This window comes from Arthrobacter sp. Z5-13 (assembly GCF_056499105.1).
In genome coordinates, this window is the sequence record NZ_CP096460.1 from 2973980 (window position 1) to 3204665 (window position 230686).

Genomic DNA, 230686 nt, shown 5'->3' on the forward strand with positions numbered 1-230686 from the left:
GGACGACGTCGTCGATGTACTTCCGCCTTTCGCGGGCGGATAGATTAAGCACGCCGGCAGACTGACCTCATGAACGGGCGGAAATCGTGGGCATCACGGAGCCTGAGATCCGCTGTATGCGTCAACACGCCGTCGTCCACGCGGAAACGGTGTCTGGCCGTTCCATCCTCGCTGCGACGCTCAACCGTCAGCGTTCCTTCGTGCCAGGAGCCTCGGGCGGGGACCCCTGGGGGACCTCCCATGCTGTCCACGTAGTACCACAGGGTGTCGTGGTGGTCAGGATCCACCGTGAAGACTCCGTGCCCTTCGAAGTGGGAACCGTCCGCTTCGACGTGGCGGTAGCTCTGCACGACGGCGAAGCCTCCGGCGGCGCGCGTGAAGGTCACCTCGGCGTGCGCCGTGCGCGCCGGACCCCAAGCCGTTGCGGCAAGCTCCGTGACGCCCGTCCAGTGCCCGAGGAACACCTCGAGAGCGGAACGTCCCTTGCCGGGCTGCCCACTCTCCATGCTTCCTCCCGACTGGCGCCGCCTATGGCACCATCATTGCCACGGCAGCAGACGGTGTCCATAGCCGCGACCGGTGTTCACAGCCAGGCCCCATAAGCGGGTCAGAGCCCGAACGTTTCGCTTTCCTCAAAAGGGCCCACCACAGTCACGGTTCGTGGAGCGGCGGCAAGCTCGCGTGCCAGCGTCCGGACTTCAGCGGCTGTCACGGACTTGATGAGGCGCAGCGTCTCATCGATGTCCTGGTACTCCCCCGAGACCAGCTCCGCCCGGCCCAGGCGTGACATCCGGGAGCCGGTATCTTCCAGGGCCAGCACAATTCCACCGCAGAGCTGACCCACAGCCTTGCGGAGTTCATCCTCTGAAATTCCGTCCTGGGCGAGCTTATCCAGCTCGGCGCCCAGCAGCTCGAGGACCTGCCGCACCTTGGACGGAGTGCAGCCTGCATACATCCCGAAATACCCGGCATCGGCGTAGGAGGACGCGAAGGAGTACGTGGAATAGACAAGCCCGCGCTTCTCACGGACCTCCTGGAACAGCCTGGAGGACATCCCGCCGCCCAGGACAGCGTTCAGCACGCTCATAACGAACCGGCGGTCGTCCGTAGCCACAATCGTGGGGCAACCCACGATGATGTTGGCCTGTTCCACGGGCCGTTTGACCACGTGCAGCCCCGCCGTGCCGGTAATTTGGGCCGGTGCTGTGGAACGGCGCTGGACGGGCTCCGCGCCACTTTCGAGTTCCCAGCCCGCGGCACGCAGGGCGTCCACCACAAGGCGGCAGACGACGTCGTGATCAAGACCGCCAGCGGCGGTAATGACCAGTTCATCAGGGCGGTAATAGCGCCGGTAGTGGTCCCAGACGGAGTCGCGGGCCACCGCCTTGATTGCTTCAGGTGTTCCGCCGATAGGCCTGCCGAGAGGATGCGTTCCGAGCACAGCAGCCACAAAGTGCTCATGCGCGACATCGGTGGGATCGTCGCTGTCCATGGCGATTTCTTCGAGGATGACGTCCCGCTCCTGCTCCATTTCCTGCGGGTCCAGGACAGCACCGGTAATCATGTCGGCAATGACATCGATGGCCATGGGGAGGTCCGTGTCCAGCACCCGGGCGAAGTAGCACGTGCTTTCCTTGGCCGTGGCAGCGTTCGATTCCCCTCCCACCTCATCAAAGGCGGACGCGATTTCCAGGGCGGTACGCCTGCGGGTCCCCTTGAACAGAAGGTGCTCCAGGAAGTGGGTTGAACCGTGCTGGCCCGGAGCCTCGTCCCGGGACCCGACCCCCACCCAGAACCCGATGGTTGCCGAGCGCTGACCCGGCATCTCTTCCGTCAGGACGCGCACACCGCCAGGGAGCACAGAGCGCCGGACCACGGCCCCGCCGTCGGCTCCGTGGATCAGGGTGTCACCGGGCTGGTTCTGCTTGAGCGGCAGGGGTACGACAGTCATTAAGGCCTTTCAATGGTGCAGGTCAAATCTGCCTGCAATGCTATCAGCGGCTGCTGTTCTAAAGGTTCAGGGGTTTAACGGCTCAGGGCCGGTGGATTTATCCACCGGCCCTGCCGTTATTGCTGGTGTTGCTGACTACTCGGAGATGTCAGCGCCCTCGGAAGGAGCTGAAGCGTGAACGCGTTCGGATTCTTCGCCCGCGCCTTCTTCCTCAGCCACTACCGGTGACAGGGACAGCTTCCCGCGGTCATCGATCTTGGTGATTTCCACCTGGATCTTCTGGCCCACGGAAACAACGTCATCGACGTTGTCCACGCGCTTGCCGCTGGCCAGCTTGCGCAGCTCGGAGATGTGCAGCAGGCCGTCCTTGCCCGGGGTCAGGGAGATGAACGCACCAAAGGTGGTGGTCTTGACGACCGTACCCAGGTAGCGCTCGCCGATTTCCGGAACCTGGGGGTTGGCAATGGCGTTGATGGCGGAACGTGCTGCGTCTGCAGACGGACCGTTGGTAGCGCCGATGTAGACCGTGCCGTCGTCCTCGATGGAGATGTCGGCGCCGGTGTCCTCCTGGATCTGGTTGATCATCTTGCCCTTGGGGCCGATGACCTCGCCGATCTTGTCTACGGGGATCTTGACGGCGATGACGCGGGGTGCGAACTCGGAGAGTTCGTCCGGGGTGTCGATCGCTGCGTTGATGACCTCGAGAATGTGCAGGCGGGCTTCGCGGGCCTGCTTCAAGGCTGCTGCAAGAACCGATGCCGGAATGCCGTCGAGCTTGGTGTCCAGCTGGATGGCGGTGACGAACTCGGACGTGCCGGCGACCTTGAAGTCCATGTCGCCGAAGGCGTCTTCGGCGCCGAGGATATCGGTCAAGGCTGCGTAGCGGGTCTGGCCGTCAACCTGGTCGGAGACCAGGCCCATAGCGATACCTGCAACGGCGGCCTTGAGCGGCACACCGGCGTTGAGCATCGACAGGGTTGATGCACAGACTGAACCCATCGACGTCGAACCGTTGGAGCTGAGGGCCTCAGACACCTGGCGGATGGCGTACGGGAACTCCTCGCGGGACGGCAGCACCGGCACGAGCGCACGCTCGGCAAGGGCACCGTGGCCGATTTCGCGGCGCTTCGGGGAACCGACGCGGCCGGTCTCGCCGGTGGAGTACGGCGGGAAGTTGTAGTTGTGCATGTAGCGCTTACGCGTGACAGGCGACAGCGAGTCAATCTGCTGTTCCATCTTGAGCATGTTCAAGGTGGTGACGCCCATGATCTGGGTTTCGCCACGTTCGAAGATCGCTGAACCGTGAACGCGGGGCAGAACCTCAACCTCAGCAGTGAGCTGGCGGATGTCCGTCAGGCCACGGCCGTCAATGCGGATCTGGTCCTTGAGGATGCGCTGGCGCACAACCTGCTTGGTGACCGAGCGGAATGCTGCAGAGAGCTCCTTCTCGCGACCTTCGAACTGGCCCGCGAGTGAAGATGTGACCTCATCCTTGAGCGCGTCCGAAGCGTCGTTGCGCTCCGTCTTGTCAGCGATCTGGAAGATAGCGGCCAGCTTGTCAGCGGCGGCAGCCTCAACTGCTGCGTAGACGTCGTCTTCGTAGTCCAGGAAGACCGGGAACTCAACGGTGGGCTTGGCCGCGCGGGAAGCGAGGTCAGCCTGGGCGTCGCAGAGGGCCTTGATGAACGGCTTGGCAGCCTCGAGACCCTCGGAAACAACCTCTTCGGTGGGGGCAGTGGCGCCCTGTTCCTTGATGAGGTTCCAGGAGTTATCCGTAGCTTCGGCTTCGACCATCATGATGGCAACGTCGTCGCCGGCGATGCGGCCGGCAACAACCATGTTGAAGACGGAGTTTTCGAGCTGCGAGTGCTTCGGGAACGCGACCCACTGTGAGCCGTTCTCGTCGGCCACGAGGGCAACGCGCACGCCGCCGATGGGGCCGGAGAAGGGCAGGCCCGAGAGCTGCGTGGACATCGAGGAAGCGTTGATGGCTACGACGTCGTATAGCTCGTCCGGGTTGATTGCGAGGACGGTCACCACGATCTGGACCTCGTTGCGCAGGCCCTTAACGAAGGCCGGACGCAGGGGGCGGTCCATGAGGCGGCAGGCCAGGATGGCCTCGGTGGACGGGCGGCCTTCGCGGCGGAAGAACGAACCCGGGATACGGCCGGCAGCATACATGCGCTCTTCGACGTCGACCGTCAGCGGGAAGAAGTCAAAGCCTTCGCGCGGCTGCTTGCCTGCTGTGGTTGCGGAGAGCAGCGCGGTGTCTTCGTCGATGTACACCATTGCTGCGCCGGCTGCCTGCTTGGCGAGGCGGCCGGTTTCGAAGCGGATTACACGCTTGCCGAAGCGGCCATTGTCAATAACTGCTTCTGAGAACTGGATTTCGGGACCCTCCAAGAGAGTCACCTCCGTTTCTTGTTTAACGGAAGTCCAGCCGCATCAACCCAACCCAGCATCTGTCTACTGGATTGCACTGCACCCGGTCATCGATCGAGACCCACGGGCCAGGGCTTCGTTCTTCGAAGCCGTTCCCGGGGATCACTACCGAGGACCGCGAATGCGTGATGCGGTTGATCCTCCTATTGAATTTTTTGTGAAGAAGGCGGCCCGTTCCGTGCAGGAAAGGGCCGCCCCCTAAATCTGACTAGCGGCGCAGGCCGAGGCGCTCGATGAGCGCACGGTAGCGGGCAATGTCAGTGTTCTTGAGGTAGGTCAGCATGCGCTTACGACGCCCAACCATGGCCAGCAGGCCGCGCTGGGTGTGGTAATCGTGCTTGTGCTCCTTCATGTGCTCAGTGAGATCCTTGATCCGCTGAGTCAGGACTGCAACCTGGACCTCCGGTGAACCGGTGTCGGCCTCGGACGTTGCGAAATCCTTGATGATGGACTGCTTTACAGCGGCGTCAAGTGCCACAATAACTCCTAGAGATGTGCCGTGAGGCCCGAATCAGTAACTCACTGCCGGGGATGCTGGTCCGACTTTCCGGAGAAGGCCGTTACACAACAGGAACCAGCCGCCACGGACTGCAGCCGGATCCATCGTTTAGTTTACCGGCAGCGGCCTAATCTTGTCGAAACAGAGGATGCCGCAAGCGAAGTTGTCGAAGATTGTTGGCCGTGCGGCCGTCAGCAGTTCACCGTTGCCTCCGATCGTTCACCCGTCAGCTGTTCTGCCGTGGGTCATCCATCAGCTGGCGAATGGCGGTCATGCCGTCGTACAGCTCGCTGAACGATGTGCTCAGTGGAGACAATCCGATCCTGAGCCCGTGCGGGGCCCGGAAGTCCGGGATGATGTCCCGTTCCCAGAGCACCGACGTCATCTCCCGGAACGCCGGATGATCAACAGTGATGTGGCTGCCCCGCTGATCCGGGTCCCGCGGAGTGGAGAGTTGGGCTCCCCGTGGCGCCAGCCAGGAATCGTACAGTTCCACGGCAAAACCGGTGAGAAGACACGACTTGTGCCGGACGGCCTCCATCCCGGCCTCCTCGATCAGGTCCACCATGCCGCGCATGGCGATCATGGCCAACACCGCAGGTGTTCCGCTCAGGAAACCCCGGATTCCCGGCGCCGCTTCATATCCGGCCGCCATCTCGAAAGCATCTTTGCGGCCCATCCATCCCCAGATGGGTTGAGACAGGCCGGGAAGGTGCCGGGCGTTGACATAGGCGAACGCGGGTGAGCCTGGCCCGCCGTTGAGGTACTTGTACGTGCACCCGGCGGCGAAGTCCACCTCGCAGGCGTCCAGCTCGATCTCTACCGACCCGGCGGAGTGGCAAAGATCCCAGACCACCAGGGCGCCGGCGTCGTGCACTGCTTCCGTAATCCCCCGCAGATCCGCAAGGTGGCCGGAGCGGTAGGCCACATGGCTCAGGACGACGACGGCGGTGGCCTGCCCCGTGGCAGCGCGCACCTCTTCGAGGGTGACGCCGGCGGCCGGATCCGGTGTGATCCACCGCAGCGTAAGGCCCTCTTCTTTTGCGATTCCTTCAACGAGGTATCGGTCGGTAGGGAAATTTTCCGTGTCCAGCACGATTTCGTTTCGGGCGGAGTCAGTTCTGGCTGCAAGCGAGGCCCTGATCAGCTTGTAGAGGACCACAGTGGTGGAATCAGCAATGATTACATGTCCCGCGGCCGCGCCGAGAACAGAGCGGCCCAGTTGGTCGCCAATAGCCTGTGGCAGGTCAAGCCATTCCTCGTCCCAGCCCCGGATCAGCCGCCCGCCCCAGCTTTCTTCAATAAAGCGGCTGATGTCCTCCCGCGTTCTCTTCAACGGACGGCCCAGGGAGTTGCCGTCGAGATAGGACAGCGTGCTCTCCGCTCCGATGAAGTGGCCCCGATACCCGGCCAGGGGATCCTCTGCGTCGAGCTGCCTTGCATGGGCCAGAAGGGTGTCATCGCTGAAGGTCGGCTCAACCGACGGGTTCGGCTCGACCTCTGCAGGTGTTGGACGCTTCACTGCCCGATCTCCGCCCGGACAGCAAAAAGCTCAGGGAAGAATGTCAGTTCCAGGGCCTTCTGCAGGAAGGCAGCACCCGTGGATCCACCTGTGCCCGTTTTCATGCCGATGGTCCTTTGGACGGTCCGCAGGTGCCGGAAGCGCCACAGCTGGAAGTTGTCCTCAAGGTCTACAAGTTCCTCACACGCCTCATACGCGCCCCAGTTATCCGCGGCGTTTTCGTAGATGTATTTGAAGACGGGGACGAGTTCCGGGCTGAATTCGTGGGCGCGGGTCACGTCTCGGTTCAGCACCGACTCAGGAACGTCGAAGCCCTGGCGGTGCAGGTAAGCCAGGAACTCATCGTAGATGCTCGGAGCCTCCAGGAGGAGACGTAGTTGTTCGTGCGCTTCTGGATCGGACTCGAAGACGGGGAGCATCTTACGGTTCTTGTTCCCCAGCACGAATTCCACGGCCCGGTACTGGCTGGATTGGAACCCTGAGGAGTTACCGAGGAAGCCGCGGAACTGGGAATACTCGGTTGGCGTGAGAGTAGCCAGGACGGACCATTGCTCGGTCAACGTCCTCTGAATGTGCTTGACGCGTGCAATTTCCTTCAGTGCCGAACCGAGGTTATCCGCACGGAGGTGCCCGGCAGCGCTCTGAAGTTCGTGAAGCACCAGCTTGAGCCAGAGTTCGGTGGTCTGGTGCTGGATGATGAAGAGCATTTCATCGTGATGTTCAGGGCTGCTCACAGGCTGTTGCGCGCTAAGCAGTGTGGGCAGTTGCAGGTACGAGGCGTAGCTCATGCGCGAACTGAAGTCGCGCACAATCCCCTTGTCCAGCTTTCGCGTGTTGTTTTCGACAGCCACAGTGCCGCCTTCCTTCCAAGGGCCGGAAATCAGCGCCTCACAAGCAGATCGTGAGCCTGGATAACGTCCAGGCTCATCTGCTCGACGAGCGCTTCAGGCCCACGGTACGCCACCATTCCCCGCAGCCTGGCCACGAACTCAACCACTACTGTCTGGTCGTACAGATCGAAGTCATCTGCGGACTCTTCCGGCCTGTCGATGACGTGTGCTTCCACCTGGCGGCTGACACCTTCAAAAGTGGGGTTGGAGCCAACGGAAATGGCGGCTGGCCACCGCGTTCCCGCCTGATCCACCAGCCAGCCTGCGTAAATGCCATCAGCAGGAATGTAGCCAGTGGCATCAGAAGACAGGTTGGCGGTGGGAAATCCGAGGGCACGTCCCCTGGCTGCGCCGTGGACCACCTGGCCGCGCATCCGGTGGGGACGCCCGAGCACGGCAGCTGCTGTGACGACGTCGCCGTCGCGCAGGGCCTCCCTTACCCAAGTAGAGGAACAGCGGCGGTTTCCGTCGTCGCTGTTGTTCATGCCCTCCCCTGGTTTGGGGTCATGCAGCGGGTAGCCTTCTGAACCGAATTCGCTGATGACCTGGACGTTGAAGCCGAACTTCTCCCCCAGTGCCTGCATGGTGGAGAGGTCACCTGAATTGCCTCGGCCGAACCGGGCATCATGGCCGATCACCACATGGCTGGCCTTCAAAGCACCGACGAGGACCTGCTCGACGAATTCCTCCGGAGTCAGGCTCGCGAGTTCCAGTGAGTACTTCATGACCAGTACGGCGTCCAGGCCAAGTTCTCCCAAGGCATCCAGTTTGTCCTGCAGCCCCATGATGAGTTCGGGAGCGGACTCAGGCCTGTGCACCTGGGCGGGGTGTGGATCGAAAGTGACCGCGACGGACTTGGCACTGTTGAGTCGGGCTGTACGGATGAGCTGGGATAGCACCTGCTGGTGCCCGCGGTGCACGCCGTCGAAATTTCCGACTGTTACAACCGATGGGCCGAAGTCCGCCGGGACCTCAGTCAGATCGTTCCAGATGTGGGCCATCAACCTCGCCTTACTGCCTGCCATGGAGTCGCACCGGGCCGCTCAGGGCCCGGAACACTTTTAGATTACCCGCAAATGCCGACGGCAACCGACGTAGTGGCCATTGCCTGCATCGGTACTCCGCGCGATGGGTCAGCCAACACGACGGCGACCTCGTCAAGAAACCACCGAGGGAAGGAGTTTCTTCGCAAAGGGCCACTATCGCGTAGCCTTGAGGACGTCAGTGCTTGGGGGCTAACGGACATCTGGGAGGATCCGTATGGCGGACCGGGCAAGTAACTCCATACTTTCAATCGGTCTAAAGACAAGGTCTCAGTCATGAAAACCCCATCTGCTCGTGCACGCAAAATTGCCCTCTTCGGCGCCGGCCCACTTGCGGTCCTGATAGCCGGCGGCATGGTCTGGCAGGGTTCCCAGGCTGCGTTCACAGCCTCCACCCGCAACTCCGGCAGCTCGTGGAGCACGGGAAACGTGGTGCTGAACGATGATGACCTCGGCGCAGCCGCCTTTACCGTTGAAAACATTGTCCCGGGACAGACCGGCCAGAAGTGCATCGTGGTCACTTCCCAGTCCAACGTTCCAGGCGAGGTCCGCGCCTACACGCAGAACCTGATCAGCTCGAAGGGCCTGGAGAACAGGATCTTCTTTGATCTGGAGCAGGGTACCGGCGGATCCTTCAATGACTGCACCGGGTTCACCCCAACCGCGAACAACGTCCCGGAGCTGCCCATCTCCACCCTCGCCTCGGTAAACCGTGACTTCGCTACGGGCGGTGTAGCCTGGCAGACCGCCGGCACGCCGGGCGAGACGCAGAGCTACCGGGGAACGTGGCGCTTCGACACCACAGGCCTGAGCCAGGAGGACATCAATGCCCTGCAGGGGGCACGTGTGGGCATCGACTTGGTGTGGGAACTCCAGTCGGACACTCCTCCGGTCGTCCCCTAGCCTGAGGCCTCTGGCGGAAGTCATTGGTGAACCGGGAGGTACCCGGGTCCGTCCGGGATTCCCCCTGGGGCCCGCTGATATCGGCTGACGGCTGGGCTTTGTTCCTGGCCTCCTTGGCCTCGCGGCTGTATCTGGGCGTGATGTTGAGTCTTGCCCTGATTGCGGTGCTGCCTGCCCTGCTGGGCTGGCACGGCACCGTAGTCCAGAGCGGGTCCATGGAACCCAAAATCAGCGCGGGCGACGTCGTGCTCGCGGCCGGGTTCGACGCCGCCCAACAGGTCCCGGTTGGCGGCGTCGTAGAGTTCACCAGCCCTGCAGCGGCGGAGCCGGGCGGAAAGGAAAAGACCCGGTTACACCGGATCGTCGCCGAGAACCCGGACGGCACATTCATCACCGCAGGTGACGCCAACGCCCAGGTGGACAGCACACCCCTGAAGCCCGAACAAATCACGGGCCAGGCCCGTCTGCTGATTCCCTCCATCGGGCTCCCCGGGCTCTGGCTGGGCACGGGGAACTTCTCCGCACTTGCGTGGTGGAGCGTGCTGACACTGTTCGCGGTTGCTGTCGCCGTCTTCGCCCCCAGCCCCTCCTCAGGGAACGGCCAAAAAGGCGACGGCGACGGCACCCCGCTGCCACGCAAACTTCCGTCTGATTCCGGTTCACGTCTGCTAAGGACAAGCACCGCCTGCGGAATCGTGGCGGGACTCGCCGTGCTGGTTATGGCCGGATCAACGGCGTTTTCCTCAGCGGCGTTCACCTCCGCGACCGTCAACTCCGCCAGCACGTTCAGCACGGCTGTGGACTGGAACCCGCCGTCGGTGACCACAACCAGCCCCGGCACCACTGTGCGGGGCAGCGTCACCCTCACCGCAGAAGCCGGGGACGCGGAAACCGGCATCCGCGATGTTGCCATCCAGTACCTCCCCCCGGGAGGCACTTGGAGCACGCTGTGCACAGCAAAAAGTACACCCTATTCCTGCCTCTGGAACACCAATGGCCTGCCAGACGGTGCATACAGCCTTCGTGCAATAGCGACAGACAATTCCGGTTTGAGGAGCACCTCCGCGACCGTATCAACCACGGTCGCGAACACTTTCGCCGTTGTCCTCAACGACCCGGGGGATGTCCAGCGCGGCAACGTCAACCTCGCTGCAATCCTCCACAGCCCGGGAAGCACCGCCTACTCCGTCCGTTTTGAGTACTCGTTGGCAGGAACAAACAAGTGGAACACCCTCTGCCTGAAACAGACCGCGCCTTATGACTGCACCTGGCTTACTGGCGGCTTCGCCAACGAATACTACGACCTCCGCGCCGTGGCCATCTCGGGGACCACAACCGCCTACTCCGAACCAATCACTGATGTGCTGGTGGACAATCTGGCCCCCACAGTGACCATGAGCGACCCAGGCACCCCGTTGCGTGGGGTCAGTACCTTCACCGCCGTGGCCTCAGATGCGCACTCAGGCCTCGCCCAGACACAGATCCAGTACGCCCGTACCGGCACTACTTCGTGGGCGCCCCTCTGCGCTGTGACCGTGCCGCCGTATTCCTGCCGCTTCGACACCACCGTCCTCGCCAACGCCTCTTACAGTTTCCGCGCGATAGCCACTGATGAGGCAGGGAACAGCACCACATCAACTGCGGTGACCAACAGAGTGGTGGACAACACCGTCTCTTCAGTATCCGTGGAGGATCCCGGCCCTTACCTCACAGGTAACGTCACACTGAGTGCAACCGCGAACTCGACGGCCGGCGTCGCCAGTATCCGGATCCAGACAGCACCGGCCGGGACTGGAACCTGGACTACCCGCTGCACCCTGGCTGCGGCACCCTATACGTGCCTCTGGGACACCAGCACGGTAGGCGACGGGCCGTACGATATCCGTGCAGTCCTCACTGACGGAGCAGGAAAAGAAACCATCTCCGTCACCGTTCCAGGACGGCGCGTCGACAACAGTCCACTTCGAGCAGTGGACGTCCAGTCCGCCAACAACAGCGGCCAACCGGGCAGGATCGACGCCGGCGACACCCTGGACTTCACGTACAGCCAGCAGATCAACCTCAGCTCCGTCACCCCGGGGTGGGGCGGCGCTTCCCTGCCCGTGACGGTCCGACTGCGGGACGGGAATATCCTGGGCCTGGGCAACAGCGGGGACACCATCGATGTACAGCGGCCGGGCAGCACAGTCAACCTTGGCGCCGTGAACACCAAGGGAAACTTCGCCAAGAACCGCAGGAGCATCACTTACAACGCCACCATGACCGCCACCACTGTGAACATCGACGGAGCCACCCGAACGATCGTCACCATCACACTCGGCAACGCAGCCAGCGGCAGCGGAAGCCTTCACACCTCCGGCACGCCCGCAGCAATGGTCTGGACCCCGACATCCTCCGTCACTAACGCAGCTGGCCTCGCCTGTTCCATCGCTCCGGCCACCGAAACCGGCACCCTCGACACAGACTTCTAAACGCTTTATTGGATAGAACATGTGAACGGCAGCGGAACCGGTCAGCCCCCACTAATAGGAGTTATCAGGAGTTCATCACCGAGAGAAGCATCGACGCGATCTGGTTTACGTCCAAACCGTCAGTCTCAATAGAGTGATCCGCTGGTGTCGATTGAGCAGATAGGTAGCGATGTTCAAAGAATTCGTCAATGGCTGGACGGCCTGCATCAACAGTGAACCGTTCGCGCCAGACTGCATCGCTCGCTCGGAGTTGCACCGTGACGCTTTCGCAATTCAGCGGAGCCAGGTCTGCCACCAGTTTGTGAAAATCTCTGTTTTGGTAGACCCAGGTCACGATCACAACGTCTACGCCGGCCGCATCCGCGTTTGCCAGCACGGCGCGGAGGTTTGCCTGGAGCATCAGTTTCGTCCGGTCATCGACGCGCCAGGGTTGGTGCTGCCACAGAGCGTCGACGTCGATCCATTGGACCAAAGGGCCTCCGCCAGCCACCAATCCCAAGAGCTCTCTCGCCACACTGGTCTTGCCTATGCCAGGGGCGCCACCCAACATCACTAAGCGCATTTTGCCAATGGTACGGAATGGACTACATCCTCTAACTCCGATAGCTGGGAAGTTGCCTTCTCCCGGCGACCTCGATTGCCCCGGGCAAGGTGGAAATTCCAGGTGCAGCAGCTCGTTTCGCTCTGCGGTTAACCGAGACTCTCGAACACCAGCGTTGCCTGGATGCGGTCACCGCCGCCGATCATTCCTTTGCTGCCGCTGCTCGCCGTTGTTATGGTGTGGAGTCGGTAGCCCTTAGCGGCCTGATCGTTGATGGCCTTCTCCAAGGCGGTCAAGTTGCCCGATCCGGTTCCCCACAGTTTCTCTTTGAGGATCACTTGCAGGACGACATACTGCATGACGCCACTTCCTTCCTTTGCTGGCCGATTGGGAGCAATGCTACTCCGGCCATCGGCCCTATCTTTCACGTTTGTTGGAAGCCGCTAGCGCTTCCGGATCCCCATCTCCAGCCGCCAGTCGGTCTTGGACGATGCCAACCCTGCATGGGTGTTCGGCGTGGCCAAGGCACTCGCCGCCAACGTGCTCAGGAAGGCGAGGACTGATGATTTGGTTTAGTGAGTCGATCGATAACGGCAACGGAGGCGGGATGCACCAATCGGACCGAACCCAGGCTTTTCCCTTCGCCTGCCGCTAACAGCACCTACGCCGGTGGAGGGCCAGCATCAGGACCGGATCAAAGGACTCAACGCGAGAATCCCCGCTGGCGTCTGCCATCCCGGAAGCAACAGTCATCCCTAATGACAGACATCCCCAAGGACAGAGATGGTGAGAGGCAGTTCCACACCGGAACGGCACAGCTGAAAACCACGAGCACACCGGGCGCCGGCGTGACTTCAGCGGCAAGGACGGTCTGCAGGTTCACCTGACGGCTTCCCCGTGTTTGATTCACCCCGGGCTCGATCGACTCCGGCGTGTTTGTTGGGCTGCGGTGGTTGTTGGTGGAAGTAGTGGTTTTGTCGGGGTTGTTGGGTGGGGTCGATGTGTGGTGGTGGGATGAACCAGGGGATGCCGTGGGGCATGTGGATGGTCCATTGTTCTTTGTGGATGAGGTGGTGGTGGTGGCTGCAGAGGAGGGTGCCGTTGTCGGTGCTGGTGGGTCCGTTGTGTGACCAGTAGGTGGTGTGGTGGGCTTCGCACCAGGGGGCTGGGATGGTGCAGCCGGGGAAGGTGCAGCCTTGGTCGCGGGCGGTGATGGCTTTGCGGATGTGGGGCGGGAAGATGCGGGTGGTGCGGCCGATGTCGAGGATGCGGCCTTCGCTGCCGAGGAGGATGGGGATGATGTCGGCGTCGCAGGCGATTTTGCGGATGGTGGAGGCGGTGACGGGTCCCGTGAACGCGAACGTCCCGGTCCCCGTCCCTGTGCCCGAACCGGTGCCTGGGCCTGCGCCCGAACGCGTGGCTGTGCCTGTGTTGGTGTTGGTGTGGTTGAGGCGGGTGAGGAGGTCTTGGTAGTCGATGGTGACCATGACCTGGGGTCGGAGGCCTCCTGCGGTGGGGAGGTGGGTGGTGGTGAGGGCTGTTTTGCAGGCGCCGATGAGGCCGTCGAGGAGTCGTTGGGGCCGGGTCCTGCGATCCAGGGCTGCTGTCTCTGCGGCTGATTCATCCGATACCACGTCTGTGGGTGCTGCTCCGGCCGGGTCCACAGCTGCCCCTGTTCCTGGCGGTGGTGTGTGGAGGCGGGGGTTGGTGGCGGTGTTCATGGCGGTGAGGAGGTTTTCGTATTGGTCGGTGGTGGCGAAGATTTCGAGGTGGTGGAGTCCGCGGCGGGTGTGGCGGATGAAGGCTCCTTGGCGGTGGCGGAGTTCTTCTTCGGAGGGTTCGGTGCCGTCCTGGTCGATGGCGTCTGCCCAGCGGCGGGTGATGCGGGTCAGGAAGTCCTGGTCTTCTTCGGTGGCGGTGCGGGTCAGGGCGTGTTCCATCCGGTTCAGGGTGTCTTGGTCCGTGACGTGTTGGGCGCGTTCGAGGGCGAGGGTGATGATGGTCGCGGCGCGGGAGGGGATGGCCCCGGTGGCGTAGGCGGTGGCGAGTTCTTCCCGGGCGGGCGGGATGGGTTGGCCGGTGATTCCGGTGGAGGGCAGGAGCGCTGCGGCCAGGGCAAGGCGGCGTCGGGCTTCTGCGATGCTGATGCGCAGCCGGGCGCGGAGGAACTCGGCAGTGTTCCGGCACCCATCCCCAACCGGCATAGCAGACCCGCGACTGGCAGGAGCAGCAGATCCGGCAGCACCGCGACCGGAAGCGCTGCCGGCCCCGTTTTCCACTGTTTCAGTGCCCCACCCGGTGGTCCACCCGGCGGCGGAACTGGTTCCTGTGGAGGAATTGTTTGCGGTGGCAGTTGGAGAGTTGGCGGCTTCGGTTCGGGTGCGGTCCACCGCTGCGGCGGCGAGGACCTGGAGGTATTCCACCGTACGGGAGAGTTCCTCGACCTGGCCGGCGAAGTCCGCCGCGTCAGTGAAACCGGACAGTGCGAGCTCACCGGCCGCCGTCGTCCGCGCCGTTCCCAACAACTCAAGACTCGCCGCCACCACACCGGAGGCACCGCCGTCGAAGACGCCGTCGGACTCTGACTGCATGGAAACCGTGGGCTCCGACGCCAGGGGAACCGAATTAGACGCTGGGATGCTTCGCAAACCTCGAACGGGCAGCAGAGGAGGTCCAACAGGGACGGCACTCAACTGCCGCCGGCGCACTACGCCAGCTGCTGCAAGTTCCCCCATGGCTTCCATGGAACAACTCTGCCAAAGGGGTACGACATTTTAGGGCGCAACGGTTTAGGCGGCATGGTCAGCGACGCCTTGTCAGCGATGCCTTTGTCCCCGGCCCGTGGACCATTCCCTTGCCGAGGAAAGTTCCGGGAAGTCTAAGCCGAAGGTACCGGGGCTGCCGAGGGCCGCCGGCGGTAAAGCCATACCAGCCCCAGGATGGGCAGGAGTAATGGGATGAAGGCATAACCCCGGCCGAAAAGCGACCAGACGGTTTCGTGCGGGAACTGGACGGCATCAAACACGCTCAGTGCGCCGACCACCAGAACACCGACAAGTTCCACCAGGACAGCAGCAACAGAGACCTTGAACCACGTCCGTCCTGGTTTGGCCAACGAGACGGTGGCAATGACGTACACGACGGCGGCGAAAGCCGACAGCAGGTACGCGAGTGGAGCTTCAGAAAACTTGGTGAGGATCTGGTAACCGGCGCGGGCGGTGGCCGAGATGGCGAAGACTGCATAGACGGCAATGAGCAGCCGTCCCGGCCCGGTGTTTCGCGTGTTGCCGGCTTTTTTGCCAGCCACATCGCCACCCGTACCCGTACCCGTACCGGTGCCCGCACCCTTGCCCGCAACTGGAGGTTCAGAGGATTGTGCTGCCACGTCTTGAGGTTCCTTCACGTCAGTACCAGATCTGATTCATTCGGGCGGCCATCACCAGAGCCGTGACTCCCACCGCCGCAAGGACAAAGTTGCTCCAGCGGGTGCGCTCAAGGATGGACCAATAGATGGCCCCGACCGGGAGCATGAGCGCTGTGATGAGATAACCCCAGAACTCCCATGCCTCACCAGCAATCGGCTCCCCCAACGCCACCCTGATGATGGACCCGACGAGGTAGACCAGGAGCGCAAGTTCAACGGCTGCAACAGACAGGATGGTGACGTCGTTTGGCCCTTTTCTGAGGATGCCGGCCGTAACGCAGATGATCGTTGAGAGAAGACCGACCACCAGGATGATGTAAAAGAAGGCATCCACCGCTACTTGTCCCTGCCATCAGCGTAGGGCAGCCCGTTTCCTGGTGCGAAGACCAGTACAGGCTTGGCAAAGCTGCCAGCATCGGCCAGCAAGGCAACCAGCGTTCCGTCGGGAGCGAAAGCGGCGGCAGGCTTGTCCACAGTGGCTGCCTCCGGTGTCCCTGCTGCCGGTCCAGCGAGTACCCGTCGTCCGAATGAAATCTCAGTGGTCTCAGCCGCGCTCAACTGCCGGTTAGGCAGCAGGGCACGGGCGGCCTCCGAGATTTCCAGGACCTCCAGTTCCTCAGCCAGTTGCTCAAGGGTCCTGGCTTGCTCCAGCGAGTAAGGACCCACGTGCGTCCTGCGCAGGGCAGTCAGGTGCCCGCCTACGCCAAGGGCATTTCCGAGGTCACGCGCCAGTGCACGGATGTACGTACCCGATGAGCATTCGACGGTGACATCGACGTCCACTACCCTGCCGGCGTCGACCTGGCTGATGCTGTGTACCTCGAAGCGGTGGATTGTCACGGGACGGGCCTTCAGCTTGACCTCTTCACCGGACCGGACCCGGGCGTAGGCCCGCTCCCCGTTAACCTTGATGGCACTGACGCTGCTGGGTATCTGCTCGATTTCTCCCGTAAGGGCGACGACGCCGGCCCGGATGGCTTCTTCGGAAACGTCCACTGCGGGTTGGGTGGCAATGACTTCGCCCTCGGCGTCGTCAGTCACCGTAGATTCACCGAGGCGGATGGTGGCTGTATAGGTCTTGGACGTGCCGACGATGTAGGTCAGAAGGCGGGTGGCCTTGTTGATTCCGACTACCAGCACGCCTGTAGCCATGGGGTCCAGGGTTCCTGCATGACCCACTTTCCGGGTACCGGCGAGCCGCCGCATCCGTCCAACCACATCGTGGCTGGTCCAGCCTTGCGGCTTGTCTACTATTACCAGTCCAGAAAGCACGCCTCCCAGTATATCTTTGCGGCATGGGGCCTCCTGACGCCGGAAGTTCCGGACACCGGTAGAGCCGAAGGCGCCGCGTTAGGATGGCTCTCATGCCAGAGCTTGCCGCGCATGTCCGCGACGTTCCCGTCAACCAGATCCGCGAAATCACAGAGGCGGCGTGGCGCACTCCCGGCTCCCTGGTTCTAAGCATCGGCGAACCCGGGTTTGCCGTCCCCCGCCATGTCCTGGAGGCAGGCATGGCGTGCTTCGACCGGGACGAGACCAACTACACACCAAACGCTGGCCTTCCTGTTCTCCGCGAGGCCTTTGCGGCCAGGTTCCGCGAGCAAACCGGGACGGACATCACTGCCGACCGCGTGTATGTGGTGGAAGGGGCCCAGCAAGGCCTGCACCTGGCCATGAGCCTGCTGCTGGGCCCCGGGGACGAGATCCTCATCCCCAACCCCGGCTATCCGACGTTTGCGATGACCAGCAGCCTGCTCCACGCGGTGCCTGTCCGGTATCCGCTCTATCCCGACCAGCAGTTCCAGCCACGCATCAGTGACATTGAGTCCCTCATCTCCCCCAGGACAAAGGTCCTGATGCTCAATTCCCCGTCGAACCCGCTGGGAGCCGTCATCCCCGGTGAACTGATGGGGCAGCTTGTGGAACTGGCCAGGGTGCATGACCTGTGGATCATTTCCGACGAGTGCTATGAAGCCTTCACCTTCGATGTTCCCCACGTGGGTCCGGCCGTTTTTGATGCTGCGGAGCCCGGAGAAGCGCGGGTGTTCACGTCCCTGACGCTATCGAAGACCTACGGGCTCACTGGTCTAAGGATCGGCGCGCTGGTGTGTCCTCCCGGGCTGGAGAAACGCATGAACAACGTGATGGAGAGCATCGTCTCCTGCGTGTCTTCCCCGTCACAGTATGCTGCTGTTGCCGCCCTGACCGGGCCCCAGGGTTATGTGGCTGAAGCCCGCAGTCACTATCGCTCCAACCGTGACGCGGCCTCCTCGCTTTTGGCCTCGAAAGGCATTCCCTTTCTGGATGCACAGGGTGCCTTTTACCTATGGGCGGACGTATCCCATGTCAGTGGTGGAGACGTCAGGGCCTGGGTGCACCGATTCCTTGCAGACGAAGGTGTGTCTTTTGCCCCGGGAACTGCCTTCGGTTCCATTGGAGAGGGCTGGATCCGGATCTCCCTTTGCGGCCAACTCCAGGACCTGATGGACGGCGTCTCGCGGCTACCCGCCCGCGCCCTCACAGCACTCATCGACAACCTTCAGTAGTCAATGCGGTCCCCGTGGGCGTGCCACGCCTCGAACGGACTGTTCGACGTCGGGATGGCAGCTTGCCGTACTGGCAGCAGTTCGGGACGGCTTCCGGCGAAGTATTCATAGAACACCGCATCATCAAATCCGGCGGCTGCGGCACCATGGCGATCGGCGGCAAAGTACACGCTGTCCATCCTGGCCCAGAGGGCGGAGGCAAGGCAGAGCGGGCAAGGCTCGCAGCTGGTGTATAGAACTGAGCCGCTGAGGTCAAAGTTTCCTGTCCCCGCGGCAGCGTTTCGAATGGCGACTACCTCGGCGTGGGCCGTGGGATCGTTATCCCGAGTGACGCGGTTGACCCCTTCAAAGCGCTGACCGTCCGGAGTGACCACCAAGGCACCGAATGGCCCGCCGCCGTCGGCCACGTTCCGGATCGCAAGGCGAACCGCCATCTCCAGGAATTCCGCGGAACCTGAACCATTCGCTGAGCCGCTCATGTTCTGATCATAAGCAGAAGTGTGGCCGGATCCATCAGGATCCGGCCACACTTCTAAGCCACTACTTGTTGGTGTCTTCGTCGATCTCGTTGTCGCCGCTGAACTCGATGTCCTCGTCGTCGAAGTCGTCCTCATCGATGTCCACATCATCCTGCGGAGCATCTGTTTTGTAAGGATCGGCATCGCCGGCGTGCTTGGCGTTTTGCGCCAATGCAGCAACCTCGGCATCGCGCTTCTTGGCTTCCCGGAGCAGTTCCTCCAAGTTGGAGGCGACCACGGGAATCTGATCTGCCACAAATTCGAGGGTGGGCGTCAGCCGGACGGTGATGTTGCGGCCGACCTCCTGCCGCAGGACGCCCTTGGCCTTGTCGAGACCCTTTGCAGCATCCGCCTGTACCACCTGGTCACCGAGGACGGTGTAGTAGATGGTGGCGTGCTGCAGATCGTTGGTGACTCGGGCGTCAGTAACAGTGATGCCCTCAAGCCGGGGATCCTTGACCTTCCGGCCCAACGCCTCGGCAACAACCACCTTAATCCGCTGCGCCAACTTGGCAGCGCGTGCCGGATCAGCCATGACTTCCTCCTGGAAATAGAAAAGTTAGAAAGGGAGGGGCCGCCGGAATAATCCAACGGCCCCGACCCGGGTTACTGCGCTGATTTCTCAGCAATGAACCTTAGACGCGCGGCTTCTCGCGCATCTCGAAGGTCTCGATGATGTCGCCCTCGTTGATGTCGTTGAACGAACCAAGGCCGATTCCACACTCGAAGTCCGTGCGGACCTCGGTGGCGTCGTCCTTGAAGCGCTTGAGCGTCTCAACCGTGAGGTTGTCGCCGATGACCTTGCCGTCGCGGCTGATGCGGGCCTTCGTGTTGCGTCGGATAACACCCGAGCGAACGATGGAACCGGCAATGTTGCCGAACTTGGAGGAACGGAACACTTCGCGGACCTCGGCGGTGCCAAGCTGGACCTCTTCGTACTCCGGCTTGAGCATGCCCTTGAGGGCCATCTCGATGTCATCAATTGCTGCGTAGATGACGGAGTAGAAGCGCATGTCCACGCCTTCGCGGTCTGCCAGTTCGGCAACACGCTCGGCAGGCTTGACGTTGAAGCCGATGATGACGGCGCTGTCGACCGTCGCCAGGTTGACGTCGTTCTGCGTGATCGCACCAACACCGCGGTGGATAACGCGGAGCTGGACACCCTCGCCGACGTCGATCTTGAGCAGCGCGTCTTCGAGGGCTTCCACGGCACCGGACACGTCACCCTTGAGGATGAGGTTGAGGGTGTCGATCTTGCCTTCTGCGACGGCCTGGTCGAAGTCTTCCAGGCTGATGCGCTTGCGGCGCTTGGCCAGGGCGGCGTTGCGGTCGGCAGCTTCACGCTTCTCGGCGATCTGGCGGGCGGTGCGCTCGTCAGCAGTCACAAAGAAGGTGTCACCGGCGCGCGGCACGTTGGACAGACCCAGCACCTGGACCGGGCGGGACGGGCCGGCCTCAGTCAGTGCAGAACCGTCGTCGTCGAACATTGCACGGACACGGCCGTGGGCCGTACCGGCAACAATCGTGTCGCCGACGCGCAGGCTACCGGACTGAACCAGGACAGTTGCCACTGAACCGCGGCCCTTGTCGAGGTTGGCTTCGATCGCGATACCGCGGGCGTCCTTGTTCGGGTTGGCGCGCATATCCAAGGCAGCGTCTGCGGTCAGCAGCACGGCCTCGAGCAGCTCGTCGATGTTCAGGTTCTGGCGGGCAGAGACCTCAACGAACATGGTGTCGCCACCGTATTCTTCCGGAACCAGTCCGTACTCGGTCAGCTGGCCGCGGACCTTCTCCGGGTTGGCGCCTTCCTTGTCGATCTTGTTCACAGCCACGACGATGGGCACGTTGGCCGCCTGTGCGTGGTTGAGTGCCTCAACGGTCTGGGGCATAACGCCGTCGTCCGCTGCGACCACCAGAATGGCGATGTCGGTGACCTTCGCACCACGGGCACGCATGGCGGTGAACGCCTCGTGGCCCGGAGTATCGATGAAGGTGATCTTGCGGTCTTCACCCTCATGGGTGTGCGTGACCTGGTAAGCACCGATGTGCTGCGTGATGCCGCCGTGCTCGCCCGCCATAACGTCGGACTTGCGGATGGCATCGAGCAGGCGGGTTTTACCGTGGTCGACGTGGCCCATGACGGTGACAACCGGAGGACGTGCCTCGAGGTCTTCGTCGCCTTCGGCTTCAAGCTCTGCGTCGAAGTCGATGTCGAAGGTGCTGAGCAGCTCGCGCTCCTCGTCCTCCGGCGAAACAACCTGCAGCTTGTAGCCCAGTTCTTCACCCAGGAGGGCGAAGGTTTCCTCGTCAAGCGACTGTGTTGCAGTTGCCATCTCGCCGAGGTGGAAGAGCACGGTGACCAGTGCGGCGGGGTTCGCCTCGATCTTGTCAGCGAAGTCCGTGATGGAAGAACCACGGCGCAGCCTCACGACTGTGTTGCCATCGCCGCGGGGTACGCTCACGCCACCCAGCGACGGAGCACTCATCTGCTCCAGTTCCTGACGCTTGGCACGCTTCGACTTGCGCTGCTTGCCGCGGCCTGCTCCGCCCTTACCGAAGGCACCCTGGGTGCCACCGCGACCGCGGCCACCCTTGCCGAAGCCTCCGCCAGCGGGAGCTCCGCCACCGGCGCCCGGAGCACCACCGGTACCCGGTGCGCCGCCTGGACGGCCCGGACCACGGGCGCCGCCACCGGGACGTCCACCTGCACCAGCAGGTGCGGGACGCTCGGTGCGGTTAGGCATCATGCCCGGCGTGGGACGGTTTCCACCGGCACCTGCGGGACGCGGACCACCAGTGCCCGGAGCGCCACCCGTACGGGGAGCACCCGGACGTGCACCGGCTCCGCCGGCGCCACCCGTACGGGGAGCACCCGGACGGGGACCGCCTGCACCTGCGGCGGGCCGCTGGCCGGCGTGGCCGGGACGGTCGCCTTCGGTGCGGCTGCCACCGGGGCGAGGCATGCCTTGTGAAGTTGCGAACGGGTTGTTGCCCGGACGCGGGGGACGTTCGTTGTCGCCGCCGCGGCCCCGGGGCATTCCCTGGGACGTGGCAAACGGGTTGTTGCCGGGACGGGGACCGCCCGGACGAGGGGCTGAACCACCCTGGCGGGAGGGAGCCGCCGGCGCTGCCGGAGCTTCAGCCTTGGGAGCCGGACGCGCACCGGGCTTGGCGCCCGTGGACGGTGCAGCAGGTGCTGCAGAGGCAGCAGCAGCCGGAGCCGCCGGAGCTGACGACGCCGGAGCCGGAGCAGCAGGCGCGGTTGCAGCAGGAGCGGGTGCTTCTGCCTTGGCAGCTGGTGCCGGAGCGGCGGGTGCCGGTGCCTTGGGGGCAGCGGGACCAGGCGCGGGCGCCTGGCGTGCTGGTGCCGGGCTGGCAGCAGCCTTGGATGGGGCGGCGGCTTCGGTTGATGAAGCGGCTGCGCCGGGGAAAGCGTTGCGGAGTTTCCTCACAACGGGTGCCTCAATGGTGGAAGAGGCGGAGCGAACAAATTCGCCCAGTTCCTGCAGTTTGGTTACTGCATCTTTGGAAGTAATACCGAGCTCTTTTGCAAGCTCATGTACGCGGACCTTGGCCACATTTCTCCTGTCTCGGTCCGCACCGAGCCAGGCACGAACCGTCTACTTCTTACTGCGGGCCTCCGCCGCACATACAGCTGGAAGGCCCATTGCAGAGCGCAACAAAGTTGTCATCGTTGCGCACTCATCGCTGGGAACTCATCGGGTTTCCATCAGTTTTCTGACCCGCTTTCAGGTTGGACGGTTGTTGCTGCGGCCACCGGGGTGTCCACGGCTTTTGTGCCTGCCGTTATCCGGCGTTCGACATCGGCAGTTCCGGATGCCCCGTGAAGAGCACGTCCGAAAGCCCGCCGCTTGATCGCCAGAGCCAGACACTTTTCGCTGGGATGCAGCCATGCACCCCGGCCAGCCATCCGGCGTCGTTCATCAACGATGACTGCGGAAGATCCGCTGCCTTCGGCGACGAGCCGGAGTAGCTCTGACCGCAACCCCTTCTTTCGGCATCCGATACAGGTTCGCTGGGGCTGATCCTTCAAGTGTTGCGTTTCTGCCACTCTCGAGTATCTTCCTGCCAGTACATAACTGCTGCCTGCCGTAATCCTTTGCCACCCAATGGGCAGCCGGTGGAACACTGCAGGCACACGAACACCGGCCGTTAGGCGCGGTCTTGTCTATTCTAGCCCCACTGGGGCCATTGTCTTGAAACCCCTGCCCGGAAACCGCCCGGAAATACGGAACAGGGCCCGCGGCAATTACTGCCACCGGCCCTGTTCTGGAATTGGTTTTTCCAGTTGTTTACTTGTTCCGGTCCACGGCGGCGTCAGAGACGATGTCGATCCGCCAGCCTGTGAGCTTGGCAGCGAGGCGTGCGTTCTGGCCTTCCTTGCCGATCGCCAAGGATAGCTGGTAGTCCGGAACCACCACCCGGGCCGAGCGTGTGGCTTCGTCGGTGATGGTGACGGAATTCACACGCGACGGCGACAACGCACTTGCGATGAAGGTTGCGGGGTCGTCGCTGTAGTCCACGATGTCGATTTTCTCGTCATTGAGTTCAGTCATGACCGCTCGAACCCGCGAGCCCATTTCACCGATGCAGGCACCTTTGGCGTTGATCCCGGCCATGTTGGCCTTCACAGCGATCTTGGTCCGGTGTCCGGCTTCACGTGCCAGTGCAACAATTTCAACCGAGCGGTCGGCGATCTCAGGGACCTCCAGCTCGAACAGCTTCCGAACGAGCCCCGGGTGGGAGCGCGACAAGGTGATGGACGGGCCCTTGGTTCCGCGGTGCACATCGATGACGAAGGCACGGAGCCTGTTGCCGTGGATGTACTTTTCCCCAGGCACCTGCTCGGGCGGCGGAAGCAACGCTTCCACGGTGCCAAGGTTGACCTGGATCATGTGCGGGTTGTTTCCCTGCTGGATCAGGCCGGCAACAAGTTCGCCTTCACGTCCCTTGAATTCACCCAACACGTTGTCGTCCTCAACGTCGCGCAGGCGCTGCAGGATGATCTGGCGTGCCGTGCTGGCCGCGATCCGGCCAAAGCCCGCCGGAGTGTCCTCGAACTCGCCGATGGGAGCACCGTCGTCGTCGATTTCAGTCGCCCAGATGGTGACGTGACCGCTCTTGCGGTCCAGTTCGGCGCGGGCCTTTTCGAAGGCGCCCGGCGACTTGTGGTAGGCCACCAGCAGCGCTTGCTCAATGGTGGGAATCAGGAGATCCAGCGGGATTTCACGCTCACGCTCCAGGAGTCTCAGTGCGCTCATGTCAATATCCATTAGGCCTCCTCAGAAGGTCCGTTGTACTCGTTTTCCAGACCAGCCTCTTCGAGGTGGCTGAACTCTATCTCGACTTTTCCTTGACGGATCCTGTCGAAAGGAATCCTGACGGGTTCGCCCTGCTTGGGCTTCATCCCCTTTTTGACGGCAAGCTCCGGTATCAGCGTCACACCGTCGTCGTCCACGGACACAATGCGTCCCGTGACGTCATCGCCCTGGATGACCTTGACTTTGACCAGCCGCCCGCGTGCACGGTACCAATGACGCGCTTCCGTAAGAGGACGCCCCACACCCGGCGACGAAACCTCCAGGTCGTAAGGACGGTTGTCGTCCTGGGGATCCTCGTCCAGTACGTTGGACAGTTCCTTGGAAATCTCGGCAATGACGTCAAGGCTGACCCCGCCGGTTTCCTCCTGCGGCAAATCCACCACTACGTGGACCACCCTGTTGGAGCCCGCGATGCTGACGTCAACATCCTCCAGATAAAGCCTGTGGGCCTGAACCGTTGGTTCCAGGAGCGCGCGGAGCCGCTGAGCTTCGCGTTGATGCGCAGCGGCGGGCCCGGCCGTTCCGGTCCCGGTACGGTCTGATGAAGTCGTGGCTTCTGCATTGCTCACGATGCCGGCCGCCTTCCGCTAGATGATGTTGTGACTACTAGCGTAACGATTTTCCGGCGGCCTTGGTGCACGCGCTTCCCCGCAGGCATGACAACATGGTCTGTTGTGAAAGACGACACTCGGGAAAAGCGACGGCCGCTCACGTATTTCCGTTACCTTCTCCTTGCCTGTGTTGCCGGCCTGGTTATAAGCCTCGGTGTTGCCATGACGCCGCGACCGGCCCCAGAACCGCCTGAACCGGCCTTTTCCGAGAAGGCACGGGCCTCAGCCCTGGAAAGTTCGCTCACCCTTCGAAGCTCCGCCCAACTCCTCGCTGAGGCAGCTCCCGAGGCTCAACAGCCAGCGTTTACCCGGGTTGTGACTTTGCTGACAACGCAAGCGAAGGCGCTGCTCCCTCCGGGCACTTCTTCCCCTGAGCCCTCCGCCTCGCCATCAGGCTCCCCCTCAGGGACTGTGCCTTCCGAGACATCCACGGAGCCGTCGCCGTCGGCCACCATGGCAGCCTCTTCTGCGGCTGACCTCGTGGCCGGCCTGTCCGCCAGCGGTGTTCAAAGGACCACTGATGCAGTAGCGGCCGACGGCGGGATGGCCCGGCTGCTGGCAGCGGTAGGTACCGCACAGCTGCTGGAAGCCTCAGCCTTGGCGGGCGCTGTGGGCGTTCCTGCCCCGGGGGCGGCCGTAGCAGGGCTGACGCCGGAAGACGCGGAACAGCTCAAGCTCGGAGCGGCCGAGTGCCTGTCCCCCTCATCAGCGGCGGCACCGTCTTCAGCAGCACCCTCGGCACAGCCTGCGGCAGCCGCTCCGTCCGAAGACTCTGCATCCAATGCTCAGTCCGGAGAGCATGGCGGTTCACTCCTCGCGTCCGCCCTGTCGACGACGGTCAAAACAGAAGCGGAGACTATCTACGGTTATCAGGTTGCCCTGACACGTTTAGAGAAATCCAGTACGCAAGCAGCATCGTTGCTCCTGGCACGGCACGAACAACTCTTGCAGGAAGCTGAGGAGTTGAGCCGTCAGCACTGCGTCAGCACTCCCAACCAGGAGCCTGGCTATACTCTGAAGCCGGAATTCCTGCAGGCTCCCGCAGCCGGGTTGGGGACCCTGGAAGCCGGAACGCTGCCCGTTTATGCCGATCTTGTGGCCCTGGGTGAGGGATCCGCACGCCGCTGGGCGGTAGCCGGCCTCTGGGAAGCTGCGCGGAGGTCCGTACAGTGGGGCGCAGATCCCGGCCCTCTGCCTGGCTTGCTCTTCAACGCCGATCAGCTGCCACCCTTGCCAGACGAGGCGGCAGCTCATGAAGCGCTGCCCAAAGACGACGCAGCAGTGGATCACAAGGCAACAGCTGCTCCGTCCTGACCATCGGATCCGCGGCTGCTGGAAGCCCTCTACTGGAAAGCTTTCCCTCCCGGTGGTTTGCTGTTCGTATGGACGATCCAGTGCCCGGAAGCCTCCACGACAACGAGCCCCATGGCAACGACCTCTCGCAGCGACTGAACTGGCTCCGTGCAGGAGTTCTGGGCGCTAACGACGGAATAGTTTCGGTGGCCGCCATTGTGGTGGGCGTCGCTGGTGCAACGGCTGCCTCGGGCCCCATCCTTGCAGCAGGTGCGGCCGGGCTGGTGGGGGGCGCCATTTCCATGGCCCTGGGTGAGTACGTTTCCGTCAGTAGCCAAAGTGACAGCCAGAAGTCCCTCATTGAGAAGGAGCGCCGGGAGCTCGAGGAACAGCCGGTGGAGGAGCTCGCCGAACTCACGGCCATCTACCAGCAGAAGGGCCTCAGCGTTGAGACTGCCAGGACTGTTGCGGAGGAACTCACCAGGTATGACGCGCTGTCTGCCCACCTCTCGGCTGAGCTTCACATTGACGAAGAGGATATCGTTAATCCCTGGCATGCTGCTTTTGCCTCGGCATCCGCGTTTGTCATCGGAGCCATCCTTCCGCTGCTGGCCATTCTGCTGCCGCCCCAGGACATCCGGGTCCCCGTCACCTTTCTTGCGGTGCTGGCTGCACTGGCGGCAACGGGAACGGTGGGGGCATGGATCGGCGGCGGCTCAAAGGGCCGTGCCGCCATTCGGGTGGTTATCGGCGGTGCGCTGGCCTTGGCGGCCACCTTCACTATCGGCAATCTACTGGGAGCCAGCGGCGTGGTCTGAATCCCGGCCGCAGCGCCGGTCCTGGACTACGCTGGTGCTGATGATCCGGTCAGCAGAAGTACCCGTACCCGTAGACCTCACCCGGAGGTACAGCACCACCAGCTCCGGGCGGGCTTGGCTTGCGTCACTTCCCGGCCTGATCCAAGGCCGGCTGGACCACTGGAATCTGGAACTTGACCTCCCAGAGGGCGCAGTGCCGTGGAACGGACACGGAGCCATTGTTATCCCCGTGATGAATTCCGGCGTTCCCGCAGTGCTCAAGGTGGCCTATCCGCACGACGAAGCCCGCGTCGAGCGGCACGCTCTGGCCCTGTGGAACGGGCGGGGTGCAGTCCGCTTGCTGAATTCCGACGCCGGGACGTGCGCAATGCTGCTCGAGCGGCTCGATCCGATCCGGTCCTTGCAGGAAGCGCCCATGGACAGGGCAGTTGAGGTCTGGGGTGGCCTGGTCCGCCAGCTCAGCCTGGTTCCCGACGCCAACGCCGAATGGGCCGAATTCGAACATGTGGCTGCCCTGGCCGAGCGTTGGAGCGATGACCTTGCGGCGGAATGGGAACAACTGTCCCGGCCTTTTCCGCGATGGCTGCTGGAAGCTGCCTTGGAAGTTTGCCAGACTCGGGGAGCCGTTGGCCGACGCTCGGGGACGGATGTGCTGGTCAACACCGACTTCCATTTCCTGAACATCCTGGCCCGTCCGGACGCGCCGGTATTGGCAGGACCAGGTGACTATGCTGCCATAGACCCCCAACCCATGATCGGTGAAGCCGAGTTCGGGGTGGCGCCACTGCTCTGGAACCGGCTGGGTGACCTTTCCTCCCGCGACCCCGGGCGAGGCCTCGTGGAGCGGTGCAGGGATTTCAGTCAGGCAGCGGGACTGGACGCAGACACTGCTGCCCTCTGGGCCGTGGCCCGGGAAGTGGACAATGCCTTGCATTATGCTGCACGGCCGCGTCACGAGGGAGACCTGGCCCGCTCGCTGTGGGTGGCCAGCACGCTGGCGGGCCGCACACTTGAAGGACTCCCCAGCCCACATGAGCTGCCGGAGCCAGGGGCCGCCCACAATTGGTCAGCGGAGTCCTCGCGGTGGTCCGCTGAACGGCTGGGGCAGGACAGCTAAGATCGCACTGCTGCTACAGCGCTTTCGATTGCCTCGACAGCAACGTTGACGTCCTCGTCACTGGTGCTCCAATTACTCACCGAAATCCGGAGGATGTCCTTTCCCTGCCAGCGGGATCCGGACATCCACACGTGGCCGTCCGCAATAATCCGGGCAGTGACAGCACGCGTTGTGGCATCGTCCCCGAACGCCAGCGACACCTGTGTGTAATCGACATCGTTCAGCACCTCAACTCCACTCACGGCGGACAGCCTTTCCGCAAGCTGTGCTGCGCGATCCGTCAGGCCCCTGATCTGAGCAATCACGCCCTCCTTCCCCAAAGACTTCAGGGCCGCCCAGACCGGAATTCCCCTGGCCCTGCGGGAGAGCTCGGGCACCTTGTCGAAAGGATCGGCGGCCCCATCCACGTCCTGGATCAGGTAGCTGGTGCTGACTCCCATCGCCGTACGGAGCGCCATCGCATCTTTCACCACTGCAATCCCGCAGTCGTACGGGACGTTCAGGCTTTTGTGCGCATCCGTTGCCCAGGAATCGGCCAAGGCAAGGCCTTCGGTCAGAGCCGAAAGTTCGGGCACTGCTGCGGCCCATAGTCCGAAGGCACCGTCCACATGGACCCAGGCGTCGTGCTTCCTCGCAACACTGATTGCTTCACTGAACGGATCAAAGGCTCCTGAATGCAGATTTCCAGCCTGCAGACATACGAGCAACGGGCCGGTTCCCTCACCAAGAACCCGATCAAGTTCCGCCGGAATAATCCGCCCCTGCCGGTCAGAGGGAACAACCACAGGTGTCCCCAAGCCCACATACCGCAAGGCCAGATCGACGCTGGCATGCCGCTCTTGGCCCACTACACAGCGGATCCTGGGCCCACCAGCGAGGCCGTTGGCATCCAAGTCCCAGCCGGCTTTCGTCAGAAGCCGCCAGCGCGCTGCCGCCAGCGAGGTGAAGTTAGCCATAGTGGCTCCGGTGACGAAGCCGACGTCGGACTCCGGTGGAAGACCCAGAAGGTCAAGTAGCCACTGGCTGGCTGCTTCCTCGATGGCCGCCGCGGCAGGCGTTGCATAGCGCATACCGCTGTTCTGGTCCCAGGCACTGACCATCCAGTCAGCGGCCAGGGCAGCGGGAAGGGTTCCGCCGATAACCCAGCCGAAGAAGCGCCCGGAGGGCATCGCCATCAGGCCGGGTTCGGCGTGACTGACGAGATAGTCCACGACGTCAACGGCCGGCAGGCCTTCGTGCTGGAGAGGCCCGCCGAAGACCTCCAGCAGCTCCCCCGCGGTTTTCTCTGGTCCCACGTGGCGCCCCGGGAGGCTGTCCAGCCACTCCGTGGCATGCCTTGAGGCCGCTTCCAACGCATCCCTGTACGGTTCTGAACCTGCTGACATAGGAGCATGCTACGCCTGCACTTTTGCTTGCGGGAGGGTGTTTGCCTCTACGTACGTAAACGATCGGTGCCGGGAGGGTGTTTGCGGACGGCCCCTGTCTAAGACACTGTCTAAGCGAAGGTGTCGTGCCAAACGTCGTAGCCGAGCTTGATGATGAGCGCCCCCACCACTGACAGGAAAACGATCCGGATAAAGCGGCTCCCCTGCTTGACAGCTGTCCTTGCCCCCAGGTAACCACCGGCCATGTTCGCCACCCCCAGCAGCAGGCCAATCCCCCACAGCAGTGAGCCGTGGGGCAGGAAGAAGATGAGCGCCCCGGCGTTCGTAGCCATGTTGACGATCTTCGCCTTTGCACTGGCTTCGAGGAAGGCATAGCCCATGGCGGACACCAGGGCAATCACCAGGAAGGAACCAGTTCCTGGCCCAATCAGCCCGTCGTAGAAACCGATGACGGCCCCGATCAGGCACGCAACAACATAGTGGGAGCGGCCGTCATGGCGCAGCACGGTGAGGTTACCGACGTCGGGCTTGAAGGCTGTAAAAAGCGCAACGGCGATCAGCGCCGCCACAATAATTGGCTTGAAGACGCTGGCCGGGAGCGTGGCGGCCAGCACGGCTCCCCCGAAGCTGCCGCCCAAGGCGATGACAGCCATGGGGATGGCCGTCCATAAATCGGGCCGGACACGGCGGTAGAAAGTAACCGAACTGGTGGTGGTCCCGAAGATCGAGCCCATTTTGTTGGTCGCCAAAGCCTGGACAGGCGTGATCCCGGGCACCAGCAAAAGCGCCGGCAACTGCAGGAGCCCGCCTCCCCCGACAACGGCATCCACCCAGCCCGCCGCAAATCCGGCCACCACCAGCAGGATGATAGTGGCAAGCTGGATCGACTCGAAGCCTGAGACCACGCCGTCCACGTGCTAGCGGCTGTTGCGGGCGGCGTTGACCACGTAGTCCACGGCCTTGTCCACCGTGACGTTCTCGGCCTCGCCGGTTCTGCGGTCCTTGATCTCGACGACGCCGTCCACCAGACCGCGGCCCACCGCGAGGATGGTGGGAACGCCCACGAGCTCGGCATCGCCGAACTTTACGCCGGGAGAAACTTTCGGCCGGTCGTCATAGATGACTTCCAATCCGGCGGCCTCGAGTTCGAGCGCAAGCCTTTCAGCAGTGTCAAAAATTTCCTCACCGCGGCCTACAGCAACAACGTGGACATCAGCCGGGGCAACTGCCCTTGGCCAAACGAGTCCCTTGTCATCGTGGTTGGACTCCGCCAAGGCAGCCACTGCGCGGGTCACGCCCACACCGTAGGAGCCCATGGTGACCACTACTTGCTTGCCATTCTGATCGAGGACCTTGAGCTCAAGGGCTTCGGCATACTTCCGCCCGAGCTGGAAGATATGGCCCATCTCGATGCCGCGGGCCGTCTCCAGCGGGCCGGAACCGTCGGGAGCCTCGTCGCCTGCGCGCACCTCCGTGCATTCGATGACGCCGTCCCAGCCAAAGTCACGACCGGCCACAAGCCCGTAGACGTGCTTGCCTGCCTCGTTTGCGCCGGTGACCCAGGTGGTGCCGCTGACCACACGGGGGTCCACAAGGTAGAGCAGCTTGGCGGCGCCCTCCAGCCCCAGGAAAGGTTCGTCCAAGGACAGGCCAGGGCCAAGGTAGCCCTTCACGATCAACGGGTTCTTCTTGAGATCTTCCTCGTTGGCCGCTTCAAGGCCAATCTCACCGGCAAGCGGGAGGAACCGGCCAATGTTCGCTTCGACGCGCTTCAGGTCCACTCCCCGGTCGCCCGGCAGCCCGATGACAACGATCTGGCGCTCGCCTGTTGGCAGGGTGACCGCGAGCACAACATTCTTGAGGGTATCCGCGGCGGTCCAAGCGCCGCCGTCGGCCTCGCTGCGAGGTGCCAGCTGATTGGATGCCTCCACCAGGGTATCGATAGTGGGAGTTCCAGGGGTGTCCAGGACCTCGGCAGGCGGAGCAGCGCTGAAGTCGATGTCAGCGGGAACCACTGTGGTGACGGCCTCGACGTTCGCGGCGTAGCCGCCTGCTGAACGGACGAATGTGTCTTCACCGATCTCCGTGGGGTGCAGGAACTCCTCGCTCTTGGAACCGCCCATCGCACCGGCGGTGGCGGCGACGGGAATGACTTCCAGGCCCAGGCGCTCGAAAATCCGGAGATAGGCACCACGGTGTGCGGCGTAGCTGGCGTCCAGGCCAGCGTCGTCGATATCGAAGGAGTAAGAGTCCTTCATGATGAATTCACGGCCGCGCAGCAAGCCCGCGCGGGGACGGGCTTCGTCCCGGTACTTGTTCTGGATCTGGTAGATGCTAAGCGGCAGATCCTTGTAGGACGAATAAAGGTCCTTGACCAGCAGAGTGAACATTTCCTCGTGAGTCGGGGCCAGCAGATAGTCGGCGCCCTTGCGGTCCTTGAGCCGGAAAATCCCGTCGCCGTATTCTGTCCAGCGGTTGGTGACCTCGTAAGGCTCCTTGGGCAGGAGTGCCGGGAAGTGGACTTCCTGGGCGCCGATGGCGGCCATTTCCTCGCGAATAACCTGCTCAACCCTGCGCAGTACGCTCAGGCCCAGCGGCAGCCAGGTGTAGATACCCGGCGCGGCGCGGCGGATGTATCCGGCCCTGACCAGGAGCCGGTGGCTGGCTACCTCGGCGTCGACGGGATCTTCACGCAACGTGCGCAGGAAAAGTTTGGAGAGGCGAAGGACCACTGGTCGGTATCCGTTTCTGGGGAACTGGCAAAAATGTCTGGATACCAATCTACCGGTTAGAGGCCCCTAAGCTATGCGCGGGGCGGTGGCCCGCACATGCCCGGACACAGAAGAGCCACGCCCTAACTGAAGGAAGCCCCTGGCCAGCTTGGCTGGTCATCCTGTTGTGGCGTGGCTCTGCGGCCTTAAGGCCAGTAATTCTGTGCGTGTTCCTGCTTTGTACTGCATCCGTTCTCCAGCCTGGCAGCCAGTCCGAATGCTGGCTGTTGCCTTAGGACGTGTCCCCTAACTTCCTATCCACTGCCGTGGCAAGGTCAACGCAAAGTGCCATTTTGGGAATTCCTTCCTGAGAGACCGACGCGCCCCATCAGCGCGGCTACGTAGAAACTTATGTGATCCCCGCCACCATTTCAAGAGTTCTAAGCGCAAATCACTGTTGACGACGGCGCCTGCCAGGTCTAGTTTTTAATTCATCAGGTGATGAATTAATCGCCTAAGAGAAGTATTTCCGGAGGAAATAAATGTCTGAGGCAGCAGCACTCCGGCCTCCTTCAGCTGACACTGAACGGGGCGTGGAAGTCGAAAATCTCGACGTCACCCGAAACGGGAGGGACATCCTCCGGAATATCAACTTTTCGATCCCGGCCGGCCAAATCACAGGCCTTCTAGGGCCCTCGGGAAGCGGTAAGACAACGCTTATGCGGGCAATCGTCGGAGTACAAAGAATCACCTCCGGCTCGGTACGTGTTCTGGGCCGTCCGGCGGGCCATCCAAGCCTCCGGCACGACGTCGGATACGTGACGCAGGCGCCCAGCATCTACATGGATCTCAGCGTGGAAGCGAACGTGCGGTATTTCGGAACAATGCACAGCAGGAAACGCGAGGATGCCCGGAAGGCGATTGACGCCGTCGACCTCGGCGCCTTGGCACACCAGAAGGCGGCTGACCTGTCGGGCGGAGAGCTGAGCAGGGCGTCCTTGGCATGCGCTTTGGTTTCAGAGCCCAAGCTCCTGGTACTGGATGAACCTACGGTGGGACTGGACCCTGTGTTGCGGGCTGATCTCTGGCAACGTTTCCGCAGTATGGCTGAGGCCGGCACCACCCTGCTGATCTCCAGCCATGTCATGGAGGAAGCCAGCCACTGCTCGTCTCTGCTCCTACTGCGAAGCGGCGGGCTCCTGGCCTGGCTCACTCCGGAGGAACTAAGCCGCCAAGGCAGAAGTGCTGATCTTGAACAGGCCTTTCTCCACGTGATCCAGCAGTCGGAAGCGACAGTGGCGTGATGAGGACGGTGGCGTGATGAATCCCCAAATGATGCTGGCAACGGCAGGGCGGGTACTTGACCAGTTGCGGCATGACCGCCGCAGCATCGCACTCATCCTGGTAGTCCCTGCACTGCTCCTGACCGCTGTCTACTTCCTCTATGAGAACGAAACCCTCCCACCGGGAGTCCCAAGGACATTCGACCGGGTGGGGCTCATGATGCTTGCCATCTTTCCGTTCGTGGTGATGTTTCTGGTTACCTCAATCACCATGCTCAGGGAGCGGACGTCAGGGACCCTGGAGAGGCTTCTCACCACACCGATCCACAAGGCGGACCTTCTTTTCGGATACGGCCTTGCCTTCTCGATCATGGCTGCGTTGCAGTCATTGGTTGCTACAGCCGTGGCCTACTGGATTTTCAATCTGGATATCCAGGGCAGTCCCCTCTGGGTGGTGATGATTGCCGTCATCAACGCAGTCCTGGGGGTGGCGCTGGGATTGCTCTGCTCAGCCTTTGCATGGACGGAGTTTCAGGCGGTCCAGTTCATGCCGGTTGTGGTGGTGCCGCAGATCCTGTTGTGCGGGCTCTTTGTGGCCCGGGACAGGATGCACGAGGTCCTCGAGGCAATCTCCAATGTTCTGCCGCTGACGTTCTCCGTCGATGCCTTGCGGGAAGTTGCGGAGAACGCCGAAGCAACCGATCTGATGTGGCAGGACGTCAGCGTGATGGGCACGATTGTGCTGGGGGTGCTGGTGCTTGCCTCGCTGACATTACGCCGGCAAACACCATGAGCGAGGACCTTCCACTGGCCAGGAGGGGCCGGCGCAAGGGCGGTGTCGCATCCAAAGACCAAATTATGGCGGCTGCGCGAAAGCTTTTTGCCGACCATGGTTTTGATGGCACCAGCCTGCGGCAAATCGCCCGCGAGGCTGAGGTGGATCCAGCCATGGTTCACCATTTCTTCAACGGCAAGGATGAGCTCTTTGCGCTGAGCGTGGAGCTGCCGGCAGATCCGGCCCAGGTACTGGCCGGAGTGGACGGCCTCGACCCTGAGCATCGAGCGGAGGCCATTGTCGGGGCCGTGCTCCGGCTTTGGGAGAGCCCTGCGCAGCACAGCCTGGTGGCGTTTCTTCGTGGAACCATCGGGTCCAAGGCCAAGACAGCCATGATGAGGGAACTGGTCACGAGGACCATTCTGTCCAGGATCATGGCAGGAGTCCCTGGCACAGCCGAAGAAGTGCGGCTGCGCGGCAACCTGGTGGCCTCACAGATGGTGGGCCTGATGCTGACGCGCTATGTAATCCGGCTGGAGCCCCTGGCATCAGCGACTGAAGAAGAGGTCATCAGACTCATTGCGCCCAACGTCCAGCACTACCTGACGGGCGAGCTGGACGCCGGGCGGGCAAAGAAAGCGTTACTTCAGGAGGGCAGCAGCCTGGTCCATCATGGCTCCGGTCCTTGAGACCGACTCTTCCTGGCTGGCCCCGCCCATGGAAACTACGACAATCCGCACGCCTCGAGAGATCGCCTGCGCCATGATCATCGCCTGCTTCTGCCCCGTGGACGTCGTGCTGAGACTTTCAAACGCGAACGTTCCGGGTACCGAGCCAACGCCGTCAAGTGGCCTCACTGCCATATCAGCCTTAACTTCACCGACGGCAAATGTCATGCTCGCGCACTTGGATACGTCCTGGGCCTGCGTCACGGTCTCCTCAAGGAATGCCGGTTCGAGCCCGGACGCCATGGACACCGAAGTTATACCCTCGACTGCATTCAGGCTGGTCCCGAATGCAGCCGAAGCGCCATCGAGTGAAGTGGGCATACCAGCGACAACCATTTCCTGGCAATCTGCAGGTTCCACAACCATCGAGGACAACAGTGCCTTGGTTTGTTCAAAGGTTCCCGACATATCAGCCATGGACATGACTGAAAGCTTGACACCCTTGGAGTCTTTTAACTGGCCCACCAAAACCGCGAGCTCGTCCGCAGTGTAGGCCTTGGCCTCAGGGGTGGGAGTCGGAGTGGGAGTCACGGACTCAACGTGCGCTGCGGATGCGCCCTCGCTGCTTTTCGCGGGTGTTTCCGCGGCAGGAGCGCCGCAGCCAGCGAGACCAACAACCAGCACCGCAGACGCACCAAGCGTACGGAAAGCAAACGTATTCATTTTTCCCCCATCAAGACCAAATGCCGGCCGGGATGGACAGCTAAAAGAGCACTGTAGCGAACGTACCCACCTGATGGAAACCCACGCGTTCGTAGGTGGCCCTGGCGCGGCTGTTGTAGTCGTTAACGTAAAGGCTGGTAACCGGCGCGAGCTGCTGCGCATGGCTGACGACGGCGGCCATGTAGGCGGCACTCAGCCCCCTGCCGCGGTACGAAGGATTCATCCAAACGCCCTGCACCTGGGTCACTTCCGGGGTCACCGCTCCCAGCTCCGCTTTGAACACCACTTCACCCTCGGAATTAAGGTGGACCAGGGAGTGTCCTTGCCGGATGAGGCCCTCAACCCTCCGGCTGTAGAATTCCCGTCCACCCAGGAAGGGCGAGTACCCCACTTCTTCTTCAAACATCGCAGCACACGCCGGCAGGATGCGGTCGAAGTCATCGAACCGGCTGAAGCCCAGATGGACGTCGGGTTGCACGGTGGGTGGGCCTGTCAGTGTCAGCAGGGGCTGAACGGCCCTGACATCGTGGGCCAGCTGGCCAAGGTCTTCAAGCCGTTCGTACATGGCGAGCACTGTTTCGGCAGGACCAAAAATGGACGCGTAGCGGCGGCCGGATCCATAGGCTGCAGCAGCCACGCTGCCTGCCAGATCGGGATCCAGCTGGATGGGCACCAGGTTGGCGCCTGCCCAGCACGCACCCACCAGGTCCTCGCCGTCGAACACTCCCAGAACGTTGGCTCCACCGGAAGTAGGTGCCGCCGTTCCTGTACTCTCCAGATGCGCAAGAATAAACACATTTGCCACGACGTCCTGCCGTGCGAGTTCCTGGAGCTTAGCGGTATCGGCCCCGGCCAGTACACGCACGGAGGTACCGGCCGGGTATCCGTCCTTACGAGACGCTAACCACGGGGCTACCCTTGACAGCATCTTCGCCATCGGCCTCCCCCATCTCTTCGGCGATACGCATGGCCTCTTCGATCAGTGTCTCAACAATTTCGCTTTCAGGAACAGTCTTGATGACTTCGCCCTTGACGAAAATCTGGCCCTTGCCGTTGCCCGAGGCGACGCCGAGGTCCGCTTCGCGTGCTTCACCCGGTCCATTGACCACACAGCCCATAACAGCAACCCGGAGGGGAATCTCCATACCCTCAAGTCCTGCCGTAACCTGTTCAGCCAGTGTATAGACATCGACCTGGGCACGGCCGCAGGACGGGCAGGAAACGATCTCGAGTTTGCGTGGCCGGAGATTCAGGGACTGCAGGATCTGGTTGCCCACCTTGATTTCTTCCACCGGCGGAGCGGAGAGGGAAACGCGGATGGTGTCCCCAATGCCCTTGGAGAGGAGCGCACCGAAGGCCACCGCGGATTTGATAGTGCCCTGGAAAGCCGGACCGGCCTCGGTCACGCCAAGGTGCAGAGGCCAGTCCCCCTGCTCGGCGAGCATCTCGTAGGCGGCCACCATGATGACGGGGTCATTGTGCTTCACGGAGATCTTGAAGTCATGGAAGCCATGCTCCTCGAACAGTGACGCTTCCCAGACTGCCGATTCCACGAGGGCCTCGGGAGTGGCCTTGCCGTACTTTTTGAGGATGCCCGGCTCCAGTGACCCTGCGTTCACGCCGATTCGGATGGACGTCCCGTGGTCCTTGGCTGCCCGGGCGATTTCCTTGACCTGGTCATCGAACTTCCGGATATTTCCCGGGTTCACCCGTACCGCAGCGCAACCGGCTTCGATGGCCGCGAAGACATACTTAGGCTGGAAGTGGATGTCAGCGATGACGGGAATCTGGGATTTCCTGGCGATGATGGGGAGTGCTTCGGCGTCGTCGGCTGATGGGCAGGCAACCCGAACGATGTCGCAACCGGATGCTGTCAGCTCCGCGATCTGCTGGAGCGTGGCGTTGATATCCGTTGTGGGCGTGGTGGTCATGGACTGCACGCTGATGGGCGAATCGGAGCCGACGCCGACCGAGCCTACCTTGATCTGGCGGGTCTTCCTGCGCGGGGCAAGAACAGGTGGTGGTGCTGACGGCATTCCCAGGCTGACCGAGGTCACGTGGACTCCTTGTTTGAAGATATATGGGGTTGTGGTCCGGACTGGACTAGGCTGCGTGCTCGGCGAGCTGGCCGATGATCGGGTTCCACTCGGTGATGCGGATCGCCGAAATTACCTGGGCAGAAGCGAACGGGTCCTGCTGGAGGAGATCACTCAAGGCGGCGTCATCGGTGGCTTTGAAAATCAACAGGGCTCCAGCGCCGTCAGAGTAGGGTCCGCTGGTGAGTAGCGCACCTTCTCCGGCAAGAGCGGTCAGCCATTCGCGATGGGCGGGGCGGTGGGCGTCACGGACCTGCCCGGAGTCGGCGTCGTATACGTACTCAACAGCAAAAACAGTCATAGGGCTACCCTATCTCGCTGCTTGCCAGAGTACCCATCCGGCCGGGGTCAGCTCAGAAACAAGACCTTGGCCAATGCGGCAATTCCGGCAGCCCAGAACATGGACGTCAGGGTTCCAATAATGAAGCGCTCGGCGGCGACGGGGGTCTCTTTTAGCTCGGCAAAACGTCCCAGGCCCTTGATTGCAACCACGTAGGCGATCGCTACCGGCTGTCCTCCCAGGATGGCAAGGCAGACGGCAAGCCGCTCAAGGATACCGATGATCGCCCCGCCCCGAAGGATCCGGGTGGACGTGGCGCCGTCAGCTTTGCCGGGTGTAGGCGCTCCAGATTGGTCAGCGCCAGGCTGAGCTGTTGCAGGGACCCCGCCCTCCACTTTGGAGGGTCCTGCCGGTACCGTGATTTCGCCGTCAACAGTAACGTCCGCTGAAGGATCGTCGCCGTCGTCAGGCTTGGCCGTGTTCCTCGCCGCGCGGTTATCAGCATCGGCCTTGTCATCAATCGTCCTGGCAAGTCGGAAAACAAGCGCGGTAACGGGCCATCCGGCGAATCCCGCCAAGACCATGGCGAGGGTTACCCAGAGAACGTCCATGCGTCTCCTCCCCTCCCTTCAGCCGTAATGATCTGGTGTGCCAGGGCGAGCAGCATTTCAACGGCAGGCCTTGCCGCCCATTCTTCCTGCCATCCGGACCGCAGCACCGCGCGGCTCACCGACTGCTCCGTGATTCCCAGTTCGCGGGCAGCGATTTTCTGGCTGCCATGCCTGGCCTCGCGGTTCTGCTGGACAGCCATGAGGGTGTCCACGACTTTCCATTGCGCCTGGCTGCGTTCCTGGATCAGGCGCCCGATGAGGCGCAAAACTGCCTCGGCGTTGGCACAGGCGGCCACTGCCTGCGCGTTGCTGGCGCCGCCAGAGCGGCCGCCGCCAGTTTCACTGCGGAATGGCATCCCGGGCATGACCGCCAACGGGACGTGGCCCGCGGCGGCCTTAGCCCTCTCCACAGCATGCCGGGCTGCTACGAAAGCCGGACCTGATCCTTCCCGCGGAATTTGAGGCAGCGGGATATCCACCTGACCAACGCCAATGCCTACATACCAGTGCTCCCCCCTCAGAGCATGGAGCGCAATTGCCACAGCTTCGGCAGGATCCTGCACAACGCCCTGGATTTCATCACCCACCGAGCGCTCGAACGTTCCGGAAGTGGTCAGGGGCGCCACTTCCTGCAGCAGTAATGGCACCCGGTCAATATCTGAGCTACTGCCGCGTTGGTCAATCGTCAAGACGAACATGAGCTCAACCCTAGTTGGCTGATTTTCGAATATCAATCATTTCCGGCTGATATTTGGGAAACAGTCATATGTGGTTGATAAGGCCGGTCAGAAGATGCTGATGGGTTTAACAATGTCGGCATAGATTAACAACGCACTCATCCCCATCAGCAGGATCGCCACAACGTAGGTCACGGGCAGGAGTTTGGCGATGTCAAAGGCGCCAGGATCCGGTTTGCCGAAGAGCTTGGCAACCCGTCGCCGCGCACCCTCATACAAGGCGCCTGCCACGTGCCCGCCATCCAGCGGAAGCAGCGGAATCAGGTTGAACACCGCGAGCGCGAAGTTCAGGCCGGCAAGAAGCCCGACCAAGACGGCAAGCCTCGATTGAACGGGAACCTGCTCCATGGCAGCTACCTCACCGGCAACCCTGCCCACACCCACAACGCTGATGGGACCGTTCGGGTCGCGTGGTTCTTCGCTGAACGCGGCCTGCGCTACGCCCGCCACCCTGGCTGGAAGGTTAAGGACGACGCCGGCTACTTGCCTGATGTTTTCCCCTGCCATGGGCAGCACTGAGGACGCTGGCTGCTGAATGAGGGCCGTCTGGGCTCCGATGCCAAGGAATCCCACCTCCTGGTAGAGGGGTTGTCCTTCGGCGTCCAAAGCAGGCCTTCCGTCCTCACCGATGATCGGGCGGGCGGAGAGAACCGGCGTGACGGTGGTGGTGACGGGAGCGCCGTCGCGTTCCACTGTGATGCTGACTTCCCTGCCTGCCGATTCGCGGATCCATCCGGTCAGCTGCTCCCAACTGGTGACGGGTTTGCCGTCGAAGGACGTAATGGTGTCCAAGGGCTTAATCCCGGCTGCCGCAGCAGGTGTGGGCTTGCAATCCGGTGAATCCGGATCCACGGTTTCTCCGGCCTTGACCTGGCACCGGGAGACATCGGCAACAGTGGTGGTGGCAGTTGCAATGCCGAAGCCCATAAGCAGCACGGCCGTGAGTACCAGGCCTATCAGCAGGTTGGCCGCAGGACCGCCCAACATGATGATGATCTTCTTCCATACAGGCAGCTGATAGAAGAGGCGGCCCTCATCTCCGGGGCCGACTTCCTGGTGAGCCACGGATCGCGCTTCGCTGGCAAGGGTCTGGAACATTCCGGTGCTGGAGGGACGCACCGCCCCGTCCTCCTTGTTCGGCGGATACATGCCGATCATCGAGACATAGCCGCCCAAGGGGATGGCCTTGAATCCATACTCGGTCTCGCCTTTGCGCGTGGACCAGAGGGTTGGGCCAAAGCCAATCATGTACTTGGTGACGCGTACCTTGAAAAGCTTTGCCGGAAGCAGGTGGCCCACCTCGTGAAGCGCAATAGAAACGGCGATGCCGATGGCTACGAATACGACACCGAGGATAAAAAGGAGGACGGGGTTCATGCTTGGCTGCTGCTTCCTAGAGACTGCTCATAGCTAAACGTTCATGGGTCCGCGCACGTGCCCACTTTTCAGCATCCAGCACGGACTCAACAGACAGCAGGGAAGACCCTGAATGTTCACTGAGGACGGCTTCGATCGTATCCACAATGTCCGTGAACCGGATCTTCCCGGCATGGAAGGCCACCACCGCTTCCTCGTTGGAGGCGTTGAAGACCGCAGGAAAGGTACTGCCTTGCTTGGCGGCATCCTTAGCCAGGTCCACAGCGGGAAAGGCGGTGACGTCCAGCGGTTCAAACGTCCAGCTGGTGGCCTTGGTCCAGTCGCACGCGCGGGCCGCAGCCGGCACGCGGTCCGGCCAACCCATTCCAAGGGCGATCGGCAGGCGCATGTCCGGCGGAGAAGCCTGCGCAATGACGGAACCGTCAACGAACTGGACCATGGAATGGACCACGGACTGCGGATGGACCACAACGTCGATCCGATCCAGCGGGATGTCGAACAACAAGTGCGCCTCGATGACTTCCAGGCCCTTGTTGACCAGGCTGGCGGAGTTGGTGGTGACCATAAGGCCCATATCCCAAGTGGGATGGGCCAGGGCATCCTGCGGCGAGACATCGTGGAGCTGTTCCCTGGATTTTCCGCGGAAAGGGCCACCGGATGCCGTAAGGATGAGCCGGTCAACCTCGGCCGCGGACCCTGCCCGCAGGCATTGGGCGATCGCGGAATGCTCGGAATCCACCGGAACAATCTGCCCTTCGCGTGCGGCGGCCTTCACGAGGGAACCACCCACAATCAGGGATTCCTTGTTCGCCAGGGCAAGGATGGCGCCTGACTTCAGGGCGGCAAGGGTGGGCGCGAGGCCAATGGAGCCTGTGATGCCGTTGAGGACGACGTCGGCCTCCACCTCCGCGATCCGGGTGGAAGCATCCGCTCCGGTAACAATCTCCGGCTGGTAGCCAATGACGCCCGCTGCACCGGCCGCTTCCTTGATAAGACGCTGAAGTTCCGCGGCATCGCCCGCGGCGATTCCTACAGCCTGGGCGCCTGTGTGGACGGCCTGCCTGGCAAGAAGTTCCAGGTTTCCTCCCCCGGCGCTAAGTGCCACCACCTGGAAAAGGTGGGGAGCGCCGTCGACCACCTCGATCGCCTGGGTACCGATGGAACCCGTGGACCCGAGGAGAACGATCCTGCGCGGCTGCCCTGGGATGGAATGGCTGGCGCCAGAAATCTGCATGGCTTAAGTATCCCGCACTGTGAACGGACTCCTTCCCGGTGCCGCGCTTTCAAGGCCGGAGGATTGACCATGGCCGGAGGATTGACCATGGGCGCAGCCGGCGTAGCTTAAGTGATGTGGACTGGGTGGGATGGTTCGACGCACCGGACTACTGGATTGCCCGGGAAGTACTGCAGCGCGGCATCGCCGCGGTCTACTTCATCGCCTTCCTGTCCGGCATGAACCAGTTTCCGGCCCTGCTGGGGGAACGCGGCTTACTCCCTGCTCCCCGGTTCCTGGAACGATCTGGACGCCTGGCCATGCCTACGCTCTTCCGCTGGCGCTACTCAGACCGCCTCTTGCGGGCTGTCTGCTTAGCGGGGATGGCCATCGCCGTAATGCTGGTGGCTGGCCTTCCACAGCTCGGGCCACCGTGGCTTCCCATGATCGCCTTCCTCTCCCTGTGGCTCCTGTACATGTCCATCGTGAACGTGGGCCAGACGTTCTACAGCTTCGGTTGGGAGATCCTCCTGCTGGAGGCGGGCTTTACCGTGGCCTTCCTTGGCTCTAACCAGACGGCCCCGCCGAAGACCATCCTCATCCTGTTGGCCTGGCTGCTGTTCCGCCTCGAATTCGGCGCAGGAATGATCAAAATCCGGGGCGGAAGCGAGTGGCGTGACCTGACAGCCCTGTATTACCACCACGAGACCCAGCCCATGCCGGGGCCGCTGAGCCGGCAGGCGCACCTCCTGCCTAAGCCGCTTCACAGGATGGAAGTCCTCGGGAACCATTTCGCCCAGCTGGTTGTCCCCTTCTTCCTGTTCGCTCCCCAGCCGTTGGCAAGCATTGCAGCGGGGATCATCATCTTTACCCAACTATGGCTGGTGGCCACAGGGAACTTTGCCTGGCTTAACTGGATCCCCATTGTGCTCGCCTTTTCCGTCATCACTGATTCCGTGCTGCACTCCCTGGTGCCGGCTATTCCGCTTAACCTGTATCCGGCGGAACAGGGCTCAGCGGCGGGCGGCACTCCCCTGTGGTGGCTCATCATCGTTCTGGCTGCCTCCCTCCTGCTCGTGGTGCTGAGCTACTGGCCCATTCGGAATCTCTTTGCCCATCGCCAGCTCATGAACGCCAGCTTCAACCGCTGGCAACTCGTCAACACGTACGGGGCTTTCGGCACAGTCACAAAACGGCGGATCGAGATGGTGGTGGAAGGAACCCTCACTGAGGATCCCGACGACGGCGACTGGCGCGAGTACGGCTTCAAGGGAAAGCCCGGAGATGTGTACAGACTGCCAAGGCAGTGGGCGCCCTACCACCTGAGGCTGGATTGGCTTATGTGGTTCCTGCCGCTGCGCACGGTGCATGAGGAGTGGTTTTACGCTTTCCTCGCCAAACTCCTCCAGGCAGATCGCCGGGTCCTGAAGCTCCTGCGTTATGACCCGTTCGACGGCGCACGCCCCCGCTGGGTTCGCGTCCGCAGCTGCCACTACCGCTTCTCCACCCGTGCGGAGTACCGGGAGACAAGGCAGCGCTGGATCAGGACGTCCCTTTCCGAAGTGATTCCGCCGCTGTCATTGCCACCGGATCGATAAGATTCGCGCTGGCTCCGTGAAGAACGTCAGGCAGCCGGCTTGAGGGCGTAGCGGCGCTCGGGCCGCCCGGCGCCGTATTTGAGCCGCACGTCCACCCTGCCTTCGTCGTTGAGGTACTCCAGATAGCGCCGCGCACTCACCCGTGAGGTACCCAGCAGATCGGCGACTTCCGCGGCAGACAAATCAGTATCCGAGGAACCGAGTACCTGCTCCACCCGCTCCAGAGTCTCCGGGCTGCACCCCTTCGGCAGAGGCCGCTGACCGCCCTCAACGCCGAACAAACGATTGACGTCGGACTGCTCTGCCACGTTCTTGGACGAATCCAGGCCCTGGTAGGCGATCCGGTAGTGCTCCAGCCGTTCCTGCAGATCCGTTTGGGAGAACGGCTTGATGAGGTAGTGGACGATGCCGCCCCGCAAGGCACGACGGACTGTTTCCACCTCCCGCGCTGCACTGATCACCAGCACATCGAGCCGGGGTGCAACCTCACGAAGCTGCAGCATGAGGTCAAGCCCGTTCACATCGGGCAGATGGATGTCCAGAAGAACCAGGTCCGGCTGCAGCTCTTTGGTCTTCAGCAGGGCGTCGGCGCCCGTATGGGCTGCGCCAACGACGACGAAACCAGGGGTCCGCTGGATGAAACCGGCGTGCACCTTCGCCACCATGAAGTCGTCATCGACTATCAGGACTTTGATCACAGCTCTTGCCTCCGCTGCTTCAGTTCCGCTTTGAACACTGCTCCTCCATCGTTGGCCACGGACAGCTCTCCGCCGCGCCTCCGGCAGACCACCCGTGAGAGCGCGAGGCCGAAGCCACGGCCTTCCTCGCTGCCCTGCTGCTTGGTGGTGAATCCCTGCCGGAAAATGTTTTCCACGGCGTCCGGGGACACGCCCGGGCCGGTGTCACGGACAGTGACTGTCACGTCGTCGTCGCCCTCTTCCACCGACACGATAACGGTGGCATCCGTCCTGCCTGTAACGGCGTCGAGCGCGTTATCCACGAGGTTTCCGACGACCGTGACCAGGTCCCGTGACAGTCCGTCGTCCACACGTCCGAGCAAGGACCCCGGATCCAGCTGCAACGTGACTCCACGCTCCGTTGCGAGGCTGGTTTTGGCGATCAGCAGGGCCGCCAACGCCGGGTCCTCTATCCGGCTGGTGACCTCATCGTTAAGCCTGGTCCGGTCAAGGGTGGCGCCATTGACGAACTGCACCACCGAATCATATTCGCCGATCTGGATGAGACCCGAGATGACGTGCAGCTGGTTGGCGAATTCATGTGCCTGGGCCCGCAAGGTGTCCGTAGCCGTCCGCGTGGCGCCGAGTTCACGTTCCAGGGAGGACAGTTCGGTCCTGTCACGGAGAGTGGTGACGGACCCTATGTCGCGTCCCCTTGAGCGGATGGGTACCCGGTTCAGCACCAACATCCTCTCGCCCACCAGGACCAGCTGGTCAGGGCCTGACTGGTCGCGGGTAAGGACGTCCTTCAAAGCCGGCTCCACCGGGAGCGTTGCCAGCTTTTTGCCCACGCAGTCCGCCGGCAGGCCGAGCAACTCACGGGCACTGTCATTGGCTACGGTGATCCGTTCGTTGGGATCGAGCGCCACCACGCCTTCCTTCAGCCCGTGCAGCATCGCCTCACGGTTTTCAACCAGCCCAGTGATTTCGCTGGGTTCCATACCCAGGGTCTGACGTTTGACCCGTCGTGCCAGCAGGAGGGATCCTGCAATACCCAGCACGCTTGCCACGCCGAGGTAGGTAAGGAGATTCGGTGCGGCATCGTTTAGCCGCTCCAGCATGGACGGGTAGTGACGGCTGACTGACGCAATGCCGATCATGTCGCCCTTGTCATCGAGAACAGGGACGTGGGCGGAGAGAAAGACACTGCCGGCTTCGTCCACTACGCCTGTCCACGATCTGCCGAGCATCACTCGGCTCTCGCCGAGTTCCAGGGGCTGGCCCAGCAGGCTTGGATCAGACGAGGCCACCACCGTCCGGTCGAGCCTGGCCAACGCAACCTGGGTTGCTCCGGAAACTGACCGGACAGACTCTGCCACCGCGGGAAGGGCCGCTCCTTCCCGAGGCTCGGCGGATGGCAGCAGCGTGCGAACTGTCGGATTACTGCCCAGGGCCTCGGCAGCGGACAAAGCCTGGCGTCCTTCGATCCGTTCAAAGGCTGCGGCGCTCTGCGCGAGCGAAATTGCCACTACGGCCACCAGGACCGCCAGGACTATCAGCAACTGAAGAACAAGGTACTGACCAGCGAGGGACATTCCTCTTCGTCGAGTCACTGTGGCTGTTTCCTCTGGTGGTTCAGCAGGTCTTGGTAATTCTGCAGAAGCGGCGATTGGTTGCTCCGGTGCGTGTCAGCGCTGGCTACCGGAACTATATCGCAGCGCTTCGGGGGTGGGACGCCGGAAACGTGAACGCAATGAACTTAAGTTTCTCTGCGTACACAACAGTGATGCGCGTCACTCTGGGACTAGCATCGGATCACCAGTCAGTTTTGCTGATCATTTTAGCGAGAAGAGGAACACCATGCGCCAGAACCGCGCATTGCGAATTGCCGCCGTCGCCGCCGGCATCGCCCTGATGGCCACCGGTTGCGGTGCCACCGGTGGAGGCTCCACCAATTCCACCACCGGCGCCGCTGCCGGACCGGTGACCGGGCTCCAGATCATGGTCCCCAACACTCCGGGCGGAGGTTACGACACCACTGCCCGCGTGGCCGCCAAGGTTCTCGACGACGAGAAGGTTGCCACCAACACTGAAGTCTTCAACCTTGCCGGTGCCGGCGGAACCGTCGGCCTGGCCCGCATCGTCAACGAAAAGGGCAACGGCGACCTCACCATGCTCATGGGCCTTGGTGTGGTGGGCGCGAGCTATACCAACAAGACAGAGTCCAAGCTGACGGACACCACCCCGCTGGCCAAACTTATTGAAGAGCCCGGCGCCATCATGGTCAGCAAGGATTCGCCCTACAAGACCATCGATGACCTGGTGGCCGCGTGGAAGGCAGACCCCGGCTCCATCAGCGTCGGCGGCGGCTCCTCCCCCGGCGGCCCTGACCACCTGTTGCCCATGCAGCTGGCAGGAGCACTTGGAATTGACGCCACCAAGGTGAACTATGTGGCCTACGACGGCGGTGGAGACCTCCTCCCTGCCCTTCTGGGGAACAAAATCGGCTTTGCGGCCTCCGGTGCTGGCGAGTACCTTGAGCAGATCAAATCAGGTGGGGTCCGCGTTCTGGCAACAAGCGGCGCTGAGCGCCTTGAGGGTGTTGACGCGCCGACGCTGAAGGAATCGGGCATCGACCTGGAGTTCACCAACTGGCGCGGCATTGTGGCTCCTCCGGGAATCACCGACGACGACAAGGCCAAGCTCATTGCCGCCCTCGAAAAGATGCACGGCACCGAGGGCTGGAAAGAAGCCCTTAAGAAGAACAGCTGGACCGACGCCTTTATCACCGGCGATGAGTTCGAAACCTTCCTGAGCGACCAGGACAAGCGGGTGGCTGACGTTCTCACGAAGCTTGGCTTGGCGTGAGCTCCTCACCATCTTTGACCTCCAGGCTCAAAGGCCGCTCCGAGCTGGGGGTAGCCCTCCTGCTCGGGGCGGCGGGCGTCGTCGTCCTGGTGGACGCCCTTCGCCTGGCTACCCCGTATTCCCAGTCAGATCCGGTGGGACCGAAGGCCTTGCCTTACATCGTGGCTGGCCTGCTGATCGTCTGCTCCGTCCTGCTGGCACTGAACGTGCTGCGCGGCGGGCAGGGTGAAGCCGAAGGCGGAGAGGACGTGGACCTCACGCACCCCGCCGACTGGAAAACCGTCCTGCCGCTGGTCGGAGCGTTCGTGGCAAACATCCTGCTCATTGACTGGGCCGGTTGGGTGATCTCGGGAACAGTCCTGTTCTGGGGCAGCGCCTGGGCCCTCGGAAGCCGGCACTATATCCGTGATGGCCTCATCTCGGTGGCCCTGTCCATCCTTACCTTTTACGGCTTCTACCTCGGCCTGCACATCCCACTGCCAGCCGGTCTCCTGGAAGGGATTCTCTGATGGATGTCTTCTCCTCCCTCATGGACGGCTTTGCCACCGCCCTGACGCCAATGAACCTCCTCTACGCCTGCATTGGCGTCATCCTGGGTTCCGCCGTAGGCGTGCTGCCGGGTCTTGGCCCCGCCATGACCATCGCATTGCTGCTCCCGGTCACAACTGTCCTTGAACCAACCAGCGCGTTCATTATGTTCGCCGGCATTTACTACGGCGGTATGTACGGCGGTTCCACCACGTCCATCCTCCTCAATACCCCAGGGGAATCGTCCTCGGTGGTCACAGCCATCGAAGGCAACAAGATGGCCAAAGCCGGCAGAGCCGCCCAGGCCCTGGCGACGGCGGCAATTGGCTCCTTCATCGCCGGCACCATCGGCACCGCACTGCTGGCCGTCTTCGCACCGATCGTCGTCGAGTTTGCCGTCAGCCTGGGCTCCCCCAGCTACTTCGCCATCATGATTCTTGCCCTCATTGCCGTCACAGCCGTTTTGGGGTCGTCGCGGTTGAGGGGCTTTGCGGCACTGGGTCTCGGGCTGGCGATTGGCCTCGTGGGCATGGACAAAGTCACCGGCCAGCAACGGCTCACCTTTGGCCAGCCGTTGCTGGTTGACGGCCTGGACATCGTGGTGGTGGCCGTGGCCATCTTCGCCATGGGTGAGGCACTATGGGTGGCCGCCCACATGCGCCGCACGCCGTTGCAGGTTATCCCTGTGGGCCGTCCCTGGATGGGAAAACAGGACTGGAAGCGGTCCTGGAAGCCCTGGCTCCGTGGAACGGCATTCGGCTTCCCGTTCGGTGCACTTCCAGCCGGTGGAGCCGAGATCCCCACATTCCTCTCCTATGTGACGGAGAAGCGCCTCAGCAAGCATCCCGAGGAATTCGGCAAAGGTGCCATCGAAGGTGTTGCCGGGCCGGAAGCAGCCAACAACGCGGCAGCCGCGGGTACCATGACGCCCCTGCTGGCCCTGGGCCTGCCCACGAATGCTACTGCGGCCGTGATGCTCGCAGCCTTCATCCAGTTCGGCATCCAGCCGGGACCGCAGCTGTTCCAGAGCGAGGGACCCCTGGTCTGGGCCTTGATCGCGAGCCTCTTCATCGGCAACTTCCTGCTCCTGCTCATCAACCTGCCGCTGGCTCCGATGTGGGCAAAAATCCTGCAGCTCCCGCGGCCGTACCTGTACGCCGGCATCCTGTTCTTCGCCACACTGGGCGCCTATTCGGTGAACCTGCAGGCGTTCGACCTGGTTCTTCTGCTGGTACTCGGTGCACTGGGCTTCATGATGCGCCGCTTCGGGCTTCCGGTACTACCTCTCATCCTTGGTGTGATCCTGGGGCCGCGGATCGAGGAACAACTTCGAAGGACAATCAAGCTGTTCAACGGAGACCCGTCGGGGCTTCTTAGTGAACCTATCGCCGTGGTCGTCTACATCATTATTGCTATCCTCCTCATCTTCCCGTTCCTGGTGAAGCTCTGGCGCCGCAACCATCCGGCCCCCAGCCTCTTGTCCGCCAACGCAACGCGTGGATCCGAGCCGACAGACGTCACCCGCGGCAATGTCACCCATGCCGGCCACCGCTCCGACGGAAGCGATGGTGGCAACAGCGGCGATGGTGACGGCTAGCCAGCCCTCACTCCCCCACGACAGCCAGAAAACCAGAAGGCACAAACCACAGATCACAGGAGAAACCGTGAGTATCATCGTTGGCTACGTTCCCACGCCCGAAGGGGCAGCAGCACTGGAAGCGGCTATCGCCGAGGCGCGAAAGAACAAAGCGCTCCTCGTCATCATCAACTCCTCCCGCGGGGACGCCCTCGTGGACAAGCGCTACGCCCAGGTGGAGGACATCGCCAGCATCGAGGAACGCCTGAAGAAGGAAGGAATCGAGCACATCATCCAGCAGCCTGTGCGCGGGAACGATGCCGCCACAGAGGTGCTTCAGGCCGCGGAACAGCACCGTGCCGACCTCGTCGTCATAGGCCTTCGCAGGCGCACCCCGGTAGGGAAACTGATTATGGGGAGCACCTCACAGCAGATACTGCTCGAGGCAGACTGCCCGATTCTTGCCGTCAAGGCCGCTCCGGCTCACTAGGGGCACCTCCGGCATTGGGTGCAAGGGCGACACCGACGGCTTAGCGAACGCCATGTGTAGGCGGCGGGTGGAAAGGCAATGACTTTCCACCCGCCGCCTACTGCTGTCAGATGCACACGGCCCGCATAATCAATTCATCTACTAACCATGCAACGGCTACCCCTTCAGCTGCTCCCTCCGGGCCGCTGGGAAGGACTCCATGACAAGGTTCCGCCTGGCCATCCTTGACGACTACCAAAACGTGGCTGAAGACTTCGCGCCCTGGAGTTCCCTGGCCGTCGACGGGGTGGAGGTGACAATCTTCAACACACCCCTGGGCTCCGACAATGCAGTCGCCGCAGCACTGTCAGACTTCGAGATCATCGTGGCCATGCGTGAACGGACCCCCTTCCCCCGAAGCGTCCTGGAAAAACTGCCGCAATTGAAACTGCTGGTCACCACTGGAGCCGCCAACGCTGCCATCGACCTTGACACCGCCAAAGAGAACGGCGTTGTTGTTTGCGGCACGGGCGGCTCCCCCACAGCCGCCCCCGAACTGACCTGGGCCCTCCTGCTGGCCTTCACCCGCAACCTCACCGCAGAAGAAACTTCGCTGCGGAACGGCCGCTGGCAGCGGACCGTGGGTTTCGAACTGTCTGGCAAGACGCTGGGCATCGTGGGACTCGGCAAGATAGGTCACCGGATCGCTGCCTACGGGAAGGCCTTCGGCATGGAGGTGCTGGCATGGAGCCAGAACCTGACAGAAGAGACCGCGGCGGCCGCCGGTGTACGGAAAGTCAGCAAGGACGAGCTCTTCCGTGAGTCCGACGTCGTAAGCCTCCACCTGCGCCTCTCCGAACGGAGCGAGGGCATCGTCGGGGAAAGGGAACTGCGTCTCCTCGGACCTGAGGGCGTGCTCGTGAACACTTCACGAGGCCCGCTGGTGGACCAACAGGCTCTCCTCGACGCCCTGCATAAAGGGCACATCCGCGGAGCCGCGCTCGACGTCTATGACCAGGAGCCCCTGCCGCCCGGGCACCCGCTCCTCAGTGCCCCGAGGACTGTCCTGACTCCCCATCTGGGCTACGTCACGAACGAGAGCTACAAGGCTTTCCTCGGCGGGGCGTTCGAGGATGTCAGGGCCTGGCTGGACGGCGCACCGATCCGGAGACTGGCTTAGCGGGCGGCCGGCTTTAGAGGTGTGCAGCTGACCTAACGGCAGGGGCCCGCTTAACGGCCTGAGATTGGCCTGGCGCCAGACCGGCGCACGGTGGCTTCGGCATGCTTGAGGATGGGGCCGTCGACCATTTTGCCCTTGAACTGAAATACGCCCGACCCGGCGCTGGCCGCAGCTTGCAGTAGCTCGTTGGCCTCGGCAACCTCCGACTCGGAAGGCGCGTAGGCGTCACGGACAACCGCCACCTGGTTGGGATGGATGCACGCCTTCGAGCTGAAGCCGGACGCCACTGCATCGCGGCTTTCCGAAGCCAGGCCGGCGAGATCAGGGATGTTCACGTACACCGAGTCAATGGCTTCCTTGCCAAAGGCCCGGGCCGCAAGCAGGACAGCTGAACGGGAGTGCAGGGCAACGGCGCGGTAGCCGCCGTCGTCGTTCCTGCTTGAGGTTCCCCCCAAGGAGGCGAGCAGGTCCTCGGCTCCCCACATCAGAGCCACCACGTTGGGTTCGGCGGCTATGGACGGGGCGTTGATGATTCCGGCCGCAGTTTCGCACAGTGCGATGACGCTGAACCCTTCAAGTGCCTGCACCTGGGCCGTGCTCTCAGCTTTGGCAAGCATGACGGTCCGGTAGGGCGTGTGGGCGAGGCAGTGCAGGTCCTTCTCAAACTCCTCAGTGCCTGCCGGATTGAGGCGGACAATGGTGCGGGTTGGCTCGAGTTCCGGCACATCTCCCTTGGCACCGAGCTGCGCGAGGATTGCACCCCGGGCACGTTGCTTGTCTTCCGGCGCCACGGCATCCTCCAGGTCAAGGATGACGGCGTCGGCCCGTTCTGCCGCTTTCAGGTAGCGTTCAGGGCGGTCGGCAGGGCAGAACAGCAGGGCAGGACCCATCACAAACGTCATGAATTTATTGTCCCCCCACTTCTGATTTCCGGGCTTCCTGGGCCTGCAGGTGGGCTTCCCGAGTCCACATCAGGCAACTCCGGGTGGCCACTGCAACCACCTTCCCGTCCTGGTTCCGGCCGGTGTGCGTCATGGTCACTATCCCCTGGCCGGGCCTGGAATCCGAAAGGCGCTTTCCGGTGATTTGCGTATCGGTGTACAGGGTGTCGCCGTGGTACAGGGGGTGCGGAAAGGAGACATCGGTCAGGCCAAGCTGGGCAATGATGGTCCCCTGCGTCAGCTGGGGTACCGATTGCCCCACCACGGTGGCGAGGGTGAACATCGAATTCACCAGCCGCTGCCCGAAGGGCTGCCCCGCGCTCCAGGCCGCATCCAGGTGAAGCGCTTGGGTGTTCATCGTCATGGTGGTGAAGAGGACGTTGTCAGTTTCGGTCACCGTGCGCCCCGGCCGGTGCGCGTACAGCACTCCGGTCTCCAGTTCGTCGTAGTACAGTCCGCGCTGTTCGATGATCCGCTGCGCCGCCGGTTCCGGTGTCTTAGGATCCGTCATACCGTCAGTTCCCGGTCTTCCTCCAGGAGTTCGACGCCGGTGGCAGCGGCAACGTCCTCAACCGACACGTTGGGTGCCAGCTCGCGCAGCACCAGTCCGTCGGAGGTGACGTCAATGACCGCGAGGTCCGTGATGATCCTGTCAACGCACCCCTTGCCGGTAAGAGGCAGCGTGCATTCCTGGACAATTTTCGGCCGTCCGTTGCGGTCCACATGCTCCATCATCACGATTACTCTTTTGGCGCCAAACACCAGGTCCATGGCGCCGCCCATCCCCTTGACCATCTTGCCGGGAATCATCCAGTTCGCAAGGTCGCCGTTGGCAGCGACTTCCATGGCTCCGAGCACGGCAACGTCCACATGCCCTCCACGGATCATTCCGAAGGAGGTGGCGGAATCAAAGAATGCCGCCCCGGCATTCACGGTGACGGTTTCCTTACCGGCGTTGATAAGGTCCGGGTCCACCTTCTCCTCCGCGGGATAGGGCCCGACGCCGAGGATGCCGTTTTCGGAGTGGAGGACCACCTCCATGCCGGCAGGAATGTAGTTGGGTATCAGGGTGGGCATTCCGATGCCGAGGTTCACGTACTGCCCGTTATGGAGTTCCTTTGCCACCCTTGCGGCCATTTCATAGCGCGTCCAGCCCTTGCCTTCGGGACTGGAGGCGGCGGCCCGGCGGTATTCAGGACGGACACCTTCCGGTCGGGGTGCCTGCGAGCTGTTCGGATCCATGGCTATGCTCCTGCCTGGGGTGAATCGAAGGATGCCGACGCTGCTGCCGAAACGGTTTTCTTTTCGATGCGCTTCTCGACGGCGGGGGCCAGCACCACCCGTTGGACGAAAATGCCAGGAGTGTGGATATGCTCGGGGTCCAGTTCGCCCGGTTCCACCAGTTCCTCCACCTCGGCGATGGTGATCTTCCCGGCCATGGCACACAGGGGATTGAAGTTCATGGCGGTTGCGTGGAACATGAGGTTTCCGTGCCTGTCCCCTTTCCAGGCGTGCACCAGTCCAAAGTCCGGAGTGAGGGACTCCTCCAGGACGTAGTCGGCTCCGTTGAAGGTGCGCACTTCCTTGGGTTTGGAGGCGATGGCTATGCTGCCATCGGTATCGTACTTTTGCGGCAGCCCTCCTTCGGATACCTGAGTGCCGACGCCCGCACTGGTGAAGAAGGCAGGTATCCCCGCACCGCCTGCACGGAGCTTCTCTGCCAAAGTGCCCTGTGGTGTGAGGACAACCTCCAGCTCGCCTGAGAGGTACTGGCGGGCAAATTCCTTGTTCTCGCCAACGTAGGAACTGACGGTCCGGCGGATCCTGCCGTCCTTCAGGAGAATCCCAAGGCCCCAGTCGTCAACGCCGCAGTTGTTGCTGACCGTTTCCAGGTCCCGGGTGCCGCGTCGGTGGAGGGCGTCGATCAACGCAACCGGGATGCCGCACAAGCCAAAACCGCCGACGGCGAGGGAGGCGCCGTCGGGGATATCGGCTACGGCCTCCTCGGCACTGGCAACAACCTTGTCAATCATCGTTGATCCTCTCAGGCCGGCTTCAATCCCAGTTCGCGGGCGATGAGCATCAGCTGGACCTCCGTGGTGCCCTCCCCGACTTCCAGGATCTTGGAGTCGCGGTAGTGGCGTGCCACGGTGAATTCGTTGATGAAGCCATAGCCGCCGAACACCTGGGTGGCATCCCGCGCATTGTCCATGGCTGCCTCGCCTGCGACCATCTTAGCTATGGCGGCTTCGGTCTTGAACGGCTTCCCTGCCAGCATCCTGGCCGCGGCGTCGTAGTAGGCCAACCGTGCAGTGTGGGCGCGGGCCTGCATCCGGGCGATCTTGAAGGCGATGGCCTGGTACTTGCCGATGTGATGACCAAAAGCACTGCGTTCCTTGGCGTATTTAACCGAGAGGTCCACGCACCCTTGGGCTGCGCCAGTGGCGAGCGCGGCGATGGCGATCCGGCCTTCGTCGAGAATGGACAGGAAATTTGCGTACCCCCGTCCCTGTTCTCCCAGCAGGTTTTCTTCCGGAACGTGGACGTCCTTGAGCGTCAGCGGGTGGGTGTCGGACGCGTTCCAGCCCACCTTGTTGTACGCTTTCTCGGCCTTGAATCCGGGCGTGTCGGTGGGCACCAAAATGGTGGAGATTTCCTTCTTGATGCTCCCGTCCTTGCGTTCGTGCCTGCCTGTGACGGCGGTGACCGTGACCAGCCGCGTGATATCCGTGCCGGAGTTGGTGATGAATTCCTTGTTCCCGTTGATGATCCATTCGCCGCCCTCCAGCTTGGCGGTGGTCTTGGTGCCGCCGGCATCCGAGCCGGCTTCAGGTTCAGTCAGTCCGAATCCCGCGAGCGCCGTCCCGGAGGCCAGCGCCGGGAGCCATTCCTTCTTCTGGGCGTCTGTGCCGAACCTGTAGACGGGCATGGCACCCAGGGAAACTCCGGCTTCCAGGGTGATGGCCACGGATTGGTCTACCCGGCCCAGCTGTTCGAGGGCAATGGCAAGGGCAAAGTAGTCTCCCCCCATCCCGCCGTATTCCTCGGGGAACGGCAGGCCAAAGAGTCCCATGTCGGCCATTTGGGATACCACTTCGTACGGGAAACTGTGCTCTTCATCGTGCTTGGCCGAGACCGGCGCAACCACTTCGTCCGCAAATTCCCGGACAGTATCGCTGAGGTCCTGGTATTCCTCACTGAGTGCAAAATCAGCCATGGTGTGTCTTCCTTGTCCTAACGCTGCTCTATATCTGCGGAGCCCATGGCCATCGCAGCTTGTGCGGTTGATTCCTTGTCAGAAACCTCTCCGGCGGCTTGAGGGACCGGAGGATGGATGGTGGCGAGGACCTGATCCGCTTTTACGAGATCGCCTGCGTTGACGCTGATCTGCACTGTCCCCGCGGTACTGGCCGTCAGCTGGTGTTCCATTTTCATGGCCTCCACAGCGAGCAGGACCTGCCCGGACGCCACGGTTTCGCCGTCGTTGACTGAGACCGAAACCACTGTCCCGGGCATCGGCGAGCGGATTTCGGGGTCGGCAACCCCGTCCACCCGTTGGATCGCGGCCAGGACCCGGGCCAGCCGTGATTCCCTGGTGAGGATTTCCAGCCTGCAGGACCAGCCGTCGTGGCCCAGGTACAGCTCCCCGCTCTGCGACTTGGCTACCGAATACTGCCTGCTCTCGCCGTCGCGGGTGATGGCGAGCTTCCCATTGCCGATACTGTCCAGCGATGCCTCATGTTCGGAACCGTTTCCTACCCGGGCCGCCAACGAACCCTGCAGCGTAGAACCGAGGCGGACTGTAACAACCTCCCCGGCACCGCGTCCCAGGTGGACCATCCATGGAGCATTCCCGGCCATCCGCCAGCCGCTGCGGGTATTCCAGGGACTGCCCGCCTTCCGCGAAGAAGTTGTTTCCGGAACTGTGCCGTCCCGGTTCCCCCGCTCCAGAGCCTGCACGCATAGTGCTGCTGCGATGAGGTCGACATCCCCGGTCTTCCGGAAGGTGAGGTCCGGCATCTTCCGTTCGATCAGGGTGGTGGCCAGCCGTCCGGCGCGGACGTCGTCGTCGTTGATCAGGAGCCGCAGATACTCAACGTTGGTGGCCACACCCAAGGCTGTATAGGCGGACAACGCCGCATCCAGGGTGTCCAGCGCTGCTTTCCGGTCAGCCCCCCACGCGATGACCTTGGAAATCATGGGATCGTAATTTGAGCCGATCTCGAGGCCCTCAAGCAGCGACGAATCCACGCGAAGCCTCTGGCCGCTCCCCTCAGCGGCGGCCGCCGACGGAAGTTCGTCCAGTAGGAGCACCGTTCCGGCGGACGGCAGAAAATTCCGTTGCGGCACTTCCGCGTAAATTCGCGCTTCGACGGCGTGACCGTTGAGGACGACGTCGTCCTGCGCCACAGTGAGCACCTCGCCGGCGGCGATCCGCACCTGCCATTCCACCAGGTCGATACCCGTGACCATCTCGGTGACAGGATGTTCCACCTGGAGCCTCGTGTTCATTTCCATAAAGAAGAACTCGTCCGGGGCGTCATCAGAAACCAGGAATTCAACCGTGCCGGCCCCGCTGTAGTTGACGCTGCGGGCAGCCTGGCATGCTGCCTCCCCGATCCGGGCCCGGACAGCGGCGCCATCGCTGAGGGATTCCAGCAGCGGCGACGGCGCTTCCTCGATGACTTTCTGATGCCTGCGCTGGAGCGAGCATTCGCGTTCCCCAAGATGGATCACGTTCCCGTGATTGTCGGCAAGCACCTGCACTTCAATATGCCGCGGATTCAGAACCAGCCGTTCCAGGAACAGGGTGTCGTCGCCGAAGGCACTGGCGGCCACCCGCCTGGCCGTAGCAAGCGTGGCGGCGAGTTCGTCCGGCCGCTCCACTGTGTGCATGCCCTTGCCGCCGCCACCTGCCGAAGGCTTGATCAGCAACGGGAACCCCACATCTGCGGCGGCGTCAATCAGGTCCTGGTTGGTTAGCCCGGGTTGGGCAATGCCCGGGACCACGGGAACGCCGTAGCCAGCCACATGGTTCTTGGAGCGGATCTTGTCGCCCATGATATTCAGGGACTCGACGCCAGGACCGATGAAAGTGATCCCTGCAGCCTCGAGGGCCCGGGCAAATTCGGCGTTCTCGCTCAGGAACCCGTAGCCGGGATGGACTGCCTGGGCACCGCTGTCCCGGCAGGCCCGGACTAAGGCATCGATGTTGAGGTAGCTCTCTGAGGCCGCGGCAGGGCCGATCCTGACGGCGGTGTCGGCTTCCAGCACGTGGCGGGCACCGGCGTCGGCATCACTGTAGACGGCCACGGAACGGATACCCATGATCCGGAGCGTCCGGATCACCCGGCAGGCGATCTCGCCGCGGTTTGCCACGAGCACGGTGTGGAACAGGGCATCCTTACCGAACAGGACGTCGCTGTTTACATTGGCCGGGGTTCGGTCATCGGTGGTGGTCATGGCTCACATCCGGAAGAGGCCGAAGGAGGTCTCCGGCAGTGGGGTGCGGGAGACGACGTCGAGCGCCAGCCCCAAAACGGTGCGGGTATCTGCAGGGTCAATAACGCCGTCGTCCCACAGTCGGGCCGTGGAATAGTAGGGGCTCCCCTGGTCCTCATACTGCTGCCGGATGGGAGCCTTGAAGGCTTCCTCGTCCTCGGCGGACCATTCCTCGCCCCGCCCCTCGTACTGCTCGCGTTTAACCGTGGCAAGGACGCTGGAGGCCTGGTTGCCGCCCATAACCGAAATCCGGCTGGCCGGCCACATCCACAGGAACCGCGGAGAATAGGCACGCCCGCACATGGAGTAGTTCCCGGCGCCGAAGGAACCGCCAATGACCACTGTCAGTTTGGGTACCCGGGCTGTGGCGACGGCGGTGACCATCTTCGCCCCGTTTTTGGCTATTCCTCCCTGTTCGGAATCCTTGCCCACCATAAAGCCGGAGATGTTCTGCAGGAAAACCAGCGGAATGCCGCGCTGATCGCACAGTTCGATGAAGTGCGCCCCCTTCAGCGAGGATTCGCTGAACAGCACACCGTTGTTGGCCACGATGCCCACCTGATGCCCGTGGAGCCGCGCAAACCCCGTCACCAGGGTGGTGCCGTAGTTTTTCTTGAACTCGTGGAAACGGCTGCCGTCCACAAGCCGGGCAATCACCTCACGAACGTCGTACTGGGCGTTCACGTCTGTGGGCACCGCACCATAGATCTCTTCCGGATCTCCCACGGGTTCGACGGCGGCCTCCACCTCCCACGCTGGGTTGGCCGGAGGCGGCAGGGTGGCAACGATGTCGCGGACAATCTGCAGTGCGTGCTCGTCATTCTCAGCCAGGTGATCGCTGACCCCGGAGATTTTCGAGTGGACATCTCCCCCGCCCAGTTCCTCTGCCGTAACGATTTCACCGATGGCGGCCTTTACCAGCGGCGGGCCGCCCAGGAATATGGTGCCCTGATTGCGGACGATGACAGTCTCATCGCTCATGGCCGGAACGTAGGCCCCACCCGCAGTGCAGGAACCCATCACCGAAGCGATCTGAGGAATACCGGCTGCAGACATCCTGGCCTGGTTAAAGAAGATCCGGCCAAAGTGTTCCTTGTCCGGGAAGACCTCGTCCTGCTTCGGGAGGAAGGCTCCGCCCGAGTCCACCAGGTAGATGCAGGGCAGCCGGTTTTCCAGGGCAATCTCCTGGGCGCGGAGATGCTTTTTCACCGTCATCGGATAGTAGGTTCCGCCCTTGACCGTGGCGTCATTGGAAATCACCAGGACGTGCCTGCCGTGGATCAGTCCGATGCCGGCGATGACGCCTGCCCCGGGGGAATCGTCCTGGTACATTCCGTTGGCTGCCAGCGGAGCGATTTCAAGGAAAGGGCTGCCGTTATCGAGCAACTGGTCGATGCGCTCCCGCGGCAACAGCTTTCCCCGGGAAACATGGCGTTCGCGGGATTTCTCCGGGCCGCCAAGCGCTGCAACGGCCAACCGTTTCCTCAGTTCACGGGCCAAGGCAAGCTGAGCCTCCCGATTGGCCGAGAAGGCGGCGCTTGCTGCGTCCACCTGGCTGGCGAGTGTCTCCATTGACTGCTTCCGTTCCCGGACGGCCCACGGGGCATCCTGGCTATTTCGGTTAGTACCGCGTAACTGAAATTTAGGTTAGTCTCTATTAACTGTGATGTCCAACACGTTGAGCTTGGGACGGGGTTGGACCATCGCATGATTCAGGAGGTACTCAGCCCCATGGCCCCGCGCAGCCCCATGCCAGCATCCAACTCGTTGGCTGCCGCTCAACGGTCAACCGGCAAGGCGGGCCCTGGGACCCAGCGCAGCCAGGCCAAGGAGAGCCGCCGCAAAGCTCTCTTGTCGGCAGCCGCCACCTTGTTCGCCAGGGACGGCTTCAACAGCGTTTCACTTGAGGACCTCGGGGCCGCCGCCGGCGTCAGCGGGCCTGCCGTCTACCGGCACTTCTCGGGAAAACAGGCTGTCCTGGGAGCATTGTTGCAGACCGTCAGCGAGGACCTGCTGGAAGGCGGCCGGCGGGTAGTGGCCGATGCCCCCACCCCACACAATGCCCTCGCGGGGCTGGTGGCATTCCAGGTGGATTTTGCCCTCAGCAATCCGGACGTCATCCGTGTCCAGGACAGGGACTTCAGCAACCTGGCGGAATCCGCCCAGGCAAATGTACGCACGCTGCAGCGCAGCTATGTCGAATTGTGGGTGGATGTCCTCCTGCGGCTCCATGCAGGCGCTGAAGCAAGTGACCTGCGGATGCGCGCCCACGCCACGTTCGGACTTATCAACTCTACACCGCATTCAGTGCGCAACCATGGCCGACGAATGGCCGCCGCGTCTGCCAGGCCACTCCTGGAAAGTATGGCTATGGCCGCCTTGATGGTGCCCCCGGCCACGGGTCCTTGAGCAGAGCCAAGGGTGAGGCGTTCTGTCCCACCCCCGGCCCGGAGCCCCTAGACCATGGCCAGGACGATGCCGGGATCCGACAGGATGAACCCGACGTCGGCCAGGAACCTGGACCCCTGTTCCCCATCCACTAGCCGGTGATCAAACGACAGGCTCAGCGTCATCACCTGGCGGAGTGCCACCTCGCCCTGATACTCCCAAGGCATCCTCCGCACTGCCCCCATGGCAAGAATGGCCGCTTCGCCGGGGTTGAGGATCGGAGTTCCGGCGTCAATACCGAACACCCCGATGTTGGTGATGGAGATAGTTCCACCGGAGAGGTCCGCAGGACTGGTTTTTCCTTCCCTGGCCGTATCCGTAAGCTCCGTCAATGCTGCTGACAGCTCTGCCAACGTCAGTGAGTGGGCGTCCTTGATGTTGGGCACGGTCAGGCCGCGCGGCGTTGCAGCCGCGATGCCGAGGTTGACGTAGTTGAACTGCACGATCTCCTGGGCATCCTCATCCCAGTGGGTGTTGAGTGACGGATTACGCCTCAGGGCTATCAGCAGCGCCTTGGCCACCAGGGTGAGCGGAGTGAGCTTGTAGCCGGCAAAGGGGCGGCTTCCCTTGAGCCTGGTGAGCAGTTCCATAGAGGGAGTGACGTCCACGGTAAGGAATTCCGTGGCATGCGGCGCGGTGAAGGCGCTCGAAACCATTGCGGCGGCGGTGAACTTACGGACGCCCTTGATGGGCGTGCGGACCTCGCGTTCGCTGCCCTGCTTATCGGCAGTTTCCCCGGGGTATGCCGTCTCGGACAAAGCGTGCGCAGCGGCGGGCAGGTCTCCGCCACCCACGAAGTTCCGGACGTCGTCCCGGGTAATCAGGCCTCCCGGGCCCGTCCCGGTCACAGACTCGAGCTCCACGCCCAGGTCCTTCGCCAGCTTCCGCACGGGTGGAGTGGAACGTGGCCGTTCTGTTGTGCTTTCAGCCGGCTCGGCGGGTTGAATGTGCGCAGCGGGTTCAGCGGGGGCAGGCTCAGGGGCGGCCTGGTGAGTGGACAGCGGCGCGTGCGCCACAGGAGCGCCGTCCTTTACCGCGGCAAGATGACCCCGCGCCCTCCGGACAGGACGCCCGGAACTTTCGACGACGGCGCCATACCCCACCAGATTCGGCTCCCGTTTAGCAGGTGCCGGCTGGCTGGCAGCAGCAGGCTGGTCAGGCTCGCCTGATGCGGCGGCGTTACCTGGCTCCCGGCTTACTGGAACATTGCCCGGGGCGGGCGGGCCGCCGTCGTCGTTTGCTATTTCAAAGGAAACGATCGGCTTGCCGACTTCCACCACGGTTCCGGGCTGCTCATGCAGCGCGGTAACCACCCCGGCGAACGGTGAGGGAAGTTCGACGACGGCCTTAGCCGTTTCCACTTCTGCGATGACCTGGTTGAGCGTGACGGTATCGCCCACGTTCACTTTCCAGCTGAGGATTTCCGATTCCGTCAAACCCTCACCAAGATCAGGCAGCCTGAATTCCTTGATCATGGTGGCCGTCATCCTTCCAGCCCGCTGAGCGAGTTGGGACGGCCCAGCGCCCGGTCCACGCCGTCAAGGATCCGGTCCAGGTCGGGGAGATGATGCATTTCGAGTTTGGAGTAGGGGTAGGGGATGTCGAAGCCGGTGACGCGTACTGGGGCGGCTTCGAGGTGGTAGAAGCAGCGCTCCGTGATGCTGGCCGCAATTTCCCCGCCTATGCCGCCGAACTGTCCGGCTTCATGGGTCACAACCAGCCTGCCCGTCTTGCGCACGGAAGCTTCCACGGTTGAGAAGTCCACCGGCGACAGCGAGCGCAGGTCGATGACTTCCACTGATACTCCGTCGTCGGCAGCCGCGAGCGCGGCATCGCGGGCGGTCTTCACCAAGGGACCGTAGGCCACCAGGGTGACGTCCTTGCCTTCGGAAACAACGCTGGCCTTTTCCATGGAAAGCACGGAGGCAGGGTCCATGGACTCGTCCACTTCGCCTTTGTCGTGGTACCGGCGTTTGGGCTCAAAGTAGACCACGGGGTCATTGGAGGCGATGGCCTGCTGGATCATAATGTAGGCGTCCTGGGGGTTGGAAACACTTACCACCCGCAGTCCGGAGGTGTGGGTGAAGTACGCCTCAGGCGATTCCGAGTGGTGTTCCGGGGAGCCGATGCCGCCACCAAAAGGAACGCGGACGGTGATGGGCATTTTCACTGCGCCCTGGGTGCGGTAGTGCAGCTTGGCCACCTGGCACACAATCTGGTCAAAAGCCGGGTAGACGAATCCGTCGAACTGGATCTCCACCACCGGGCGGTAACCGCGGTAGGCAAGCCCGACGGCGGTCCCCATGATCCCGGATTCGGCCAGCGGGGTGTCAATAACACGGTGCCTGCCGAAGTCCTTCTGAAGGCCGTCGGTAATGCGGAACACCCCGCCCAGCGTACCGATATCCTCCCCCATCAGAATTACTTTGGGGTCATTTTCCAGGGATTTGCGCAGGCCGGAGTTGATGGCACGGGCAAAGGTCATCTGGGTCATCAGCGTGCACCTTTTTCAGAAGAGGCCTGTGCGGGGTCTCCGAACGAAGCCAGGTAACGGGAATAGTGGTCCTGCTGGCGTTCCAGCCAGGAATGCGGCGTGCTGTACACGTGTTTGAACACGTCGAGCGGCTGTGGGTCAGGCATATTGACGCAGCCACTGCGCATCTCCTGGGCCACGGCATCAGCTTTCGCAGTGACCCGCGCCTCCAGTTCATCGCTCCATGCTTCCCTTCGTTCCAGAAGGGACCTGACGCGCGCCATGGGATCCTTCGCGGCCCAATCCTCAAGTTCGTTGGCATCGCGGTACCTGGTGGGATCATCCGCCGTGGTGTGGGGGCCCATGCGGTAGGTCACAGCTTCAATAAATGAGGGTCCTCCCCCGCGCCGTGCTCTTTCGAGTGCTTCCCGGGTTGCAGCCATGACGGCGAGCACATCATTTCCATCCACGCGGACGGAGGGAATCCCGAACCCTGTTGCACGGTCAGCGAGTTGAATGTGGGACTGCAGTCCTACCGGTTCGGAAATGGCCCAGTGGTTGTTCTGGCAAAAGAAGATGACAGGTGCCTGGAAGCTGGCCGCAAAGACCATCGCTTCATTGACGTCGCCCTCACTCGTTGCACCGTCACCGAAGTAGGCCATTGCAACGCTGTCCGCGCCGTCGTGCTGAATACCCAGGGCGTAACCCGTGGCATGGAGTGTTTGGGCGCCGATGATGATCTGGGGTGTAGCCATGTTGATGGAGTAGGGATCCCAGCCTGAGGATGCGTTCCCTCGCCACACCCGGACGATGTCCGTCAGGTCCACTCCCCGGCAGTATGCCACTCCATTTTCCCGGTAGCTGGAGAAGACAAAGTCATCGTCCCGGAGTGCCCTGGCTGAGCCGATCTGCGAGGCCTCCTGCCCGGCAAGCGGCGGCCAGAGGGCCAGCTCACCTTGCCGCTGCAATGCTGTGGCCTCTGTATCGATGCGGCGTATGACAACCATGTCCTCGTAGAGCGAGGCGAGCTGTTCGTCGGTGACGTCCTTGACCCAGACATCGTATTCAGGATGGCTGACGCGTTCACCGCCCGGGGTAATCAGCTGGACCAGGTTCCCACCGGTCCGATAGTGATGGTTTGCCCAGTTGTCCGGGCCAGCTGCGGTGGTGCCGCCCTGGCTCAAATCGTCTGCGTTCATAGTTGCACGCAACCTTCTGACGTCGTGTGACCGGCGACTCCAGGAACTCGTGATCCCTGTGCACGCCAGCCCGCCGGGCCCCGTTGCCCCGGATAATTGTGACCATACTCACAATGTTCATGCGGTACAACCACTTCAATTTCAACTGAGCATTGTGCACTGTCTGGAGCATTGGGACCGTGCTAACGTTGCGCATTATGCAAGCTTTGGATGGCACTGACACCCGCCTGCTTTCTGCCTTGGCACGCGATCCCCGGCGGACTGTAGTGGCCCTCGCGCAAAAGCTCGGGCTCTCCCGGAACACAGTGCAGGCCCGCATGGCCCAGCTGGAGAAAAAGCACGTCTTCCTCTCCTTCGAGCGGCGTATTAATCCGGTGTCACTGGGTTATCCGCTGATGGCCTTTATCTCGGTCCACGTACAGCAACAGAAGCTGAAACAGCTTGCGATCGACCTCGCTGCCATCCCGGAAATCCTTGAAGGCTACGGACTCACGGGTTCGGCCGACTTGTTCCTGCGCGTTGTGGCTGTTGACGCCGAGGACCTCTTCAGAATCAATGGCAAAATCCTGTCCTGCGAGGGCGTGGACAGGACTGACACCGCCTTGGCGATGGGCGAGCTGATTCCTTTCCGGATCCAGCCGCTGCTCGAACGGAATTCGGCAGAATCCGTTTAGCAGCGCGGGGGCGTGGGAGTTACAAAAACGAGGGCATTGATAGGGATAAAAGCCGCGTGCTCTGGTCTCGGGGCTATAGGCTGACATTCATCGCACCCATGGGACCGCCCCCGGCTCCTTGAACACCAGGCAGCTGCACAAAAAGGCTGCCGGAAAGGCACCCTCTTGAGCAATCCCCCGGAATCTGAGCAGCCCGGGCCATACGCCCGCCAATCGCCGGAGCAGGCCCCGCGGCAGTCTCCCTCAGAACCCCATCGGGAACAAGCCTGGCAGCCGGGCGCCGAGCAACCCTGGCAGCAACCCTCAGGCGGTGAACACACGCACCCACAGGGCTCCGAGCAACCCTGGCAGCAGCCATCCCCGCAGCATCCTTACCCACAGCATCCCTACCCACAGCAGGGCTGGCCGCAACCGCCAGCCCCGGGATCCGCTGGTCAGTATCCTTATGCCCAACAGCCCTGGCAGCCACCGTCCCAGCAGCCCCCTTACCCTCAACAGGGCTGGCAACCTCAACAGGGCTGGCAACCTCAACAGGGCTGGCAACAACCACCCTTCCCGGGGCAGCCCTCTTATCCCCAGCCCCAAACGCAGTGGCCGCCACCGCCCGCCAGCAGCAAAAAGGCGCTATGGATCGTGCTCGGTAGTGTGGCCGGTGTTGTGCTCCTGATAGCAGCAGGGGTGGTGCTGCTGATCAACGTTGTGGGCGCAACCACCAACCAGGCAAGGGACGTGGCCGACGAATTCACGCGGTTGATGGTTTCCGGTGAGACCGATAATGCCTACGACAATTACCTCCATTCCTCCTTTCAGCAGGAAGTCTCCAAGCAGGACTTCGTCGCCGGCCACAGGGAGCTGGAACTGGACGCCTCGTGCGAGCCAACATACAGCGGCGCGGAATCGTACAAGGTGGACGGAATGAAATTTGCCGAAGTCTGGGGTGTGTTGACCTGCGATGACAAGGATTTCGAGTTTGAGTACTTCTTTGAGGGAAAGGACCAGCTCAAAGTGACTGAAGCCTGGATCGAGCCGATGTAATGAGGCTGAAATAACAGAAGCGGCAGGAGCTCCGGTGCATGTGCACCGGAGCTCCTGCCGCTTCGAGTCGTCTGCAGTTCGGGACTAGTGGTTGGTCGCCTTCTCTGCGCCCACCCCCGTCAAGGAGCGGACCTCCATTTCGGCTTGCTTTGCAGTGTCTTCCCGATGCTTATCGAGAACTGTTCCAAGCCAGCCCAGGAAGAAGGCCAGCGGGATGGAAACAATGCCGGGGTTACTCAAGGGGAAGATCGCAAAGTTCGCGTCCTTGATCATGGAGGTGGCTCCGCCGGAAACTACTGGCGAAAAGATGATGAGGATGATTGCCGAACCGAGCCCGCCATACATGCTCCACACGGCACCCTGGGTGGTGAACTTCCGCCAGAACAGGGAGTAAACGATCGTGGGCAGGTTCGCAGAGGCAGCGACGGCGAAGGCGAGCGCTACAAGGAAGGCAACATTCTGGCCGTTGGCGAAGATACCGCCCACGATTGCCATGACCCCGATGACCACCACGGTGCGCCTGGCAACCTTTACCTCAGTCTCGGCGTCGGCCTTTCCCTTGGAGATGACGCTGGCGTAGATGTCATGGGCGAACGAAGCCGCGGCCGTGATGGTCAAACCGGCAACCACCGCGAGGATGGTAGCGAACGCCACAGCGGAAATGAAGCCCAGGAGCAGTGGCCCGCCAAGGTGGAAGGCCAACAATGGGGCGGCGGAGTTGACACCGCCAGGGGCGGACTTGATGGTGTCTGCCCCCACGAGGGCGGCTGCGCCATAGCCCAGGACCAGGGTGAAAAGGTAGAAGAGGCCAATGAGCCAGATGGACCAGACCACTGACTTGCGGGCTTCTTTGGCTGTGGGGACGGTGTAGAAACGCATGAGGACGTGCGGAAGCGCAGCCGTGCCCAGAACGAGGGCAAGTCCAAGGGACATGAAGTCGAGCTTGGAGGTCTCCGACTTGCCGTACTGAAGCCCGGGGTTCAGCACGTTGGGGTTGTTGGCCGTCTCCACGGCAGCACCCAGCAGGTTGGAGAGGTTGAAGCCGTAAATAGAGAGAACCCACAAGGTCATAACGCCGGCACCTGCGATCAGCAGGATCGCTTTGATGATCTGGACCCAGGTAGTGCCCTTCATGCCGCCGATCAGGACATACATGATCATGAGGGCTCCGACGACGATGATCACCAGCGCCTGTCCACCCCAGTCGCTGATGCCCAGCAGGAGGGAGATCAGGCTTCCGGCTCCGGCCATCTGCGCCAGCAGGTAAAAGAAGCAGACTGCGAGGGTGGAAATAGCGGCCGCGATGCGGACCGGACGCTGCTTGAGGCGGAAGGACAGGACATCGGCCATGGTGTACTTGCCGGTGTTGCGCAGCAGTTCGGCCACGAGCAGCAGCGCCACGAGCCAGGCCACGAGAAATCCAATGGAGTACATGAAGCCGTCGTAGCCGTTGATGGCGATTGCACCCGTGATGCCAAGGAATGAAGCGGCGGAGAGGTAATCGCCGGCAATGGCTGTGCCGTTCTGGGATCCGCTGAACGAACGCCCGGCAGCGTAGTAGTCAGCGGCTGTTTTATTGTTGCGGCTGGCCCGGAAAACGATGACCATGGTGACCGCTACGAACAGCCCGAAGATGGCCATGTTCAGCAGGGTGGTGTCCTTGAGGGCGGCGACATTCACCGCAGTCGGAATTCCGATCATTTCACTGCTCCGCTCACAGGGTTGCCTGCCTTATCGAATTCGTGGCCTTCAATTCCTTGGCGGATCTCAGCGGCGATGGGGTCCAGTTTCCGGTTGGAGTAACTGACGTACCAGCCCGTGATGGCAAAGGTGGACACGAACTGCAACAGGCCCAGGATCAGGCCGATGTTGATGTTGCCCCAGACCTTCGTGGACATAAAGCCGACTGCATAGTCGGCCAGCAGCACGTAGGCGAAATACCACAGCAGAAACGCCACGGCCATAGGGAAAACAAAGCTGCGGTGACGTTTGCGCAGTTCCTGGAACCGCTCCGTCGACTGGACTTCCTTGAAGTCCACGGACTCCGCTGTATCCGTGGTTTGGGCGTCGTTACCCATCATTCCTCCTCGTTGAGACTTGCTCATCCACACCGGTTCCAGAGTCCCCCGGCCAATGTGACTGCAATCACTGTGCCCCGTAGGCATGCCAGCCTTCCAGAGCCAGTACTGCTTTCGTCGCCCAACGGTTGCGATGCTGCGACAAACGGCGGCTACGCTGGCACCATGCCGGACTCTCCCCTGTATACCGCCGCCGCAATTGCCGTGATCGCCCTGGCCATTGCCGTCGTCGCGGGCGTTGGCCTGAAGGTGTTGCGCTCCTTTCGGGAGTTGGGCAGCGATGCTGAAAGGGCAACCTACAAAACACTGCATGCGGCCTCCCGTGCCGGGCAGCATCTGAGGACCGGGCTGACCCCGTCAGGAGCGGCGAAGGCAAGCCGTCAGCTGCGGAGCCTGCTGGGTTGTGAGGCGCTGGCCATCACCGACACGTCAGGAGTGCTGGCTTGGGATGGCGGAGCCGAGGAGCTGAAGCCCCTCCTGATGGCCAGGGCCGCTGACGTCCTCTCCGGCGGGCGCACCGCCGTCGTCCCCGCCGGAGAACTCCTGACAGCGAAAGCGGCAGTTCGGGCGGGAGCCGCCGAGGGCAGGGGCCGGGTCAAAAGCAAGGACGTCGCCCCAACTGAGCTCGCCGCAGTCATAGCGCCCATCAAGGCAGGCGGCAGGGTGGTGGGAGCGGTTGCCGCGTTCGCTCCGTCCGCCGGATCGGGCCTTGTCCGGGCAACCGGCGAGGTGGCGGACTGGGTGGCCACGCAGGTGGAACTGGCAGAGCTCGATGCCTCCCGCACCCTCCTTATGGAAGCCGAAGTGCGTGCCCTTCGTGCCCAGATCAGCCCCCACTTCATCTACAACTCCCTCAACGCCATCGCCTCCTTCATCAACACCGATCCTGTCCGGGCCAGGGAGTTGGTGGTGGAGTTCGCCGACTTCACGAGGTACTCCTTCCGCCGCCACGGGGATTTCACCACCCTCGCGGAAGAGTTGCGGTGCATTGACCGTTACCTGCTCCTGGAGCGGGCCAGGTTCGGTGACCGGGTCCAGGTGAGCCTGCAGATCGCCCCCGAAGTCCTGAGCACGGTAATTCCGTTCCTGAGCCTGCAGCCGCTCGTGGAGAACGCCGTCCGGCACGGGCTCGAAGCCAAGGAAGGCCCAGGACGGATTTCGCTGACCGCCCATGACTCCGGCGCTTTCGCAGAAGTGACAATTGAGGACGACGGCGTCGGAATGGATCCGGACGAACTGCGCTCCATGCTCGCGGGACACACCGACGGCGACCATGTCGGGTTGCGCAATGTGGATGCCCGGCTTCGCCAGGTCTACGGTGAGGACAACGGACTGGTGATCGAGACTGCTCCCGGGGAAGGAACCCTGATCACGATGCGGATTCCGAAATCCCAACCCCACCACGATGCCTGAACTCTGCTGCCGTACCCGCCGCCTGCAGCGCCCACTACCCTAGAACAATGATTAACGTTCTCGTCGCTGACGACGAGCTGCCAGCCGTGGAGGAGCTTGCGTTCTTACTGGGCAAGGATGAGCGGATCGGCAAGATCCTCCGTGCTTCCTCGGGCGCCGCCGCTTTGCGGGCGCTTGAGGCGGAAACAGTTGACGCTGTGTTCCTGGACATCCACATGCCTGCTGTCTCAGGCCTGGACATCGCCCGTGTGATTTCCCGGAGCCCCCGACCACCGGCCGTCGTATTTGTCACTGCCGATGAGGACTGCGCACTTGAAGCATTCGAACTCGCCGCCGTCGACTATTTGCTCAAGCCGGTCAGGGCGGAACGTCTCACCCGGTCGGTTGGACGGATCTGTGAACTGCTGAGGGACGGCGCGGAGCCGCCGGAGCTGATCACCGTGGATCTCGGCGGCACCACAAAGATGATCCGGCGCGACGACGTCACCTACGTGCAGGCGCAGGGAGACTACGCCCGGCTCCATACAGCCGAAGCGAGCTACCTCATCAGGGTTCCCCTTGCCGATCTGGAGCAACAGTGGGCCCACGCCGGGTTTATCCGGACCCACCGCTCGTATTTGATTTCCTTGAAGCATGTCACCCACATGAAGCTGGCGGCCGCGCGGCCCAGCGTCACGGTGACTGGCGCTGAACTGTCCATCAGCCGCAGGCACCTGCCCGCTGTCAGGGAAAAGCTGGAGGCCACCAGGATCCGGCCGCAGACATGACCCGGGTCCGCGTCACAGCACCCCGGTCCGCCGCACGGCCCGCCGCAGACAGCCGCGAAGCTGCCCAGGAATCTGAGGTTGGCCAGGTTTTTGTGCGGTCCCTGATCCGCTCGCAGTTGCGGCTGGGAATCGTGGTGGCCGGAGGCTTCCTCTTGATCCTGGTTGCTTTCCCCGTACTCCTCGGTCTCGTCCCGGGCCTCGCCGCCGTGAGGATCGCCGGGATCCCCCTTGACTGGCTCCTGCTGGGGGCCGGGATCTATCCGGTGATCGGGATGAGCGCGTGGCTCTATATCCGGAGCGCAGCACGGAACGAGTCCCGCTACCGGGATCTTGCGGAGGACAAATGATGAATCGATGAACCCGGTGGTGGGCATCGCGGCTTTCGTTGCAGTATCGCTGGCGACGGCGGCAATCGGCTTCTATGGGCTGCGGATCTCGCGGACCACGGGCGACTTTTACGTGGCTTCCCGTACTGTCCCGCCCTGGTGGAATGCCTCCGCGATCGGTGGAGAGTATCTGTCGGCGGCAAGCTTCCTGGGTGTGGCCGGGCTCATCCTGCTGTCGGGAACAGATGCCCTGTGGTTTCCGGTGGGCTACACCGCCGGCTACCTCATGCTGCTGCTATTTGTGGCGGCGCCGCTGCGGCGCTCGGGGGCTTACACCATTCCTGACTTCACCGAATCGCGGCTTGACTCCAAGGCTGTCCGTCGCGTCACCAGCCTCATTGTGGTCATGGTCGGGTGGCTGTACATCGTTCCGCAACTCCACGGAGCCGCCCTGACCATACGCATCACCACGGGGCTTCCATCCTGGGTGGGCTCGGTGGCCGTGGTTGTGGTGGTGTGCCTGACCGTCGTGGCAGGCGGCATGCGATCCATCACCTTTGTTCAGGCGTTCCAGTACTGGCTCAAACTCACGGCTTTGGCCGTTCCGGTAATTTTTATGCTTCTCGTCCTGGCCGGAACCGGCGCCACTCCCGTCGCCGAACCGGTTGCCAACCCCACCGGGCTGCCGTCAGCCGGGATGTACCAGAACATTTCGCTGCTGGTGGCGTTACTCTTCGGCACGCTGGGGCTGCCGCACGTACTGGTTCGCTTTTACACCAACCCGGACGGGCATTCAGCCCGGCGTACTACTTTGATCGTGCTTGGCTTGCTGTCTGTCTTCTACCTCTTTCCCACGGCCTATGGACTCGCAGGACGCATGTTTGCTCCCGATCTCGCCCAACGGGGCCAGGCGGATGCGCTGGTGCTTCTGCTTCCCGGCAGGCTCGTAGGCGGAACGGCAGGGGAACTGCTCTCTGCTTTGGTGGTGGCAGGTGCGTTCGCAGCGTTCTTGTCCACCACATCGGGCCTGGTGGTCTCGCTCGCGGGTGTTATCAGCCAGGACGTCCTCGGCGGCAGCGTCCGCGGATTCCGTGTGGCGGCCCTGATCTCGGCCGCAGTCCCCCTGCTTTTTGCTTTCTCCACCGATTCCCTGGCCCTGGCAGGCAGCGTTGGCCTTGTCTTCGCCTTCACGGCCTCCACGCTGTGCCCTGTGCTGCTTCTGGGCATCTGGTGGCGCGGCCTGACAGATGCAGGCGCCATCGCCGGGATGCTGACCGGGGCAGTCCTGTGTGGCGGTGCGATGGTTGCCGGTGCGATCATCGGCTCAGCGGCTACACCTTTCTGGCTTGCCCAGCCCGCGGCGTGGTCGGTGCCGGCCGCTTTCGCCGTTATGGTCCTGGCGTCCCGGGCAACCCGCAACAGGGTACCCGCAACCATCTCCCGCGTTATGACCCGCCTGCACACCCCGGAGCGCCCGCTTGAGACAGTACGCCAAACGGCCGAACGCCAGCCTCTGGAAGGCCAGTCACCCAGACGCTAGTCGATGGCGGCCATGAGTTCCACGACGCGGTCAAGGAAAGCATCCACCTGGGTTTCCTCATAGCCATCCGGACCTACCGCCTGACGAAAGACGGCCTTGCGGACGTTATCGACGCTGAGGGGGCGGTCTTCCTCGAGGTAACCAATCAGGTCATGGCAGAGATTGTCCACGTCGATCATGTTGTAGCTTCGTGCCCGGGACTTGGTGGGCCGGCGGAAGCGTTGACCATCAGGCCTGTGGAGGCGGCCGCGCAGGAGCCCGGAGAGCTTTCCGATTTCCCGGAGCCAGGCTTCCTCACCACGCTGGGCAATAAGTTCGTCGCGTTCCCGGCGCGCGAAGGCGTCTTCCAATCGGTCCAGGGCTGCGTCCACGCCGTCGGCAGCATAGCCGCCTTTGACCGGGTCAAAGGAGACCGCACGGACGTCAGAGCTTTTGATGACGGAGGACGCGGCTTGCGGGTTTTCGAAGGAAACCCTGGCACGCTGCAGGAACTCGTCCACCTGCTTGGCGTTATAACCGTATTCGTTCCGCTCTACACGGTCGAAGGTTGCGGGTATCTGCCGTTGCATGTCCACTCTCACGTTCTGTCCTTCAATACGGTTCAGCCTGGGTTGCTCCGCACCATTCTAGGGTGCCGGACAAAAGCGGTGCGAAGACCCGTCATGTTCGCGCGAAGGCTGCAAACAGGATGAACGCGGCAGGAGAAGCGAACACGATTGAGTCCAGCCTGTCCATAATTCCGCCGTGGCCGGGCAGGACGCTGCTCATGTCTTTGATCCCGAGCTCGCGTTTGACCATCGACTCGGCAAGGTCCCCTGCCGTAGCCGCCGCCACCATGCCCACCGCGAGGGCAACACCCACCCACCAGGGTTTGTCCAGCAGGAAGATGCTGGCCAGGACCCCGATAACCATGGCACCTGCCACGGAGCCGGCGAAGCCTTCCCACGACTTTTTCGGGCTGATTTTCGGGGCCATCGGGTGCTTCCCCAAGGAGGCCCCAACAAGGTAGCCGAAGGTGTCGTTGGAGACCACCAGCAGCAGCAGCGTAACGATCTGCCAGGCACCTTCCGGCACCACGCCGTCGTCGTACAGACCCACCGGGGTGGCCCCACCCGTCGCATGGAGCGGAAGTACTGCGAAACTGATCAGGAAGGGTACCCAGGCGAGGGTGAAGACACCGCCGAAGATGCTCCGCGCGGATCCTTCGGCACTCTCAATGGACCGCCAGAGCAGCACAGCTACGCTGCTGAGCAGCATTGCGAACAGCAGGCTTTCCAGGCCGCCGAAATAGGCCGCGATGGGCATCGCGATGGTACCGGTCATCACCGGGACGATGGGGATCCTGGTTCCCGACACTTCGAGCGCCCGGAAAACCTCCCAGGCTCCCATCGCGGCAAATGTGGTGGTGACCACCACAAAGCCGAGCGGCAGGAACAGCAGCCCGCCGAGTACCGCAAAAAGCATGGCAAGCCCGACGGCGATGGCGGCCGGAAGGTTGCGTCCCGCCTTGGGGGTGGGGTTGGGCCGCTGCACCCGACGCACCCGGGCCTGAGCCCCCGGGCCTTGTTGTGCCTGGCTCATCAGACCTCGAGCAGCTCGGCTTCCTTGCGCTTGAGCAGCTCGTCGATGCTGTCCACGTGTGCCTTGGTCAGGGCGTCAAGTTCCTTTTCGCCGCGGCTTCCTTCGTCTTCGCCGGCTTCTCCGTCCTTGACCAGTTTGTCCAGGGTCTCCTTGGCCTTGCGGCGGATGTTGCGGATGGACACCTTGGCGTCCTCACCCTTGCCCTTGACGATCTTGACGTATTCCTTGCGGCGTTCCTGCGTCAGTTCGGGGATGGTGATGCGGATGACGTTGCCGTCGTTGGAAGGGTTGGCGCCGACTTCGGAATCACTCAGAGCGCGCTCGATGTCCCGCAGCGCCGACTTGTCATAGGGCGTGACCAGAATAGTCCGCGCATCCGGAACTGCGAAGGAAGCGAGCTGCTGCAGCGGAGTGGGGGTGCCGTAGTACTCAACAATGACTTTGTTGTAGAGGCCCGGAGTGGCGCGGCCCGTTCGGATCGAGGCGAAATCTTCCTTGGCTACTTCGACTGCCTTGTCCATCTTGTCCCCGGCTTCGAGCAAGGTTTCTTCGATCACGATCTCTCCTCAGAAAATTAGTGCACTCCGGCTTGCCTGCGAGTTGCACGGTTGTGGTTCCGTCTGCCTGTTCGTCCCGCCTGCGGGACCCGGCCTAAAAACATCCTAGCCGTTGCTAGGGCGTGACCAGGGTGCCCAGTTCCTCGCCACGGATGGCACGGGTCACGTTGCCCTCGCCCTCCATGCCGAAGACCACCATTGTCAGGTCATTGTCCTTGCACATGGTCATGGCCGTCTGGTCCATCACGCGTATATCCCGGCGGAGGGCCTCGTCATAGCTGAGCCGGTCCAGCTTTTGGGCTTTGGGATCCTTTTTGGGGTCAGCGGTGTAGACCCCGTCAACCCCGCTCTTGGCCATCAGCACGACGTCGGCATGGACCTCGAGGGCCCGCTGGGCAGCAACAGTGTCAGTGGAAAAGTACGGCAATCCCGCCCCGGCGCCAAAGATGACGACCCGGTTCTTTTCCATGTGCCGGATAGCGCGGCGGGGGATGTAGGCCTCTGCGACCTGACCCATGGTGATGGCGCTCTGGACGCGTGTTTCCACCCCGGCCTGCTCCAGGAAATCCTGAAGGGCGAGACAGTTCATCACGGTCCCCAGCATCCCCATGTAGTCCGCGCGGGAGCGGTCCATCCCGCTCTGGGAAAGTTCTGCGCCGCGGAAGAAATTGCCGCCGCCGACGACGATCGCCACCTCGACGTCAGGTACCGCTGCCGCGATCTGCTTTGCTACGCCGCGTACTGTGTCAGGGTCGACGCCGAGCTTACCGCCGCCGAACACCTCACCTGAGAGCTTGAGGAGGACGCGCCGTCGGTTCTTCTCCGAGTGGGTCGAAGTGTTTACGGTTTCCATGGTGCCTTCCCGTTGGTGAACTCTGAGCTAGGTTATCGTGCGAGGCGGCAAATGTGTCATTGCCGGGGCCTTGGCCTGGCAATGGCAGCCGCCATCTGTGCATGCAAAAGGGGCGGTCACCGTAGTGACCACCCCTTGGCATGTGTGACTAGGAACCTACGCGGAAACGCGTGAAGGCGACCGGCTTGACGCCGGCCCCTTCGAGAACCTGGGCCACGGACTTCTTGGCGTCCTTGGCAAATGCCTGGTCAACCAGGACCTCGCCCTTGTAGAAGCCCGTCACGCGGCCTTCCACAATCTTGGTCATGGCAGCCTCGGGCTTGCCTTCAGCCTTGGCAGTCTCTTCGGCGATGCGGCGCTCGGACTCAACCAGCTCGGCCGGAACATCGGCGCGGGTCAGGTAGTTCGGTGCCATTGCAGCGATGTGGACGGCGACGTCGTGGGCTGCCGTAGCGGCAGCTTCGCCTTCGCCTTCAACAGCAAAGAGCACGCCGACCTGGGCCGGAAGGTCCTTGGAGGTCTTGTGCAGGTACGCGTCAACCGTTCCACCCTCAACACGGGTGATGCGGCGGACAACAACCTTCTCGCCGAGGACAGCGCCTTCTTCGACGACGACCTCGGAGAGCGGCTTGCCGTCAACGTCGGTGGCCAGGAGGGTATCGAGATCGGCAGCGCCGGACTCAACAGCAACAGCCAGAACCTTGTCGGCAAGCTGGATGAATTTGTCAGCCTTGGCCACGAAGTCGGTCTCGCAGTTGACCTCGACCATCACGCCAACGTTGCCCTCGACCTTGGCAGCAACCAGGCCTTCAGCAGTGGAGCGGCCTTCACGCTTGGTAGCGCCCTTAAGGCCCTTGATGCGGATGATCTCGATGGCCTTCTCGGCGTCACCGTTGGCTTCGTCAAGAGCCTTCTTGACATCCATCATGCCGGCGCCGGTGCGCTCGCGCAGAGCTTTGATATCAGCGGCAGTGTAGTTGGCCATGTGAACCCCTCTGTCTAGAAAATTGTGTGTATGTGGTCACCCCCAAGATGGCTGCTCAGCGAGTGAGCAGCCATCCGGTCGGTAGTCCCGGAGCTGCGGGCAACCCAGGGATGGTCAAGCTTTGATTGCCTGCTTACTTGGCAGCGTCAGCTTCAGGTGCTTCGTCGGCAGCCGGGGCTTCCTCGGCAGCAGCCGGAGCAGCTTCGGCGGGGGCGGCCTCAGCGGCAGGAGCTTCTTCAGCCTTGCTGCCCTCGAGAAGCTCGCGCTCCCACTCAGCCAGCGGCTCTTCCGGGGTCTCGGTGGTGCCGGTTGCACGCTGGTTGCGGGCGATGAGGCCCTCAGCAACGGCGTCGGCGACTACGCGGGTGAGCAGGTTCACGGAGCGGATGGCGTCGTCGTTACCCGGAATCGGGAAGTCGACCTCATCGGGATCGCAGTTGGTGTCAAGGATGGCAACAACCGGGATGTTCAGCTTCTTGGCTTCGTCAACAGCAAGGTGTTCCTTCTTGGTGTCCACGATCCAGAGCACCGAGGGTGCCTTGGTCAGGTTGCGGATACCGCCAAGGTTGGTTTCAAGCTTGGTGAGTTCGCGCTTGAGGAGCAGCAGCTCCTTCTTGGTGTACGTGGAACCGGCGACGTCGTCGAAGTCGATCTCTTCGAGTTCCTTCATACGCTGGATACGCTTGGCAACCGTCTGGAAGTTGGTCAGCATACCGCCGAGCCAACGCTGGTTGACGTAGGGCTGGCCGACGCGCATTGCCTGCTCGGCAATTGCTTCCTGGGCCTGCTTCTTGGTACCGACGAAGAGAACGGTGCCGCCGTGTGCAACGGTGGCCTTCACGAACTCGTAGGCGCGGTCGATGTAGGACAGCGACTGCTGAAGGTCGATGATGTAGATGCCGTTGCGCTCCGTGAAGATGAAGCGCTTCATCTTCGGGTTCCAACGACGGGTCTGGTGTCCAAAGTGGACGCCGCTGTCAAGCAGCTGGCGCATAGTTACGACGGGCATGCCGACGCTCCTTCCGGCAGGTCATTCATGAGAGAGCCCATGGCTCTCTTACCCTGCCAATAGTTGACGGTTGATTTAGCTCTTGCCCAGGCGGGCTTTTGCTCCTGGCATCCCTTGTTCCTCTCACCAGGACCGTTGCCGGCACTGACCGCAAGAGGCGCAATCCTCCACAACCGGAAGTCAGGACTGACCTGGACTTCCGAAGACGGAGGGCTGGATGCGCGTAGTCAGCTGCTGCTCCCCCACACCTCTGAATGAGACGTGCCGACGAATGGCCACCTGCAAAACACGGACGCGTACGTAACGTGGACTGAAGGCAGGCACCGTTGAGGGCACAGCAAACTGCTCCGTCAAGTGTACTACAGCGCCTTCCTTGCCAGAGACCAGGCCCGGGGCCATCAGGACGTTCTCCACATAGCAGGATCGGCGCCTTACTACCGCATCCGGAGACGCGCAGGCTGGGGGGATGAAAGCATCAATTCTCGCCGCGCTCGTGATGTTCATCGCACCCTTGACAGCCGAAGGCACCGCTCCAGCGGCCATCGCGGAACCGCGGGGCAGCTGGAGCTGGCCCCTGTCTCCGGAGCCGGCAGTGCTGCGCGCCTTCGACCCGCCCGCCAAGCCGTGGTTGAGCGGGCATCGAGGCGTGGATCTTCAGTCCGCACCCGCCGCTCAGGTCAGCTCCCCGGAGGCAGGCACTGTCACGTTCGCAGGCGTTGTGGTGGACAGGCCGGTGATCACCGTCGACCATGGTGGCATCAAGAGCAGCTTCGAACCTGTGGAGAGCACCTTGGCTGTCGGAACAGCGGTGTCCAAGGGGGATGTCATTGGCACTGTGCTTCCGGGGCATTGCGGCAGCACGCCCTGCCTCCACTGGGGAGTCCGCCGCGGCGAGGAGTACCTCAACCCGTTGTCATTCGTCAGGGACCTGCGTCCCTCCGTCCTGCTCCCGCTGGCAACCAGGGGGCGCTAAACAATCCCAGGCTTAGCCGATTGCACGCTTTAGACGATTGCCGAGATTCCCGTGATCGCGCGCCCGGTTACCAGGGTATTGATTTCGTGAGTTCCTTCGTACGAGTAAATGGCTTCGGCATCAGCGAAGACTTTTGCCATTTCGTAGTCGGTGACGATCCCGTTGCCGCCCAGGATGCTGCGGCCCAGGGCAACACTTTCCCGCATGCGCGCAGTGGTAAAGGCCTTGGCAAGCGCCGATTGTTCGTCCTTGGCCAGGCCGGCATCCTCCAACTGGGAGAGCCGCACCATCATGCCCATCGAGCTCACCGCGTTTCCCAGGATCTGAACCAGCTGGTTCTGGACCAGTTGGAAGGAGGCGAGCGGCCGCCCGAACTGGGTCCGCTCAACTGCATAGCGGCGGGCGACGTCAAAAGCAGCAAGCTGCTGACCGACCGCCTGCCAGGCCACGCCAAGGCGGGTCACCTTGAGGACCTTGTTCGTGTCGCGGAAGCTATTGGCGTTCGCGAGTTTGAAGAAGTCGGGAACCACCACGTTGTCCAGCACGATGTCAGCGTTCTGGACGGTTCGAAGGGAGATCTTGTTCTCGATCTTGGTGGCGGTGTAGCCCTCGGACTTGGTGTCGACCAGGAAGCCTTTGACCTGGTTGTCGGCCTCGTCCCGGGCGTAAATGACCACCCAGTCGGAGAAGGTGGCGTTACCGATCCAGCGCTTGGCTCCGTTGAGGATCCATTGGCCGCCGTCGTAGCGTGCCGTGGTGCGGGTGCCACCCGCGACATCGGAACCGCCGAGGGGTTCGGTCAGGCCGAACGCGCCGATCTTCTTCATTGAGTAGATGTCGGGCAGCCAGGCTTCCTGCTGTTCCTGGGACGCCAGCGCCTCAATGGAGCCAGTGAATAATCCGTCATGGACTCCCATGAAAGTGGAGATGGAGGTATCGGCACGGGTGACTTCAGCATGGATGATCCCGGCGAAGAGGTTCGAGTGGCCTTGGCGCCTCACGGGACTGACAAGGTCAATCTCCGCCAGTTTGGGGATCAGATCCATGGGGAACTCCCCCCGGTTCCAGCAGTCCACTGCGATCGGCTTTACTTCCCTGGCCAGGAACCCGCGGATTTCGGCAAGGCGGTCCTGCTCTTTGGTGGTGAGCATCTGCTCGAACCCAAAAAAGTCACCGTCAGCGTAGGGGAGGTTGTCGATGTCAATAGCAGCTTTGGACATGGTGTTCCTTCACATGTGGTCAGCAGAGCCGGCGGGCCAGGACTGCAATATCGTTAAGTTACCCGCAAGTAACATACCGATCAGTAACATACCGCATGTGAAGCCAAAAGCAAAGGAGCCGCGGCTGAGGTTTCACCATCAGCCACGGCTCCCGTGTCTTGTTCAGACCCTGTGCACTGTCTTGCCAGGGTCTTGTTCAAACAGTAGGGCTACTCGGACTTGAACCGAGGACCTTAGGATTATGAGTCCCGCGCTCTAACCAGCTGAGCTATAGCCCCGTGCGCCCCACAGCACTGTCCAAAACCGGACCGCGCCGCGGGGCAAAAACACTCTAACAATAGTAGTCGAGCACTTGTGGTGCCCACGCCACCATGGAGCAGGGTGTCGTCAGACCTGGATGTCGTCGTAGCTGGCGCCCCGGTACAGATCCTCGAATTTCTGCAGGACACCAGTGATGCTGTGCGGTTCCACCATGGAGCGGCTCGCCTTGCCCATCATGGCCCGGTCCTCTGCCGGGAGGCTGAGCACCAGGGAAATTTTGGCCGCGAGGTCATCGCTGTCATTGGGCCTGAAGAGGTAGCCGTTCTCGCCGTCAACCACCAGGTGCGGCAAGGCCATTGCATCTGCCAGAACCACGGGGGTGGAAGCCGACATCGCCTCAAGAGTGACAAGGGACTGCAATTCGGCCGTACCCGGCATGCAGAACAGGTCAGCCTTGATGTACGCTTCCCGGAGCTCTGCATCACTTGCCAGGCCCAGGAAAGTCACCCTGTCCTTCAGGCCAAGGCGCTCGACCTGCGCCTCAAGCGCCGGCCTGACCTCGCCGCCGCCCACAATCTGGAGATGCACGTTCAGCTCTGCCGGCGTCTTTGCCACGGCATCAATCAGCACATCTACATGCTTTTCTTCCGCAAGCCTTCCGGCGAACACCACGGTGGGCGCTGTATTTGGGTCCAGGACTTCCCCCGGCTGGAGTTCGTACGCTGCCGAATCTATGCCGTTGGAGAGCGGAAGTACCTTCCGTAGGAAGGCGTGCTGGTGCATGGCCTTGGCTGCGAGCGGGGTGGGAGTGGTAACCACGTCCGCCTTGCCCATGACCTTGCCCATGTCCTTCCAGGAAATGCGCCCGATGATTTCCTTGAACCACTGCGGGAAGGGCATGAACGGGTTGAGGTTCTCCGGCATGAAGTGATTGGTGGCCACCACCCTGATGCCCCTCTTCACGGCTTCATAGAGGACGTGCTCGCCGATCATGTAGTGGCTCTGGATATGGACAACGTCCGGCTGCACTTTGTCGAACAGGAGGCTGATTTCCTTCTTGATCTCCCACGGGAAGCAGATCCGGAAGTACTCGTGCGTGGGCACCTTGTGGGAGCGGAGCCGGTGAACCGTGGCTTCGTCCCGGAACTCGGTGAAGCTTGAGCCCGTGTCCTGCCGGCAGGCCAGCACATGCACGTTGTGTCCGCGTCCCGTCATGCCTTTGGCCAGGCGGTAGCCGAACTGTGCGGCCCCGTTGATGTGGGGCGGGTAAGTATCCGCTGCGATCAGGATGGTGAGCGGTTCCTGGTTGTCGGGCTCTTTTTGGCTATCGGGCATGGTCACGTGGAAAGCTCCTGGTGTTCACTTTGAGGACAGCGGCAGCCGCTGTTCCGTGCAGGGTGCCCGGCGCCTGGGGCACCGGTTGCCGGCTGAGTCTGGCAGGCTGAGTTGCCCTACTGGACCCGCCCCGCGGCCTTCCGCGCGTCCTTCTTGCGCTTCGTGACCTCGGGATGGTGCCTGGAAAGGGCTATCACTCCCACGATAGCAAGGGATGCCGCCGTACCCATCGCAATGGCCATCACGGCGGGGACGTCCGGGCTGAGTTCGCCAAGAATGGCAATGCCGATCGCGATCCCCACAATCGGGTCCACCACGGTGAGCCCGGCAATCACCAGGTCAGGCGGCCCGCCGGAATAGGCGCTCTGGACAAACCAGGAACCGAGCCCTCCGGCGGCGGCGATCGCAACCACCGAGTACCACGGCACGTTGAGCAGTCCCAGCCCGTTCGGATCGAGAATGTGCTTGCCGATGATGCGCGTCAGCACAGCCACGAAACCGAACAGGACGCCGGCTCCAATGATGTAAACGAAAGCGCTCATCCGGTGCCTGAACATGACTGCCAGCGAGCCGAAGAGGCCCACGGCGAGTGCGAGAAGGAGCACAATGGTGAGTTCGTCGGCGAAGCTCACGTGATGGTTTTCCTGGGTCACGGTGACGGCCAGCAGGACAAACAGTGCGGACCCCGTCACACACGCCGAAATAGCCACCACTGTGGCCCGGTTGATGCTGATGCCCTGATCACGGGCGTTGACCACAGTGGTGATCACGAGGGCGATTGCCCCGATGGGCTGGACCACAGTGAGCGGGGCGGTGACCAGGGCAATGGAGTTCATTGCCATTCCTGCAACGAGCAGGACCAGCCCGAACACCCAGCGGGGATTACGGAGCAGCCGCAGGAACCCATTGGAACTCAAGGCGAGCCCGCCGGTATCGGCCTTTACCGCACTCCCCTGCCGCTGCGCCCCGAAAGCCAGGCAAAAGGCTCCCAGTACCGCAAGGAATACCGCCAGCCATACCATCAGCGGCGTCCGCCGTCGACGCTTTGCATTTTGCCTTTCCTGACGATGGCCCGGAAGTAGTTGAAGGCGGCCACCCAATGCCCTAGAAGTCCAAATCCCAAAAATACCCAGGCGATGACGAAGTACAGCTCCGTCAGGGGGATGGGCAGTTTGGACAGTACCAGCAAAGGGGTGCCCACCAACAACAGCGCGGTTCGGATCTTGCCGATCCGGCTGACGGGAAGATCGGGGTGGTTCCGGAAATAGAACAGTGAAGCGGTCAGCAGGATGGCGTCCGGGACCAGCAATGCGGTGAGGTACCACCACTCCACCACTCCGGCTATGACCAGGGTGACGGCAACTGAGATCAGGGCGAGGCGGTCGGCCATTGGATCCAGAATGCGCCCCAGCCTGGAGGTCTGGTTGAAGCGCCGGGCGATATAGCCGTCGATCCAGTCGGTGCTGCCCATGATGGCCAGGACAAGCACCGCGAAGCCGTATTCCTTTCGGTCAAGCACGAGCCAGACAAAGAGAGGGACGCCCATAAAGCGCAGGACGGTAAGAATATTGGGGACGGTGAAGATCAGGTCGTGATCGACCTGCGGCTGGCCCGGCCGGGCACCAGCGCCGATAAACTTCATCCGTTCACCCTTTCGATGCCGGCAACGGCCATGGCTGAGCTCAGCTCAGGCCCTAACTCTTGAACAGTTTCCGCAGCAGAACCAGAAAAACGGCGGCAGACGCGGCGAAGGCGGCGAGCGGCTTCCATCGGAGCTCCGGCTGGCCTGAGCTGCCCTTGGGAAGGGAAGTGGAAGCCGCTTCCGAGAAGGCAGCTATCCTGCCCCCGACAGCTTCCTGGCCGTCCCTCAGGATGGCCTGGGCACCGGCCAGAAGCGCCTGCCCCTGCACCTTGACGTCGAGTTCTTCGCCGAGATCGTCCCGGACCCCGGTGAGGTGCTGACGGCGCTGCGTCAGGCGACGGCGAAGTTCGGCTTCGGTGGGAGTGGGAGCCAGATCGGGTTCCGCAGCGGCCTTTGCTTCCTTCTCCGCCTTTGCCTTCGCGGCCTTCGCTTCCTTTTCAGCTTTGGCAGCCCTGGCCTGTTCCGAGGAAGGATCAAGGATGCTGGGATCGTAGTCCGAGCCCTCCTTGACGACACCGAGATCGTGCTTGAATCCCCGGATTGTGTCTTCCGGCACCAAGGGCATGGCCTTCTTGAATTTGCGCAGCCCCACCAGGGCTCCGATGAGCATGATGAGCAGGAAGACAGCGCAGACGATCAGGGCCGCCAGCCAGGCCGGCATGATGGTGGCCAGGCCCATGATGGCGGCAACAATAAGTCCTGTCAGCAGGAACGCTCCGAACAGCAATGCCACCGCAAAGAAGGCGGCTGCAGTCCCGAGTTGAATGCCTTTACGCTTGATCTCCACTTTGGCAAGGGCGATCTCGTCATTGATCTGCCGTGGCAAGAGCCTGATAACAAGCCTGACGGTTTTGGGCAGCGCGGTGAGGCGCAGTCCACTGCTTGTCCGGCCGCTGTGACGTCCGCTCATCGGTACCGCCTAACTGGTTCCATCTTCGTTCCGCTGTCGCTGGGTGCCCGGGCCGACGCCACTATCCGCATCCCCCGTTGTCAAAACTATCATTCAGCCTGTTAACGGGCTCGGGACGGCAGCTCGCCGCGAGTCCTCCAACGCTGTAGAAGTTTTCTGCTGGCCCTAGGATTGACTTCCGTGACTATTCCCACCACTCCGGGCGATTTCCTGAGCCGCCGCCGGAAGATCCTCTACATTCTTCTGCTCGGTGCCCTCACGGCCCTTGGTCCCTTCACAGTGGACCTGTACCTCCCGGCCTTTCCCGCGTTGGAGGCAAGCCTGGGAGTTCCGGAGGCGGCCGTTCAGTTGACGCTCACCGGCACGACTGTGGGCTTTGCCTTGGGACAACTGGTGGTTGGTCCCATCAGTGACAAGTTCGGCCGCAGGATTCCGCTCATCATTGCTACAGCACTGCACATTGCGGCATCGCTGGGCGCGGCGCTCTCAACGGATATCACCAGCCTTGGGATATTCCGCGTCCTTATGGGAGTGGGGGCGGCAGGAGGCGGAGTGGTGGCAATGGCCATGGTCCGGGATCTCTTTAGCGGATATGCCATGGTGCGGATGTTCTCCCGAATGGCCCTGGTCAACGGTCTGGCACCGATCCTGGCCCCGGTCATCGGTTCACAGCTGCTGCTGGTGATGCCGTGGCCCGGAATCTTTGTGTTCCTGGCGGGCTACGGCACGGCGGTGGTTGTGGCGGCCATCTTCCTTGTGCGGGAGACATTGCCGCCCGAGGCCCGCGGACGATCAGGATTGACAGCAGGCCAGCGTTACAAGCTGTTGTTCTCCGACAGGATCTTCGTGGGACTGCTGCTGGTGGGAGGCCTGAACTTCGCCGGACTCTTTGCCTACCTTTCCGGTTCACCCTTCCTCTTCCAGGACGTCTACGGCTTCAGTCCGCAGGACTATGGCCTGCTTTTTGGCATCAACTCACTGGCAATCGTGGCAGGAGTGCAGACAAGCTCACGCCTCATCAGAATCGTCCCGCCGCAGTGGATCCTGGCCTGCTCCACCGCCTGGATGTTCTTCATGGCCCTGCTGATTGTTCTCTTTGACCAGCTGGAATTCGGCCTGTGGGGCATCCTGGTGCCGCTGTGGTTCTACATCCTGGGCACCGGCTTCACGTTTCCGTCCGTTCAAGTCCTTGCCCTGGCCAATCATGGAGCGCAGGCAGGAACGGCTGCCTCTTTGCTCGGCGCTGCCACCTTCTTGCTGGCCGGCATCATCTCTCCCCTGGTGGGTGCCCTCGGCGTGGACTCACCGACGCCCATGGGAGCGGTCCAGGCCGGCTGCATCCTGATGGCCGCTGCCGCCCTCTGGCTGGTGGTGCGGCCCCGGACCGTCCCTTCCATCCACGGGTAGGCTGAAAGCATGGCTCAAAAACTCCACCGCAACGGGCGCGGGCTCTTCCTCGGAGCGCTGCTGGGCGGCGTCGCCGGCTTCTTTGCGGGGCGGATGATGGGGAACATCGCCCTCGGAATCATCCTGGGCGCATTGGTGGGAGCGGCCTTGCTCTACCGGGTGAATCCCGGCCCCTGGAACCGCGAGTAGTCCCCTCCAGCTGTAGTCCCTGCGCCATGATGCGCGATAAAGTTGTGCTATGCCCAACTGGCGGGATCGTCCTTCTCTTCCGGCCACGTGGCAGCGGTGCGACACCGGGATCCTGCCATTGTGGTGGGAACGGCTGTGCAGCCAAACCAGCCCCCAGTCGGCGGCCCTCTACGCGGCAGGCCTTTTCACTGAGGACCGTCGCCGGCCCATCGCCCAATGGTTCAATCCAGCCTTCAACGCCGCACTTCTGGTAGCCCCTGAAACGTCCCCGGAGTGGCCCGTCCAACGCTTCGGGATCTTCTATGCTCCACCCAACGCCGGCTTCACCCGCGTGCACTCAGCGCCTCACGAGTGGCATCCGCGAAAACCCAGGGAATCCCCTACCGAAGACGAAGCCTTCCATGCGGCTGTCGCGGAGGCCGAACGGTTTTTGCACGTAGAGATGGATTTTGTCTGAATACTGCTCACAAAAAAGGTCCCGCAGCGGGTTTTCACCTGCTGCGGGACCTGTGCGCTCCTCCTGCTGGACTTGAACCAGCAACCCTTCGATTAACAGTCGAATGCTCTGCCAATTGAGCTAAGGAGGAAGGAAGCAGGTACGACATTAGCAAAGCTTTTGCCCCTATGGGAAATCGAGAGCCGTGATGGCATCAATACCCCGCAGGGGTACGAAAAAGCCTCCGTCCGAAGAGTCCGGACGGAGGCTGTGCGCTCCTCCTGCTGGACTTGAACCAGCAACCCTTCGATTAACAGTCGAATGCTCTGCCAATTGAGCTAAGGAGGAATGAAGCGGGTATAAGCCTAGCAAACACTGGCCGTGGAAACGAAATTGGAACAGATTCAGGCCTCAGCCCGCAACGCCCGGCGCTCCATCTCCAACTGCATGAGTTCCCGGTTCAGCCGCTGGAACTCCTCGGGATCAGCCGAAGCGTCCAGCCTCTGCAGCTGGCCCATCTTCTGCGCCTTGACCTTGGTGATCTGCAGTTCAAAGAGGCGCGCCAGGATGTCCTTGCAATACTTCTGCACGCCTTCTGCCGTGCTGGCAGGCAGGGGCACGACGGCGAGTTCGGACACCAACGGACGCAGCGGCTCGGGAACCTCTTGGCGCAACTGTTCCACCCACCGGACGGGGTCAGCTGCGAACCCCAGTCCGGTGGCACGGATTGCTTCGTGGACAGCGAGGTAGGCCGGCGTGGAAAACCTGGCGTCCGAAAAGCGCTGCCACGTTTCGCCCTCGAGCATTCCGGGTTCCTGGACGGCGACTTCCAGGGCCTGCCGCTCCATGGAGGCCACAGGGTCCCTCGGATCCGGCCGGTTGAAGGACGGCACAACACCGGCCGGCGTGGCTGCAGCCAGGCCCGGCGCCTGCGACGGCTGCAAGCCCTGCTTGGCCGCTGCGTTGACCACCCGGAGGACTTCATTCGGGTCCGGCATTCCCAGCCAGCCGGTGAGAGCCTGGCAGTAGCCCGTACGCGTGGAGGCATCCCTGATGGCCGCGACCACCGGCGCCGAGGCCCGGAGTCCCTGGACCCGCCCCTCCACGGTGTCCAGGTCGAACTGCTTCAGCGTGCTTCGGATGGCGAATTCGAACAGGGGTCGCCGGGACTGAACCAACGCATGGACAGCCGCATCACCCTTCGTCTGGCGCAGCTCGCAAGGGTCCGCGCCGGACGGCTCCACAGCCACGAAGGTCTGGGCCACGAACCGCTGGTCCTCCTCGAAGGCGCGCAGCGCCGCCTTCTGCCCCGCAGCATCGCCGTCGAAGGTGAAGATGACTTCCCCGCCGCTGCCGTCGTCGGAAAGCAGCCTGCGCGCAATCTTGATGTGTTCAGTACCGAAAGCCGTTCCGCAGGTGGCCACCGCCGTCGCGATGCCCGCGAGGTGGCACGCCATCACATCGGTATAGCCTTCCACCACCACCAACTGACGTTCTTTGGCGATGTTGCGCTTGGCGAGGTCGATCCCGTAAAGAACCTGGGATTTCTTATAGAGGGTGGTTTCAGGCGTGTTGAGGTACTTGGGGCCCTGATCGTCCTCGTACAGTTTGCGGGCACCGAAGCCGATGGTGTCCCCGGCGATGTCCCTGATGGGCCAGATAAGGCGTCCCCGGAAGCGGTCATAGATTCCCCTGTTGCCCTCCGAAAACATCCCTGTCAGTTTCAGTTCCGGATCCGTGAATCCCCGCCCTCGCAGATGCTTCAGCAGGGCATCCCAGCCCTGCGGGGCATAGCCGACGCCAAAGTGCTCGGCAGCCGCGCGGTCGAAACCCCGGGTCTGGAGGAATTTACGCCCCTCGGCCGCGCCGGTGGTCAGGAGCTGCCCGCGAAAGAATTCATCCGCTATTTTGTGCGCGTCCAGGAGCCGCTGCCGTTTGCCCACCTCTTCGCGGTTCGGCCCGGTGCCGCCGTCCTCATAACGGAGTTCGAAGCCAATACGCGCTGCCAGCTTTTCGACGGCCTCGTGGAACGTTGAATGGTCCAGCTTCTGCACGAATGCGATCACGTCGCCATCTTCGCCGCAGCCGAAGCAGTGGTACCTGCCCACCTGTGGCCGCACAGTGAAGGACGGCGAACGCTCATCGTGGAAAGGGCAGAGGCCTTTGAAGGTGCCCATGCCCGCGCCCTTGAGGGTGACGTAGCCGTCCACGACTTCCTTGATGTCCGTGCGTTGGCGGACCTCGTCAATGTCTTCTCGTTTGATCAGGCCGGCCACAGAGTCATCCTAGTACGAGGGCCTGACAACCTTTGGCTGGAAAAGGCGTTCGACGCCGGAACAGCCTTTTGCGGGCGGGTCACCAAAGCGAGGGCAGGCTGCCGACGAGCCGTTCATACATGGCGAGCGCGGAACCGTCAGTCAGGGAAGCCACCTGGTCGATGACCACGCGCAGCCGCGCGCCGTCGTCGTCCGCGGCCCGCCAATCAGCAGCGAACATCGGTTCGAGATGCCTGTCACCGCTGGCGTTGAGCTCCGTGACGAGGGCATGGAGCACTTCGCGCTGGCGTTCATAGATGGGCTGGCGATGCTCTGTGGTCATCACAAAGGTGGTGGCCAGTCCCTTCATGACAGCGATTTCCATCACGGTCTCATCCGGAACGATCAACTCGGCGTTGTACCGGGTCAGGTCCTCGGGACCGTAGACGGCACGGGTGGTCTCCAGGGCGCTTTGGCAGAAGCGCCCGATCAGCTGGCTGGTCATGTCCTTCAGCGCGGCCATGGCCTTGCGGCTGCCGTCAGCCTCCCGGACCCATACCGAGGTGGCCTCAAGCCGGGCCAGGGCGGCGTCGATGGCTTCGGGGTCGTTGTGGGGCAGGTACCACTGCTTGGCGTAACCCACCACGCGCGCGCGGTGGTCGGGGTTGTCCATCCAGCGCAGCTGGAAGTGACCGGCCACGATGGCGTCCTCGACGTCGTGGACAGAGTAGGAGATGTCATCCGCGAGGTCCATGACCTGCGCTTCAAGGCACGATCGCCGCTCCGGGGCGTCCTCCCGGATCCAGTTGAAGATGGGAAGATCGTCCTCGTAGGCGCCGAACTTGCTGGTCCGCTGCCCATGGATAACCGGCGCCTCCAGGGCAGACCAGGGATATTTGGCGGCGGCATCAAGGCTTGCGCGCGTCAGGTTCAGGCCGGCAGGTTTTCCCTCCGAATCCAGCACTTTGGGTTCCAGCCGGGTGAGGAGCCGCAGGGTCTGTGCGTTTCCTTCAAATCCGCCGATGGAATGCGCCATTTCGTTGAGCGCGAATTCGCCGTTGTGGCCGAAGGGAGGATGGCCCAGATCGTGGCTGAGGCATGCGGTGTCCACGACGTCCGGATCGCAGCCAAGGGCCCGGCCAAGCTCGCGACCCACCTGTGCCACCTCGAGGGAATGGGTGAGCCGGGTCCGGACGAAGTCGTCGGTGTCCGGAGCCACAACCTGGGTCTTGGCACCTAGCCTGCGCAGCGCCGAGGAGTGCAGGACGCGTGCCCGGTCCCGTTCGAAATCGGAGCGGTATGTGTTTTTGGGCGGTTCCTCTACCCAGCGGGCAAAGTCGTGGGCTTCATAGCCGGGAAGGACGGGGGCTGTGGTCCTGGTTTCAGCCACCAGAGACGTCCAGTTCCGCCGCGGAGATGTCCCGCGACTGGTCGGCGTCCATGCAGCGGTCCTCCAGCCAGTCCTTGGGCAGGGCGGGCTGTTTTGGTGAGCCTGCCCGGCCACGCGGGCCTTCCGCGTCCACGCCAGGGTAGGGGGAATCGAGGTCCAGCTGGTCCAATATTCCGCGCAACACCTCCAGCGTGGGCACGGTGGCAAGTTTGGTGCGGAGTTCGCTGCCCACGACGTAGCCCTTGAAGTACCAGGCCATGTGCTTGCGGATTTCCCGGAGCGCCTTGTATTCGTCGCCGAACGTCTCGATCATCAGTTCCGCGTGCCGGTAGACGCCCTCGGCCACCTGACGCAGGCCTGGCTTGTGCCGCTCGTCGCTGCCCTCGAAGGCAGCCATAAGGTCTCCGAAAAGCCACGGCCGGCCCTGGCAGCCCCGGCCGATCACCACACCGTCCACTCCGGTCTCGCGGACCATGCGCACAGCATCTTCAGCGGACCAGATATCGCCGTTACCCAGGACAGGAATGTCCGGCAGCGCCTCGCGGAGGCGGGCGATGGCGGACCAGTCGGCCTGCCCTGAATAGAACTGAGCGGCGGTGCGGCCGTGAAGAGCGACGGCGGCAACACCGGAATCACGGGCAATCCGGCCGGCGTCGAGGTACGTCAGGTGGTCCTCGTCAATGCCTTTGCGCATCTTGATGGTCAACGGAACATTGCCCTTGGAGGCTTCCCGCACGGCGGTCTGGACGATTGAGGTGAAGAGATCGATTTTCCAGGGCAGGGCTGCTCCCCCGCCGCGCCGCGTTACCTTGGGCACAGGGCAGCCGAAGTTCAGGTCAATGTGGTCGGCACGGTCTTCTTCAACCAGCATCCGCACGGCCTGTCCCACGGTGATGGGGTCCACGCCGTAGAGCTGAACGGAACGGACTTTCTCGTCGTCGTCATGGGAGATGATCCGCAGCGATTCGGGGGTGCGCTCCACCAGGGCGCGGGAGGTGACCATTTCCGCGACGTACAGCCCGCCGCCGTATTCACGGCAGAGCCGGCGGAACGCGGTGTTGGTGATTCCGGCCATGGGGGCCAGCACCACGGGGGTGTCCACCGTGATGGGGCCCAGTTTCAGCGGAGGAAGTTCCAGCTTGGGGGCGGGAGGCGTTGCTACAACAGTCACCCGTCCATTGTCTCAAAGCGGGGCAAATCGGACTGCAGCGTATGCGCCTGGGGATGAAAACTTTGGGGAGCGGTATGCCGCCTGCTCAAGGTCTGATGCTGCCCGGTCAGGGCCTGATGCCCGGTCAGGGTCGCTCGGCTGCCCGCCTTCCCCTTCGGGTTCCTTCTGTTGCTCCGGCATCCCCTGCTGTGCCAGGTGCTGCTGCTGTACCAGGCGCTGCTGTGCCAGGTGCTGCAGTTGCTCTGGTACCTCGCGTCGCATCGCCCCGGGCTACCGCCGCGGCCGCCGCCAGTGCGCCGGTGTCCTCGACGTCGTCCGGTTCTATGGAATGTGAGCCTGCCCCTGAGGCGGGCTGGGTCCCTGCGTCCCTGACACCAGCGGCCTTTATACCGGTGGCTTTAACAACGAGAACGGCGATAAGAGTGGTGACCGGGATGGCCAGCACCAGGCCCACGGAGCCAACGAGGGTCCTGATCACTTCCTCTGACAGTTCGGCGCTGGTGAGAGCTTCGCCCAGGGGCCTGTTGTAGAGCATCACGATGATGAGGGTTGGCAGGGCCGCGCCCGCGTAGGCGAAGGCGATGGTGTAGACAGTGGAGGCGATGTGGTCCCGCCCGATCCGCATGGCCGAGGTGAAGAGTTTGCGCGCACTGGTCTCCGGGGCCAGTTCGTAGAGCTCCCAGACAGCCGAGGACTGGGTGATGGTGACGTCGTTAAGCACGCCGAGCCCGGAAATAATGAGCCCGCAAAGAATGATTCCGGAGATGGAGATGTTGGCCGACACGTTGCTCAGCGTGGCGGCGTCATGGCTGCCCACTCCGGCAAGGTTGGCGGCGTCAGTGGCCCACGCCGCCAGCAGCGCGGTGATCACCAGGCCGAAGATGGTGCCCAGCAATGCGGTCGATGTCCTGGCCGAGAAGCCGTGGGCAAAATACAGCACGCCGATCATGATCACCGTGGAGCCCACCAGTGCCAACAGGAGCGGCGGCTTGCCCTCAACCAGGCCCGGAAGCATGAATGCAACCAGGACGGCATAGGCGCCAACGAGTCCCACCAGGGCCCGGAGCCCACGCCAGCGTGCAACCGCCACCACCACCACCGCATAAAGGATGGCCAGCAGGATGATGGGCAGGGTGCGGACGAAGTCAACGAAGATATACGCCGGCGTACCCTGCGAGGACGAGGCACCCTGGGCGTTCGAAAGGTTGAGGTAGCGGATGTTGTCGCCCACCTTGACTCCGTGGGACTTCACGACGTCGGGGTTGATCACCACCTTGACGGGATTCCCGCCCCTGTCCGGCTCCGTGTAGGCGAAAGTGCAGTCGGATCCCTGTTGGGACGGCTGGGCGCCACCGCCCTGGTCCCCGGCGCCCTGATCCCCGGTGTTTTCTTGTCCGGTGGGTGGCTGTCCGCTGCCTGCGGGTGACTGGGTGCAGGGCTCCACCACAACGCGCTGGATTTTGCCGGTATCGAACGTGACTCCCGGAGCAGCTGTGTATGGGCTCGCGAGGGTAAGCCCTTCCTTGCTGCCGGAGGGCCACATCATCACCATCGCGGCCAGCGTGAGCAGAGTCAGTGGAACGAGGACTGCCGCGAGGAGCCAGTTGGCCCGCCGCCTGGAAGCGATGGCTTCCGGCGTCGGCTCCGAATGCTCAGTGTGGCCGTGCGAGTGTCCGGATCCCATCAGCAGTTCGACCTCATATCTTCAACTCTACGTGTGGTGCAGTGGCCCCCCGGAACCGCTCAGTCCGAGACGATGAAAGTCTCGGCGCCCTGCCGCCGGGCCTTGCCCGATTCCAGCAGGGGTCCGACGACGGCGCGGAGGGCAGTCATGGAGTCATCCAGTTCCAGCAACACCGGGTACTGGTAGGCGATAAGGGCCAACAGATCACGAACGGCCGCCTGCGCCTCCTCCGGAGCAAGCTGCGGATCATGCCCCAGGAAGACGTCCGACGGCTCGGCAGGCTGCCCCGGTTCGGAAGATCCCTGCGCATAACTGATGGCGAAGGCCTGCAGCTTGCCTTTCCTGCTGGCAGGCACGCCGGCCCCGAAGGCACTGGCTTTGGCAGCCCTCAGCACAATGGCTCCATGCGCCCCGCTGAGATCATCGAGGAAAAGCCGCTGAACGGTGGAAACGCTGAGATCTCCCGGACTGTCCCAGTGGTGGACGGCAGTGTAATAACGGCCAACCACGTCGCTGAGCTCCACGGAACCGGTGGCCAGGTCCTCAACCCGCTCCGACGCTGCTTCCTCTGAACCGTCCCCAAACACCGGCAGCTTCAGGGCTGCCGGGTCCACGATTATCAGCTGCGAGCGCTGGATGGGGGTAAGCCCTGCCCCAGCGGCAAATGCGGCTCCCGGCGTGCCCGGCTCCACCTTGCACCGTAACTTGGATACGCCCGACGGCGCCGCCTTGGCTTCGTGCCGCAGCATGGTCAGCAGCGTGGAGCCTATGCCCTCCCGGCGGTGGTCGCGGGCAACCTCGATGTAGGCCCAGAGTCTCTCTGGGTGGAGAGATGCTTCGTGGACCACGCTTGCCGCCACCGGAATGGCAACGCCGTCTACAACGTCTTCTGCCATAATGCAGCGGCGCCAGGGAGCATTTCCTGACGGTGCGAGCGTTCCACGGAACTGACCCGCCTGGACAGTTTCGGGGTCTCCCCAGATTTCCAGTAACGCGAGGTCGTCGCCGTCGCGCCATTCCCTGTACTCAATGGTCATACTCAGGCGCCCACCAGCCGGGCTGCGAGGTAGGCCTCCACCTTGTCGAGCGAAACACGGTCCTGGCTCATGGTGTCTCGCTCGCGGATGGTGACGGCCTGGTCCTCGAGGGTATCGAAGTCCACAGTGATGCAGAAGGGAGTGCCGATCTCGTCCTGGCGGCGGTAACGGCGGCCGATGGCGCCGGCGTCGTCGAACTCGATGTTCCAGTTCCGGCGCAGCTGGGCCGCAAGGTCCTTGGCCTTCGGGGACAGATCCTCGTTGCGGCTCAGCGGAAGTACAGCAGCCTTGACCGGAGCGAGGCGGGGATCGAGCCTGAGCACCGTGCGGACATCGACCCCGCCCTTGGCATTGGGGGCTTCGTCCTCGGTGTAGGCGTCGATCATGAATGCCATAAAGGAGCGGGTGAGGCCGGCAGCGGGTTCGATCACGTACGGCGTGTAGCGCTCGTTGGTGGCCTGGTTGAAGTAGCTGAGGTCCTGTCCGGAGGCCTTGGCATGCGTGGAGAGATCGAAGTCCGTGCGGTTTGCGATGCCTTCCAGCTCGCCCCACTCCGATCCTTGGAAGCCGAAGCGGTATTCGATGTCCGTGGTGCCCTTGGAGTAGTGGCTGAGCTTTTCCAGCGGGTGCTCGAAGAACCGGAGGTTTTCCTCCCGGATGCCCAGCTCCGTGTACCAGGACATGCGTTCCTTCATCCAGTACTGGTGCCACTGCTCGTCAGTGCCTGGCTCCACGAAGAATTCCATTTCCATCTGCTCGAACTCGCGGGTACGGAAGATGAAGTTTCCGGGCGTGATCTCGTTACGGAAGGATTTGCCGATCTGGCCAATGCCAAACGGCGGCTTCTTGCGGGAAGTAGTGAGCACGTTGCTGAAGTTCACGAAGATGCCCTGGGCGGTTTCCGGCCGGAGGTAGTGAAGGCCTTCCTCGTTTGCCACGGGACCCAGGTAGGTCTTGAGGAGGCCGGAGAACTCCTGCGGCTCCGTCCACTGGCCGCGTGTGCCGCAGTTGGCGCAGGCGATGTCCTTCAGGCCATTCTCGGCCGGGCGGCCCTTCTTTTCCTCGTACTCTTCTTCGAGGTGGTCAGCCCGGTAGCGCTTGTGGCAGGAGAGGCATTCCACAAGGGGGTCAGAGAATACGTCGACGTGGCCGGACGCTTCCCATACCTGGCGCGGCAGGATCACCGAGGAGTCCAGGCCGACGACGTCCTCACGGCCGCGGACTACTGACTGCCACCACTGCCGCTTGATGTTTTCCTTCAGCTCCGCACCCAAGGGCCCGTAGTCCCACGCTGAACGGGAGCCACCATAGATTTCACCGGCCTGGAAAACGAATCCCCTGCGCTTGGCGAGGGAAATGATCTGGTCGAGGACGGATTTTGCTGCCATGGTGGTAACTCCAATTTCTACAGGCCGCTGGGTGCGGTCCGTGTGGTCTGGCCCAGGATCCCGGGCTGGTTGCCGGGCGGGGCGGTGCAAGGTTCGCATTGCCTGACCAGGTAGCAGCAGATGTGGTTCTGAGCATTCAAAACGACATTGCGTGCTGCCTGGCTGGCTGTGCGGGAAAGCTGTGCAGAAAAGCTGCGTTTCCTAGACTACCGGCCTCCCGGCGTGTTGGCTCCCCGAGTAGTTACCTTGCGCAGCACTACCTTCTGAGCATCCCCCGCGGCCAAGGCAACGTGGCCAGGACGATAGCTCCGAGGGTGAGGAGCGTGCCCAGGACAGTAGGGAGGGCTATTACTGTTCCAGGGGTGGGGAAGGCCACGTCCAGGCCAAGGGATCCCAGGAGTTGGCCCGCGATCATTCCCAGCCCCGTCACCAGCACTCCGAGGCTCCGGACCAGCAAGGCTCCGAGCCCGATAAAGACGCACCCCATGGGACCGCCAAGGTAGTACCACCACTCCGCAGGCAACCCATTGCCGGCGCCCAGGACAGCCAGCTTCACCAGCCATGCCAGCCACAGCAGCACGGTGCCGGAAATGAAGTTGACCAGGGTGGCGGCCAGGGGTGTGCCGTAGTGCGCAGTGGCGGTGCCGTTCATGGCCTGCTGGAAACTGATGAAGAAGCCTGCCAGTACAGGGAGCAGCAGGGGAAGGAGCAGTTGGCCTGGTTCACTTAATCCCGTACCTGCACCCGCCTGGCCGGCAGCCGCAGCACCTTGGGTTCCGAACCGTGGCGACACCGCCCAGGTCACCGCGGCAATCGTGAGCAGGGAGCCCAGGATCCGGATGCCGGTGACGGAGCGTTTTCCTGCGGGCCCGATCCCCAGCCTGTCCACGAGGAGCCCGCTGAGGGTCTGCCCCGTTACAGTGGCAACAGTAAACAGCGCCACGCCGAGCAGCCCGATGGTCAATGACTGGGCAAAAACAAACAGGGCACCGATGCTTCCAGCCATGACATAGATGGGCGGAAAGCGGCGCTCTTTCACAGCCGGAAGGATCTGTGCGACCCCCGCCCGCCCTTTGGGCAGGACAAGGCAAATGACCACCATGAGAATCAGGCCTGTGGTGAAACTCACCGTAGCTGCGGCGATGCCGTCGTTGAGCCTGGTCCCCAGGGCCCCGTTGATGCGGCCCTGGACGGGAATGGCCAATCCGGCGGCAACAGCCAGGGGCAGTCCTGCGGCAAGGGGAAGGCGGGGAACGGGAGTCACCGGATCCACCCTACGTCAGGCATTATTGCTTGTATGAGCAACCCGGAGATTGAAGAGATTCCCATCCGCGACCAGATGATCCGCCTTGGCCAGCTGCTGAAGCTCGCCAACCTCGTGGAGGACGGTGTGCAGGCTACGGAGCTGATCAAGAACGGCCTTGTCCAGGTCAATGGGGAAATCGACGACCGGCGTGGCCGCCAGCTTCACGACGGCGATACCGTCACCGTTAACGGACACACTGTCCAGATCATCGCGCCCTCCGACATCTAGTCCGCAAGGCACCCCCGGGCTACTTGTTCAGGACCTCATGGGTGAGGAACTCGGATACGTGACCGATCTCCTGCTGGTTGATACCGTGCCACATTCCGGTGTAAAGCACCTTGGTGAGTTTTACGTGCTTGCGCACCCAGCCCATGGTGAACTCGATCTTGTCCGGCGTGATGACCGGATCCTGCTGGTCCCTGCCCCAGAACATCGGCACACCGCCGTCGAGCTCGTGGTCAAAGAAGTCGGGATCGTCACCGGAATCCACCACAAAACCGGAAAGCCCGACGACGGCGGCAAAGTCTGAGGGTCGCTGCCGGAGCATCGTGGTGGCCATTGCCATCCCCATGGAGAATCCGAGAAGGGTCACTGACGGGTGGTTGCCCTTGACGCCGTCGAGCCAGTCAAGGACGTAGGAGGATGCGATTTTCACGGCGTCGATTGAATATTCGACGGACCCGGTCAAGGGGAACCACGTGAAGCCAGGTCCCATGGCTATTGGTGCCCTGACGGAGGCAACAACAAATTCTTCGGGCAGCATGTCCGCCAGGCTCAGCAGATCCTGCTCGTTAGCACCGTAACCGTGCAACAGGACCAGGAGGGGCTTGCCGGCCCTGGCCTCTTCGGGCTTGGACCAGAGAACAACAGGGGCAGGGAAACTTTCGGCTGAAGTCATGGATCCATTCTTGCAGTTACTCATTAGTAACAACCTACGGTGGCGTAGCTTTGGACCTAGGGGCAGGATATGAAGGTGAGCCAAATTGAAGCCGCTTCCAGCCAGCCCGAGCCCATCCCGCCGCATCCCTGGAGCCGCTATGTGGCCATGGGCGACTCCTTCACAGAGGGCATCGGTGACCCTGAACCCGACAACCAGGGCGGGCATCGAGGTTGGGCGGATCGCGTGGCGGAGGAACTGAGCCGCGGACACGAGGACTTCGCCTACGCCAATCTGGCTGTCCGGGGACGGCTCCTCCAACAGATCGTGGATCAGCAGCTCGCACCGTGCCTGGCCCTGAAGCCGGACCTGGTAACAATCTCAGCCGGCGGAAACGATCTCATCCGCCCCGGCGGGGATCCGGATGCCTTGGCTGAGAAGCTGGATTCAGTGGTCCAGATCCTTAGCATGGACGGCGCCACAGTGGTGCTTTTCAACGGGCCGGACACAGGATCGTCCGTGTTGGGAAGGATCCGCAGCAAGGTGGCCATCTATAACGAGAACCTCCGAACGGTGGCCGCCCGGCATGATGCCATCATCGCCGATATGTGGTCGCTGCGGCAGTTGCATGATCCGCAGATGTGGGACCCTGACCGGCTGCATTTCTCGCCCTTGGGACACCACACCATTGCGGCCATGGTCCTTGATTCACTCAACGTCAAGCACACACTGGAACCACTGGCGCCAAAACCGCTGCCGCCACGCAGCTGGCGGGAAGCACGGACCGGCGATCTTGTCTGGGCCAGGGAGTACTTTGTCCCCTGGGTGGTCCGGCGCCTGCGTAACCGCTCATCCGGTGATGGAATCACTGCGAAGCGGCCAACACCTGGCCCGGTGTTCGGACCGGGAATGCCGCTGGGCTCCGGTGAAGGACCCCTTGCCACCGAGGACTCACGGCACTCGTAGCTTTCCCTGGCCGTTAAGCTGGAAGGAATACATCTGAGAGGCGTGACGTCGTGGACGCATTTTTCCTGCTTATCATCCTGGGGGTCCTGGTTCCCGTGGCAATCCGCCTGTTCCGCAGGTCCGGCAGCCGGAACCAGAACCAGGGCATCAACGGTCAGTACCCGGGCCCGCTGAATAACCAGAACAACCAGTACAGGGATGGTTACACCCAGCGGGACTACTACGGTGCTTTCGGCGCCTTCGACCAACCAGGTAACCAGCCCGGCAACCAGGGTCAGTATGGACCTCCACAGGTCCCGCCGTTTCAAGGCCCTAACGGTTACCAGGATCCCAACGGCTACCAGGGTCCCGGCTACCCGCCGCAGGGTCAACCTGGTCCCGGCGGCCTCCAGGCGCCTGGTTATCAGGATCAGGGACAACCCGGCCAGATCCCTTTTGAGGACAGCCCGGAGTATCGGGAATGGCTGTCCCGCCAACAGCCGCAGCAGCCTTCCGCACCTGAAACCCCGCCACCGCCGTCGGCCCCGCAGGGATACCGCGCGCGAAAACTGGCTGAATTGGACCAGCAGTACAGCAACGGTGAGATCGCCATGGAGGAGTACATGGCACGCCGTGCCGAGATCATGAAGGGCTAGGCTACCCCGGCACGCCTAGGCCCGGAACAACCTCCGGATTACAGTGCCCGCAGCAAGGGCGTCCAGTCCCTCGTTGATTTCCTCGAGCGGTCTGGTATCGGTGTGGAGCAGCTCGATGGGGAGCTTCCCTTCCCGCCAGAAGCCGAGGTAGCGCGGGATGTCCCGTTCCGGGACGGAATCCCCCATATACGAACCGAGCAGCCGTTTCCCCGCCCCGGGGAACTGTAACGCCGGTACAGCCAGTTCAGCCGAGGGATGCGGCAATCCGACGGAGACGAGGGCGCCTCCCCTGGTCAGCAGGTCAAGGCATGCAGCCATCACTCCTGCCGAGCCCACAGCCTCAATGGCCACGTCCACGCCATCACCCGTCGCGTCCTCAACGAGCCGGACCGCATCCTCAGGAGTACCGGCGGCCGTTGCCCCGCAGTCCCTGGCAAGCTGATGCTTTCCCCGGTTCGGGTCTATGGCAATGATGTGGGAGGCTCCGGCCAGCCGGGCAGCCATAACAGCTGACAGGCCCACTGCCCCCAGTCCGACGACGGCGACTGACTGGCCGGAGGTCACTTCCGCTGTGTTGAATACCGCTCCCATTCCCGTGAGTACCGCGCACCCGAACATGGCAGCAACACTGTCCGGAACGTCGTCGGGGATGACCACCGCCGACTCCCGTGCCACCACCGCGTAGTCAGCGAAGGCGGAAACTCCGAGGTGGTGGTTGATCCGTTCTCCGGAGGCGGTCCGCAGCAAGGCGCAGCCGTGGAGAAGGTCCCCGGTGCCATTGACTTCCGCGGCACGGTGACACAGCGCCGGCCGGCCCGCCAGGCAGGCCCGGCAGTAACCGCAGCTGGGGACGAACACGAGTACCACGTGGTCCCCCACGTTGATGTCCCGGACGTCCGGTCCCAGGGAAACCACCCGTCCCACAGCTTCGTGGCCAAGGGCCATGGGCAGCGGCCTGACCCGGGACCCGTCCACCACTGAAAGGTCAGAGTGGCACAGACTCGAGCATGTGATCGCCACACCGATCTCACCGGAGCGGGGATCCGGTTGATCCAGCTCCTCGATGATCAGGGTGTTTGCCTGGGCATGGACGGTTCCGGGCGGAACCGTTGCGTGGAGGACAGCTGCGCGCATCAGAGTCCTACTTTCGGCCGGCCGCCAGAAGATCCGCTGTTCCCCTGGCATCGGCGGCGTCGACGTCGAGAAGGGAGATTCCCCGGGTTTCTTTCAGGAGGAGTACGGCGACCGCCGTGACCATGCAGGCACCCATGAGGTACAGGGCTACCGGCGTGGAGGAGCCGAAGGCGTTGAGCAGTGACGTCGCGATAATCGGGGCCAGCGAGCCCGCGACGATGGAGGTTACCTGGTAGCCAAGGGACACTCCGGAGTAGCGCATCCGGGTGGGGAACATCTCCGCCATGATGGCCGGTTGTCCGGCATACATCAGCGCGTGGAAAAGCAGGCCGATGGTGATGGCTGACAGGATGATGAGGTCATTGGCCGTGTCCATCATTGGGAAGGCAAAGAACCCCCAGGTGCCACCCAGGATCGCTCCGGCCAGGTAGACGGGCCGGCGGCCGAAGGCATCCGACAGCTTCCCAACGAGCGGCACCGCGCAGAAGTGTACAAAGTGGGCCACCAGGAGCAGGAGCAGGATCCTTGAGGTGTCTGTCTGGACAACAACCTTCAGGTACGTGATGGAGAAAGTCACCACGAGGTAATACAGGATGTTCTCGGCGAAGCGCAGGCCCATGGCCGTAAAGACTCCGCGAGGGTAGCGGCGGAATACTTCTGCCACGCCATAGCCCTTTTTCTCCACCGCCACTTCCTTACGTGCCTCGAGGAAGATGGGGGCGTCGCTGACTTTCGTGCGGATGTAGTAGCCGACGACGACGATCACCGCGGACAGCCAGAACGCTATGCGCCATCCCCAGCCCAGGAAGTCGGCGGACGACAGCACTGCCGAGAGGGTGAAAAGCACACCGGTGGCGAGCAGGTTGCCGACCGGCACTGCTGCCTGGGGCCAGCTGGACCAGAATCCACGGGAAGCGCTGGGGCTGTGCTCTGCAACGAGAAGCACGGCGCCTCCCCATTCCCCTCCCACAGCGAAGCCCTGGACGAAACGAAGGAAGACGAGCAGCGCCGGCGCCCAGTAGCCGATTTCGCCGAAGGTGGGAAGGCAGCCCATCAGGAAGGTGGATACGCCCACCAGGATGATGCTCAGCTGCAGGAGCTGCTTCCGGCCGAACTTGTCGCCGAAGTGGCCAAAGACAATTCCGCCGATGGGACGTGCCACGAAGCCGACAGCGTAGGTGACGAAGGCTGCGATGATGCCGTCCAGCTCCGTCCCCGAGTTCGGAAAAAACATCTTGCCGAAGACGAGGGTTGCGGCCGAAGCGTAGAGGAAGAACTCGTACCACTCCACCACGGTCCCGGCCATGGAGGCGGTGACAACTTTCCTGAGCCCTGAAGCTTTGATATCAGTTTCTTCTGCGCGCCTTGCGGCGGAGTTTTCCGTACTCATGATGCGAACTCCTTCAGCGTCTACGTCGACGCCACGTGGAACCATTCGAAGACGGACGCTGGTGACCTGCACCACGAACCGCCGGATTCATCGAGTATGGCCTCACATCCGTGCAGGCTCAACGGCGAAAAGTGCAGACAGGCTCTGCAAAAATGCAGAAGACTCTACGATCTGCAAACCCTTACGGGAAGAAGCTCCTACGCAACTCTTCGCTGAGCTGCCCGATCTCCGTCAGGAAACCGTCATGGCCAATGGGTGCCTCGATGACGTGGACTGGGACGTCACCCGGCAGCGCCTGGGCAAGTTCGTGGGACTGTGCAGGAAAGTACAGCCGGTCCGTATCCACTGCGGCCACAAAGAACTCGGCGGTTGCCCCGGCAAGGGCATTGCGCAGCGAACCGCGCCCCCGGCTGACGTCGTGACTCATGAGAGCTTCCGTGATGGCGATGTAGCTGTTCGCATCAAAACGCTTCACCAGCTTGCTGCCTTGGTGGTCCAGGTAGCTCTCCACCTGGTACCGGCCACGCTCCCCCAGCGACACGGCCTTCAGCGGGCTTTCGCCATGCTGGGCGTCCCGGCTGAATCTGGTGTCCAGTTCAGCAGCTGAACGGTAGGTGATGTGGGCGATGCGGCGGGCCAACGCGAGCCCGGCTTCAGGCTCCGGGCCCCCATAGTAGTCGCCGCCGTTGAAGTTGATGTCCTGCCGGATGGCAAGAGTCTGCGCCTGCGCGAAAGCGATCTGCTCTGCAGTGCTGCGCGCGCCGATGGAGATCACTGCGCAGCGCTGCACCCGTGTCGGATGGCTCACGGCCCACTCAAGGGCCCGGGCACCGCCCAGGGAGCCGCCCAGCACTGCATACCAACTGCCTATGCCAAGGGCGTCAGCAAGGCGCGCTTCCGCTGCTGTGGTGTCCCGCAATGTCACCAACGGGAACCGTGAGCCCCAGGGACGGCCATCCGGTGCCGGACTGGAGGGTCCCGTGGACCCGTAACAGCCACCGAGGATGTTGATGGAGACCACGAAGAACTTATCTGTGTCAACGGGGGCTCCCGGACCCACGAGTTGCTCCCACCAGCCCTCCTCCTCGCTCTCACCGCGCGTAACGTGGGTGCTTCCGGTCAGGGCATGCTGGATGAGGACGGCATTGGAGCCATCAGTGTTGAGGGTTCCCCAGGTTTCGTAGGCCAGCGTGGCGTCGGGAAGGTGGCCCCCGGCTTCGAGTTCGAGGCCGCCGATGGTGAGGTTCCGGACGGTTCCGTCCGGAACGCTCTCCGGAGGTGCAACGGGTTGCGTTGCGGGCAGAGATGCTCCCGGCAGTTGGATTCCGGGTATGCCGGTGCGGTTGACGGCAATCGTCATAAGAGGACCTTTTCTACGCGCTTGCCTGCCGTCAGCTGACCGACAGGCCAGGTCTTCACCCGGGGCACCCCACCGCGGAAGGAGGGTTGCCGGCCAGCAAGCCGGGGCTGTTGCTGGCACTCATGACCTTTTCAAAGTCTACGAAGAACCGAGCCGTAATAGCGAAGATTGTGACACCAATATGACTCATGAGGACAAAGGGCGACGGCGGGGCGGATCATAGCGCAGTTAGGTTACCCTAAGCTGAGAGGCTCATCACAAAGTGCCAAGATGAAGCTATGCGCATGGATCACGTCTCTTACGCCTGTGAAAACGATGGCCTCGCGGCCACCACCGAACGAATTTCGTCCGCTTTGGGCGTCGAAGCTGTGAAGGGCGGGGTACATCCCCGCTTTGGAACCCGAAACATGATCATCCCGCTGGCCGGGCACAAATACCTTGAAGTTGTGGAGGTCCTTGACCACCCGGCATCAGATAAAGCTCCCTTCGGGCAGGCCGTCCGGGCCCGCTCGGCGGCTGGCGGCGGCTGGATGGGCTGGTGCGTCGAAGTAGACGACCTTGGACCGTTCGAGGAGCGGCTTGGCCGCGCTGCCGTGAACGGCAACCGTAAATTCCCGGACGGACGCGAACTCGTATGGAAGCAAATCGGCATCCTGGGACTCATCGCGGATCCCCAGGTTCCGTACATGCTCAAGTGGGAAGGTGACGCGTCACTTCACCCGTCCAACGCGTACCCAAGCAACGTCAAGATGTCCAGCCTCACCATTGCCGGATCAGCCGAGCGGGTCACTGAATGGCTGGGCGAGCCCGTGGAAAGGCCGCTTGAAGACGTTGCCGTGAACTGGCTGGCTCCGCACGGAACGCCGGGGATTCTGTCCGTCACGTTCGAAACCCCCACCGGAGCAGTCACCATCTGATCCCGCCACTGCGGGGAGGATCTCTTTCTTTGGAGAGCTCCCCTTTACCCTTGGGCAAAGTTCGCCCACAACGCTTCGGCCGCCAACAGCGGGTGCCAATGACGTCACCTGCTGATGGCGGCCGAATTCCTTTAAGCCTTATCCCAGCCCGATTGCCTTGCCGAAGAGGCTGAAGCCAACGAAGGCAACGATATCCAGCAGGGCGTGGGCAATCACCAGCGGCATTACCCTGCGCGTCCGGGTGTAAAGCCACGCAAACACCGCGCCCATCACAGCGTTGCCGATGAAGGGGCCAAAGCCCTGGTACAGGTGGTAGCTTCCCCGGAGCACGGCGCTGGTGAAGATGGCCAGCGGCACACTCCAGCCGAATTTGCCGAGGCGGTTGAGGAGATAGCCCACCACGATGACTTCCTCGACGATTCCGTGCCGGACGGCGGAGAGGATCAGCACGGGAATAGTCCACCAGTAGTCGTCAAGGGCGCTGGGGATGATGGCCGTAGTGATGCCGAGTTGCCTGCCGACAGCGTAAAGCGCCAGCGAGGGGATGCCGATCAGGGCGGCGAGTCCCACTCCCTGCAGCAGGTCTTTCCCCGGCCGGGTCAGGTCGAAGCCGAGCCTGCCGAAGGCGGACTGCCCCCGATGGCCTTCCGGGCGTTGTTCGGTGAGGAAATAGAAGACCAGGAGTACCGGCACCAGAGCAAACGCGATATCCAGCAACTGGTAGGTCAGGTCAAAGTATTCGCGCGTACTTTGGGAGCGGTTGAGGGTGGACGTGCCCTGGGCCAGGGGTGCCTGGCTCATCTTGTCCAGCAGCTGCACTACGGAGTAGACGGCGGACTGGCCCAGGGAGAGGCCCAGGACAATCAATACTTCGATCCGCAGACGACGGCGGGATGGCACCAGCATGTTCCTATCTTGCATGCATTTGCTGGTTCTTTCCTGTACCCGCCCGGTACAAGACGCACCTGCCCCTATGCTTGAGGCTTATGAGCGCGCCCGGGAAAATTATCATGATCCGGCATGGCCAGTCGGCCGCCAACGCCGATACCTCGATTTACAACCGCGTACCCGATTACCGCATCCCCCTCACGCTTGCGGGACTGGAGCAGGCCAAGAGGGCCGGGGACGAGGTTCGCCGTCAGCTGGACGGTCAGCAGGTGTGCGTCTATGTTTCCCCTTACCTGCGGGCGTATCAGACCCTCGAGGCGCTCAATCTGGGGAACCTCGTTGAACGCGTCATCGAGGAACCCCGGCTAAGGGAACAGGACTGGGCCAACTTCCAGATTTCCGGGGAGATCGAGGACCAGAAGGAGCTCCGCAATGCGTACGGGCACTTTTTCTACAGGTTCCGGGAGGGCGAGTCAGGCTCCGACGTCTACGACCGCATCTCCTCCTTCATGGAAACCCTGTACCGGCACTGGTCCAAGCCCTCCTACGCCCCGAACGCCCTGCTGGTAACCCATGGGCTGACCATGCGGCTGTTCTGCATGCGCTGGTTCCACTGGTCTGTGGAGTACTTTGAGTCCCTCAACAACCCCGAGAACGCCGAAGTCCGAACACTGATCCGGACCGAGCTGGGCAAATACGAGTTGGACAAGCCCTTCAGCCAGTGGGTGGAGCGCCGGGTCGACGAGACGGTACTCGACGCTCCCCCGATGCTCTTCTAGCCCAGTCCCACAAGCCTCGGCCTGGCTCTACTTGACTCTGGCGCCGGCACGCCAGACAGCGTGGGTCAGCGGGATTCCCGGCCGGTAGGCAAGGTGAGTCGCGGAGGGCGCATTGAGCATGTGAAGGTCCGCCCGGTGGCCGACGGCGATGGAGCCCACCGCCCGTTCGCCGTCGACGTCGTTCCCTGACTCCCGCCCCAGCGCCAAGGCGCCCCCATAGCTCGCTGCCCGGACAGCTTCGTGAACGCTGAGCCGCATCTGCAAGACTGCAGTGGTGACGCAGTAAGCCATGGAACTGGTGTAGGACGTCCCGGGGTTGCAGTTGGAGGCCAGGGCGATCGGGACTCCGGCGTCCAGGAGCTCACGGCCAGGGGCCAGAGGCTGCCTCGTGGACAGGTCGCAGGCGGGAAGGCAAGTGGCCACCGTTCCCCGTTGTCCGTTCCCAATGCCTGACCAGCTGCCGGCGAGCGCATCTACGTCTGCGCCTGAGAGGTAGTTGACGTGGTCCACACTCGCGGCGCCGAACTCCACGGCCAGCTGGACCCCGGGCCCCTCGCCAAGCTGGTTGCCGTGGACGCGCAGGCCCAGGCCGGCGTCTTGGCAGGCCTTCAGCACCCGCCGTGACTGCTCTTCGGTGAACGCCCCGCGCTCACAGAAAACGTCAGCCCAGCGGACGTAGGGCCGGACCGCCGTCAGCATGGGCCCGCAAACAAGATCCGTGTACTCCTCGGCGTCCATTCCGTCCGGCACCAGGTGCGCTCCCAGGTACGTCACTTCATCGACGGCGGTGGCGGCGATGCGGGCACTGCGGGCCTCATTCACCACATCCAGCCCGTAGCCCGTTTTGGTTTCCAGGTAGGTGGTCCCTTGGGAGACTGCTTCCGCCACCCGGCCAAGGGCCAGCCTGGTCAGGTCAAAGTCGCTGGTGTTCCGCGTGGCGCCAGTGGTCACCGCTATGCCCCCCGCGCTGTAGCTTTCTCCTGCCATGCGGGCCTCAAACTCCGCGGTCCTGTCCCCGGCGAAGATCAGGTGGGTGTGGGAGTCCACCCAGCCCGGCAGCACTGTGCGTCCGCCCGCGTCCACCGCATCGTCAGCGGCGGGAGCCTCTGCCGCCGGGCCAATCCAGGAAATGCGTTCCCCGTCGAGCACCACAGCGGCATTCTTGAGGACGCGGTGCTCAACGTCCTGGGTCATCAGTTCGGCGATATTGGTAACGAGGGTACTCATGGGTCAATTCTTCAGCGCCGGATGGACCAGCGGGTGGCGGCCAGGGCTTCAGCTGTACGGGATGCCGGACGCTTGCCTTGCCCGGTTGTTGGCTGCCCGGTTCTGTCCTGCCCGGCGAGGATCTGCCCGGCTGCCAGTTCAGCAATGGCCGAGGACGTCTGGAAGCCGTAACCGCCCTGTCCGGCGAGCCAGAAGAATCCGGGGGCCTCGGCGTCGAACCCTACGACCGGAAGGCCGTCAGCCGCTTGGGTCCGCAAACCCGTCCAGGCGCTCCTGACGCCGTTGATCCCCAAGGTGGTCACCGAGTTGAGCCGCGCGATCAGGGCCTCCACGTCTCCAGGGTGCGGCTTCGCGTCTTCAGGGCCGCTGGGTACCGCCTCCGAAGGGGAAACCAGGACGTCGGCCCCCTCACGACGGAAGTAAAAGGACTCGTCGGCTGCCGCCACCATGGGGCAATTCTCCGGAAGGGAATGGTCGACGGCGACAATCGCCGCCGTCCGGCGGTATGGCTGCAGGCCAAGTTTTTCCACCCCACTGATGACAGCGAGCTCATCGGCCCAGGCGCCTGCCGCGTTGACCAGAACGCCGGCCTGCAGCGCCTCCTGCCCGGCGCCGATCTGCCAGCCGGAGCCGAGATGCTGAGCCGAATGAACCCCTGCCCCTGTGATGATGTCGACACCTGCGCTCTCCGCAACCTGCCGGTGATCCTCCAGAAGTACGGGGGCATTGCAGCCGAAGGACTGCGTATCCAGGCCTGCGGCGCTGAACGAATCCGGTTCAAGGACAGGGCAAAGCGCCAGGGCCTCCGTGTGGCTGATCCGGCGCATGGAACCGCTGGCTTCCGCCCGGACGGTATCCTCATCCCCGATCAGCATGAAGCTGCGTGGGGTCAGGACTTTGACGGGCCTGGCCTCATCCTCCGCCGCGATCAGCTGGAGAGTCCGGACAGTAAGCTCCTGCACTACGGCCGGGCCGAAGCTCGGAATGAGCTGCCGGGCCGACCGCGAGGAGGTGTGATAGGCGAGCGACTGCTCGGCTTCCACGAGGGCGACCGTGCATTTTCCTGCAAGGGCCGAGGCCAGTGACAACCCGGCAATGCCGCCGCCCACAATCACCACATCATAATTTGCTGACATTGCTCCATCCTTGCAGACAGGGACGATAGGCGCAGTGCACAAACCAGAGCAGGAAGACGGCATTCCGTCGGGCGGAACCTACGCTGCGAGAGCCGCCCGGCTTTCCACGAACGCCCGCACGCAAGCTTCGACGTCGTCAGTGCTGTGCGCTGCCGACAGCTGCACCCGGATCCGCGCAGCACCCTTGGGCACCACCGGGTAGCTGAAAGCCGTCACGAAGACACCATGCTGCAGCATCCGGTCTGCCACCTTGGCAGCAGCCAGTGCGTCACCGAACATCACCGGAACGATCGCGTGTTCCCCTTCAAGAAGCTCGAAACCCTCTTCGGTCATTCTGTTGCGGAACAACTCTGCATTGGCGAAGAGCTTGCTCCGCAGTTCAGCGGATTTTTCCACGAGGTCGAGGGCCTTGAGGGTCGCTGCAACGATGGAAGGGGCCAGAGAATTTGAGAACAGGTAGGGGCGCGCCTTTTGACGGAGCATCGCCACGATTTCGCTGCGGCCGGAGACGTAGCCGCCGGACGCGCCTCCCAGGGCTTTACCGAACGTTCCCGTGTAGATGTCCACCCGGGAGGACACTCCGGCGTGCTCCGGCGTGCCGGCCCCTGTTTCCCCCATAAAGCCCACGGCGTGGGAATCGTCCACCATAACCAGGGCGTCATACCGCTCGGCAAGATCGCAGATGGCCTCCAGCGGGGCAAGGTAGCCATCCATTGAGAAGACACCGTCCGTGACAACTATGGTCCTTCGTGCCGGCTTCTCCCCCTGCGTCGCCTCAATCAGTTTCGCCTCGAGGTCTGCCATGTCGCGGTTGGCATAGCGGAACCGCTGGGCCTTGCAGAGCCGGATGCCGTCGATGATGGACGCATGGTTGAGGGCGTCCGAAATGATGGCGTCCTCGGCGCTGAAAAGTGATTCGAAAACCCCGCCGTTGGCATCGAAGCAGCTGGAGAAAAGGATGGTGGCCTCGGTGCCCAGGAACTTTGAAACGCGTTCCTCCAGGGCCAGGTGAACATCCTGCGTGCCGCAGATGAAGCGGACGCTGGCCATGCCGAATCCCCGCTCATCAAGGGCGGACTTCGCCGCTGCGATGATCTCCGGATGGTCGGCGAGGCCCAGGTAGTTGTTGGCGCAGAAGTTGAGGACATCCGCTCCTGCTTCACCGATCTGGCCTGCCCGGATGTGGTTGCCCTGCGGCGAATCAATGTGCCGTTCAGTCTTGAAAAGCCCTGCGGTGCGGATCTCCTCCAGCTCGCCCTGCAGCTGGTCCTTGATGCCTGAGTACATGGTGCTCCTTAGATTTCGGTCCAGTCGAGGACAACTTTGCCGCCGATGCCGGCGCGGGCGATTTCAAAGCCTTTTTCCCAGTCCGAAGCCGGAAGAGTGTCGGTGACAACGGCGGAAATACCTGCATGCAAGGCAGGGTTGGAGGACAGCATGGCGCTCATGGCATACCAGGTCTCAAACATTTCCCGGCCATAGATGCCTTTGAGGGTCAACATATGGGTCACCACCTTGCCCCAGTCGATGTCAATGGACTGGCTGGGAAGCCCAAGCATGGCAATCCGCCCGCCGTGGTTCATGTTGTCGATCATTTCGGGCAGGGCGCCGGGGTGGCCGGACATTTCCATCCCGATGTCAAAGCCCTCACGCATACCAAGCTCCTGCTGCGCGTCCTTGATCCTCATACTGGAGACGTCAATAGCCAGGTCAACGCCCAGCTTCCGGGCCAGCTCCAACCGCGGCGCCGAGACATCGGTAATGGCGATCTTCCGGGCACCGGCGTGCCGGGCGACGGCTATGGCCATCAAACCGATGGGACCGGCACCGGTGATAAGGACATCCTCACCAACGAGCGGAAAGCTGAGGGCAGTGTGGACTGCATTGCCGAAGGGATCGAAGATGGCGCCCAGTTCCGGGGTCACCGAGGGATCGTGATGGACCCAGACATTCGTTTCGGGGATCACCACGTACTCAGCGAAGGCGCCGTCGCGCTGGACACCGACGCTGACGGTATGGATGCACATCTGCTTCCGCCCGGCACGGCAGTTGCGGCAGATTCCGCAGACCACGTGTCCCTCGCCGGAAACCCTGTCGCCTACCTTGACGTCCCTGACGCCGTCCCCGGTTTCCACCACTTCACCGTAGAACTCATGCCCGGGGATCAACGGCGCCTCGATGATGCTTTGCGCCCAGGCATCCCAGGACTGGATGTGGAGGTCGGTGCCGCAGATTCCCGTGGTCATTACGCGGATCTTGACATCGCCAGGTCCGGCCTCAGGCTCTGGCCTGTCTGCCAGTTCAAACCCGGAATGGGCACCGGACTTATACAGAGCCTTCATTGGCTTCCTCCACTCTTGCCGGCCCCCGTTGCAGGGGCCATGAACTTCCTTCATTAGAGCCTCAAAAACGCATTAGCACAACCGGAAATTTCTCAATCGACGATTTAGATTTTGCTTATGCATAGAATGGGCGCTATGGAAATTCACCAACTGGAGATGCTGCGCGAACTGGGTGCCCTTGGCAGCGTCAAAGCCGTGGCCGAAACGCTCCTGGTAACACCTTCCGCAGTGTCCCAACAGCTGGCTGCACTGCAGAAAAGCCTGGACGTGCCGCTGACCCGGAAGGAAGGACGTAACCTTGTCCTCACCGACGCCGGGCAGGTTCTGGCCGACGCGGGAGCCGCCGTCGTCAGCGCGATGGCCGAAGCCCGGCGGGCGATAGGTGCCTACCACGTATCTCCGGTTTCGCCCGTGACCGTGAGCGGTTTCCACAGCGCCGGCCAGGTGCTGTTTGCTCCCCTGGCCCGCCTCCTGGACGCCCCTGATACGCCGAAGGTCCTGCTGTCAGACGAGGACGTTGCCCAGCATGATTTTCCGGCCCTGACAGCGCGCTACGACCTGGTGCTGGCGCACCGCATGGACCACAGCCCGCGCTGGCCTGAGGAGCGGGTGGCCGTGATCCCGCTCGCCCGGGAGCCTCTCGACGTCGCACTGCCGGCCAACCACCCGCTGGCCCGGTTGCGTTCACTCACAACTGACGACGTCGCGGGCGAGCCTTGGGTGACCAGCCGCGCCGGTTACTCCCCCGCGGACGTCCTGACCGCCGTCGCCGCATCGTCCAGCCGTGAACTGAACATCGTGCACCGCATCAACGACTACTCCACAGTCGCCGCGCTGGTTGCCGCCGGCAGCGTGATCGGTCTGTTGCCCCGCTACACAGCCAGGCCGGCGCTGAATCCGGGGATTGTGCTGCGCCCGTTGGAAGGCATCAGCACCAGGAGGAGGATCGATATCCTGGCCCGCCCGGAAAACCTGAAGAGGACGTCGGTGATGATGGTGTGCGATGCGCTCCGAGAAATCATGGAGGGGCTCATCGACGCGGACGGCGCTCCGGTTTAGCCCGCTCTCCGGGGACAAGCAAATGGCGCCAGGACGCTCCGCTCAGGGTGCGGCGTCTGGCGCTTTTTCCTTGCCCGGTGCCTGATCCTTGCCCAGGGCTTTACCGTTGCCCTTGGCCTGATCCTTGCCGGGCCGGTTATCCCTGCCGAAGCCCATGCCGTTCCCGGGGCCGTCCGGGGCCACGCCGGCAACGATCTTTTCCGCTGTAACAGAATCGCCGGTCCTGATGCCTTGGACGCGCACCGTGTCGCCGGCCTTGAGGTCCGCTGCGGTGACATCGGTGGGCTTGAGCCGCTTCCCGGACTCGTCAGTAGGAGCAGAGCCGTCCTCTGCAAGTGGAGGGAGTTTAGCGATCCGCGTTTCGGCGTTAATGACGTAGCTCTGGCTGAACCCGTCCTCGCTCTTGACTGTGACGGAGTTCTCGCTGACTGACTCCACCGTTCCCCGCTGCGAAACCTCTGTCTGGAAGGAGCCGTCGGGGTTTTTAACGACAGTCTCGCCATGCAGGGCCTGGCCACGCTGGGCTTTGTCCGGCCTGTTCTTCTGTCCTTTGTCTTCAGAATGGCCCGGTGGAGTGGCTGACTGTGACTGGCCGTTGTTAGGCGGATCGCCCGCCGCCCACGCAACCGCAACTCCCGTTCCGGTGAGCGCGACGGCAATAGTGCCCACAAGGGCAGCTTTACGTATGTTCCTGGGCTCCTGGGTAGCCATGGCACTTCCTCCCGTCGCGCCGGTGGACACGGCGCCCTGAAAGGAGTTTACGACCGGAAGCAGCGGTGAATACACAAGATTGTCGCAAGTTCACATCCGACCGGGCGTGCACTCTTGGACGCCCTTCCCCGGGCCCGGAAACGCAACCGGGCCGCAGTTGTTGTTGTCTTGCCGGCCTGAAACCGCCGACTCTAAAACAACGTTAACTGCGACCCGGTTGGGAAGGCTTCGAGTCAGCCTTCGACGCCCAGCTTCTCCAGGATCAGCTCGCGAACCCGGCCAGCGTCGGCCTGACCGCGCGTTGCCTTCATGACTCCGCCAACTATCGCTCCGATGGCCTGCACCTTGCCGCCGCGGATCTTGTTGGCGACATCCGGTTGGGCAGCCAGGGCAGCGTCGATGGCTTCGAGGAGCGGGCCGTCGTCGGACACCACGGCGAGGCCGCGCTTGTCCACGATCTCCGCCGGAGTACCTTCGCCGGCGAGTACGCCGTCCAGCACTTCCGTGGCCATCTTGTTGTTGATCTTGCCGTCTTCAACCATCTTGTTCAGCTCAACGATGGTTGCAGGAGCAACACCCAACTGGCCGGGATCGACGTCGGCGTTCTTGGCGCGGCCAACGATCTCCCCCATCCACCACTTGCGGGCCACAGATGCCGTGGCACCTGCGGCGATGGTTTCCTCGATCTCGTCCATGACACCGGCGTTGACCACATCGCGGAACTCCAGATCCGAATAACCCCAGTCGGCCTGCAGTCGTTTCCGCCGCTCGGCAGGGGGCTCGGGCAGAGTCGCCCGCAACTCCTCAACCCATTCGCGGGAAGCGACCACTGGTACCAGGTCAGGCTCCGGGAAGTAGCGGTAATCATCGGCGTCGGACTTTGCCCGGCCGGACGTGGTGGTGCGGGTGTCCTCGTGCCAGTGGCGGGTTTCCTGAACCACCGGCTCGCCCGAGTCCAGAACCGCGGCGTGCCGCTGGATCTCGTAACGGACCGCGTGTTCGACGGCGCGCAAGGAGTTCACGTTCTTGGTCTCGGACCTGATGCCGAAGCGTTCGCGGCCATGCGGACGGAGGGAGACGTTGGCGTCGCAGCGGACGTTGCCGCGTTCCATCCGGGCATCCGAAACACCCAGGTTTTTCACGATTTCCCGGACCGCTGCCACATAGGCCTTGGCCAGTTCAGGAGCCCGCGAACCGGCACCCTGGATGGGCTTGGTGACAATCTCCACCAGCGGAACACCGGCGCGGTTGTAGTCCACCAGGGAGTAGTCGGCACCCTGGATGCGGCCGGCGGATCCGCCCATGTGGGTCAGCTTGCCGGCGTCCTCCTCCATGTGGGCCCGTTCGATTTCGACGCGGAACACCGTTCCGTCGGAGAGCTCGATGTCCAGGTAGCCGTCGTAGGCGATGGGCTCGTCGTACTGCGAGGTCTGGAAGTTCTTCGGAGTATCCGGGTAGAAGTAGTTCTTCCGGGCAAAGCGGCAGTACTCCGCAATCTTGCAGTTCAGCGCGAGGCCGATCTTGATGGAGGATTCCACCGCCGTCTTGTTCAGCACGGGCAGGACGCCGGGCATGCCGAGGTCCACCTCGTTGACGTTGGTGTTGGGCTCGTCACCAAAGACGTTCGGCGCTGAGGAGAACATCTTGGTCTTGGTGTTGAGCTCCACGTGGACCTCGAACCCCAGGACGGGATCGTACTTCTCCATGGCCTCGTCGAAGGTCAGGATTGCGTCGGACATCAGCGAGAACCTCCGTGGCTCGTGACAAGCTCAGTGAGTGAGGGCGCGCTGGCCAGGATGGGGCCGCCCCACTTCGCCTCGAGCAATGATTCAAGGACTGCACCCACGCGGTACAGACGGGCGTCTTGGCGGGCCGGAGCCAGGAGCTGGATTCCGACCGGGAGCCCGTCCTCGTCGGCGAGTCCGCCAGGAAGGGACAAGCCTGGTACGCCTGCCATGTTCGCAGGGATAGTCGCGACGTCGTTCAGGTACATGGCCAGCGGATCGTCCAGCTTCTCCCCCAGCTTGAATGCCGTGGTGGGTGCAGTGGGCGAAACCAGGACATCGGCTTTGGCGAAGGCGGCCTCGAAGTCACGCTGGATCAGCGTGCGGACCTTCTGCGCAGAGCCGTAATAGGCGTCGTAGTAGCCGGCGCTCAGGGCGTAGGTGCCGAGGATGATGCGTCGCTTGACTTCGTCTCCGAAGCCGGCCGCGCGGGTGGCTCCCATCACGCGTTCAATGGTCATGGGCGCGTCTTCGGGGAGGACCCGCAGGCCGTACCGGACGCCGTCGAACTTGGCCAGGTTGGAGGAAGCCTCGGACGGCATGATCAGGTAGTAGGCACCCAGCGCGTACTTGAAGTTGGGGCACGAAACCTCAACAATTTCCGCTCCGGCCTGCTTCAGCAGCTCAAGGGACTCGTTGAAACGGTTCTCGACGCCGGCCTGGTAGCCCTCGCCGTGAAGTTCCTTGATAATGCCGATTTTCATGCCCTCGATGTTGCCGATGCGTGCAGCGGCTACCAGGTCGGCGAGGGGATCCGGCAGCGAGGTGGAGTCGAAAGGATCGTGCCCGCCAATCACCTGATGCAGTAAAGCCGAGTCCAGCACCGTGCGTGACACGGGGCCGATCTGATCCAGGGAAGATGCCATGGCGATGGCACCGTAGCGGGAAACGCCGCCGTACGTGGGCTTGACGCCTACGGTTCCGGTGACGGCGCCGGGCTGGCGGATGGATCCACCGGTGTCCGTGCCGAGGGCCAGGGGTGCTTCGAAAGCCGCGACGGCGGCAGCCGAGCCACCGCCCGAACCGCCGGGGATGCGGTCCAGGTCCCATGGGTTGCGGGTGGGCCCGAAGGCGGAGTGTTCCGTGGAGGAACCCATGGCGAACTCGTCGAGGTTGGTTTTGCCCAGGATGGGCATCTTCGCGGCGCGCAGCTTCTTCACGACTGTGGCGTCGTACGGGCTGTGCCAGCCTTCGAGGATTTTGGAGCCTGCCGTGGTGGGCTGGCCGACTGTGACGATGAGGTCCTTAACGGCGATGGGTACACCGGCGAGCGCGTGCAGCTCCTCGGCCGCGGCTCCGCCTGCTGCACGGATGGCGTCCACCTCGGCGGCAACGGTGAGGGCTTCTTCGGTGTTGACATGCAGGAAGGCGTGGACTCCCCTGTCGCCGCCGTCTACTGCGGCGATCCGGTCCAGGTGCGCCTGGGTGACCTCGACGGCGGAGACCTCACGGGCAGCGAGCTTCTCAGCCAGCTGGGCGGCGGAGTTGCGGATGAGCTCGGAGGAACTTGTACCAGTGGTGTTGTATTCAGTCATGTCTCAGTCCTCGTCCAGGATTGCCGGAACCTTGAACCGGTTCGCATGGGCATCCGGCGCGCCGGACAATGCCTCTTCTGCGGTGAACGTGTGCCCCACGACGTCCTCACGGAAAATGTTGGTGAGCGGGATGGGGTGGGACGTGGCCGGGACGTCGTCGCCGGCGGCTTCACTCACCGACTTTACGGCGTCAACGATGACGGCGAGTTCGCCTGCCATTCTGTCCAGCTCGTCGGGACTCATCTCGATGTGCGCCAGGCGCGCAAGATGCGCGACGTCGTCACGGTTGATCGCAGCCATGGATCTCCCCTGCAAGGTAGTTGGTTTCCCCCATAGTCTACGTGGCAACAGTGTGCCCGCCTGACGACCCCCAGCGGGCGTGAGACGGGCACAACCGGCCAGACGGCAAGCCGCCGGCAGTTTCAGGCTAGCCGATTCCGATGGCTCCCGTCAGCATCCCGACGGCAAGCATTACGAGGGAAATCGCAGCGCTGCGCCACAGTACCTTCTTGTGGTGGTCGCCCAGGTCCACGTTCGCAAGGGAAACGAGGAGCAGGATTGCCGGGACCAGCGGGCTCTGCATGTGGAACGGCTGGCCGGTGATGGAAGCCCGGGCCATGTCTGCTGCGCTGATGCCATAGTGGCCGGCCGTTTCGGCCAGTACGGGCAGCACCCCGAAGTAGAAGGCATCGTTGCTCATGAAGAAGGTCATGGGGATGCTGAGTACGCCGGTGATGACCGCCATGAAGGGCCCCATGTCCGCGGGGATGATCTGCACCAGCCACGCTGACATGGCCTCGACCATGCCGGTGCCGGTGAGGACGCCGGTGAGGACGGCTGCGGCCATGACCATACTGACCACCGCGACGATGGACGGGGCGTGGGCGATGAGCTGGGTGGCCTGGTCCTTGACCTTGGGGAAGTTCACCAGCAAGGCGATTGCCGAGCCCACCATAAAGACGTAGGGCAGGGGCACCAGGTCAGCGATGAGCATGCCCATGACGGCCACGGTCAGGCCCAGGTTGAACCACTGGAGCTTCGGGCGCAGGGTCTTGCGGTTGGGGTCCAGGGCGGTGTCGGCCATGGCTGAATCCTTGTCATCAACCGGCTCAGGGCGGTCCAGGACAGCAACCGCTGAACCCTCGACGGCGGGGCTTCCGCCAGCGGGTGCGTCGCTCTTGCTTCCGCCCCGGCCCCCGGAAGTACCGCTGGAACCAGCCGGTGCGCCGCCGTCGAACGTTCCCCCGTCAAAGGCGTCGGCGGGATCCGAAACATCGCCCCAGATCTCGGGAGCCGTGGCTCGGAGGCGGTTCCGCTCCTGAATGCCCAGCAGCCAGGCGAAGACGAAGACAACCACCAGGCCGGCGATCAGGGACGGGATCATCGGAACGAAGACGTCGTTGACATCGATCTTCAAGGCGGAGGCGGCGCGTGCTGTGGGGCCTCCCCAAGGCAGGATGTTCATGGTGCCGTTTGCAAGGCCGGCCACGCAGGTCAGGACCACGGGGCTCATCTTCAGGCGGAGGTAGATCGGCAGCATGGCAGCGGTGGTGAGGATGAAGGTGGTGGAACCGTCGCCATCCAGGGAAACTGCGGCGGCCAGGATCGCCGTGCCGAGGACAACCTTCGCGGGGTCGTTGCCGAGCTTGCGGAGGATCAACCGGACCAGCGGGTCGAACAGCCCGACGTCGATCATCAGGCCGAAGTAGATAATGGCAAACATCAGCAGGGCTGCGGTGGAGGTCATGGACTTCATTGAGTCCATCACCATGTCGCCGATGCCCAGGCCAGCGCCTGCAAATAATCCGAATACAGTGGGAACAATGATCAGCGCCAGCACTGGCGTCAACTTCTTCGTCATGATCAGCACCATGAATACTGCGATCATGGCGAATCCAAGTAATACCAGCACGGCCGGCTCCTTTTCCTGTGAACAGCGCCACAACAGTGTGATGCGCGATACAGACGTTATAGTGGCCTCGATCACGGCAGTGCCTTTGGCTCAATTGATTGGCATACTGCTTATTGGGAGCATTTTGCTCATTTAGCTCACTGGGCTACTTAGCTCACCGGGTTACGGCAGAGGCATTCAGTAAAGACCCGGCAACGGTCAGTAGATTGAGGGATTGGCAGGAGGACCATGAAGCGCCGCACATCCCGCCTTCCCCTGAGGTTCTCGACACAGACCCTGCTGCTGCAGCTTGCCGTCGTGCTGCTTGTAGTCCTGCTCAGCGGAGCAATGCATGCGTGGCTCACTTATGACCGTTTAGGCCGCGAGGCGGAGAACCAGGCGCTCACGCTGGCCCGAACCGTAGCTTCCGATCCTTCCGTCCGCGCCGAGGTGCAGTCGATCAGCAAGGAAGAGGGCACTCCCCCGGCGTCCGTGCTGCTGAAGGGTCCCCTCATGGCTGCGGCAGAAGGTGCCCGCAACCGTACCGGGGCACTCTTTGTGGTCATTACTGACGAGCAGGGACTCCGCCTGGCCCATCCCGACGCCGACCGCCTCGGGCAAAAGGTCAGCACGGATCCCTCCGATGCGCTCTCGGGCAAGGAAGTGACCACCCGGAACACAGGCACCCTGGGTCCTTCTGCAGGGGCGAAGGTGCCCGTTTTTGCCCCTGGCTCCTCCGCCATAGTCGGCGAAGTGAGCGTGGGATATTCCACCGAAAGCATCTCCCGGAGCCTTGCCCGGGACATTGTGCCCATTGCAGTGACCGCAGCCGGAGCCCTCCTGGCCGGCGTGTTGGCCTCATTCCTTTTGCGACGGCGGCTGCAACGGCTCACGCTCGGATTGGAACCCGAGGAAATCAGCACCCTTGTCCACGATCAGGTTGCTGTCCTTCAGGGAGTGGACGAGGGCGTCATCGGAATCTCCGGCGACGGCAGGATCAGCGTCTTCAACGCCGCGGCTCAGCGACTCCTCGATCTGGACGATCTGACCGGGACGCCCTGGGCTGAGGCCCCTCTTCCCGCCCAGCTGAAAGCGCTGACCGAGCCCGACGCCCAGGAGAGGGATGCAATCGAACTGGTTGCCGGAGCCCGGGTTGTTGTTGCAAGTGCCCGGAAAGCCTTGCACCGGACGGAGGACCTGGGCTGGGTCATCATGCTGCGGGACCGCACGGAGCTGCAGCACCTGACCCGCCAACTCGATGCTGTGGGGACCATGTCCACGGCGCTGAGGGCCCAGCGCCACGAATTCGCGAATCAGCTCCATACCCTTGCCGGATTCATGAGTATCGGACAGTTCCGGCAGGCACAGGATTATCTGGCGCAACTGGTTGCTACAGGCCCTCTGAAATTTCCGGTGGACCAGGCTGAATTGCTGCAGGATCCGTACCTTCAGGCTTTTATCGGGGCCAAGGGCGTGGAGGCCAACGAGCGCGGAGTGGCGCTGCGGATCGGCCCGGAAACACTGGTTCGAGGTCAGGTCACTGATCCCCAGGACGTCACCACGGTGCTTGGCAACCTCATCGACAACGGCGTCAATGCTGCGGTGGCCGGTGCGGCTACAGAGCGCTGGGTTGAGGTAGAAGCGCTGGATGCCCCTGGCGAGGGTGGCGGGACCCTGCACATTGTGGTGTCCGATTCCGGAGACGGATTGGAGCCAGGACATGTCGACGACGTGTTTTCGGAGGGGTTCACCACTGCTGGAAGTTCGACGGCGCCGGCCCGCCCTGCCGGTGGCCAGGGACTGGGGCTCGTCCTCGCCCGCCAGCTGGCCCGGCGGCGGGGCGGGGACGTCTCCGTCCTGGAGAACGGTGCCCGCGGAGGACCGGGAGCGGTGTTCATGGCCACGCTGCCGGGTACAACGAACACGGGCATAACGGTTTCATCAGGAAGGGACAAGGATGTCTGAGGATTTCAGGGTGCTGATTGTGGATGACGATTTCCACGTGGCCAAACTCCATGCTGCCTACGTGGATTCGGTACCGGGATTCCTTGCCTTGGCTCCCGTGGGTTCCGCATCCCAGGCACTCAAAGCCATCCACAGCCTGCGCCCGGACCTGGTGCTGCTGGACGTGTATCTGCCGGACGCATCAGGGCTGGACCTGCTCCGGCAGCTCGACGTCGACACCATGATGCTAAGCGCGGCCTCAGACACCGGATCGCTGCGCCTGGCCTTCCGCCGCGGTGCACTGGCCTACCTGCTCAAGCCTTTCACTTCGGAGTCCCTGTCCCAGCAGTTGCGCTCATATGCCCGTTACCGTCGTATCCTCGGTCAGCCAGGAAACGTCGATCAGGAAACTGTCGAACGGGCCAAACGCGCGCTGATCCCCGGCGAGGTGAGCCCCTCCGCCCGGCCGCGGTCGGCAACGGAGGCAGCTGTTCTGGAGTCCCTGGCCCCCGGGGAACAGTATTCGGCCGCGGAGGTTGCCGCGCGTGTGGGTGTCTCGCGAGCGACTGCACAGCGATACCTGTCTTCCCTGGCGGATGACGGCTCAGTCGATATCCAGCTTCGCTACGGCTCTACCGGCCGGCCCGAACACCGCTATGGGTTACCGCCTGCGCCCTCCGGAGCCGCGGGGTCAGACGTCTAGGCCAGGCGTCAGAGTTTGGTGCGAAGCTAGCTGGCGCTCTTCTGGGCTACGAGCTCGATTTCGACCAGCATTTTCGGGTCAAGGAACGGCAGCACGTGAACCAGTGCCAGAGTGGGGCGGATTTCCCCGAAGACTTCGCCGTGGGCGCGGCCCGCCTCTTCCCATTGGCTGATGTCCGTCAGGTAGAGCTTGGACTGCACCACGTCAGAAAATTCAAACCCGGCATCGGCCAGTACCGCGCCCAGCTTCTCGAGGATGAACCGGGTCTGCGTGTAGAAGTCCTCGCCCACAATCCCGTCCTCGCCGCTCGCTGCGGTGGCCGAGATGTACAGCGTGTTATCCACCTGTACGGCGCGTGAATAGCCAAGGATTTTTTCCCAGGCGGAGCCGGAGCCAAACGTCTTGCGCATCGAGTGCCTTTCGCAGTGCAGCATCCAGGCGGACGGCTGTTTGCCGTTCCCGGACGCAGCAGGGTCATGGAGTCGGCACTACTTTAGGTCGCCGGGAGGTCGCGCCGGTAAACGAGCAGCTTTATGTCGGTGCCTGGAACCAGCCAGTCGCGTTCAGGCACCCGCTGGAATCCGGTCTTCCTGTACAACCCATGGGCGCTTTCCCAGGTCATGCCGGTGGTCAGCGATACAGCCTTGATACCGTCCAGGGTGCCGGCGTAGTCAAGAATGGCTTCCACCATGGCTTTGCCTGCCCCGCTCCGCTGCACCGACGGATCAACCACCAGCATGCGGAACTCAAGTTCATCCTCGAGTGCGATGTCCGCGAAAGGTTCGCCTGCCGTAGCCAGCGTCACCGAGCCGATCACTTGCCCGGCACGCTCTGCAACCCAGACCGTAGCGTTCGCAGCCCGGGCGTCGACTTTTTGAATCTGCTGCATGTACGGGTGCTCGGCGGTCTCGAAGTAGCCCGCAGCGAGGTAGGAGTCCCGGGTGATGCGCGCTACGGAATCGTAGTCTGAGGGGACTGCGGGGCGTATGAGAATCGGCGAAGGCACGTGGCAATGGTATTAGGAAGTTTCCCGCTGTTGCTGCGAAAACAACGTTTCCGTGACTGAACTATCACTCCCGACGCCGGCACAAGAGCCCCACTCCCCACGCCGGGGCGAGGATCACAGCGGGAACTTGCCTGACATGTCCAGCGTGCCCGCGCATGTCCACGCGGACAAGCGCTCCTCAAGGGAGGGTCCGCCATCGAGCGGGCTGGTGAGTCTGGGACGGCGTACCCAGCAGCCGGCTTCCTCGGCTATCAGCGCCCCTGCCGCGAAATCATGCTCATTGAGCCCCCGCTCGCCGTACGCATCATGGGTGCCGTCGGCTACAAGGCAAAGATCCAAGGCGGCTGACCCGAGCCTCCTCAGGTCTGCGAAGCCCTCCATAAAACCTGCCAAGGCGCTTGCCTGCTCGGCCCGGACCTCGGGATCGTAGCTGAATCCTGATGCCAGGATCTGCCCGGGCCGTCCGGGCTCCGGGCCGTTCAGCCGGGTGACGTGCCCGCCCTCCTCCAACCAGGCGCCCTGACCTCTGGAAGCGTAAAACAACTTGCCCAGGGCCGGGGCGTTGACCACCCCGGCCAGCCATACGCCGTCGGGATCCGCAACGGCCACGGACGTGCCGTAGTAAACGATGTTGCGGATGAAGTTAGTGGTTCCATCCAGGGGATCAATGGACCAGCGGTAACCGCTGGGCGACGCCGGCACGTGCGTACCGTGTTCTTCACCGGTAATGGTGTCGTCAGGCCGGGCCTGAAGGATGACATCCCGGACTGCGTTTTCGGCAGCGACGTCAAATGCCGTCACCCAGTCACCGGCAGCGCCTTTATTGCTCGCATTCAACCCGGCGGCTTTCCGGCCGGCCAGGACAGCGGCGCCGGCTGCGGCGGCTTCTTTCGCCAGATCCAGCAGTTGCCTGTGTTCCGGGCTCATTTTGCGCCTTCCGCATCGTGGAGTTGTATGTCGTTGTCCTCTGCGGAGTCGTTGTCCTTGGCGGAACCGCTTTCAGGGGCCACCCCGGCGTCGTCGGCAGCAGCTACAGATTCCCCGCCCGTCGCTGTTGCCGGACCGTTCGCCAGCAATTCACGGAAGCCTTCCTCGTCAAGCACGGGAACGCCCAGCTGCTCGGCTTTGTCCAGCTTGGTTCCGGCGCTTTCACCGGCCACCACATAGCTCGTGTTCTTAGAGACTGAACCTGACGCTTTCCCGCCGCGGATCAGGATGGCTTCCTTCGCTTCGTCCCGGCTGAAATGCTCAAGGCTGCCGGTGACAACTATGGTCAGGCCCTCGAGGGTCCGCGGCGTAGATTCGTCCCGCTCGTCCTCCATCCGCACTCCGGCAGCAGCCCAGGCGTCGACGATTTCGCGGTGCCAGTCTTCAGCGAACCATTCCGTCACTGCCGCAGCAATAGTCGGGCCGACTCCGTCCACGTGGGCAAGCTGGTCCTCGGAAGCCCGGCGGATAGCATCCATGCCGCCGAACTCAGTGGCCAAGGCACGCGACGCGCGGGGACCAACATGGCGGATGGACAGCGCCACGAGAACCCGCCACAGCGGCTGGGACTTGGCTTTCTCGAGTTCCTTGAAAAGCTTCTCCGTGTTGGCCGTGGGCTTCGAAGGTGCCTTGGCCGTGGGTTTGGAGAAGAAGTACGGTACGAGCTCGTATTCTCCGGTGCCTACACCCTTGGAGCGCTTCTCTCGACGGATGCGTACAGTCGCCAGGTCCTCGGGCTTCAGATCGAAGAGTGACGCTTCCGTGGTGAGGGGTGGGGTCTCCGGTTCGGCAGGCTGGGTGAGGGCGATTGCCGCCTCCCAACCAAGCGCCTCAATGTCAAAGGCTCCGCGCCCGGCAAGATGGAAAACCCGCTCACGAAGCTGGGCGGGGCACGAACGGGCGTTGGGACAACGGATGTCTACGTCGCCCTCTTTAGCGGGCGCAAGCGGAGTTCCACAGGACGGGCATTCAGTGGGCATGACGAAGTCCCGCACAGGCGGATCCTGCAGGTCCCGCAGTGCGAGGACCGGCCCCACGATTTCCGGGATGACATCCCCCGCCTTCCGGAGGACCACGATGTCCCCTATTTTCACGCCCTTGGCTTTGACCACGTCCTGGTTGTGAAGGGTTGCCATTTCCACGGTTGATCCGGCTACCTTGACGGGCTCCATCACGCCGAACGGAGTCACCCGTCCTGTCCTGCCGACGTTGACTGCGATGTCCAGCAATTTGGTGTGGACTTCCTCGGGCGGGTACTTGTAAGCGACCGCCCAGCGCGGCACGCGCGTGGTGTAACCGAGGGCCCGCTGGGTGCCGAAGTTATCAACTTTGACCACGATGCCGTCGATTTCGTGCATCAGCTTGTGGCGCTTTTCGCCGTACCGTGCAATGAATTCGAGGATGTCCTCAAGCCCGTCCAGCACTTCAAAATAAGGGCTGACCGGCAGGCCCCAGCTCTCGAGCTGGCGATAGGTTTCTGATTGGCTGCCGGTGTCCAGGCCTTCACGGGCGCCGATTCCGTGCACGAACATCCGAAGCGGGCGTTTGGCGGTTTCGGCCGGGTCTTTTTGCCTGAGGGAACCGGCGGCCGCGTTTCGCGGATTAGCCAGCGGGGCTTTTCCTGCCTCAATCAGCGCGGCATTGAATTCGGCGAAGGCTTCGGAAGGGATGAAGACTTCCCCTCTCACTTCCATTTCTGCCGGAAAGCCGCTGCCCTTGAGCTCCTGCGGGATCTCCTTGATGGTCAGGACATTGTGGGTGATGTCCTCCCCCGTGGTGCCGTCTCCCCGGGTGGCAGCGCGCACGAGTTTCCCGTCGCGGTAGAGCAGGTTGACGGCGAGGCCATCGATTTTGAGTTCGGTCAGCCATTGGGGGCGCCCGTTGTTGTTCCCGCCCAGCTTTGCGACGGAGGCCTCGGCTTTGGTAATCCATGCCTTCAGCTCTTCAAGGGAGAAGACGTCTTCCAGGCTGTACATCCGCTGCAGATGCTCGACGGCGGCAAAGGCGGCGGAAACTTCCCCGCCAACTTCCTGGGTAGGGGAATCATTGGAGACGAGTTCAGGATGCAAGGCCTCCATGGCTTCGAGCCGACGGTACAGCTCGTCAAACTCCGCGTCCGAAATAAGCGGTTCATCCTGCTGGTAGTAGGCAAAGCGGTGTTTGCGCACCTCGTCGGCCAGGGCCTCGTACTCTTCCCGGAGGTCTTCGGACGGTACCGCGCCCGGTGCTGCCGTGTCTGCCAGTGCTTCATTTCCCGGTGCTGTGCTCACAGACCTATCTTGCCTTAAGGGGCGGACATTGTCCGGCCGCCGGAAAGCACTTATCAGAAGCAGCAAACAGAAAGGCCCGGGCCGCTGCTGGAACCTGCACAGCGCCTCCGGACCTTCCTGTCAGCGGACACCAACCGCCAGTCTGTCTTAGACGCCAGCGGCACCCACTCCGCTGAGGGCTGACTCGCCGTAGGAACGGTCCTCCGGGGGCAGCGCCACCTGGAGCTTGCGCACTTTGCCCCTCCCCACGATGTACCCCCGACCAGGAATGAAGTCGGTGCTGATCCGGCCCAATGGTGTGTTGAGCAGGCTGTCTCCTTCGATGTCTCCCGGATTGATGAGCAGGCCCCGCCGCCCGGACTTGAACGGCTGCGCCAGGGACCAGGCCGAGGACCAGGTTGAGGTCTCGGATTCACCCACCACCCACTGGTCCGCCTTGATGGATGCCGTCACCAGGCGCCCGATGCCGGATTCCGCCATGGTGTCCGTGAATTCAGTGAGGCCCTCGATAAAGATGGCAAGGCTCCCGGGGTTGCCGGTGGAGTACTCGATGAGATCGTCCAGGGCTTCCTGGACATCGTCCGCGCCAACGAGCGAGCGGTTCCAGAGCCGGAGGGAAGCGACTGCTGAGCGCCTGGATCCGATGTAGACGAGTTCCGTATTCGGATTGGAGCGGCGGAGGGCGTAGGCCATCGTTACAAGGGCCACCGTTCTGCCCGCACCAGGGGGACCCGCCAACAGCAGCGGCCCCTTTGCAACAATTTCGGCGGGCTGCAGTGTTTCGTCGTCCACGCCGATCACCGGCGTGTCCGGACGCCCTGACGGAAGGATGTCCAGGTCCACCTGATCCGGCAGCCGTTCGATCTGCGGCGCTTTCTGAACCCCTTGACGGAGCATCGCCTGCGCGAGCTTATGCACCTCCCTGGCCTGGAGGGCCAGGTTGGAGTTCCCGCCGAGCACGGCCAGCTGGACTTCGTTGTCGCCCAGGAGTCCACGCCCTGGCGGGGACGTTTTACTCAACACATCCTTCGCCACATCAACAGACATGTAGTCGTCCTCGGAGGACAGGCGCAGGACCAGTCGTCGTTGGATGGAGGCCAACAGCGATGGCGGTACCGCGTTGGGACGGTCCCCGGACACCACGAGGTGGATACCCAGGGGCCGGCCGTCAGTTGCGAGCTGCAGGAAGATGTCCCAGAGGGCGGACAGCCTGCTGAACTCATACGTCTCGCGGAAGGCGGACATACCGTCCACCAGCACGAAGATCCGCTTTTCATCAGGCCTGCCTGACAGTTTGCGGTACTCCACTATGGTGGATGCGCGGACTTCGGCGAAGCGCGCTGACCTGTCATCGGCGATATCGCGCAGCCAGCGCAGGAGCCGTCCTACCCGCTCCACGTCGTCGCCGCTGATGATTTCGCCAACGTGCGGGAGTTCATTGAGCATGTTCAGCCCCGAGGAACCGCAGTCGATGCCGTACACATGGACCGGCCCTCCGCGGGGGGTCACGGCCGCGGCGATGGCGATTCCCCTCAGGGCGGCAGACTTGCCGGACCCACCGGTACCATAGATGGCCATGTTGCCGTCCCGGTCAGGCTCATAGAAGACGGTTGGCTGGTTCTGGTGGGCGGGATCGTCAGCGACGCCCAGCAGGAGCCGCTCATCTGTCCGTGGATTGGGGAGCTTGGAAAAATCGTAGGTGGTTGCGAGCTCGTTCAACCAAGGCTTCCGGGGTGCTTCAATGGCCAGCACTTCAGCAGCCTTGATGATGTTCGCCGTCATTCGGGCAATATCATTGGGCCCGGCCGGCTCTTCCTTGACGGGGTTCTCCGGTGCAGGAGGCTCCCAGCTTGGTCCTGACCCGAAGGCCATTTCCACAATATCGATCTGGGGACGCTGGGGCTTTTCCGTGGTCCAGCCACCGGCGTAGCCGGTCTGGAAGCCCTGGATACGGCCCGGACCGGTCTTGGCAGCACCACGGCCGGGGATGGACGGGTCGAAGTAGGCGGCGGTAGGGACGCCAAGAATGTCTGTGGCGTCATCCTCGTCGGCCATGCGCAGGGCCACCCGGAGGTTGGTGTTGGCGCGGAGGCTTTCCTTGATGACGCCTGCGGGCCGCTGTGTGGCCAGGATCAGGTGCAGGCCCAGGGACCTGCCCCTTGCCGCAACATCCACTACCCCGTCCACGAATTCCGGAACCTCGGTTGCGAGGGCGGCGAACTCGTCCACGATGATGATGAGATACGGCGGTGCCTCGGGGTCAGCTTCCCGTTGCAGGCCCAGCAGGTCCTTGGCCTTCTTCCGGTTGAGCAGGTGTTCCCGGTAATGCAGCTCCGCCCGCAGGGACGTCAGCGCACGACGCACCAGGTGGGGTGACAGGTCCGTCACGAGCCCTACTGTGTGAGGCAGATGGAGGCAATCAGCGAACGCCGCACCGCCCTTGTAGTCGACAAACAGGAAACTGACGCGGTCGGGGCTGTAGGCAGCGGCCATGCCCATCACCCAGGACTGCAGGAATTCTGACTTTCCAGCGCCAGTGGTCCCGCCCACGAGAGCGTGCGGGCCCTCGTTTTTCAGATCCAGATACAGCGGCTCTATGCCCTTGGATCCGACCAGGGCGCGGAGGGTGCCGTTGTCCTTTCGGTTGGGGACGGCCGTGGCCCGGACGGAATTGTTTTCTTTCCACCTGTCCGCCACCGCCTGCGGGTTGTCCATGAAGTCCTTCCCGATGAGTGTCGCGTAGGACACTGCCCTGGGAAGGTCAGATTCGTCGTCCACCGGTTTCCCGACGTCGACGACGGGCGAGAGCATCCGTGCAAGCTGCTGGGCGAGCTCGGCGTCCAGGCTCTCGCAGCTGACAGGGTAGGTGTGGCGACCGATACGGACCTGGCCCGTGGTGGTTCCATGTTCGCCGTCGACCACCATAAAGTCGCGGCAGGCTGCCGGCAGGGACTGGACACTGGTGGCAACCCACATGACGTGCACCCCTGAATCGGGTCCCCGCTCCACCAACCGGGTAAGCCGTCCACGGTCCACCGGAGCGTCGTCCTCCACGATGACCAGGACCGAGGGCAACACCGGTCCGGGAATCTGCTCTTTGTCCGCCTCTACAGCCGGCCGTGCCTGCGGACCCTGGACCTTTGCCGCCGCCTCCCGCTGTTCGATCAGGTCTTCAAGACGGGCCAGGAGGGTGGAACCGCTCGCCGAGCCGGCCGCAAGATGGTCCCCGCTGAGGGGGCTATGCCCTGATCCGACGTGCGGGAGCCATTGCAGCCAGCCCCATCTGTCCTTGGATTGCGCCGAGGTGATGGCCGTGACCACCACCTCCGCGGGAGAATGCAAACCGACGGCCTGGAGGACTATTCCGCGCGCGACGTCGTCCACCAGACCGCGGGCCCCGGCCAGCCCGAACGAGCCGGCTGAACGGAGCTGGGACACCACAGGCACGCCTTCGATGATCTGGAACTGCTTGAGGCAGTCCTGGATCTCCTGCATGAACTCGGCCTCGGTGTCGTTGCTGTTCGGTTCCTCAAGGGGAACTCTCGACGGCACCGTCCCCAGCCCGAAGCGGATCCCGAGGAATCCCCCGTGCTCTGGCCGGTGGGTCCAGAGGAGCGGGCCGAGCTTGTAGATGGAGTCCACTGTGTCGCTGACCGAGGGCGCCTCCTGGAGGCGTACTGAACGCTCCACGTGCTGGAGTTCAGTGATGTCACGCCGGAACGCCGCCATCGATTCACGGAACTGCTTCAGTTGTTCCTTCCGCTCCCGCTTGCTGCGCATTCTTTGGTCCACATAGTGCCCAACGATGAACAGCGGCATCATGGCCATAAACATCGCGGACAAGGGGTTTCGGGTCACGGCAAAGAGAACGGCGCCCATCACCAGCGGGGCCAAGAGCATAATGAACGGGAAAGGGTGGTGATCCTGACGTTTCGGCCCGGCCGGCAGCATGCGCTTGGGAGTTTCGAAGCGCGGCACCACCCTGGGTGAACGGTTGAAATCGACGAGGGGCGACGTCGGTGCAGCCGCCTGGTTTCGTGACAGGGACACCACGGCCACCGTGGTATCTCCAAGCATCACGGTGTCTGAAGAATTCAAAGTGGCCCGGGTAACGGGCAAGCCATCCATGATGAGCCCGTTGGCGGAGTTAGTGTCCACGATCTCCACCGTCTCGCCCACCGTAATGCGGGCGTGGCGCTTCGACGTCATGGGGTCCGACAGCCGGATATCGACGTCCCGGCCCCGGCCAATGTAGCTGGTTCCGGTAGGCAGCGAAAATTCCTGCCCGACGTCGGGTCCTGTCAGGATCCGGAGTGTGGCCGCGGCGGGTCCCCGGTTGGCCCCGGGGACGGCGAACTGCTCGCTCACCTGCGTAAGCGAAACAACTGAACCCGGGCGGAGCCCTGACTCCAGAAGGTTGTCCGCCCTGTTGAGGACATTTCCCTTCATGCCCCCGGCCACAAAGGCTTCATCAATGGTGAGGGTGAGGTTTGGCGGCGCCGGCGTGCCGCGCCTTTCCGGATCCGCTGTCCAGAGTTCGACGGCGATGTCAGCCACCGTGGCCAGGCCGTCCACGGTAACGGCCAGATCCTTTGCTTCGGCCGGGTCGCGGCGCAGCGTCAGTCGGATTCTCACCCTTCTTCGACTCCCCTCATCTTTTCGATCAAATACAGGTCATCGACAGTGACTAAATGCGACGTCACGGCGTGTTCCACGAGACGGGCACGCCTGTTGGTAGCCAGCTTCCCGCCTCCTCCGCGCAGTCCGGCAACTCCGACCCGGTCCAGTTTGTCGCACACGTTATCCAGCTTCCGGTTGAATCTGGTCAGGGCCCAGCCAAGCTTTTTTGCTGCCGCGGCCGACGACGGAATGGCGCTGAAGCCTGTTCCTTCGCGGCGGAGCATCGGTTCTGCCAGGGCCACGATCAGCGCCTTTTGCGAGTCCGTGAAAACCACTGGCCCGATGGTGGTATCCCCTCCACTCTCGTCGTCGTGGATCTCTTGCCTGAAAGAAGGAGTCTTGAGGTGCACGGCAAACTCATAAGTGGTTGGGCCGGCAGTGAAGATCACGTTGGTGTGGCTGAATACAAGGGGTATCCGCGCCCCTGGCGAAAGCCAGGCCTGCATCCCACCCGAACCGTCCGCGATGGTAGCTGAGAGCATGCTGCCGACGTTGCTCAGCCACCAGATTCCGTCATAATGGGCGATCTGAAGGAATCTCCGGTGCAGGTAGGGGTTGTCGTCCACCTCAAGGTCACCCTCGCGGCCGATGCTGAAGACGTCCTCGTCGGAGGGCTCGTGCCACTCGCCGCAGAAATCTATTGCTAGATCCCCCATATTTCCGTGCCTCCTTGTAGGGCAATACCGGATTCATTCCGCAAATTACTTCGTGGCGCAGGTGTTAATGGCATTCGCGTGCGTCCAGTGACTTTCCCTCTGAAGTAGCGCCATCCATGCGAACAAGTAACACCGTCACGCAGGTGAATTCCCCGGCCGGGTTGGCAACAATTTCAACTTTTGGCTCAGTCGTTGACTCCATGGATCCTCCGTCAAGACTCCAGACGTAGAAATCGCCGGGCTTCGGCTGGGGATTAGTCCATGTGAAAATAACCTTGCCTGGTGGTCCATCGACTGCCTTCAAATCCGCAACGTCAGGAACAACGCCATCGTCCAAGGGGTCCACTGGTGGCTTACTGACTTGCTCAGTCTCGACCACGTGCGGTTCAGGCCTCGCCTGGGACAACGTTATTCCCAGAATGATCGCCACAACCAGGACTGTTCCGCCCGCGATGGCAAGCCAAAGATTCCGTTTTCCCCTGTCCTCCGGCTGGGCTTCCGGGACTTCCTCCCCCGCTGCCCGGGGCCGGTTGACGGTGGCGGCCAGGTCATCATCGCGAACGCTTTGGCCGTCCCTGTACTGTCCAGGGACTGCCTGTGGCCCCGGGCCATGGGGTCCGCGGGACGGAGCCACCCCCACAGGTCCACGCAACATGGTGGCCTGGACCGGATCGTCATAGTCACCAGTGTTTCCTGCTGCGGATCCCTGGCTGGCTGGCCCTTCGTACTGAGGACCTTGCGGTTTCGGTGCGAAAAGCTCGGGCCCTGGCACCTGCGGGGCGCGCACGGGCACCGAAGGAACAGGTGCTGCGGGAAGCTTAGGCGCTGGACTCTCCCCGGCGAGGGGACGCGTCCGTGCGGGGAATGTGGGAGCGCTGCCGGTCAGCTCCGGGTCGATCGAGGCGACGCTCCGGACCCGTGTTTCTTCGAAGCCGTCATCGGGGTGTCCATCGTACTGCTGGGGCTCCTCCAAAACCTCGAAGGGCGTCACCGACAGATTGAGTTCAGCCTGGATGCGCTGGAGTGCAAGCGCAAATGCGTGGGCCGACGAGTACCGGGAAACCGGGGACTTTGCCATCGCCGTCGACAACGCCAGTTCGAGGGACTGGGGCACGTCGGCCCGGGCCAGACGCGGAACCGGCATATTGGAGATACGGGAAATCAGCTCGCGCTGGGAATTGTCAGCACCTGGCATGACAAAGGGAGACCGTCCGGCCAGGAGAGTGTAGAGCGTGGCTCCGAGCGCCCAGACGTCCACCATAATGCCGTCCACCGGACCGTCCCGGAACTGCTCCGGTGGCGACCAGGGAATGGACATCCCTGCATCCTCATCGGTGTCGCTGCCCAGGGTCCCTGATATCCCGAAGTCGGTCAGTGCTGGCCTGTTGTAGTCAGTGACAAGGATGTTGGCGGGTTTGATATCCCTGTGCGCGATCCCGGCGCGGTGGGCGGTCTCGACGGCGGAGGCCACCTGAATGCCCACGGCAAGGACTTCGTCGACGCTGAACCGCTGGCGACGGTACCGGATATCCAGGCTCGGCCTGGAACAGTACTCCATGGCCAGGTAAGAATGCCCGTCGTCTGTCACTTCGGCTTCGAAAATGGTGACGATATAGGGGTGCGAGGACAGCTGAGCCATGAGGTTGGCCTCAGACTCGAACCGTCGTCGTGCCCCGTCAGTCTTTAGCCCGGACAGCAGAACTTTGACGGCTACCTTACGGCGCGGCCTGTCCTGTTCATAGAGGTACACATCCGAAAAACCGCCCGAACCCAGGAGGCTGACATAGGTAAACCCCGGTATGCGGGGTGGAGGGGCGGGGGGACGTTTGGAACTCAACGAATCTCCTCAAACCGTAAGGAAATGTCATCTCCGAGTTCGGCGATGTCACCATCCAGGAGAATGGCCATTTCACCTTGCGCAAGCCGCCGCGGAGATTGCCCCTCGCGGACCAGGACTGTGCCGTTCGTGGCTTTCAGATCGCACAGCATAACGTGCCAGCCTTCGAGCCTCACCTCCACGTGGGAACGTGAGATGTCTCCGCTCGGGCTGGCCACCTGGACGAGCTTGGGCATGACTCCGCCCTGAACCCGGGAAACGGAAGGCTGCCGGCCCACGATCATCGACTGGTCCAGATCTATCAGCTCACCCGTCGAGACCCGCATCCGGCCCAGCGCCGGCCGCGGGACCTGGACGGCATCATCGGGAAGAGGCTGATGGCAAGTGGAGCACTCGGAATGAGTAGGAGGATTTGCATGATTTTGTGGGCAAACCCGGGCAAGTACCTTGGGCCCCTGGGAGCCTGCACCATCCGCCTCTGCCCTGTCGGGCGCGGAAACCTGGCCGCCCTGGGCCAACCCTGCCAGATCGCTTTTCATGATGGTCTGGCCGTCATGGTCGCTGTCATCCAGCATAGGAATGATGGGCGCCCCCACGGGGAACGACTGCACGGAAGGAGGTGGCCCGACGGGAGCGGGGCTGGAAGAGCCGCTGCGCCACGGCACCGAATCGATCAAACCACCCTGCTGGAACGGGACTGACGGCTCTGCGGTCTGTGGGGCTGGCTCCTGAACAGGGGCCTGAAATGAGACGGCCAGGGGTTGGTCAGCTGCCTCCGGGGCCTCGGCAGCCGGTTCGTCGCTCTTCACCTCGGGCCCGGGGCTTGTCCCTTGGGCAGCCTCGTCACCATCGGGATCTAACCGAACAGCGGCATCTTCGATGTTCCGCATGACTGTTTTTTCCCAGAGATGATCGTAGCTGCCCGTCATTTCGACAGCCGCGACCTCTTCCGGCACATCCGGGGCTGAAGCGGAAACAGGTTCTTGAGCCGGTTCAACAAAGTCGGCGTCGTCGTCGTAGCCTTCGTCGTCGTGGATGCCCATCACGGTCTCCTGCGAATCGCCGTGATCGATCTCAAACTTGTCCGATGCTTCAGGCGAGGGCTCTTCAGGCGAGGGCTCTTCAGACGTGGCCCCTTCAGGCGTGGGGTCTTTGGGCGGGTCAGCGACCTCGGCAGCCGTCTCAGCAGTCTGCGGTTCTGGCACTGCCTGGACAACCGGCGGTAGCGCCACCTGCGGTGCCTGGCTCGGCGGTTCCGGCAGCTGGGGTGCCAGCGCCGGCAACTGCGGCACCATGTGTTCGGCTACCAAGCGTTCCGGCAACACTGCGGAGGGCACCCGTGCGAGCGGAATCTCTGATTCCGGGGTGCCGTCACTGTCCATCCGCAGGCCCTGCATCAGCACAACCCCGTCAGCCAGTGGCAGCTCGGCACCTCCGGCACTCCCTTCCGGGACGCTCAGCGAGTACCACAGTGGATCCGCCAGGTGACGCTCAGTCCACGTGGTCACATCACGTCCGTTAAGCTCGACCGGACCATCGGCCAACTGGGCTGTGAGCTCGATGTCGCCGCGGAGGAATACCCTCAGGGAATGCTTGAAGTCCACGATTCCGAACCATGGGATTTGAGCCAAAGATCCGCCGGAAGCGCTGGTGACAGCGTGGAGGACCTCATGCACTTGGGGGGCCGTTCCCAGCAAACCCCAGAGGGAATGGACCAGCGTCGGGTCGGACTCCGGACGCAGCAATACGGCAGTTCCGGACCGGACAATGCCGATCCAGCTCCCGGGGCTGTAGCTACTGGTGACCATGACCTTGTTCCCTGTCTTCCGGGCCGGTGGCTTGGCTGCCGTCCGTCTCTGGCGCCGGTACGACGCCAGCATCGTCCGCTCCGGAATCTACCCCGGAATCTGATGCCGGAATCGTGTCCTCGTCGCCGGGGGTTTCATCTTGCGGGTCATCAGTTACGGCGTCGATCTGTTCGCGCGGAAGCGTGTCTTCTTCCTCGGCCGCTACCACCGAGCGTGGTGCTGTGGTGACTGCGGCGGCGTCGTTCAGGACGTTTTTGGCATCAACCACGATGACAGTGACGTTGTCACGGCCGCCGCTGCGGAGCGCGGACTGAATCAGGGCATCAACAGCATCCTGCGGATGGCCGACAGTGCTGAGAATGCGGAAGATGTGCTCATCTGTGAGTTCGGCATTGAGCCCGTCAGAACAGATCAGGATGCGGTCTCCCTCTTCAACGGGAAGGAGCCAATAATCGGCCTCGGTCTCGTCTCCGGTGCCGAGAGCGCGCGTCACCACATGCCTCCGCGGATGGACGGTCGCCTGCTCAGACGTGATCTCACCGGCGTCAACCAGTTCCTGGACTTCAGAGTGGTCCACGGTGACCTGGGAAAACCCGCCTTGGCTCAGCCGGTACGTGCGGGAGTCACCAATGTTCATAACGAGCCAATATGGCAGCCCCATCTGCTCCACAATCACGGCACCCGTGAGCGTTGTGCCGGCCCTTGAGCCTGTGGCTTCCCGGATACGCTCATCTGCGGTCATCAGGTACTGCTGGACGACGGCGGCAGTCGCTGTTCGCTCGCCTGTAGCCAGTTGTGGCATGCCAGCCAGGACACGAACACAGATGCCGCTGGCAATCTCACCCGCCTCATGGCCGCCCATGCCATCCGCCACGGCAAACACCGGATCAGATGCAATGAAGGAATCCTCGTTGAGTTCCCGCCGCAGTCCACGGTCTGTCCCGTAGCCGCAGCTCAGCTGGAGTCCGTGTTCGGAATGCTGGGGAGATGTGCTCGAGTCCGGCTCGGAGTTCATGCCTGTCCTAGGTGAAAGGTGCGGTCACCGAAGTGGACGGTGGAACCTGGGCTGACGTATGCCGGCTGGCCTGCCTGCAACGGAGTGCGGATGCCGTCGGGGGTGGTGACAGCGCTGCCGTTGGTGGAATTCCGGTCAGTTACCCAGATCCCGTCACGGTCCGAAAGGAGATGAAGATGGGTTTTGGAAATGGAACGGCCGGGGTCCTGGATCGCCAGTATTTGCGCCACCTGCTCACCGGAGTGGGCCGCGGGATTCCTTCCGATCAGGACGGTGCGGTCGAGTTCGAAGTCGCGGCCGTCGTCGAGCCGGATACGAAGGACCGCCAACGGCGCGGGAGGCTGTGCGCCCCTCAGCTGCGTACGGTCGTGGTCGTCATCGGGGTGGCCGCCCCAGGAATAGGGCTGGGATACCGGTGCGGGAGCCTGTTCCTGGGTCCTTGGCGCGGCAGCAGCTGGCTGGTTCATCTGGACCGGTAGTTGAACCGGAGGCAGCTGGACGGGAGCCTGCAGGACGGGAGGTGGTGCCTGCCCCTGAAGCGGGGCCTGGCCCGGATGCTGGGCTTGACCCAGAGGCTGTGCTTGCCCGGCCGAAGGGGTGGGCCAAGGCTGGGGACTTGCGGGGGCCTGCCATTTGTTCGGATCCAGCGCGGCTCCGCCAGGGGTCGGAGCTCCAGAGTCCTGGCCGCCCTGCAAGTTCGGCTGTTGCGCGTTAATCACCTGCGGTGCCGCCGGGGCAGCGCCGGCAACGGGGGAAGGAACCTGTTGCACCGGCGGGAGATCCAGCGGCGCGAAGCTGTAGGGGCCCTGGATACCGCCCGTAGTAACGGGATTCCTGCCCGCCTTGATGTCGAACACAAACGTCTTCGCCGCAGCGTCGTGCCACCCCCGGAGATTGCCGTTCTTATCCCAGGAGTTGGAAAGAACCACGATGACAGCCCACGCACTTCCCAGGAGGAACAGCGGAGCAAGGATCCACAGAGCTATGTCGAAGGCTTTCAGGGCAACCAAAACAACTGCGGCAAGGATGGCAACAAAAATGCCTGCCCCCGTAATAATGCCGCGGAGAAAGACCGGGCCGCCTCCCGGCGCGTAGCCGTCCTTATCCGCGCTGCGAATCCCCATCAGCCGGTTTCCCAGCGTGTTTCCCGTACGGCCTTCGATTGCCATCACCACAAGGGCGTACAGGAGCGCCAGAGCCGAGCCAATTCCACCCCAGAGCACCACCGAGGACGTGTCATAGATGATGAAACCGCCGCTGAGCGTCCGCGTCACACCGGCGAAACCGATCGTGAAACTGATTGCCAGCACGGCAAAGGCCGGAAGCCAGTCAAGGACGGCGGCGCCAAGGCGTTTACCGGCAGCTGCGGGTACTACCTCAAGTCGTGCTGCCATTCCGGCTTCTCCCCCTCGTCCAAGGCCCCCATTTCCGTGGCCGGAGTTTTGCCCGGATTGAGCGGGCACTATCGGGATATTACCGGGAATCGAGGGCCGGTGCGCGGTCACGCTCTCCACCCGGGCCTGCTGCCCGTGATTCACGTTGCGGATACTCCTGGCAGCCCTGTTGTTCAATGGCGCGCCGCAAGCAGTGCAAAAGGTGGCTCCGGCGCGGATCAGCTGCCGGCAGCGCTGGCAGCGTTCTGCATCATGTGTCATTGCTCGTTGCGGTTCTTCCTGACAGTGGCATCGTCCTCGGGATTTGTGTGCCCCCGAAGTTCGCGGCGTCCCCGTGGCGCGTTCATGGATTGAGCGTCCCCGGAGTGCGGGTCCCTGGCCTGCGGGTCCGAGGGCTCAGAGGCGGCTGGAGCGGCCTCTGGGTTGCCCTTGGCTTCAGCCTTGCCTTCCGGCTGCCGCCCCGCTCCGAGGACCGGCCGAAGGCCGCGCAGCCTGAGTGACGTCCTGCCGTCGGCAAGGAGTGAGCGCGGCGAGAACCTGGCCTGCTGGCGGCGCCAGAAGCCCACCGCCCCCGTCATGTCCTTGAGTGATCCTTCCACGATGGTCCAGTATTCACGGACTTCCGCTTCGCTCGGTTGCCCCGCGCCGAAGATGCTGGCATCGGCCCGGTGTGCCAGCAGGGTGGTAGTCGACTGGGTTGCGGGGAAAGCCTCAGCCAGCACGACGGCGGATTCCCGCCGGGTGGCACGGTGGTCCACTCCTGCGCCCATGTCAGTTGCGAGGCTCAGGAGTTCGTTCCACCCGCCGCCGACGCGGCGGGCCGGATCCCCTTCTGTGAACCTGGCCTTACGGCGCCGGCCCTTCAGCAACGCAATCAGCAACAGCGGCAGGGCGAGAATGCCTATCGGTATCAGGGCCACGCCAATGGCGGCCAGGATGGGTCCCCAGAAGAGCCAGGGATTGTTCTTCTTCTGATCCGCGTCCAGTGCGTCCGGGGAGGAGTCCGGCGGCAGCTCAGCCGGCTCCTGTGGCGGGGGCGGCGGCTGCAGGACCTGGGGCTTGGGTTTGGACTTGCTCTCCGGATCCGGCGGGATGGGCACATTGTCCTTGGGCGGAGTCGGGTCGAAAGACACCCAGCCGACCCGGTCAAAAGCGACCTCCACCCAGGCGTGAACGTCCTTACCCGTGATGTTCACTTCCCCGGCCCCGTTTTCAGGGCTCTTGGGGTCGGGGTAGAACCCCATGACCACCCGGGAAGGGATGCCGAGATGCCTGAGCATGAGCGACATGGCAACTGCATACTGTTCGTCGTCGCCCAGCATCTGCTTGGCTGTCAGCAGGTTCCTGATCCGCGAAGACCCGTGTCCGGAGACACTGGGCAGCTGGCCCTCCGCGATGAGGCCGTTACTGAAGGCGCCCTTTTTCTGGAAATGCGCCTCGATCTGGCGGACCCGGTCCACGGCAGTCGGAGCGTCCGCAGAGAGGTCATTTGCCTGGGATCCGACGACGGGTGGAACTTCAACGGCATCCGGCATGCTGAATTTGGCAAAGTCATATTGAGTGAGCTGGCCGTGCTCCAGTTTGACGGGATCCGCTACCTGGATGCTGTACGAGTCTCCCTTGGACAGCCCCTTCGTGGTGACGGCGGTATCTGTGCCGGAGTTGAAGTACAGTCCTGCGGCGGCGCTGCTCGAAGCCTGCGAAAAGCTCAGGCCTGTTGTTTTGCGTCCGCCGGGGACGAAATAGCCCTGGTAGTCCTCCACCGTGATTTCCATGGTGTAGTCAACTGTGGGGACGATGCCGTCGGTATTGGCCAGCGTGTTGATCGATTTGGCATCACCCACCTTGCTGAAGTTCCCGGAGCTGTTGGGATCGATGTTGTAGTTGGTCCCGTTGAACGCATCGAGTGCGGCGAGGCGAACGCGCCCGTCCTTGGGCAGGCCCTTGACGACGAAGAGTTTGTCGTCCTTCTTGTCCTTCACGAAGGTCCGGAAGCTGGCCAGCGGGGTGATGTAGTCCTTCGGGTCGAAGGGCGGAACAATCGTGTTCCTGAGAACGCGGCGGTCATCGCTAGCGGTGACCAGGGGCGAGACAAGTGCCGTGATGCCGACACTGACCGCGATGACCGCGGCTGCTGTGGCCAGTCGCCGGGTTCGTGCCCTGCGGGCTGTCGAGGCATCGGTCTGCGGGCTGTTGACGGAGACCTTGCGGGTATCGCTGCGCCGCAGGGCGTCGCGCCGGAAGGTTGCCCAGGCTATGGCCACCACGGTCAGGGCAATCCCACGTTCCACTGTGAGGAAGGCCGCATTGGTGCTGAAGGCGATGCCGGTGACAAAGAGCACCAGAATCGGCAGCAAGGGCCAGTATGGCCCCCTCGAGCGCCAGGTCAGCAGGGCCGCTGCCAGGGCGGTGATGAAGGAACTGAGGAAGGGGACTATCAGCACGCCGGCGGCGGTGCCAACCGGCACACCTACCGTCAGCATGTCCTTCCACGAAAAGACCACACCCAGCAGCAGGGTCCGCGACGAATCCAGCGTGGGGATGAACCCGGCTATGGCGGCGTCCGGCACCGCAAGGGCAGTACCAAGGACCAAGTATGCGACCAACGAAATTGCCACCGTGATCAGCAGGCCAAGCCGAAGGTGGGCATTGATGGCTGCTATGCCCACGCCCAGGATGATGCCGCCAAATCCGGCAACAAGGTAGTAAGGGTCACCGCCGTAACTGAGGCTGAATCCGAGCACTCCCAGCCCCAGGAGGACGGTCAACGCTCCGACATCGAGGGCGAAATGCCACACCGGCCGTCCGTCCAGGAAAGGAGACGCTGGGGCTGTTGGTGCAGACTGGCGCCGGGGGCGGAGTCCGGTAGCGGAGCTCATGCTGCTGCCTTTCGGAGAACGATGGCCAGATCCGAAAGGTCTCCTAAGGTGAGAACCGTCAGGTCAGCAATGTTGGCCCGTGATGGCGCGGCGCCGGGCTGAAGGCGAACCGCCAGGCTGCGTACGCCTGCAGGCACGGATGCAGCGGCCGATCGCAGTTGGGCGGGCGTGACGTGGCTCCCTACGATGAAGAACACCACTGAAGCGTTGGGGACTTTATCGGCCAGCGTGCGGGCGAGATCCACGGCCGTTTTGCGCATCGGGGAGCCAATGATCCTGGTCATGTCATCGAGCATGTTCCGACCGGTCTCACAACGGAGCGGGCCCTTTTGGGTAAGCACATCAAGCTCACGCTGCTCCCTGATGGCTTGGCGTCCGATGGATGCAGCCGCAGAAATGGCCATCTCGAATTCATGCTCAGAGCCGTACTCGTCCGTGTTTATCGACAGAGAGATGGCCAGGTGCGCGCGGCGGGTCTCCTCGAACTGGCGGACCATCAGCTTGTTGGTCCGCGCCGTCGTCTTCCAGTGGATATGGCGCCTGTCATCTCCGGGCACATAGTCCCGCAAGGCGTGAAAGGAGACGTCAGCGCTTGACAGGTCAGTTGTGGGCATCCCTTCGAGGTCACGGATAAATCCGGCGGCCGATCCGGCCAGACCCACTGTCCTGGGGTGGACATAGAGGTCCTCAGGGTCAGTCCACAGAACCTGCCTCCGCAGCAAATGAAGGGGGTCGGCCCGGACAGACCGGACCGGGCCGACCACGATGACCGCGCGCCTCGCCGTAGGAATCGTGAAGAGATCCTCGTGAACCTGGGCGGGTTTCATCCGCGGCAGGTGAAAAATGGCGGTAGCTGCGCCCACCGGCAGTTCAAGGGCGGCCGGCAACAGTGGCCGTGCTGAGGTGTTGGATACAGCAATGCTTCCTACCGCATTGTCTCCAACCGCCACCCTGGTGCGGGTAAGGTCCAGGACCACTCCATAGGAAGACCTGCCAAGGACAAATCCCACCGCGATGACGAACAGCACAAAGGCAGCTATGGCCGCTGCCTTGGCCTCTTGCCAGCCAAAGGACTGACCCACCACCCACAGCAGGATGGACCCAGCCAGAATGGACCAGCCCAGAACGCTGACGATGGAGAGGACAGGCCAGACGAAGCGCAGCCACTGCGCCCGGACTACGCGCCAGGCCGGCTCCACTGCGAGTTGGGCGGTGCTGACGGCCTCCGTCCACACTGCTGAGGGACGGAGGACCTTGCCTCTGTCCTTGGTCGGGAGCAACTGACGTGTTGGCCGGAACTGGCGGAGGCGTTCAGCAAGCCGGTTCAACGGAGTGCTGGGGGACATATTGAGGCCTTTGATCGCGTGCTTACTAAGCGTTAATGGGATGGTTTTTGCTAGACACTGGCGCGCTGTTGAGGTGCTGCCACGTCAGCAAGCACCCGCGCCAGAATTGCCTCGGGGGTGGCTCCGGAGAATTCGGCCTCAGGGTCCATCACAAAACGGTGGGTCCACACGACGGCCGCCAGGTCTTTGATGTCGTCGGGAAGAACGAAGTTCCGGCCCTGGCTCGCTGCCCAGACCTTGGCGGCACGAACCATCGCCAAGGCACCACGGACAGAGACGCCCAGGCGTGTCTCAGGAGCGTTACGGGTCTCTTCACACAACCGGGAGATGTATTCCAGCACGGCAGTGTCAACGTGTGTGGTGGCCGCCAGGTCTGCCATGTCGGCGATTGCCTGCGTGGTGATCACCGGGGAAATGTCCTTGGAACGGTCCTTCAGGTTGGTGCCCCCGAGGATCTGGACCGTTGACGCATGGTCCGGGTAGCCGATGGAGGTCTTCATAAGGAACCGGTCCAGCTGCGCCTCTGGCAGGCGATAGGTTCCTGCCTGTTCGATGGGGTTCTGGGTTGCCATCACCATGAAAGGACGTCCAGCCTCATACGTGACACCATCCACCGTCACCCGGGACTCTTCCATAACTTCCAGGAGCGCGGACTGGGTCTTGGGTGAGGCGCGGTTGATTTCGTCTGCGAGGACGATGTTGTTGAAGATCGGCCCCTTGTGGAACTCAAATTTCTGGGTCTTCTGGTCGTAGATGGTTACGCCGGTAACATCCGAGGGCAGGAGGTCCGGGGTGAACTGGATGCGGTTGTTTGAACCCTGGACCGTAGCCGCCAAGGCCCGGGCCAGCGATGTCTTACCGGTACCCGGGGCGTCCTCGAACAGCACATGGCCTTCCGCAAGCATTGCCGTGAAGGTCAGGCGGATGACGTGGGCTTTGCCCAGGACGGCATGGCCGACGTTTGCAACGAGCTTCTCGAATGTCCCTGCAAACCAGGCGGCCTGCTCAGTTGTCATGGTCATGTGTAATTCCTTTTCCTTGCATTGAGGTCATGCGTTGTGGTGGTGCATTTGCGTAGTGGCAGTTGCTGGCTTGCCAATGATTCAGGGGACCCGGAAGAAGGGCGTCAGCAGCCGCCGGGCTTTGGACCCCTGAGATCGACCGTTGTCGACTTCACGTACCAGCCGCTTTTCGCTGACTCAGTGAGCCTGTACCAATCAGTACCGTTGGCGTAGATCTCTTTGGTGCAGTCAATCTTCAGCCAGCCCCAAGAGTTTTCCACCCAACCTACGCCACACGACGGGCCGCTTGGATTGTAGGTGTCGGTTTGTCCCGGTTTGCCTGGGCAGGTGCTGTTGTGAGCCCTGATCTCAGATGCTGGCGGTGGTGGAGTGGGATCCGCGCCGGAGGTTGACTGAGCGGAGTCGGCCCCACTGCAGTCTTTGATTCCGTCTGTTCCGTTGCAAGCACGCACAGCCAGCATGTGGGCCTGACTCCATCCTCCGCCGGGACGCGAAACTTGTTGGTCCAGGCCTACCGACTGCCATGCCCCGCCATCGAATTTGACTTCGTATCGGTTGATCGGCCGCCCGTTGTCGGCCGGCTTGGTCCACGTCCAGTGGACCTGGCTGTCTCCCTTGGGCGAGGTCTGGCCGCTGACGCGTGGTTCTGATGGCGGTCCATAGGGAATTGCAGAACCGATTGCCTTAGCGTCACCGGAGACATTGTTCTTGGACGAGGTGGCCATGATGTTGACGGTGACGTTTTCGCCGTTTGGCTGGTTACTGATGGTACCTCCGCCTGGCGGGATCGGACCCGAGCCGTAGGCAGTGGACCATCTGTAGCTGATCTCGTCGGCTTGGGAACCGTTGCGCTGGCCCTCTGTCAGCACGGTGAACGTCACCTGAAGCTGGCCCGAACTCCCTGGGGCGTGCACGGTTCCGCTGTTCACGGTGCCGGGTTTGCCGGCGGCCCTGATGGGCGCGGAACGGGCGCTGTCGCCGCTGGTTCCTGCCTTGTTGGTGGCCGAGACACTGAACGTGTAGTCGGCTTCGGAGTTGACTACTGTCACGTTCTGGGAAGTTCCCGAAGTTACAGGCTGGCTGGCCACGGCAGCTCCCCCGTGCCACGTGGTGAGGGTGTAGGAGGACACTGCGTCGCCATTGTTGGCCGGGGCTGTCCAGGTGACCTGCAGTTGACTCTCAGCCCCTAAGGAACCTGCCTGCGAGGCTGCAGGGGCCGCAGGGGTTGCAGGGACGCCGGCAGGTACTTCTGCGGCCGAATATGCGCTCCATTCTGATGGCTCCTTGGCGTCGTTGCGCGCCAGGACACGCAGCTTGTAGGCCACGCCGTTCTGGAGCCCCTTCCACACATAGGTGGCTGCCGTGAGGTTCTGGATTTGGGCGTTTTGCCCTGCAGGTGCCGGGGAAATTTCCAGGTCGTAGGACTTCACAGGTGAACCCTTGCTCGCCGGGGGCACCCATGTCACCGTCAATTCCTTATCTCCGAACTTCAGGGTCGGCGAAAGCGGTGTGTCTGGTTTGACGTCCGGACGGACTTCAGCCGAAGCCGGGGACTCCTCAGACTCACCGAACTCGTTGGTGGCCGTGACCCGGAAATGGTACTTGGTGTTGTTGGTCAGGTTGTTCAACGTGCAAGTGTTCGCGGGGCACTGTTGCTTGAACCCGCCCTCTCCATACACCGTGTACGTGGTGATAGGTGAGCCGCGGTCAGGTGGGGCCTGCCAGGTCAGCAGTGCGGTTTCGTCTCCGACGCTCTGGGCCTGTGGTGTGGTGGGCGCGAGCGGCTTGTCCTTGACAGTCAGCCGGATCCGGCCTGTCGCATTCCGGGAGGCTTCCTCCGTCTTGTCCGCCACGGTGTAGGACACCACCATCGTTCCCGTGAATCCGCTGTCAGGCGTCACCGTCACCGAATCGCCGTTGGCCACAGCCGTTCCTTGGCCTGTTTCGGTGACTGCTGCGATGATCTTCAATGCAGTTTCCGGGAACGGATTGGAATCGTTGCTGAGGACGTTAATGGTTACCGGTTTACCGGCGGCCGCGTTCTGTTCAAGATCATCGTTGGCCACGGGCTTGGGCCGGTTCGAGGCCGTGATAGAGAGTTGGAACGTAGCTGTCGCCTCCAGCCCACGTGAATCCGTTGCTTTCACCTGGACCGCTCCGGCAGCGCCGGTGGCTGCGCGGTCGTCTCCCGACACCTTCAGGGACTTGCCGTCGATGCTGGTGTTGAAGCCGGAAGGGTTTCCACCCACGATCTCGTACTTCATGTTGTCAACATCGTTACTATCCGGGTCGGCGGTCAGCTTTCCCAAATCAGTGGTGGTTGTGTCTCCCTTCGGCACATCGACTGAACCGCCAAGAAGAGTCGGCGGGTTGTTCCGGTTGGGGTCAGGCAGCACCTTGGTCCGAATGCTGAGGGTTGACTTCAGGCCGGCGGGGTCGTCCGGACCGGTACCGTCAGTCACTTCGAAGCTGATGGAACCGGGTCCCACATAGTCTGCACCCGCCGTGTACTTCAGCTCGGTGCTGTTGCCCCCTACCGGGTTGCTTCCGTCCGATCCAATGAGCTTGACCCGATCCGCCTGGGTCAGGCGCGGCGAGTGGCCCTCACGGACTTTCACCCACTCATTCAGGCTGACCGTGACCGACTGCCCTGCGACCACTTCGAGGACTTCATCCTTGGCCAGCGTGGGAACCTGCTGACCGATTCCTGGCACCCAGATGATGGCCGTGGACTTTTGCCCGTCGACGTCCTCCACCTCGTAGGGAATGAGTTGTGGCTGCTCGGTAAGCTCCACAACCATATTGCCTTCGGTCCCGGGAGTAGCCGTGGTGGCCTGGGTGCTGATCTTGAGGTTTTCCCCGACGCCGTCCGGATCTTCGTCGTTTTTCAGGACAGGAACGTCGACGGCGGTCTTCCCGAGTGTCTGGGCCGAAGTGACTCGGTCGTCCCTGGCGATCGGCGCCTGGAGGGGCACGTTGGGATCCACCAAAACGCTGATGGAGGCCTGGGCAGTTGCGTCACGGTCATCGGCAATGGTGTAGCCGACGTTGACTGTACCCTCGGCGGCCGGCGCCAGCAGGATGATCCGGCCGCTCTGCTTGCTGACTGTGGCCTGTAATGCGGCATCGGCCTGGATACCGTCAGTGAGGATGCGGATGAGGTCGCCGTCGGGATCACTGTCATTTCCGGTGGCGTCAACTGCTATCTGGCGTCCCGGGCGGACCTTCACCTCATCATCCACGGGCGTGGGTTTCTGGTTGGTGTCCCCTCGCGGGGCAATGCCGACCGTTACGGTGCCTGTGTTCACGGCGCCTTGGCGGTCAACCACCCTGTAGCGGAAGGTGTCAGTCCCGGCACCGTCTGCCGCGGCCGTGAAGTCGATGAAGTTGCTGCCAACTGTGGCGGTGCCCATGTTGGGCGAACTGTCGATTCCGGTGAGTTGGACTGAATCGCCGTCGGGGTCTATGCCGTCCAAGGGAACAGGTATCCGGACGGAACCGGCCGCAACCACCCTGGCTATCAGGTTCCGTGGCTGTGGCCGGGAGTTCTCCGCACCTTCAAGGGGAAGGATGTGGATGGTGACAGCCGCTGCGCTCTTTTGGCCCTGCGGGTCCACGGCGTTGTAGATGGCGCGGACGGTCTTTGGCTGGCTCCCGGCAATGAACCGAAGGGAATTCTCCGAAACGAAGCTCTTTCCGTCTTCCACGGGAACCTCTTGCGGCAACACCGGGTCAACTGTGAGCTTTTCGCCCTGGGGGTGGGTGTCGTTGTCCAGGACAGGGATGGTCACGACGTCGTTGACGCGTACGTTCACCTCGTCCGGCTTGGGCTGGGGCGCTTCGACGACGGCGGGAGCCGGCACCGGGACAACCGAGATGCTTCCAGTGGCGGACTTCGTGCCGTTGGACATGGTGTATTTGAACAGGAAGGGATCCTTGGTGCCGAGCACGTCGGTGATGCGGATGACGCTGTGGTCAATAATGCTGACGGAGGCTGTCGCATTTTCAGGCAGTGAGACTGACTGGAGGACCAGCACTCCCCCTGAAGGATCAGAGTCGTTGGCCAGCGGGTCAAGCAACACGCTGCCGCCTACCGGCATGAGGGCAACGTCGTGGACAGCCACGGGGTTACCGGCGTCCTTCCCTGATTCCACGTCTACGCGGATCAGTCCTTGGCTGCTTTGTGGACCGTTGCTGGCGATATACGTCAGGTAGACCGGGCCAGGGGTCCCGCTCCGGAAAGTGAATGTGCCGCCGTCGGTGACGGGTCCAAGCTCGGCAGGACCGGAAGCCTCCACCTGGGCGAGCCTCAGGGCGCCGCCGTTGGGGTCGACGTCGTTCTTCAGCGGCGCGATCACCAGGTCCTGGCCGACGACGGCGGTGACGTGGTCAGCGTTCACCACCGGGGCCAGGGCGCCAGGGGGCTGAACGTTGATCACAACCTTGCCGGTAACTGTGGCACGGCCGTCCCAGATGGTCACCGTAACGTTTTTCTTGCCTGCGGCAGCCCCTGAGTCCTGGTAGGTCAGGAGTCCGTCCCGCCGCACCTTGACCTGGTCCTGGTCGTTGTCCGCCTTCGCATCCATGAGTACGAGATCGTCACCGTCCGGATCCATCCAGTCCGTCAGGATGTTCTGGCTGACCGTTTTGCCCTGTTCCACCAGCATGGTGGTAGGTTCCCCTCGCTTGAAGACCGGGGGACGGTTCTCCTCCGGACCCACAACGTTGAGTGTGATGCTGCCACCCGCGGAGAGTCCCCGCCCGTCGGAAGCGTTGTAGTCAAAGGTTTCCACGCCCGGTTTGGCATCGGCCGGAACACTGACCTGGAATGCTGTTCCACCGTAAATATTCTCCAGGTTCCCTGCCTTGGGGCCGGACGTTCCAACAGCCGCGGTGAGGACGTCGCCGTCCGGGTCTGAGTCATTGTCCAGCACTGGCAGGATGGTGGTCCGTCCGGGCCTGACGCCGAACGCGTCCGGTTTGGTTTCCGGCGGGCGGTTCGGTTTGGTGCGGTCCGGCAGGATGTTGATGGTGTTATTGTCGGCCGAATCCTTGTCCTGCTCATCGGATTCATTCTTTGGCGGGACGACGTCGTCCCAGTTGTTCACCAGCTGCATGTTCTGGTTCACCAGCCACACATTGCCCGAATTCACATCATTAAGAACCACCAGATCCCGGTTCACCCGGAACACATACTCCGGCGCCGCACTGGCCTTGGGAACATCAACACTGCGGTCATCAGCATCATTGGCACACTCACGCACATACTTGTTCGCCCCCGACCACGCAGCATGCACACAACCACCCAACTGCACCGGCGCAGCCGGCACACCCTCACCATTGAAGGTCACCGTCTTCGCCGTCGACCCACCCAACGGCTGCAACAACAACGCCTTCGGAGTCGCCACCGCCACAACATCAGCAGCAGGACCACTCTGCTGCAACTTCGCGTCCTTCGCATCCGCCAACGCCAACTCACGCCCACCCGGCAAAAACAGCTTCCCCCGCGCAGCATCCAACACCACCGGCTGATCCCCCACCACAGCCAACTGCAAATCCCCAGACCCCTTCAGGGCCTCCCACGTACTCTCCTGAACCCCCGTGGACACACCCTCCGCATCCACAGACGTCACAGAAACCCGGCCAGTCTTCGGATCAGCACTATAAATCCGGTCATCAGCCCCCACCGCCGACACCAAACCCTGCGAACCCACCACCACCGGCTCGCTGGACTCCTCATCAAAACCATTAACAGTCGACGGCGACAACGCCCACACCGTCCCCTTACCAGGATCAGTCACCGACAAAACAGCCCGGCCAAAACTCACATCCGCGGACCCCGGCAACTGCTTATCCCCACCCAGACGCATATTCGCCGCCGACACCTGATTCAACGTCGAACCAGTCGGATCATCAACAAAAACATCCCCGGCACTCTGCAACACATCAAAAGAAGTACTCGCCGGCGTCACCGCCCCATCCAAAACCCGCGACGGATAATTCAACCGCCCAACAGCATTCCGGGACTTACTCACAACCCACACGCCGCCGTCGTTCAACTCCACCTCAGTGGTCTTAAACCCCGGATACACAACAGCACCCACCACCAACGCCACACCAAGCACAGCAAAAACCACGCCACTAAAAAACCCACTGCGGCGCCGACGAGACCCAGACCTGCCAAACAGATGTGTCACAGCTCTACAATTCCCCCGCAATAAAAGCCACCCAAAAGCAGCACAAGACCAACCAAAAGACCACAAAAGAGAAGATGGACCCGATACAGGGCTCTCCGTTACCCGCCATAGCCTACCCAAGCATTCCAAAGCCTGCGATGGGGAGTACTTCCCGCGGCAAAGCTGACCTGCGGTCCGGCCGCCGGGTTCAGCATTGTGGTATCCCATGGGCGTACGGCTCGCCAAGTGTCGTGTTGTTGGAATGGACAGCGCGTCCAACGTACCGGCCATCTGCCTGGGAGCTGATCCTGTACCACAGGCCATCCCCGCGTCCGTCGCCGGTACCGCGCCACACGTAGCAGTTGACGGTGAAGTTATCGCCGGTGTAGATCCATGGGTATCCAATCTTCTGACCGCCACAGAGGTGGCCGGGAGTTGTCGAATCCCACGATGTCTGGCCCGAAGCGAGTGTATCCGTACATGTGCGGTAACCCGCGGCGGGAACGGTTGCATCCCAATCGGTCTTAGCCGGCCCCGATTGGGCGACTGCCGTGGCAACGCCGCCGCCAGTCCCTATGGAGTTCACGGTCTGCACTTCGATCGAATGCCGCTCATTGAAGCCACCTGTGTTCAGGGTGCGGCTTCCGGATGCGGCCACCCGTTCCCAGCCCCCACCGTCGATCCGGATCTGCGTGTAGGCAACATCGTTGGTGGACGTGGATGGGGAACTCCAGCTGAAACTCAGAGTCTTCTGGTTCTGGCCGCCGTTCTGTCCGGACGCAGAAGCGTTACCGGGAGCGCCGTAGGGTGTCGCCCTGGCCGGGGCGCTGGCGTCGGAACTGGGCGCCACGCTGGAGTTGGCGGTCACGGTAATGGCGACCTCAGCCCCGTTGGTAAATCCGCCGACTGTTCCGCCTGGCGTGATGGGGCCGGAGGCACCATTGCTGGCGTTGTAGGTGTAGCTGACTTCATCCCGGGCTGATCCGTTCCGTTCGGCGTCGGTAAGCGTTTTGAAGTTGATGGTCACCTGCCGGCCCGCTCCTCCCGTATTGGCCGGGGTTGCGGTGACGCCCGAAACCTGGCCAAGCTTGCCGGTGGCGCGGCGCGGCGCGGAAGGTGCACTGACCCCGCCCTTGCCCGCCTTGTTTTCCGCCTGGACTGTGAAGGTGTAGGAAGACTCAGAGTTGTTCGCAGTGAAGTTCGCCGTCCGCTCAGTTCCTGGCACCACCTGGGTCTCGGTTGCCCCTCCCCCGCCACTCATCGTGACGTAGTAATTCCGGATGGGATCTCCGTTGGTGTTCGGTTCAGTCCAGTTGACCTTCAGCTGGTTCTGCGTTCCCACGGACGATGCCACGGCAGACGTAGGAGCCGCCGGAGCCGCCGGAACTCCGGCAGGGTTGTCCTCGGCGGAGTAAATGCCCCATTCAGAGGGTCCCAGTTCGTTCACAGCCTGGGCACGGACTTTGTACTTCACCCCGTTCGTGAGTGCCGGCCAGGTGTAGCTGAGCCCGGTCACGCCATTCTTGACGGCCACACCGCTGGCTGGAGGCGGCGAGATCTCGAGGTTGTATTCCTTCACGGCAGACCCCTCGGTCTTTGCCGCCGCCCACGAGATCTGCATGTCCTTGTCGCCGGCTTTTACAGCTGGCGCTTCCGGCGGTGATGGTTTTTCATCGGGCCGGATTTCATTTGATACAGGCGATGAAGCTGACTGGCCTACCTCATTGGTGGCGGTGACGGTAAAGACATACTTGACGTCGTTGGTGAGCCCGCTCAATGTGCAGGTGGTGGTCTCACACTCCTGCGTGAATCCACTCGAGGTCACCGTGTATTTGGAGATCTGTGCTCCGTTGTCGGATGGCGGCGCCCACTTCAAAACGGCGGTGCGGCTCCTGACATCCGTCGCGACCGGGGCAGAGGGAGCATCCGGTTTGTCTCTCACGGTGAGCCGGAGCCGGCCGCCCGCTTGCCGGGACAGGTCACCCGTCTTATCCGTCACTGTGTACCGCACCACCATCACGCCCTTGAACCCCTCGGAGGGAGTCACTGTAATGGAGTCGCCATTGATGACAGGCTGACCGCTGGCCGAGCCTGTTTCCACGCTGGCGGCCACGATCTTCAGCGGCGTGTCCTCGAAGGGGTTGTAGTCGTTGGCGAGGACGTTGAGGGTTTCCGTCCGTCCGGCATTGGCCTTGTCAATGGTGTCGTCATTTGCCACCGGCAACGGCCGGTTGGACGCGACGTGCTTTGCCATGATGGTTGCCGTTACCGCCGGAGAACGACCATCCGTGACCTTGAGGGGAATGGCACCGGTGAAGCCGACGTCCACTGACGTCTCCGCGGTGACTTTCAGGACTGATCCGTCCAGCTGGGCCTTGAGCCCGGAGGGAAGAGTTCCGTCCAGTTCAAACTTGAGACTGCCCTGATCCCTTTCATCAACATCCTTTGCGAGTCCTGAGAGGTCCAGAGTTGCGGTTTCCGCTTTTGGCACGTCCAGGGAAGTACCGCTGAACGTAGGCGGATGGTTGGAGTTGGGATCGGGGGTCACCCTGGTGGTGATGACAAGAGTGGATTTCAGCCCGGCCGGATCATCGGCCCTTGTTCCGTCTGTAACCTCAAACGTCAGCGAGCCCGGGCCGACGTAGTCCGGCTTCGCCGCATAGCGAAGACCCGTCCCGTCCGAGACGATCACGCCTTCCGGGGATGCACCCTGCACTTTGACCTTGTCCGCGACAGTGATGCGGGGCCGTTTTCCTTCCCTCACTTTCACGAACTCGTTAAGGTCAATGGTTACTTCCTTACCGGACATGACCTCTACGACGTCGGTATTGGCAAGGGTGGGGTACTGCTCGCCCTTACCGGGAATCCACATCACTGCGGTTGCAGTCTGTCCATCGGCGTCTGTCACCGAATAAGGAATCAGCTGCTCCGCCGCGGCCAGGGTCACCACGACGTTGCCGTCGGTTCCTACGCGGGCATTGGGGTTGCCGTCCGGCAGGCCGATCTTCAGGTCTGCCGCAACACCATCAGGGTCCGAGTCGTTTTTCAGCACAGGCACGTCCACTGCGGTCTTGCCCAGGGTCTCGGCCGGCATGATGGTGTCGTCCTTCGCCACTGGAGGTTTGAGCTCCGCGGTGGGACTGACCCGGACGCGGACTACGGCACTGCCGGGAGCCTTCTTTTCGTCCTGGATCTGGTAGCGGATACTTTCATGTCCAGCGGTGGACGGCGCGGTGAAAAGTACCTTTGAGCCGTCCGTTGCCTCGACACGGAGTTCAGGCTTGGCCTCGAAGCCGTTTGTCACCAAAGCCAGTGCATCCCCGTCCGGATCGGAGTCGTTGCTGAGAACATCCACCGCCACCATCCGGCCGGGGCGGACATCCACGGGGTCGTCCACCGCAATGGGTTTCTGGTTATTCGCTTCCTGAGGCGCGATGCCCACGATTACTGTGCCGGTATTCTCGGCGCCTATCCGGTCCCGGACCCGGTAGCTGAAGGTGTCGGTACCGGCAGAGTCTGCTCCGGCCGTGAATTCAAGGTATCCGTCCTTTGCCACCGCAGTGCCCATGGAAGGTGCCGTATCGATGCCAAGGAGCTGGACAGAGTCCCCGTCAGGATCGATGCCGTTCAGGGGTACAGAAATCTTGATAGTCATGCCGGCGACTACCCTGGCGGTCAGGTTCTTGGGCTCGGGGCGGGAGTTGCGCTCGTCGTCACGGGCCCTGATCCGTATGGTGACCTGCTGGGAATCGGTCTGACCGGATCCGTTCTGCACCTTGTAGATCGCGTACACGGTCTTGGCTGTCGCTCCCGCTATGAAGCGAACATCGTTTCCGGCGGTAAAGGTCCTGCCGTCAGCCTCGTCGGGCTGCTGCGCCAAGTCACGGACCAGCGACAGTTTGCCGCCGTCGGGATCCGTATCGTTAGCCAGGACCGGAATGCTCACAACGTCTCCGGTACGGACAGTGACCTCGTCCGGTTTCGCTTGTGGCGCCTGAAGTTTGCTGGGTGCGGGAATGACCAGGACCGCGATTTCACCGCTGGCGGAGGCGCGGCCGTTGGAGATGGTGTACTTCAGGGTCAGCTGCCCTGTTGCGCGGATGTCGGTAATCCTGACAACCGAGTGCTCCAGTACTGAAACGTTGACGGGCAGTTGGTCGCCGGCTGTTACTGACTGCACTACCAGGACTCCGCCCGACGGGTCCGAATCGTTGCCGAGGACGTCAACCAGGACGCTTCCTCCGATAGGAAGCAGGGCGACATCCCGCACTGCCACCGGCGAGCCTTCCTTGTCGCCGGCCACAACATCCACGCGCACCAGCTGCTGCGCGCTGGCTGGTCCGTTTGTCACCAGGTAGGACACGTAGTGCGCGCCGACGGTAGCCGAATTGAAGGTGAACGTTTGCTGGTCGGCACCGATAGTAGCCGTGGACTGCGCATCGGGGGTCGCTTGTGCCAACCGCAACGAGCCACCCTGTGGGTCGGCGTCGTTTTTCAGCGGTGCGATCACGGTGTCCGTCCCCGCGACAGCAATGACGTGATCCGCGTTCGCGATGGGCGGCAAGGCTCCAGGCGCCCGCACGTCAACCACTATCTTTCCTTCAGTTGCCAAGGTGGCGTCCGACACCGTTACAGTTAAGGTTTTCCGTCCCGGGGACGTGCCCGAATCCTGAAACGTCAGCTGGCCGTCCGGGCGGATTTTTACCTGGTCCTGGGGGTCGCTGCTGGTGGCGGATACAGCAAACAGGTCGTCACCGTCCGGATCTATCCAGTCAGTAAGGATGTTTTGACTGATGCTCTTGCCGGACTGCAGTACCAGGGCGTTGTTGCGGTTGGGTTTTTGCCGTGGTGCGGTATTCTCGCTGGGCGGTACGATCTGCAAGGAAACTTCCGCTGAAGCCGAAAGTCCTCGGCCGTCGTCAACACTGTATTTGAACGATTCCGTTCCTGACTTCTCGCTTGGTACGGAGATCTGGAAACCCGTGGCCCCGTAGATCGGGGAAATCGTTCCTGCCTTGACCTGATCCGGAGTGCGCAGAGTCAGGATGTCGCCGTCGGGGTCGGTGTCGTTATCCAGGACCGGAAGAATGGTTGTTTTTCCGGGCCTGACGCCGAACGCGTCCGGGTTTGCGACCGGTGCGCTGTTCGGTTTGGTGCGGTCCGGCAGTACCGTCTGCTGGACTTCGTCCGCGGAGTCCCTGTCGGCGTCGTCAGAGGTCTGTTTTGGCGGGACGACGTCGTCCCAGTTGTTCACCAGCTGCATGTTCTGGTTCACCAGCCACACATTGCCCGAATTCACATCATTAAGAACCACCAGATCCCGGTTCACCCGGAACACATACTCCGGCGCCGCACTGGCCTTGGGAACATCAACGCTACGGTCATCAGCATCATTGGCACACTCACGCACATACTTGTTCGCCCCCGACCACGCAGCATGCACACAACCACCCAACTGCACCGGCGCAGCCGGCACACCCTCACCATTGAAGGTCACCGTCTTCGCCGTCGACCCACCCAACGGCTGCAACAACAACGCCTTCGGAGTCGCCACCGCCACAACATCAGCAGCAGGACCACTCTGCTGCAACTTCGCGTCCTTCGCATCCGCCAACGCCAACTCACGCCCACCCGGCAAAAACAGCTTCCCCCGCGCAGCATCCAACACCACCGGCTGATCCCCCACCACAGCCAACTGCAAATCCCCAGACCCCTTCAGGGCCTCCCACGTACTCTCCTGAACCCCCGTGGACACACCCTCCGCATCCACAGACGTCACAGAAACCCGGCCAGTCTTCGGATCAGCACTATAAATCCGGTCATCAGCCCCCACCGCCGACACCAAACCCTGCGAACCCACCACCACCGGCTCGCTGGACTCCTCATCAAAACCATTAACAGTCGACGGCGACAACGCCCACACCGTCCCCTTACCAGGATCAGTCACCGACAAAACAGCCCGGCCAAAACTCACATCCGCGGACCCCGGCAACTGCTTATCCCCACCCAGACGCATATTCGCCGCCGACACCTGATTCAACGTCGAACCAGTCGGATCATCAACAAAAACATCCCCGGCACTCTGCAACACATCAAAAGAAGTACTCGCCGGCGTCACCGCCCCATCCAAAACCCGCGACGGATAATTCAACCGCCCCACAGCATTCCGGGACTTACTCACAACCCACACGCCGCCGTCGTTCAACTCCACCTCAGTGGTCTTAAACCCCGGATACACAACAGCACCCACCACCAACGCCAAACCAAGCACAGCAAAAACCACGCCACTAAAAAACCCACTGCGGCGCCGACGAGACCCAGACCTGCCAAACAGATGTGTCACAGCTCTACAATTCCCCCGCAATAAAAGCCACCAAAAAGCAGCACAAGACCAACCAAAAGACCAAAAGACCAAAACAAAAAACAGTGGAGGCGGCCGGGCCACGGTGGCCATCGGTCAGCTTCGACTATCTCATAAGACCATCAATTTTATGAATAGGCAGGCGTCATCCAGGACGGGGACACCTTGGCCCGGATCCGGCTTAGTCCAAGACCAGGCCGCGGCCGCTCCCCCTCGAAAGCAGCACCGGGAGGATTTCGCCGAAGCCGCGCACTGTCTCCACGGGCTGCGGGACCAGAACGAATCGTTCGTCACTGTCCAAAGCGGCGGCGGTCACAGAATCCACCAGCACAGTGCCTGGGTCTGCCAGTGCGGTGAGGCGTGCTGCGAGATTCACTGTGGGTCCGTAAATGTCGCCCAGTCGTGACAGGATCCGGCCCCACACCAGCGATACTCTCGCCTCCGGCAGAATCTCATCCTGCGTAAACGCCTCGGCAAGGGCCAGGGAGATTTCTGCGCCCGCGGCCGGCGTTTCGGCGATGTAGAGGACTTCGTCGCCCACTGTCTTTACGAGCCTGCCGCCGCCGACGGAGATGATCTCGGCGCACTTGTTCTCAAAACGCTGCACCAGCTGGGCAAGAGTCTTTTCGTTCATCCGGCGGGAGAGACTCGTATAGGAGACCAGGTCAGCAAAGCCGACGGCACGGGCCAAGGGCAATGGAGCGTCGTCTTCGTCACCTTCGCGGCCCTCTTCGCTGGCCTGCAGGCCTGCTTCGGCACGGACGGCCAGCCTTTGAACGCCGGCGTTGAGTTGGCGGCGCCAGGAGTAGACCAGCATTTCCTCCAGGGCGTCCACCAGGGCCGGAAGTTCATTGACCAGGCGCTTGCGTGCGACGGCGTCCGGAACCCCCTGCTGATGAACCATGTCTTCCACGAGGGCTTCGATCTGCCACACCACCATGCGGTCGGTCATTTGACCGATGGATCTGGTTACTGAAATAGCTGCCTCTTCGGTCAGCTTTCCGGTCCGCACCAGATCAACGATTGTGGACAGGGCCGCCTGGTCCCGCTCCGTAAAAGCGACATCCTCGTCGCCGAGGTTGGGAAAGCCAAGCGCCCTCCAGAGCTTGCGGGCGGACAGCAGGGAGAGCCCCGCACCGGCCGCGACTTCACGCCGGCGAAGCTTTCGTTCACCGCCCAGCAACCGTGCTTCCAAGGCCTTTGCCGCCAGACGCTCAGCAGAGAAAGTGCCTGTTGCCGGGGGCTCGAACTGAGTACGAGGAGGAACAGTTTCTGCATGAGGACCGCGTTCGGCAGCAGGCTCGGCGAAGGGTGAGGCAGGGGCCGTGTCAAGGACGGCGTCTTCAATGGTGGCGGCCTCTACAACAGGTTCGATGGTTTCTTCCGGTTCCTGCGCTTCTTGGCGTTCCGCTGCTTGTGTTGAAGCCGGCGTTTCTCCAGATGGATGAGTCTGCGCGGAGGCCAAGGGCACAGCCCCGGTATGCTCACTGCCAGCGTTCATCTCTTCCACCTTCTCTCCGTCTCCAGGGCCAGCGCTGCGCATGACCCTCCCAGTTTTCGTCCACGTCCTCACGTCCATCCCCGCCGTTGTGCTCTTCCAAGGCGAGCGAAGCCGGCGGCAGTTCGTCGATGGCCTCAAGGACAAAATCACGGAACTTCCCGGCCTCCGGAACGTCCTCCAGTACCGCAGGATCATGATGCCCGGTATCCAAGGATATATTCCCTGAACGCAATATGCGTTGAAGCACCGACTGGACCACCCACACCTGGCGGATAGCAGCAAGGGAAACCTGCCATTCCCTGCGGCGCAACATTCCGTACTTGGCAACTATGCGCTGACTGGTCAGTGTGTAGCGCGTGGACTGCCACCGCAGCGTGCGCGGAAGGCAGTACCCACAGAGAACCCAGGCCACAAGCACGAGGCAGGCAGCCACGAGCCAAAACGTCCAGGCGGAAGTTACGACTGGGAACATCCTCGCAGGTTCCCCTTTTACGATCCATGCTGTTGCGAAGGCACCTACTGCGGGGACTGCGATGAAGGCAGCGGCCGGAATGATCAATGTCCTGGGCTGGGGCCGCGTGACCACTATCACCTGTTCACCCGGCAGCAGCTGTCTACGCATAACCGCTCTCGGTGGAACCCCGGGAACTGCTTCCTGATTCTTTCGAACCGTCTTGCCCTGGCGGAGTCCAGGGACGGAGGTGAACGACGTCGCCGGCGGTCACTACATGCTCGTGGGAAGAAGCGTCAATAACAAGGAGGGATCCATACTCGTCAAGCCGGGTGGCGTGGCCGATGATTTCGTGGTCGCCGGGCAGCTGGGCGCGCACTTGCTTGCCCAGGGTCACCAGAACTCCCTGGACCCGCTTATGCAGGGAAGGGCCTCCTGCCATCCCGGCAGCGGGGTTGCCGTCGGCGTTGCAGAAGCTGCGGTAGAGGGTGGCAAAGCGGGAAAGATAGCTCTTCAGCAAAAGGGTGCGGTCGACCGTTTGGGCCTCTTCCAGCAATACAGACGTAGCTGTGGGAACGGGAAGCTCCTCCTGGGTCAGGGTGACATTCAATCCCGTACCCAGGACCACAGGAGGCACACCCCCATCCCCCATAGGGCCCAGCTGTGCCAGGATCCCGGCGATTTTCCGCCCACGGACTATGACATCGTTTGGCCATTTGAGTTCGGCAGGAATGCCCGCCGTCTCCAGCAAAGCCTCACGCAGCGCCAAGGCCCCAAGCAGGGAGAACCAGGAGTAGCTCTGCGTCGGCAACGGGCGGCCCTCAGCATTGACGGGCCGGAGCACTACTGAGACCAGCACCGAGCTCAGCGGCGGAGCTTCCCAGCTGCGGCCCAGCCGTCCCCGGGCGGCGGTCTGGTGCTCCGTAGTCAACACGGAAAGGTCCGGCCACGACCGGGGATCAGTGGTGACAGCTTCCAGCAGATCGGCATTCGTAGATCCGGTGGAATCCACCACAGTAAGCCGCGGGATGCCTGTGCCCGCCAGGAAATCCTCATTCGCCAGCGCGGTCCGGTCCAAGCCCCTGCGCTCGGCTCCATGTGCGCTGCGCTCCGTAAAGTCCACGGGTTCCTGGCTGTTATCCGACTGGGGGGCTTCCATAGCTGAATCCTATCGAGTTGCCACGTTTGCGGCGCCTCCGCTCGCCAGGCTCAAAGGAAAATGTCAGGAACCAGCCGGTCCTCAGGCACGCCAAGGCTGTACGGGGAAAAGTCCGTGACGCCCGCGGCAGCCAGGACTTCCTCGTCCGTGTAGAAGTTCCCGCTCCTGGAAGCGGAACCCGGGACTGCATTGCTTCCGGTCAACACCGCGTGGGCTGCATCCGCGACGATTTCAGGTCCGCGGGCAGCCTGGACCAGCTGGCTGCCGCCGGGCATGTTCCGGATGGCAGCGGTGTCAATGAGGGTCCGCGGCCACAGTGAATTGACGCTGATGCCGTCCGCTTTGAGTTCCTCAGCCAGACCGAGTGTGGTGAGGCTCATTCCGTACTTGGCCATGGTGTACGCCAAGTGCATGCCGGCCCACTTCGGATCCAGGTTCAGGGGCGGAGACAGGGTCAGGATGTGGCCGTTGTCCGATCTGCGCAGCGCAGGAAGGGCCAGCTTGGACAGCAGGAAGGTGCCCCTGACATTGATGTCCTGCATCAGGTCGTAGCGCTTCATATCGACGGCGTCGGTACTGGAGAGGTCAATGGCGGAGGCGTTGTTGATCACGATGTCGATCCCGCCGAACCGCTCGACGGCGGAATCGACGGCGCCCGCGACGTCGTCATCGTTCCTCACATCACCAACAATGGGAAGCGCCTGGCCGCCGGCTTCCACCAACAGCTCCGCGGCACTGAATACTGTGCCTTCCAGCTTTGCGTGGGGCGTCCCCGTCTTGGCCATCAGCGCGATGTTGGCGCCATCCCTGGCTGCCCGCAAAGCAATGGCCAGGCCGATCCCGCGGCTGCCACCGGACATAAGGATGGTTCGGCCAGAAAGGGAACCGGCGGCCTTGTACGGCTCTGCGGCGGCGCCCGAAGCGACGTTGCTTGAAGTCATAAGAACACTCTAGCTGAAGTATGTTACTGGTGAGTAACATGTTCGACCAGGCCGACCCCGGCACTGAACCTTGTAGGTTTTCTACAGCCATGCGGGTCCAAAACGTTACTAGACTAGCCAACAGGGCCCGGATTTTGTGTGGATGCTACTTAAGTTCTGCACCGGGGAGCCAGCGACCATCAGCTACAGAGCCGGAGAAATTTTGATGAGCCACGATCTGACCACGACAGCGGGAAAGATTGCAGATTTCCGCGATCGCCAGGCGCGTGCCGAACAGCCCTCCGGCCCCGAAGCGATCGAAAAGCAGCATGCGCGTGGCAAGAACACCGCCCGGGAACGCATCGACCTCCTGCTCGACGAAGGCTCGTTCGTTGAGTTCGACGCCCTCGCCGTGCACCGCTCCACCGCTTTCGGGATGGAAAAGAAGAAGCCGCTTGGAGACGGGCTCGTTTCCGGCTACGGCACCGTGGACGGGCGGCCTGTTGCCGTGTACAGCCAGGACTTCAGTGTCTACGGCGGGTCCCTGAGCCAGGTCAACGGGGAAAAGATCGTCAAGGTACAGGAATTCGCCTTGCGCAACGGCTGCCCGGTAGTGGGCATTCTCGACGGTGGCGGGGCACGGATCCAGGAGGGTGTCGCCTCGTTGGCAATGTTCGCCGATATCTTCCGCAACAACGTCCATGCTTCCGGGGTCGTGCCCCAGATTTCCCTCATCATGGGCCCGTCGGCCGGTGGTGCAGCCTACTCCCCCGCACTCACTGACTATGTAGTGATGGTGGACAAGACCTCGCACATGTTCATCACAGGTCCGGACGTTATCAAGACGGTTACCGGTGAGGACGTGGACATGGAAACCCTGGGCGGGGCACGCCAACACAACGCCAACACGGGAACCTCCACCTATCTCGCCGCTGACGAAGCCGACGCCATCGAGTTCGTCCGTGAGCTGCTGGACTTCCTGCCCTCGAACAACCTCGCCGAGGCCCCCGTGCTGGAGCACCAGCAGGAGCTCGAGCTCGACGACGACGACCTCGCGCTGGACACGCTGATCCCGGATTCCGCGAACCAGCCCTACGACATGCGCAAGGTCGTTGAGCAGATCGTGGACGACGCCCATTTCCTCGAGATGCAGGCCCTCTATGCTCCCAACGTCATGATTGGCTACGGGCGGATCGAAGGTCACACGGTAGGCATCGTGGCCAACCAGCCCATGCAGTTCGCCGGCACCCTGGATATCTCCGCTTCGGAGAAAGCGGCGCGTTTTGTGCGGCATTGCGACGCCTTCAACATTCCCATCATCACCCTGGTGGACGTCCCCGGATTCCTGCCGGGCAAGGACCAGGAATTCCAGGGCATCATCCGCCGCGGCGCCAAACTGCTGTATGCCTACGCCGAAGCCACTGTTCCCAAAGTCACCGTCATCACCCGGAAGGCCTATGGCGGGGCATACATCGTCATGGGCTCGAAAAAACTGGGGGCCGATCTCAACCTGGCCTGGCCAACTGCGCAGATCGGTGTCATGGGGGCCCAGGGTGCAGTCAACATCCTGTACCGCCGCGACCTCGCAGCCGTGGCCGCTGACGGCGGTGACGTCGAAGCCAAGCGTGCAGAAGTGATCAAGCAGTATGAGGAGGAGCTTCTGAACCCGTACCAGGCCGCCCAGCTCGGCTATGTCGATGCCGTCATCATCCCCTCTGAGACAAGGGTCCAGATTATTAAGGGACTACGGGCGCTGCGGGACAAGCGCGCCAGCCTGCCGGCCAAGAAGCACGGAAACATCCCGCTGTGAGCAGGGAACTTCCGGCTGCGAGCGAGGGAGAGGGCACGGCGACACCGCTGGCGCCGACGCTCTTCTCTGTGGCGAAAGGCGACCCCACAGCCGAGGAGCTGGCGGCGCTGACCGCCGTCGTACTTTCGCTCGGTGGCACAGAACAAGCTGAACCGGCGAAACCCACAGTCCGCGGATGGGTCAGGCGCCAGCAACTGCGGCTGGCGCCGACGCCGGGCCCGGGGGCCTGGAAACGCAGCCGGGGCTGAATCGCTGAGGCCCCTGCTAATTAATTCAGTAAGTCTTTCATAACTGGGTTTGCCCGGTTAGTCTCGTGAGGGTGACTAACGAAACCACTCCCATTCGGCCGCAGACCGCCATCGACAAGATCGCCGACGCGCACACTGACACCCTCACCAGGCTCAACCCAAGCTTCGCCATCACCCTCGGCGTTCCGGGCCACGAGACCGAATACCAGGACTTCTCCCCTGCTGGAATCGAACAATTCATCGATGCCGCCCGCGCCACGCTCGCTGCTCTTGAGGAGCAGGTTCCAGTGGACGACGTCGACGCCGTAACACTGGATGCCATGAGGGAACGGCTCGGACTCGAACTGGAAATCCACGACTCCGGCTGGGATGTTGCCGACCTCAATAACATCGCGTCGCCGGCCCAGGACATCCGTGCCGTCTTTGACCTCATGCCTACCGAGACCGCGGAACACTGGGACCACATTGCGGGCCGGGCCCACAACGTGCCTACGGCTATCGAAGGCTACGCGGCCTCGCTTCTCGCCGCCCGGGACGCGGGGAAAGTCTCCGCCGTGCGCCAGGTGGAGATTGTGATTGAGCAGACCACCAAGTACGCGGCCGAGGACGGATTCTTTGCCAAGCTGGCTGCAGGGGCCAAGACCGCCGAGGGCCCCCTCCCGCAGGAGCTTCAGGACAAGCTCGACGCCGGTGCTGCCGCCGCCAGGCGCGCCTACGCACGGTTCGCCGAATTCCTCCGGCAGGAACTCCTCCCTGTAGCCCCTGCCAAAGATGCAGTCGGCCGGGAGCGCTACGCCTTGGCTTCCCGCTCCTTCCTGGGGGCGACGGTGGACCTCGAGGAGACCTATGCCTGGGGCGTGCAGGAACTCCAGCGACTGATCTCCGAGCAGGAACGCGTTGCCGAACAGATCAAACCAGGTGCCTCCATCAAGGAAGCCAAGGAGATCCTCAACAACGATCCCTCGCGCCAGCTCAAGGGAACAGACGCCCTCAAGGCCTGGATGCAGGAGCTCTCAGACAAGGCCGTTGCGGAACTCGCGGACGTGCATTTCGAGATCCCCGACGTCATGAAAACCCTGGAATGCCTCATTGCGCCCACCGACGAGGGCGGCATTTACTACACCGGACCCTCGGACGACTTCAGCCGTCCCGGCCGCATGTGGTGGTCAGTTCCTGCGGGCGAGGACACGTTCACAACGTGGTCTGAAACCACCACGGTTTACCACGAAGGAGTCCCTGGCCACCACCTTCAGGTTGCCACCGCCGTGTACAGGCGGGAACTGCTGAACAGCTGGCGCCGCAACGTTTGCTGGACTTCCGGCCACGGTGAGGGCTGGGCCCTTTACGCTGAGAAACTGATGCAGGAACTTGGCTATCTCAAGGACCCCGGTGATCACATGGGCATGCTGGACATGCAGCGCATGAGGGCAGCCCGCGTCGTCTTCGATATCGGTGTGCACCTGGAGCTGGAGGTCCCGGAGCGCTGGGGGTCAGGAACCTGGACGCCGGAGAAGGGACTGGAGTTCCTCAAGGCCAACCTCCCCATCAGCGGAGGGCAGCTGAAGTTCGAGTTCACCCGATACCTGGGTTGGCCAGGCCAGGCCCCATCCTACAAAGTGGGCCAGCGACTCTGGGAGCAGATCAGGGCTGAGCTCGAAACCCGGCCGGACTTTGACCTCAAGACCTTCCACACAAAGGCATTGAACATAGGCTCCGTAGGCCTCGACACCCTCAAGCGCGCACTGCTGGCCTAACCAACCCCTCCCGGCTGATCGTCGAGGTGGCACTTCGCGGCGGTGTTGTAGCAAAACACTGCCGCGAAGTGTCATCTCGGTGCTAAGCGAGCTGGCCGGCCGAGACGTTTGCCACACTGGTGTCGGGAATAACTTCACAAATCACCCTGAATGCCCAGTAATGGCGGGGACTTTCGGCGGCATGGCGAATGAACGGCATGTAACATTTCTCAACGTTCGTTCGCGGTGGTATATGCACTGCCTTTAGCGTGTTCTGGTGAGCACTCAAACAAGCATCCCCGCCCCTGCAGGAAAATCCCGGTTCCAGCTGCCCAAGTGGGCCGGCTCGTTCGGTTTTCAGATCATCGCTGCCCTCATCGTGGGCCTCGGCCTCGGCCTCCTGGCCAAGTACACCGGCAGCACCAAAGAAATCCCCAACGGCCTCGGTGCAACACTGCAGACCATTGGCTCGAGCTACGTCTCGCTGCTGCAGACCGCTGTCGTACCGCTGATCTTCACGGCTGTGGTCAGTTCCATCTCGAACCTTCGGGAAGTTTCCAATGCCGCCAAACTGGCATGGAACACCCTTTTGTGGTTCGCCATTACCTCGCTCATCGCGGTGCTGATCGGCATTGGCCTGGGCGTGTTCCTTCAGCCCGGCGCCAACACAGGTCTCGCCCAGAAGGACGAGTACACCGGCAAGTCCGGCGACTGGTGGGCGTTCCTGATCGGTCTGTTCCCGAAAAACTTCCTGGGCCTCGGCGCCTCCTCCACCGTGGCTGAATCCGGAGCTGTCACCACCTCCGTCAGCTTCAATGTGCTCCAGATCCTGGTGATCGCGATCGCGATCGGCATCGCGGCTCTCAAGGTGGGCAAGCAGGCCGAGCCGTTCCTGAAGCTCAACGCCTCTGCCCTTGCTGTCATCCAGAAGGTCCTGTGGTGGATCATCCGGATCGCACCCCTGGGTACCGTCGGTTTGATCGGAAACGCTGTGGCCGTCTACGGCTGGGACACTATCGGATCGCTCGGCAAGTTCACCATCGCCATCTACATTGGGCTCGCCTTGGTGCTGTTCGGCGTCTACCCCGCCCTGATCCGCTCGCACGGCCTTTCCGTCAAGCAGTACTTCTCCGGAGTGTGGCCGGCCGTCCAGTTGGCCTTTGTTTCCCGCTCCTCCATTGGCACGCTCCCCCTGACCCAGCGCGTGGCTGAGCGAAACCTCGGCGTTCCCCGAGCCTATGCCTCCTTTGCTGTGCCGCTGGGTGCCACCACAAAGATGGATGGTTGCGCCGCCATTTACCCGGCAATCGCGGCGATCTTCGTGGCCCAGTTCTTCGGCATCCAGCTGGACTTCAGCCAGTACCTGCTTATCGCATTGGTCTCAGTACTCGGATCCGCCGCCACAGCCGGCACCACCGGCGCCGTCGTCATGCTCACCCTGACACTGTCCACCCTGGGGCTGCCCCTGGCAGGCGTCGGACTCCTCCTGGCCATCGATCCCATCCTGGACATGGGGCGCACCGCCGTGAACGTGGCCGGACAGGCATTGGTACCCACGATCGTTTCCAAACGCCAAGGCATCCTGGACGAGTCCCTGTACAACGCCCCGCGAAACGGCGAGGCATTCTCCGACGACACCCCTGCGGCGGAGGACCCGTCAGCCGCGCGCGACGATGCTTCCCGCGAACAGGAGCTCCAAACCTCGAAGGCGTAGCTTCCTCTCCGGCTTCTCACTGGGTACTCCTATAGGGAAGTCGTCAGGAAAAGCCGCCAAGGCAGTGCCGCAGCACAATTCCCCGGGAACCCCCGGGGAATTGTGCTTTAAGGGCACTAGGGAAAGTTCCGGTCAGCGACCGCCTCCGATCACTCCCTTCTCCACCGCCTTGGCAGCGCCATCAGCCTCGGCCTGGGTCAGCGTGCCGTCCGTGACTGCCTTGTCCAGGCGGGTCTTGAACGCAGCCGCGCGTTCCGCCTGCGCCTCGGTGCGAATCTCCTCCAGAGCGGCCGTCACTTTCGCTTCGTCAATCCCCAGGGACTGCGCCAACGATGCGGCGAGGGCCGCTTCCATCGCTGAGCGGTCCGGTTTGGTGCCCGCGGTCTTGTCCGCCGCGGCATCGGGTTTGTTGGCATCGCGGAAGGCCTGCAGGGCTTCCGTAACCTTCGCCTCGTCAACGCCGAGCTTCGTAGCGAGCGCAGACGCCTGCACACCCATGCCACCTCCCCGCTTGCCATGGCCGCCAGGGCCTCCACGCTGGCCGTCAGCAGGAGCGTCAGATGCGCTCGCTGAGGGAGTGGGGGTCGGCGTCGTCGTAGCGGCATATGCCGCTCCCGAGACCCCCAAACCTGCAACCAGCGCGATGCCGGCGGCACTGAGGCCAAGGGTCAGTTTCTTATTCTGTGGCATTGCTTTCTCCTGGATCTGCCGCCCGGAGGCGGCTCCGATGTGAGGCCGGCCGTTGATTGCCGGCCTTTAACCACTCTCGGCTGCCCATGTGTCAAAGAGCTGTCCCATGGCTGTCAGGAGGCTGTGAAGCATAGTTGCGCAGAGTGCAAAGTTGCACATAGTGTAGATATGTGACTTCTGACGTGACAGGCTCAACTGCTGAAACCCCTTCTCCCCCACTCTCCCGGCGAGAGCTCAATAAGGCGGCAACGCGGCAGGCCATCACGCAGGCAGCCATGGAGCTTATCCGCAAAAAGGGCGTAGGCAACTTCACGGTGGAGGACATCGCTGACGCTGCAGGTATATCGCGCCGCACATTCTTCAACTACTACGCAAGTACCGAAGCAGCGATCGGAAACATCACGCATGAGTTCCTGGAGGTTGCGCTACAGCAGTTCCGGTTGCGCCCGCCTGAGGAACCCGTGATCATCTCGGCCAAAGAAGCCATGGTGGCCCTCGCGGATCCAATGGCCGTAGCACCCGTGGCCGAACTGTTCACCCTGGTGCAGCAGAACCATCAGCTCGCAGGCTCGGAATTAGAAGCGTGGGACCACTGCACCGGACAGATCATAGAAGCCGCCCGCGAGCGCATGGCCAGCAAGACCGACGGCGAAATCGATGAACTTTACCTTCGTGCCCTCTCAGGCTCGGTTATTTCCTGTGGAAGGGCAGCCATGGATGTCTGGTTCAGGCGATGCGGGCCCGACCTTTCCGAGGCGTCGATGGCCACGCTCCGTCAATTGATGATTGATTCCCTGGACCTTCTCGCCGCAGGCTTCTCCACGTCCACAAGCGCTTTAATCCCCCCTTCCAACACGACTTCCTCCCCGGCATCTCCTCTCCCCAAAGATCGGCACTGACATGGCCCTGCTCCTGTACCGCCTAGGCAAGTTCTCCTACCGCCACCGCTGGCTCGTGATCTCGTTGTGGCTGGCGGTGCTGGTCGCCGTCGGTGGCTCCGCTGCCGCGTTCCACGGCACCATGTCCAACAACTTCCAGATCCCGGGAACCGAAACCCAGCGCATGCTGGACAAGCTGAAAAAAGACCTGCCGGAGTCCGCCGGAGGCACGGCGGGGATCGTGTTCGAGGCCGACGGCGGGCAGTTCAGCCAAGCGGGCAAGGACGCCGTAACAGCAGCTTTGACCAAGCTCAGGACGCTGCCGGACGTCCAAGGGACTATTGACCCCTTCACCACCCAGGCCCAGCTCGACAAGGCCGCGTCGGACCTGGCGGCCGGAGAGCAAAAAGCCGCCGAGGGGAAGGCCCTGCTGGAGAAATCAGCAGCCGACCTTGCGGCCGGTGCTGCACAAGTGGCCCAGGCGGAACAGCAAATGACAGCTGCCGGGCTGCCCGCCTCCGCCATTGAAGCCCAGCTGGGCCAGCAAAAAGCGGAGATCGCTGCCGGTCAGCAGCGGCTTGAGGCCGGCAGGAAGGAAGCGGAGGCAGGCGCCGTCCAGCTGGAGCTCGGAAAACGGCAGCTGGCCGCCTCGGAAGGCATGCGTTTTGTCTCCGAGGACGGTAAAGCTGCCATTGCCCAGGTTCAGTTCAAGACCTCCATTAATGCGCTCAACCCTGAGGTCCGTAAGGAAGTCCAGGAGATCGCGCAGGAGGTCTCCTCTGCCGGTGTCACGGCTTTCGCGAGCAAGGAGATTACCGAAGACGTCTCTGACCTGTTCGGGGTCTCCGAAATCCTCGGTATCGCCGTCGCGGCCCTTGTCCTGATCGTGATGCTGGGAACGCTGATCGCCGCCGGGCTGCCTCTGCTCATGGCAGTGGTGGGCGTGGCGGTAGGTGTAGGGGGAACGTTCGCGCTCACCAGCGTGGTGGATATGAGCTCCATCTCGCCCATGCTGGCCCTCATGCTGGGCCTGGCCGTGGGCATCGATTACTCACTCTTCATCGTCAACCGCCACCGCAGCCAACTGCTGGCCGGGATGGACGCTGAGGAATCCGCGGCGTTGGCAACGGGCACCTCGGGCAACGCCGTGTTGTTCGCCGGCCTGACGGTCATTATCGCGCTGGCCGCCCTGGTTGTTCCCGGGCTCCCGTTCCTTGCCGTTATGGGTCTCTCCGCTGCAGCAACAGTGGCGGTCGCCGTCGTGGTGGCCTTGACCCTGACACCGGCGGTCCTGTCCCTCATCGGCCGCAGGCTGATTTCCCGCCGCCGCTGGGCCAAAGCCGAACAACATAACGCCGCGCCGGGCCACGAAGAAGAGGACCACGCAAAAGAAGAGCACAAGAGCAGCCACGGCTGGGGCGGCTTGGTGACCCGGCACCCCATTCTGGCGATGCTTGCCGGCGTCGCACTCCTTGGCGTGCTTGCCCTGCCGGCCGGCCAGCTCCGGCTGGCATTGCCCGACGGCGGCTCGGAGCCGGTAGATTCCCAGGCGTACAAGGCGTACGACGTCACTGCCCGCAGCTTCGGCGAAGGCGTGACAGGGCCGATCGTGGTGGTGGGCGAGTTGCCGGCCGGGCTGACCGAAGCCGAAGCGCAGTCCAAGCAGTTCGACGTCGCGGACATCCTCCGCGGGTTGGACAACGTAACCGCCGCTGTTCCCGTTGCCCTCAGTGAGGACCGCCGGACTGCTGTCTTCCAAGTGATCCCAAAGGAGGGACCCGCCAGCGCGAGCACCGTCCAGGTGGTCTCTGAGCTCCGGGCCAGAAATGCGGAAATCCAGGACTCCACCGGGGTCACCGTCGGCCTCACCGGGCAGACGGCAGGCAACATCGATGTGTCCACGAAGCTCGGCGACGCACTGCCCCCATACCTGGCGATCGTCGTCGGGCTCTCCCTGATCCTCCTGCTCCTGGTGTTCCGCTCCATCGTGGTGCCGCTGCTGGCCACCGGCGGGTTCCTGTTGTCCCTGTGGGCAGCTTTCGGCGCCGTCGTCGCTGTGTACCAGTGGGGCTGGCTGGGAACGATCTTTGATGTTCCCAACCCTGGCGCAGTGCTCAGCTTCCTGCCCATCATCCTGATCGGCGTGCTGTTCGGCCTGGCTATGGACTACCAGGTCTTTATTACCTCGGGGATGCGGGAGTCCTACATGCACGGGGAAAGCGCCAAGCATGCAGTCCGCAGCGGTTTCAGCCACGCCGCTGCCGTGGTCACCGCCGCCGCAATCATCATGGTCAGCGTCTTCTCCGGCTTCGTCTTCTCACACCTCACAATGGTGCGGCCCCTCGGCTTCGCCATGGCCTTCGGTGTCCTGGTAGACGCCTTCGTTGTCCGGATGACCATCGTCCCGGCAGTGATGTATCTTCTGGGCGACAAAGCCTGGTGGCTGCCGAAGTGGCTGGACCGGATCCTGCCTGATGTCGACGTCGAAGGGGCCAAACTCCGCAAGGAAGAACCGGCAGTTGACGCCGGGCAGGCCAAGCGCGCACGTGTTGAGGTGAATTAGGCTGGAACCCGTGACCCGCTTGATTCTGGCCTCCCAGTCCCCCGCCCGCACCAAACTGCTCACCGGGGCAGGCATCCGGCATGAGGTTCTTGTCTCGGACGTTGATGAGGACGCAGTCCAGGCCCGCTACGGGGTGACGGACCCACATGACACTGCGCTGCTTCTGGCGCGGGCAAAAGCGGAAGCGGTGGCGTCGCTCCCTGAGGCCGAGGGCGCGCTGGTGGTCGGGTGCGATTCCGTCTTCGAATTCGAGGGCGAATCGCACGGCAAGCCCTACACTCCGGACGTTGCCCGGCGGCGCATGCTGCGGATGAGCGGCAACAGGGGCATACTGCACACCGGCCACTGGCTGGTGGACTGCCGGGATACCGAGGCCGACGACCACCCCGGATACTCTGTGGGCTCCGGGGCCACAGTCGGGGCAGTCTCGTCTGCCGAAGTGCATTTTATGGAAATGTCAGGCGAAGAAATCGACGCCTATATCGCCACCGGAGAGCCGTTGCACTGTGCCGGCTCCTTCACCATCGACGGGCTGGGAGGGGCGTTCATCAGCAAGATCGACGGCGATCCTCACGCCGTCGTCGGGCTTTCAATTTCGACCCTCCGGGTCCTGTTGGGGCATGCCAAAGTGGGTATCACTGAACTCTGGCCGGCCAGCGTCCACCCCTGACCCGCGTATGTTGTTGCCTGCCTATTTTGGCGGCGGTACCCTAGCGAAGTAGGGCAGGTGGTCGGGGCTACAGGGGTTCCGATGCTCCGGCCGGAAGAAGTCACTGTGACAGTCTCCACCGCTTTGGACCGCGGCCGGTCAGCCTTCGCGGAGCGCCGATGGCTGGATGCCTCCAGCGAGTTTGCCATGGCCGTCCAGGAAGGCGGACTCCCCGCAGAGGATCTGGAGCGTTCGGCTACCGCCGCCCTGCTTCTGGGCAGGTTCGACGACGGCATCAACGCCTTGGCGAAGGCGCACGAGGAATACCTTCTGGTGGGCGACGCTCCTGCCGCAGCACGGTGCGCCGCCTGGCTCGCCATGCAGTTCAGGAATGCCGGAAAGCAGGCCGCCGCCGGCGGATGGTTCGCGCGGGCCCGCAGGCTGGTAGAGGAGCATCCTGAACCCTGTGCGGTGGAGGGATTCCTGCTGGTCCAACAGGCGCTGGGCCAAATGTACGGCCGCGATTTCGAAGGTGCCCGGCAGGTGTTTGCCCGGGCCGAACAGATCGCGGAGCGTTTCCACGATCGGGATGTTCTGGCGCTGGCCAGGCTTGGGCAGGGCCAGGCCTTGATCAGGCTCGAGCAGGTGGACGAGGGAATGGCGCTGCTGGATGAAGTCCTGGCATCGGTCATGTCAGGAGGAGTCAGCCCCTTCCCGTCCGGAATCGTCTACTGCGCCCTAATAGAGAGCTGCCACCTCGCGTTTGACCTGGGCCGCGCCCAGGAATGGACCCTTGCCCTGGACCGGTGGTGTTCCTCGCAGAAAGATTTGGTGCCCTTCCAAGGCCAGTGCCGGATGCACCGTGCCGAGATCTATTGCCTGCAGGGTGCCTGGTCCGACGCCCTCGCCACGGCACGCACGGCTCAGGAGTTGTCCCGGCGCGGGGACCGGAACGCGATGTACGGCGGCTTCTACCAGCAGGCCGAGGTCCAGCGGTTACGGGGCGAATTCACCGAAGCGGAGGATTCATACCGCCAAGCGCACCAGGCAGGTCACGATCCCCAGCCAGGACTCGCCTTGCTCCGACTTGCCCAGAGGAAACCCGCAGCGGCGCAATCACTCATCCGCCGGGCAGCAGAAGAGGCAGGCACCTCCTCACGCCGGATGCTCCTGCCGGCCATGGTCGAAATCGAGGTGGCTGCGGGAGATCTGGCTGCCGCCCAGGCCGCGGCGGCGGAGCTTGACTCGCTCGCCGAAGCCACCCGGATGCCCTGGGTCATGGCGCTCGCCGGTTATTCGACAGGAATTCTGTTGCTGGCTTCCGGGGACCCGCATGGCGCCGCGAAGGCCCTTCGCGGCGCCTGGGGAAACTGGTCCCGGCTGGAGGCACCATATGAGGCAGCGCGCTGTCAGGTGAAGCTTGGGATGGCCCTCCAGGAATTGGGCGAAGACGAATCCGCACAGTTGGAGTTTGCGGCAGCCCGCACAGTGTTCCATGATCTCGGTGCGATTCCTGCCTTGAACTCTTTGGACCAGCTCGAAGACCAGATCTCCCCGGCTCCCGTGGCAGGGAACGGGCCTCTCAGCCCTCGGGAAGCCGAAGTACTGCGGTTGGTCTCTGCCGGCATGAGCAACCGGAGCATCGCCTCGGCATTGTTTCTGAGTGAAAAGACGGTGGCCCGCCACGTCAGCAACATCCTGCTCAAACTGGATGTCCCATCCCGCAGCGCCGCGACGGCGTACGCCTACAGCCACGGGCTGGCCGGACGTCTCCCGGGCAGTACATAAAAATACCCATCCCCCATTCCGGGCATCACATACTTTCCTCGATGTGCCGCCATGTACCTGAAACGTAGCGTGAAGCCATGGAACTTCTCCTTATCCATACCGTTTACATCCCCGACCTTCCTGCCAGCGACGCAGCGAAGGCACCCTTTGCCTCGGAGGCATTGCCATGAACAACAACCATTTCTCCAGCCAGCCCGACACCACGGACACCGTCATTGTCGGCGGTGGCCAGGCAGGACTCACGCTCGGATACTTCCTGTCCCGCCAACGAAGGGATTTCGTGATCCTCGACGCCAGCGAAAGGATTGGCGATGGATGGCGGAAACGCTGGGACTCCCTTCGACTCTTCACCCCCGCAAAGTTCGATGGGCTGGTAGGAATGAGTTTCCCTGGGGACCGATTGGCCTTTCCCAGCAAAGACGAGCAGGCTGACTTTCTTGAGTCCTATGCCCAGCGGTTCAATCTCCCGGTCCTCAGCAACACCCGGGTGGACAAAGTGGAGCGCTCAGGACAGGGCTACCTCGTCACAGCCGGGAACCGTCAGTGGTCTGCGAGCAACGTGGTGATAGCCACCGGCCCGGAAGAACTCGCTAAACTCCCGGCCTTCGCCCAGGACCTCTCACCCGCCATCCGGCAAATGCACTCCACCGGGTACCACAGCCCCGGCCAACTCCAGGACGGCCCGGTCCTCGTGGTGGGCGCAGGCAATTCCGGGGCGGAGATTGCCTTCGAGGTGGTTCGGAGCCACCCGACCCTGCTGTCCGGAAGCCCTTCAGCAGAACTTCCCTTTAAGCATGGCCGGAATGCAGCAAGATTCGCGCTCCCCTTGGTCCGGTTCGCCGGCTTGCACATCCTGAACCTGGATACGCCCGTTGGCCGCAAGGCCGCACCACGCTTCCTGACACACGCCGCTCCCCTGATCCGTACGCGGATCCGGGACCTGGTGGCAGCCGGCGTCACGATCGTTCCCCGGATCACGGGCGTTCAGGGCGGTATCCCGTTGACTGCTGAAGGCAACGCACTGGAAGTTTCCAATGTTATCTGGTGCACCGGCTACAGGCATGATTACAGCTGGCTGGACGTACCTGGTGCCCTCGACGCCAGCGGGGTACCCGTGCAGCGCCGGGGTATAGCGGAGAGCTCCCCGGGCCTCTACTTCCTGGGACTGGAATTCCTGTACTGCGCCGCCTCGTCGAGCCTGCCGGGCGTGGGCCGGGACGCGAGGTATCTCGCGGAATATCTTGCCACCCGTCAGGCAGCCGCTGCCGGACAGCGCCAGGACGTGGGCTAGCAACAAAGACGCGGCTTAGCAACAAACCAGCCAATTTGTAGCAACCCTACAAGTTCTGCGGCCGATACCTGCGGACGAACGCGTGATTCCTGCGGGAAACCTCAAATTCACGCTAGGCTCCACTGAGAAAAGAATGGAGCCTTCCCCACCATGTCCCACAGCGCATCCCGTAGTCTTCCCGCCTCAATGACCAAGGTCCTTATCGCCAACCGCGGCGAAATCGCAGTGCGCATCATCCGCGCAGCGCGGGATGAAGGTATCACCTCAGTGGCCGTCTACGCGGACCCGGACAGGGATGCGCTGCACGTCCGGCTTGCGGACGAGGCCTACGCCCTGGGCGGGAACACTGCGGCTGAGTCCTACCTCGTGATGGACAAGCTGATTGAGGTAGCGCAGCGCTCCGGTGCGGACGCCATTCATCCGGGCTACGGCTTTCTGGCCGAAAACGCGCAGTTCGCAGCAAAGGTGATCGAAGCGGGAATCACCTGGATCGGCCCCTCTCCCGAGGCAATATCGGCCCTTGGCGACAAGGTCCAAGCCCGACACATAGCTGAAAAAGTGGGCGCACCGCAGGTCCCTGGCACCGCCGACCCGGTGGAGTCCGCTGAGGAGATCCTGGCGTTTGTGGACAAGTTTGGACTGCCGGTAGCCATCAAAGCAGCCTTTGGTGGCGGCGGACGCGGCATCAAAGTGGCCCGCAACCGCGAAGAGATCCCGGAACTGTTTGAGTCAGCTGTCCGCGAGGCCACGGCAGCTTTCGGCCGCGGCGAATGCTTCATCGAACGTTTCCTCGACGCTCCCCGCCATGTGGAAACCCAGTGCCTGGCAGATGCCTACGGCAATGTAGTGGTGGTATCCACGCGGGACTGCTCGCTTCAGCGGCGCAACCAGAAGCTCGTCGAAGAAGCACCCGCACCGTTCCTCACGGAGGAGCAGAACAAGCGGCTCTACGAGTCCTCGAAAGCCATCCTTAAGGAAGCCGGTTACCTCGGGGCCGGAACCTGCGAATTCCTTGTGGGGCAGGACGGCACCATCTCCTTCCTCGAAGTGAATACCCGCCTCCAGGTGGAGCACTGTGTGTCCGAGGAAGTGACCGGAATTGACCTCGTGCGCGAACAGTTCCGCCTGGCCCGCGGAGAGAAGCTCGGCTATGACGATCCGGAGGTCCGCGGGCACTCCATCGAGTTCCGTATCACCGGCGAAGATCCGGGACGTAACTTCATGCCGGCGCCAGGAACCATCACCATACTGAAGAACCCCACCGGACCCGGCGTCCGCGTCGACTCGGGCGTGGAACAAGGCGACATCATCAGCGGCAACTTTGACTCCATGCTCTCCAAACTCATCGTCACGGGGGCCAGCCGGGAACAGGCTCTTCAGCGCTCCCGGCGTGCGCTGGAGGAGATGGTGGTTGAGGGCATCCCCACAGTGATCCCGTTCGACCTCGCAGTGGTTTCGGACCCGGCGTTCGCCCCCGCCGAAGGACCGTTCAGCGTCCACACCCGGTGGATCGAGACAGGGTTCGTCAATAACATTCCCGCTTGGAGCGGGACCGCAGCGTCCACCGATGGTGAGGGTGCGGGTGAGCGCCAGCGGGTGATCGTGGAAGTTGGCGGCAAGCGCCTGGAAGTGGTGCTTCCGGCTTCGCTGGGCAGTGTCTCCAGCGGCGCAGTGAGCAGCAAACCCGCCAAGGCCAAAAAACGTTCGCGTTCCGGCGGCGCCTCCGCGGCGGCCAGCGGCAACGCACTGAGCTCCCCCATGCAGGGCACTATCGTCAAGGTTGCCGTCAGCGAAGGCGACGTCGTCGCCGAAGGCGATCTCGTCGTCGTGCTCGAAGCGATGAAGATGGAACAGCCGCTCACCGCGCACCGTTCCGGAACCATTACCGGGCTTGCGGCAACCCAGGGTGAGACAGTTTCCGCCGGTGCGGTAATCGCCACGATCGAAGACTAGTCTCCAGCCCCGCGCGGCGTGCACACTTAGCCTGTGAAGCCATTTCTGCTGTTAGCCTCGCGGGCCGAGGACGCTGCCGCCGAGGATGAGTACCAGGCGTATCTGCGGTACGGACGGCTGGATCCGGAACAGTTGAAGCGCATCCGGATGGAAGCCGGCCCACTGCCCGCGCTGGACCTCTCTGACTATTCCGGCATCATCGTGGGCGGAAGCCCCTTCACGTCCAGCGACCCCCCGGAGCATAAAAGCCAGGTGCAGCACCGGGTTGAAGCTGAACTGGCACGCCTGTTGGACCGCGTGGTGGAGGAGGACTTCCCCTTCCTTGGCGCGTGCTACGGCGTGGGAACCCTTGGGCTGCATGAAGGCGCCGTGATTGACAGGACCTATGGCGAGGGGCTGGGCGGGACAACCATCACGCTGACCCCCGAGGGCATGCTTGATCCCTTGCTGCAAGGGATCCCGGAATTCTTCATCGCCTTCACGGGGCACAAGGAGGCCTGCACGGTCCTTCCCCCGCATGCTGTCCTGCTGGCCACCTCCCCCGCCTGCCCTGCACAGATGTTCCGGATCAAGGAGAACCTGTACGCCACGCAGTTCCATCCGGAGCTCGACGTCGGCGGCCTGGTCACTCGGATCGATATCTACCGGCACGCCGGCTACTTCCCGCCGGAATCCGCCGAAGAACTGATGGAGAGCGCACGGCAGTTTACCGTGACGGAACCTATGACCATCCTCCGGAATTTCGTAAAGCTGTACGCCCGGTAATCCGCCCGGACACAGGAATGCCCGGCGTGTTGAGGAAACATGCCGGGCATTCCTTTAGTTACTGGGCGGGAGCGTCAGGCTACGTTGTTCTCGTAGTCCGTGTCCTTCGTTTCACGCGTGATCCAGAGAGCAATGAAGGTCAGTACGGCCGCTGCCGCCATGTATACGCCCACCAGCCAGGTACTTCCCCCCGCCCACTGCCAAAGAGCAATGGCAATGAACGACGCCGGTGCGGCGCCTATGACGCTGGACAGGTTGTAGGCTACAGCCGAACCTGTATAGCGGACGTTGGCCGGGAAGAGCTCTGGCAGCATAGCTGCCATTGGCCCGAATGTGAGTCCCATCAAGGTGAAACCGATGATGAGGCCGATCATCGCAGCACCCTGTCCCGGACCGAACATGGTGAACCACAGGAGGCCGAAGACGAAGATACCGGCTGTCACAGACAGCAGGAATTTCCGGCGACCCCATTTTTCTGCCAGCGGTCCGGAGACCAGCGTGAAGATACCGAAGAACACGACGCCGAGGATCAGCATCCATTGGAAGTCACCACGGGCGATGCCCAGGCCTGGAACAAAGTCAGCGACTTCGGCGGGCGTCAGGGGCTTGCCTTCCTTAGTGGCAGCAGCCTGGGCTGCCTCCACGCTGGCAGGCTTTGCCCCGTAAATCATTGTGAAGTTGGTCATCACATAGAAGAGGACGTAGGTTGCCAGCATGATGAAGGTACCCGCGACCACAGGACGCCAGTGGCCCTTGAACGTTGCGGTGAACGGGATTTTGGCAACCTTCTCTGCTTTGAGGACCTTTTGGAAGGACAGGCTTTCGACAAGCTTGAGCCGGACGTAAAGTCCTACGATCACGAGGATGGCACTCAGTAGGAACGGAACCCGCCAACCCCAGTCGAGGAACGCCTCCCGTGACAGGGCAGCATTGAGCCAGACGAAGAGCAGGCTGGCGAGGATAAAACCGATCGGTGCTCCGAGCTGCGGGAACGTGCCGTAAACAGCGCGCTTTCCCTTCGGGGCGTTCTCGGTAGCCAGGAGGGCCGCGCCGGACCACTCTCCGCCCAAGGCCAGGCCTTGCGCGAAACGGAACAGGACCAGCATCAGCGGGGCGAGAATGGCCCAGCCAGGTACTGAGGCCGTGGGAAGCAGCCCGATGAAGAAGGTGGCAAGGCCCATGGTCAGCAGCGAGGCCACCAGGGTACCCTTGCGGCCAAACTTGTCCCCGAAGTGGCCAAAGAGAACAGAACCGATAGGCCGGGCAAAGAACGCAACGCCGAAGATCGCGAAGGAGCTCAGCAGGGCGTTGATGTCGGTGGCCTGCGGAAAGAAGAGCTTGGGAAAGACCAGCACTGATGCTGTGGCGTAAATGTAGAAGTCGTAGAACTCAATGGTGGTACCGATAAGGCTGGCAAAGATCACTTTGCCTTTTGAGTTCAGAGGCTGCGCGGAGCCTGGCTCGGTTGATGTAGCTGTGGAAGACATGCAGCTGCTTTCGTCAGTGTTATCCGGCGCGTGCGAGGCCGTCCGGCTGGGGAATACGTATTCCTAGATATTAGTTCCCGGAATCCGGACATCAGACGAAAGGTCCATGATGCGGAACTGTGCCTTTTGTCTCAGGGCCAATCAGCGGTTCCCCGGCCGCGGCCAGAATTCTCACGCCGTCACAAACACCCCGATAGGCAAATGTCACAGCACGTTAACAAACGGCGACGCTTGACGAAACGAGCAATCCCTAACGTGGGAGTACAACATCCCCCTTAGGAGGTACACCGTGACTGTTGACCGAACCGCCGAATCCGGCGCCGGCACTCCGCCTGAAACTGACGCCGAGCCGTGGCACGGATCTGTTGCCACATCCCCTGACGCGCAGCCCGGTTCCGCCCGTACTACAGACGCGGCAGCCCTTGAATTCCGTTCCGGCCGTTGGATCGCCGGATGGGATGCCGAGAACAAAGAGCAGTGGGAGTCCAAAGGCCGCTCAATCGCCAAGCGGAACCTGAACTGGTCCATCTTCGCTGAGTTCCTCGGCTTTGTGGTCTGGCAGCTTTGGTCCATCGTGGTGGTCCAGCTCCCCGCGGCAGGTTTTACGTTCACGACGTCGGAAATCTTCTGGCTGATCTCCATGCCGAGCCTCGTCGGTGCCACGCTCCGCATCCCGTACACCTTTATGGTCCCGCGCTTCGGTGGGCGCAACTGGACCATCGTCTCAGCCCTCCTCCTGCTGATTCCCTCCATTGGCCTCGCAATGTGCGTCTCCAACCCGGAGACCCCCTTCGGTGTGATGCTCCTCGTCGCCGCACTGGCCGGTTTCGGTGGCGGCAACTTCGCGAGCTCCATGGCAAACATCACCTTCTTCTACCCTGCACGTGAAAAGGGCTGGGCCCTGGGTCTGAACGCAGCCGGCGGGAACCTCGGTGCCGCCGTCGCACAGCTGGCCGTTCCCATCGCCATCACGCTCCTCGCAGCCGGCACGGTGAACTTGCCTGTCGCAGGCCTGATGTGGGTTCCGTTCATCCTGCTCGCCGCGTTTGGTGCCTGGAAGTACATGGACAACCTGACCAGCGCCAAGGGTGACGTCGCAGGATCTGTTGCCGCGCTCAAGGAACCGCACCTGTGGATCATGGCGTTCCTCTACATCGGAACGTTCGGCTCCTTCATCGGCTTCGCCGGTGTTTTCCCCAAGCTCATCAAGGACTACTTCCCGGATTTCTCCTCCATCGCAGTCGGAACCGTCGCTCTGTCGCTCGCCTTCATGGGTCCGCTGGTTGGTTCCCTGGCCCGCCCCTTCGGCGGACGCATGGCGGACCGCATGGGCGGCGCCCGGATGACTGTAGCCACCTTTGCAGCCATGGCAACCATCACTCTTGTGATGATCTGGACGCTCCCGCTGAAGAACTTCTGGCTGTTCCTGGCCCTGTTCCTGATGCTGTTTACGGCCAGCGGCTTCGGTAACGGTGCCACCTACCGGATGATCCCGATCATCTTCGCCACCTCCAGCCGGGCCGCCAAGGCCGGTGCCAGCAGCGTCCATACCGCCAAGCTCGCCTCCGCTTCGCTTGGCCTGGTCTCCGCAATTGGCGCCTACGGTGGCTTTGTTATCCCTCAGGTCCTGAACGCCTCCAACAGCGCCAGCGGCTCCTACACCCCGGCGTTCTACGGATTCGTCGGAGCGTACGTTGTAATGCTCCTGGTCTGCTGGGCCTTCTACATCCGCCCTGCCAAACGAAATGCGATGGGACACGTCTAACATGGCCAAAAGCGCCGACACGCACTGCCCTTACTGCGCCCTGCAGTGCGCCATGACGCTGAAGTCCCCAGCGGCTCTGACCCCGGCTGAACAGCCGGGGTCAGACCCCGTGACGGCACCACCTGTTCTTGAAGCGCCGCCCCTTGAAGTGAGTGGCCGGGATTTCCCCACCAACCGTGGCGGCTTGTGCCGCAAGGGCTGGACCTCCGCTTCGCTGCTGAGCCACCCTGGCCGTGTCACCGAACCCCTGCTCAAAGGTTCCGACGGCGTCCACCGCCCCATCAGCTGGGACGACGCCCTGCAACGCATTACTTCCGCAGTAAAGGAAACCCAGGCCCGCTACGGCGCGGACGCCGTCGGGGTTTTCGGCGGCGGAGGCCTCACCAATGAGAAGGCCTACATGCTGGGCAAGTTCGCCCGGCTGGCCCTGCGTACCTCGCGGATCGATTACAACGGCCGGTTCTGCATGTCCTCGGCCGCTGCTGCCGGGATGCGCGCGTTCGGCGTTGACCGCGGGCTCCCGTTCCCGCTGGAAGATCTGGAGGGCGCAAGCACCATCCTGATGCTCGGGTCCAACGTCGCCGAGACCATGCCTCCCTTCGTGCAGCACCTTCAGGGCGCGCGCGACGCCAGCGGGCTGATTGTGGTGGATCCCCGCCGGTCCGCCACAGCTGCCTTCACCAGCGACGGCGGCGGGCTCCACCTGCAGCCCCTGCCGGGCACCGACCTCACCTTGCTGCTGGGCCTGTCCCACGTGGTGATCCACGAAAGCCTCGTGGACAATGACTTCATTCAGGCGCGCACCAGCGGCTACGACGCCCTGGTCCGCAGCGTCAACGCCTTCTGGCCGGAACGGGTTCAGTCCCTCACCGGTGTGCCCGCCGACCTCATCCGCGAAACCGCACGGAGGCTGGCCGACGGCGCCCGCAAGGGCGGTTCCTACATCCTCACAGGGCGCGGCGTGGAACAGCATGTGGACGGAACGGACACCGCTACCGCCGCCATCAACCTGAGCCTGCTCCTGGGACTCCCCGGCTCCACCCGCAGCGGCTACGGCACGCTTACCGGGCAGGGCAACGGCCAGGGCGGCCGCGAACACGGCCAGAAGGCCGATCAGCTCCCCGGCTACCGGAAAATCACCGACCCCGCCGCCCGTGCGCATGTAGCCGGGGTGTGGGGCGTCCCTGAATCCCTTATTCCAGGTCCCGGGCTGCCCGCCGTCCAGCTCCTGAAGTCGCTCGGAAAGCCCGACGGCGTCCGTTGCCTTATTGTTCATGCGTCCAATATCGCCGTGGCGTCTCCGGACGCGGGCTCAGTCATCGAAGGAATCCGCAGCCTGGACTTCATGGTGGTGTGCGACTTCTTTATGTCGGAGACGGCCGCCGAAGCGGACCTCGTTCTGCCCGTGCTGCAGTGGGCAGAGGAAGAGGGCACGCTGACCAACCTCGAAGGACGCGTCCTGCGCCGGCGTCGTGCGCTGCAGCCTCCCGCGGGAGCCCGCAGCGAGCTCTGGATCATGGCCCGGCTCGCCGAGGCGCTGGACGCTCCGTCCACGTACAGCGAAGATCCGGAGACCGTGTTCGAAGAGCTCCGCCTGGCCTCAGCAGGCGGACTGGCCGACTACTCAGGCATCGATTACGCCATGCTGGACCGCGGTGAGGCCGCGTACTGGCCCTACCCCGCGGGCAGTACCGGGACACCCCGGTTGTTCCTGGAAGCGTTCGCCCATGCAGACGGCAAGGCGGTTATGACTGCGGTGACGCCCCGCCGTCGTCGTACCCCGGCGCCAAATCCTGACCCCGACGCCAAGACCATGACCCTCATTACCGGCCGGTTGCTGGAGCACTACCAATCCGGCGCACAGACCCGCCGGGTCTCCGAGCTCATGGGGTCCCAGCCGGAGGCGAAAATGCAGATCCACCCCGCGGCAGCAGCCTCCATGGGCATTACGGACGGCGCCTTTGTCTCGGTAGCGAACGAGCGCGGCGAAGTTGTCTGCAGGGCGGAGCTGAGCACGGCGATCAGGCCCGAAACGGTCTTCCTGCCCTTCCATTTTCCTGAGCTCGGGAGCGCCAACCGCCTGACGGAAGCTGCCACCGACCCCATTTCCGGCATGCCGGAGTTCAAGTTCAACAAGGTATGGGTCCAACTGGCCAAAAACGTACTTCAGACCAGTGTTCTTCAGACGACGGAGGCCTCATGAGCGAGCGCATTGTTGTAGTTGGTTTCGGCCCGGTCGCTGCCCGGCTGATCGATGAACTGATGCCTGCTGTCCGCAGCGGCCTTGCGCACGTTACGGTCATCGGTGAAGAGGCCGACGCCGCATACAACCGTGTGATGGTGGCGGACCTGGGCGTCGGGCGGACCACGGCCAGTGCGTTGGCCCTTGCCGACGCTGCCGCCCTCATAGCCGAGGGCGTCGACGTCCGCCTGGGCACCCGGGTGCGGCGCGTGGACCGCGCAAGGCAACAGGTGGTCCTGACCGACGGCACCTCCCCCGGTTATGACAGGCTGGTGTTTGCCACCGGCTCCCGGCCCGTTATTCCCAATCTGACGGGGCTCAACCCTGACCCGGCTGCCCCTGTGCTGCCCGCAGGGGTTACTGCCCTCCGCGATCTCCGCGATGCCGACGTCCTCCGGGAAGCCGTCTCCGGAGGCAAGCGTGTTGTGGTGCTCGGCGGCGGTGTCCTGGGCCTTGAGACCGCGTTGGCTGCCGCGGAGGAAGGCGCAACCGTGACGGTGGTCCACAACGGGCCCCACCCCCTGGGCCGCAACATTGATCGGGGCGGCGGCACTGTCCTTGCCGCAGGCCTGCGTAGCTGCGGCGTACGGATGGCAGCTAACGCGCGTTCCACAGGGATCGAGCACAACGGTCCCAACGGTGCGTTCTCCGCACTGTTGCTTGACGATGGCTCTGCCATCGACGGTGACCTGCTGGTGCTCTCCTGCGGGGTCAGGCCCCGGACCGAACTCGCTCAAGGCTGCGGCCTGTCCACGGGGACGGGCATCCTGGTGGACCACAAGCTGCGGGCCCACCACGAACAGCACATCTTTGCGATCGGTGACTGCGCCGAGGTGCGTTGCCCCGATTCTTCCTGTGTCGAATGCCGGAATGCCAGCGGCCCGTCAGGTCTTGTCGGACCGGGCTGGCGGCAGGCCGAATGGCTCGCCGAGTACCTGACGCTGCTGGCCGAGGACTCGGCGGAAGGTATCCTTCCCGATGGTGTTTCCGCCGACCTGAGGGACACCGGTTCCCACCTCTTGGCGAATGCGTTGCCTGAACTGCCTGCCGAGAAGCCCGGCGTCGTGATCCTGAAGGCGCGCGGACTGAACATGGCCGTGGCCGGGGATAACTCAGCGGAGCCCTGGGACGAAGAGGTACTGACGTCAGGTGCCGTCACCGGACGTCCCCGCCGGCAAATTGCCCAGTGGGCCGATCCTGAACATGGCCGGTACGTGAAGATGACCACCCGTGGAGGCGTTCTCGAGGGTCTCGTGTCTGTGGGCATGCCGCGGACTGCTGCAGAACTGGTGCAACTGTTCGAGCGCGGCGACGAACTCCCGGCCGATCGCTCGCTCCTGTTGCGCCTCGACGGTCCTGATCAGTTAGCTGCCGCCGCGAACAACGACCCCGCCCGCACAGTTTGCCGGTGTGCAGGTGTCAGCGGGACCAAGATCCAGGACGCTGTGGAACATGGCTGCTCCACGCTGGCAGAGGTATCCGGCGCAACGCGTGCGGGCACGGGCTGCGGTGGTTGCCACTCGGACATCAAGGAGATCATCGAAAAACACTTCCAGGCGGCAGCAGCCGCCTGAGGTGAAGGCCTGAAACCCGTACGGGCCAAAACGGGGCTGACTCGTCCGCTGATGACCGGACTCTGCCGCTGATGACCTGACTCTGCCGGCACTGCTCATCGATGTCGGGGTACACGACGTGCCTTGGATGAGAAAACCAGATGGCGGCCGTGGCTGGGATGCTGGGTCGGGCGTAGGTCTGTTCCATTCGTGGGGTCCTTAAAATGTCAGACCCTGCTGGGATGCTTTTTCTATGGAAGGCACGGGGGCTTGGACAACTAGGACCGGGGAGGCTTTGGAGTCCCCTGGCGGGCTCGAGGCCGCCGAGGCCCTGGCTTCGGTGGCTGCGTCCGTTGCCGTTCTTAAGCGCATGATCGGACCCGATTTCCGTGGCCCGGCTGATGGCCCTGAAGTTGATTACGGCCAGGACTCCGATCCCTTGCGACGCCAGCTCGATGTTTGCCTGGACGCGTTGGCCGAGGTTGCCCGGTTCGAAGCCAAAGCCGCGGCACTGAAAGTACAGCTAACAGCCAAGTACGTCGAAGCGGCGGAGGCAATCGCCTCCCCCGCCCTCACCGCCCAGGACGCGACCGCACAGGAAATGTCCACCATCGCTGAGCTCGCCTGCGTCCTGACCGTGAGCGAGCGGACCGCCGCCGCGCTCCTGGACCAGTCCCGCCACCTGACCAGCCAACTGCCGCTGACCCTCACGGCACTGCAGAACGGGTCGATTTCGTGGCAGCACGCCCGCGTCATCTGTGATGAAACCAGCAACCTGGACGCTACCGGGGCCACAGCGCTGGAAACACACTTCCTTGATCCTGACTCCCCTGACCCTGCGCGGGGATGCCAGGTGGGCGAACTGGTCCCGTCCCGGTTCCGCGCCAAAGCCCGGACCTGGCGCGAACGCCATCATCCCGACAGCATCGAACTCCGCCACCGCAAAAGTGTCCTGGACCGGCGGCTCGAATACACTCCGGACCAGGACGGCATGGCATGGCTCTCGGCCTACCTGCCCGCCGCGACAGCCGCCGGGATCTGGGACCGGACCACCACCGCGGCCAGGGCCCTCCAAGGCCCCGCAGAGCCCCGCACCCTCACCCAGATCCGCGCCGACATCACCGCCACCTGGCTCCTGAGCACCACGGACAGCGGCACGACGGATGCGGGCCTTGAAAGCACAGGTGTCGGCATGGGTGTCGGCATGGGTGTTGGCGGTGGCCCGGTCGGTGTTCCATCTCCCCGGGCGCAGGTGCTGGTCACCGTCCCCGTCCTCTCCCTCCTTGGCGCCACCGACGAACCCGCGATGCTGGACGGGTACGGACCTATACCTGCGTCCATGGCCCGGAAACTCGTCGCCAACGGGGCCGATTCCTTCCACCGCGTCCTGATCGATCCCCGCGACGGAGCACCCCTGGAAATCGGCCGCACCAGCTACCGGATCCCCAAATACATGCGCCAATGGCTGCGTCTGCGCGATGGCAAGTGCCCCTTCCCCGGCTGCCACAACCACTCCCTCGACAACGAAGCCGACCACCTCCTGGCCTGGGCCGACGGCGGCACCACCGGAATCAGCAACCTTGGCCAACCCTGCCGGAAACACCACCACCTCAAACACAACACCCCCTGGGCACCATCCCAAGCCACGGCAAACCAAACACCCGGCTGGACAACACCCTCAGGCCGGCACTACCCCAGCGAACAACAAGACTGGCAACCACCCACCTGGCCCGATCACATCGGCATACCCGCCCCCAACCAGGAACAGGACCTGGACCTGGATCAAGAACTGGCTCAGGATGAGGGTCTAGCTACGCCCATGAACCAGTATCTGGACCTGGGAGTGCCCGTGGACCTTGATCTGGATCTGGATCTGGATCTGGATCTGCCTATGCCCGTGGACCCTTTCCCGGACTGGCAACTATTGCCCACAGTGGAAGCGGATGATTGGTGGCTAGCGGCCGCCTGAACAGCCCGTCCCCTCGAAATCCCCGAAACGGGGTTGCCATAGGCAGGTCCTGGTCGTTTCACCGGAATCATTGTCGTTTCGCTTCAGGACATCGTTGAAGCGAAACGCCCTTTACGGAGGGACTAGAAATATGCGGCGCCACCCCGCCAGAATGGTAAGCAAGCTGTCCATTGCTCCGGCCGCGAGCTTCAAGAGGAAAGGGATGACATGGTGATCTCCTACCCGGGCCGGGAACACAACGAGGAGGACTAATGTCCAGGAAATTCATCCGCACTGCCGTCGTACTGGCTTCGCTGGCGGTTTCGCTCCTGACCGCTGGAGCTGCCCAGGCTGCAGCTGCCGCACCCTCGGCACTGTCGGCTTCGACAACCGTGCAGGCCCAGACCCCGCCTCCAACACCAACAGATGCGCCCACCGGCGTTACTCCCGCCCCCACCGGAGTCGCGACACCATCGGAAGGAACACCCACCGGTTTCGGCAACCCAGGAACCGGTGAAACGCAGCAGGCAGAGGACGCGCGGCTTGACCTCGCGCCAATCGTGATCGGGGCCATCCTGCTGGTCCTTTTGATCGTGGTGGTAATCTGGCGGCGCAAGCGTAAGGACACCACGATCGTTTAGGCGGAGGTAAGCCCCGACTTGGCCTCGGAAGAGGTAGGCCGGGCCTACAGGTGACGCAGGTACCGTTCAGGAGCGTCCAGGAATGATCGCCAATTCGAAACCAGGTCAAGGTCCTCCCACTCCTGCGGACGGAGCCCCCAGGAGCCAACCTCGAGGATCTGCGCTCCGGGAAGGGCTGCGAGCACAGGCGAGTGAGTGGACATGATGACCTGTGAGTTGCCCTCCGCAAGGAGCTCTTTCAACACGGAGAGCAGGCTGAGGCACCCGGCAAAGGACAACGCCGATTCCGGTTCGTCGAGCACCCACAGTCCACGCCCCCGGAAGCGATCCACAGCCAGTTCAAGAAACGACTCGCCATGGGACATTTCATGGAAAGGGATGTCTTTGCCCGACAGGCTGGGGTTCCTCTCAAGATAAGTGAAAAAACCATGCATCGATTCTGCTCGCAGAAAGTAGCCACGTCTGGTCGCGCCGGCATTCCGAACGACCAGCAAGTGATTCGCCAAGGTGGACTCCGTGGCTCTGGTTGTGTGACGGGCACCCGTAGATCCACCTTCGGGCGACAAACCATAGGCCAGTGCAATGGCTTCGACGAGGGTGGATTTTCCCGACCCGTTTTCCCCAACCAAGATGGTGGCTGAGGTCAGATCAAGGCCCCGGTCCAAAACCTGGGCTACAGGTGGCAGAACAGCAGGCCATTGACCACGGTCCAGAACATTCGTCGGGTGTTCTGTCAGCCGTCGCACCGGAAAGTTATGCACGTTCACGCTCCATCCCTACAGCCAGAATGTTCCGGCTTAGCGGGCACGCACTCAGACTGCAGGATCCTGAAGGAGCCAGTTGATCGCCTCCGCCCGGTCTGTGAAGAACAGCGTGGGGCACGGAAAAGAGTCGGCGCGGCGGAAGTTGGCAATGACCCGGTCAACCGGAGTTGAACCGAGCAGCGCAATCCGGGACGCGACAGAGGGCAGTGAAAATGCTGCACGGGCGGCGTGGCTGACATCCTTGGTGCCCCCCATGTCAACAAGCAACGGGTGAGGAAGTCCTTGGCAAAAGTCGTCCAAGCTGGCCATCGCTGCCGTTACGTCGGATGCTTCAAGGCTGACTTGGCGCTGCCACGTCAGACACACTATGCCATTTTCAAGAAGTTCCAACGTGGCCTTCTCGCTGTCGTTGGAAGTGGGCTTCACTGGTTGACTCCTTACGTGGCTGAGTTATCCACGATCTTAGCCATCCCCTGGCTCGATGGCTGTCAGGTGCTGCATGCCGTCCGATAGGCTTTGCTGACACACATTGCTTTGGGGGCAGAAGATGGAGCCAACCACTGTCGGCAGCGGCAAGGGCACGATAGAACTCAGTGCCGACGGAATTATCCACCTCGTATGGAAACCCGGGATACTTCTGGAAGCCGACGACGCACAGGCGGCTATGGCAAAGGTTAACGAAATTGCCGGCGGCTCCACCTATCCGATGTTGGTGGACATGGCGAGCACCCGCGCCGTTACCCGTCAGGCCAAGTCCGTTTTCAGCATCCGTTGTGCCGCATCACGAATTGCCTTGGTTGGGTCAAGCGCCGTCGACCGGGTTATCGCAAACTTCACCATAGGCCGCCATACCCTGCCCTGTCCCACGCGCTTTTTCACCTCGCGCGACGAGGCAATGAGTTGGTTGATCCTCCCCCAGCTCATTGAAGAACATCCTGACAGCTGACTGTCGTCAGCTGACTACCTCGCTGGCGGTGAACTTCGTTTTGGCCATCCAGATTGCCGGGTCTGCGAGCGGTTCGAATCCGAACCGGCTGTAGAGGCCATGCGCGTCAGCCGTGGCCAACAGAATCCGGGTCAGGCCAAGCCCGTCCAGGGTGGCGCACGCTCCTCCAACAAGCGCTGTGCCCACTCCGGTGCCCCGCACCGATCGGTCTACGTACACGTCACACAGATAAGCGAAAGTGGCCCCGTCCGTTATGACCCTCGCATAGGCCACTTGTTCTCCGGAACCGGCGCGGTACATCCCGAAATTCCGTGAGGCGTCCATCGCCGCGTCCTGCTGGCTCGGGGACCTGCCGGCGGCCCAGTAGCTGTCACCGGCGAGCCATTCGTAAACCCGGCGGCGATCCACCCTGCCGGCGTCGGACGAGAATTCGAACCCCTCCAGGGTGGGGACGGGACCGGGATTGTGCACCTTGGTCATCGGATTCGTCATCCCGTCAGACCAGCCGTACTACGGAAAGGCGGCCCAGCCATCTGTCAGCTGCGGCGAAGCTTCGATGCCTGCCTGCACCATCGCCGCCGGGGCTGCAGATGCCTGCAAAACCTTGGCCATCTTCTGCTCGCGGGCGGCAGTTACAAAGCTGCGGAAGAGTGCTTCCTCTTCCGGAAGTTGTTCTGGATGCCATTGCACGCCGAGGCAGAAGCTCTGGCCGGGGTGTTCAATCGCCTCAACGATCTGATCCTCGCTCCAGGCCGCAGCAATGAGCCCATCTCCCAGCCGGTCAACAGCCTGGTGGTGGGAGACGGGGACAGTGGCGGAGTCTTCGCCGAGCAGATGGTTCAGGAGGGAATCGGCTTTGATCTCCACCTGAATGCTATTGAACTTGTGCCCGCCAAGCTGATAAATGCCGTCGCCCACAACGTCAGGGAGGTGCTGGTGGAGCGTCCCACCGAGAGCCACGTTCAGCAGCTGCTCACCCCGGCAGATGGTCAGGAGCGGAACATCCTGGCGGATCGCTTCGAGGATCAGTGCCAGTTCCCATTCGTCCCGGGCCGGGCGTGGAGAATCTGTGGCCGGGTGGGCTTCCTGGCCGTAGCGTGCAGGGTCAACATCCCACCCTCCGGGCACCAGGAGACCATCCAGGGTGCTAACAAGTTGCTCCACGACTCCATTGCGGACCGGCTGGGGAGGCAGCAGAACAGGAATGGCTCCGGCAGCGAGGAGAGGGGCAAAGTACGCTTCGGGCAGGAAGGCAGAACTCACACGGCCGCAGCCATCGGTGCCGGCCTCCTCGAGATAGGTGGTCAGCCCGATTAACGGCCGAACGGTTGTTTCCGGTGCGCTCATTCCCTTGTCCTTCCACATGCATCCATAAGCAAGGCTACGAGCGGTTTGTTTATTCCATGTTTCGTAACCGTCACCATTGGGTATCAAATGAGCCGGAATGAAGTTGCGGAAGCGGGGATTTCCGAGGATAAGCGCGCTCCCGAGAGACGCCCCGCACTAGGAATGAGGGACGTCCAGCGGAACAACGCTGAATCGACGGTTAGCCAGGGAGGGCACCCGTTGCCGCACTGACCGGAGCCGTTCCGTGGCGATGTCTGCGAAGACAACGCCAGGCGCTTCCCCGGCGTTGGCCAGGACAACTCCGGCGGGGTCAACGATCATGGAGTAACCAGTGCCTAATGGCGCCGTTTGGTTGGCAGCCACAACATAGGCCGTGTTTTCTATGGCGCGGGCACGGATGAGGGTATTCCAGTGGTCTTCTTTGCCCGGGCCAGGAACCCACATGGCAGGGATCAGGAGTACGTTGGCTCCTGCATCAATGAGACGGCGTGCACTCTCGGGAAAGCGCAGGTCGTAGCAGGTGAAAGCACCTAACTGAAGATCCCCGAACTGCAAGAGGAAGGGATCGCCGATATCCCCTGGTGCAATGCCCTCGCTCTCTCTGAAGCCAAAAGCGTCGTAGAGGTGGATTTTGCGGTAGGTGCCAGCAATGTTGCCGTCTGCGTCCACAGCAACCAGGGTGTTATACGGTAATCCGCCGGGGTTTGCCTCGATGGTTCCGACCACTACCGGCAGGCCCAGCTTCATGGAAACTTCTGCGATGCCACTGACGAAGGGACCGTCCAGCCCCTCAGCCACCGAGGCCAGGACGGCCGCAGATTCAGGAGAGCCGTAAAGGCTCAGCTCAGGAAGCAGGAGCAACTCAGCTCCTCCTGCTGCCGCCTGCTCCATCTGCACAGTGATGGCCTCAAGGTTCGCTGCTGGATCCTTGCCCGCTGTGAACTGCCCGGCTGCTACTCGCATTCTGTCTCCTTTTCTCACCTCACATCGTCCCACCCTTGCAGCCAGGACGGGTACCGGCAAATTTGTAACGGCAAGGGCTGCGCACATCGAGCGGCGCCGGGATTTTCCAAAAAGAACTTGACCCGGCCCGCTCCAGAGTTCAAGGTTAAGGGAACAAGTAAGCATGCTTAGTATAGGAATAAGTGGTGTTGGTCCCTTGGGATCGGCCCCGGAGCCCCGGGGGGAGCTACCGGAACCTGGTGTTGAGTAACTTCAACACCTGAGGTGAGGAAGTTTTCGATGTGCGGGATAGCTGGCGAACTGGCCTTCGGCGGGGTGAGGGCCGGCGTCGAACCGGTCAGAAAGATGACGGCTGCGATGGAGTCCCGGGGTCCGGATGGCCAGGGAATCTGGCGTGAAGGCTGGGTGGCATTGGGACACCGCCGGCTCAGCATCATTGACCTCTCCGATGCCGGCGCCCAGCCCATGGTCGACGAGGACCTGGGGCTGGCCCTTGTGTTTAACGGCTGTATCTATAACCACCATGAGCTCCGCCGCGAACTGGCGCCCTACTACCGATTCAGCTCCAGCAGTGACACTGAGGTGATCCTCAAGGCATACCACCGCTGGGGGGAAGACTTCGTCCACCATCTTGTGGGGATGTTTGCGGTGGCCCTCGTTGACCTGAAGCGGAACCGTGTGGTGTTCGCGAGGGACCGCCTCGGCATCAAGCCGTTGTATTTTGCCGAGGCGGGAGGCAGGATCCGGTTCGCGTCGACGTTACCGGCGTTGGTGGCCAGCGGGGGCGTTGACACCTCGATTGACGAGGTGGCGCTCCATCACTACTTGAGCTGGCACTCCATTGTTCCGGCCCCGCGAACCATTCTGCGCGGTGTCAGCAAACTGCCGCCCGCTACGGTGCGCATCATTAATGCCGACGGCGGCCACCGGGACAGGATCTATTGGAAGCCAGACTATGTGCGGGACCCGCAGCGAAATGAGTGGACGGCTGATGACTGGCAGGACGCCGTGCATGCCTCCTTACGCACCGCCGTCAAGCGCCGTCTGGTGGCTGACGTTCCGGTCGGAGTCCTCCTTTCCGGCGGCCTTGACTCGAGCCTGCTCGTGGCCCTGCTGACGGAAGCAGGACAACCGGGACTCGCTACCTTCAGCATCGGTTTTGACGGGGCGGGAGACGAATCCGGTGACGAATTCACCTACTCGGATCTCGTCGCCCGTGAATTCGGCACAAACCACCACCGGCTTCACATCCCCACAGCCGAGTTTGCCCCCGCGATCAGCGAAGCACTCGATGCGATGTCAGAGCCCATGGCAAGCCACGATGTCACTGCGTTCTTCCTGCTCTCCAAGGCTGTTGCCGAGCACCTCAAGGTGGTCCAGTCCGGCCAGGGTGCGGACGAAGTTTTTGGTGGTTACGCGTACCACCAACCGGCCCTGACAGTTGAACGGGATGCTGCCCTGGACACTTTCACCGCCGCGTTTGCGGATCGCCGGCATGCGCAGATGGCGGACGTCCTTGAACCGGAATGGTTCTGCGGTGCGGACGTCAGCCGTTGGAAACTGCAGTCAGAACTGGCCCGGCCCGGAGCAGAAACAGCAGTGGACGCACTCCTCCGCCTGGACACGCACGTCCTGATGCCTGACGATCCCGTCAAGCGGGTGGACAACATGACCATGGCTTGGGGGCTGGAAGCCCGGGTACCGTTCCTGGACCAGGACCTCGTTGCACTTGCCGCCTCCTGCCCGCCCGAATTCAAGGCCGGAGGCGGAGGCAAGTGGGTACTGAAGGAATTGAGCCGCAAGCTCCTGCCCTCAGCGGTCATCGACAGGCCCAAGGGCTATTTCCCCGTCCCGGCCTTGCGATACCTGGAGGAGCCGTTCATCACCATGGTGGAGGATGCGCTCCACGCCCCCGAGGCAAAGCAGCGCGGACTCTTCCGGACCGACTACGTCGAGTCCCTCCTGCGGAGCCCGAACGGCCAACACTCTCCTGCGGGAAGCAATACCCTCTGGCAACTGGCTGTATTGGAGATGTGGCTGCAGCAGCACAACGTCGGATGAACCTGCCGGAAACTACATGTGGACGTGCAGGCGCCGGGCGGCTTCAGAGATCGATCCGCTCAGTGACGGGTACACCGTAAAGGTGCTGGCGACGTCGTCGACGTGCAGTTTCTGTTTTACCGCAATGGCGATCGGGAAAATCAGCTCAGACGCGTTGGGGCCCACAACCACTCCACCGATCACCGTTCCCGAACCCTTACGGGCGATGATCTTCACGAACCCGTCCTTGTGATTACGCATCTTGGCGCGGGCGTTGCTTCGCAGCGAGAGCTTGATGACGTCGCCCTGGTACTTGCCGGATTCCACTTCCTCTTCGGTGACCCCCACAGAGGCGATTTCCGGGGAAGTGAAGATGTTCGATGCCACCTGGTGCAGCTTGACCGGAGTGACGGTGTCGCCCAGGAAGTGCGCGATGGCGATCCGGCCCTGCATAGCGGCCACCGATGCCAGCGGAAGGACTCCGGTGCAGTCGCCCGCGGCGTAGATGTTGGGGGCTGAGGTGCGGGAGACGCCGTCCACTTTGATATGCCCGCTCTCCGTCAGCGCTACTCCTGCTTCCTCGAGTCCCGCGCCGACGGTGTTGGGGATGGATCCGACACATACCAGGCAGTGGCTGCCGGTGACTTTGGAACCGTCGCCCAGGGTGACCACGACGCCGTCGTCCGTCCGTTCAACAGTCTCTGCCCTGGAACGGGACAGCACTCTGACCCCGCGGCGCTCAAAGACCTCCTCCAGCACCTGGGCGGCGTCCTTATCGGATCCGGGCAGCACCATGTCACGGCTTGAGATCAGGGTGACCTTGGAGCCGAGGCCGTTGTAGGCGGAGGCGAATTCGGCGCCGGTGACGCCGGAGCCCACCACTATCAGTTCTTCGGGCAGCTCGTCCAGGTTGTAGATCTGCGTCCAGGTCAGGATACGGACGCCATCGGGCCGGGCTGTGGGGAGCTCACGCGGGTGTGCACCGACAGCCAGCAGGACGGCGTCGGCCTGAACGGTTTCGGTTCCCTCCGCGGTGAGGACCTCGATGGTGTGGTTGTCCACCAACTTGCCGGAGCCCATCAGGATGCGGACGCCCTGAAGCTCCAGGCCCTTAAGGATATCCGCCGACTGCTGCCGGGCCAGGTTCAGGAGGCGGTCGTTGATGTGCTTGAGGTCAGCCCTCATAACGGGCACGAAATCCCCGCCGTCGACGTCGAACTTAACGCCCAGCTCCCCCGCCTCACCGACGCGGGTCATGAGGTCCGCCGTCGCAATCAGCGTCTTGGAAGGCACGACGTCGGTCAGTACCGCCGAGCCGCCAAGGCCGGCCCGTTCGATGATGGTGACCTTCGCGCCCAGCGACGCAGCCACCATGGCGGCTTCATAGCCGCCGGGACCTCCACCCAGGATTGCGATGCGGGGGGCGCTGAAATCAGGATGCGTAGTCACAATCATCCATTCTCGCCTATCCCTCCCCGCAGAACCAATGCACCGCCGATACGGGACGTCCATGGGCAACCCAGGCATCCCCCTGGAGCTAAGGCGACACGCGGCCGGTCAGAAGTGCAGTGGCAACGTCGGGGCGTCCATTGTTCCCGGCAACGCGGGCAGCAGCGTCCCAGGAGTATTGGACGGCGAGGAACCCGGCTTCCCAGCGGCCGCTGACATCATCCACCACGGCATACCGGGCATGCGGACTGCCCGCCTCCATTACATGCGGATACGGTTCGTCATCGTCGTAGGCGGGCCAGCCAACACTGCCCGGGTTGACCACGAGTGTGCCCGCAGCCAGGCGCATGGACCGCTGAAGGTGCGTGTGACCGCACAGTAAGAGTGAGTGCCGCACAGTCCCTCCGAGCCGCCCCATAACCTCGGCTTCGGTGGCCGGCCTCACGCCGTCGGGCCCGACAGTTTCCAGCAGGTAGGTGAGATCGTCAGTTGGAGATCCATGGAACGCGAGTACCCCCGGTTCCGGCTCCAAGGTGAGCGGAAGGGATTCAAACCACTCACGGTGGCTTTCGGTCATCTCCTTGTATGCAAGCAGGTCAGAGCGGCTCATGTTTGCGGGCTCTGTTTCGAGCACTTGCCGTTCGTGGTTTCCGCGGACCGTGGGCAGGTGCAGTTCCATGAGTCTGTCTGCTGTTCGGCCGGGCTGGACACCTCCAGAGAGTAAGTCACCAAGGTTGACGGTGCTGTCCACACTGCGCTTTTCAATGTCGGCCAGCACTGCGTCAAGGGCCAGCAGGTTGCCATGGACATCGGAGATGACGGCGATTCGCATTCGCCCAGCTTAATCTGTTCGCGAATGGCCGCTGGAATCGCCGTACTGGGCAGGGCGGCGGCGGCACGATAACTTGTACCAGTGAGTAATAGAGAATTCCGGAACACTGATCCCCTTGACGCTGATCCCTTTGACGCTGCGCGTCGCGCGGCCGAGTACATCGCCCAGGAGACGGACGTAGACCGTCACGACGTCGCCCTGGTGCTCGGGTCCGGCTGGGGAGGCGCGGCCGACCTGATCGGTCATACCACTGCCACCCTTTCGGCCGACGAGGTGCCGGGATTCTCCGCCCCCGCCGTCGAAGGCCATGTGGGCACCATCCGTTCAGTGCTGACAAGGGACGGCAAACGCGCGCTGGTCCTTGGCGCCCGCACGCACTATTACGAGGGCAAGGGAGTCCGCGCGGTGGTTCACGGCGTGCGCACAGCTGCCGCCACCGGTTGCAAGACGCTGGTGGTTACAAACGGCTGCGGCGGCCTGAATGAAAACTGGACTCCGGGCACTCCTGTCCTCATCAAAGATCACATAAACCTCACCGCCACCTCACCGCTGGAAGGCGCAACGTTCGTAGACCTCACCGATCTCTACTCGTCGCGGATCCGTGCCTTGGCGCAGGAAGTGGACCCCTCGTTGGAGGAAGGTGTTTACGCGCAGTTCACCGGCCCGCACTATGAGACCCCGGCCGAGGTCCAGTATGCCAAGCGCATCGGGGCCGATCTGGTGGGCATGTCCACGGCCCTCGAGGCCATCGCCGCCCGGCACGCCGGGATGGAGGTCTTCGGCATCTCCCTTGTGACCAACCTCGCCGCAGGTATCAGCCCGGTGCCCTTGAGCCATGAGGAGGTCCTCGAGGCCGGCCACGCGGCAGGCGCCCGGATCTCCAAACTGCTGGCCGAAATCATCGGCAGGCTGTAAGCCCTGAACCGTCAGCCCCCAACACCTGACCCAAACTGTGACCGTTCTCCCCCTCTTTCGAGGCAGGCTTCATGAACGTTTGGGGCTAGTTTGGATCCTATGACCTCTATCGATCCCGAACTGCCGCAGTTGTTGGACTCCGCCCGTGAATGGGCAGCGCAGGACCCGGATCCCGCTACCGCAGCAGCACTCTCGCAGCTGATCCTGCGTGTTGCTGATGGCGTTCCCGCGGCCCGCCAGGAGTTGACGGACAGCTTCAACGGCACCCTGCAGTTCGGCACGGCCGGGCTTCGCGCCCCGCTGGGACCGGGTCCGAACCGGATGAACAGGGTGGTCGTCCGCCGTGCTGCTGCAGGTTTTGCCGCGTTCCTCACCGACGCCGTCGCCGCGGCCTCCCCCGGAACCCGACCCCGCGCCGCCGTGGGCTACGACGCCCGCTACAATTCGGACATCTTCGCTGAGGAGACGGCCGCAATCTTCGCGGCGGCAGGGATTGAAACTTTTCTGTTGCCCGTGGCCTTGCCGACGCCGATACTGGCCTTTGCTGTCCGGCACCTGGAGTGCGACGGCGGAGTGATGGTCACCGCGAGCCACAATCCCCCCGAGGACAACGGGTACAAGGTGTACCTCGGCCGCCACGCTGTGGAGGAAAGCGGGCGTGGAGCGCAGATCGTGGCGCCCTACGACGAGCGGATTGCTGCCAAGATCAACGAGGTGGGCTCCGTGGACTCGGTGCAGCTTGCCAATGAAGGCTGGACCGTTCTGGATCGCTCAATCATCACGGATTACCAGTCGGCTGTTGCCTCACTGGCCATGCCGGAGGCGTTCCCGGCCCGCGAGCTGAAGATCGTTCTGACCCCTTTGCACGGTGTTGGCGGCGAGACCGCGGTGTCCGTCCTGGGTGCGGCAGGTTTCAAAGATGTCACCCTCGTGGAGGAGCAGGCGCATCCGGACCCCGATTTCCCCACCGTCAGCTTCCCGAACCCGGAGGAACCCGGCGCGCTGGACCTTGCATTGGAGACGGCGGCACGGGTTGGCGCAGACATTGTGCTGGCTAACGATCCCGACGCCGATCGGGCTGCCGTTGCCGCCAAGGACCCCGATACCGGAGCCTGGCGCATGCTGCGGGGCGACGAAGTAGGAGCCCTTCTGGGCCACCACATCGTTTCCAGGCTTGCCGTCCAGGCCATTGAGGGAGAGCAAGGCCAAGGGGTTCTCGCCAACTCAATTGTCTCCTCACGCCTGCTCGCCCGAATCGCCAAGGCTGCCGGCTATGCCCATGAGGAAACGCTGACGGGCTTCAAGTGGATCTCCCGGGTGCCGGGACTGCTTTACGGCTACGAGGAAGCGCTTGGATATTGCGTTGCCCCTGAAATCGTCCGGGACAAGGACGGAATTTCTGCATCAGTGCTCATCGCGGAAATGGCAGCCGCCGCGAAGGCTGAAGGGAAATCGATCTTCGACACCCTGGACGAGCTCTACCTGTTTCACGGGCTGCATGCCAGCGACCAGCTCAGCATCAGGGTGGCGGATCTTGGGTTGCTGGGAGCCATGATGAACAGGCTCCGTGTGACTCCCCCGCAATCCTTCGGAGGATCCGCCGTCGAAACGTACACAGATCTGGCGGAGGGCAGCGACCACCTTCCCCCCACCGACGGCCTGCTGTACATCACCAAGGACCTGAGCCGGGTGATCATCAGGCCCAGCGGTACCGAGCCCAAGCTGAAGTGCTACCTGGAAGTGATCCAGAGCGTGGGATCGGCGGCCGAACTGCCACAGGCACGCCAAGCAGCAAGAGCCTCGCTGGACAACGTGTTGCATGATGTCCGCGAGGCCCTGGGGCTGTAGCTGCTAACTGTCACAGCGAGTTCGCCGGAAGGGGTGTATTGCGTGAGCTGCTGTTTAGAGCTCGACTTCAATGTAGCCGTCCACAATCCTGGCGTTGAACGTGGGCAGGCTCAGCTCTGCATTGCCGAAGCATTCCCCTGTCTCGAGGTCATAGACCTCTTTGTGCAGGGGTGAGGCGATGGTGGGCCTGTCTCCGCGGGAACCGAAGATGCCGCGGGCCATAACGTGGGCTCCGGTGGCCGGATCCTCTTGGGAAACGGCGTAAACCTCGTCCGAGGCGGTGCGGAACACCGCCACCTGGCGTCCGGCAATCAGTGCCGCTTCGCCCCAGGCGGGCTCAAGCTCTGCAACGGGGCACACCCGGCGCCAACCTGTCGCAGCTGCGGTGGTTTCTTCCTGAAGTTCAAGTACTGCCGTCATTTTTCGGGCCCCTCTCACGTTGCCTTCTGTCCAGCGGGAAGCGTCTGTGCTGTGTGGGTGCTGTTGAATGCTGCTTCCCGTGGAACCCGGACCGCCGACGCGGCCACATCATCCAAAGTAGGCGGCGGGTGTTTCATCGGCATGCAGTGAATGTGTCCGGCGCGTAAAAGAGACCTCACTTGCCGGGAAATCTGTTCGTGATGCAGAAGTTAAGTTCACGAAACAATTGGGAAACTGAAGCGAAACTGCCCTTGCCTAGTCTGGATGGACAAGCTGCAGAGCACCGTCTGCGGCCCATGCGAAAGGCCCACAGTGACCGGACAGACTTCAAGCACAGAGACACCACGCCGCGTCGTGGTCGCCGGCGGCGGCCCAGCGGCCCACCGTTTTGCGGACGCAATGCATGCCCGTGGCCTCGATGGCTGGCACGTTACTGTCCTCACCGAGGAAACCCACCTCCCCTACGACCGCGTGGCTCTCAGCAAGGCACTCACAGACAACGACTACGACCTCACCTTGGGCGAGGCGTCCATGTGGGACCACGGTTCGCTCGAGCTCAAGACCGGCGAGCGCGTTATCAAGATCAACACGGATGGCAAGTCCGTGGAAACCGCAGCCGGCAACAGCTACGAATACGACCACCTCGTCGTCGCCACGGGCTCGAACGCAGCCCGCCTGCCGATCCCCGGTGCCGAGCACACCCACGTCTACCGCACGCTCGAAGACGTCTGGGCCATCAACAAGGCCATTGCCGAACTCACCGAAAAGCTGGGGCGCAAGGTCAAAGCGGTTACCATCGGCGGCGGCCTCCTGGGCCTCGAGTCGGCTGCCGGTACCGAGCAGCTGGGGGCCACCCCCATCGTCATCGACGGCGCAGCATGGCTGATGGCCACCCAGCTCGATGAGGGCGCAGGCCAGGCGATGGGCCGCCTGATCAAGGCCAAGGGCTTCGAAGTCCACAGCGGCGTTTTCCCCTCCGAGGTGTTGTCCGACGACGACGGCCAGGTCACCGGTGTCCTCATGGCTGACGGCCGCACCATCGACGCTGACCTCGTCATCGTCGCCATCGGCGTCCGCCCGCGCGATGAACTCTTCCGCGCCGCTGAAGGCGAAGAGCAGATCTTCTCGCTTGGCCAGCGCGGCGGCGTTGTTATCACCGACGCTTGCGAAACCGAGATCCCCGGCATCTGGGCAATCGGTGAAGTGGCCAACTTTGGCGGCATGTGCCTGGGCCTGGTTGCCCCGGCCAACACCATGGCTGAGATCGTCGCTGACCGCCTGCACGGTGGCGAGGCAACTTTCCCCGGCTTTGACACCGCCACCAAGCTGAAGTTGTCCGGCGTGGACGTTGCCAGCTTCGGTGACGCTTTCGCCAAGACTGAGCACGCCCTCGAAATCGTCTACGCTGACCCCGCCCGCGGCGTCTACCAGAAGATCGTTACTACCGATGACGCCAAGACACTGCTGGGCGGTATCTTCGTCGGTGACGCTACTCCGTACACAAGCCTCCGTCCCCTCCTGGGCCGCGAACTCTCTGCCGAGCCCGGCGCGTACCTCACCGCCGCAGGCGGCGGCGAGGCACCTGATACCGAACTGCCCGACGACGCCATCCTCTGTTCCTGCAACAACGTAACGGCCGGAACCATCCGCGACACCGTTAACGGCTGCGGCGCCTGCGAAGGCAACGCCCCCGTCCAGGAACTCGGCGAACTCAAGGGCTGCACCCGCGCCGGTACCAGCTGTGGTTCCTGTGTTCCGATGCTGAAGAAGCTGCTTGAAGGCGAACTGACCAAGTCCGGCGTCGAGGTCTCGAAGGCCCTCTGCGAGCACATCGAGCTGTCCCGCCAGGAGCTCTTCGACGCGATCCGCGTCTTGGAACTGACTTCCTTCGAAGAGATCATGGCCAAGTACGGCACCGGGGCCGGCTGCGACATCTGCAAGCCGACCATCGCCTCCATCCTGGCCAGCCAGCACAACGCCTACGTCCTTGACGCCGGCCGCGGCGCCCTGCAGGACACCAACGACCGCGCCCTCGCCAATATGCAGAAAGACGGCACCTACTCGGTTGTTCCCCGCATCGCCGGCGGTGAAATCACCCCCAAGAAGCTCGGTGTCATTGCCGCCGTCGCCGAAAAGTACAATCTCTACACCAAGATCACCGGCGGCCAGCGCATCGATATGTTCGGTGCGCGCCTGGAGCAGCTGCCGGAAATCTGGAAAGAACTCGTGGATGCCGGGTTCGAATCCGGCCAGGCCTACGGTAAGAGCCTGCGCACCGTGAAGTCCTGCGTCGGTTCCACCTGGTGCCGCTTCGGCGTCCAGGACTCGGTGGCCATGGCCATCCAGCTGGAACTGCGCTACCGCGGCCTCCGCAGCCCGCACAAGCTCAAGATGGGCGTGTCCGGCTGTGCCCGTGAATGTGCCGAGGCCCGAGGCAAGGACGTGGGTGTCATCGCGACGGCGGACGGCTGGAACCTCTACGTCGGCGGCAACGGCGGTGCCACCCCGGCCCACGCCCAGCTGTTGGCCAAGGACCTGGATGACGAAACCCTGCTGAAGTACATCGACCGCTACTTCATGTACTACATCCGCACGGCCGACCGCCTGCAGCGCACCGCACGTTGGCAGGAGGAGCTCGACGGCGGCATCAAGCACGTCGAGGACGTTGTAGTGAAGGACACCTTGGGCATTGCCGAAGAGCTTGAGGCGGCCATGGCCAAGCACGTGGATACGTACGTGGACGAATGGGCAGACACCCTGAAGGATCCCGAGCGGCTGCGCCGGTTCCGCTCCTTCGTCAACGCCCCCGACCAGAAGGATGACTCCATCACCTTCGTACCGGACGAGCGCGGCCAGATGCGCCCGGCCACCGCTGAAGAAAAGGGGAAAGTGCTCATTGGCGCTTCCATCCCTGTCCGGTCAGCCAACGAATCCGTCACTGAAAGCAAGGTGTAACCCATGCAGCTCAGCATCGATGTCAATGGCCGCGAAGTTCTCATCACGGGCTCTGACCATGCAGCCCGCCAGGCGGTCCGCCGCTACGAGGCTGCCGGCGCAGTGATTTCCAGGCTGAGCACTCCCCACGGTGCCCGCCATGACGGTCCTCTCCCAGAGCGGCCGTTCCTGGTCGCAGCGGTGGACGACGGCCAGCCAGGCTGGGAGGCGCTCTTGGAGCGGTGCCGTGAAAACGGTATTCCGGTCACCACCGAACCTGCTGCCGGCGCCAATGGGCACGTCACGCTGGTGGGTGGCGGACCAGGCACTGCCGAGCTGCTCACCGTTGCCGCCGTCAAAGCGCTCCGGGACGCCGACGTCGTCTTCTACGACAGGTTGGCGCCGTATCAGGAACTGCCGTCGCTGACATCGGCTGAGCTGGTGGACGTGGGCAAGCGCCCCGGCCACCACCCGGTCAGCCAGTCCGGCATTGAGAAGCTTATGGTCGAGGCCGCCTTGAACGGCAAGAACGTAGTCCGGCTTAAGGGCGGAGACCCTTACGTTTTTGGCCGTGGCGGCGAGGAAGTGGCGGCCTGCGTGGCCGCCGGTGTTCCCGTCCGCGTCGTCTCCGGCGTTACCAGCGCCATCTCGGTCCCGGCGGCTGCGGGCATCCCCGTAACCCACCGTGAAGTGAGCCACATGTTCACCGTGGTTTCCGGTCATGCACCCCTCACGGAGAAGGAGCACATGCACCTTGCCGGCCTCGGTGGCACTATCGTGGTGCTGATGGGAATTGGAACACTGCATCAACTCGCCGCCGGCCTCCGGAAGGCCGGAATGAGCCCGGAGATGCCCATGGCCGTTATCGAACGCGGTTACCGGCCGGGCCAGCGGACCACGATTGCCCAACTCGGAACCATCGTGTCAGCGGCTGCAGAGTGCACCAATCCCGCCGTTCTGGTGATCGGCGAGGTGGTTCGCGTGGGGGAAGCCAACCGGGGGCATGCCGAAGCGTCAGCTGATCTTGACCGCCTTGCGGCATCGCTGCTGGGATCGTGACAGACCCATGACTGCTGTAGATACGGTTGCCCCCTTTCCTAACCCTGCGGTTACCTCCGTCAGCGCTCAGGAAATCCCCTCCGCAGAGGGCGCCGACCTGCCATTGGAGGGTTTCCGGATCGGCGTGACCTCCCATCGGAGGTCACAGGACCTGATTGAGGCCCTGGAACGGCGCGGCGCGGAGGTGCTGCACGCTCCGGCCCTGAAGATTGCGCCCGTCCAGGAGGATTTCCGCCTCATAGACGATACCCGCGCCATCATCACAGCCAAGCCTGATCTTTGTATCGCGACGACGGCCTACGGCATGCGCCGCTGGTGTGAAGCCGCTGATTCCTTCGGCATCGGCGACGAACTCCTGGAAACCCTTGGTGCCTGCCGGATGTTCGTCCGGGGGCCCAAGGCACGCGGTGCGGTTCGTGCGGCCGGGCTTGCCGACGTCGGAATCAGCAGCGATGAAACCACCGCGACCCTGGTGGACATGCTGCTGGCCGAAGGTGTCCGCGGGAAAACCGTAGCCGTCCAACTGCACGGCTACACGGACGTCCGCCAGCTTGAGCGGCTTCGGATGTCCGGCGCCACCGTGCTCACCGTGACGCCTTACCGCTGGGTCAAACCCGAGGGCGAGGACAAGCTGCCGCGGCTGATTGAGGCTGCCTGCAGCGGGAACCTCGATGTCCTGACATTCACCAGCGCCCCTGCCGTGGACGCAATGTGGAGCACTGCCCATGAGATGGGCCTGTACAAGCAACTGATCGAGGCACTGAAGACCACGGTGACCACCGCCGTCGTCGGACCGGTGACGGCTCAGCCGCTCATCGACGCCGGACTCTCACCGCTCGTTCCGGAACGGTTCCGGATGGGTGCCCTGATCCGCCTGGTGGTTGAACATCTCGCGTTGAACCACGTCCGCCGGCTGGATACACGCTCCGGCAACGTGGAATTGCGTGGCCGTTCCCTGCGGATTAACGGCGAGCAGGTGGAGATGGCACCGGCACCGCTCCTGCTGCTCCGCGCCCTGCTTGGCGCGGGAGGGGCTGTCCTGTCCAGGGATTCGTTGTCCGAGCTCCTTGAACTGCGTGGCTCGGTGCACGCGTTGGACATGACGGTTAGCCGGTTGAGGTCGTCCCTGCCCGATGGACGCCTCGTGGAAACCGTGGTCAAGCGCGGCTACCGGATCCGCGTCTAGCTCCCCAGGATTCCGTCTGGCTCCCCAGGATTCCGGCCCGTGACCGCCCTTTCCATCAATGGAGTGTTACCGGCCGGTAAACAACCCGGAACACGAGAGCCTTCTTTCTTCACGCGCCGGGCTGTTTCGGCAATCCCGGGGAAACACGGGCGAAAAATGGACGGTCTAGCCTAGGTTCCATCACGAACCTTGTGGCCACACCAGGGCCGCACCATGAAAGGGCCTGCACATGTCCGCTCCGGCATCCCCACTCTCCCCCGTAACTTCTTCACCCGCTGACGCCCCCTCCGCCGCGCCCGCCTCAGGTACCCCTGCTCCCAGGATTGTCATCGCAGGAGCCGGTCCCGCCGCACAGGCCCTGGTGGCCCAGCTCGCCCGGCAGCGGTTCGCCGGAAGCATCACAGTTCTCAGCAACCGGGACGACGCTCCGCAGGAACTGCTTGAGCTCGCCACCCTGCCGCAAGTATCGGTCCGCTTCGGACAGCCGGCCAGTTTCATTGACCCGGTCCAGCGTTTCGTGACAACGGCTGACGGCATGGAATTCAGCTACGACCAACTAGTCATAGCCACTGGATCAGCCCCCGTCCACTCCCCCGTTGACGGCTCCGCACGCTGCCTCAGCTACTCCACCATTGACGACGCCGGCCGGATCGGCGAAGCGGTCAAGGAAGTAACCAGGGTGCTGGGCCGGCGTCCGTTGGGAATTCTGGTGGGCACCGGCGCTGCGGCGGGCCAGGCCGAGGCAGTACTCCGGGCGCGCGGTGTCCGCCCTATACGCACTACCCTCCGGCCGGCGTCGGTGGTGCCCACCATGGCAGGCTCCGTCCTTCCCGCCGCAGGCATTGTCTTCGAGGACGGCAGCACCATGCAGGGAGACCTTGTGGTGCTGGCGGAAGAGCGGGTTGCCCGCAGCGCGCTTGCCACCAGCGCCGGATTGTCCACGGCGGCCGACGGCGGAATCGTCATCGACAGGGAGTTCCGCACGTCCGCTCCCGGCATCTGGGCCATTGGTGATGCCGCTTCATTCGACGGCGTCCGCTTGGGTTTGCTCGTGGCCGCCGATCCCGCCGCGGATGTCTGCGCCACGCAGCTGCTCTACGCAGCCTCGGTGGAGTCAGTGGCCGCGGCAGCCTGACGAGTCCCGGTCCCTGCTCGGACACATGGCAAGATGGTCACCTGAAACACCCCACCGGGAAAGGACCACCATGAGCAACGAAGCAGCTGCGGCAGGCACCGCCGCAGGGACTGCCTCCGCAGGAGCACCCTCCACAGGAGCACCCGCCGTCGGAACAGGCAACAACATCGCCTCCTACATCGATCACACCCTCCTCAAACCTGAAGCCAGCGAGGCAGAGATCCTCAAGGTTTGTTCCGAGGCCGCCGAGTACCGCTTTAAGTCTGTGTGCGTCAACCCGGTCTGGGTCAAAACCGTCAAAACCGCCCTTAAGGGATCGGAGGTGCTGACCTGTTCAGTGGTTGGTTTCCCATTGGGTGCGACGCCGAGTGACGTCAAGGCGTTCGAGGCCCGTGGCGCCGTTCTGGATGGGGCCGACGAGATCGACATGGTGATCAACATCGCCGCAGCCCGGGCTGCGGACAAGGGCGCGCTGGTAGATGACATCACGGCCGTCGCAGACGTTGTGCACGCCGGCGGTGCAATCCTCAAGGTGATCATTGAAACCGGACTTTTGACTGACGAGCAAAAAATCATTGCCTGTGAGGCGGCGGTGGAGGCCGGAGCGGACTTCGTCAAAACGTCCACTGGGTTCAATGGTGGCGGGGCAATCGCGGAAGATATTGCTCTCATGCGCCGGACGGTGGGCCCGAATCTGGGTGTCAAGGCGTCCGGCGGCGTGCGCTCGCTCGCTGATGCGCAAGCTATGATTGCTGCAGGTGCAACACGTATTGGCGCCAGTTCCGGTATCGCAATCGTTAAGGGTGAACAGGGTTCATCCGCATACTGATGCGGCCGGCTGCCGCCACAGTTTTTCGAATGATGTTTGGAGCCCTTCGGGGCCGGGAGGAATGAATGTCCAAGATCGTTGATAGCCCCAAGACCCCTCAGAACGAGAACAGCCTGGTCGGCAGCGTCGTCGTCTTCGTGATCATGATGGCCCTGTTTCTGGGTTCCATCTACTCGCTGTCGTTCCTGACCCTCGGCAACCCGTGGCCGATGGCTGTCTGCCTGGGCCTTTTCGCTGCATCCTTCTGGATCCCGCAGACCGTCCTCGGCCGCTCGGATTCAGCCGGCGAGCACTAAGATTTCCGCGCTGACAAGCGCTTCAATACACAACTGACGCCCCGGAAACTCCGGGGCGTCAGCAATTTAACCCAGTCTGTTAACCGGAGTCCTGGCCGGCGCCCAGCAAACTGCTCACGAATCTGCTGCCGAACGCCAAGGCAGCAGGAAAGTGCACATTTCCCAGTGCCCAAGCGGCGATGCACATGCCCACCATGGCGTAGGCGCTCACCGGAATCAGGACCAGCCACTCACGGCGGGAACCGGCACGGCCCAGCAGCGGGATGGAAAACGCGCCGTTGGCCTTCCACACGTCCTTGAGTAAGGGCAGTTTCCGCAGGAATTTCGGCGGCTTGATAACTATCGGCCAGAGGAGCGGGACTCCACCGGTGGTGATCATGTCCCCCACTATGTGCACCACAACCCCGGTCAGCATGGACACCGGCAGCCAGGTCCACTGGTCCGGAGCGAACCACGTCACCAGGCCGGCCATCGTAAGGGCAAACAGCCAGTTGGTGATCCAGCCCGACTTCGGGAACAGCTTGAGTGCCTTCGCGGCGATGTTGATCAGGAACATGCACAGCAGGCCTGCTCCCACGGACAGGATCCCCCAGTCTGTGTGCAGCTGGATCTGACCGGCCATCATAGCCAGCACCACGAAAAAGGCTCCGCCTAACAGCGAGTGCGTTCCCTGCCGGTGTCCACCGCTCACGTTCTCTATTCCAACGGCGATGATGTTCGACAACGGAGGCAGAGACTGGGCTACCGTGCTGTGGCGGTGGTCCCAATCGAGCACCAGGGCGGTTCCCGCCGTCGCCATGCCGCCGATCAAAATTCCGGTGGCGTCCAGCGGGTACCAGCCCAAGGTGTATGGGCCTGTGGAAGCAATGGCTACCCACGCCGCGGCTCCCGACGCGGCGTGGTGTCCTCCCATCAAGGCTCAGCCCGCGGTCAGTTGCGCTGCTGGAGCGTCAGAGAAGATATTGCGGATGACCCCATTGGCCCATTCGAGGATTTCGGCGTCCTGCAGGTCCCGTCCACCGATTTTCGCGGTCTTGGGCTTGGGAATCAGAACGGCGTCCAGCGCCGGCTTCGACTGCGCCCCCGGGTACATGCGGTTCAGGCGCATGGTCTTGGACTCCGGCAACTGGGCCGGCGAGAAGCGGATGAAGTTGCCCTGAAGTGCGACGTCGGACAGGCCGGCTTCGCGGGCCCCCACCCGGAAACGGGCGACGGCGATCAGGTTCTGTGCGGGCAGCGGCGGTTCACCGTAACGGTCCACCAGCTCGGCAAGCACTTCATCGATGGCCTCGTAGCTGATGGCAGCCGCCAGCTTGCGGTACGCCTCCAGCCGGAGCCGTTCACCGGGCACGTAATCGTGCGGCAGGTGCGCATTCACGGGCAGCTCGATCTTCATCTCAGCCGCCTTTTCTTCAGCATCGCCGCGGTAGTCCGCCACGGCCTCGCCCACCAGACGGATGTAGAGATCGAACCCGACGCCCTGGATATGGCCGGACTGTTCCCCGCCCAGCAGGTTTCCGGCGCCGCGGATTTCGAGGTCCTTCATGGCCAGCTGCATGCCGGCGCCAAGCTCATTGTGGGCGGCGACGGCCTTGAGACGCTCCAGGGCCACTTCCCCCAACGGCTTTTCTGCCGGGTACAGGAAGTAGGCGTAGGCGCGTTCACGGCCTCGGCCTACGCGGCCGCGCAGCTGGTGCAGCTGCGAGAGCCCGTACTTGTCAGCGCCGTCCACAATCAAGGTGTTGGCATTGGAGATGTCGAGGCCCGTCTCGATGATGGTGGTGCACACCAGCACGTCAAAGCGCTTCTCCCAGAAATCGACAATGATCTGTTCGAGCCGGCTCTCGGACATCTGCCCATGGGCCACCTCAACCCGGGCTTCCGGTACCAGTTCCCGGATCTTTGCGGCTGTCCGTTCAATGCTGGAAACCCGGTTGTGGACGAAGAAGACCTGGCCTTCGCGCATGAGTTCGCGCCGGATTGCAGCGGACGTCTGCTTGTCTGTGTAGGGGCCCACGTACGTCAGCACGGGATGGCGTTCTTCCGGCGGCGTAGCCAGCGTGGACGTTTCCCGGATCCCTGTCAGCGACATCTCGAGGGTACGGGGAATGGGAGTAGCACTCATGGCCAGCACATCCACGTTGGTGCGCATCTTCTTGAGCGCTTCCTTGTGTTCCACGCCGAAACGCTGCTCCTCGTCAACGATCACCAGGCCAAGGTCCTTGAACTCAAAGTCCTTGGAGAGCAGCCGGTGCGTGCCGATCACGACGTCGACCGCGCCGCTCTTGACGCCCTCCACCGTTTCTTTGGTCTCCTTCGTGCCCTGGAAACGGGACAAAGGCTTGACCCGGAGCGGGAACCCGGAGAACCTCTCGGTGAAGGTCTCATAGTGCTGCTGCGCCAAGAGCGTGGTGGGCACCAGCACAGCCACCTGCTTTCCATCCTGCACAGCCTTGAAGGCTGCACGGACCGCGATCTCGGTCTTGCCGTAGCCCACATCCCCTGAAACCAGCCGGTCCATCGGGATTTCGCGCTCCATGTCCGCCTTGACCTCGTTGATGGTGGTCAACTGGTCCGGGGTCTCAACATAGGGGAAGGCTTCCTCAAGCTCACGCTGCCAGGGGGTATCCGGGCTGAATGAGAATCCGCGGGATGCCATCCGCGCGGAGTACAGCCGGATGAGTTCGCCGGCAATCTCCTTGACGGCCTTGCGTGCCTTGGACTTGGTGCTGGCCCAGTCGGAGCCGCCCATCTTGCTGAGCACCGGAGTGTCCCCGCCGACATAACGGGTCACCTGGTCCAGCTGGTCCGTGGGTACAAAGAGCCTGTCCCCCGGCGCTCCGCGTTTGGACGGAGCGTATTCCAGCACGAGGTACTCCCGCATGCCGTCCCCGCCGCCGGAGACCTTCCGCTGGATGAGCTCCACGAAACGTCCGATGCCGTGTTGTTCGTGAACCACATGATCGCCGGCGAGGAGCTGCAGGGGGTCCACAGCGTTCCGCCGTTTGGAGGGCATCCGCCGCATGTCCTTGGTGGAACCCGCGGAGGTGCGGCCCAGCAGGTCCGCCTCGGTGAGAAGGCTGAGCTTGAGGCCCTCCAGGACAAAACCGCGCCCCACGGCGGCAGTTGTTATTTCGATGATGCCCGGCTGCGGATCCTTATCGAGTACGTCCACCCGGGCACAGGGAATGTCGTTGTCGTGGAACAGTTCCGCAAGCCGCTGGGCAGGACCAGGCCCCTCAGTGACCACAACAATGCGCCACTGGTCCCGGACGTGGGAGCCGATGAAATCCATCATCTCCGCCACATCACCCTGGTAGCCGCGCGGTTCACGGGCGTGCAGGTTCAGGACGTCAATATCCGGCGCTATTTCCTCATCGGTGGCAAGGGAGGTGATGGACCACCAAGACACTTCGTGAGCCAAAGCAGCAGCCCTGGTGTCCGTAAGGGAGCGGAAGCTGGCTGAGTGGAGCGCTTCGGAGGCCGCAGAGCTCAGATCCAAAGGTGCCGTCCCGCCGTCGGACGCCGTGGACCATGCGGCTTCAAGGAACTCTTCATTGGTGGCGGCAAGATCGTGGGCCCTGGTCCGCACCTTCTCGGGTTCGATCACTACGGAGATCGAACCGGCCGGAAGCTGGTCAACGAACGGCACCATCGAGTCCACCAGGACCGGCGCCAGTGACTCCATGCCTTCGACGGCGATCCCGCCCGCGATCTTCTCCAGCATGTCCGCGGCTGCCGGCATCTGTGCCTTGAGCGTTGCCGCACGGGACATGACCGACGGCGTGATCAGGATTTCACGGCACGGCGGAGCGTGGAGCCCGGTTGGGTGGTGGACACCAGGGGCCGACAGCGAGCGCTGGTCAGCTACTGCGAACCACCGCATCTGATCCACTTCATCGCCGAAGAACTCCACGCGGATGGGGTGGTCTTCAGTCGGCGGAAAGACATCGAGAATGCCGCCGCGGACCGCGAACTCCCCACGGTGGGTCACCATATCGACGCGTGCGTACGCGGCATCGGCGAGTGCCCGCACAACATCGGTGAAGGAGCGCTCCTGGCCAACTTTCAAGGTCACGGGGGTCAACTCGCCCAGTCCTGCCACAATGGGCTGAACCACGGCACGGACCGGCGCTACCACCACCCGCAAGGGGCCGGTGGGCGAGGTTTCCGGGTGGGCCAACCGGCGAAGAACAGACAGGCGCCGGCCCACGGTGTCCGAGCGCGGGGACAGCCTTTCATGCGGCAGCGTTTCCCAACTGGGGAACTCTGTCACCGAGTCCGCCGGCAAATATGCCCTCAGCGCCTCGGTCAGGTCCTCTGCCTCGCGTCCCGTAGCAGTCACTGCGAGTACTATCCCTGCGTTTCCGTTGGTACCTTGCTGTGCCAGACCGTCAGCCATTTCAGCCAGCAGTGCAGCCCTGAGTCCTGCCGGGGCGCTGATCTGATAGTCCTCGCTGCGGCCGTCAAAGCTCCTGGCAGCCTCCGCCTGGACCCGGGCAAAGGTTTTGTCTTCGGCGAGGACGCGGCGCAGACCGGTGAGGGATGGGCCGTTGAGGCTCATGGCTGAAGCTCCTGAAATGTTCACGGGGATGCAGGCAACACGAAAACCCGAAATTCATGAGAATCCCGGGTGTTCCCAGCCTACCCCTGCCACAGGGGTAGAGGCACGCGGAGCTGAATTACGGACAGGCCCCGGGTCGCAGAGCAAAGGTAAGCTGGCTTAGTGTCCACTCCCCCGGCAGTCACACCCGTCCACCAGTCCCATTCCGCTGAATCCCGCACCGTGCTGGTGACTGGCGCCACCGGCTATATCGGCGGCCGACTGGTCCCCCGGCTGCTCGAGGCCGGACACCGGGTCAAAGTGCTGGTGCGCACACCAGGAAAAATAGCGGGAGTGCCGTGGCTCGATCAGGTGGAAGTGATCCGAAACGGCTTGGACGACGCTCAGTCCTTGCGCGAATCCCTGAATGGCGTAGACGTGCTGTACTACCTGGTGCACTCCATGGCAGCAGGGTCAGGGTTCGAAACCAAGGAGCAGGAGATGGCCGGGCTCGTAGCCCGTGCTGCTGCCGACGCGGGCGTGGGGAGGATTGTGTATCTCGGGGGCCTGCACCCCCGGGACCAGGTTCTGTCCACGCACATGCGTTCGCGCGAGGCTGTGGGCCAGACGTTCCTTGACGGCCCCGTCAACGCCATCGTCTTTCAGGCGGGAGTGGTCATCGGATCGGGGTCTGCATCCTTTGAAATGATCAGGCACCTCTCCGAAACTCTGCCCGTGATGCCGGCGCCCAGCTGGGTGCGGAACAGGATCGAAGCGATAGCGGTCAGGGACGTGCTTTACTACCTTGTTGCCGCCGCTGCGCTGGATGGGGCCATCAACCGCACATTCGACATCGGTTCCCGGGATGTCCTCACGTACGCCGGGATGATGAACAAATATGCCGCGGAAGCAGGCCTTCCCCGGCGCCTCGTCCTGGCCCTGCCTGTCCCTGCGCCAAAACTGGCTGGCCTCTGGGTGGCGCTGGTAACTCCCATTCCGCTTTCAATGTCACTCCCCCTTGTGCAGTCCCTGCAGCACGACGCCGTCTCCGGCGAACAGGACATTGATCGCTTTATCCCCCAGCCCGACGGCGGCCTCACCAACTACCGTTCCGCCGTCGCCCTTGCATTGGGTAAGGAACGGGACGGGCAGGTGGAGACCACCTGGGCAAGTGCCGGGGCGGACGCCGATCCGCTCCCCAGCGATCCCGACTGGGCCGGGCACAAGGTCTCCATCGACGAGAGGAGATTCCACGGTGATGTGGATCCCCGTCAGGTGTGGACTGTCATCGAGGGAATCGGGGGACGCAACGGCTGGTATTCCCTTCCGTTGGCCTGGAAGCTGCGCGGGTGGCTGGACAAGCTGACCGGGGGTGCCGGCCTTTTACGTGGGCGCCGGCACCCAGGCAGCCTGACGGTGGGGGAAGTGGTGGACTGGTGGCGGGTGGAAAAGATCGACAGGGGACGGCTGTTGCTTCTCCGCGCGGAAATGCGCGCCCCGGGGCGGGCGTGGCTGGAACTGTCCGTGGAACCGGACGGGACTGGAAGCTTGTATCGGCAACGCGCGATTTTCTTTCCCCGGGGCCTCAGCGGCCGCCTATACTGGCTTGCTGTCCTGCCGTTCCATAGCCTGATTTTCCCTGCAATGTCACGCAACATTACGGCAGCAGCCCAAGCACTCGCCGATGCGGAAGAGGCCGCGCAAACACCGTAGGATGTGGAAGGCAAAAAGCGATGACCCCCACTTTCCTGACACACGGAGGAACAATGGCACTGAGTGCTTCCACAACCCTGCCGCACAACGTTGAGCTCGTAGCAGCTGTTTTCGTCAACGAGGATTTCCAGCGCCATACCAGCGAACTGGTCGGCGGCACCCTGGAATCCTTTACGGTTGACGGAGATGTCGCCGGCGCATTCAGCACCACTTCTGTGCGGACGTTGCCCACCACGCGCCTGCCCGAGATTGCCCGCAAGTTCGTGGGCGACACCCTGAAGGTGACGCAGCTGGAAACCTGGGAGGCCCCGGCCGCTGACGGTTCCCGCCAGAGCAAGATCAGCCTCAAGATCGCCGGCGCCCCCCTGGACGTCACCGCTGTGCAGCGGCTTGTTGCCGACGGCGGCAGCACACGCGTTGAGCTCGAAGGCAACGTCACGTCGTCGGTTCCCTTGCTCGGCGGAAAGATCGCCGATGCAGCTGAACCCATGGTGGGCAAGGCGCTGAACATCCAGTCCCAGCAGGCACAGGCCTGGCTGGAAAGCCACTGATCCCATGCAGCTACCGGTACTGCTGTCAGTTGTCCTGATCATTTCGGGGGTGTGGTCCCTTGCCGTCTGGCCTCAGTTCCTGCGCCGGGTCATGAAGGATTCCCGGGCACGCGATGAGGCAGGGAAGGCCACCAGGTTCCTCACGGTCCACGTTGTGCTGGTGAGTGTCTCCATGGTCCTGGGGGCCGCCACCGCCGCGATCGGGATTGCTGCGCTGGTATAGCCTGCAACGGGAGTAGCAAGAAGTGCGCCTGCCCCTAATGGGCCAGGCGCACTTTTGCCAGAAGGTGGCATCTGGACTTAGCGGTGGCGGGCCTCTACGAGGCCTGGTTGAGGGCGTCCTCTGCCGCTACCCAGGAAATCATGGCGCACTTGACCCGGGCGGCGTAGCGGGCCACCCCCTCGAATGCGGCTGCGTCGCCAAGGACTTCCGGATCGGCGTGGACCTTGCCCCGCGATCTGAGTACTTCCCTGAAAGCCCCAATCGTCTCGTGAAGCTCCTCAACCGTCATCCCCTCCGCCATTTCACTGAGCACAGAGGCAGAGGCCATGGAAATGGAACAGCCTTCGCCATCCCAGGAAATCTGGGCCACCTTTCCGCGATCGACGGCGACACGGAAAGTCACTTCGTCGCCACAGACAGGGTTTAACTGGTGCGACTGCCCCGTTGACGTTCCGACCGGCGCTGGAGTGGCGGAAAGACCACTGCCATGCCTGGTCTTGGAATGATCAAGAATGATTTGCTGGTAAAGCTGGTCGAGGCTCATGTTGATTCGCTCCCTAAGCCCGGAAGTAGGAACGGACCCCGGCGACAGCCTCAAGGAAGGCGTCGACGTCGTCCGTGGTGTTGTACAGATAGGTGCTTGCCCTTGTGCTTGCGGTGAGCCCCAGCCTCCGATGCAACGGTTGGGCACAGTGATGGCCAACCCGAACGGCTATGCCCCGGCTGTCCAGGAACTGTCCGACGTCGTGCGCGTGAACTCCGTCAACGTCAAAGGCCGCCAGACCAATCCGTTCCTCCCCCGCCGCCGGACCCAATACCCGAACGCCTTCGATCCGCTCAAGCCCCGCCACCATCCGTTGCCCGAGTTCAGACTCCCAGGCGTGGATCCGGTCCAAGCCTGTTTCACTAAGGTAGTTGGCGGCAGCAGCGAGGGCGACTGCCTGGGAGATGCGTTGTGTTCCCGCCTCGAACCGCTGGGGTGCGGGCAGGTATTCCGCCCGTTCCATTGTCACTGTGGTGATCATGGAACCGCCGGTAAGGAATGGCGGCAGGGTATCCAGGAGTTCCTGTTTTCCGTAGAGCACACCGATGCCAGTGGGGGCGAGCATCTTGTGGCCCGAAAAAACGGCGAAATCCACGTCGAGTTTCTTGAGGTCCAGTGCCAGGTGCGGCGCAGACTGGCAGGCATCAAGCACCACGAGGGCGTTATGTTTCCGGGCCATGGCCACAAGCTTCTGTACTGGATTGATAATTCCAAGGACGTTTGAGGCGTGCGTAAAGGCCAGCAGCCGGGTGCGTTCCCCGATAATTTCCGCGGCCTGCCCCAGGTCCAGGGCCCCGGAACCGTCAATGCGGACGTACCGTAGGGTTGCCCCGGTCCTGAATGCGAGTTCCTGCCAAGGAATGAGGTTGGCGTGGTGCTCCATCTCCGTGACCACGATTTCGTCCCCGGGCCCCACGGCCAGTTCCTTCAGCCGCTGGTCCCCCCTGCCCTGGGCTGCCCAGAGGGCCGCGTTGGACAGTGCATAACTGATCAGGTTCAGCCCCTCCGTGGCATTGGAGGTCCACACCGTTTCCTCATAGTTGGCACCGATAAAATCCGCTACTGTCTGGCGCGCGTCCTCGAAGGCTTCCGTTGCCTCAACGGCCAGATGGTGAGCGCCGCGGTGGACGGCAGCATTGCGCTGCTCGTAAAACTCCTGCTCGGCCTCGATCACGCTGAGCGGGTTTTGCGAAGTGGCGCCGGAATCCAAGTAGATGAGCGGCTGCCCGTTAACCGTCTGGGAAAGGGCCGGGAAGTCATTCCGGATGCGCAGGACCTCCGCGTTGCCGATCGCCGGAACCGCGTGCTCCAGCGTGGTCGGCGTTGTTACTACGGCCAAAGGAACTCCCTAGGATACCAATTGTGCGACATTCAATTGTCCCACAGCACAAGGGCAGGCGGCTGTCTCCCCCCGAGGATCTTCACCAAGCCTCCGTCAGCGGCGGGCCCGGGAACAGTGGCACGATCCATTTTCGATGGCCCAGTCCAGGCAGGACAGGTGGGCCCAGCAGGCGGAGGCTTCATTACACGTCACCCCGTGCCTTGGCCATGCGACATAAGACCCCAAATGCTGAGTCGGTTGTATGAGCCAACCGCGGGCCTTTTTCGGCAAGGTGAAAGACGTTACCCTAAGGGCCATGAAGGTCTTAGTCACTGGCGGATCGGGTTATATCGGATCACACACAACCTTGTGCCTGCTCAATGCAGGCCATGAAGTTATTGTTGTCGATAATTTCATTAATTCATCCCATGAATCCTTACAAAGAGTCAGTGAATTAACCAACAAACCGGTCATTTTCCGACGCGTCGATCTTTTGGATTTCGAAGCTCTTAATCAAGTGTTCCAGGAAGGCGAAATAGAGGCGGTAATTCACTTCGCTGGCCTGAAATCAGTGAGCGAATCCGTATCCGTACCGATCATGTATTACCGCAACAACATCGTCAGTACTCTCAATTTGGTGGAGTGCATGGATGAGTTCAATGTGAATACCTTGGTTTTCAGCTCTTCAGCCACCGTCTACGGGGACTCCGAGGATGTACCGCTTACGGAGAAGATGCCGCTGGATGCCAGCAATCCTTACGGGCGGACAAAGGAACAGATTGAAGACATCCTGACGGACTTGTCTGCCTCTGATCCCCGCTGGAAGATTGCGTTGCTTCGATACTTCAACCCGGTCGGCGCCCACGAATCCGGTCGTATCGGCGAGGATCCAAAAGGCACCCCCAACAATTTACTTCCGTTCGTCGCCCAAGTTGCCGTAGGCCGCCGTGAAAAAGTTCTCGTGTTTGGTAAGGATTACCCCACGCATGACGGCACCGGCGTCCGGGATTATATCCACGTTATGGATCTGGCAAGCGGCCACTTGGCTGCGCTCTCCTACCTGCTAAAGCACAACGGCATCCACCGATGGAACCTCGGCACTGGACGCGGCTCCTCCGTTCTGGAAGTTATTGAAGCCTTCAGTCGAGCAGCGGGTAAGTCAATTCCCTTTGACTTCGCCCCACGGCGCGCCGGCGATGTTGCAGTCAGCTTCGCAGATCCCTCGGCAGCCATGGCCGATTTGGGGTGGTCCGCGGAGCGGGATCTGGCAGCTATGTGCCGTGATCACTGGCGCTGGCAGAGCGACAACCCGCAAGGGTATTCCTCCGATGGAAATGTGTAGGACCCACTACCATCCAGCCAACTGCGCGCCGAATGTTACGTCCCTAAAACAGAGGCCAAACGGGAGGTCTTACTTCCATCCGATTGGGCTTGCATCCCAGCAATACCGGGCATTTCACAGCTTCACCGAGTCTCCGCCAAGCTGTATTCGAGATTTATAACGGTTTTGCATCGAGCAATGTCAGCGTGCAAGACTAGGGGCGGTCTCGGGGAAGTACTCCCACTTGTAAGGTTGCGTTCGTGCACGCCAAATGGGGATGGCACCAACTAGAGAGTTACACACTACTTATGAACAATCCGTCGACCCCAATTTCAGCGCGCCCTAAAGCTGGCAGATTAGTGTTTGCGGCCGGAGTTGTCACCGCTGCTCTGCTCGCCGCCACCATTCCCGGCATGCCTGCCAGCGCAGAAGAACCGGCACTGGTAGAGGGCTCCGTTGTGCTCAACGACTCCATGTCGCGCACGGTCAGCCGCGGATGGGGACTGTCTCCGCAAAATGTATCCTATAGCTCCGCGTCACCTTCGACGTCCGTCAGCTCTGGTCACGCCAACATGTCGCTCACAGAGCGCGGTAAGTCCATCACCACGGCGGCATCGCTGTCAGTTGCCAATGCTCAGGCGTCCTATACAGTGTCCATCCGCGATCTGCCGACTTCCGGCAGTGGTGTCTACTCCTCCCTGCATATCCGTGAGACGGCCGGCGGGTATTACCGCACTGTCCTCAGGGTTGCCCCCGGGGGCAAGGCAACGCTTGAAACTTCGCGGTCCAATGGGAGCTCGGGAATCACCGTGCTGAAAAGCGCCACGGCCCTGCCGTTCCTGGTCAAAGCAGGGCAGAACATTAATTTGAAGCTGCAGACGTCGGGTTCCACCGCGGTCCGGCTTAAAGCCAAGGCGTGGGCAGCAGGCAGCAACGAGCCGACGACCTGGGCCAACGAATACACAGATACATCCACCCAGCGGATCACCACTCCCGGCGCCGTTGCCGTTGCCGGCTACCTTTCCAGCACGGGCCAGCCTACGGCCTTGGCATTCGATGACTTCAAGGTCAGCACCCTGGTCGCTCCCGCGGCTACGACGGCACCGGTTTCTCCAGTTTCCGACGCCGATCTTCCTGGGTGGGGTCAGCCTGCGTTCCGGGACGAGTTTTCCACTGATACGCGACAGTGGAACGTACGCGATAATGAATCGTTGTCCTATGACGTTGCACGTATCAAGGCAGCCAATGTCACTGTCAGTGATGGCCTGTTGCACATCACGGGTAAGCGCCAAACTGTTGATGGCCGCGACTTCACCACTGGCTATATAGACTCTATGGGCAAATTTGAGCAGCAGTACGGTCGCTGGGAGATCCGTGCCAAGATTCCCACCACTCCGGGAGATTCTCGCGGAATCTGGCCCGCTTTCTGGCTGCGCAATAAAGGCGCTGGCGAAGTGGACATTATGGAAGCCTGGGGTACCCCGTCCACCAACGCCATGCCCGCTGGCACCTCATACTTCACCGCCCATGAATCCACCTATGGCTCGGGAACCAAGAAGGGCTGGAACTGGGAGGCCCTGGCAGGTACCACGGTCGATTCCTCTGCTGACTTCCACACGTGGGCTGTTGAATACACTCCGACGGAGCTCAAGGGCTACTTTGACGGCAAGCTTGTAGCCACTGCCACCAAGCAGCAATATCCGTGGCTGTGGGGACCCAACTTCCAGTCAGCCTTCAATATGAGGCTAAATCTGCAGATCGGTTCTTCCTACTACGGCAATCCGATCGGCCCGGACTACACAGATACCAAGTCGTCCGCTGACTACCAGATCGACTATGTTCGGGCTTGGGCGTATAACGGCTGAGCACTCCCTCCTGGGATTTGGCGCAATTGGTGCTGTAGCCGGCAGTGATGTCATACAACGCCAGGAGCCTCAGATGAGGTGGACCTCGTAAAGGTCCACCTCATCCGTCGTTTAAGGATTCTTTTGTTCCCTGAACGCAAGCTACCTAGCCTCAGGATCCGATACATTCGCTTCTCACTACGGCAAAATCTGCGGCCCTTGCGGCCCGGGTAGTCCCTACTCCCACGCTGCTAAAAACACTTGCTTTTGACCCCGGTTCCACCTGCCCAAAAGCTGCTTCACTTGTGGTTGGACTGCAGCCTACTGGTCTTTACCGAAAAACCCCTCGAACCTTCCAGTGGCCGTATTTTTGCCTTGTTCTGCGTGTTTGCCAGGCCTACAGTTTGGAGCAATCCAGCCTTGTCAGCCGGTCTTCTGACAGTGGTCGCAAGAGTTGGGAACTGGCACTAATCAAAGGGGGCTCAGAAGTGTCACCTGTCGACTCTTCCTCCCAAAACAAGACCAAGCTGCAGGCCAAAGGCCATCTGAAGGGCGTCCGTTGGACGCTTGCCATTGTGGCTTGCCCAGCCATGGTGTGGACTCTGACGGCCTCCGTACCTGCCGGTGGTGCGAGCACCGCGGCTGTAGGTTCGGCAAACGTAGAAACTAAGTTGGATGGACCGTCGCATCCGGCCCAGCCCAACCCGGCCCCGGCAGGACAGCCCGCTGAACCTGCGGCCCCTGCTCCGGCCGCGCCCGAGCAAACGCTGCCTGGCGGTTCACCAGCAACCGTCCCGCAGCCCCCTGGCCCTGCCACACGTTCCGCAGCACAGGGCGCTATAGCCGCATTCGTCGATCGCTCAACCGGAATAGGCAAGGCCGCAGCGGCAGAACCGGGGAAGAGCACAGCGAGTTTCGCAGAAATCGCGAAGGGTGCTGCCCTGGGAGAGCTTGAAGCACAGGAACAGGAATTCTCATCCAACCACTGGCGTCAGTCCGGAACTGTCAAAACGGTCGGCGAGCCCGTGCTGGTGGAAGAGATCAGGGATGGTCACACCCTGATTCACGCAACTGTTTGCGTCGACTCCAGCAGTGTTCAGACGACGGATGAGAGCGGTGCCGTTGTCCTGGCAGCCTCACCTGAAGGTACCCGGAAGTACCTCAACACCTATGTCCTTCAGGAAGTCGACGGCAAGTTGCTCATCGTCGAGCACACCTTCCCCAACGATCCAGCCTGCTGAGCCGCACGGAGGAGTAATCATGACGTCAAAGGCATTGTCCCAGCTCAGGCCTAAGGCACTTGTAGCCACCTTGTCCGCGTTCCTCATGGCCATTTCCGTGATGGTTGTGGTGGCTCCTGGTGTGCGTGCTGCAGGACCTACCGTTTATGACGGTTCTTCTGAGGGGACTGCTGCGGCGTCGTGCTGGGAGGTGAAGCAGGTTTCACCGGCAAGTCCTTCCGGCATTTATTGGTTGCGTACGGACAAACTCCAGGCGCCGGAGCAGTTCTACTGCGATCAAACCTCCGATGGTGGCGGCTGGGTGCTGATCGGCCGGGGCCGTGAAGGGTGGAAAGAAAAGTATGAGGGCCTGGGCACAACGGCACAGGTCCGGAGTGCGGTGACAGGCCAGACAGCTTTCGCTGCCCGCGAGCTTTCATCGGCGGTTATCGATGGCCTGCTGAACGGACAGCGGGTCGATGCCATGACGGACGGGATCCGTCTGCGGCGCGCTACCAATTCGGCAGGAACCGCGTGGCAGGAAGCCCGGTTCAAAGTACTGGGACAGGCCGGCTGGGTGTGGACGTTCGGGTCTGAACGCCGGGTGGGAAGTTATTCCTTTGATGGGGTCAGCGGCAGCGGCGGCCAAACGATGAGTTTTGGGTTGGACTCCGGCTTCCGCCGCGTCGATTCGCGGTCCATCGCAGCACAGAGCTGGACGCAGGGTTTTGCCTTCGGCTCCAGCATCACGGGTGAAAATTCGAGCACGACCTACCTGTGGTCCGCCACCTCAACGACGGGAAGCGCACGGCCCTTTACCCAGATGTACCTGAGGCCGCGCCTTACCCAGGCTGATTTGGCCAACACGCCGATCCCCAATGGCGGCACCGCAGCTTACGCCCAACGGGCGCTGCCCGAGACGGGAGCATTGCCCACGCGCTGGGGAGTCACCGGGCAGGCCAACGGCCGGACCGGGGAAATGGACACTGAGGCCCAGGCCTTCACTCAAGCCGGAAACACGGTGTTCGTTGGAGGCAACTTTAAGTTCGTGCAGCAGACTTCAGCCGGTGCCGGGCAAGTACAGCAGTCTTATCTGGCCGGCTTCAACGCCGCCACCGGCGACTGGGTCTCCGGGTTCCGCCCCACCTTCAACGGCCAGGTAAAAGCATTGACTGTGCTGCCCAGCGGCATACTGGTAGCCGGTGGCGAGTTCACCACTGTCAACGGTGAGCCGGCCAGCGGGATCGTTGGCCTGGATCCGGTCACGGGTGCCACCAACAAAACCTGGACCATGTCCATAGTCAACGCGCTCCCCTCGCAAGTCGTTCAGGTCCGGAGCCTGTCAGTTCTCGGTAACTGGCTGTATCTCGGAGGAAACTTCACCCACCTGGGTGGCGGGACCCGTCCGAGCGCCACCACCTACGCAAGGGCTGCGGGCCGGGCGTCGGTGACTGATGGCACGCCCGATCCCACCTGGAACCCGGCATTCAACGGAACCGTGACAGCCGTCGATGCCAGCGTGGACGGCGGCCGGCTATACGCCTCCGGATACTTCACCAGTTCGAATTCGGCCGCGGCCAACAAAGTCGCAGCTGTCCTCACGAGCTCGGGAGCTCCCCTGGCTTCACCGGCCTGGACCTGGGTACCCAGCTCGACGGCGAACTTCCAGTTCGCCATCAAGGAAGCACTAAACAGGGTGTGGATCGGCGGTTCGGAGCATAGCCTCTTCAGCTTCGACAAAGCCAACTTCAGCCGGCTGTCCTCGAACATCACCAAGCAAGGCGGGGACTTCCAGACGATTTCCATGGGCAACGGAGTCATCTTCGGCGGCTGCCATTGCAACAACTGGAACTACTCCGGCGCAGACAAATGGTCCTCAATCGGCACAGCCTGGACAAGCGCGGACACGATCGGCTTCGTCGGCGCCTGGGACGCCTCAACAGGACAGATCATCCCCGAATTCAACCCCACCATGAGGGGCCGCGGCGGATACGGAGCCTGGGGAACCTTCACTGACAGCACCGGGGCACTCTGGATCGGCGGCGACTTCATCAGCTCAACCTCCCGCACCGGAGCAAACCAGTGGTCCGGCGGATTCGTCCGCTTTGGCGCCAGGGACACCACAGCACCCGGTTCCCCCGGCAATCCAGCAGCCTCTGGCAACGGCACAACCGACACCATCACATGGACCCGCTCATCAGACACATCAGCACGCTATCAAGTGCTGCGCAACGAGCGAGTCATCGCCACCACCGCCGCAGGCGCAACCTCGCTGACCGTCCCCGCCGTCGCCGGCGCCCGGTACTTCGTCAGAGCCATTGACCCCGCCGGAAACCTCTCAGCCAGCACAACCGTAGTCACCGCAGGAGTTGCACCAGCATCCTCCACCCTCATCGCCGCTGGCTCCACCTGGCGCTACAACTTCAACAACTCCGCCCCCGATCCCGCATGGAAAACCACCGCGTTCAACGACACCGGCTGGGCCTCAGGACCAGCCCCCCTTGGCTGGGGAACCACAGGCCTGGGAACCACACTGACAGCTGAGGGAACCAAGCCCCTTGCCATCCAGTACCGCAAGACATTCACCATCGCCGACGCCACAGTCATCGCCTCCGTCACCATCAACACCCGAGCCGACGACGGGATCGTGGTCTATGTCAACGGAACCGAAGTGACCCGGGTCAACATGCCCACAGGAACCATCTCCTACAACACCTACTCAACGACCTCACCAAGCACCAGTACCGCCCTCGCCAACCCCGTAACACTCACCATCCCCCAGTCAGCCTTCACCACCGGGATCAACAGCATCACCGCTGAAGTCCACTCCGGCTACCGGGCAACCCCCAACTCCAGCTTCGAGTTAACCGCCGTGGCAACCCTCAAGAATCAATGAAAGGGACCACAGTGACCCACCTGACACCCGAATCCCCTGCTGAGCCGCACGGAGGAGTAATCATGACGTCAAAGGCATTGTCCCAGCTCAGGCCTAAGGCATTGGTAGCCACCTTGTCCGCGTTCCTCATGGCCATTTCCGTGATGGTTGTGGTGGCTCCTGGTGTGCGTGCTGCAGGACCTACCGTTTATGACGGTTCTTCTGAGGGGACTGCTGCGGCGTCGTGCTGGGAGGTGAAGCAGGTTTCACCGGCAAGTCCTTCCGGCATTTACTGGTTGCGTACCGACAAACTCCAGGCGCCGGAGCAGTTCTACTGCGATCAAACCTCCGATGGTGGCGGCTGGGTGCTGATCGGCCGGGGCCGTGAAGGGTGGAAAGAAAAGTATGAGGGCCTGGGCACAACGGCACAGGTCCGGAGTGCGGTGACAGGCCAGACAGCTTTCGCTGCCCGCGAGCTTTCATCGGCGGTCATCGATGGCCTGCTGAACGGACAGCGGGTCGATGCCATGACGGACGGGATCCGTCTGCGGCGCGCCACCAACTCGGCAGGAACCGCGTGGCAGGAAGCCCGGTTCAAAGTACTGGGACAGGCCGGCTGGGTGTGGACGTTCGGGTCTGAACGCCGGGTGGGAAGTTATTCCTTTGATGGGGTCAGCGGCAGCGGCGGCCAAACGATGAGTTTTGGGTTGGACTCCGGCTTCCGCCGCGTCGATTCGCGGTCCATCGCAGCACAGAGCTGGACGCAGGGTTTTGCCTTCGGCTCCAGCATCACGGGTACAAATTCGAGCACGACCTACCTGTGGTCCGCCACCTCAACGACGGGAAGCGCACGGCCCTTTACCCAGATGTACCTGAGGCCGCGCCTTACCCAGGCTAATTTGGCCAACACGCCGATCCCCAATGGCGGCACCGCAGCTTACGCCCAACGGGCGCTGCCCGAGACGGGAGCATTGCCCACGCGCTGGGGAGTCACCGGGCAGGCCAACGGCCGGACCGGGGAAATGGACACTGAGGCCCAGGCCTTCACTCAAGCCGGAAACACGGTGTTCGTTGGAGGCAACTTTAAGTTCGTGCAGCAGACTTCAGCCGGTGCCGGGCAAGTACAGCAGTCTTATCTGGCCGGCTTCAACGCCGCCACCGGCGACTGGGTCTCCGGGTTCCGCCCCACCTTCAACGGCCAGGTAAAAGCATTGACTGTGCTGCCCAGCGGCATACTCGTAGCCGGTGGCGAGTTCACCACTGTCAACGGTCAACCCGCCAGCGGGATCGTTGGCCTGGATCCGGTCACGGGTGCCACCAACAAAACCTGGACCATGTCCATAGTCAACGCGCTCCCCTCGCAAGTCGTTCAGGTCCGGAGCCTGTCAGTTCTCGGTAACTGGCTGTATCTCGGAGGAAACTTCACCCACCTGGGTGGCGGGACCCGTCCGAGCGCCACCACCTACGCAAGGGCTGCGGGCCGGGCGTCGGTGACTGATGGCACGCCCGATCCCACCTGGAACCCGGCGTTCAACGGAACCGTGACAGCCGTCGATGCCAGCGTGGACGGCGGCCGGCTATACGCCTCCGGATACTTCACCAGTTCGAATTCGGCCGCGGCCAACAAAGTCGCAGCTGTCCTCACGAGCTCGGGAGCTCCCCTGGCTTCACCGGCCTGGACCTGGGTACCCAGCTCGACGGCGAACTTCCAGTTCGCCATCAAGGAAGCACCGAACAGGGTGTGGATCGGCGGTTCGGAGCATAGCCTCTTCAGCTTCGACAAAGCCAACTTCAGCCGGCTGTCCTCGAACATCACCAAGCAAGGCGGGGACTTCCAGACGATTTCCATGGGCAACGGAGTCATCTTCGGCGGCTGCCATTGCAACAACTGGAACTACTCCGGCGCAGACAAATGGTCCTCAATCGGCACAGCCTGGACAAGCGCGGACACGATCGGCTTCGTCGGCGCCTGGGACGCCTCAACAGGACAGATCATCCCCGAATTCAACCCCACCATGAGGGGCCGCGGCGGATACGGAGCCTGGGGAACCTTCACTGACAGCACCGGGGCACTCTGGATCGGCGGCGACTTCATCAGCTCAACCTCCCGCACCGGAGCAAACCAGTGGTCCGGCGGATTCGTCCGCTTTGGCGCCAGGGACACCACAGCACCCGGTTCCCCCGGCAATCCAGCAGCCTCTGGCAACGGCACAACCGACACCATCACATGGACCCGCTCATCAGACACATCAGCACGCTATCAAGTGCTGCGCAACGAGCGAGTCATCGCCACCACCGCCGCAGGCGCAACCTCGCTGACCGTCCCCGCCGTCGCCGGCGCCCGGTACTTCGTCAGAGCCATTGACCCCGCCGGAAACCTCTCAGCCAGCACAACCGTAGTCACCGCAGGAGTTGCACCAGCATCCTCCACCCTCATCGCCGCTGGCTCCACCTGGCGCTACAACTTCAACAACTCCGCCCCCGATCCCGCATGGAAAACCACCGCGTTCAACGACACCGGCTGGGCCTCAGGACCAGCCCCCCTTGGCTGGGGAACCACAGGCCTGGGAACCACACTGACAGCTGAGGGAACCAAGCCCCTTGCCATCCAGTACCGCAAGACATTCACCATCGCCGACGCCACAGTCATCGCCTCCGTCACCATCAACACCCGAGCCGACGACGGGATCGTGGTCTATGTCAACGGAACCGAAGTGACCCGGGTCAACATGCCCACAGGAACCATCTCCTACAACACCTACTCAACGACCTCACCAAGCACCAGTACCGCCCTCGCCAACCCCGTAACACTCACCATCCCCCAGTCAGCCTTCACCACCGGGATCAACAGCATCACCGCTGAAGTCCACTCCGGCTACCGGGCAACCCCCAACTCCAGCTTCGAGTTAACCGCCGTGGCAACCCTCAAGAATCAATGAAAGGGACCACAGTGACCCACCTGACACCCGAATCCCCTGCTGAGCCGCACGGAGGAGTAATCATGACGTCAAAGGCATTGTCCCAGCTCAGGCCTAAGGCATTGGTAGCCACCTTGTCCGCGTTCCTCATGGCCATTTCCGTGATGGTTGTGGTGGCTCCTGGTGTGCGTGCTGCAGGACCTACCGTTTATGACGGTTCTTCTGAGGGGACTGCTGCGGCGTCGTGCTGGGAGGTGAAGCAGGTTTCACCGGCAAGTCCTTCCGGCATTTATTGGTTGCGTACGGACAAACTCCAGGCGCCGGAGCAGTTCTACTGCGATCAAACCTCCGATGGTGGCGGCTGGGTGCTGATCGGCCGGGGCCGTGAAGGGTGGAAAGAAAAGTATGAGGGCCTGGGCACAACGGCACAGGTCCGGAGTGCGGTGACAGGCCAGACAGCTTTCGCTGCCCGCGAGCTTTCATCGGCGGTTATCGATGGCCTGCTGAACGGACAGCGGGTCGATGCCATGACGGACGGGATCCGTCTGCGGCGCGCTACCAATTCGGCAGGAACCGCGTGGCAGGAAGCCCGGTTCAAAGTACTGGGACAGGCCGGCTGGGTGTGGACGTTCGGGTCTGAACGCCGGGTGGGAAGTTATTCCTTTGATGGGGTCAGCGGCAGCGGCGGCCAAACGATGAGTTTTGGGTTGGACTCCGGCTTCCGCCGCGTCGATTCGCGGTCCATCGCAGCACAGAGCTGGACGCAGGGTTTTGCCTTCGGCTCCAGCATCACGGGTGAAAATTCGAGCACGACCTACCTGTGGTCCGCCACCTCAACGACGGGAAGCGCACGGCCCTTTACCCAGATGTACCTGAGGCCGCGCCTTACCCAGGCTGATTTGGCCAACACGCCGATCCCCAATGGCGGCACCGCAGCTTACGCCCAACGGGCGCTGCCCGAGACGGGAGCATTGCCCACGCGCTGGGGAGTCACCGGGCAGGCCAACGGCCGGACCGGGGAAATGGACACTGAGGCCCAGGCCTTCACTCAAGCCGGAAACACGGTGTTCGTTGGAGGCAACTTTAAGTTCGTGCAGCAGACTTCAGCCGGTGCCGGGCAAGTACAGCAGTCTTATCTGGCCGGCTTCAACGCCGCCACCGGCGACTGGGTCTCCGGGTTCCGCCCCACCTTCAACGGCCAGGTAAAAGCATTGACTGTGCTGCCCAGCGGCATACTGGTAGCCGGTGGCGAGTTCACCACTGTCAACGGTGAGCCGGCCAGCGGGATCGTTGGCCTGGATCCGGTCACGGGTGCCACCAACAAAACCTGGACCATGTCCATAGTCAACGCGCTCCCCTCGCAAGTCGTTCAGGTCCGGAGCCTGTCAGTTCTCGGTAACTGGCTGTATCTCGGAGGAAACTTCACCCACCTGGGTGGCGGGACCCGTCCGAGCGCCACCACCTACGCAAGGGCTGCGGGCCGGGCGTCGGTGACTGATGGCACGCCCGATCCCACCTGGAACCCGGCGTTCAACGGAACCGTGACAGCCGTCGATGCCAGCGTGGACGGCGGCCGGCTATACGCCTCCGGATACTTCACCAGTTCGAATTCGGCCGCGGCCAACAAAGTCGCAGCTGTCCTCACGAGCTCGGGAGCTCCCCTGGCTTCACCGGCCTGGACCTGGGTACCCAGCTCGACGACGAACTTCCAGTTCGCCATCAAGGAAGCACCGAACAGGGTGTGGATCGGCGGTTCGGAGCATAGCCTCTTCAGCTTCGACAAAGCCAACTTCAGCCGGCTGTCCTCGAACATCACCAAGCAAGGCGGGGACTTCCAGACGATTTCCATGGGCAACGGAGTCATCTTCGGCGGCTGCCATTGCAACAACTGGAACTACTCCGGCGCAGACAAATGGTCCTCAATCGGCACAGCCTGGACAAGCGCGGACACGATCGGCTTCGTCGGCGCCTGGGACGCCTCAACAGGACAGATCATCCCCGAATTCAACCCCACCATGAGGGGCCGCGGCGGATACGGAGCCTGGGGAACCTTCACTGACAGCACCGGGGCACTCTGGATCGGCGGCGACTTCATCAGCTCAACCTCCCGCACCGGAGCAAACCAGTGGTCCGGCGGATTCGTCCGCTTTGGCGCCAGGGACACCACAGCACCCGGTTCCCCCGGCAATCCAGCAGCCTCTGGCAACGGCACAACCGACACCATCACATGGACCCGCTCATCAGACGCATCAGCACGCTATCAAGTGCTGCGCAACGAGCGAGTCATCGCCACCACCGCCGCAGGCGCAACCTCCTTGACCGTCCCCGCCGTCGCCGGCGCCCGGTACTTCGTCAGAGCCATTGACCCCGCCGGAAACCTCTCAGCCAGCACAACCGTAGTCACCGCAGGAGTTGCACCAGCATCCTCCACCCTCATCGCCGCTGGCTCCACCTGGCGCTACAACTTCAACAACTCCGCCCCCGATCCCGCATGGAAAACCACCGCGTTCAACGACACCGGCTGGGCCTCAGGACCAGCCCCCCTTGGCTGGGGAACCACAGGCCTGGGAACCACACTGACAGCTGAGGGAACCAAGCCCCTTGCCATCCAGTACCGCAAGACATTCACCATCGCCGACGCCACAGTCATCGCCTCCGTCACCATCAACACCCGAGCCGACGACGGGATCGTGGTCTATGTCAACGGAACCGAAGTGACCCGGGTCAACATGCCCACAGGAACCATCTCCTACAACACCTACTCAACAGCCTCACCAAGCACCAGTACCGCCCTCGCCAACCCCGTAACACTCACCATCCCCCAGTCAGCCTTCACCACCGGGATCAACAGCATCACCGCTGAAGTCCACTCCGGCTACCGGGCAACCCCCAACTCCAGCTTCGAGTTAACCGCCGTGGCAACCCTCAAGAATCAATGAAAGGGACCACAGTGACCCACCTGACACCCGAATCCCACGCACCCGGCCTTGCTGAACCCTCTATTCCAGCAAGGCGGCGCCCCGGGCAACGCGATCCAGCCCAACGCATCGTCAACACCCTTCGAGAGCTGGAGTCGGCACAAAAACCCGGGGACACGGTTCCCGCCTATACTCGCTGGGCCAACCGGCGTCTGGGCCGTTACGGCGCCGCTGTAGCCGTGAGGTTGGGGTGGACGGCCAACAATGTTTCCCAAGCGAGCGCCCTCCTGTCGTTGCTTGGGCTGACAGCCCTCATCGTTTTGCCCCCGGTGCCGTCAACTGGAGTGGCGGCAGCTTTTCTCTTCGCATCTGGTTACGTGCTGGACTCGGCAGATGGGCAGGTAGCCCGGGTGACTGGCACAGGAGGCCCAGCCGGGGAGTGGTTGGACCATGTGATAGACGCAGTGAGGGTTCCGGCCATCCATCTGGCCGTCGCCATCGGCGTTATCAGGCTCGAAGGCATCTCATCGTGGACTATCTGGATTCCGGTCATCTTCTGTTTGCTGGCTGTTGGGCATTTCATGGGCCAGATACTGGCCGAACAGCTACTCCGCCGCTCTGGCTCCGGTACAGGAGCCGAGACCGGCCCTGGCCCAGGTAGCGGCAGAGAACAGGCCGTTTCGGGGCGAAGTCTATTCCGCTCATTCATCATGCTGCCTATAGATTCCGGGATGTTGTGTTGGATTTTTCTTGCATGGGGCTACCCGGCCGTTTTCATGGGGCTCTATTCCGTATTGCTGCTGGCGAACGCCGTGGTTGTTCCTGTGTCTCTTCGCCGTAAATATCAGATGCTGCTCCGGCCGCTTCCCATCAGAGGCCAGGTATGACCGTCGCGGGGCGGCCCCGGCGGGTAAGTGTTGTCGCGGCTAAATGCGGGCGTGTGAACCAGTATCGAGGTGGCACTAAAGTCGTCGTTCTTGATTGCATTGGGAAGTGCGGGAGGGGGCTATGAAGCACGCGGCCCTGCTTGTCAGGCAGCGGTCATTCACTCCTCTCGTCCGTCACCGGCAGGCCATCACGTTTGTTTTACCGGCGTGGCCTATCCATATTCTGCTTGTCGGCTTTCCGCTCTGGTGGGCCCTGGGGGCCGCGCCCTTTGTCCCTATTCTGCTGGGCGCCATCATGGCCGGCCTGCTCGTCGCCCGCGGAAATACTTCTATTGTCCCCGGGTTACTGCCGTGGTTCGCGTTTCTCTGTTGGATTCTGGTTGCCGGCATCAACCTGCCGGACGGAGATACGACGATCGGCTATGTACAAAGGGTTGGCAACTTGATAGCTGTTGGCATCTTCATGGTCTATTACATCAATGCCAAGGAAAACCTCAGCCCTCGGAAGTTGCTTACCGGCTTGATGGTGGTCTGGGTGACAGTGGTTATTCTGGGAGTCTCGGCCATCCTCGCACCGGAATTTCGGCTCCATACTCCCGTCGGCGAACTGCTGCCCGCCTCGCTGAAACAGAATCCGCTCGTTTACGACCTGGTCTTCCCTCCCCTCGCCGAGATCCAGGAACCGTGGGGTGCCCCAGAGGCATACAACAGGCCAGCCGCGCCGTTTCCCTATGCGAACGGCTGGGGTTCCGCTTTTGTGCTGTTAACCCCAGTCGCACTTGCAGCCGCTACTTTGGCGCGTCAGATTTGGCTCCAAGCAGTCATACTCTGCTTACTTGCAGTGTCTTTTTGGCCTGCGCTGGCCACAAGTAACCGTGGGATGCTCCTGGGTTTGGCCATTTGTGTAATTTACGTGGCCTTCAGGATGGGAGCCCGCGGCCAAATTCTGCCCGTCCTTTCCCTCGCTTCGGCGGCAGCCGTTGTGGGCTTTGGCTTGATCTACACCGGGACGCTGGACCAGATCCTCGGCCGTCAGGAATACAGCGACAGTACATCCGGTCGGCTTTCTCTGTACTCAAGCACATTGACCGAGACATTGAAATCGCCACTTCTTGGCTGGGGTGCACCCCGGATGGATGAATCCATCGGCGTTTCCCGCGGCACGCAAGGTTACATCTGGATGCTGATGTTCTGTTACGGGTTCATCGGTTTGGCGTTGTTTCTGATATTCCTGATCGGCGGCATATTGCGGACGTGGAACAGCCATGGGACCAGCGGGCTGTGGCTGCACGGTGTGCTGATAGCCGCACTGGCAATCATCCCCTACTACAGCCTCGACGTGATGCAGCTGAGTACGGTTGGACTGACCTTGGCACTTTTGTTAAGGGCAAAATATACGGGCGAAGCCTTGGCATGAGCCAGCAGACCCTCGACCTCGGGCAACGAGCCCGCCTGGCCCGCAACGGAGCCTCTGCTTTCGCGGGTGTTATGTTCGGGGCCGGGCTGGCGTTTGCCACTACTGTGTTCGTCAGTAAGACCCTGGGCGATTCCGGTGCAGGCTCCTTCTTTCAGGTGGTGGCTTTGTTCGCCATTGCCTGCAGCGCCTGCACCTTCGGGGCTGATACAGGCATGGTCAGGACAGTTTCAGCCCAGCTGGCCTTGGGGCAGCAGCAGGAAATCTCCACCACTATTCGCATTGCCGTTTTTCCGGTGGTCATCTTCGGTGGGCTGATTGCCGGAGTGGTCTGGACTACAGCCCCTTACCTGGCAGGGCTTTCCAGCAACCCTGATTCACAAAACATCATCCGCACCCTTGCAATCTTTATCGTCCCCGGGGCGCTCATCAGTGTTCTCTTCGGCGGCCTGCGGGGATTTGGCAGGATTGGCTCGTTTACGCTGCTGCAAAATGTGGCGCTTCCCTGCCTGCGGCTGGTCGCGGTGGTGGCCGTGACCACCCTGGCAGCCGGCTCAGTCTTCCTGACGACCGCATGGGTGGCGCCGGTGGCTATTGTGCTACCACTGGCCCTCTGGAGCTTGTTCCGGGCGCTGCGTGCGCTGGGCGGCGTACCTGGCAAGGGGCCACGGACCAAAAAACAGGACCAGCCGTGGGTCCAGTCCCCCACCCGTACCCAAGACCTGGCCCAAGGTGCAGAGCAAAGCCGGCCAATCCTCACGCAGGCCAGTCGGTTCTGGACGTTCTCGAGTGTCCGCGGCGTCAGCACCATGCTGGAAGTGGTGCTCGAATGGATTGACGTCATCCTCGTGGGACTCTTCCTGGGCCCGGCTGCCGCCGGTGTATACGGCGTGGTCAACAGATGTATCCGGCTGGGTCAGATGACTGATCACATCGTGCGCATTGTGGTGGGGCCTGCGCTGAGCGCTGCATTGGCTGTAAAGGACCTGGGACAAGCGCAGGCTATCTATTTGGGGGCCACACGGATACTGGTGCTTGCTGCGTGGCCCTTCTATCTGACTCTCATGATCTGGGGCGAAACGATCCTTAGGTTCTTCGGCCATGGGTTTGAGGCCGGCTATCCGGCATTGCTCATCATTTCTGCTGCCATGTGCCTGAGCGTCTCCGCCGGTGGTGTTCAAAGCGTGCTGCTGATGGCTGGCCGCAGTGGATGGCAAATGTTCAATAAACTGGCGGCCCTCGCCGTGGCTGTCGCGGGAAACCTATTGTTGATTCCGCTCTTGGGGATCCAGGGTGCGGCAATCTCGTGGGCTGCGGCAGTTACGGTGGACGTGGCCCTGGCTACATGGCAAGTGCGAAGACACCTGAATATCCACATGTCGCTGAAGGCGTTGGCCTTCCCTGCAGTTCTGGCCCTGGCGCTGTTCGGAGCCGGTGGGGTTCTTAGCCATGGCTTCCTTGGCGATTCCCCGCTTATCGCGGGGGCCTGTCTAGCGGGTATCGGTGCAACCTACCTCGGGATCGTATGGCGATTCCGGAGTTTGCTCGGTCTGGGAAGGGCGCTGTCCGCATCAGAGGCTATCTCCGCAACAGAGGCTATCCAGGACAGGGATCCGCGTCAGGGTCCAAGAGTCGACGCCGAGACGACATAATGACGGGTGGATCTGGCGGCCGGGGAGGATCTGGCGGCCGCCAGCTCCCTCATTCCTCGCCAAAAGGCCAGCCTGGGATGCAGCCTGAACCGAAAACACAACGATCTTGGCGTCATGCTCGCCAGGATATGGGGCTTCTCGTTAAGTGGGATACCCAGGATGTTCATTTGCGCCTGATGAGCTGGCGGACGCGGCGTATCGCCATGGGAGCAGGATGGGCCTTGAGCCCCAGGATGGCTCTTTCAAGCTTCTCAGCGGCAGCGACGGCGTCGGCATGACGTGGCGGCGTCAGGACGGAGCCCGGATTTCTCAAAGCCGATTCAAGGGCGGCCACCATCTGCCGATATGTGGTGGCGAGGATCGCGTCCCCGCGGGCAGCCATGACCTCAGTGAAGGCGACCTGATGACCGTCTACGACTTCATGAAGCGATGGGACCCTAGGTACGGCTATAGGGATTTTTCCAACCTCGCGTACGTCCATGATGGATCCTGGACCACCTTGGACCACCACCACATCAGCCGATGCGTAGAGATCGAGAATTTGTCCTCGTGGCATTCGCGTAATACCCCGGGCCAATCGGGGCGGCCGGCTTGCCCCATACTGCACCAGGCAGTCCAACGGTTGTGGCTGACGCTCGAGCCACTCATCTATCCAGTCGACCAGCCGGTCGAACTTATGGTGATCGGTACCCAGCGATACCACCACCTTGGGCTCCCCTGCCATTACAGGACTGGTCCGATATTGATGGCGTCAGGATAAGTGTTGAGTTGTTCCTCCCACTGAACACAAAACACTTCGGACAGGGGGTAGCACATGCGTCCGCTCAACGTGGGCATGGTTATCCTGTCAAAGCATTCTATGTAGACGGTATGAATATGGAGCAACCGGGCCACTAAAAGAAATGGCACACCCACGCCAGCACCTACGGAGACCACCACATCAGGCCTAATGTGGCGCAGAGTAGGCCAGGCCAAAAAGAGGTTCCTGATTGCATTGGGTATGTTTCGGGTGGTGGGGAAATAGGCCCATGTGACGTCTTCGTCCTCCAGAGCAGCCTCCACTTCCGGCCGGCGGAAAGAGACCCACGATCTATTGTGTTTCCGCCACCAGCTTTCCAAGGGCAGAAGTTGTGCCAAATGTCCACCCGGCGATGTCACCAGCAAGATCTTCACGGTTTACTCCCTAATTTGCTGCGGTTCTCCGCTGTTTCCCATTGATCGAGATCCACGATCGGGGGAGTCTCTTGGTTCTCACGGGGCAGGACGGAGGCCTCGAAGAGCGCGGAGTTGCTGCGTCGCAAAGAGGCGGGCACAGCGGGCTTCACCAAGTAAGGAGCCGTAAAGGGAATGCTCGCTACTGTACGGCGCCCCGGAAAGCGGAGCCGTTGGAGCCAATGGAGGCTGGAACGATTGCTGAAGGCAGGAATCAGCGCGGCATCTGGCAGCGAGTCCAGGGCATCGATGATCGCACGAACCCGACGAAGCCGACTGCGCCGGCCCACTATGAGAACGATCGCGTCCACGCGGTCCCCCACTGCAGCTATCCTGCTACCGCTGAGTTGGTCTCCAAGGTCAAGCAGTACGAGGTCCCTGTGCTGCCAATGGTCCCGGACCGGGCGAGGCGGCCAGCCCCTGTCTACCGCTTCCGGGAAGATGCCATCTGCTGCAATGGCAAGTACATCAAGTCCTTGAGACGTCGCCAGATCTGCCAGATTATCCACCAGCCCGCATCTACCGGCGCCAGGAACAGTCACGATCCCCACCACCTTGACTTTGGCGTCCGCCGGGCGGGGTGTAATCCTGAGGATTAAGCGGAGCAGCCAACGTTCAGCCTCTTTTCCGTCCCGTCCTCCAATCCGGACAACGGGTTGTTCAAAGTACCCGGCGATCCTGACCGCGTAGCGGGCCCTTGGATCAGTTCGATCCCGCCAGAAAGCCAAAAAGAGGCCAAGGAGGGCTCCTCCCGCCACGCCCCCCGCTAGAAATACGGGCATCCCCAGAGACGAAGGCTGCTCCGGCGGATTGGCATAGCCGATTATCCGGCCCGGATTATCTGCGACTATGCTTAGGCCGATTCGCTGCTGGACCAAGGCAGACATTTGCTGCTGATCCTCAGCGGAATTCTCCAGGCCGGCAATTTGCTGATCAAGCTGTTTGATATAAGAGGCAGCCACCTGGGCCGCCCCCTGTGCCCTGAAGTTCAGGTAAGCTTTCGCAATTGCATTGGCGTGATCGGCAGCCGCATCCGGATCATTGTTAGTTACGCTGACCTGCAAAACCTGGGAGCCCGAGGGAGCTGCGGTTTCCGAGCTTCTTTGCAGCACCGCCGGAAGGACGTTTTCGCCAAGCTCCTTCGCGGCCAGTGAGGCCACCTCACTCGATCCCAGTATCGCCCGTTCAGTAGTGATATTTATCTGTTGATTAACGGCTGCCGACGAGAATGGGTTTGTAGTTATTGGCGCCACGGTCAGTGAGGCAGTGGCCGTATACTCCTGGGGGAGGCTGCTTGAATAGCTTACGGCCGCCAAGCTGCAAACTGCGACGGAACTAGCGACAACCATCCAACGGCGCCTCAAGCTGCGAAAGAAGTCGGAGACCCTGATCGTCGGGCCTTCAGGCTGATCCGACATATCGAACCTCCTCGGAACAGGAAACATAAGCGGTGGGTGAGACAGGTGAAGTGGCTGGGGTTAGGCACTTTGATTCGAGACCTTCTGCATATGCAGCTAAATCAAAGGCCTTCCTTAGCGCTACGAATGACCTGGGACTGAGACGCGAGTACGCCATACCTGACTTCTTTCTGGAACTACTCCCTGAAATCACCGGGACACGTACAACCGGCGCCATAGGCAGGAACACCAGGCCTCTGTTGACAGACGTCTCGGTAATCATGCGAAAGCCAGCCGTAGTTCGGCACGGGAGGCGACCTGCAGCTTTCCATAAATCTGGTAAAGGTGTCCCTCCACCGTTCGGATCGAAATATGCATTTTTGCGGCAATAGTCCGGTTGCTTACTCCCGCGGCGGCCCAAGCAGCAACTTCCTGCTCACGTGCTGTTAAGGAGGCACCATCTTCCTTGGAATGCTTAATGCCATTAAGGTTCTCGAGGCTTGAACGAATAAGCTGCTGGGCAATCCTTATAGCGGTTCGGTCGCCTGCATCGGTGGCTGCTTTCACGGCTGCTCTGCCTGCGTCACGGGCAAACAGATTATCTCCATGGGCAATCGCGGTCTCAGCAACCAGGCTCAGCAGGGATGCGTCGCCGTTTCGGATGCCTGTCCCGAAGTTCCTGCATTGCCGGGACAAAGGACTGTCGATGCTGGATGCCAGGTTGATCAGACGTTGGGCGCCGCTAGCAGCCCCCAACCTGACTGCTGCAGTGAGGAAGAAAAGTTCAGCTGTTAGTGCCCCTTTAGCATGTTCCTGATCTGCCAATGTGAACAGATTTTCTATTGCCCTGTCTTTGGAGGCAAGCTCCGCAGAAGTGAGCATTCTGAAGTAGGCGCCGACGCTGTAAAGAATCTGTGGACTGCTTGTGCCTTTGGGTTTCCCCTTGTTCAGAAAATGAAGAGCGCGGTCATTGTCACCTTGCAGGGCGTACGCGTATGCGGTGCCTGTGTACGCCAATGTGGACAAATCAATCCGGCCTAATTGATTGAGCTGGCTGGCAGCAGGCAACAAACACTTGAGAGCCTTCTGCGCTTGCCCCCGGGAAGCCCAAAGGAGTCCTGCACCCAGTTCGTCCAAGGCGGCGGCCAGGGCCCCTACCCGCGTGGAGGGGTACGGACCCCTGTCAGCAGTGACGCCGTGAGGGTAAGAAGCTCCGCTCAGAATGGCGAGCACGATGTCCGTAGCGGCGTCATCCCCTGACGGCGGCTGTACCTCGTCGTCAAGTTGGAGGTCCAGGGATTTGAAGATCCGAAGGCCGGAACTCTGGCGTCCGGTGAGGGCCAGCACCTGGCACAGAAGGACAGCTGCCTGCTGTCTGTTACTACTACTGCGGCCTGATTTACAGACGTTGACCAGAGGTGACTCACAGTCCTGGTATCGGCCCTCGTGGATTGCATGCTCGACCTGGGCCAGATCCAGTCTTTCTTGAAGCTCCATCAACTGGGCGGCATCCATGCCGGCTTCTTCATGTATCTGGCTGAGCGTTTCAGAGGCCTCCGCCAGAATTTTAGTGAGGTTCATGGGGACTGATTCGTGCCCCATCGAAAGCCGGAACCACATCAGCTGGATTTCGATCCAGCACTTGGCCGGCATCTCTGCCGTAGCCGTACCTACGTTCATCAGCAAGGACCGAACGGCCCCGGTCTGGCCGAGGGCCAGCAAGGCCTGCCCCTCTTCTACCAACGATTCGTAGCGGTACTGGGAGTTCCGCAGAACCGGGATAAGAGCCAAGGCGTCTTCAGGATTACCGGATGAGTTCGCGAATCGAACGGCAGCTAAAACCAGCTTGTCTGCTATCGGCAGGCCACAATTGACAGACCAGTGAGCCAAGGTCAACTCATCGATCTGACGGTCATCAGACTTTGCGAGCTTTGCCGCTGCCGAGCGGTAGAGCTCACGGCTCCTGCTAATGGGAACCTGGCTACGAACAATGCGGGCAACCAATGAATTGGAGACCCTGGCCAGGGCGGACTGG

186 protein-coding genes, 3 tRNA genes, 1 pseudogene and 1 riboswitch (2 of these 191 cut by a window edge) are annotated in these 230686 nt (G+C 62.5%); of the genes and pseudogenes, 73 read left to right on the forward strand and 117 right to left on the reverse strand.

Annotated elements, in window-relative coordinates; all coding sequences use genetic code 11:
• Positions 1-43 carry the end of a MoaD/ThiS family protein gene (locus M1E02_RS14005; RefSeq protein WP_479374850.1) on the forward strand. 224 nt of this gene lie to the left of the window's left edge, so the window shows 43 of its 267 coding nt (coding positions 225-267); its start codon lies beyond the left edge, outside the window; the stop codon is at positions 41-43.
• 1 nt (position 44) lies between these two features.
• On the opposite strand, the gene M1E02_RS14010 is transcribed toward M1E02_RS14005, so the two are convergent.
• From M1E02_RS14010 to M1E02_RS14040, 7 genes are all read right to left on the reverse strand, one after another.
• Positions 45-506, reverse strand: coding sequence for a DUF1579 family protein (locus M1E02_RS14010; RefSeq protein ID WP_479374851.1), 462 nt, complete (start codon positions 504-506; stop codon positions 45-47).
• Positions 507-607: 101 nt separating this feature from the next.
• Complete coding sequence (locus tag M1E02_RS14015) at positions 608-1951, reverse strand: M16 family metallopeptidase (protein WP_479374852.1); 1344 nt, start codon at positions 1949-1951, stop codon at positions 608-610.
• A 135-nt stretch (positions 1952-2086) separates the two neighbouring features.
• Positions 2087-4354 (reverse strand): polyribonucleotide nucleotidyltransferase, encoded by a 2268-nt coding sequence (locus tag M1E02_RS14020; RefSeq protein ID WP_479378160.1) that lies wholly within the window; start codon positions 4352-4354, stop codon positions 2087-2089.
• 247 nt (positions 4355-4601) lie between these two features.
• A complete protein-coding gene (gene rpsO, locus M1E02_RS14025) occupies positions 4602-4871 on the reverse strand; it encodes a 30S ribosomal protein S15 (RefSeq protein ID WP_247048644.1) in 270 nt (89 codons plus the stop codon).
• A gap of 247 nt (positions 4872-5118) precedes the next feature.
• On the reverse strand, positions 5119-6342 hold the full coding sequence (gene kynU / locus M1E02_RS14030; RefSeq protein ID WP_479378161.1) for a kynureninase: 1224 nt from the start codon (positions 6340-6342) through the stop codon (positions 5119-5121).
• A gap of 68 nt (positions 6343-6410) precedes the next feature.
• A complete protein-coding gene (gene kynA / locus M1E02_RS14035; RefSeq protein ID WP_479374853.1) occupies positions 6411-7265 on the reverse strand; it encodes a tryptophan 2,3-dioxygenase in 855 nt (284 codons plus the stop codon).
• A gap of 29 nt (positions 7266-7294) precedes the next feature.
• Positions 7295-8305, reverse strand: a complete 1011-nt coding sequence (locus M1E02_RS14040) for a bifunctional riboflavin kinase/FAD synthetase (protein WP_479374854.1) — start codon at positions 8303-8305, stop codon at positions 7295-7297.
• Positions 8306-8623: 318 nt separating this feature from the next.
• Here M1E02_RS14040 and M1E02_RS14045 point away from each other — a divergent pair, with 318 nt between their 5' ends.
• Together M1E02_RS14045 and M1E02_RS14050 are read left to right on the forward strand one after the other, a co-directional pair.
• Entirely contained in the window at positions 8624-9250 is a 627-nt protein-coding gene (locus tag M1E02_RS14045; RefSeq protein ID WP_479374855.1) for a hypothetical protein, read from the forward strand.
• A 26-nt stretch (positions 9251-9276) separates the two neighbouring features.
• On the forward strand, positions 9277-11721 hold the full coding sequence (locus M1E02_RS14050; RefSeq protein WP_479374856.1) for an Ig-like domain-containing protein: 2445 nt from the start codon (positions 9277-9279) through the stop codon (positions 11719-11721).
• Positions 11722-11785: 64 nt separating this feature from the next.
• Here M1E02_RS14050 and M1E02_RS14055 read toward each other — a convergent pair whose 3' ends face one another.
• The 6 genes from M1E02_RS14055 to truB form a co-directional block, all read right to left on the reverse strand.
• Positions 11786-12283, reverse strand: coding sequence for a DEAD/DEAH box helicase family protein (locus tag M1E02_RS14055; protein WP_479374857.1), 498 nt, complete (start codon positions 12281-12283; stop codon positions 11786-11788).
• 128 nt (positions 12284-12411) lie between these two features.
• A complete protein-coding gene (locus M1E02_RS14060) occupies positions 12412-12621 on the reverse strand; it encodes a DUF4177 domain-containing protein (protein WP_479374858.1) in 210 nt (69 codons plus the stop codon).
• A 495-nt stretch (positions 12622-13116) separates the two neighbouring features.
• Positions 13117-15006, reverse strand: a complete 1890-nt coding sequence (locus M1E02_RS14065) for an HNH endonuclease signature motif containing protein (protein ID WP_479374859.1) — start codon at positions 15004-15006, stop codon at positions 13117-13119.
• 134 nt (positions 15007-15140) lie between these two features.
• Positions 15141-15569: a hypothetical protein gene (locus M1E02_RS14070; protein ID WP_479378162.1), complete on the reverse strand. Its 429-nt coding sequence runs from the start codon at positions 15567-15569 to the stop codon at positions 15141-15143.
• 97 nt (positions 15570-15666) lie between these two features.
• Entirely contained in the window at positions 15667-16020 is a 354-nt protein-coding gene (locus M1E02_RS14075; protein WP_479374860.1) for a hypothetical protein, read from the reverse strand.
• A 2-nt stretch (positions 16021-16022) separates the two neighbouring features.
• Complete coding sequence (gene truB / locus M1E02_RS14080; RefSeq protein ID WP_479374861.1) at positions 16023-16958, reverse strand: tRNA pseudouridine(55) synthase TruB; 936 nt, start codon at positions 16956-16958, stop codon at positions 16023-16025.
• Positions 16959-17050: 92 nt separating this feature from the next.
• Between truB and M1E02_RS14085 the strand changes: the two genes are divergently transcribed.
• Positions 17051-18232, forward strand: coding sequence for a pyridoxal phosphate-dependent aminotransferase (locus M1E02_RS14085; RefSeq protein WP_479374862.1), 1182 nt, complete (start codon positions 17051-17053; stop codon positions 18230-18232).
• Here the strand turns inward: M1E02_RS14085 and M1E02_RS14090 are convergent.
• From M1E02_RS14090 to rimP, 6 genes are all read right to left on the reverse strand, one after another.
• On the reverse strand, positions 18226-18711 hold the full coding sequence (locus tag M1E02_RS14090) for a nucleoside deaminase (protein ID WP_479374863.1): 486 nt from the start codon (positions 18709-18711) through the stop codon (positions 18226-18228). The genes M1E02_RS14085 and M1E02_RS14090 overlap by 7 nt on opposite strands.
• A 61-nt stretch (positions 18712-18772) precedes the next feature.
• Positions 18773-19285 (reverse strand): 30S ribosome-binding factor RbfA, encoded by a 513-nt coding sequence (gene rbfA, locus M1E02_RS14095; RefSeq protein ID WP_479374864.1) that lies wholly within the window; start codon positions 19283-19285, stop codon positions 18773-18775.
• Positions 19286-19385: 100 nt separating this feature from the next.
• Positions 19386-22328, reverse strand: coding sequence for a translation initiation factor IF-2 (gene infB, locus M1E02_RS14100; RefSeq protein ID WP_479374865.1), 2943 nt, complete (start codon positions 22326-22328; stop codon positions 19386-19388).
• 152 nt (positions 22329-22480) lie between these two features.
• Entirely contained in the window at positions 22481-22756 is a 276-nt protein-coding gene (locus tag M1E02_RS14105; RefSeq protein WP_479374866.1) for a YlxR family protein, read from the reverse strand.
• Positions 22757-23063: 307 nt separating this feature from the next.
• Complete coding sequence (nusA, locus tag M1E02_RS14110) at positions 23064-24044, reverse strand: transcription termination factor NusA (RefSeq protein WP_479374867.1); 981 nt, start codon at positions 24042-24044, stop codon at positions 23064-23066.
• On the reverse strand, positions 24044-24661 hold the full coding sequence (rimP, locus tag M1E02_RS14115; RefSeq protein ID WP_479374868.1) for a ribosome maturation factor RimP: 618 nt from the start codon (positions 24659-24661) through the stop codon (positions 24044-24046). The genes nusA and rimP overlap by 1 nt, the downstream gene beginning before the upstream one ends.
• Positions 24662-24766: 105 nt before the next feature.
• On the opposite strand from rimP, the gene M1E02_RS14120 reads away from it, so the two are divergent.
• The 3 genes from M1E02_RS14120 (at position 24767) to M1E02_RS14130 (ending at position 27931) form a co-directional block, all read left to right on the forward strand.
• Positions 24767-26017: a ferritin-like domain-containing protein gene (locus M1E02_RS14120; RefSeq protein WP_479374869.1), complete on the forward strand. Its 1251-nt coding sequence runs from the start codon at positions 24767-24769 to the stop codon at positions 26015-26017.
• A gap of 68 nt (positions 26018-26085) precedes the next feature.
• Complete coding sequence (locus M1E02_RS14125) at positions 26086-26814, forward strand: VIT1/CCC1 transporter family protein (RefSeq protein WP_479374870.1); 729 nt, start codon at positions 26086-26088, stop codon at positions 26812-26814.
• Positions 26815-26854: 40 nt separating this feature from the next.
• Positions 26855-27931, forward strand: a complete 1077-nt coding sequence (locus M1E02_RS14130; protein ID WP_479374871.1) for an aminoglycoside phosphotransferase family protein — start codon at positions 26855-26857, stop codon at positions 27929-27931.
• Here M1E02_RS14130 and M1E02_RS14135 read toward each other — a convergent pair.
• From M1E02_RS14135 to M1E02_RS14145, 3 genes are all read right to left on the reverse strand, one after another.
• Positions 27928-29316, reverse strand: coding sequence for a pyridoxal phosphate-dependent decarboxylase family protein (locus M1E02_RS14135; RefSeq protein ID WP_479374872.1), 1389 nt, complete (start codon positions 29314-29316; stop codon positions 27928-27930). The two genes, M1E02_RS14130 and M1E02_RS14135, sit on opposite strands and share 4 nt — an antisense overlap.
• 110 nt (positions 29317-29426) lie before the next feature.
• A complete protein-coding gene (locus M1E02_RS14140) occupies positions 29427-30221 on the reverse strand; it encodes a sulfite exporter TauE/SafE family protein (RefSeq protein ID WP_479378163.1) in 795 nt (264 codons plus the stop codon).
• 12 nt (positions 30222-30233) lie between these two features.
• Positions 30234-32048, reverse strand: coding sequence for a proline--tRNA ligase (locus M1E02_RS14145; protein ID WP_479374873.1), 1815 nt, complete (start codon positions 32046-32048; stop codon positions 30234-30236).
• 521 nt (positions 32049-32569) lie between these two features.
• Here M1E02_RS14145 and M1E02_RS14150 point away from each other — a divergent pair.
• Genes M1E02_RS14150 through M1E02_RS14160 form a run of 3 tightly spaced genes read left to right on the forward strand, consistent with a single transcriptional unit; the run spans position 32570 to position 34774 of the window.
• Complete coding sequence (locus M1E02_RS14150) at positions 32570-33331, forward strand: ABC transporter ATP-binding protein (RefSeq protein ID WP_479374874.1); 762 nt, start codon at positions 32570-32572, stop codon at positions 33329-33331.
• Between the two features lie 28 nt (positions 33332-33359).
• Positions 33360-34103: an ABC transporter permease gene (locus M1E02_RS14155; RefSeq protein ID WP_479378164.1), complete on the forward strand. Its 744-nt coding sequence runs from the start codon at positions 33360-33362 to the stop codon at positions 34101-34103.
• Entirely contained in the window at positions 34100-34774 is a 675-nt protein-coding gene (locus tag M1E02_RS14160; protein WP_479374875.1) for a TetR/AcrR family transcriptional regulator, read from the forward strand. Before M1E02_RS14155 ends, M1E02_RS14160 begins: the two co-directional genes overlap by 4 nt.
• Here the strand turns inward: M1E02_RS14160 and M1E02_RS14165 are convergent.
• The 8 genes from M1E02_RS14165 to dxr all read right to left on the reverse strand — a co-directional run bounded on the left by M1E02_RS14165 (position 34727) and on the right by dxr (position 41811).
• Positions 34727-35476, reverse strand: coding sequence for a hypothetical protein (locus M1E02_RS14165; protein WP_479374876.1), 750 nt, complete (start codon positions 35474-35476; stop codon positions 34727-34729). The genes M1E02_RS14160 and M1E02_RS14165 overlap by 48 nt on opposite strands.
• Before the next feature lie 40 nt (positions 35477-35516).
• Positions 35517-36404 (reverse strand): GNAT family N-acetyltransferase, encoded by an 888-nt coding sequence (locus M1E02_RS14170; protein ID WP_479378165.1) that lies wholly within the window; start codon positions 36402-36404, stop codon positions 35517-35519.
• Entirely contained in the window at positions 36367-37533 is a 1167-nt protein-coding gene (gene ispG, locus M1E02_RS14175) for a flavodoxin-dependent (E)-4-hydroxy-3-methylbut-2-enyl-diphosphate synthase (RefSeq protein ID WP_479374877.1), read from the reverse strand. The genes M1E02_RS14170 and ispG overlap by 38 nt, the downstream gene beginning before the upstream one ends.
• A gap of 46 nt (positions 37534-37579) precedes the next feature.
• On the reverse strand, positions 37580-37873 hold the full coding sequence (locus M1E02_RS14180) for a YciI family protein (RefSeq protein WP_479374878.1): 294 nt from the start codon (positions 37871-37873) through the stop codon (positions 37580-37582).
• Between the two features lie 47 nt (positions 37874-37920).
• On the reverse strand, positions 37921-38463 hold the full coding sequence (locus tag M1E02_RS14185) for a hypothetical protein (protein WP_479374879.1): 543 nt from the start codon (positions 38461-38463) through the stop codon (positions 37921-37923).
• Positions 38445-39161 (reverse strand): MarR family transcriptional regulator, encoded by a 717-nt coding sequence (locus M1E02_RS14190; protein WP_479374880.1) that lies wholly within the window; start codon positions 39159-39161, stop codon positions 38445-38447. The genes M1E02_RS14185 and M1E02_RS14190 overlap by 19 nt, the downstream gene beginning before the upstream one ends.
• Positions 39162-39248: 87 nt before the next feature.
• Positions 39249-40577, reverse strand: coding sequence for a M50 family metallopeptidase (locus tag M1E02_RS14195; RefSeq protein ID WP_479374881.1), 1329 nt, complete (start codon positions 40575-40577; stop codon positions 39249-39251).
• Between the two features lie 16 nt (positions 40578-40593).
• Positions 40594-41811 (reverse strand): 1-deoxy-D-xylulose-5-phosphate reductoisomerase, encoded by a 1218-nt coding sequence (dxr, locus tag M1E02_RS14200; protein WP_479374882.1) that lies wholly within the window; start codon positions 41809-41811, stop codon positions 40594-40596.
• 116 nt (positions 41812-41927) lie between these two features.
• Here dxr and M1E02_RS14205 point away from each other — a divergent pair, with 116 nt between their 5' ends.
• Complete coding sequence (locus M1E02_RS14205; RefSeq protein WP_479374883.1) at positions 41928-43388, forward strand: lipase maturation factor family protein; 1461 nt, start codon at positions 41928-41930, stop codon at positions 43386-43388.
• Between the two features lie 26 nt (positions 43389-43414).
• On the opposite strand, the gene M1E02_RS14210 is transcribed toward M1E02_RS14205, so the two are convergent.
• Complete coding sequence (locus M1E02_RS14210; protein WP_479374884.1) at positions 43415-44086, reverse strand: response regulator; 672 nt, start codon at positions 44084-44086, stop codon at positions 43415-43417.
• Positions 44083-45660: a sensor histidine kinase gene (locus M1E02_RS14215; protein WP_479374885.1), complete on the reverse strand. Its 1578-nt coding sequence runs from the start codon at positions 45658-45660 to the stop codon at positions 44083-44085. Before M1E02_RS14215 ends, M1E02_RS14210 begins: the two co-directional genes overlap by 4 nt.
• A gap of 265 nt (positions 45661-45925) precedes the next feature.
• Between M1E02_RS14215 and M1E02_RS14220 the strand changes: the two genes are divergently transcribed.
• From M1E02_RS14220 to M1E02_RS14240, 5 genes are all read left to right on the forward strand, one after another.
• A complete protein-coding gene (locus M1E02_RS14220; protein ID WP_479374886.1) occupies positions 45926-46933 on the forward strand; it encodes a Bug family tripartite tricarboxylate transporter substrate binding protein in 1008 nt (335 codons plus the stop codon).
• Positions 46930-47442 carry a tripartite tricarboxylate transporter TctB family protein gene (locus M1E02_RS14225; RefSeq protein ID WP_479374887.1) on the forward strand — a complete coding sequence of 171 codons (513 nt, stop codon included), beginning with the start codon at positions 46930-46932 and terminating at the stop codon, positions 47440-47442. Before M1E02_RS14220 ends, M1E02_RS14225 begins: the two co-directional genes overlap by 4 nt.
• Positions 47442-49058, forward strand: a complete 1617-nt coding sequence (locus M1E02_RS14230; RefSeq protein ID WP_479374888.1) for a tripartite tricarboxylate transporter permease — start codon at positions 47442-47444, stop codon at positions 49056-49058. The genes M1E02_RS14225 and M1E02_RS14230 overlap by 1 nt, the downstream gene beginning before the upstream one ends.
• 67 nt (positions 49059-49125) lie before the next feature.
• On the forward strand, positions 49126-49527 hold the full coding sequence (locus M1E02_RS14235; RefSeq protein ID WP_479374889.1) for a universal stress protein: 402 nt from the start codon (positions 49126-49128) through the stop codon (positions 49525-49527).
• Between the two features lie 199 nt (positions 49528-49726).
• On the forward strand, positions 49727-50686 hold the full coding sequence (locus tag M1E02_RS14240) for a D-2-hydroxyacid dehydrogenase family protein (RefSeq protein ID WP_479374890.1): 960 nt from the start codon (positions 49727-49729) through the stop codon (positions 50684-50686).
• 50 nt (positions 50687-50736) lie between these two features.
• Here M1E02_RS14240 and M1E02_RS14245 read toward each other — a convergent pair whose 3' ends face one another.
• From M1E02_RS14245 to M1E02_RS14275, 7 genes are read right to left on the reverse strand one after another with little or no spacing between them, the layout of a single operon-like run.
• Positions 50737-51588, reverse strand: coding sequence for an HpcH/HpaI aldolase/citrate lyase family protein (locus tag M1E02_RS14245; protein WP_479374891.1), 852 nt, complete (start codon positions 51586-51588; stop codon positions 50737-50739).
• A gap of 4 nt (positions 51589-51592) precedes the next feature.
• Entirely contained in the window at positions 51593-52138 is a 546-nt protein-coding gene (locus tag M1E02_RS14250) for a MaoC family dehydratase (RefSeq protein ID WP_479374892.1), read from the reverse strand.
• Positions 52135-52869 carry a CoA transferase subunit B gene (locus M1E02_RS14255; RefSeq protein WP_479374893.1) on the reverse strand — a complete coding sequence of 245 codons (735 nt, stop codon included), beginning with the start codon at positions 52867-52869 and terminating at the stop codon, positions 52135-52137. The genes M1E02_RS14250 and M1E02_RS14255 overlap by 4 nt, the downstream gene beginning before the upstream one ends.
• A gap of 2 nt (positions 52870-52871) precedes the next feature.
• Entirely contained in the window at positions 52872-53660 is a 789-nt protein-coding gene (locus tag M1E02_RS14260; RefSeq protein ID WP_479374894.1) for a CoA transferase subunit A, read from the reverse strand.
• A gap of 11 nt (positions 53661-53671) precedes the next feature.
• The gene (locus M1E02_RS14265; protein WP_479374895.1) at positions 53672-54844 is read right to left on the reverse strand and encodes an acyl-CoA dehydrogenase family protein; all 1173 of its coding nucleotides are present in this window, start codon (positions 54842-54844) and stop codon (positions 53672-53674) included.
• 17 nt (positions 54845-54861) lie between these two features.
• Positions 54862-57090, reverse strand: a complete 2229-nt coding sequence (locus M1E02_RS14270; RefSeq protein WP_479374896.1) for an ATP-binding protein — start codon at positions 57088-57090, stop codon at positions 54862-54864.
• Positions 57091-57093: 3 nt separating this feature from the next.
• Complete coding sequence (locus tag M1E02_RS14275) at positions 57094-58701, reverse strand: carboxyl transferase domain-containing protein (protein ID WP_479374897.1); 1608 nt, start codon at positions 58699-58701, stop codon at positions 57094-57096.
• A gap of 177 nt (positions 58702-58878) precedes the next feature.
• On the opposite strand from M1E02_RS14275, the gene M1E02_RS14280 reads away from it, so the two are divergent.
• Positions 58879-59538 carry an SACE_7040 family transcriptional regulator gene (locus M1E02_RS14280; protein ID WP_479378166.1) on the forward strand — a complete coding sequence of 220 codons (660 nt, stop codon included), beginning with the start codon at positions 58879-58881 and terminating at the stop codon, positions 59536-59538.
• 47 nt (positions 59539-59585) lie between these two features.
• On the opposite strand, the gene M1E02_RS14285 is transcribed toward M1E02_RS14280, so the two are convergent.
• The 3 genes from M1E02_RS14285 to pdhA are packed head-to-tail and all read right to left on the reverse strand — an operon-like array spanning position 59586 to position 63249.
• Positions 59586-61064 (reverse strand): dihydrolipoamide acetyltransferase family protein, encoded by a 1479-nt coding sequence (locus tag M1E02_RS14285; protein WP_479374898.1) that lies wholly within the window; start codon positions 61062-61064, stop codon positions 59586-59588.
• Positions 61061-62071: an alpha-ketoacid dehydrogenase subunit beta gene (locus M1E02_RS14290; protein ID WP_479374899.1), complete on the reverse strand. Its 1011-nt coding sequence runs from the start codon at positions 62069-62071 to the stop codon at positions 61061-61063. The genes M1E02_RS14285 and M1E02_RS14290 overlap by 4 nt, the downstream gene beginning before the upstream one ends.
• Positions 62071-63249 (reverse strand): pyruvate dehydrogenase (acetyl-transferring) E1 component subunit alpha, encoded by a 1179-nt coding sequence (gene pdhA, locus M1E02_RS14295; protein ID WP_479374900.1) that lies wholly within the window; start codon positions 63247-63249, stop codon positions 62071-62073. Before pdhA ends, M1E02_RS14290 begins: the two co-directional genes overlap by 1 nt.
• A gap of 197 nt (positions 63250-63446) precedes the next feature.
• Here pdhA and M1E02_RS14300 point away from each other — a divergent pair, with 197 nt between their 5' ends.
• Together M1E02_RS14300 and M1E02_RS14305 are read left to right on the forward strand one after the other, a co-directional pair.
• Positions 63447-63923 (forward strand): Lrp/AsnC family transcriptional regulator, encoded by a 477-nt coding sequence (locus M1E02_RS14300; protein WP_479374901.1) that lies wholly within the window; start codon positions 63447-63449, stop codon positions 63921-63923.
• 633 nt (positions 63924-64556) lie between these two features.
• Positions 64557-64958 (forward strand): hypothetical protein, encoded by a 402-nt coding sequence (locus M1E02_RS14305; RefSeq protein WP_479374902.1) that lies wholly within the window; start codon positions 64557-64559, stop codon positions 64956-64958.
• 84 nt (positions 64959-65042) lie between these two features.
• Here the strand turns inward: M1E02_RS14305 and M1E02_RS14310 are convergent, their stop codons facing one another.
• Positions 65043-66659, reverse strand: coding sequence for a solute symporter family protein (locus M1E02_RS14310; protein ID WP_479374903.1), 1617 nt, complete (start codon positions 66657-66659; stop codon positions 65043-65045).
• Positions 66656-67036: a DUF485 domain-containing protein gene (locus M1E02_RS14315; protein ID WP_247044459.1), complete on the reverse strand. Its 381-nt coding sequence runs from the start codon at positions 67034-67036 to the stop codon at positions 66656-66658. Before M1E02_RS14315 ends, M1E02_RS14310 begins: the two co-directional genes overlap by 4 nt.
• Positions 67037-67201: 165 nt before the next feature.
• On the opposite strand from M1E02_RS14315, the gene M1E02_RS14320 reads away from it, so the two are divergent.
• The 4 genes from M1E02_RS14320 to M1E02_RS14335 are packed head-to-tail and all read left to right on the forward strand — an operon-like array spanning position 67202 to position 71082.
• The gene (locus M1E02_RS14320) at positions 67202-68449 is read left to right on the forward strand and encodes a sensor histidine kinase (protein WP_479374904.1); all 1248 of its coding nucleotides are present in this window, start codon (positions 67202-67204) and stop codon (positions 68447-68449) included.
• Between the two features lie 47 nt (positions 68450-68496).
• Positions 68497-69216, forward strand: coding sequence for a LytR/AlgR family response regulator transcription factor (locus tag M1E02_RS14325; protein WP_479374905.1), 720 nt, complete (start codon positions 68497-68499; stop codon positions 69214-69216).
• Positions 69213-69563: a DUF485 domain-containing protein gene (locus tag M1E02_RS14330; RefSeq protein ID WP_479374906.1), complete on the forward strand. Its 351-nt coding sequence runs from the start codon at positions 69213-69215 to the stop codon at positions 69561-69563. The genes M1E02_RS14325 and M1E02_RS14330 overlap by 4 nt, the downstream gene beginning before the upstream one ends.
• 7 nt (positions 69564-69570) lie before the next feature.
• A complete protein-coding gene (locus M1E02_RS14335; protein ID WP_479374907.1) occupies positions 69571-71082 on the forward strand; it encodes a sodium/solute symporter in 1512 nt (503 codons plus the stop codon).
• On the opposite strand, the gene M1E02_RS14340 is transcribed toward M1E02_RS14335, so the two are convergent.
• The 6 genes from M1E02_RS14340 to rpsB all read right to left on the reverse strand — a co-directional run bounded on the left by M1E02_RS14340 (position 71079) and on the right by rpsB (position 76067).
• Entirely contained in the window at positions 71079-71651 is a 573-nt protein-coding gene (locus M1E02_RS14340; protein ID WP_479378167.1) for a DivIVA domain-containing protein, read from the reverse strand. The genes M1E02_RS14335 and M1E02_RS14340 overlap by 4 nt on opposite strands.
• A 91-nt stretch (positions 71652-71742) precedes the next feature.
• Positions 71743-72663, reverse strand: coding sequence for a phosphatidate cytidylyltransferase (locus M1E02_RS14345; protein WP_479374908.1), 921 nt, complete (start codon positions 72661-72663; stop codon positions 71743-71745).
• A complete protein-coding gene (frr, locus tag M1E02_RS14350; protein ID WP_479374909.1) occupies positions 72663-73220 on the reverse strand; it encodes a ribosome recycling factor in 558 nt (185 codons plus the stop codon). Before frr ends, M1E02_RS14345 begins: the two co-directional genes overlap by 1 nt.
• A gap of 115 nt (positions 73221-73335) precedes the next feature.
• Positions 73336-74073 (reverse strand): UMP kinase, encoded by a 738-nt coding sequence (pyrH, locus tag M1E02_RS14355; protein ID WP_479374910.1) that lies wholly within the window; start codon positions 74071-74073, stop codon positions 73336-73338.
• Positions 74074-74221: 148 nt separating this feature from the next.
• Positions 74222-75058 carry a translation elongation factor Ts gene (gene tsf, locus M1E02_RS14360; protein ID WP_479374911.1) on the reverse strand — a complete coding sequence of 279 codons (837 nt, stop codon included), beginning with the start codon at positions 75056-75058 and terminating at the stop codon, positions 74222-74224.
• A 133-nt stretch (positions 75059-75191) separates the two neighbouring features.
• Positions 75192-76067, reverse strand: a complete 876-nt coding sequence (gene rpsB / locus M1E02_RS14365; RefSeq protein WP_479374912.1) for a 30S ribosomal protein S2 — start codon at positions 76065-76067, stop codon at positions 75192-75194.
• Between the two features lie 466 nt (positions 76068-76533).
• Between rpsB and M1E02_RS14370 the strand changes: the two genes are divergently transcribed.
• Positions 76534-77040, forward strand: a complete 507-nt coding sequence (locus M1E02_RS14370) for a murein hydrolase activator EnvC family protein (protein ID WP_479374913.1) — start codon at positions 76534-76536, stop codon at positions 77038-77040.
• 29 nt (positions 77041-77069) lie between these two features.
• Here the strand turns inward: M1E02_RS14370 and M1E02_RS14375 are convergent, their stop codons facing one another.
• The 6 genes from M1E02_RS14375 to M1E02_RS14400 form a co-directional block, all read right to left on the reverse strand.
• Positions 77070-78260 (reverse strand): acyl-CoA dehydrogenase family protein, encoded by a 1191-nt coding sequence (locus tag M1E02_RS14375; protein ID WP_479374914.1) that lies wholly within the window; start codon positions 78258-78260, stop codon positions 77070-77072.
• A gap of 204 nt (positions 78261-78464) precedes the next feature.
• A tRNA-Ile gene (locus M1E02_RS14380) sits at positions 78465-78538 on the reverse strand.
• A 109-nt stretch (positions 78539-78647) separates the two neighbouring features.
• A complete protein-coding gene (locus M1E02_RS14385; RefSeq protein WP_479378168.1) occupies positions 78648-79856 on the reverse strand; it encodes a glycosyltransferase in 1209 nt (402 codons plus the stop codon).
• Between the two features lie 116 nt (positions 79857-79972).
• Positions 79973-80878 carry a DMT family transporter gene (locus tag M1E02_RS14390; protein WP_479374915.1) on the reverse strand — a complete coding sequence of 302 codons (906 nt, stop codon included), beginning with the start codon at positions 80876-80878 and terminating at the stop codon, positions 79973-79975.
• On the reverse strand, positions 80878-81498 hold the full coding sequence (locus M1E02_RS14395) for a CDP-alcohol phosphatidyltransferase family protein (RefSeq protein WP_479374916.1): 621 nt from the start codon (positions 81496-81498) through the stop codon (positions 80878-80880). Before M1E02_RS14395 ends, M1E02_RS14390 begins: the two co-directional genes overlap by 1 nt.
• Positions 81499-81550: 52 nt before the next feature.
• Positions 81551-82408, reverse strand: a complete 858-nt coding sequence (locus M1E02_RS14400; RefSeq protein WP_479374917.1) for a phage holin family protein — start codon at positions 82406-82408, stop codon at positions 81551-81553.
• Between the two features lie 180 nt (positions 82409-82588).
• Here M1E02_RS14400 and M1E02_RS14405 point away from each other — a divergent pair, with 180 nt between their 5' ends.
• From M1E02_RS14405 to M1E02_RS14415, 3 genes are read left to right on the forward strand one after another with little or no spacing between them, the layout of a single operon-like run.
• The gene (locus M1E02_RS14405) at positions 82589-83815 is read left to right on the forward strand and encodes a multidrug effflux MFS transporter (RefSeq protein WP_479374918.1); all 1227 of its coding nucleotides are present in this window, start codon (positions 82589-82591) and stop codon (positions 83813-83815) included.
• 9 nt (positions 83816-83824) lie between these two features.
• Complete coding sequence (locus M1E02_RS14410) at positions 83825-84004, forward strand: hypothetical protein (RefSeq protein ID WP_461163374.1); 180 nt, start codon at positions 83825-83827, stop codon at positions 84002-84004.
• Between the two features lie 49 nt (positions 84005-84053).
• The gene (locus tag M1E02_RS14415; protein WP_479374919.1) at positions 84054-84461 is read left to right on the forward strand and encodes a hypothetical protein; all 408 of its coding nucleotides are present in this window, start codon (positions 84054-84056) and stop codon (positions 84459-84461) included.
• 57 nt (positions 84462-84518) lie between these two features.
• Here the strand turns inward: M1E02_RS14415 and M1E02_RS14420 are convergent.
• The 9 genes from M1E02_RS14420 to M1E02_RS14460 form a co-directional block, all read right to left on the reverse strand.
• A tRNA-Asn gene (locus M1E02_RS14420) sits at positions 84519-84591 on the reverse strand.
• 124 nt (positions 84592-84715) lie between these two features.
• Positions 84716-84788, reverse strand: a tRNA-Asn gene (locus M1E02_RS14425).
• 56 nt (positions 84789-84844) lie between these two features.
• Complete coding sequence (gene dnaG, locus M1E02_RS14430; protein ID WP_479374920.1) at positions 84845-86716, reverse strand: DNA primase; 1872 nt, start codon at positions 86714-86716, stop codon at positions 84845-84847.
• Positions 86717-86795: 79 nt separating this feature from the next.
• Positions 86796-88085 (reverse strand): deoxyguanosinetriphosphate triphosphohydrolase, encoded by a 1290-nt coding sequence (locus M1E02_RS14435; RefSeq protein WP_479374921.1) that lies wholly within the window; start codon positions 88083-88085, stop codon positions 86796-86798.
• Positions 88078-89256: a tRNA dihydrouridine synthase DusB gene (gene dusB / locus M1E02_RS14440; protein WP_479374922.1), complete on the reverse strand. Its 1179-nt coding sequence runs from the start codon at positions 89254-89256 to the stop codon at positions 88078-88080. The genes M1E02_RS14435 and dusB overlap by 8 nt, the downstream gene beginning before the upstream one ends.
• 124 nt (positions 89257-89380) lie before the next feature.
• Entirely contained in the window at positions 89381-90940 is a 1560-nt protein-coding gene (locus M1E02_RS14445; RefSeq protein WP_479374923.1) for a YibE/F family protein, read from the reverse strand.
• A 59-nt stretch (positions 90941-90999) separates the two neighbouring features.
• The gene (locus M1E02_RS14450; protein WP_479374924.1) at positions 91000-91977 is read right to left on the reverse strand and encodes a GNAT family N-acetyltransferase; all 978 of its coding nucleotides are present in this window, start codon (positions 91975-91977) and stop codon (positions 91000-91002) included.
• Between the two features lie 2 nt (positions 91978-91979).
• Positions 91980-93365, reverse strand: a complete 1386-nt coding sequence (locus tag M1E02_RS14455; RefSeq protein ID WP_309106987.1) for a glycine--tRNA ligase — start codon at positions 93363-93365, stop codon at positions 91980-91982.
• Between the two features lie 256 nt (positions 93366-93621).
• Positions 93622-94629: a DMT family transporter gene (locus M1E02_RS14460; RefSeq protein WP_479374925.1), complete on the reverse strand. Its 1008-nt coding sequence runs from the start codon at positions 94627-94629 to the stop codon at positions 93622-93624.
• Between the two features lie 33 nt (positions 94630-94662).
• On the opposite strand from M1E02_RS14460, the gene M1E02_RS14465 reads away from it, so the two are divergent.
• Positions 94663-94899: an RNA-binding S4 domain-containing protein gene (locus tag M1E02_RS14465; protein WP_247044191.1), complete on the forward strand. Its 237-nt coding sequence runs from the start codon at positions 94663-94665 to the stop codon at positions 94897-94899.
• A 19-nt stretch (positions 94900-94918) separates the two neighbouring features.
• Here M1E02_RS14465 and M1E02_RS14470 read toward each other — a convergent pair whose 3' ends face one another.
• Positions 94919-95569, reverse strand: a complete 651-nt coding sequence (locus M1E02_RS14470; RefSeq protein WP_479374926.1) for an alpha/beta hydrolase — start codon at positions 95567-95569, stop codon at positions 94919-94921.
• 69 nt (positions 95570-95638) lie between these two features.
• On the opposite strand from M1E02_RS14470, the gene M1E02_RS14475 reads away from it, so the two are divergent.
• Both M1E02_RS14475 and M1E02_RS14480 read left to right on the forward strand, forming a co-directional pair.
• Positions 95639-96514: an SGNH/GDSL hydrolase family protein gene (locus M1E02_RS14475; protein ID WP_479374927.1), complete on the forward strand. Its 876-nt coding sequence runs from the start codon at positions 95639-95641 to the stop codon at positions 96512-96514.
• A gap of 50 nt (positions 96515-96564) precedes the next feature.
• On the forward strand, positions 96565-97149 hold the full coding sequence (locus M1E02_RS14480) for a hypothetical protein (protein WP_479374928.1): 585 nt from the start codon (positions 96565-96567) through the stop codon (positions 97147-97149).
• Between the two features lie 15 nt (positions 97150-97164).
• Here M1E02_RS14480 and M1E02_RS14485 read toward each other — a convergent pair whose 3' ends face one another.
• The 3 genes from M1E02_RS14485 to metX all read right to left on the reverse strand — a co-directional run bounded on the left by M1E02_RS14485 (position 97165) and on the right by metX (position 101033).
• Positions 97165-98283, reverse strand: a complete 1119-nt coding sequence (locus M1E02_RS14485; RefSeq protein ID WP_479374929.1) for a zinc-dependent alcohol dehydrogenase family protein — start codon at positions 98281-98283, stop codon at positions 97165-97167.
• Positions 98284-98290: 7 nt separating this feature from the next.
• Positions 98291-99673, reverse strand: a complete 1383-nt coding sequence (locus M1E02_RS14490) for an MFS transporter (RefSeq protein ID WP_479374930.1) — start codon at positions 99671-99673, stop codon at positions 98291-98293.
• A 181-nt stretch (positions 99674-99854) separates the two neighbouring features.
• Entirely contained in the window at positions 99855-101033 is a 1179-nt protein-coding gene (metX, locus tag M1E02_RS14495) for a homoserine O-acetyltransferase MetX (protein WP_479374931.1), read from the reverse strand.
• A gap of 12 nt (positions 101034-101045) precedes the next feature.
• A riboswitch (SAM riboswitch) is annotated at positions 101046-101161 on the reverse strand.
• A 150-nt stretch (positions 101162-101311) separates the two neighbouring features.
• Between metX and M1E02_RS14500 the strand changes: the two genes are divergently transcribed.
• Positions 101312-101950 (forward strand): VOC family protein, encoded by a 639-nt coding sequence (locus M1E02_RS14500; protein ID WP_479374932.1) that lies wholly within the window; start codon positions 101312-101314, stop codon positions 101948-101950.
• A 138-nt stretch (positions 101951-102088) separates the two neighbouring features.
• Here M1E02_RS14500 and M1E02_RS14505 read toward each other — a convergent pair whose 3' ends face one another.
• Positions 102089-102856 carry a CPBP family intramembrane glutamic endopeptidase gene (locus M1E02_RS14505; protein WP_479374933.1) on the reverse strand — a complete coding sequence of 256 codons (768 nt, stop codon included), beginning with the start codon at positions 102854-102856 and terminating at the stop codon, positions 102089-102091.
• A 104-nt stretch (positions 102857-102960) separates the two neighbouring features.
• Here M1E02_RS14505 and M1E02_RS14510 point away from each other — a divergent pair, with 104 nt between their 5' ends.
• Positions 102961-103617: a histidine phosphatase family protein gene (locus M1E02_RS14510; protein WP_479374934.1), complete on the forward strand. Its 657-nt coding sequence runs from the start codon at positions 102961-102963 to the stop codon at positions 103615-103617.
• A gap of 27 nt (positions 103618-103644) precedes the next feature.
• On the opposite strand, the gene hutI is transcribed toward M1E02_RS14510, so the two are convergent.
• The 4 genes from hutI to tdh form a co-directional block, all read right to left on the reverse strand.
• A complete protein-coding gene (gene hutI / locus M1E02_RS14515) occupies positions 103645-104844 on the reverse strand; it encodes an imidazolonepropionase (RefSeq protein ID WP_479374935.1) in 1200 nt (399 codons plus the stop codon).
• Positions 104845-104855: 11 nt separating this feature from the next.
• Positions 104856-105980, reverse strand: a complete 1125-nt coding sequence (locus M1E02_RS14520; protein ID WP_479374936.1) for an NAD(P)/FAD-dependent oxidoreductase — start codon at positions 105978-105980, stop codon at positions 104856-104858.
• A 78-nt stretch (positions 105981-106058) separates the two neighbouring features.
• A complete protein-coding gene (locus tag M1E02_RS14525) occupies positions 106059-107267 on the reverse strand; it encodes a glycine C-acetyltransferase (RefSeq protein WP_479374937.1) in 1209 nt (402 codons plus the stop codon).
• A gap of 8 nt (positions 107268-107275) precedes the next feature.
• Positions 107276-108322, reverse strand: coding sequence for an L-threonine 3-dehydrogenase (gene tdh, locus M1E02_RS14530; RefSeq protein WP_479374938.1), 1047 nt, complete (start codon positions 108320-108322; stop codon positions 107276-107278).
• 135 nt (positions 108323-108457) lie between these two features.
• On the opposite strand from tdh, the gene M1E02_RS14535 reads away from it, so the two are divergent.
• A complete protein-coding gene (locus M1E02_RS14535) occupies positions 108458-109381 on the forward strand; it encodes a LysR family transcriptional regulator (RefSeq protein ID WP_479374939.1) in 924 nt (307 codons plus the stop codon).
• A gap of 42 nt (positions 109382-109423) precedes the next feature.
• On the opposite strand, the gene M1E02_RS14540 is transcribed toward M1E02_RS14535, so the two are convergent.
• The 5 genes from M1E02_RS14540 to M1E02_RS14560 all read right to left on the reverse strand — a co-directional run bounded on the left by M1E02_RS14540 (position 109424) and on the right by M1E02_RS14560 (position 115323).
• Positions 109424-110092: a hypothetical protein gene (locus tag M1E02_RS14540; RefSeq protein ID WP_479374940.1), complete on the reverse strand. Its 669-nt coding sequence runs from the start codon at positions 110090-110092 to the stop codon at positions 109424-109426.
• A gap of 233 nt (positions 110093-110325) precedes the next feature.
• A complete protein-coding gene (gatB, locus tag M1E02_RS14545) occupies positions 110326-111834 on the reverse strand; it encodes an Asp-tRNA(Asn)/Glu-tRNA(Gln) amidotransferase subunit GatB (RefSeq protein ID WP_479378169.1) in 1509 nt (502 codons plus the stop codon).
• Positions 111831-113411 (reverse strand): Asp-tRNA(Asn)/Glu-tRNA(Gln) amidotransferase subunit GatA, encoded by a 1581-nt coding sequence (gatA, locus tag M1E02_RS14550; protein ID WP_479374941.1) that lies wholly within the window; start codon positions 113409-113411, stop codon positions 111831-111833. Before gatA ends, gatB begins: the two co-directional genes overlap by 4 nt.
• A gap of 3 nt (positions 113412-113414) precedes the next feature.
• Positions 113415-113711 carry an Asp-tRNA(Asn)/Glu-tRNA(Gln) amidotransferase subunit GatC gene (gatC, locus tag M1E02_RS14555; RefSeq protein ID WP_479374942.1) on the reverse strand — a complete coding sequence of 99 codons (297 nt, stop codon included), beginning with the start codon at positions 113709-113711 and terminating at the stop codon, positions 113415-113417.
• 127 nt (positions 113712-113838) lie between these two features.
• Positions 113839-115323 (reverse strand): CitMHS family transporter, encoded by a 1485-nt coding sequence (locus M1E02_RS14560; protein ID WP_479374943.1) that lies wholly within the window; start codon positions 115321-115323, stop codon positions 113839-113841.
• Positions 115324-115551: 228 nt separating this feature from the next.
• Here M1E02_RS14560 and M1E02_RS14565 point away from each other — a divergent pair, with 228 nt between their 5' ends.
• Complete coding sequence (locus tag M1E02_RS14565) at positions 115552-117267, forward strand: sensor histidine kinase (RefSeq protein ID WP_479374944.1); 1716 nt, start codon at positions 115552-115554, stop codon at positions 117265-117267.
• Positions 117260-117949, forward strand: a complete 690-nt coding sequence (locus M1E02_RS14570; protein ID WP_479374945.1) for a response regulator — start codon at positions 117260-117262, stop codon at positions 117947-117949. Before M1E02_RS14565 ends, M1E02_RS14570 begins: the two co-directional genes overlap by 8 nt.
• A gap of 26 nt (positions 117950-117975) precedes the next feature.
• On the opposite strand, the gene M1E02_RS14575 is transcribed toward M1E02_RS14570, so the two are convergent.
• From M1E02_RS14575 to M1E02_RS14665, 19 genes are all read right to left on the reverse strand, one after another.
• Positions 117976-118359: a RidA family protein gene (locus M1E02_RS14575; protein WP_479374946.1), complete on the reverse strand. Its 384-nt coding sequence runs from the start codon at positions 118357-118359 to the stop codon at positions 117976-117978.
• 83 nt (positions 118360-118442) lie between these two features.
• A complete protein-coding gene (locus M1E02_RS14580; RefSeq protein ID WP_479374947.1) occupies positions 118443-118955 on the reverse strand; it encodes a GNAT family N-acetyltransferase in 513 nt (170 codons plus the stop codon).
• Between the two features lie 114 nt (positions 118956-119069).
• A complete protein-coding gene (locus M1E02_RS14585) occupies positions 119070-119882 on the reverse strand; it encodes an inositol monophosphatase family protein (protein ID WP_479374948.1) in 813 nt (270 codons plus the stop codon).
• Positions 119879-122212: an NAD-dependent DNA ligase LigA gene (gene ligA / locus M1E02_RS14590; protein WP_479374949.1), complete on the reverse strand. Its 2334-nt coding sequence runs from the start codon at positions 122210-122212 to the stop codon at positions 119879-119881. The genes M1E02_RS14585 and ligA overlap by 4 nt, the downstream gene beginning before the upstream one ends.
• 147 nt (positions 122213-122359) lie before the next feature.
• Positions 122360-126847 (reverse strand): FtsK/SpoIIIE domain-containing protein, encoded by a 4488-nt coding sequence (locus M1E02_RS14595; protein ID WP_479374950.1) that lies wholly within the window; start codon positions 126845-126847, stop codon positions 122360-122362.
• Complete coding sequence (locus M1E02_RS14600; protein ID WP_479374951.1) at positions 126844-127548, reverse strand: FHA domain-containing protein; 705 nt, start codon at positions 127546-127548, stop codon at positions 126844-126846. The genes M1E02_RS14595 and M1E02_RS14600 overlap by 4 nt, the downstream gene beginning before the upstream one ends.
• 64 nt (positions 127549-127612) lie before the next feature.
• Complete coding sequence (locus M1E02_RS14605) at positions 127613-129385, reverse strand: serine/threonine-protein kinase (RefSeq protein WP_479374952.1); 1773 nt, start codon at positions 129383-129385, stop codon at positions 127613-127615.
• On the reverse strand, positions 129382-131193 hold the full coding sequence (locus M1E02_RS14610; RefSeq protein ID WP_479374953.1) for an FHA domain-containing protein: 1812 nt from the start codon (positions 131191-131193) through the stop codon (positions 129382-129384). The genes M1E02_RS14605 and M1E02_RS14610 overlap by 4 nt, the downstream gene beginning before the upstream one ends.
• A complete protein-coding gene (locus M1E02_RS14615; RefSeq protein WP_479374954.1) occupies positions 131180-132208 on the reverse strand; it encodes a PP2C family protein-serine/threonine phosphatase in 1029 nt (342 codons plus the stop codon). Before M1E02_RS14615 ends, M1E02_RS14610 begins: the two co-directional genes overlap by 14 nt.
• Entirely contained in the window at positions 132205-133602 is a 1398-nt protein-coding gene (locus M1E02_RS14620) for an RDD family protein (protein ID WP_479374955.1), read from the reverse strand. The genes M1E02_RS14615 and M1E02_RS14620 overlap by 4 nt, the downstream gene beginning before the upstream one ends.
• 257 nt (positions 133603-133859) lie before the next feature.
• On the reverse strand, positions 133860-136481 hold the full coding sequence (locus M1E02_RS14625) for a transglutaminase TgpA family protein (RefSeq protein ID WP_479374956.1): 2622 nt from the start codon (positions 136479-136481) through the stop codon (positions 133860-133862).
• A complete protein-coding gene (locus tag M1E02_RS14630; RefSeq protein WP_479374957.1) occupies positions 136478-137827 on the reverse strand; it encodes a DUF58 domain-containing protein in 1350 nt (449 codons plus the stop codon). Before M1E02_RS14630 ends, M1E02_RS14625 begins: the two co-directional genes overlap by 4 nt.
• A gap of 50 nt (positions 137828-137877) precedes the next feature.
• Complete coding sequence (locus M1E02_RS14635; RefSeq protein WP_479374958.1) at positions 137878-138849, reverse strand: AAA family ATPase; 972 nt, start codon at positions 138847-138849, stop codon at positions 137878-137880.
• 104 nt (positions 138850-138953) lie between these two features.
• The gene (locus tag M1E02_RS14640; RefSeq protein WP_479374959.1) at positions 138954-144986 is read right to left on the reverse strand and encodes an Ig-like domain-containing protein; all 6033 of its coding nucleotides are present in this window, start codon (positions 144984-144986) and stop codon (positions 138954-138956) included.
• Between the two features lie 247 nt (positions 144987-145233).
• Positions 145234-151308, reverse strand: coding sequence for an Ig-like domain-containing protein (locus M1E02_RS14645; protein ID WP_479374960.1), 6075 nt, complete (start codon positions 151306-151308; stop codon positions 145234-145236).
• Between the two features lie 259 nt (positions 151309-151567).
• On the reverse strand, positions 151568-152887 hold the full coding sequence (locus tag M1E02_RS14650) for an adenylate/guanylate cyclase domain-containing protein (RefSeq protein WP_479374961.1): 1320 nt from the start codon (positions 152885-152887) through the stop codon (positions 151568-151570).
• On the reverse strand, positions 152871-153509 hold the full coding sequence (locus tag M1E02_RS14655) for a PH domain-containing protein (RefSeq protein WP_479374962.1): 639 nt from the start codon (positions 153507-153509) through the stop codon (positions 152871-152873). Before M1E02_RS14655 ends, M1E02_RS14650 begins: the two co-directional genes overlap by 17 nt.
• Positions 153502-154497: a biotin--[acetyl-CoA-carboxylase] ligase gene (locus M1E02_RS14660; RefSeq protein ID WP_479374963.1), complete on the reverse strand. Its 996-nt coding sequence runs from the start codon at positions 154495-154497 to the stop codon at positions 153502-153504. The genes M1E02_RS14655 and M1E02_RS14660 overlap by 8 nt, the downstream gene beginning before the upstream one ends.
• A gap of 50 nt (positions 154498-154547) precedes the next feature.
• Positions 154548-155438 (reverse strand): SDR family oxidoreductase, encoded by an 891-nt coding sequence (locus M1E02_RS14665; protein ID WP_479374964.1) that lies wholly within the window; start codon positions 155436-155438, stop codon positions 154548-154550.
• 205 nt (positions 155439-155643) lie between these two features.
• On the opposite strand from M1E02_RS14665, the gene M1E02_RS14670 reads away from it, so the two are divergent.
• The 4 genes from M1E02_RS14670 (at position 155644) to M1E02_RS14685 (ending at position 160922) form a co-directional block, all read left to right on the forward strand.
• Positions 155644-157227 (forward strand): acyl-CoA carboxylase subunit beta, encoded by a 1584-nt coding sequence (locus M1E02_RS14670; RefSeq protein WP_479374965.1) that lies wholly within the window; start codon positions 155644-155646, stop codon positions 157225-157227.
• A complete protein-coding gene (locus M1E02_RS14675) occupies positions 157224-157475 on the forward strand; it encodes an acyl-CoA carboxylase subunit epsilon (protein WP_479374966.1) in 252 nt (83 codons plus the stop codon). Before M1E02_RS14670 ends, M1E02_RS14675 begins: the two co-directional genes overlap by 4 nt.
• Positions 157476-157546: 71 nt before the next feature.
• Positions 157547-159229, forward strand: a complete 1683-nt coding sequence (locus M1E02_RS14680; RefSeq protein WP_479374967.1) for a DUF885 domain-containing protein — start codon at positions 157547-157549, stop codon at positions 159227-159229.
• A gap of 256 nt (positions 159230-159485) precedes the next feature.
• A complete protein-coding gene (locus M1E02_RS14685) occupies positions 159486-160922 on the forward strand; it encodes a dicarboxylate/amino acid:cation symporter (protein ID WP_479374968.1) in 1437 nt (478 codons plus the stop codon).
• Positions 160923-161054: 132 nt separating this feature from the next.
• Here M1E02_RS14685 and M1E02_RS14690 read toward each other — a convergent pair whose 3' ends face one another.
• Entirely contained in the window at positions 161055-161612 is a 558-nt protein-coding gene (locus tag M1E02_RS14690; protein WP_479374969.1) for a hypothetical protein, read from the reverse strand.
• 182 nt (positions 161613-161794) lie between these two features.
• Here M1E02_RS14690 and M1E02_RS14695 point away from each other — a divergent pair, with 182 nt between their 5' ends.
• The 7 genes from M1E02_RS14695 (at position 161795) to M1E02_RS14725 (ending at position 171499) form a co-directional block, all read left to right on the forward strand.
• Complete coding sequence (locus M1E02_RS14695; RefSeq protein ID WP_479374970.1) at positions 161795-162511, forward strand: TetR/AcrR family transcriptional regulator; 717 nt, start codon at positions 161795-161797, stop codon at positions 162509-162511.
• A gap of 1 nt (position 162512) precedes the next feature.
• A complete protein-coding gene (locus M1E02_RS14700) occupies positions 162513-165053 on the forward strand; it encodes an MMPL family transporter (RefSeq protein WP_479374971.1) in 2541 nt (846 codons plus the stop codon).
• A 10-nt stretch (positions 165054-165063) separates the two neighbouring features.
• Positions 165064-165723, forward strand: coding sequence for a Maf family protein (locus M1E02_RS14705; protein ID WP_479374972.1), 660 nt, complete (start codon positions 165064-165066; stop codon positions 165721-165723).
• Between the two features lie 105 nt (positions 165724-165828).
• A complete protein-coding gene (locus M1E02_RS14710) occupies positions 165829-167490 on the forward strand; it encodes a LuxR C-terminal-related transcriptional regulator (protein WP_479374973.1) in 1662 nt (553 codons plus the stop codon).
• A gap of 166 nt (positions 167491-167656) precedes the next feature.
• Positions 167657-168781 carry a flavin-containing monooxygenase gene (locus M1E02_RS14715; RefSeq protein ID WP_479374974.1) on the forward strand — a complete coding sequence of 375 codons (1125 nt, stop codon included), beginning with the start codon at positions 167657-167659 and terminating at the stop codon, positions 168779-168781.
• A gap of 186 nt (positions 168782-168967) precedes the next feature.
• The gene (locus tag M1E02_RS14720; protein ID WP_479374975.1) at positions 168968-170734 is read left to right on the forward strand and encodes an acetyl/propionyl/methylcrotonyl-CoA carboxylase subunit alpha; all 1767 of its coding nucleotides are present in this window, start codon (positions 168968-168970) and stop codon (positions 170732-170734) included.
• A 33-nt stretch (positions 170735-170767) separates the two neighbouring features.
• A complete protein-coding gene (locus M1E02_RS14725) occupies positions 170768-171499 on the forward strand; it encodes a glutamine amidotransferase (RefSeq protein ID WP_479374976.1) in 732 nt (243 codons plus the stop codon).
• 74 nt (positions 171500-171573) lie between these two features.
• On the opposite strand, the gene M1E02_RS14730 is transcribed toward M1E02_RS14725, so the two are convergent.
• On the reverse strand, positions 171574-172986 hold the full coding sequence (locus M1E02_RS14730; RefSeq protein WP_479374977.1) for an MFS transporter: 1413 nt from the start codon (positions 172984-172986) through the stop codon (positions 171574-171576).
• Between the two features lie 289 nt (positions 172987-173275).
• Between M1E02_RS14730 and M1E02_RS14735 the strand changes: the two genes are divergently transcribed.
• From M1E02_RS14735 to M1E02_RS14755, 5 genes are all read left to right on the forward strand, one after another.
• Positions 173276-174751 (forward strand): MFS transporter, encoded by a 1476-nt coding sequence (locus M1E02_RS14735; protein ID WP_479374978.1) that lies wholly within the window; start codon positions 173276-173278, stop codon positions 174749-174751.
• Position 174752: 1 nt separating this feature from the next.
• Complete coding sequence (locus M1E02_RS14740; protein WP_479374979.1) at positions 174753-176954, forward strand: molybdopterin oxidoreductase family protein; 2202 nt, start codon at positions 174753-174755, stop codon at positions 176952-176954.
• The gene (locus M1E02_RS14745) at positions 176951-178567 is read left to right on the forward strand and encodes an FAD-dependent oxidoreductase (RefSeq protein ID WP_479374980.1); all 1617 of its coding nucleotides are present in this window, start codon (positions 176951-176953) and stop codon (positions 178565-178567) included. The genes M1E02_RS14740 and M1E02_RS14745 overlap by 4 nt, the downstream gene beginning before the upstream one ends.
• A 349-nt stretch (positions 178568-178916) precedes the next feature.
• Positions 178917-180515 (forward strand): HNH endonuclease signature motif containing protein, encoded by a 1599-nt coding sequence (locus tag M1E02_RS14750; protein WP_479378170.1) that lies wholly within the window; start codon positions 178917-178919, stop codon positions 180513-180515.
• 251 nt (positions 180516-180766) lie between these two features.
• The gene (locus M1E02_RS14755; RefSeq protein WP_479374981.1) at positions 180767-181135 is read left to right on the forward strand and encodes a LuxR family transcriptional regulator; all 369 of its coding nucleotides are present in this window, start codon (positions 180767-180769) and stop codon (positions 181133-181135) included.
• A gap of 44 nt (positions 181136-181179) precedes the next feature.
• On the opposite strand, the gene M1E02_RS14760 is transcribed toward M1E02_RS14755, so the two are convergent.
• Together M1E02_RS14760 and M1E02_RS14765 are read right to left on the reverse strand one after the other, a co-directional pair.
• Positions 181180-181896: an AAA family ATPase gene (locus M1E02_RS14760; RefSeq protein WP_479378171.1), complete on the reverse strand. Its 717-nt coding sequence runs from the start codon at positions 181894-181896 to the stop codon at positions 181180-181182.
• Between the two features lie 51 nt (positions 181897-181947).
• Positions 181948-182325 (reverse strand): DUF7793 family protein, encoded by a 378-nt coding sequence (locus M1E02_RS14765; protein ID WP_479374982.1) that lies wholly within the window; start codon positions 182323-182325, stop codon positions 181948-181950.
• 121 nt (positions 182326-182446) lie between these two features.
• On the opposite strand from M1E02_RS14765, the gene M1E02_RS14770 reads away from it, so the two are divergent.
• Complete coding sequence (locus tag M1E02_RS14770; RefSeq protein WP_479374983.1) at positions 182447-182845, forward strand: SpoIIAA family protein; 399 nt, start codon at positions 182447-182449, stop codon at positions 182843-182845.
• Between the two features lie 6 nt (positions 182846-182851).
• Here M1E02_RS14770 and M1E02_RS14775 read toward each other — a convergent pair whose 3' ends face one another.
• The 3 genes from M1E02_RS14775 to M1E02_RS14785 all read right to left on the reverse strand — a co-directional run bounded on the left by M1E02_RS14775 (position 182852) and on the right by M1E02_RS14785 (position 185155).
• On the reverse strand, positions 182852-183337 hold the full coding sequence (locus tag M1E02_RS14775) for a GNAT family N-acetyltransferase (protein WP_479374984.1): 486 nt from the start codon (positions 183335-183337) through the stop codon (positions 182852-182854).
• An 18-nt stretch (positions 183338-183355) separates the two neighbouring features.
• Positions 183356-184192 (reverse strand): gamma-glutamyl-gamma-aminobutyrate hydrolase family protein, encoded by an 837-nt coding sequence (locus tag M1E02_RS14780; protein ID WP_479374985.1) that lies wholly within the window; start codon positions 184190-184192, stop codon positions 183356-183358.
• Between the two features lie 156 nt (positions 184193-184348).
• Positions 184349-185155 (reverse strand): carbon-nitrogen hydrolase family protein, encoded by an 807-nt coding sequence (locus M1E02_RS14785; protein ID WP_479374986.1) that lies wholly within the window; start codon positions 185153-185155, stop codon positions 184349-184351.
• Positions 185156-185434: 279 nt separating this feature from the next.
• Between M1E02_RS14785 and M1E02_RS14790 the strand changes: the two genes are divergently transcribed.
• A complete protein-coding gene (locus M1E02_RS14790) occupies positions 185435-187216 on the forward strand; it encodes an N-acetylglutaminylglutamine amidotransferase (RefSeq protein WP_479374987.1) in 1782 nt (593 codons plus the stop codon).
• A gap of 12 nt (positions 187217-187228) precedes the next feature.
• Here the strand turns inward: M1E02_RS14790 and M1E02_RS14795 are convergent, their stop codons facing one another.
• Positions 187229-188644, reverse strand: a complete 1416-nt coding sequence (locus M1E02_RS14795; protein ID WP_479374988.1) for an NAD(P)H-quinone dehydrogenase — start codon at positions 188642-188644, stop codon at positions 187229-187231.
• Positions 188645-188732: 88 nt separating this feature from the next.
• Positions 188733-189476, reverse strand: a complete 744-nt coding sequence (locus M1E02_RS14800) for a metallophosphoesterase family protein (protein ID WP_479374989.1) — start codon at positions 189474-189476, stop codon at positions 188733-188735.
• Between the two features lie 81 nt (positions 189477-189557).
• Between M1E02_RS14800 and M1E02_RS14805 the strand changes: the two genes are divergently transcribed.
• Together M1E02_RS14805 and M1E02_RS14810 are read left to right on the forward strand one after the other, a co-directional pair.
• Complete coding sequence (locus M1E02_RS14805; protein ID WP_479374990.1) at positions 189558-190391, forward strand: purine-nucleoside phosphorylase; 834 nt, start codon at positions 189558-189560, stop codon at positions 190389-190391.
• A gap of 99 nt (positions 190392-190490) precedes the next feature.
• Positions 190491-192239: a phospho-sugar mutase gene (locus M1E02_RS14810; RefSeq protein ID WP_479374991.1), complete on the forward strand. Its 1749-nt coding sequence runs from the start codon at positions 190491-190493 to the stop codon at positions 192237-192239.
• Between the two features lie 54 nt (positions 192240-192293).
• Here M1E02_RS14810 and nirD read toward each other — a convergent pair whose 3' ends face one another.
• The gene (nirD, locus tag M1E02_RS14815; RefSeq protein ID WP_479374992.1) at positions 192294-192659 is read right to left on the reverse strand and encodes a nitrite reductase small subunit NirD; all 366 of its coding nucleotides are present in this window, start codon (positions 192657-192659) and stop codon (positions 192294-192296) included.
• Between the two features lie 312 nt (positions 192660-192971).
• Here nirD and nirB point away from each other — a divergent pair, with 312 nt between their 5' ends.
• The 6 genes from nirB (at position 192972) to M1E02_RS14845 (ending at position 200098) form a co-directional block, all read left to right on the forward strand.
• Positions 192972-195614, forward strand: a complete 2643-nt coding sequence (gene nirB / locus M1E02_RS14820) for a nitrite reductase large subunit NirB (protein WP_479374993.1) — start codon at positions 192972-192974, stop codon at positions 195612-195614.
• 3 nt (positions 195615-195617) lie between these two features.
• Positions 195618-196652 (forward strand): uroporphyrinogen-III C-methyltransferase, encoded by a 1035-nt coding sequence (gene cobA, locus M1E02_RS14825; protein WP_479374994.1) that lies wholly within the window; start codon positions 195618-195620, stop codon positions 196650-196652.
• Positions 196653-196659: 7 nt separating this feature from the next.
• Complete coding sequence (locus tag M1E02_RS14830) at positions 196660-197838, forward strand: uroporphyrinogen-III synthase (RefSeq protein ID WP_479374995.1); 1179 nt, start codon at positions 196660-196662, stop codon at positions 197836-197838.
• Between the two features lie 229 nt (positions 197839-198067).
• Positions 198068-198973, forward strand: a complete 906-nt coding sequence (locus M1E02_RS14835) for an FAD-dependent oxidoreductase (protein ID WP_479374996.1) — start codon at positions 198068-198070, stop codon at positions 198971-198973.
• A gap of 70 nt (positions 198974-199043) precedes the next feature.
• Positions 199044-199802: a deoxyribose-phosphate aldolase gene (gene deoC, locus M1E02_RS14840; RefSeq protein ID WP_479374997.1), complete on the forward strand. Its 759-nt coding sequence runs from the start codon at positions 199044-199046 to the stop codon at positions 199800-199802.
• Between the two features lie 65 nt (positions 199803-199867).
• Positions 199868-200098 carry a hypothetical protein gene (locus M1E02_RS14845; protein WP_479374998.1) on the forward strand — a complete coding sequence of 77 codons (231 nt, stop codon included), beginning with the start codon at positions 199868-199870 and terminating at the stop codon, positions 200096-200098.
• A gap of 79 nt (positions 200099-200177) precedes the next feature.
• Here M1E02_RS14845 and M1E02_RS14850 read toward each other — a convergent pair whose 3' ends face one another.
• Together M1E02_RS14850 and mfd are read right to left on the reverse strand one after the other, a co-directional pair.
• Positions 200178-201011: a metal-dependent hydrolase gene (locus M1E02_RS14850; RefSeq protein ID WP_479374999.1), complete on the reverse strand. Its 834-nt coding sequence runs from the start codon at positions 201009-201011 to the stop codon at positions 200178-200180.
• 6 nt (positions 201012-201017) lie between these two features.
• Entirely contained in the window at positions 201018-204662 is a 3645-nt protein-coding gene (gene mfd, locus M1E02_RS14855; RefSeq protein ID WP_479375000.1) for a transcription-repair coupling factor, read from the reverse strand.
• Positions 204663-204824: 162 nt separating this feature from the next.
• On the opposite strand from mfd, the gene M1E02_RS14860 reads away from it, so the two are divergent.
• Genes M1E02_RS14860 through M1E02_RS14870 form a run of 3 tightly spaced genes read left to right on the forward strand, consistent with a single transcriptional unit; the run spans position 204825 to position 207128 of the window.
• Positions 204825-206354, forward strand: a complete 1530-nt coding sequence (locus M1E02_RS14860) for an SDR family oxidoreductase (protein ID WP_479375001.1) — start codon at positions 204825-204827, stop codon at positions 206352-206354.
• Positions 206355-206407: 53 nt separating this feature from the next.
• Positions 206408-206905, forward strand: a complete 498-nt coding sequence (locus M1E02_RS14865) for a DUF2505 domain-containing protein (protein WP_479378172.1) — start codon at positions 206408-206410, stop codon at positions 206903-206905.
• Positions 206906-206909: 4 nt separating this feature from the next.
• On the forward strand, positions 206910-207128 hold the full coding sequence (locus tag M1E02_RS14870; protein WP_479375002.1) for an SCO4848 family membrane protein: 219 nt from the start codon (positions 206910-206912) through the stop codon (positions 207126-207128).
• A gap of 94 nt (positions 207129-207222) precedes the next feature.
• On the opposite strand, the gene sufU is transcribed toward M1E02_RS14870, so the two are convergent.
• Both sufU and M1E02_RS14880 read right to left on the reverse strand, forming a co-directional pair.
• On the reverse strand, positions 207223-207672 hold the full coding sequence (gene sufU / locus M1E02_RS14875) for a Fe-S cluster assembly sulfur transfer protein SufU (RefSeq protein ID WP_479375003.1): 450 nt from the start codon (positions 207670-207672) through the stop codon (positions 207223-207225).
• Between the two features lie 13 nt (positions 207673-207685).
• Positions 207686-209011 (reverse strand): aminotransferase class V-fold PLP-dependent enzyme, encoded by a 1326-nt coding sequence (locus M1E02_RS14880; RefSeq protein WP_479375004.1) that lies wholly within the window; start codon positions 209009-209011, stop codon positions 207686-207688.
• A 298-nt stretch (positions 209012-209309) separates the two neighbouring features.
• On the opposite strand from M1E02_RS14880, the gene galE reads away from it, so the two are divergent.
• The 9 genes from galE (at position 209310) to M1E02_RS14925 (ending at position 226042) form a co-directional block, all read left to right on the forward strand.
• On the forward strand, positions 209310-210335 hold the full coding sequence (gene galE, locus M1E02_RS14885) for a UDP-glucose 4-epimerase GalE (protein WP_479378173.1): 1026 nt from the start codon (positions 209310-209312) through the stop codon (positions 210333-210335).
• Between the two features lie 338 nt (positions 210336-210673).
• The gene (locus tag M1E02_RS14890) at positions 210674-212179 is read left to right on the forward strand and encodes a glycoside hydrolase family 16 protein (protein ID WP_479375005.1); all 1506 of its coding nucleotides are present in this window, start codon (positions 210674-210676) and stop codon (positions 212177-212179) included.
• A 467-nt stretch (positions 212180-212646) separates the two neighbouring features.
• A complete protein-coding gene (locus M1E02_RS14895) occupies positions 212647-213399 on the forward strand; it encodes a hypothetical protein (protein WP_479375006.1) in 753 nt (250 codons plus the stop codon).
• Between the two features lie 19 nt (positions 213400-213418).
• A complete protein-coding gene (locus M1E02_RS14900) occupies positions 213419-216274 on the forward strand; it encodes a fibrinogen-like YCDxxxxGGGW domain-containing protein (RefSeq protein WP_479375007.1) in 2856 nt (951 codons plus the stop codon).
• 62 nt (positions 216275-216336) lie between these two features.
• The gene (locus M1E02_RS14905; RefSeq protein WP_479375008.1) at positions 216337-219192 is read left to right on the forward strand and encodes a fibrinogen-like YCDxxxxGGGW domain-containing protein; all 2856 of its coding nucleotides are present in this window, start codon (positions 216337-216339) and stop codon (positions 219190-219192) included.
• A gap of 62 nt (positions 219193-219254) precedes the next feature.
• Positions 219255-222110 (forward strand): fibrinogen-like YCDxxxxGGGW domain-containing protein, encoded by a 2856-nt coding sequence (locus M1E02_RS14910; protein ID WP_479375009.1) that lies wholly within the window; start codon positions 219255-219257, stop codon positions 222108-222110.
• 11 nt (positions 222111-222121) lie between these two features.
• On the forward strand, positions 222122-222976 hold the full coding sequence (locus tag M1E02_RS14915; protein ID WP_479375010.1) for a CDP-alcohol phosphatidyltransferase family protein: 855 nt from the start codon (positions 222122-222124) through the stop codon (positions 222974-222976).
• A gap of 295 nt (positions 222977-223271) precedes the next feature.
• A complete protein-coding gene (locus M1E02_RS14920) occupies positions 223272-224393 on the forward strand; it encodes an O-antigen ligase family protein (protein ID WP_479375011.1) in 1122 nt (373 codons plus the stop codon).
• Positions 224390-226042: an oligosaccharide flippase family protein gene (locus tag M1E02_RS14925; RefSeq protein ID WP_479375012.1), complete on the forward strand. Its 1653-nt coding sequence runs from the start codon at positions 224390-224392 to the stop codon at positions 226040-226042. Before M1E02_RS14920 ends, M1E02_RS14925 begins: the two co-directional genes overlap by 4 nt.
• 163 nt (positions 226043-226205) lie before the next feature.
• On the opposite strand, the gene M1E02_RS14930 is transcribed toward M1E02_RS14925, so the two are convergent.
• The 5 genes and pseudogenes from M1E02_RS14930 to M1E02_RS14950 all read right to left on the reverse strand — a co-directional run.
• Positions 226206-226766 carry a glycosyltransferase gene (locus M1E02_RS14930; RefSeq protein WP_479375013.1) on the reverse strand — a complete coding sequence of 187 codons (561 nt, stop codon included), beginning with the start codon at positions 226764-226766 and terminating at the stop codon, positions 226206-226208.
• Positions 226766-227215 (reverse strand): PssD/Cps14F family polysaccharide biosynthesis glycosyltransferase, encoded by a 450-nt coding sequence (gene pssD, locus M1E02_RS14935; RefSeq protein WP_479375014.1) that lies wholly within the window; start codon positions 227213-227215, stop codon positions 226766-226768. Before pssD ends, M1E02_RS14930 begins: the two co-directional genes overlap by 1 nt.
• A complete protein-coding gene (locus M1E02_RS14940) occupies positions 227212-228414 on the reverse strand; it encodes a hypothetical protein (RefSeq protein WP_479378252.1) in 1203 nt (400 codons plus the stop codon). Before M1E02_RS14940 ends, pssD begins: the two co-directional genes overlap by 4 nt.
• A gap of 36 nt (positions 228415-228450) precedes the next feature.
• Positions 228451-228699 (reverse strand): annotated as a pseudogene (locus tag M1E02_RS14945) (Wzz/FepE/Etk N-terminal domain-containing protein); the annotation flags it as partial.
• 231 nt (positions 228700-228930) lie between these two features.
• Positions 228931-230686 carry the 3' portion of a LuxR C-terminal-related transcriptional regulator gene (locus M1E02_RS14950; RefSeq protein WP_479375015.1) on the reverse strand. It continues 1031 nt past the right edge of the window, so the window shows 1756 of its 2787 coding nt (coding positions 1032-2787); its start codon lies beyond the right edge, outside the window; it ends in the stop codon at positions 228931-228933.

Coding starts and splice junctions, on each gene's coding strand:
- M1E02_RS14415 (WP_479374919.1), top strand. CDS start 84,054: ATGCCCAACTGGCGGGATCGTCCTTCTCTTCCGGCCACGTGGCAGCGG.
- M1E02_RS14845 (WP_479374998.1), top strand. CDS start 199,868: ATGTCCAAGATCGTTGATAGCCCCAAGACCCCTCAGAACGAGAACAGC.
- M1E02_RS14510 (WP_479374934.1), top strand. CDS start 102,961: ATGATCCGGCATGGCCAGTCGGCCGCCAACGCCGATACCTCGATTTAC.
- M1E02_RS14730 (WP_479374977.1), bottom strand. CDS start 172,986: ATGTCTTCCACAGCTACATCAACCGAGCCAGGCTCCGCGCAGCCTCTG.
- nirD (WP_479374992.1), bottom strand. CDS start 192,659: ATGACGGCAGTACTTGAACTTCAGGAAGAAACCACCGCAGCTGCGACA.
- M1E02_RS14190 (WP_479374880.1), bottom strand. CDS start 39,161: ATGTTCGTCTTGACGATTGACCAACGCGGCAGTAGCTCAGATATTGAC.
- M1E02_RS14660 (WP_479374963.1), bottom strand. CDS start 154,497: ATGGAAGCCCCCCAGTCGGATAACAGCCAGGAACCCGTGGACTTTACG.
- gatA (WP_479374941.1), bottom strand. CDS start 113,411: ATGACTGAATACAACACCACTGGTACAAGTTCCTCCGAGCTCATCCGC.
- M1E02_RS14470 (WP_479374926.1), bottom strand. CDS start 95,569: ATGACTTCAGCCGAAAGTTTCCCTGCCCCTGTTGTTCTCTGGTCCAAG.
- M1E02_RS14850 (WP_479374999.1), bottom strand. CDS start 201,011: ATGGGAGGACACCACGCCGCGTCGGGAGCCGCGGCGTGGGTAGCCATT.
- M1E02_RS14450 (WP_479374924.1), bottom strand. CDS start 91,977: ATGACCATTGAGTACAGGGAATGGCGCGACGGCGACGACCTCGCGTTA.
- M1E02_RS14720 (WP_479374975.1), top strand. CDS start 168,968: ATGACCAAGGTCCTTATCGCCAACCGCGGCGAAATCGCAGTGCGCATC.
- hutI (WP_479374935.1), bottom strand. CDS start 104,844: ATGAGTACCCTCGTTACCAATATCGCCGAACTGATGACCCAGGACGTT.
- M1E02_RS14275 (WP_479374897.1), bottom strand. CDS start 58,701: ATGGAGACACTCGCCAGCCAGGTGGACGCAGCAAGCGCCGCCTTCTCG.
- M1E02_RS14015 (WP_479374852.1), bottom strand. CDS start 1,951: ATGACTGTCGTACCCCTGCCGCTCAAGCAGAACCAGCCCGGTGACACC.
- rpsB (WP_479374912.1), bottom strand. CDS start 76,067: ATGCCCGTCGTAACTATGCGCCAGCTGCTTGACAGCGGCGTCCACTTT.
- M1E02_RS14390 (WP_479374915.1), bottom strand. CDS start 80,878: ATGGTATGGCTGGCGGTATTCCTTGCGGTACTGGGAGCCTTTTGCCTG.
- M1E02_RS14245 (WP_479374891.1), bottom strand. CDS start 51,588: ATGACGTTTGTGATGGGTCCTGCCCTGCTGTTCTGCCCTGCCGACCGC.
- M1E02_RS14475 (WP_479374927.1), top strand. CDS start 95,639: ATGAAGGTGAGCCAAATTGAAGCCGCTTCCAGCCAGCCCGAGCCCATC.
- M1E02_RS14160 (WP_479374875.1), top strand. CDS start 34,100: ATGAGCGAGGACCTTCCACTGGCCAGGAGGGGCCGGCGCAAGGGCGGT.
- M1E02_RS14340 (WP_479378167.1), bottom strand. CDS start 71,651: ATGCAACGGCAGATACCCGCAACCTTCGACCGTGTAGAGCGGAACGAA.
- M1E02_RS14385 (WP_479378168.1), bottom strand. CDS start 79,856: ATGCCCGATAGCCAAAAAGAGCCCGACAACCAGGAACCGCTCACCATC.
- M1E02_RS14135 (WP_479374872.1), bottom strand. CDS start 29,316: ATGTCAGCAGGTTCAGAACCGTACAGGGATGCGTTGGAAGCGGCCTCA.
- M1E02_RS14250 (WP_479374892.1), bottom strand. CDS start 52,138: ATGACGGATCCTAAGACACCGGAACCGGCGGCGCAGCGGATCATCGAA.
- M1E02_RS14370 (WP_479374913.1), top strand. CDS start 76,534: ATGAAAGCATCAATTCTCGCCGCGCTCGTGATGTTCATCGCACCCTTG.
- M1E02_RS14870 (WP_479375002.1), top strand. CDS start 206,910: ATGCAGCTACCGGTACTGCTGTCAGTTGTCCTGATCATTTCGGGGGTG.
- M1E02_RS14220 (WP_479374886.1), top strand. CDS start 45,926: ATGCGCCAGAACCGCGCATTGCGAATTGCCGCCGTCGCCGCCGGCATC.
- M1E02_RS14410 (WP_461163374.1), top strand. CDS start 83,825: ATGGCTCAAAAACTCCACCGCAACGGGCGCGGGCTCTTCCTCGGAGCG.
- M1E02_RS14905 (WP_479375008.1), top strand. CDS start 216,337: ATGACGTCAAAGGCATTGTCCCAGCTCAGGCCTAAGGCATTGGTAGCC.
- tdh (WP_479374938.1), bottom strand. CDS start 108,322: ATGAAGGCTCTGTATAAGTCCGGTGCCCATTCCGGGTTTGAACTGGCA.
- M1E02_RS14330 (WP_479374906.1), top strand. CDS start 69,213: ATGACCCGGGTCCGCGTCACAGCACCCCGGTCCGCCGCACGGCCCGCC.
- M1E02_RS14920 (WP_479375011.1), top strand. CDS start 223,272: ATGGCCGGCCTGCTCGTCGCCCGCGGAAATACTTCTATTGTCCCCGGG.
- dxr (WP_479374882.1), bottom strand. CDS start 41,811: ATGCAGATTTCTGGCGCCAGCCATTCCATCCCAGGGCAGCCGCGCAGG.
- M1E02_RS14650 (WP_479374961.1), bottom strand. CDS start 152,887: ATGAACGCTGGCAGTGAGCATACCGGGGCTGTGCCCTTGGCCTCCGCG.
- M1E02_RS14055 (WP_479374857.1), bottom strand. CDS start 12,283: ATGCGCTTAGTGATGTTGGGTGGCGCCCCTGGCATAGGCAAGACCAGT.
- M1E02_RS14045 (WP_479374855.1), top strand. CDS start 8,624: ATGAAAACCCCATCTGCTCGTGCACGCAAAATTGCCCTCTTCGGCGCC.
- nusA (WP_479374867.1), bottom strand. CDS start 24,044: ATGGATATTGACATGAGCGCACTGAGACTCCTGGAGCGTGAGCGTGAA.
- M1E02_RS14150 (WP_479374874.1), top strand. CDS start 32,570: ATGTCTGAGGCAGCAGCACTCCGGCCTCCTTCAGCTGACACTGAACGG.
- rbfA (WP_479374864.1), bottom strand. CDS start 19,285: ATGGCTGATCCGGCACGCGCTGCCAAGTTGGCGCAGCGGATTAAGGTG.
- M1E02_RS14525 (WP_479374937.1), bottom strand. CDS start 107,267: ATGTACTCAGGCATCAAGGACCAGCTGCAGGGCGAGCTGGAGGAGATC.
- M1E02_RS14165 (WP_479374876.1), bottom strand. CDS start 35,476: ATGAATACGTTTGCTTTCCGTACGCTTGGTGCGTCTGCGGTGCTGGTT.
- M1E02_RS14750 (WP_479378170.1), top strand. CDS start 178,917: ATGATCGGACCCGATTTCCGTGGCCCGGCTGATGGCCCTGAAGTTGAT.
- M1E02_RS14770 (WP_479374983.1), top strand. CDS start 182,447: ATGGAGCCAACCACTGTCGGCAGCGGCAAGGGCACGATAGAACTCAGT.
- M1E02_RS14375 (WP_479374914.1), bottom strand. CDS start 78,260: ATGTCCAAAGCTGCTATTGACATCGACAACCTCCCCTACGCTGACGGT.
- M1E02_RS14740 (WP_479374979.1), top strand. CDS start 174,753: ATGGCCAAAAGCGCCGACACGCACTGCCCTTACTGCGCCCTGCAGTGC.
- M1E02_RS14315 (WP_247044459.1), bottom strand. CDS start 67,036: ATGGGTAACGACGCCCAAACCACGGATACAGCGGAGTCCGTGGACTTC.
- M1E02_RS14775 (WP_479374984.1), bottom strand. CDS start 183,337: ATGACGAATCCGATGACCAAGGTGCACAATCCCGGTCCCGTCCCCACC.
- M1E02_RS14670 (WP_479374965.1), top strand. CDS start 155,644: ATGAGCCACGATCTGACCACGACAGCGGGAAAGATTGCAGATTTCCGC.
- M1E02_RS14585 (WP_479374948.1), bottom strand. CDS start 119,882: ATGAGCCCGGAACACAGGCAACTGCTGGATCTGGCGAAAGAAGCCGCC.
- M1E02_RS14230 (WP_479374888.1), top strand. CDS start 47,442: ATGGATGTCTTCTCCTCCCTCATGGACGGCTTTGCCACCGCCCTGACG.
- M1E02_RS14715 (WP_479374974.1), top strand. CDS start 167,657: ATGAACAACAACCATTTCTCCAGCCAGCCCGACACCACGGACACCGTC.
- deoC (WP_479374997.1), top strand. CDS start 199,044: ATGAGCAACGAAGCAGCTGCGGCAGGCACCGCCGCAGGGACTGCCTCC.
- M1E02_RS14240 (WP_479374890.1), top strand. CDS start 49,727: ATGACAAGGTTCCGCCTGGCCATCCTTGACGACTACCAAAACGTGGCT.
- M1E02_RS14255 (WP_479374893.1), bottom strand. CDS start 52,869: ATGGATCCGAACAGCTCGCAGGCACCCCGACCGGAAGGTGTCCGTCCT.
- M1E02_RS14700 (WP_479374971.1), top strand. CDS start 162,513: ATGGCCCTGCTCCTGTACCGCCTAGGCAAGTTCTCCTACCGCCACCGC.
- M1E02_RS14565 (WP_479374944.1), top strand. CDS start 115,552: ATGAAGCGCCGCACATCCCGCCTTCCCCTGAGGTTCTCGACACAGACC.
- M1E02_RS14155 (WP_479378164.1), top strand. CDS start 33,360: ATGATGCTGGCAACGGCAGGGCGGGTACTTGACCAGTTGCGGCATGAC.
- sufU (WP_479375003.1), bottom strand. CDS start 207,672: ATGAGCCTCGACCAGCTTTACCAGCAAATCATTCTTGATCATTCCAAG.
- M1E02_RS14830 (WP_479374995.1), top strand. CDS start 196,660: ATGACTGCTGTAGATACGGTTGCCCCCTTTCCTAACCCTGCGGTTACC.
- M1E02_RS14865 (WP_479378172.1), top strand. CDS start 206,408: ATGGCACTGAGTGCTTCCACAACCCTGCCGCACAACGTTGAGCTCGTA.
- M1E02_RS14930 (WP_479375013.1), bottom strand. CDS start 226,766: ATGGCAGGGGAGCCCAAGGTGGTGGTATCGCTGGGTACCGATCACCAT.
- M1E02_RS14090 (WP_479374863.1), bottom strand. CDS start 18,711: ATGAGCGGCTCAGCGAATGGTTCAGGTTCCGCGGAATTCCTGGAGATG.
- M1E02_RS14625 (WP_479374956.1), bottom strand. CDS start 136,481: ATGAGCTCCGCTACCGGACTCCGCCCCCGGCGCCAGTCTGCACCAACA.
- M1E02_RS14270 (WP_479374896.1), bottom strand. CDS start 57,090: ATGACCACCACCGATGACCGAACCCCGGCCAATGTAAACAGCGACGTC.
- M1E02_RS14290 (WP_479374899.1), bottom strand. CDS start 62,071: ATGACCCAGATGACCTTTGCCCGTGCCATCAACTCCGGCCTGCGCAAA.
- M1E02_RS14335 (WP_479374907.1), top strand. CDS start 69,571: ATGAACCCGGTGGTGGGCATCGCGGCTTTCGTTGCAGTATCGCTGGCG.
- M1E02_RS14085 (WP_479374862.1), top strand. CDS start 17,051: ATGCCAGAGCTTGCCGCGCATGTCCGCGACGTTCCCGTCAACCAGATC.
- M1E02_RS14465 (WP_247044191.1), top strand. CDS start 94,663: ATGAGCAACCCGGAGATTGAAGAGATTCCCATCCGCGACCAGATGATC.
- metX (WP_479374931.1), bottom strand. CDS start 101,033: ATGACGATTGCCGTCAACCGCACCGGCATACCCGGAATCCAACTGCCG.
- galE (WP_479378173.1), top strand. CDS start 209,310: ATGAAGGTCTTAGTCACTGGCGGATCGGGTTATATCGGATCACACACA.
- M1E02_RS14785 (WP_479374986.1), bottom strand. CDS start 185,155: ATGCGAGTAGCAGCCGGGCAGTTCACAGCGGGCAAGGATCCAGCAGCG.
- M1E02_RS14535 (WP_479374939.1), top strand. CDS start 108,458: ATGGAAATTCACCAACTGGAGATGCTGCGCGAACTGGGTGCCCTTGGC.
- M1E02_RS14780 (WP_479374985.1), bottom strand. CDS start 184,192: ATGAGCGCACCGGAAACAACCGTTCGGCCGTTAATCGGGCTGACCACC.
- M1E02_RS14065 (WP_479374859.1), bottom strand. CDS start 15,006: ATGGAAGCCATGGGGGAACTTGCAGCAGCTGGCGTAGTGCGCCGGCGG.
- M1E02_RS14060 (WP_479374858.1), bottom strand. CDS start 12,621: ATGCAGTATGTCGTCCTGCAAGTGATCCTCAAAGAGAAACTGTGGGGA.
- M1E02_RS14540 (WP_479374940.1), bottom strand. CDS start 110,092: ATGGCTACCCAGGAGCCCAGGAACATACGTAAAGCTGCCCTTGTGGGC.
- M1E02_RS14630 (WP_479374957.1), bottom strand. CDS start 137,827: ATGTCCCCCAGCACTCCGTTGAACCGGCTTGCTGAACGCCTCCGCCAG.
- M1E02_RS14575 (WP_479374946.1), bottom strand. CDS start 118,359: ATGCGCAAGACGTTTGGCTCCGGCTCCGCCTGGGAAAAAATCCTTGGC.
- M1E02_RS14485 (WP_479374929.1), bottom strand. CDS start 98,283: ATGCGCGCAGCTGTCCTCCACGCAACGGTTCCGCCCGGAACCGTCCAT.
- M1E02_RS14345 (WP_479374908.1), bottom strand. CDS start 72,663: ATGAGCCAGGCACAACAAGGCCCGGGGGCTCAGGCCCGGGTGCGTCGG.
- M1E02_RS14925 (WP_479375012.1), top strand. CDS start 224,390: ATGAGCCAGCAGACCCTCGACCTCGGGCAACGAGCCCGCCTGGCCCGC.
- M1E02_RS14300 (WP_479374901.1), top strand. CDS start 63,447: ATGCAAGCTTTGGATGGCACTGACACCCGCCTGCTTTCTGCCTTGGCA.
- M1E02_RS14455 (WP_309106987.1), bottom strand. CDS start 93,365: ATGGCAGCAAAATCCGTCCTCGACCAGATCATTTCCCTCGCCAAGCGC.
- M1E02_RS14125 (WP_479374870.1), top strand. CDS start 26,086: ATGGACGATCCAGTGCCCGGAAGCCTCCACGACAACGAGCCCCATGGC.
- M1E02_RS14600 (WP_479374951.1), bottom strand. CDS start 127,548: ATGGGGGATCTAGCAATAGATTTCTGCGGCGAGTGGCACGAGCCCTCC.
- M1E02_RS14325 (WP_479374905.1), top strand. CDS start 68,497: ATGATTAACGTTCTCGTCGCTGACGACGAGCTGCCAGCCGTGGAGGAG.
- M1E02_RS14130 (WP_479374871.1), top strand. CDS start 26,855: ATGATCCGGTCAGCAGAAGTACCCGTACCCGTAGACCTCACCCGGAGG.
- pyrH (WP_479374910.1), bottom strand. CDS start 74,073: ATGGAAACCGTAAACACTTCGACCCACTCGGAGAAGAACCGACGGCGC.
- M1E02_RS14910 (WP_479375009.1), top strand. CDS start 219,255: ATGACGTCAAAGGCATTGTCCCAGCTCAGGCCTAAGGCATTGGTAGCC.
- tsf (WP_479374911.1), bottom strand. CDS start 75,058: ATGGCCAACTACACTGCCGCTGATATCAAAGCTCTGCGCGAGCGCACC.
- M1E02_RS14755 (WP_479374981.1), top strand. CDS start 180,767: ATGTCCAGGAAATTCATCCGCACTGCCGTCGTACTGGCTTCGCTGGCG.
- M1E02_RS14505 (WP_479374933.1), bottom strand. CDS start 102,856: ATGCTGGTGCCATCCCGCCGTCGTCTGCGGATCGAAGTATTGATTGTC.
- M1E02_RS14665 (WP_479374964.1), bottom strand. CDS start 155,438: ATGACTTCAAGCAACGTCGCTTCGGGCGCCGCCGCAGAGCCGTACAAG.
- M1E02_RS14570 (WP_479374945.1), top strand. CDS start 117,260: ATGTCTGAGGATTTCAGGGTGCTGATTGTGGATGACGATTTCCACGTG.
- M1E02_RS14310 (WP_479374903.1), bottom strand. CDS start 66,659: ATGATCGGAATTCCGACTGCGGTGAATGTCGCCGCCCTCAAGGACACC.
- M1E02_RS14610 (WP_479374953.1), bottom strand. CDS start 131,193: ATGGTCACCAGTAGCTACAGCCCCGGGAGCTGGATCGGCATTGTCCGG.
- M1E02_RS14690 (WP_479374969.1), bottom strand. CDS start 161,612: ATGCCACAGAATAAGAAACTGACCCTTGGCCTCAGTGCCGCCGGCATC.
- cobA (WP_479374994.1), top strand. CDS start 195,618: ATGCAGCTCAGCATCGATGTCAATGGCCGCGAAGTTCTCATCACGGGC.
- M1E02_RS14215 (WP_479374885.1), bottom strand. CDS start 45,660: ATGTCCCTCGCTGGTCAGTACCTTGTTCTTCAGTTGCTGATAGTCCTG.
- M1E02_RS14280 (WP_479378166.1), top strand. CDS start 58,879: ATGCCAGCATCCAACTCGTTGGCTGCCGCTCAACGGTCAACCGGCAAG.
- M1E02_RS14800 (WP_479374989.1), bottom strand. CDS start 189,476: ATGCGAATCGCCGTCATCTCCGATGTCCATGGCAACCTGCTGGCCCTT.
- M1E02_RS14285 (WP_479374898.1), bottom strand. CDS start 61,064: ATGACGGCCACCATGATCAAGGAATTCAGGCTGCCTGATCTTGGTGAG.
- M1E02_RS14490 (WP_479374930.1), bottom strand. CDS start 99,673: ATGAGTACGGAAAACTCCGCCGCAAGGCGCGCAGAAGAAACTGATATC.
- mfd (WP_479375000.1), bottom strand. CDS start 204,662: ATGAGCCTCAACGGCCCATCCCTCACCGGTCTGCGCCGCGTCCTCGCC.
- M1E02_RS14635 (WP_479374958.1), bottom strand. CDS start 138,849: ATGACCATGACAACTGAGCAGGCCGCCTGGTTTGCAGGGACATTCGAG.
- M1E02_RS14620 (WP_479374955.1), bottom strand. CDS start 133,602: ATGGCAGCACGACTTGAGGTAGTACCCGCAGCTGCCGGTAAACGCCTT.
- M1E02_RS14500 (WP_479374932.1), top strand. CDS start 101,312: ATGCGCATGGATCACGTCTCTTACGCCTGTGAAAACGATGGCCTCGCG.
- M1E02_RS14185 (WP_479374879.1), bottom strand. CDS start 38,463: ATGGACGTTCTCTGGGTAACCCTCGCCATGGTCTTGGCGGGATTCGCC.
- M1E02_RS14320 (WP_479374904.1), top strand. CDS start 67,202: ATGCCGGACTCTCCCCTGTATACCGCCGCCGCAATTGCCGTGATCGCC.
- M1E02_RS14445 (WP_479374923.1), bottom strand. CDS start 90,940: ATGGGATCCGGACACTCGCACGGCCACACTGAGCATTCGGAGCCGACG.
- M1E02_RS14400 (WP_479374917.1), bottom strand. CDS start 82,408: ATGAGCGGACGTCACAGCGGCCGGACAAGCAGTGGACTGCGCCTCACC.
- M1E02_RS14180 (WP_479374878.1), bottom strand. CDS start 37,873: ATGACTGTTTTTGCTGTTGAGTACGTATACGACGCCGACTCCGGGCAG.
- M1E02_RS14170 (WP_479378165.1), bottom strand. CDS start 36,404: ATGCTGTCAAGGGTAGCCCCGTGGTTAGCGTCTCGTAAGGACGGATAC.
- M1E02_RS14615 (WP_479374954.1), bottom strand. CDS start 132,208: ATGAACTCCGAGCCGGACTCGAGCACATCTCCCCAGCATTCCGAACAC.
- M1E02_RS14195 (WP_479374881.1), bottom strand. CDS start 40,577: ATGAACCCCGTCCTCCTTTTTATCCTCGGTGTCGTATTCGTAGCCATC.
- M1E02_RS14010 (WP_479374851.1), bottom strand. CDS start 506: ATGGAGAGTGGGCAGCCCGGCAAGGGACGTTCCGCTCTCGAGGTGTTC.
- M1E02_RS14745 (WP_479374980.1), top strand. CDS start 176,951: ATGAGCGAGCGCATTGTTGTAGTTGGTTTCGGCCCGGTCGCTGCCCGG.
- pdhA (WP_479374900.1), bottom strand. CDS start 63,249: ATGAACGCAGACGATTTGAGCCAGGGCGGCACCACCGCAGCTGGCCCG.
- M1E02_RS14835 (WP_479374996.1), top strand. CDS start 198,068: ATGTCCGCTCCGGCATCCCCACTCTCCCCCGTAACTTCTTCACCCGCT.
- M1E02_RS14900 (WP_479375007.1), top strand. CDS start 213,419: ATGACGTCAAAGGCATTGTCCCAGCTCAGGCCTAAGGCACTTGTAGCC.
- M1E02_RS14655 (WP_479374962.1), bottom strand. CDS start 153,509: ATGCGTAGACAGCTGCTGCCGGGTGAACAGGTGATAGTGGTCACGCGG.
- gatC (WP_479374942.1), bottom strand. CDS start 113,711: ATGGCTGCGATCAACCGTGACGACGTCGCGCATCTTGCGCGCCTGGCG.
- M1E02_RS14520 (WP_479374936.1), bottom strand. CDS start 105,980: ATGTCAGCAAATTATGATGTGGTGATTGTGGGCGGCGGCATTGCCGGG.
- M1E02_RS14265 (WP_479374895.1), bottom strand. CDS start 54,844: ATGGCTGATTTTGCACTCAGTGAGGAATACCAGGACCTCAGCGATACT.
- M1E02_RS14810 (WP_479374991.1), top strand. CDS start 190,491: ATGACCTCTATCGATCCCGAACTGCCGCAGTTGTTGGACTCCGCCCGT.
- M1E02_RS14260 (WP_479374894.1), bottom strand. CDS start 53,660: ATGATTGACAAGGTTGTTGCCAGTGCCGAGGAGGCCGTAGCCGATATC.
- M1E02_RS14040 (WP_479374854.1), bottom strand. CDS start 8,305: ATGGCCCACATCTGGAACGATCTGACTGAGGTCCCGGCGGACTTCGGC.
- M1E02_RS14395 (WP_479374916.1), bottom strand. CDS start 81,498: ATGAAGTTTATCGGCGCTGGTGCCCGGCCGGGCCAGCCGCAGGTCGAT.
- M1E02_RS14790 (WP_479374987.1), top strand. CDS start 185,435: ATGTGCGGGATAGCTGGCGAACTGGCCTTCGGCGGGGTGAGGGCCGGC.